Consider the following 230,686-nt stretch of genomic DNA (forward strand, 5'->3'; position numbering starts at 1 on the left):
CTGAGTATAATTGGGGTTACCAAAGAACAACCAGTTTTCACCACTTGATTCTTCCGCTTCACGTTGTTGCATAAAGGCTCTGAAGGGCGCGATACCTGTGCCTGGGCCAATCATGATGACAGCTGTGTTGCCATCATCTGGTAAGCGGAAGTTGTCGTTTGACTCAACAAACACATTCACTTCACCACCTTCATCTAAACGAGTAGACAAGAAGCTAGAAGCACCACCTTGATGAGTATGACCGTGAGCCTCATACTCAACTAAGGCAACGGTAAGGTGCACTTCATCTTCTACTTCTGCTTGGCTAGAAGCGATAGAGTAGAGTCGTGGTGTCATACTTCTTAACGCATCAACAAACTGCTGAGCAGTGATCTTAGCGGGAAACTGGCGAACAACATCGATGATTTGACGTTTGGTTAAATACTCACGCAATACAGACTTATCATCCAACAATGCATTAAGTTCGACATTTTTTGCATATATTGCATATTTGCTGACAAAAGTCGGATAACTTTGGGTGAGCTCTAATTGATTGACCAATACGTCGTTAAAACTGTAATCATCACCTGACCAGCCAACCAAGGTATCACTTTGTAAACCAATTTCAGAAATTAACTCAGCAACTAAGCTTGCATCATTTTTATACCAAACACCTAATGCATCACCGGGGCGATATTGGATACCTGAATCTTCAAGGGATATCTCAATATGACGAATATCCTTAACTGAATCTCGGCCAGTAATTTTAAGGCTTTCAAGCAAGGTTGCGGTATATGGGGATTTTTTAGTGTATTGACTGGCTACTACAGAACTAGCGCCCAGATCCAACGATGGTATGACAGATTGCATACTTTTTGCACCCAACTCATCTTTTACTTGATGTGTGATGGTTTCGAACCAAGCCGTTACATCTGCGTCGTAATCAACGTCACAATCAACCCGGTCAGTAATTCTGGTTGCGCCCAAGTCTTGTAAACGTTTGTCAAAATCTTTCGCTGTTTGGCAAAAAAACTCGTAACTTGTGTCACCTAAGCCCAAAACCGCAAAATTTAAGTCTTTGAGTTTAGGTGCTTTTTTCCCAGCTAAAAAGCTGTGCAGTGCAACCGCATCATCTGGTGCTTCGCCTTCACCATGGGTGCTAACAATAACGACCACATGACTTTCTGTTTTCAGCTGCTTGTGCTTATAGTCTGCCATACTAACTATTTTCGCTGGAACATTTAGCGCGTCTAATTTGGCTTTATATTCCTTGGCAACAGATTTGGCGTTACCCGTTTGTGAACCATACAAAATAGTTAAAGACTTTGCTGAGCTGCTATTGGGTTGAGATAAAACAGCAGACTGGCCATTTTGCGCCATCCCAGCTAAGTAACCACTCAACCAAGTCAGTTGTTGAGGATTGAGAGAGGCCGTAGCCTGATTAATTTGAGACCACTGGTTTTCATTTAAACCTGCGGCAAGCCCAGTGGCTTGATTTATTACTGATGACATAGAATCGCTAACCGTTATTAACACAACTATAGGTTAGCGATATAAGGACATAACTGGAAAGAATAAAAACTAATTTTTTATAACCAAATCAGATGAAATTAAAAATGCACCTCTAATCCCGCATATGCACCTTTAAATTCGAGATCAGAGTATATGCCATCCAAGTCTTCCAACTCTAAGGATACTGAACGATAACCGAGTTGAAAAGTAACGTCTATTGCAAGGTTTTCCATCAAACTGTAAGTAATAGCAGCCTGATAGTCTGACAAAGTATGATCATCAACACTTAAAAAACTACCTTCTACAAATGCACCAAAACCAGTAAATGGAACACCAACAGCCAACCTAGAATGAACCATCGGAACTGGTCCAGAAAACTCTTCTCTACCAATTTCACCATCAACTGTAACCAAAAACTCCCCATCAATATATTTTGCATTGAGGCCAACGTCGAAACTAACTAAATCATTATCAAACAATTCGTAATACAGGATGAAATCGGTAGTCGTTAATGATACATCTGTAAAAGCATTACCATTAGCAGCAAAAACTTTGTCACCGAATGTAAACTGAGCATCCAAGATTACATCACCTTGGGTATCCATAGCAGTTCTTTGCACTTTAACATTTGGGATTAGCGGAATAGGATGTTCAAAAGCCACATACAGATTAGAGTTACTCTGATCTTCGAAATTAAAATCAGCATTACTGCCATCATTTGAAAACCCACCTGATGTTTCCATATTCCAACCTTGTGCACCGACATATAGCCCAAGTAAAGTGTCAGCTTGACTTGTAAAACTTGCACATAGTGCTAATAATCCGATAGATAGCGTGATTTTTTTCATTATTTATCCTTGATTTAACAATTCACTTAGTTCGATTAAAGCAGCATTTGCACGAGAAATATAGTTCGCCATCACTAGCGAATGATTAGCTAACGTACCAAAGCCACTGCCATTTAATATTATTGGGCTCCACAAAGATTCTTGTGTCGCCTCTAGCTCACGGATGATTTGTTGCAGGCTAATCTTGGCATTTTTCTTCTCAAGTACATCTGCAAAATCCACTTCTACTGCTTTTAAAAAATGTATCAATGCCCAACTTGCACCTCTGGCTTCATAAAAATTATCATCTAACTGCCACCAGCTGGTTTTTTCAGCCAGTCTACTTGCCGTTGGCGTAGACTTAATAGCTTGAGCATCACCTGCTAGGCTTGTATCAAGCCGCTCTTGACCAACACTGGCACTTAAACGTTGTGAAAAACTACCTAAACGTTTCTCCAGCTGTTTCAGCCAATCCCTTAAATTATCTGCTCGTGCATAGAATTGCCCCTGCTGTTGGCGGCTATCAGATAGGCTACTTCTGTAAGCATATAAATTATCTATGCCTTCTTGATACTTGGACTCTGCGGAAGGCAACAACCAACTTAAGCTATCAATATTAAATTGAGGTTGGGCTTTGGTTAAGAAAGGGTTTTCTAAGGATTGGCTTTGTGAACGGCTAAAGTCTTGGCGCATCGCTAGGGCCAAATCTCGCGTCATTTCTAAAGCCCCAAACTCCCAGCTAGGCATATTGTCCATCATGACACTAGGCGGCAATACATCATTTGACAAATAGCCACCAGACTTGTTTAACAAGGTTTCGGCAACTTTAATTAAACTAGTCGTAATCGTGTAACCCGCTACAACAGACTCATTTTTCTGGCTAGCTTGTTGCTGGGCAAGCAGCTCAGGTTCAAATAATTCAGGCTCGAAGCTCCAAAACACTGACAAAACCCATAACAAGAAGATAAGTAGTACAGCAGTGCTAAATAGCCATTTTGGTGCAAGATATTGTTTCATGTTTTTTCCTAATGATGTTTGTGTACAGACGGCCTGGCGACATTAGCCTGGATGACAATGAACTCACCGTCTTTGGTCTGCAAACTGATTGCTACAGATTGTCCTTCTAACAAGGGCTGTTTCAGCCCAAATAGCATAAGGTGTAGGCCGCCGGGAGCAAATTGTACGCTCTCACCTGGTTGAATAACGACCTCTGACTGTTGTTCCATACGCATCATATCATTAACCATTATATGGTTATGTATTTCTGCTTTAGTAGCAAAATCCGCCGAAGCACCGATCAAAATTTGGGTGGTGTCTGAGCTGTTTTGAATAGAAAAATATGCCGCGGTGTTAGGTACGCCAGGAGGCAGTAACCTGACAGTTGCTTCTGTTACTATTATTTCAGCGTAAATTACACCCGTTACTAATAAACTACCCAGCAATACAATTAATCGAAGCATAAATCACCCACATATAAAAACTTACTTCCGATTATTCAGTAATTTTAATGAACATACCATCCATTAAGCACAAAAGTTTGACCGAGATCGTTGATAACATCAGTAGGCGGCTGTTTGTTTGTCTCTCACTAAAAGAAAAATCACCATGGTAAATAAGATAACCGGCCAAAACACACTTAATTCGGCAACAAACAACCCCACCCCTCCAGCAATTAGGGCGAAAGCTATAGCAGCAAAAATGCTAAAAGCGATGATAAAACCAATGACAACCAATATTGCCACTACGCCTGTTAGTGCGATAATGGAAGTGATAGGTTCAACATCATGCTGTGCAAAGGAAATATGTAAATCTAACCACTGGCTTGCTAAGTAGCCTAAGCTGTACGTCAACACAATCGCTATCAACACAGCCAGTATTATGTTTTTGAACATACAGCCCCCCTATCTGTTTGGGATCAGGATTGTCGCTGTGATATAAGCGATAGCAGTGACTGTAGGTAGCGCGATTAAACAGACTACTGCTGCTACTCGAACTAACAATCTAGGTACACTCCAATGTTTCGCTAAACCGGCACATACACCCGACACTTTACGATGTATTGGATCTTTGTATAATTTGTTAACTTCAAAATAACGACTCATGTTTTTCTCCTATAACTTCAAGTTTCTGCGGCTAGCGGCAATGTTGATCGCCACTAGCGAATTGGCAAATCAACACTAAGCCACCTTTTTACGTAAAGCTTCTAGCTCTTGCTCAATTTGACTCTCAGCTTCAAGTTGATTGAACTGTGCGTTCAAACCTTGTGACTCATTAACAAAGTCGTAAGCATCGACTTGTGACTCTAGATCATCAATTCTGCGTTCATATTGTTCAAATCGAATGATCGCGTCATCAATTTTGACTGAATGAGCTTTATTTTTAACGGTCATGCGCACAGCTACCGAACGCTCTCTAACAATCAGAGATTTTTGTTTAGCTCGGGCTTCCACTAGTTTGTCTTGTAGTTTTCCCATATCGGCTTGTAATTTAGTAAGCGACTCTTCAACTACATTTTGCTCCTCAGCTAAAGCTGATAATTTTTGCTGACTGTGGTGCTTTTCAACCAATGCTGCTCTGGCTAAGTCTTCACGGCCTTTCTCTACCGCTAAGGTCGCCTTTGCCTGCCATGCATTTATCTGTTGTTGTAGTTTGTCCACTTGGCGCTGAACCTGCTTCTTTTCCGCTAGGTTAGTAGCCGCAACTGAGCGTAACTCAACTAAGGTTTCTTCCATCTCTTGAATAAGTAACTTAATCACTTTTGCGGGCTCTTCTGCCTTATCTAAGATGGCATTGATATTGGCTTGTACTATGTCTGACATTCTCGTAAACATACCCATTTTAATTTCTCCAATAATATTAATCAGTTTCCTGCTGGGCTATTCCAGCACTACCAGAACTATTACAAGTGTTGTGCCAACTTAATAAATACACGTAACAAATTGATTTTAATTAGAAATTTTATAAATAATGGAAATAGTAATTTTAAAACGCTTGGGTCTCACCAAACAATTTAGTCAAATAGACTAAGTTGTTAGTGAAAATCACAACTGATATTTAATAGGCAGTGAGACCACAACTTCCGACAAAGAAAAAGAAGACTAACCATAGTGGACACGGAGAGCACGAAGAGCACAGAGTACACAGAGAAAAAAAATTACGGCTTCGATGAAAAAAAATATCGATCACTTCTGGTCAATAGGCCAAGTTAAACCTGATGGGCGGGAATGAGCGAATTGCCGCCGTTAGGCATATTCAATTTTTGATTGAGCTTTCGCCTTAAAGCGGACATATCGCTTCGAATATGCGGCGCGCGCTTTTTACGCGTCGGCTATAATTTGTTTGTTATACATTCCCACTATTTAATTTAGAAAGTAAATCCGAAGGAGCTATGTAAATTATGGTTTTACCGTCTTTCGTTGTAAGAAATAATTTCAGTTCAGCTAATTTTGCTAAATATGCTCTAGCTGTATTTGCAGAAATAGTATAAGAATTAGAAATTTCTTTAGCACTAAATATCCTCCCTGGCTCTTTAACTGCTTTCTTTATTAAATCTTTTTGAATGAAATTTAGCTTATTACCCCAAGAAGTTTTCTCTAATATCTCAGCAATTTTCTTAAATTCATTTGTCTTATTTCCTAAGTATGTTTTCAATTCCTCGAAGGCATGAAGAATAATATCTAACTGAAAATAAATAAAGTAAGTTAAATCATTAGAGTCTTTCTCTGTGTACATATAAGACATTCCATACTCTTTTGGCTTTTCCTTTAATAACTTACTAATAGAAACAAATTTGAATAGAGTGTATTCACTATTAAGCATGAACCAATAAAATAATGCTCTTGCTACTCGACCATTTCCGTCTCTAAATGGGTGTTCATAGCCCATCATAAAGTGAAGTATAATTGCTTTAATAATTGGATGTACAAAGTCACATCCATTCAAGCCAGAATGATCTTCATTAGCAAAATCACATAGTTTCTGAAGCCTTTCGTCAATTAAATTAAAATGAGGGGGCTGATGGGCAATATTTCCGTCCCCATCTTCGATATATATATCATTACCTTCTCTAAACTGGCCAGGGATCACATTGTTCTCTGTAGTCCCTTTTGTCGCTATCCGATGAAATTCTAGAATAAGATCTAAAGTTAATTTTTCTTTTTTATTTTGTTCTGCAAACCTCAAAAGAAAATAATTATTTAATATCATTCTCTCGTCTTCATCTACGGGTTCTCTTTCATCTTCCAACATTTTTTTAGCTACTTCACGAGTCGTAGAGGCACCTTCAAGTTGGGCACTTGTAATAGCTTCTTCCATAATTAAAGATGAAACTAAAAATTTACTTTGTAAATTATCACTAGCCGCGGTATTAGATACTGCACCGACATTGCCCCCAGCTATTTTTACTAGTTGATACAATAAAGCTTCCATTGAATGGGGAGTACAGTATACAAAAGGGGTATCATCTTCACCTACAATTGTAAGTGCCTTGTACTGTGACGTTCTTTTGAACTTTACAGTCTTCCAAATGCTTTCAGCATCTTTTTTAGGTACTCTCCACTTAAGTTGACTCCAATGGAGATATTTACCTTCATCATCAGTAGCATCATATTTATGAAGGAAAGATAATATGGATTCAAAATCTTCAGGAATACTTAATTTTGGAGCTTGTTCCACTCTAGGTTTAGCCATGATCTCTACTTTCTAAATATGCGTTTTATATGGTTTTAGTATGTCATACTTTCAATGTAACGCAAATTTTAGATTTTGAGTTTTAGTTTGAGTTTTAGTTTGAGTTTGATAGGAGACTAAAGGAATGTATAACTATTATTATCGAGCATGTCGTATATGTAACTTCTCGATTTGATTTTTAGTTTCGTCACTTTCAGTACTTACTTTTGATTTTATTAAGTGTTTTTTGCTATCAAAACCACAAAGAGTTGCAAAAGCAAAAGGAGACCTGACTTTAACGAGACTTTTCATCTTACTGTTAAAAACTATGTAAAAAATATTTTTCACTGTTAAATTAATAACTTAGCGTTTTTAAGAAAAAACAAAGTGAGACCAGTCAAAATTACATAATAGGAAGCGAAATAGGCATTATTTAGTAAATCTCATTATACCTGATTTTGTATACAGTCAATTTAAGTAGAATTATTTAGCGAGCCAGTTAATTCATAGTCCGCTTTTTTGCAAATTTTGTGATTACAAAACCAATGGCGAACGGCTGCTAATGGCACAGGCTGTATAAAAACTCCAATTTATGGATTTTCGTCTTTAACTTTGACTTAAAAACCCTTCTCTACAATGAATATTGATGGTGATTTGCGGTTAATCCTTTGTTTCATTGACACAGCAACGCATTGTCAACGGCGGAAAATTAGTTTTTACACAGTCTGGGCACAAACTTCTCAGTCAAGCCCCAGTTAGTGATCTTACAATGTGATTCGTTTTGGCGAACGGCAAAAAAGAGCGAAAGCGGGAGAGCAAAGCTGCATACTAATGACATTTTAGTCGGCGCTAGCCAATATTATCGTTAAATCCGCTGCATTGACGAGTGCAAATTTGCGCTTGAAAAGTTCACCGCTTTCATCGAAGAACAAGAGTTCGGCACTTTCTGCCTTGTAATTTTGCATAAATTTATCTGTTGCTGGATAGCCTGTGCGTGATACTAAATAGTTCACGGTATCACCAAGCTCCGCCTTAGCATTATTAATTTCAATCGTCTGTTGATTACTCACTACTCGATTGAGATCGTAAATAAAAACCACCGACTTTTTGCCATTGCCAATTTGATTCAAATCGTTATCGATTGGCGCAGGTAATGACCAGATAAATACAGCAACGAAAACTGCAATGAATCCAATTATCAGGAGAGTCTTTTTCATAGCGTTTAACTTCTCATTATACTCTACTTAGCATTATACCAAGCTCGAGCTATATCTTAGGAAAATAGAAATCACTTCTGCTGCAAGCAATTATGGTAGTGTCGTGCTTTTGGTGTTTGTCGATCGTATAGAAAAGCGAAATAGCCGTTTATAAGTAGTCACTACTTACTTCGACCTCTTCTTAACCAATGCGCTCCTCAACAATTTGCGCTAGTTCAATATCTTCGAGTTTATGACGCAAGTCCGCATAGGCGTCTGCTGGAATACCATAAAACTCTGACTTATTTCTATTCAATACAGCTACAAGAAAACCATCAGCCTGCTTAACAACTGCCATTGGGTTTTTCTTAAACTCTGAAATACTTATTGTATTGTCAGCAAGTATTGGCCTAAGGCTCGCCTCTCTAGGCCTCTAAAAAACCTGATAATATATCTAATCAATAGGGTAAACAAATGAAATGAGCTTGTAAAAATTCTGAATCACCATTAGGTGTAATTTCGCCGAGAAAATTTATGAATCTTTCGCAATGTCTCCTTTTTGCCACATTTTTGACAATCAGATTCAGTCTATAACACAATAAAAACCTATTTTTTACCTGCTTTTCCTCTGTGCTCTCCGTCTCTGTGGTGAAAATTCTTTTGCTTTAAATCTATCGACTAGTTTCTGTATTTTATATACACATGCAAAACGGGCATACAAGATAACAAGGTACAAAATTTGGGTAATTATATTTTGGAGGGAAAGGATAAGTCTAATGGCGTGTAAAAGTGGTCAAAGTAATAAAAACAAAACGGTCAATACTGCTGTTAGAGACCGTTCCGATAAGTGATGATGTTGTTATATTTGGTCAGTGCTGAACTCTTACGCAGACATTCAACAAAGCTAAATATTATCGCCCCTGCCACATAGGCAACTACTGGGGTCAACAACATGATAAATAAAGAGATTTGATTAAACATAGTTAACCCCTTATTCAGCTTCGGTTTTGCTAGCCTCAACATTTTCAGTTTTAAGGTCCGTGATAGAAACTTTAGCTACATAATTCTTTTCTTCATCAAAGCTAACGTTGTTGGCAACAGTCAATACAGCCGAACGTAAGTTGTTTTTGATTTCTTGTTGTGCAACTTCCATCGCTTGATTAACCATACTGCTTACATAGTTTTCTAAGGAAACGTTTTCGGCTTGTGCTGTAGAAGCGAAAGCCAGAGTAGAAGTAAGTGCGATGGCAGCGATTTTAGATTTAGTGAACATGATATTTTCCTTTTGTTTAGTTAGTGATAACTGTTTTAAATGGTGTGAACAGTTATTGTTTAAGTCGCAGTATCCATTGCGATAGTTGTGCCAATCATGAAATTATTTATATCCATTTGATTTATATAACTTTTATTTTTTAACTAGGGAATAGGGATGTGAACACATATTGTTCACCCCCCTAAGATTTGGTTAAATTACCACTACTTTGGTAAATTTAACCAATCATCGCGGATTGGAATTGTTTAACCTTCGACTGTGCTTCTAGTAACACATCTAATGCATCTGTTAATAATTCAACACCCACGTTGGCTTTAGTCCCGTTTTGACTCAAATATCTGCGCCAAATACGCCCACCAGGCTGGCCTTGAAACAACCCCAACATATGCCTAGCGATACTCCATGGCCGAACACCGAGCGAAATTTGCTGCTCTACGTAGGGCAACATCGCCTTTACCACTTCAGCTCGCGTTATACTGACAGAGTTGTCTTGATAAAAACGTTTGTCGACTTCAGCTAAAATGTAAGGATTACTATAAATCTCACGGCCAATCATCACTCCATCTAAATGCTGCAGGTGAAGCTGCACGTCATCTAAGGTTTTCACACCACCGTTTAAACTAATATGTAAATTGGGAAACTGTTGTTTTAATTGATAAACACGGTCGTACATCAATGGTGGTACATCACGGTTTTGTTTTGGACTTAACCCTTTTAACCAAGCTTTACGGGCATGCACAATAAAGGTATCGCAACCTGAAGCAGCCACCACATCAATAAAGCGAGTTAAGTCTTGGTATTCATCCATATCATCAATGCCAATGCGGGACTTTACCGTGACGGGAATATCAACCTCTGTCTGCATACTGTTAATACATTTAGCGACGGTTTCAGGCTCAGCCATTAAACAAGCGCCAAATCGTCCATTTTGCACGCGATCAGAGGGGCAGCCAACATTGATATTGACTTCATCATAACCGTACTTTTGCGCTTGCGCAGCGCAGCGCGCCATATCACTAGGATTAGAACCACCCAGTTGTAATGCGACTGGGTGCTCTTCTTGGTTATACCCAAGATAATCACCTTTGCCAAAAATGATCGCGCCAGTGGTCACCATTTCGGTATACAAAAGCGCATGTTGTGAAATTTGTCTGAGGAAATATCGGCAGTGTTTATCTGTCCAATCCAGCATTGGCGCGACAGAAATAGTGCGGTTTATTGGTTGATTGATCATTATTTTGCCAATGTGGAAATTTAGGGCGCGTATTTTAGCTGATTTCACTAGCTAGCACTAGAGAAGCTTATTTAGCAAGTTTGAATTAACCATATTCAATGTAGAAGAGCACTACCTGTACTGACAGATATCTTGAGAGTCAATTTCATTGCGCCCCTATTATGTAATTTGGTCTGGTCTCACTTTATTTTTCTCAAAAACGCTAAGTAATTTATTTTATTATGGAATATGACTTTTCTCACAATATTTAATAGACTATTAAACAAAAATCAAAGTATCAGAGCTTATCGAGACCTTCTTGTTTAATTAATCTGTTCCTTGCAATACTTAAAGTTTCTAGTCTCAGCCAGTTTTACAACATCATTTACTATTATAATGCTTGCCTTTAACTCGCCTGATTTTTCTAAATTACTTATCCAGCTCAACAATAAATCATCATTAAACTCCATGACTCTAATTGCCTGATGAAACTTGTAGTCATTGTTCATTTTCAGATAGGTTTCGTATTGTTCTGGAATACGTATCTGGCTGGTTTCAAATGGACCCATATCAACCATCATCCTCATTAAACCCATGCCAATAAAAAAAAATGAATGGTTCGTCCCTCTGGATACCAAGTCTTGACCAAAGCGGAAACATATTGAAGACATATAAACATCACCAACATTTTCTTCACAAAACTTAATAATCCCATCATAACTAGGGGTATTTATAGCTTCCAATTTAAGAGCTTCTATTAAGCTAGCGTGTAAACTGCCAGAATTCTCTCCACTTAATTCAAAAACGACTCTACTAATACTTTCTCCAAAACTGTTGCCATAATAATTTGACTCTAAAGCTCGATTTAATGCCTTTAGAGTATTTTCGTCATCATTATTTCCAGCATAAAAGTTAGCCATATATGACCATATTTCACCGTCAGAGCTACTATATATAGCAATTTCATTAAACAACTTCTGACTACATTCTGTTAATGTTGGCTTCTGAGTACAGACTCTTACTATCTCTGTTCTAATCAGCTCATCCTCAGGAAAAGATTGCGCATACTTAATTAATGCATTGACTTTATTATGGCCATCTTCTAAGGGAGTAGAAAAAGCATCAAGAAACTTGTTTTGTAGAGTCCCACGTAAAAGCTCTGTATCTTGGATTTCCTTAGAAGATTTAATATTTTCATCTTCTCTATCACCCACACACTTTTTAACATAATCTTCTAAAACATTTATGTTTGCTTCTAAAGCAGACTCTATTGAGATAATTTTTTGGCTATTATCGATGAAGATAATCTTTTCTTTTACTTCTCTTACATTATCTACACTGCCGCTATTTAGTGTGAAAATGGCTAACAGAAATAGGATTGTGAGAACGATTAAACTAAAAAACTTAATCAAAAATAGTTCCTTTTTTATAAAAGAATAATAAAAATGGTCAGATCCAAATTAACAGCCCCCACGACTTTCGCGACCCAACAAGCCAACCTAGTTAATCTTCTGAAGCATATTTCGACTTCTGAATTTGAGATTATTTAGCTAACTGACTAACGAAATATATCCTAAGTAAATGTAATTGATCATAACTCACTTGTTCATTGAGGCTGTCGTAAACAGGTTTTAGGCGTTCGTGGGTATGTTCTGCAAATGCGGCTAAAGCTGCGTCAATATGGATTTGACTCAAACCTGATTGCTCCAGCAACTGTGAAGGTTTAGCAAACTCATGCCCATCTTGCGCATAGCGATACAGATGATTAATGATAGTGCCGTCTTTTACCTTAAATTGTTCGGCTAAAGACGCTATAGATTGCCCCGACTGATAAGCGCTAACAATTTCAGCGCTGCGGCTACTGGAGTTGGTATTGCTGCTTTTGCTCACCGTTGTTTTACTAGCCGTTTGGGTATTGGTCACTTCTTCAATACTATTTTGTTGGCAATGGTCGCTGATAAGGGCTAGATAATGCTCACCATACTTATCTAATTTTGCTTGCCCTACACCATGAATACGTAACAAGCTTTCTTGGGAGTGGGGGAAATAATGAGCCATTTCGTTGAGAGTGCGATCAGAGAAGATGGCGTATGGAGGCAGGTTTGCTGCATCAGCCAAACGTTTACGGTCAGCTTTTAATATCGCAACCAATTGCTGGTCACCTGGGTTAACCAGTGTTTTAGATGCATGGCTACTTGCAGCAACAGGTTGTTGCAACAAGGCAAAGAATGGCACTTTACCTTTTAATACATCACCGGCTTTTTGGGTAAGCTTTAATCCGCCAAATTGTTCTTCTTGGCTCAGCAACCCTTTTTGAATCAGTTGTCGCGCCAGCGCCATCCACTGCTTTTTATTATACTCATTGCCAATGTTGTAAGTTGAAAGCAAGTTATGTTGGTTTTGTAATACTTTTTCGGCGCTAGAGCCACGCAATACATCAATAATATGGCTAGAGCCAAATCGTTGACCGGTACGATGTACACAAGACAAAAACTTTTGGGCTGGCACGGTTAAGTCAGATTTTTCTTTGCTTTCACCGGTGCAGTTGTCACAGTTAGCGCAATTTTCTTTAGCAGACTTTTCGCCAAAATATTCTAGTAGTGGCGTACGTCTGCAGTCTTCTGCCTCGGCTAAAGCTAACATTTGATTGAGGTGCATATTAGCCAGACGTTTTTCTTGCTCGTTACTCATCTGATCGATAAAGAAACGAATTTTACCTGTGTCACCGTAACCAAATAATAGTAAACAATCAGCGTCTAGGCCGTCACGACCAGCACGACCAATTTGTTGGTAATAACCTTCAATATTTTTGGGCAGATCGTAATGCAATACAAAACGAACGTCTGGTTTATTAATGCCCATACCAAACGCGATGGTCGCCACAATAATGTTGACATCATCACGGATAAAACGTTCTTGATAATCACTACGTTTAATACTGCTCAGCCCTGCATGATAAGGCAACGCCGAAAATCCATCCTGCTGCAGCTTGGCGGTAAGTTCATCGACGCCTTTGCGTGATTGGCAGTAAACGATCCCCGACTGATCCGGATGTTGTTCAACAAAATGTTTACACTGCTGGTAGGGACTATCTTTGGGTACGACGCCAATGTACAAGTTAGGGCGATCAAAACTTGAAATGAACTCGCTACTGTCAACTATGTTCAGCTGGCGTTTAATGTCCTCTCGCACTCTGGGTGTAGCAGTCGCCGTTAAGGCGATACATACGGCTTTGGGGAAACATTCAATAAGACGATTAAGCTGACGGTACTCGGGGCGAAAGTCGTGGCCCCATTCAGAAATACAGTGTGCTTCATCAATGGCAATACAGGCCACATCACAATTTGAGAGCATGTCTAAAATATTAGTTTGCAACGCGGTTTCTGGTGCCAAAAACAGCAGTTTAATCTGTTGTTGTTTGATGGCATCTAAGTTGTCTTGGTAATCATTGTCTGAAAGTGAACTATTTAACACACAAGCGGGAATGGCGAGTTCATTTAACTGTCTGACTTGGTCTTGCATCAAGGATATTAGCGGTGAAATAACAATGGTTAAACCATCAAATACTGTGCCTGGGATCTGGTAACACAAGGATTTACCGCCACCCGTTGGCATAATAGCCAAGGTATTTTGCTTATGTAACACGTTACTGATAATGGCTTCTTGGGACTCGCGAAACTGATCGAAGCCGAAGACGTTTTTTAGAATTGTGTTTGCTTGATTAATCACTGTAGTTCTTCCTTGCTGCTCTTTAATATCTATGGTGTCAGGATCGCATGTAGGACTGAACGTTAACGAAAATAGCCACCATGAATCAAAAATGGTGGCTTTAAAGTTAATTCATGAAGCAAGATTAAAGTGGTTTACCCTCTTCATCAAGCTCAATAATATTTTCAAACATGGGCTGTAAACTTTCCATGATGGCGGCTTTGTCACCCACTACAACAGTAATCATCTCATTCAGCTTAAGATGTTTGGCGGCCAATCCACTGAGCTCTTCTAAGCTCACATTTGCCAATATTTCATTTTGTTTATCCACAAAACCTGAATCTAGATTATAGGTCATGATTTCTGATAAAAAGCTCAATTTTTGCCGTGGTGTTTCATAATTGCGTGCATCACGCTGGCCAATTGCACTTTTCACAAATTCCAGCTCTTTTAATGTCAAACCTTGCTCCCCAAAGGCAGAAATTTCATTTCTAAACTGCACAATAGAATCAGCGGTAGTGTCTGCACGCACACCGGCTTGGGCTCGGTAAAAGCCATGAAGATCATCTCCATAAAAGAAAGAGCGTGCACCGTAGGTGTAACCTTTATCCTCTCTCAGATTAAGATTGATCCTACTGTTAAAAGCCCCACCCAAATTGTAATTCATTAGATCAGCGCGGTAATACTCCCCAACTGAGTCATAGTTAAGTGCGCGCTTACCAATACGTATTTCAGACTGCGCGGCTTCGGGCTTATTAATAAAATATAAGGTGCCGGCTTGCAACTCTGGGAATGCTTTGATTGCTGGCATCGGGCTGGTTTTACCTTGCCAAATATCTAAGGTTTTAAGGGCTTGAATAATCTCATTCTCAGCCAAACTACTCACCACTATAAGGTCGGCATTCGAAGGGCCATAAAAAGTACTATAAAATTCAGTGACATCCTTTAAAGAAAGCTTTTCTAAGGTAGCAATAGATCCTTTGTTACTATAAGCAAAGCTATTGTCACTTCCAAAAATCAACTTGTTAAATACTTCAGTGGCTGTGGTAGCGGCATCTTTTTTGGCGGTTTTAAGGCCTTCAATTTGTTGCTTTTGCAAACGTATAAAGTCGGCATTGTCAAACTTGGGCTGAGTAAGTTGCTCGATTGCCACAGCAAGTGTCTCATCCAAATTTTTAGTCAGGGTGCGAATATTGATAGAGGTAAACTTATTGTCGGCCGAAAAATCGACAGTTGAACCCAACTTTTGTAATTGATTAGATAAATCTTCAGCTGTAGATTTTTTGGTGGCTTCCCCCAGCATTGCAGCTGTTAGTGAGGCTAGTCCAAGCTTATCGACTGATTCTCTTGTCTGCCCTGCTGGGACACGCAAGCGGATGGTGGTGGTAGGCACTTCATCGTTCACTGTTCCTAAAATTTTAATGCCTGTTTTAGTTGTGAGTTGATAGATGTCCGGCACGCTGACACTGGGGTTATTCCCAGAGGTAGGAACCACAGAGCGGTCGAAGTCTGACGTGCCTGGGCGCAGCGCAAGTGAATCATCTTCAAGACTAGTAGGAATAGTTCTATCGTAACGCTGCCAAGTGTCCGGCTGGGCGATTTTATCACCTTGCCCATTCGGCACTATGCTCATGATCACCCCATGCTTATTTTTAATATATTTTTTATATACACGCATCACATCGTCTTGGCTGACGTTTTCATAACGTGCCACGTCATCACTAATGGCATCAGGATTATTTCGAAAGGTTTGATACATGGCCAATTGACCCACTTTACCCGCAACACTTTCTAAGCCATAAATTAAGCCCGATACAATACCGGCTTTAACACGTTGAATATCATCTAAGTTGGCTCCGCCTCGACTTTCAAACTCTGCTAAGGATGCTCGGGTAATGGTTTCCAATTCCGCTAAAGTGGTACCGGGGGTAGGTAGCGCAAAGATGCTAAATTGACAACTGAGTTCTGCACATCCATGACCTGCACTGGCCTGCACTGCTTTGCCATTTTTGACCATATTTTTATACAACAAGGATGTTTTCCCCGTTCCCAATATTGACATTAATACGTCAAGTGGTGCTTCATCTGGATGATTAAGATGAACGGTAGGGTATGACATGTAAATCAAAGGCAAAGACACATTATCTTGCATAGAAATATAGCGATCTTTGTCTAAGGTCACAGGAATAAATTCAGGGTTGGCTACTTCAGGTCCACGAGGGATACCGCCAAAATATTGTTTAACCCAAGCGAGAGTTTGCTGCTCATCCATATCACCACCTATGGTTAAGGTGGCATTATTAGGGCCATACCAACGTAGGAAGAATTTTTTTAAATCGTTCAGGTTAGCCCGATTTAAGTCTTCTATGTAACCTATGGTTGACCAAGAATAGGGATGACCTTCTGGAAAAAGTGCTTCATTCACTCTTTCTCTCAACAAGCCATAAGGACGGTTGTCGTAATTTTGTCCACGTTCATTTTTAACGGTTTCTCGTTGATTTTCGAATTTTTGTTTTGTCACCGCATTTAGGAAAAATCCCATGCGATCTGCTTCCAACCACAACATACGTTCTAATTGATTGGATGGAACCGTTTCATAATAATTAGTTCGGTCTTGATTGGTCGATCCATTTAGGGTGCCACCAGATTCGGTGATCAGACCAAAATGTTGCTCGTCAGCAACGTTTTCAGACCCTTGAAACATCATATGTTCGAAAAAATGAGCAAAGCCTGACTTACCAGCCTCTTCGCGGCCCGAACCAACATGATAAGTAATATCAATATGCACAAGGGGATCAGAGTTATCAGGGTGTAAAATAACAGTGAGTCCATTATCGAGCTGATACTGGGTAAAAGGAATGACAATCTCATCAACTTTTTTGGCTACAGAGGTGATTTTTTTAAGCCCCTCTGGAATAACCTTCGATTTGGTTTGCTCGCTATCGGTTTGGGTCATGGCTTGTTTGGGATCTATTACGTCACAAGCTGCAAGGCTTAAGATAGCCGTCATTCCTGCAACCATTAAAATTTGTTTTTTCATAAGATGATGGACCATTGATAGAGACAAAAAAGAAAAGGTGGCTGGCGATATTACACATTTAATATTCAGAAATCTCGGTCAGACAAGTAAAATTCTATGTCAACACAGCCTCAGAAAATTACAACTACATATCAAACACGATTTTAGTTTAAACTTATCTTAGTTTTATTGTAGCGGTGATGTTTTTCAGTATGTTTTTGACAATTTTTTCTCCCTTATTTGGGGCTATATCCTCATTAGGTTATTTGATTAACACCATATTTTGGTTGATACCGATTTTAATTTTTTCATTTCTGAAGTTAATACCCATCAAAATATGGCAAACGTTTATGTCTTACTTGCTAGATGGGTGCGCCACGTTTTGGATATCTGTAAACAGTGTTAATCAGAATCTATTTAGTCACACAAAGTTTGCAGCTTCGGGTCTAGAAGGCTTAAGCCAAAAGGATTGGTACTTGGTGATATCTAACCATCAATCTTGGGTTGATATCTTAGTGTTACAGCGTATTTTCAATCGTAAAATTCCTTTTCTTAAATTTTTTCTAAAAAAAGAATTAATTTGGGTGCCCTTTCTTGGTCTAGCATGGTGGGCGTTAGACTTTCCCTTTATGCATAGATACAGTAAAGCGTTATTAGCCAAACATCCTCACTTAAAAGGCAAAGATTTAGAAAACACCCGTAAGGCTTGCAAAAAATTTACATTTAAGCCAGTGAGTATCATGAATTTTGTAGAAGGTACGCGGCTAACAGAGCAAAAACGGACGCGCCAAGGGGCAAAGTTTCAACACTTACTTAAACCCAAAGCTGGCGGCATGGCTTTTGTGTTAGGAGCCATGGGAGAGCAGCTACATAAATTACTTGATGTGACAATTCATTATCCAGAGGGGACGCCTACTTACTGGGAGTTTGTCTGCGGAAAAGTCAAAAATGTACAAGTCCAGATTAAAGTATTATCTATTCAAGAATTACTGAATAGCGATGCCTATGGGCCTGACTACTTTGACGACCATATACAAAGGGTCAAATTTCAACGATGGCTAACAGAATTGTGGGAGCAAAAAGACCAAGATTTGCAGTCGCTTTTAGTCGAGAAATCACGAGATGTTTAGTGTGTTTCCAAGTTTTATTGTGTTCCCTGTGCATTTGACTTTACAAATGATAAGTCTAGCTTTTTGGGCACTATGCATCACTTTTCTTGGATTGATAAAATTTATTCTGCCTTTTTCTTTTATCACTAAGCCCCTTAATATCATACTAAATCTGATGATGTGTGCATTTGGATTTTGTAGTGTGGCCTTAATCAAATGTATGAACAATGTAGAGTTAGATTATGTAGTGGAAGGTGATCTGAGCAAGCAAGAATGGTATCTGATTGTAGCCAATCACCTTAGCTGGTTAGATATTATTTTATTAACTGATTTTGCTGCTGGAAAAATTCCTGCACCAAAATTTTTTCTTAAAAAAGAATTGATTTGGCTACCTTTTGTTGGTCTTGGGGCTTGGGCATTAGATATGCCTTTTATGCAACGCTACAGCAAAGCCTTCTTGCAAAAAAATCCCCACCTAGAAGGTAAAGACATAACCACCACTAAAAAATCTTGTGAGAAATTTCGTCAGTTGCCAACTACAGTCATCAACTTTGTCGAAGGTAATCGATTTACCCCAGAAAAACAAAAAATTAAAAAAAGTCCGTTTGAAAACCTTTTACCTCCTAAAGCAGGAGGCATTGCGTTTACCCTCGCCACTATGGGCGAGTTGTTTACGAGCGTGCTGGATATTACTGTCATTTATCCTGATACCCAAGGTAGCCCCATGATGGCAATGTTAGGCGGTCGTCTAAAAAAGGTCATTCTACGAGTTAATGTGCATCCAGTGACTGATGAAATAATGGGTGACTATTTTAATGATGAAAACTTTAAACATGGTTTTCAGAATTGGTTAAATTCGGTTTGGCAAAACAAAGATAAACTTATTACACATTTAAAAGGGACAAACTAAATGCAAGAAGGTCATTACCTTTCAGATAATCTTTTATCGCTGTTTGAACATTTGGGTATTCAGGCCACCCCCCAAAGTTGGATATTTCAAGGGGTTGCCTTGCTCGGTATTTTACTGCTCGCTTGGCTAGCGAATTGGCTAACCAGAAGCATACTCAATAGCCGCTTACGAAAACTAGTCAGTAAGAGCAAAAATAAATTTGACGACGAATTGCATCAACATGGTTTTTTCAAACGCATCGGGCATATTATCCCGGCCCTTGTTATCTATTTACTCAGCCAATTACTCATTGAAAACCCAACACTGTTAGCGTTTTTGCAAAAAACTGCGGTTATTTATGTGCTGATCTCGGCAGTGATGGCGCTCAGTGCCTTACTGAACACCATAGAGGATAGTTATAATGCCTCGAATTTAGCTAAAAAGGCGCCGATTGCAGGATTCATCCAAGTCGCTAAATTATTTGTAGTAATTATCGCAGGTTTATTGATCATCTCTAACTTGATGGACAAGTCACCATTATTATTACTCTCTGGTTTAGGCGCAGTGACTGCCATACTTTTATTGTTATTCCGAGATACTATTTTAGGTTTTGTTGCTGGTATCCAAATAGCAGCAAATCGTATGGTCAATACCGGTGACTGGATTGAAATGCCAAAATATGGCGCAGATGGAGATGTATTACAGGTCGGCTTAACAACTGTCAAAGTGCAAAATTGGGATAAAACAATCTCTACTATTCCCACTTACGCATTGATTTCTGAGCCAGTAAAAAATTGGCGCGGTATGACCGAAAGTGGTGGACGTCGCATTAAGCGTTCACTGAATATCGATATCCAAAGCATCCGTTTTTGTGACCAGGAAATGCTGGATGAATTTACTAAAATTCGTTACATAAAGAGCTATATCCAAGCCAAACTCGAAAAGCTGCAACGTTTTCATAGTGAACAACACATCGACACTGCAGATTTAGTCAATAGTCGTAGGCTCACCAACATTGGCACATTACGCGCCTACATGCAGGCATACCTAGAAAATCACCCCGATATTAACAAAAACATGACGTTAATGGTGCGCCAGAGACCACCTACAGAACTTGGCCTGCCATTAGAAATTTATTGTTTTTGTGCAGATAAAAACTGGGTAAATTATGAAGGGATCCAAAGCGATATTTTTGATCACTTACTGGCGATATTGCCAGCTTTCAAGCTAAGAGCCTATCAACGTGTTAGCGATAGACCCCAAGCAATCTGATGTGTGAGTCCCCCCAACATCAGGCTAAACCATACTAAGCGATAGCCAAGGCATATACAAACACGGCAAATAGGCCCAAAGCCGACGCGCCAAAAAAGCCGAACTCAACCTTGGACTGCATCACATTTACACCTTCTGGGGTAGGTAAAAAGCTCATAATAATGCTGCTAATACCCAAAACAAAGGTGATTAATGTAAAACCAAATAAAATGGGTTCGTGCCAATTACTCATGAGTCAATTCCTATGTATATCAAAATGGCCACATTATGCACCAAAAATCCAGAATGCCAAAAGACATAAAAGGAAAAAGGTATATTGCTTGATATAAATCATATGTCACCCATTGGCATAAAACAGATCTTCCGCACCACTTTTAATAATAAATATGCTGGTATTCACTGCCCAGACAATCAATGATTATTTTTTGTCGTTCTTTTAGGTTTACCACTAACTCTTTCCCCTCAATATACAAGAGGGTCACCCCTTGAAAACACTGAAATACCCAACGGGCGGTGGGGTTTTGACTGGGTTTCTTCTTCATGTCTGGGAAGTAACGGTTTTGGACTTTTAACTGTTTACGTATTTGATGTTCTAACGAAGCGTAAACCATTAAGCAGCTGGTCATCACCATCAGTAGTGCTTCAATACGCTCTGGTTTTTTAAGGTAAATAGCACTGGTTAAAAAGTCGGGGCTCTTTAAGAATCGAAAGCCTTTTTCTACGGACTGCTGGGATTTGTAGGTACTGAGTATCTTTTCCATGCTTAAATCATCCGCTAAATCATTACTAGCGATGATAAATAAGCCCAGCTGCTTCAACGCATCCTGTCGTTTTGCAAGACCAGTATAGAGGCTCCCTGTGATGTGATAATACTCACGTTTAGGCTGTTTGTCCTGGGAAGGGCGCCCTGCACCCGCGTAAACAGGCACCTTGTTGATCTGGCTGTCGACCTCTTTCCCCTCAATATACAAGAGGGTCACCCCTTGAAAACACTGAAATACCCAACGGGCGGTGGGGTTTTGACTGGGTTTCTTCTTCATGTCTGGGAAGTAACGGTTTTGGACTTTTAACTGTTTACGTATTTGATGTTCTAACGAAGCGTAAACCATTAAGCAGCTGGTCATCACCATCAGTAGTGCTTCAATACGCTCTGGTTTTTTAAGGTAAATAGCACTGGTTAAAAAGTCGGGGCTCTTTAAGAATCGAAAGCCTTTTTCTACGGACTGCTGGGATTTGTAGGTACTGAGTATCTTTTCCATGCTTAAATCATCCGCTAAATCATTACTAGCGATGATAAATAAGCCCAGCTGCTTCAACGCATCCTGTCGTTTTGCAAGACCAGTATAGAGGCTCCCTGTGATGTGATAATACTCACGTTTAGGCTGTTTGTCCTGGGAAGGGCGCCCTGCACCCGCGTAAACAGGCACCTTGTTGATCTGGCTGTCGACCATCAGATAAGGCTGTTTGACTTCCCACTGCGCTAAAGCTTGTTTGGCATCCTCTTGGCATGCAAACTCCTGTTGACCCAATTTCTTGAAGGACTTACGGCCTTGTTCAAACTGTTTGAGCATCCGCTTATCCAGATTATGGCCTTCACGTTTTCTGGCTTGCTCACTGCATACCAGCAACCATTTTTGCGCCACATCACCATAGCTCGTTTCGTGCCACACGCCTTGATAACCGTCGCTTATATCAACAAAGTCCAGTTGATGGGCTTGAGCGATTAAACTTTTCGCCTCGTTCAATGTTTGAGGAACACGGGTAATAAACAACTGATTGATTGCATCAAGATGAACAATACTTTCTTTGACATACAGCGCCGCATCGGCCACCAGATAGCGGCTCGCTTGTGCGGCTTTTAAGCTTTGGATATGAGACTTAACAATTTTTTTGAAACCTTCCATATCATTAGTGTTGCCGCTGGACGGCTTCATATATACCGGAATGCCCGACTGGTTTTCGCAAATAAGATTTAAGATCACCTGATTGAGCTCAGGTCGATGCTCTCTGGAGTAGCCTTTGGCGACCTGGATGCAGTTGAACTCATCCTCTGCTGGCCTACCTTGGCCGTCATAATGGAAACTCGTGGAGTCGAGATGAACAGAGTCACAAGGCAAGTCTAGGTGTTTAACTACGGCTTCACCAAGGGTTTGATAAAGGGCTGAAACGCCTTTTTCATACAGCGCATCCAGACAGCGACCTAGGGCATCATCGTTGATATGCTCAGGCTCGATCCCGGGTGCAATCAGTCGCTCAAGAGGTTTGTCCTCGAAATATTCGCTGTACATATGCAGGGTACGGCCAGTAAAGCCCAGGCCATTGATAATCATGGCGACAAAGAGCTGTCCAAAGCTGATATTTCTCTTGTCTGAGACGCCAAGAGCTTGATCAATAATTTGGGCTAAGCGGATTTCTTTGCAAAAACCGGCAACCAGACCGTGGTGTTCTAATGTTTTAGTAAAAGGTGAGGACATAATTCTAGCTCTCAAAAGAGAGTAATAGATCAAGATCTGAGATCTACGTCAAGTTTTTTTTCATTATTCTTTAAATCGTCTGTTTATTGACCAAAATTAATGGTTAATTTAAGTGCGGAACGACAGATAAAAGATTGGTGTGAAATAGTGGTCTAAAAGCTCACTTATTCGCTGTGTTCACTAACATCCTAAAAAATCATACCAAACTCAATCTCAAGTAAAGATTATCTCATTGTTTTTAATGAGTTTTTATTTCTGGCCTAAGCTTTGCTTTGTTCAATTGGAAACCATAATTAATCAGTTAGGAGAATTTTATGCGTACTATGTTATTTGCTGGAGCTATAGTTTGTTGTTCACTTCCAGTCTTTGCCTTAGATTCAAACAATACGTGCAACGTTGAGCTCAATGGCAACATGCAATTAGAAAACCACGTATTGGCAGCCACTTTAGACAACGATACCCGTATGACCATTGACCAAGATAAAACATTGTATATTGACGGCATAGCTTTGACTCTGAATACAGAACAACAACACTGGGTAAATAACTATTATGATGGTATCAATCAAGCTGTGCCGCAAGCTGCAGCGATAGCGACAGATGCAATCGCGCTGGCAAGTACCGCATTAAACGAGGTATTCACCGAACTATTAGACTCAGATAATACAGCGCTAACCGATTTATCTGAAAAATTACGTAACCTTGATCAACAAATCCAATACAACTTTTACGCAGATAATGGTGACATCCGTTTACATTCTGAGTCGTTTAAAAACGGTGAGTTTTTTGGCGATCAATGGGAAGCGCAATTTGAGGACGCGATCGAAGACTTGGTCACAGATTCAGTTGGTCACTTAATGGTAGCCATAGGCACACAGCTTATGTTTAGTGATGGAGACATGGGTGAGTTTGAACAAAAAATGGAACGTTTTGGCGAACAAATGGAACAAAAAGTGGAGTATCAAGCCTCCGCATTAGAGGAAAAAGCAGATGCCTTATGCTCGACCCTTGCTCAAGTAGATTTTGCTGAAACAAAATTACAGCAAATTAAACAACTAGCAGGATTAGATGTTATCCAAGTGCACGACCAACCACAACGTATGTGATAATGTTTGAGTAACCTGAACTCTGGTTAAATACTAATTTGGACAATATAAATGCAAATAGCAGTGGTAGGCTGTGGTTGGTTGGGATTGCCCCTTGCAATGAGTCTTCAAAAAGGTGGCCACGATATTGTGGCCACACGTCGTTCTGAAGTTGGTTGTTCACAATTACGGTCACTCGGACTCACTTGTGTGCAGTTCGAGCTAGGTGCCTCACTTAATCATGAAAAATTTGCGCCACTTTTCAACAGTGACTTACTCATTTTAAATATTCCTGTTGGCCGCAAAGCAACATCTTTTGATGAATTTAGCACCAATATGAATGACTTATTAATGCAAGCTGTTGATAGCAACATTAAGCACGTTATATTTGTCAGTACTACGTCAGTATATGGTGATCAAAATGCAACTTTTTCAGAGAAAAGTCCAGCGAACCCAGTTACTGTATCAGGCAAAATCAATTTGAAGGTTGAACAAATAGTACAGGAATATTTTGTTGCGAAAGCCACCATACTTAGACCTGCGGGACTAGTTGGTGAGGATAGGCATCCAGCACACTATCTGGCAGGAAAAGCTGAACTAGCAGCGCCAAACAGGGTAGTTAATTTAGTGCATCAACAGGATGTTATTCAAAGTATTGAATCTATTATCGAAAACAAAATTTGGGGACATACTTTAGTGCTCAGCGCCTTAGAACATCCTAACAGACAAGATTATTATACTTGGGCGGCGGCGCAGCTCAGTATTGCTGCCCCCTCATTCATCGCAGAACAAGGACAAGCAAGTGGTAAACTAATCAATGCCAGTAGAAGCCTAGGTATACTCGGTATACACCTTAAATACCCTAGCCCTTACGATATGCTCTAAAAATTCGATTACTGCGACCTGTACTAAAACGATATTAATTTGTTGCCGTGCAGCGCTAACGTCCCAAAAAGTAACAATAAAAACGCGACTTGCCGCCTGAAACCACTAATTTAACGCAGCATCCCAAAACAAAAAAAGGGCATATACACCTGGCTAAGTTTAATACTGCCTCAATGGAAGGGAGGGCTTACAATCTATCTGTTTAGTCTCGCTCATTTCTATGGTGATTATCACTTAAGCGAGCGAATTCAAGCCAAAAAAGGGATTGCCCACATCATTAGGGGGGATTACATCCCTTTTTCCTCTGATAATTTTGCGGCCTGCTGTCGCAGTAAAACTTTTTGAACCTTACCAGTAGAGGTTTTAACGATGGGTTCAAAGACAAACTGGCGGGGCACCTTAAAACTAGCCAGTTGCTGCTTGCACCACTCAATCAAATCATCAGTTGAAACATTTGCATCCGGGGCCAACTCAACAAAGGCACAGGGCGTCTCTCCCCATTTCAAATGAGGCATGGCCACTACAGCGACTGCCATTACCTGAGGATGCTTGTGTAATACCTCTTCAATTTCAATCGACGAAATATTCTCTCCACCTGAAATGATAATATCCTTGGAGCGATCTTTTAACTGAATGTAGCCATCGGGGTAGATTACGCCGAGATCGCCGGAATGAAACCACCCTCCCATAAACGCTTCATCTGTGGCCTGTTTATTCTTTAAATAACCTTTCATCACTACATTGCCGCGAAACATCACTTCGCCTAGAGTTTCGCCATCTCGGGCTACTGGACACATGGTTTCTGGGTCAAGCACATCGAGTTCTTCCAGGGCATGGTATCGCACACCCTGTCGCGCTTTGAGCGCGCTCTGCTGTGTCACAGCCATTGTGTCCCAGTCGGTGTGCCAGTCATTGACCACGGCTGGGCCATAGACTTCGGTTAAACCATAAAGGTGGGTCACATTAAATCCCGCCTCCTGCATCTCTAAAAGCACCGATTCAGGAGGCGGCGCGGCGGCCGTAAAAAACTCAACGGCTTGTCGTAGCGCAGGCTTTTGATGCTCTTGAGCGGCTAAGATCGTCGACATCACAACTGGCGCTCCGCAGAGATGGGTAACCTGATGATCGGCCAGTGCAGTCCAGATAGCGTCGGTTCGAACCTCACGCAGACAGATATGTGTGCCTGTGATCACTGACATAGTCCAGGGAAAACACCAACCATTGCAATGAAACATCGGCAACGTCCAAAGATACACTGCATGCTTAGGTATAGAAGCCGTGATCACATTACCTTGAGCTAAGAGGCAGGCTCCGCGATGGTGATACACCACTCCCTTGGGATCGCCAGTAGTACCCGAGGTGTAGTTAACCGTTATGGCATCCCATTCATCTAGAGGCATCAACCAGGCAAAGTCGGGATCACCAGAGGCCATTAATGCTTCGTAGTCATGACTACCCAAACTATCTCCCGCTTGTGGGAATACCGGGTCCATATAATCGATAATCAAGGGCTTCACATTGGCCAACTCAAGAGCAGTAGAGATAGTCTCGAAGAATGCAGTATCGGTGATCAGTACCTGACTCTGAACATGATCCAACTGAAACGCAATAACGCCAGCATCTAACCGGGTATTCATTGCGTGCAGCACCCCACCGCACATAGGAATAGCATAATGAGCTTCTAGCATGGCTGGCGTGTTCGCCAACATCACTGATACGGTGTCACCGCGACCGATGCCATACCCAGCTAATACCGACGCAAACTGTCGGCAGCGGCGATAAAATTCAGCATAGCTTATCTGTACTTCACCATGGATCACCGCAATATGATCAGGAAATACGGTCGCTGCACGCTCCAGAAATGTCAACGGCGTCAGGGGCTGATGATTAGCCTTATTTTGGTCGAGGTCCTGATCATAGATGTTAGTCATACACTCCCTTACTTGTCTTGCCAGTCAGGAGCGCGTTTTCCAATAAAGGCATCAATTCCCTCTACGGCATCCTGCTTAAGCATATTATCGACCATCACCCCAGATGCATAAATATAGGCATCGGTGAGCGGCATTTCTGCCTGCTTATAAAATGCCTCCTTGCCCAGTGCTAATGTCATGGAAGATTTTTTCGCGATTTTGGCGGCCATCTCCATCGTTTTCTCCGTTAAGTACGCAGTGCTAAAAGAGTGATTGATCAATCCAATTTGCTGAGCCTTTTGCGCATCGATCATATCGCCAGTTAACAGCATTTCAAGCGCATGCTTATTAGAGACATTGCGGGATAAAGCCACCATCGGTGTAGAGCAAAAGAGACCAATATTCACCCCAGGAGTGGCAAATAACGCTGCGTCTGAAGCCATCGCCAGATCGCAGCTTGCCACTAGCTGGCAGCCCGCCGCTGTGGCCACCCCAGCCACCTCTGCAATGACGGGTTTAGGATTGCTCACAATAAGCTGCATTAATGCTGCGCAGGTATTAAACAACAAGGTAAAGTAAGCCTGACCGCTGTCCTGGGCAGACCGTGCCGCGTTGATCTCTTTCAGATCATGGCCTGCACAGAACGCAGGGCCTTTAGCCGCTAGTACAATCACCCGGACAGACGGATCAATAGCAGCCTTTGAAAATGCCTCGGATAGCAGTGCTATCATTCGTTCAGACAAGGCGTTACGACGCTTTTGATCATTTAATGTTAACCTTAGAATACCCTCAGACACCTCACTGAGTAAGATATCACTGCCCAACTGCTTTAACATTGTCGTCTCTCCTGCCTGGTTTTTGTGCACGGGGTAAACCTGAAATCTCTTTACCCGTCCAATAGGGTTTTTCTAATTCTATCTTTGGACAACGATCCATTACAATTTTAATATTAGCGGCCTGTGCCAATTCGGCGGCCTGTTGGTTAAAAATTTCAAGCTGCATCCAGACCACCTTAACGCCAATCGCGATCGCCGCTTCGGTCACACCCAAGGCTGCTTCTGACGAACGAAAGATATCGACCATATCTACAGGGTGTCCGATAGAAGCTAACGACTCATAACAGCACTGACCGAGAATCATATTGCCCGCCTCGCGAGGATTAACAGGGATCACCCTGTAACCCGCTTTAAGCAGTGCCTCCATGCATCGATAACTATCTCGCTCGGGCCGAGGACTGGCTCCCACTAGGGCAATTGTTTTGACTTCGCTGAGTATCTGTTTGAGATAGTCATCCGAATAATGGTAGTGATTGATAAGCATACCTACTTGTTATTTTTAGACATTGGGAGCCGTTCTTCGGGCTATGGTTTAGCTGCCTCGTTTTTTTGGGGTCATAATATGGTTGTGGCACAACGCTAACAGAGCGACGAGTCAATGGGCTCACTATCTGCGTTTTAGTGTCTAGTACACGTTAACTCATATTTTCCATATTCACATCTCTTTCATATCAATGAGGCTGAGCGCTCCAGGGCCGGATCACACTTAAAGTTATAAAAAGCAGGATATAGATCACGTAATGATATAAAAACTAGGAACTTTATACCGAATGACAGATCAGATCGCCTATGTTCACTTACCTGTAGTCCGTTTTATGTCATTTTTAGAATTATGTGAAAACATTGAAGATAACCGTACCGATATCAACAAGCATTATGATTTGCTGGATATCATTTTTCTTACCATGTCCGCCGTTTTATCCGGGGCCAAAGGCTGGAAAGCCATACATATCTTTGGCGTTGCTCAACTTGAATGGCTTAGGGAGTAACGTGAGTTTGCCAATGGCATTCCCACTCGTCACTCAATTGGCCGCATCATCCGGGGCGTAAAATCCGAAAGTTTGCTTGAGTGTTTTGAACAATGGGTCAATACGATCAGGGTGGAAGGAGAAAGAGAGGCAGATTGCCTTTGATGGTAAAGTGATCAGAGGCTCAGGAAATGGTTCGTCCCTCAACCCGCTACAGTTAATGAGCGCCATGGTGGGAGACAGTGGTTTAATCCTTTACCAGCAAGAGGTATCGGATAAAACCAATGAAATTCCAGTGATGCAAGCGATGTTGCAGCGTCTGTCGATAAAAGGGGCCATAATCACCGCGGATGCTATGCACTGTCAGACCAAGACCGCCGAGATAATACGGGCGGAAGGAGCTGACTATATGCTGCAGGTAAAAGACAACCAGCGTAACCTGCACAAAGAAATCACGGCGTTTTTTCACAAGACATATCGGGACGATCCGCAGGCACTGGAAACGGGGTATTACCAAGAAATAGATAAGGCTCATGGTCGTATCAATGAGCGCTACTATCGTCTGTTGCCTATCACCGACTGGATGACAGGCATGGAGCTTTGGCAAGATATCCAATCCGTGGTTGAAGTGACGGGCAACCGCACCTTTAAAAAGAAAGGAAAAGAACAAACCGAACATGAAGTGTCCTATTATATCAGCTCTCTGGGGGAGGATGTCAAAGAAGCGGCTCGGGCGATCGAGAACAGCCAGCATTGGGTGCTGGACGTCACATTTAGAGAGGATGAAAGCCAGATATATGCTGAGGATGGGGCGAAAAATATGGCCTTATTTAGACGTGCGCTACTTAATTTAATTAAAGCCCATCCGCTTAAAGACAGTGTAGCGGGTAAAATGATGCGAGCGGGTTGGGATAGCAAATTTATGGGATGTTGGAACATGATGAGTCGCCTAAAGGGTTTGATTTGCCTATGGAAATTCAACTCGAATCTAAAAGCACTCACAAGGCTATCTCTAGCCCAAATGTGGCTGCAATCCTTGAAGGCTGACCCTAGCCTTAAAAACGAATACGTGGTGTATTCTGCTCACTCTGATCACATTGGTTTTGCTAAAACAGTAAAAAAAGACAAAATTAATAATGGCGCTATGGACAATGCTACTGGTACTTCTGTCTTAATGGAAACGGCTCGATTGTTTTGCCAATTAGATGAGCGTCCTAAACGTTCTATTGTGTTTTTGGCGGTTACGGGTGAAGAAAAAGGATTATTAGGCTCAGACTATTATGCTCAAAATCCTACGGTACCCGTGGGTTCAATGGTCGCTAATGTAAATCTTGATATGTCAATACTGACTTATGAATTCGCCGATGTAATCGCTTTTGGTGCCTAGTTTTAAATCGGTCGATCTTGAGATTGATGGCAGTAAACAGTTTAGTCATTTTCTTAAAACGAATTATCACAAGCCAGGGGATGATTTTAGCCAAGCTTTTAATTGGAAAGCTGCCACTAAGTTTGCTGAGGTGAATTATCACATAGGGTTGACGTTGGCTAACCAAGTACAACGATCTAGTTGGAATGAGGGTGACTTTTTTGGTGATAGTTTCTCAAAATAGAAAATCCAAAATTGATGAAAAAAAGGGACTCGATTGAGTCCTTTTTTTTGATTTATAGAAGCTTAAGAAAAAACTGTCTATGAATTAATTGCCATTGCTCTGCAAAATTATCAGTGGGTCTTTTTGTGAATTCACTGCGGATAAACTGATTGATACGCCCATCTGCAAAACAAATTAACATATTAGCAATGATGCCTTCTTCTGCAGGTAAGGTTTTGCCTTCACGCAATTTACGTTCACGCAATACTTGCTTTAACTGAGTTTCCAAGCGTTCGAATAATTGTGCAATGCGTTGTCTCAATCTGTCTTGCTCGCCCATCAAAGCATCGCCATTTAAAATACGGGTTATACCAGGATTTTTTTCAGCGAAACCCAAAATAAGATGCAATATGAGTTGGCAGCGAGTAGCGGTGTCTTTTTCTTCATTGATAATTTTATTAATACGAGAGAATAGGGTTTCTTCAATAAACTCAATCAATCCCTCAAACATTCGTGCTTTGCTTGGAAAGTGACGGTATAAAGCCGCCTCAGATACACCTACATGAGCCGCTAGCTTGGCTGTAGTGATCCGTTGTCCTGGGTTGGTTTGTAACATGCTCGCCAGAGCTTGAAGAATTTGTGCTCGGCGATTGGGGCGTTTTGTAGCTGGCATTCTGGGTTCCTAGGCGAAAGTGGCGTCAGTCGTTAGAGTCTTCTATGTATCTTTGGGCAACTAGGTGCATTAACTGCCTAGCTAGTAATGGCTTATCGGCAACATCTAGTTTTTTTTCACCCTTTGACCAAAATACGGTAAGTGCATTTTGCTCACTGTTAAAACCAATTGTACTATCAGACACATCATTTGCAGCAATCATATTGAGCTTTTTACGCTGTAATTTACCCAAGGCATATTCTCGCAAATTTTGGGTTTCTGCAGCGAATCCTAAAGTAAAAGGTGGCTTCGCTAAATGTGCTACATCACTAAGAATATCAGGGTTTTTGATTAAAGTAAGCGTTAACTCACTATCTGATTTTTTGATTTTTTGATTGGATTTTTGTTGTAACCTATAATCGGCCACTGCGGCGCATCCTATGAAAATATCGCAGTTATGTGTCGTTTGCATGACCGCTTCATACATCTGCTGTGCACTGGATACAGATATAGTTTGAATATTAGCTGGCGGAAGTAAATTTACAGGGCCACTAATTAAGGTCACTGTTGCCCCTAACTCTTGTGCTGCAACGGCTAAGGCATAACCCATTTTACCAGAGCTATGATTAGACAAATAACGTACGGGATCAATTTCTTCCCGAGTTGGGCCTGCGGTTATGGTAATACGTTTACCAGCCAATATTTGTTCGAGTGTTTGTTGCGCCAATAAATCTGCAATATCTTGCGGCTCAAGCATCCGGCCTGGCCCTATATCGCCACAAGCTTGTTCCCCTTGAGCAGGACCCAAAAATTGAATGTTACGTTGCTCTAATACCTTTAGGTTGGCTTGTGTGGCGTCTGCGAACCACATTTGTTGATTCATTGCTGGAGCTATGTAAATAGGAGCCTGAGTGGCAAGGCATAAGGTAGATAACAGATCGTCTGCCAAACCATGGGTTAGTTTAGCCATAAAGTTAGCCGTGGCAGGGGCAATCAATAATTTATCCGCCCATCGTGCTAATTCGATATGTCCCATAGCCGCTTCTGCGTCTTTATCTAATAAATCATCAGAAATTGGGTTGCCAGAGACAGCTTGTAACGCCAAAGAGCTTACAAACTCTTTAGCTGAGTCGGTCATGACCACACGCACATTTGCTCCCTTGGCAACAAGCTTACGCACTAGGTCTGGGGTTTTATAGGCTGCAATGCCGCCAGTAATGCCTAAAATAATATTGGTGTTTTTGAGTTGCATTGGCTCTTTATTGATATGTTGCTGGCCTCAATTATCACATTATTGGCTGGAATAGTCTTCATTTGCTAGGCTTATTTTGAGTTTCGGTACCCAGCAGCGTCGAAACTACAACTGATAATCGACCAATAAGGCAAGGACGCATGAAAATTACAGATTGGCCTAAACAAGAACGCCCCAGAGAAAAACTTTTAGCCAAAGGCGCCGCAACACTCTCCGACTCCGAGCTGTTGGCGATATTTCTACGCACAGGCATTAAAGGTTGTAGTGCTATTGATCTTGCAAGAAACTTGCTCTCAGAATTCGGTAGTTTGCGAAGTCTGTTTGGTGCTTCTGAGCATGATTTTTGTCAAACAAAAGGTTTAGGTCAGGCTAAATTTGCACAACTTCAAGCCAGTTTGGAAATGAGCCAACGTTACATGGCTGAAACCTTAGATAAAACGGATGCTTTCAACTCAGTAGAACAGACTCAAGCGTATTTAATCGCCAAATTAAGAGACCAACCCCATGAAGTATTTGCGATGTTATTACTCGACAGTCAGAATCGACTCATCAAATATCGCCCTATGTTTTATGGCACAATCGATAGCGCATCTGTCTATCCTCGGGTTTTAGTGCAACAAGCATTATTAGATAATGCCGCTGCGGTCATCCTCGCCCATAATCACCCCTCGGGTATTGCAGAGCCCAGTCAGGCAGATAAAAGTATCACCAAACGAGTGATTGATGCATTTAGCTTAATGGATATTAAAGTGCTCGATCATTTTGTGATCGGCGATGGGGTAGCGGTATCATTTGCACAAAGAGGTTTGATGTAGAAGGTTGACGTTGAATTGCTTCATGTTGCTGGTATTGTATTTGAGCTCCTATTTTTTAATTTTTGTTTGTGGCTAACATAGGATATTCATAACCAAGACAATTTGTCATTTCTTCTCTGCTCTATCAATTTGTGATGGTAAGGTTGAATATTTTGTATGTGTTGCTCACATAAAATTTTATTAGAGGTTATTTTTGAAAAAGTTTCTTTTCTATATTTCACAGAATTATAGTTTTGCGATGTTGCGTCCAATTCAGGAAATTTTGTTATCCAGAGGTGATCAAGTCTTTTGGTTTTTTGAGCGAGACAATGTCACTCATAGTTACCTTAAAGAAGAAGAGTATCTACTTGACACTGCGCTAGATATTTTTAATTACCAACCTGATGCTATTCTCGCTCCTGGGAATAGTATTCCCTCTTTTTTACCAGGCTTAAAAGTGGCAATATTTCACGGCTTTGATGCGGGTAAACTTGATAGAAAAGGTAATAACGATCATTTTAAAATAAGAGGATGTTTTGACCTTTATTGTACTCAAGGGCCAAGCACCACTACTAAATTTAAAGAATTACAGGCGGTTTATCAGTACTTTAATGTAATCGAAACCGGTTGGCCGGCACTTGATAAGTTGTTTACAAATAAACCTATCAAAGCAAAAAACACTAGGCCTACAATTTTTTTTGGTTCAACATTCAGCAAAAGATTGACCCAAGCTCAAAACAATTTTGAGCAGGTAAAATATCTTAGCGAAACGATGGACTGGCAATGGTTAGTGTCTTTACATCCTAAATCTGCTCCTGACGTGATAGAGATGTATCGCAGTATTCAGAGTGATAATTTACGCTATATTGATACTGACGACATGCTGCCTATCTTACAAGATGCAGATATTATGGTAGGTGATACATCATCTGCACTTACTATGTTTATTGTCCAGAATAAACCTGTGGTTACTGTTAATAATATTGATCCTAAACCTTATATGTTGAACATTACCTCAGCAGATAAACTTAAATCTGCTATAGAAAATGCTCTATCCCAACCTCCCAAATTAATGCACGAAATAGCAAGTTATATTAGCCAAACCCATCCTTACGCAGATGGGCTGTCTGCTGAACGGGTCGTGACCGCTATAGACGAGGTGTTTGCCGGTCAGCTCCCGCTTAAGGCTAAGAAGCCTGTTAACTTTTTGAGAAATCTTAAGTTTCGTAAATATTTAAACTATTGGAAATTTAACTTATGAACATATTGCTGATTCATAGGAGCTGTTGCTTACGTTGTTTATTCTTGAGTAATGGTAATGACTCGGTCAATATTTTTAATAAACGTCTTGAATTGGTGGGGGAATTACTGTATAAAATGCGCCCTCTTGTAATAGCGTTAGCTGACACATATATTGATTTCGATTAAATGTGAGTCAGAGCTAAATTTTTTAGATTGTTTGGAGACAAAGGCCATGGCCAAAGTATGTCAAGTTACAGGCAAGCGTCCAGCGGTAGGTAACAACCGCTCTCACGCTAAAAATTCGACCCGTCGTCGTTTTTTGCCAAACCTTCAATCCCACCGTTTTTGGGTTGAAAGTGAAAACCGTTTCGTGAAGTTGCGTTTATCTGTTAAAGGTATGCGTATTATTGATAAAAAAGGTATCGATACAGTATTGTCTGATATGCGTGCCAACGGTGTTAAAGTTTAAGGAATCAGATTATGCGCGAAAAAATTAAATTAGTGTCTAGTGCTGGTACAGGCTTTTACTACACTACAGATAAAAACAAACGTAATATGCCTGGCAAAATGGAGATCAAAAAGTTTGATCCTAAAATTCGCCAGCACGTTTTGTTCAAAGAAGCCAAAATCAAGTAAATTTACTGGTTTTGTCTCCTGAAGAACCCGGCCGTTGCCGGGTTTTTTGCGTTTACACCTTATGTCATAATCCCCCATACTCATTTATTTGGTTTTAGTTTCAGATGATCAAGTTATCTCAGCGCGCTTGGAACAATGTCATCATTGTCAGTATGTTAATACTGATCATGTTATTTAATTTCAGTAGTGATCTTTTAAATGATGGAAGCGATGAAACCTCATCTTTGCTAACCCTTGTGCCTGTCAATATGACTATCACCACCATGGCGTTTGAACAAGAAAAAGTAGAACGAATTGGTCAAGGTTGGCGAACAACATCTGGGTTTTACAGTAACGAAAGGCTTGCAAGTTTAGTCGATCATTGGATCAATGCTGAAATCAGTTTATTTGACCCAAATTACAATTGGCAGTCACCTACCGCAACTGTAGAGCTATGGTTTGCTGGGCAAGCGTTGTCTATTAAGTATCAGTTTATACAACTGACGGACAAAACCTTAGTTAGAATTGACGAACAAACCTATCAGTTAATCAGTCCTAATTATCAAATGTTAACCCTATCAGAGTAAAACATGCCTGAATTACCAGAAGTCGAAGTCAGTCGGTTGGGTATTACCCCGCATCTTGAAAACCAAGTCATTAAAGAGATTATTGTACGTAAGCGTCAGTTGCGCTGGCCTATTCCAGAAACTATTCACCAAGCCGAAGGTTTAGTTATCACTTCGATTCGTCGCCGTGCTAAGTATTTATTATTGGATACCAGTGAAGGTAGTATTGTTTTGCACTTGGGTATGTCAGGCAAATTGTGTGTGGTGGATTGCGATACCGAAGTGAAAAAGCATGATCATTTAGATATCGTTATGCAAAATGGCGTGTGCTTGCGTTTTAATGATGCCCGAAGGTTTGGCTCTTGTTTATGGCAAGGACGAAATGAACCCACACTTAGTTTATTGGCTGCACTTGGCCCAGAGCCATTAACGGACGAGTTTGATGGAAACAGGTTGTATGACTTGTCTCGTAGTAAATCTGTCGCTGTAAAAAAATTCATTATGGATAATAAAGTGGTGGTGGGGGTGGGCAATATTTATGCAAACGAATCATTGTTTATTGCTGGCATCGACCCTAGGAAACCTGCCAACACAGTGACTAAAAAGCGTTATTTGCAACTCGCTCATATTATTAAAAAAGTTTTGGCTAGCGCCATTGAACAAGGTGGCACTACTCTTAAAGATTTTGCGCAAGCAGATGGACAACCAGGCTATTTTGCGCAACAACTACTGGTTTATGGCCGTGCGGGTGAAAATTGCGATGCGTGTCTGTCGCCCATTAAGTCAGTAACCATTGGGCAACGTAATACTTTCTACTGTGAAACCTGTCAGCACTAAGAGGGAGCCCTCAGCGATGACAAAGAGCCCTCAACGTTGGCAAATAGCCCCTTAGAGGGGCTCTTTGTTATGTAACTTCTGTTGCAACGCATCAATCACTGCTGGGTGACAGAATTCGTTTACGCGACCTCGGTGCAAAGCCACTTCTTTGACTAAGGTGGATGAAATAAAGGAATTTTCTTCCGCGGGTGTCATAAATACACTTTCGAGGTCAGGATTGAGCCTTCTGTTCATATTCGCTAGTTGAAACTCATATTCAAAATCGGATACAGCTCGAAGCCCACGAATTAAAACACTCGCTCCTTGGCTCTCCGCAAAATCAGCCAGTAACCCTTTAAAACCAATCACTTCTACATTATCCAAATGTGCCGTCACTTGTTTAATGAGTTCGACTCGTTCTTCTAAGCTAAACAAAGGCTGTTTGCTGGGATTCGAAGCTACGCCGACAATCACTTTGTTAAACATTTTGGCTGCGCGCTCAATGAGGTCTGCATGACCATTAGTAACAGGGTCAAACGTACCCGGGTATATCGCTTTTCTATGCATAATTGACCTTATTGCTTCATTTCTTTTAGGCTAACCCGAATAGGATGAATTTTACTAATTTATTTGTATTAATGGTGTATATCACAATTTCCAATAGCCAAGTTCTTTTCGCATCTTAAGTTTTCGTAGTAAATTACGTGGTTTGGTTTTTAATTCTGTAGGTGGATATCGATGGTGCGAGGTAAGTAAATCACTTTGCAATACTGTTTCAGTTGGTCAAATCGGCCTTGCCAGTCATCACCCATAACTATCATATGTACCAAATGTTATGACTCTACTCACTGCTCACCTATTTATTAATAAACTGACATTCTATTAAAGCCTTTACTCAGGCTCATTGTTCTTAGCATTCGTACAATATATTCCGTATGATATCGGTTAGTTAGAGATTAGTAAAAGCCGCTGTTTGGCACTAACTGAATGACTTATATACTTAGTCATTCAGTTAGTGGGTTTAAAGGTCGGATATTGACGTGGGCAGTGCCCAAGACGAAAAGATATTTTATTGGGGATAATGTTGTTAAACGTTCGACAGAGACATTTTTACTGTTTTTATATTTGTTTATTCTGGTCAATTAAGGGGTGGTGTTCTCCTTGGATCGGCACACTTGAACCGCATTTGCATCAAGACTTACAAGTGTTAGTGGAGTGGGGGGTGTTAGATGCATCAGTGAGCAGTTACCCTGTTCCTTGGAAAGGTATTGCAGAGCAGTTAGAAAAACTCCAGGTACACACTCTTCCGAGTATTCCTGGCATCTCCGCACAGCGATTGAAGCATTATTTACAAACCAATAAAAAACAAAAAGGTCAGTCTATTATCAGCCTGTATGGCGCAACAGACGACAGCAGATTTGTGGGATTTAACGGTGTACAGACTGAAAAAGTCAAACTCAATATAACTAAAGAGTTGTATGCTGGTCGTTGGGCTGGGCAAATATCGGCTAACCATGAACGGGGCGGAAAAAGTCACTTTGACCAAAGTTTTTTGGCTTATCAATTTGGTGATTGGAATCTACGGGTGGGGTCATTGAACCAGTGGTGGGGGCCAGCACAATCTAGCAGTCTGATCATGTCTAATAATGCGAGACCTGTTCCCTCTATCAGCTTTTCTCGCTCCCAAGCCATACGTTCTGAAAATAAGTGGTTGCGGTATCTTGGCCCTTGGTTTCTGACTGCGCAAATTGGGCAGTTAGAGAGTCAAAGAGCCGTGCCGGATACTAAGTTGTGGATGACGCGTTTTAATTTCAGTCCAATTTCTGGTTTAGAGCTGGGGTTGTCTTGGAGTGCAATGTGGGGCGGTAAAGGGCAGCCTCATTCCATTAGTGATTGGTTAAAGGTGGTGACCTTTGAAACCGAATGTGCAAACGGTGCGGCGACTTGTGATGATGCCATAGATCCCAAACTAGGTAACCATCTTGCAGGTTTGGATTTCAAATACAGCGTGATGTTGTTCAATAGGCCTTTTAGCATTTATGGACAACGTATTGGTGAAGATGCGGTTGATTATTATCGTGTAACTGATAATGCTAATTTGATTGGTTTATCAACTTACCTGTGGGGCAATAAAGTGTTCATCGAGTCTAGTGATACCAATGTTGCTTGCTCTAATGCCGGCACTAATGAAAAAAGTTGTTATTATGAAGATGAGATTTATCAATCAGGCTATCGTCGATATGGCCGTGCTATCGGTAGTAGTTTTGATAGTGATGCGAAGATGCTCACGTTAGGTATCAATAAAAACTTTCACAATGGCGATCTTTTCGAACTGGTTCTTAATCGACTCATACTCAATGAAGATAAAGAGTCACCTTCACCGGTGCTTAATGGTCTGAGTGAGGAGTTGCTCAGGTTAAGCGGTTTTTATCAAGCAGCTTATGGTGATTGGTTAGTCAAATTAGGTGCAAGTATTGAACATGGAAAAGCGGACGATGCTGATTCAAAAACCGATGCATTGATATTTTCTGAGATTAAATATCGGCTTAATTAGGTTTTGCTGCTTTGGTATAAGCAGACATTAGGATTTCCCAATTTGCATATTTCCAATGAATATTTCGTAGACGTTGTTCTTTTTCAAAGGAACGCTTGAGACGTGCCATATTTGATTTTTTCCAACTATTTTCAGGTTTAATTCCGCATTTATCAAAGTCAATTAGCCAAACGCGATGCTCGGCATCAAGCATAATATTGTGGATATTTAGATCATGGTGATAAATCTGATGATTATGAAATTCGGCAATAGTTTGACCTACCTTTTGCCACTCATTAGTGGTCAAGTCACTATTTAGCAAAATGTGGTGTAAGTCTTGTGCACTGGGTATTTTTGTTGAAATAATATCGGCTTGATAATAGAAACCGTGTTTAGTGACCATTGCTGCACTCGGTTTAGGAGAAGACAAACCGAGTTTTTGCATATGTTGAAGTAACTTAAACTCTCGCCATGCCCGGGATTGTTCAAGACCTGTAAACAGATATTGATCACTGAGTACTTTTCCAATCAAGCCACCGCGACGATAGTGACGTAACACATATTCATTTTTATCATGTTGAAAAAAGTAGGTAGTGCCACGGCCGATTGCTTGCCCTGTTATGGCATCTTGTGTCTGCCAATATTGACCTGAAAACATTTTTGGAATGGGTGCAGCGAAATGTTCTGCATCAAATAGCATGGCGTGGGAGTTAATAGTTTTTTGCTTAATAATAGCCATGTTACAATTTTGACTCAGAAGTAATAGGTGTATTGTATACATATTATTTAGGTAAGTGCAGGTTCAGATAGCTGTTTTGTGTTTCAACAAATTGAGTAATCCCCATCTATGAATAATCACGTTTCTAGCGAACCACAGACAGATGAAATTGAATTAATTATTGGTAATTCCAATTCAAATTTTTCAGGTGTGACATCCACTATGCTGCAAGTCATGTCTTATCAAAAAGAGCGGATTAATTTACGCATCATGGGTACTCACTTTTTGCCTGAGCCGGCCTTGGCTATTAGTTTTTGGGAAACTGCAAAAATGTGTCGAAGGTCACTCAAAAATGGCAAATGGCGTATTTTCCATGCTCGCCGCGTCGATGAAATGATTCAGGGCGTATTACTTAAATATCTGTTTAGAGCAAAAATTATTCTGGTGTTTAGTTCGGCCGCGCAGCGTAAACGTTCTGGATCAACTGTGTGGTTAACCCGAAAAATGGACGCTGTGATTGCGGTAAGTAAAAGATCGGCGGGCTTTTTATGTAATCCCCCAGACCTAGTCAATCCCCATGGCGTGCAAGTTAATGATTATTTACCTGCTAAAGATAAACAGCAAGCATGGGCTAAATTAGGTTTTGGAGGTAAATATGGTATTGGAATTTTAGGTCGCGTCAGAAAACAAAAAGGGGTGCACTTGTGTGTTGAAGCGTGCATTCAACTGTTTGACAAGTATCCTGATTACCACTGTGTGGTGGTTGGTGCAATTTCATCAAGTAATAAAGAGTTCGTCGAGCAATTAAAAACCAAAGCGGCACAAGCCAATATGGCTGATAGGATCACTTTCACCGGTGAGCTTGAATTTGAACAAATACCGAGAATATTTAGTGCTCTGTCTTTGGTTGCAGCCTTGAGTGATAACGAGGGATTTGGTTTAACTGTTTTGGAAGCCATGAGCAGCGGCGCAGCAGTATTGGCAACAGAAGCTGGCGCTTGGGAGGAAATTGTTCGCCCAGCAGTAGACGGTTATATTGTACCTGTGAATGATCAGCAAGCTGTAACTGAAAAAATGGACTTATTATTATCTAGTACCGAAAAGCTAATCCAAATGGGTATTGAAGGGCGAAAAAGAGTCGAGGCCAGTTATCGTGTGGAAGACGAAGCAACACGTTTAATCGCGTTTTTTCGTAGCTTACAACAGGCATACTTTAAGGGGAATGGAACGCGGTGAGGACATCCAGCGTTTTTTGAATGGCACCACGGTTGAGAGCTAATACTTGTTTGCCAGCATTACCCGCATGTTTTCTTTGTTCGGGGTTGTCTAGCCACTTTTTACAAGCAGTTTCAATTTGTCGAGCATCTGTCACTGTTAGTAACGCGCCGCTATCGGTCAAGGCTTGGCAAATAGCAGGATTATTATAAGTCGACTCACCCATCAATATTGGCACTGCCATAGCCGCAGGCTCTAAAGCATTGTGCCCACCTCTATCCGCTAAACTGCCTCCTACAAAACTGATATCTGCCAATGCATAGATGGAACGCAACTTGCCCATTTGATCGCATAATAATACTTGGGTCATGGATGTACATGGTTTTGCGTCACTCATTAAAGACGTTTCAATATTTTGTGTTTGTAGAAGTTGATGAACCTTTTCAAAGCGTTGAGGGTGACGAGGGACAATAATCAATAATAACGCCGGATAAAGTGTTACCAACGCCAAGTAGGCATCCAGTAAAATCTGTTCCTCTGGCTCATGGGTGCTGCCAGCCACAATAATTAAACGCGCCTCTAAAGCAAAGTTTGTTTTAATGGTTTGGCTTAGTGCGATATCGTGATCAGAAATGCTCAAATCGAACTTAATGTTATTGGTCAAGATTAGCTTGTCAGGGCTCACACCAAGGGTCAGGTAGTTCTGGTAATCTCTTTGGTCTTGGGCGCAGATTGCAGTGATTTTTTCGAACATAGGTTGAAATAATGAGGGGTTTTTTTGATAAGTTTTGGTCGATTTTTCACTCATCCTGCCATTTATAATAAAAATAGGGATATTCAAACGCCAGCATTGATCACACAAATTCGGCCACAATTCCATTTCATTAATGAGTACTTTGGTTGGGCATTTCCTCTTCAGGAAAAATCTTAAAAAAAATGGAAAATCATAAGGTAAATAAGCATGTTCAACACGATCTGAAAACAGCAACCTCACTCTATCAGCACCTGTGGTGGTATTAGTGGTGATGGTAATGCGTTGCTTGGGATTGTTTCCTAATAGTTGTTCAACCAAATTTTGTATTGCCACCACTTCACCCACCGACGCACAATGGATCAGAATGCTATCCTTTTGATTACCTTGCTTTAATGTAAAACCATAGCGAGATAGGCGGGCTTTTGTATATCCCGGTTTGCGTCTGATAAGTTGGTAAAAAAAGTGACAAAGGGCAAAGGGAATAATCAGTAGCCATAGTAATGAATAACCGAGTAACACAATTTTTTGCTTGGTACTGGGTTTAAAAGATGTGGTCATGGTTTATGCGTGCAGATGAGAGTGAATAAAACAAAGTTACTGTAGCAGATTTTGCCAAATTTGGAAGTGCCATTAGTGTAAACTGAGCTGTATTGTAGTCAATCTAACAGACTGAATCGTAATTAATTTTTACTAAACAACAACTGTTTTTTAAAACTCCTTTAGTATAAAAATACACTCGTGCTGGAGTTGGTTTTTGAATCAAATTCGTCAATGTTTTTGCCTGATTTTATGTGTTGGTTTGAGCTGCCTATTATCTGTAGCCTTTGCGGCTGATAGTCAGGAGCTTGCGGTGCGAGATGTGGTGGATCCCTCGGTTTCATCTACACATATCAACATAGAAGAAATGCGAAGAATTTTTTCTATGCGTCAAACGACTTGGTCTGATAATCAAGCGAACACAGTTTATGTGCTTTCAAATCAACATCAAACACACCAAGCTTTCAGTACTAAAGTGCTGGATATGTTCCCTATCTTATTTAAAACAGGTGCCTGCTGATATTATTAAAATAGACAGACGTTTCGTCTCAGGCATGAGTGATAACAGTGCCTACATGCAAATTGTTTTATCTACCATTGCGATGGTACAAAAGTTAGGTATGCAGGGGGGGCAGAAGGGGAAATCTCAGCTCAAATGAAGTTATTACAAGGTCTACATTGTGAGATAGGTCAGGGATATTTTATCTCTCGCCCAATCCCAGAGAGTGACTTATACTCTCTTTTGCCTGAAAAGTTACAACTTGGTGTGTGGGAGAAGTTAGACAAACTAAACCATAATATCTGACAGACTTGTGTATTATAGTGTAAAAAATGTTTGCCACTTGTGTATAACCTTCTGCTCTAAAAATTATCATTCCTCATATTGAATATATATGATTCGTTTATTTCCATCCCATACATAGGATTACCCATGAAAAATGACTTTTATATTCGCTTGGCTCAGCAAATTGAAGACACTAAGGCACAAGGACTGTTCAAAAATGAACGCATCATTACGTCAAGCCAACAAGCTGATATTGAAGTTAATCATAAACAAAAAGTACTTAACTTCTGCGCCAATAATTATTTAGGATTAGCCAATCATCCGGAGCTGATAAATGCCGCAAAAGCGGGCTTGGATAGTCACGGTTTTGGTATGGCATCGGTACGTTTTATTTGTGGTACGCAAGATATCCATAAGCAGTTAGAAGCAACCATAAGTGATTTTCTCGGTACCCAAGAAACTATCCTTTACCCCTCTTGTTTTGACGCCAACGGTGGATTATTTGAAACTATTTTGGATGCTGAAGATGCCATCATCTCCGATTCACTGAACCATGCGAGTATTATTGACGGGGTGAGATTATCCAAAGCCAAACGTTACCGTTACGCCAATAATGATATGCAAGCTTTAGAGACTCAGCTTATTCAAGCCGACTTAGATGGTGCGCGCACTAAGCTTATCGCAACAGATGGGGTTTTCTCTATGGACGGTGTGATTGCAGACTTAGCAGCCATTTGTGACCTAGCCGATAAATATCAGGCCTTGGTCATGGTTGACGATTGTCATGCGACTGGGTTTGTTGGTGAAAATGGTCGGGGTAGTCATGAATATTGTGATGTAATGGGACGTGTTGATATTTTAACTGGCACTTTGGGTAAAGCTTTAGGTGGTGCGTCTGGTGGCTATACGTCTGGCAAAAAAGAAGTGGTTAGCTGGCTGCGCCAACGTTCGCGACCGTATTTATTTTCAAATTCGGTGGCACCGCCCATTGTTGCCGCATCTATCAAAGTGTTTGAATTGATGCAAGATGGAGATGCACTGCGTAAACAGTTAACTGCCAACGCTGCACACTTTCGCTTGCGAATGTCAGATGCGGGTTTTACGCTTTCAGGCAAAGATCATGCGATCATTCCTGTGATGTTAGGTGATGCGCAACTCGCCAGCGATATGGCGGATAAGATGTTACAAAAAGGAGTGTATGTCGTGGGGTTTTCTTTCCCAGTTGTACCCAAAGGGCAGGCGCGTATTCGTACCCAGATGTCTGCTGCACACAGCCTCGAACAAATTGATTTAGCAGTCGATGTTTTTATTGAAGTCGGCAAAGAATTAGGAGTGATCTGATGAAAGCGTTAGCCAAGTTATATTCAGAAAAAGGCATTTGGATGACTGAGTGTGAGAAACCCACAGTTGGTCATAATGATTTATTAATAAGAATTCATAAAACCGCCATTTGTGGTACCGATATGCATATCTACCAGTGGGATGAATGGGCACAAAAAACAATTCCGGTGCCTATGGTTGTCGGCCATGAATATGTTGGTGAAGTGGTTGATATGGGCCAAGAAGTCCGTGGTTTTGTGGTTGGAGATCGCGTTTCTGGGGAAGGTCATATCACTTGTGGTCACTGCCGAAATTGCCGTGCAGGCCGTCGCCACTTGTGCAGAAACACCACTGGAGTGGGGGTAAACAGGCAAGGTGCTTTTGCCGAGTTTTTGGTGATACCTGCATTTAATGCATTTAAAATCCCAGACAATATATCCAGTGACTTAGCCGCCATTTTTGACCCTTTTGGAAACGCAGTACACACCGCTTTATCTTTTGATTTGGTTGGTGAAGACGTATTGATTACCGGTGCTGGTCCAATTGGTATTATGGCAGCAGCGGTGGCGCGTCATGTAGGTGCAAGACATGTGGTTATTACCGATATAAACGAATATCGCCTAGATTTAGCCGCTAAAATGGGTGCTACTCGTGCGGTGAATGTATCTAATACTCAGTTGCAAGATGTGATGGTCGAATTAGGCATGACCGAGGGCTTCGATGTTGGCCTTGAGATGTCAGGTGTACCATCGGCATTACGTGATATGCTCGACAAGATGAACAATGGTGGCAAAATCGCAATGTTGGGTATACCACCTAACGATGTTGCCATAGACTGGAATCAAGTGATTTTCAAAGGTCTGATAATCAAAGGCATTTATGGCCGTGAAATGTTTGAAACATGGTATAAAATGGCCAGCCTGATACAAGGTGGGCTAGATTTAAAGCCCATGGTAACCCATCAATTTGCGATTGATGATTTTCAACAAGGTTTCGATGTTATGGGGTCCGGCCAATCTGGTAAGGTGATCCTAAATTGGCAATAGTGGTAACCTGAACTCTTTATCCCGTTCAGGTTAACAATAAATTTATGAGGGGAGTCATCTAGATGGAGCAATTTGCCCATATATCTGTGCAACAGGCACAACAAAAACTGTCTGAAGGCATGGTACGAATTGTCGATATCCGCGACGACGCTGCTTTTGCCGCTGGGCATATTAAAGATTCTACTCACTTAACGAATGGTTCGCTGCATAGTTTTATGTCCGATGTGGAATTTGATACGCCCGTGATAGTCTGTTGTTACCATGGTATTAGTAGCCAACAAGCCGCACAGTTTTTAATTCACCAAGGTTTTGAAGAGGTATATAGCCTAGACGGTGGATTTGAGGCGTGGCGCAAAGACCAGTCCTTTGACGTTTCACAGCCAGATGTTTAAAAATTATAGGAAGTATAATACGTTTGTCTACCCCGCTTAAGTTAGTCGCCTTTTCCAAAGAGCAACCAGCAAGATTACTCACTACTTATCTTATTGAGCAAGGCGTTAAGGCTGAGTATCAGTATTCAGCTAATGAGTATTCTCATGCAGTGATGTTGCTGGAGTCATCTGATCAAATCAAAGCCAAACAATTGGCAGAAGAATTTGTACTTAATCCGAATAACGCAAAATACCAAACGGCTGCTTGGCAGTCTGGTGAAACGGTTAAGTTAATCCCTGATAAATCTTTTTCTGCAGCTAAAACGCTCTATGACTTAAAACAGGCTCCGTTTACGTCAAGTATATTGGTCATTTGTTTGGTGATTTATCTATTGGCCATGGTCGGCGTTTCATCACCTTATTCGTGGCTAAAAATCCAACCCTTTACGATGCTTTTAGAAACTGGCCAGTTGTGGCGACTATTGGGACCAGCATTGGTCCATTTCTCAGTTCTGCATATTGCATTTAATCTACTGTGGTGGTGGACATTAGGTAAACAAATTGAAAAAACGTTTGGCCTCAGTAGTTTGCTCATGCTATTTATATTTTCTGCTGCGGCGTCTAATGTTGCTCAGCTGTTGGTTAGTGGTCCCAACTTTGGTGGTCTTTCCGGTGTAGTGTATGCCTTAGTGGGCTGTGTTTGGTGGTTGGGTTGGTTAAAACCCAGTTGGGGATTATCTTTGCCTAAACCCATTGTTGGCTTTTTATTGGTTTGGTTAGTGGTAGGCTATCTGGATATTCTACCTGTGAATATGGCAAATACCGCACACACTGTGGGGCTAATTTGTGGATGTTTATTTGCTTGGTTTTTGGTTGCCAGAGCCAAAAGTTTCAGCACCCAATAGTCTGAAATTTAGGTCTGGTAATAAAGGTACTTAGTAAATATAACATCCTTTATCATTTTAGAGCCTGTTTCTTTGAGCATCAATTCTTGAAGTTTTTCTAAGCAGCTAAGCCTAATATCTTCGCGACCAGTCAGCGATTTAACTTTTTTTTCTGGCTGGCTACCAAACACCTCAATAGTTGCCGCTCTCATTAGTGGGGAGTGGTGTTCTGCGGCTTCAAGAAAGTCTGGGTCTTCTAACATCAATTCTATTGATACCCTGACAAAACCTAACTTTCTTGCGCTAGAGCCTAAGTAGTTGGTTACTATATCTGGTTCGAGACTGAAATAAGCATAACTTTTTCTGACCACTTCTTGTGCGTTTATCACACTGTGATAACTTGAAAGGGTTAGTAAACTAACAAGTAGGCATATAGTTTTTTTCATCGTTATTTTCTTTTGTGAGTTTCCACTACAGTGGTTGTAAGCTTAACAACTTTAGCTAGGCTCGCAAAACTAAATTAGTTAGAACGGTATTTAACTTTAGTCTAAGCCATGCACTTGTTATTATTCATCTTCGCTACTCAAAAATGTTATGAAATTGAACTTATCTTATACTTTTCCGGTCGGTATTCTGTCACCTTGGGCTGAACCTAAGCTCTTTACTATTCCCAGCCCATGTTTAAAAAATTGGTTGCTAGATACAGGCTCGTTAACCGAAAGGCTTCAATCACACTGTAAGTCATTTCAATTGACTCTAGTAGGTCAACGGCAGGCGCAGATAACTCTTGAAGAATTTAAACGAGTATCTGCTCCCAAGCAAGACTTAAAACTACAAGAATGGCAAGTCAGAGAAGTGTTATTGTGGGGTGATAATCAACCTTGGGTATTTGCTCGCTCAATTATTCCACAACGATTGTGCGAAAGTGATTTTGTTAATCTCAACACGAAACCTTTGGGTCAATTGATTTTTAATGACAAACGATTTAAACGAATGCCATTTGAATTAACTCATATGTCTCCAAGTAAAGCTTTTCTAGAAAAATTACACATAGAATCTGAGATGAAACTGTGGGGTCGCCGCTCGGCATTTACCTATGAAGATCTGCAAATGACAGTCAGTGAGATCTTTCTACCTAATTCACCCGCTTATCAAGAGATGAAATAGATTAATATGGGTAACATAGGGAAACTACCAGCTGCAAAGTTAAACGCTTATTGGCGCTTAATACGTGCTGACAAACCCATAGGTATCTACTTATTACTATGGCCTTGCGTATGGGCTCTGTGGATAGCTTCAGCAGGCATTCCAGAGTTACATATACTTGTGGTGTTTGTTTTAGGCGTTGTGGTGATGCGATCAGCTGGTTGTGTGATCAATGATTACGCAGATCGTAAAGTAGACGGTTTAGTGGAACGTTCATCAACCAGACCCTTGGTGACAGGAGAGATCACTGAAAAAGAAGCCTTGGGTCTATTTTTTGTGCTTTTATGTTTCGCCTTAATACTGGTTTCAACATTAAGTTGGCCAACGGTGTTGATGTCAGTGGGTGGATTGATATTAGCCACCATTTATCCTTTCATGAAGCGCTACACTCATTTGCCTCAAGTCATACTTGGTGCTGCTTTTGGCTGGTCTATTCCGATGGCTTTTGTGGCAATAGGACAACCGCTAGATTGGGTCGTGTGGGCATTGTATTTTGCTAATTTAGCTTGGACTGTCGCTTTTGACACTGAATACGCCATGGTTGATAAAAACGATGATATCAAAGTGGGGGTCAAATCAACCGCTATCTTATTTGGTCAATATGACAAGTTGATCATAATGCTGCTACAAATACTTAGCTTGTTACTGCTTACAGCCGTAGCACTATACTTAAACTTACGCTGGCCTTTTTATCTGGCGTTAGTTATCAGCATGGGATTGTTTTTGTATCAGCACAGGTTAATTAAAGATCGAGATAGAAGCCTGTGTTTTAAGGCTTTTTTGCATAATCATTATGTAGGTTTGGTGTTGGCGGTAGGGATTATTGGACATTACGCTATTTACCCCGCATCAATTTAAATAGCGTCTAATTGTTATATCCCTAATAAAAAATGTTTGGTTTTATGTTTCGAGTTTCTCTAATTTGGCGAGACGAATCTCCAAAGCTTCCAATTTTTCTCTAGTGCGCATGAGTACTTGACTTTGAATATCAAATTCTTCACGACTAACAAAGTCTAAACGGCTGATTTGAGATTGTAATACTTGCTTTACTTTGGCCTCTGCGCCCTCTGCCATTGTTTTCATACTTGGAGGCACTGCATCAGAGATTTGTTTAGCGATTTCTTCGAGTTTTTTAGGATTTAGCATGAGAGTCTGTGTACCTTTCGAATATAAATTGACATTTTTAAAGTGAAATTTAGGATCGAGCTATAAAAAGTTATACATTGTTAATCTACTTGGACTAAACAGCATATTCTCTTACAATCACCGCCCCGTCATCATTGGCTGTTTAATTTAGCATGAATCTCAACCCTGGTCAGAACGAAGCTGTAAATTTTATTTCTGGGCCATGCTTAGTGTTAGCCGGCGCAGGCAGTGGCAAAACCCGCGTTATCACCAATAAAATAGCTTACTTGGTCAGAGAGTGTGAGCTACCTGCTCGTTATATCGCCGCAGTGACCTTTACCAATAAAGCCGCGCGAGAAATGAAAGAGCGTGTGGCACAAACTCTAGGTAAGAAGGAAGCGCGGGGGTTAAAAATATCTACTTTTCACACCCTTGGTTTGAATATTATTAAATCTGAAGTTAAAACCTTAGGTTTAAAACCTGGTTTTTCCTTGTTTGACGACAAAGACAGCATGTCGCTGCTCAAAGACTTAACCGAGGTCGAGTTTGATGGTGACAAAGAATTGTTGTCTGGGTTGCAAAGTTGTATTTCTAATTGGAAAAATGATCTTATTTTACCAGAAGATTTAAAACATAAGACTCTATCTCCCAGCGATGTTGAACATGCTCAGTTCTACCAGCGTTATTACAATCATTTACGGGCTTATAATGCCCTAGACTTTGACGACCTGATCTTACTGCCTACCGTACTGCTAAAAAATAACGAAACGGTGCGGCAAAAATGGCAAAACAAAATACGTTATTTGCTGGTGGATGAATACCAAGATACCAATACCAGCCAATACGAACTGGTTAGACTTTTGGTGGGTGAAAGAGCCAGATTCACTGTGGTAGGTGATGACGATCAGTCTATTTATTCTTGGCGTGGCGCAAGACCCCAAAACTTAGTGCTACTGCAAACTGATTTTCCTAAGTTAAGAGTCATTAAACTAGAGCAAAATTACCGTTCCACAGAACGCATTTTGCATTGTGCCAATATTCTTATTCAGAATAATCCCCATATATTTGAGAAAAAACTATTCTCTGAGCTGGGTTACGGCGAGCCTCTACAGGTGATTACTGCCAAAAATGAAGATCACGAAGCTGAACGTGTGGTCGCTGAATTAATGGCTCATAAGTTTATGGGGGCTACCAAATTTAAAGATTATGCGATTTTGTATCGAGGAAATTTCCAATCTCGGGTGTTCGAAAAAGTACTGATGAGTAACCGTATTCCTTATAAAATTAACGGCGGCATGTCGTTTTTTGGCAGAACAGAAGTCAAAGACATCATGGCTTACCTACGCCTATTGGTAAATCAAGACGATGACAATGCCTTGTTGAGAGTGATCAATACACCTACCCGAGGCATTGGCCGAGTGAGTTTAGAAAAGCTTGGTAATTTAGCGAATCATAATCGCTCTTCTATGTTTGAAGCTGCTTTCGATCCCAATCTTCAGGATGTGTTAACCGGTAAGGCTTTAGTCTCGGTAGAGCAATTTAGCCGATGGATAGTCGAATTATCAGACAGAGCGGTCAGAGGTGATGGCATTGCGACAATTCGAGAAATGATCAAAACAATGGGTTACGAAGAATGGTTGTATGAGTCGAGTACTAGCCCAAAGGCCGCAGAAATGGGCATGGCGAATATCAGCACTTTGTTTGGCTGGATCAGCAACATGCTTGAAGGCGGTGAACTCGACCCGCCAATGACACTTCAAGAGGTGGTTAATCGTCTCATTCTGCGGGATATGATGGAGCGTGGCGAAGATGCCGAAGAAACAGACCAAGTACAATTGATGACCTTGCACTCCTCAAAAGGGCTGGAATTCCCCTATGTCTTTATGGTCGGCATGGAAGAGGGGTTATTACCCCATCAAAGCAGTATTGAGGAAGAAAATATCGACGAGGAAAGGCGTTTAGCTTATGTGGGTATAACCCGTGCGCAAAAGGTCTTGTTTATGACCTTAGTTAAAGAAAGGCGTCAATATGGTGAGGTGATCAATCCTGAGCCTAGTCGATTTTTATACGAATTGCCACAAGATGATTTGGTGTGGGAGCATAAAAAGCCAAAAGTGTCAGCACAAGAACGTCAGCAAAAATCTCAGGTGGGCATTGCCAATCTGCGAAACATGATGAATAAGAGTTAAGGATGAACTTAAACTTTTACTTCAGTCAATTTGATTTTAGTGGCTTTTTGTAAAAATTTACCCTGCCCAAACTCACAGCCTGCATCTAACAATGCTTGGTGTTGTTCTTGGGTATTGATACCGCTGGCAATTAACTTAAACTTCAAGTGACCAGAAATGGACAACACAGATTGAATTAATTTTAAGTTTCGTTCAGACCGAGGTAACGTTTTCACAAAATAGTGATCTATTTTTACGTAATCAAATGGGTAAGAATACAAATAACTTAAAGAAGCTAAGCCACTGCCAAAATTGTCCAATACTAGAGTTATGCCGGCGCGTTTTAATATTTTGATAGCCGGTAGGAAAAACTGAGAGCGGCGATTTAGTGCATTTTCATCAAATTCAATGACCAGTTGTTTGGGGTCAACGCCTGCTTCTTTTACTTGCTCTATCAGTTGTTTTGCTAAAGTCGTTTGAGTGAGATGATGAATGGATAAATTGATCGCAATCTGTTTATTGCCATCGACTTCATTTAATTGCCAATCTTGTAATATCTCGCAAGCTTTGGTTAGCATGAACTTATCCATTTCTACGGTAAGGCCACACTGTTCTGCAATTTGCCAATACTGATCTCGCTTGATTTTACCTATACTGGAATGTTCCCATCTAACGTAACATTCCTGATATATCTGTTCTTGCGTGGCTAAATTAATGATTGGTTGCGAATAACTTTCAAAGGCTTCAGCTTTGAGTATTTGTCTAAACTCGCCTTCGATTTCCAATTCTTCAAGGAGTTTATCCCGCATCGTCTTATCAAAAACAATATAACGCCCGCGTCCTAGTGACTTTGCTTGATACATGGCTGCATCTGCATCTCGTAGCACTTCATCAGCGGTTTGGTAGCCACTTTCAATGTAGGCAATGCCTATACTGGCACCTGAATACATATCTTTATTTTCAATGTTAAAGGGGGTGGCAATAGCACTGATAATACGCGCAGATATTTCTTCAACATCGTTTGGAGAATCATAATTGTCAAAAAGCACAACAAACTCATCGCCACCCAAGCGGGCGAGTAAATCATGACCTCGGATACATGAGCTAATTCTAACGGCCACCTCTTTTAAAAAAAGGTCTCCTGCCATGTGTCCTAATGAATCATTAATTTGTTTAAATCTGTCCAAATCAATAAAGATTACCGCAAAATTACTTTCCGTATAACGTTGCTTGCTGGCAAGTGCCAGTTCGAGCCGACTATTGAATAAAACGCGATTTGCCAAGCCTGTTAACGAATCATGTTGCGCGTCATGTTCCAGCTGTTGCTGTGCCTGTAAGCGTTCTTCAATTTGTTTTTGCAGAAATAAATTCGTGCTATTGAGTTCTTCTGTTCGCTCTTTTACTTCTTCCGCAAGTTTCTGATTATACGCTTTAATCGCATCGGAAGACTGTTTACGCCCTAGTGCCACTGCAATATGATGTGAAACAAAGCGTAAAAATTCTAAATCCTTAAAGTTATATTGTTTTTTCTTGTTGTAACTTTGTACAGCTATCACGCCACAGATTTCACCCTCTATAATTAGTGGCGATCCAATCCATGAATCCATTTCTTGATACTCACTTTCAGCCATTATTACAGATAGCTCATTGGAGTCGATTAATTGCTGAACTTTAGAACCGTCTATCAGTTCAGCGCTGCCATGCCTAATAACATATTCAGTAAGCCCTAAGCTCATTGGACGCGGTTCAATCTTTGATTGCACTTCGTCTTTATAATAAGGAAAGTGCAGCGTTTTTTTGTCACTGCTTATCATTGCGACATAACAGTTAGGCGCACCAATTAAGCGCGATAACGTGTCATGAATGGCAGCATAAAAATCATCCATGTCTCCTTCAACTGAGGCTGAAAGCTCAGATATTTCAAACAAAGCCTGTTGTAAGGATTCTACCTTTTGTCTTTCGCTGATTTCTTCTTGTAATTCATCATTGATTTGCCTTAGCTGCTTAGTGCGTTGGCGAATCGTTTTTTCTGTCAACTCTCGACTTTTGACTCTATCTACACAGTTGACTATGTGCTGAGAAACAAATAGCAGTATTTCTAAATCTTCCTGATTGTAACGAATCGACTCGTCGTAACTTTGTACAACCATTGCACCTATTACTTGTGAGCCCCGTTTTAAGGGGATACCAATCCAATCAACAGGATCTGCGCCTATATCTTTTACGGATATATCGGCCAGTTGTTGATGATAAGTTTCTTGGGGAAGGAATAGGTGGTTACCGGTGCGAAGTATGTAGCCGGTGATACTGTTTTTTAAGTCGTCAGCTGAAACGTGTGAAACTATTTGTTCGTCGAATTCGTCCACAAAATAGACAAAATCAATAATGTCTTTTTCTTCTTCATAAAAGGCGACAAAGAAGTTTTGAGCGGGCATCAAGTCGCCAATGATGTCATGAATTGCGGGGTAAAGACTGGATAACTCATTAATTGAACTGGCTAGTTCTGAAATATCAAATAGCGATTTTTGAATGGATTCAGAATGTTTGTATTTTTTTGTGATCTTCTGCAACTGAGGAACAAGCTCTCGCAGTTCCTCTAATGACAGTTGGTTGGCGTTATTTTTAGATGTCATTAGCTAAATTAATGGTTCTTTATATTAGTACAAGTACAGAAATCCAATCATCTAAAGTAAACTATTCAGACTAAAAAGACCACTATGAAGTGGTCTTTTTTACGCCAAGGTTTCAGATGATATTCTAAATCTAGATACCTTCAATCATATGTTCGATTGCCGCTTTAATTTCATCATTTGAACAATCGCCGCATGTACCCATTGGTGGCATGGCGCGTATACCATTGATTGCATTTTTCCACACGGTATCAAAGCCCTGTTCCATACGAGGAGCCCAATCTGCTGCATCTTGAAATTTAGGAGCATTTAAAACACCCACACTGTGACAGGCAACACATGCCTTGGCGTAAACTTCTGAGCCTGTTCTTGGTCCTGTAGATGCCACCTCATCTTTTGCACCGGCTACATGCACTTTACCAACAGGCTGAATACGTGCCTTAATATCAGCTTCACTCATTTCTTGTGCTTGTACTGCCAAGACACTAAAAACACCCATACAGATACATAATAAGACTTTAAATTTCACAATATTCTCCAAGTCAGGCGTTGTTTACCTAAAAAAACTGGAACAGATTATAACGACTAATGTTTTGTGAACAACTATTTAACTAACAAATTTAAGTGAATTCGTATTTTTTGTTTAAAGGATGTAAATTTTAATTGTTATTAAACACCCTAATCTTAAACTTGACTGATGTAATTTCTAGATTCAGTGGTAATATTTATGTTTAGTTAAATTCTCACAAAAGGTATCAATAATGGTAACAATGGCACGCCTATTAGGCATAATCTGTTGTGTTGTTTTAACGGGATCAGCCTACGCCCAGCAACCAAAAAATTCGGGCTCAGGTAGCATTCAATCTTATGAATACCAACTTGTCACTGAGGGGATAGATATCCCTTGGGGTATGACTTGGTTAGACAAAAAAACCATACTGGTATCCGATCGCAAAGGTGAATTACGGATTATCAGCAATGGCGTGTTATTAAATGAAAAGGTCACAGGTTTGCCTGAACTTCGGGCTGAAGGCCAAGGTGGATTATTGGATGTCGCAGTTGATCCAAACTATGCTCAAAATAATCTTATTTATTTTTCTTATTCTGGCCTAGAAGGTGAGGGTCAAGGTGCTCATACATCCGTTGTGCGCGCTAAGTTACAAGATTTTAAACTGACCGAACAAAGTGTTATTTTTGAAGCTGGCCCCAACACCACTAAAGGTCAACATTACGGCAGCCGCCTAACATTTGATAAACAAGGTTATTTGTATATTTCCAGTGGTGATAGAGGAAACCGTGACGTCAATCCACAACGATTAGACAGAGATGCAGGTAAAATACACCGTATCAACGGCGACGGCAGTATCCCTAAAGATAATCCATTTGTTGCACAAAAAGACGCAAACCCTTCTATCTTCTCATATGGTCATCGCAACCCACAGGGCATGGCAATGCATCCGGTAACTGGCGATATCTGGACTCACGAACATGGCCCTAAAGGTGGCGATGAAATCAATATAATCCGAAAAGGTGCAAATTATGGTTGGCCAGTGATTAGCTTTGGGGTCAATTATAGTGGTTCGTCTTTTACCGAGTTGACTGCTAAAGAGGGCATGGAACAGCCACAATGGTATTGGGTTCCTTCTATCGCACCATCAGGCATGACCTTCGTCACTAGCGATATTTATCCAGATTGGAAGGGTAAAATTATAGTGGGATCATTAAAGTTTGCCTATCTAGTCGCCCTTGAATTAGAGGGAGACAAAGTACTCAGCCAAGAAATTTTGTTTCCCGACATAGGCCGTGTGCGCAATGTTAAGCAAGGCGCTGACGGGTATCTATATGTTGCTACCGATGGTGCTGGAATATTTAAAATAGTACCGAGTAAATAATCTTCATAAGGGATACGTCATACCACTAACCATTGGTATGACGTATCCCTTATTTTATCTTGAGTAAATCCTTTTGATGGAAAGTATATTTTTTTTGAGCGTATCAATTGATAGCGCTTTTGGTTGAATAGATAGGGCCATCAATTTATTTTCAGCGAACAAGGGCCAAGACGGTAAATTTTTGCTGTTAGGATCGCCAAACTTAATAAAATTGGCAAAATACTGCTGCATTATCTTTGATACTTTGTAGTCTTCTTCTTGCCACCTATATAGCTTATTCACATCCAAGTTACCCAGAACATATTCAATTTCTGCAGAATGAGTGGCACCTCTAGGGGGACTTTTAGGCGTTTCCTTTTCTACGTTCACTGGGCGTATATGCTGATAGCTATAATAAAAACTGGGTTGGCTGCTAGATTGGGTAACAGTGTCCATCCAATGGTAAGTGCCATAACTGATAAACCTATCAGAGGCTAAATCCTGTGCAGCATCCATCACTTGTTTAGGGCTTTTTGCTGAATATAAGCTGAAAACTTCTTCAAAAGCATGGGGATACAGGCGTTGAAGTGCTTCCTTGTAATTCGCAACTGTTGGTTCATTTTGCTTTAAAATGTTTTGATAACTCCCTTCCTGAGAATTGACCCCAGCCAATAGAGGCACCTGGGAAAACTGTTTATTGGCATATAGCTCTTGGGGAGATAAAGGTAAAAAATACCCGTCGATAGTTGGACTAAACCAAGTGAAATCAGCGTTATTCGCCAAGTTCAAGAGTTGTGTTGCGGGTATCTTCCGCAAGTCGCTTAAATTAGCCGTGTCACCTGCTATCGCACTGACCAATGCTTGCCCCTTCTTCTCAGCATCAGTTAAAGGTATGGCCATAAGTGGTGGGCCAAGAATAGAGCCGCTTTCACCTATAACACCAGCGACAAGATCCCTTGATAAAGGAGAGGCCATGAGGGCACTGACAGAAACCGAACCTGCCGACTCCCCTGCAATAGTTATACGTGAAGGATCACCACCAAAAGCCGCAATATTTTCAACCACCCATTGTAGCGCGGCTGCTTGATCTAAGAAGGTATAATTGCCACTGCCTCGATACGAGGTTTCAGCAGATAATAACGGGTGAGCCATCAATCCAAATAACCCTAAGCGATAGTTTGCGGTTATCACTACAATATCTTTGCGCGCCATACTGGCGCCATCGTAGCGTCGCTCAGAACCATCCCCAGCAACAAACCCCCAACCATAAAAATACAGTAGAACAGGGCGTTTTTTTGCTTTTATGTTATTCGGTGTCCAAACGTTCAAATACAAACAATCCTCACTCATACCCGAAGAGCGAAATTTCATATCATCATAGATAAGGTTTTGCATACACTGCGGTCCAAACTCAGTCGCCTGCTTTGTTCCTTGCCAAGGCGAAACAGGCTGCGGTGCTTTCCAGCGCAAGGTATCCACTGGAGGCGCGGCAAAAGAGATACCTTTAAATGCGACAATGTTGTTTGAGTCGGCGTTTGTGCCAACTAATGATCCCGACGAGAGGTTCACCTGTGTATCTGCCAATAATTGACCATGTGCCATCACACAAAAACACATCATGATTAAACGTCGTTTTTTACTGGCCATTTTGGGCAACCTCTAAATAGTACTAAGTAATGTTGTTCGCCTTAGATTAAGCTGGCGGGTATTCACAATAAATCTAATATCGTTAAATCTAGATCAAATGTACATTCATTTGTCACAAGGTTAGTATGAATCTGGCCTTCATCTATAGGCATTTATATAGATATTAAGGTGAATATAGAGAATTTTCATTATGTTGTAGAGCTTAGTCTGGCAAGCAAAATTGTGCCCAGGCTGTGATGCTTGTCAACAGCCTGACACACACATAACGTCTTTACTGCTTGCATCTGTCATCTAATCTTCAATTCCATGTTGAACAAGATCATTTAATTCAGCTAGTGCTTTCTCAGCATCTTTAGACGCAATAAACACATGGTCATGGTAGTACGCAGCAACAACATTTGCGCTAATATTTGATTGAGTTAGCTTGTTGGATACTGCGGCGGTTAAACCGACAGCATCGAGGCTTGAATGTACATTTAAGGTGATACATTTGAACACGCCAGAGTACGCAATGTTAAATTCATCCGCTTTGTGTTTTGCTACAATAATAGTTAATCCCTCTTTTTCTTGAAAAGTACCTATAGGGTTTAACAGCGCTAGCTGGGTGTAATCTATGTTATCGAGAATTCCAAATACATACTCATTTTCGGTTAAAGTAGGTGCCATTGAAGCGATTAGTTTTGTTAAATTGGTTTCACCAGACATTTTTTGTTCCTCAGTTTATTGGTTGAATTAAGTTGATATTTTAAGTCCAACCACACCTATAAATATCAAGCAAAAGCAAAGCAATTGGTAACTTGTAAGGGGCTGGTTAAAAAAATAGTGGTTGATTGTTGAGATTGATAATGCGCCTACCGCTAGCCAGACAAGATATGCATGACCAATAGGTATCTCTTTTAATGCTATTGAAAATAAGATTAAGCTAAGTGCCATAGAGGCAACGGCAAATATTACGTAAGGAATGTTTGTAAACGAATTAGATTTTTGAATTCCAACTAACCAGCCAGCTTCAAAAAGTCCTGCAACAACTAAGATGAACCAATACATATACACACTCTGTCAAATATAGGGGTCGTCCCCTGATAAAAAAAGAGTGGTGAGGCCGTCCTCACATCTAAACTGGTTTAATTTACTAAGCTAACAAATAACCATATAAAACGAAATGAAAAATGAAAAATTTACTCAATACTTTGAATAATCATGTGCAATTTAATGTGGACGGTGTCTTTAAGCGAAAAGCAGAAGTAGGATGGTCAAAATAGGCCTATGGCTGCTTTCGATGGAAGCACAATCAATCGATGTAACCCTAGGTTGGCCGGTACTCCGCCAGTATTGATTTCAATACATCGGTGTTTATTGGCTTGGTGAGATATTCGTTCATGCCTGCGTCAAGACACTTTTCGCGCTCACTATTCATGGTGTTTGCAGTAAGGGCTATTATGGGAATTTTACTATACAGTTCGCCAGCATCGCCTGCTCGTATGCGTCGTGTCGCTTCGTAGCCATCTAGATTAGGCATCTGACAATCCATAAGTATCAGGTCATATGTTGGCAACTGGGAATGAGTGAGCATAGTAAGCGCGACAATCCCATCGTCGGCAACATCTACCTTAATTTCTAAGCCTTTCAATATGGCAATCATCACCTCTTGATTGATAAAATTATCTTCAACTAGAAGAACGCGTAAGTTAGAAAAATTTATTGAAGACGTGCTAGCGCGTGGCTTTTCTTGTTGGGTTATCGCAGGATCAGGAATAGCAAGCAGCACTGAAAATTGGAACACTGATCCCTCTCCTGACTTACTTTGCACCGTTATAACACCACCCATCAATTCACAGAGCTGCTTGGTTATCGCCAGACCTAGACCTGTACCGCCAAAATTCCTTGTTGTTGACATATCTGCTTGCGAGAACGAATCAAAAAGGTAGGGTAGTGAGGCATCGCTAACACCAATGCCAGTATCGGTCACCACCACACTAAGGCAGAGATGATCATCGTGCGTATTCAAATTATATTGAACTAAGATGCTGCCCGATTCCGTAAACTTGATAGCATTAGATAGGAGATTGTTCATAACTTGGATGATTCGGTGTGGGTCGCCCACAACTTTTGCTTGCTTAACGTATTGCTTTTCTAACTTGAGCTTCAATCCTTTTTTGTTAGCTAGAAATTGTTGATCATGAATAAACTCCGAAAAAACCTGCACTACATCAAATTCCACCCGTTCGAGAGTCAGTTCACCAGCCTCTATCTTTGAGAAATCTAGGATGTCGTTGATGATAATCATGAGTGACTCGGCACTTCGCTTTGCTGTTGCAACAAAATCTTGCTGTTGCAACAAAATCTTGCTGTTCTTCATCCAACGTTGAATTTGACACAAGTTCAATCATTCCAATGACGCCATTCATTGGGGTGCGAATTTCGTGACTCATGTTAGCTAAAAATGCGCTTTTTGCCTCGGTTGTGGCCTTCGCCTCCTGCTCATGTTGTATTGCAATGTCTCTCTCCTGCTCGAGTTCCAGTTGTTTTTCAACCAATTTTTTTCGCGCCAGATGGGCAAACCAGCTAAGTAGAGTGCTCATGGCCATAGCGAAGAAAAAATGTTGGGTTAACGCCATTTCAAGTGTCATGGTAATGGTGATCCATCCTATCCAGTTGAACAGAACTGAAGCTGCCCAGTGGTTACGATTTGATAACACAATTCCTGTCGCGATAATCGTAACGAATATGTTAGTCGTTTGTTCTGGTGCTTCAGAAAACCATAAATGTAGCAAACTGTTTGAACTAGCCATGAGCATCAGTAAAAGGATAATCAGGCTGTGTCGGGGCGAAGGAATATTGGATGCCTTAAGTCCGATGAAAAGACTTATGGTTGCCGTCAATAGAGCTGAAGTAAACAGAATCCACTTAAATGTTTCTTGCAGAAGAAAAAAATGTGTCAGCGTCAGAAAAAAATAGAGAAACGCAAAAAAGTAAGCTACGGGCCTAAGTAGGTCCAGCTTTTCATTATCGTTTTGTTTTTTCAGACCATGTCGATTCAAAAGGAACAACCACCTCAAACTATCTATTCGGATTAATTCTAGAAGAATGCCCGATAATGTTAGCCTATAGATAGCTAGAATACTTAGCTTGATTAAATTAACAAGCCAGTCATTGTAAATACTATTAAATGACTCTAAATATTTGATTGAATAATAATGGGTGTCGCAGTAATTATTCTTGCATTACAGGGGGAGTTTAAGTGATTTCAGTTAACGTAAGTGGTTGAGGTTTAAAAACTAAAAAGCCCCGAACATTGCTGTTCAGGGCTTCTAGAATAATGGTGCCAGACTCGGAATCTTGAATTGGCATCAATTCATTGATTTTATTAAGTAATGCTATTTAATTGGTGCTCGCGTGTTACCAAGTATGTTACTAAAATATAAATTGATACTTTAAATATTACATCGCTCATCTGACCAGTAAAATAATTTCAAAGTTATAAGAATGTAAGGAAAGTTTAGGGTTATTAAGATTCAATACCCTTAAAAATGACAAAGGCTCCATAAAGGAGCCTAAAACACAGCGTCAGATAGCTTGTCATCGCATGTTCTGGGCTGGCTGTACAGGACAGACCTGTGTACAGTCTCAAAAGCCTGATGCATTGCAGAGCAGGAACACATTAATTATATATCACGTTATGTGGTATTTCAAGGAGGGTGGCTATATTTTAAATACGTCTATGTGCGTCTATGGTTATAAATGTTTACTTAAGCCTCCTAAATTTAAACCACATAATAAGCAATTATAAATCCCCTTCATATTTTCACGCCCTAGCCTATCCGTGAAATAAACCCGCTTATTAGTATTAGGATCTCGCTTACCTAATCTTATTGCTTCTAACCGATTAAAGCCTACGGTATAAATCATGTCCGCCTTTACCCAAGTATCTTTTGACTGGAAATTACCCAGTTGTGGTAATGACGATTTTGGCAGCACATAATGATAATTCTGCTTTGGGTTAGGTTCAGTTGTGCTTAAACATATTATTGTAACAAGCTTCCCTCTACCCACGATTGATGGTGCTACAACTAAGACGGGGCGCTTTTTAACCATTTCTGGTTCTTCAAATCCTTTGCTGAAGTCACACATCAAGATTTGCCCTACTTTAGGATGAAAAATTATTGCCACTCGTAATATCCCTTTTTTACTTGCTTGGTCTAAGTGATTCATCTTAAACATATATTTGGGTTTGAACAGTTCAAAAATGACCCATTTGTAAAACCATTGCTAATCTTTGATGTAAAAGTTATAAAACGCACTTATTGATTCGTATTGGAATTTAACTAATGCTGGAGCCATACAAGGAAAATAGTTTAAATAGTCTAGGCAATGAGATTATAAAAGTTTTTAATTTCGCGGGTGTATAAAAAGTTTTGAAAGTTGCGGGTGTGTAAGAAAAGCTGTGTCGTCGGTACTGGTTTATACGACTGTAGACTTTTGACCCGCCCCTACCCATGCGACCACTTTACATTTGAAAGCAGACCAAAGCACTGAGACTAGATCAATCAACCAATTATAATGTCTAACCAGTGAAGTATTTGCCTCCATAATGGACTGTTGAATCATGAGCTAACTTTCGTTAATCGTATTAGTAAGGCTTAAATCGATGGGTCGCTATAAGTGATAATAAAAAATTTAGGTGACGCGCCTAGGACTCCCTTTTTGTTTACTTAGCTGATATTCATCAAATTAGAAATGGTAAATTATCTGGGGTGGTGGAATTAGATTGCCCACCCAAGTATTTAGTTTTAGTTAGTGGTAGAGTTTATTTCTAGAGATGACAGTCAGTAACATTAAGTATAAAAGGAGTTATTATGCGCAAACTAATCTTATTTTTTCTAATACTCGCATTTAATATCAATGCAAGTGCAAGTGAAGTCCATGAAGCCATAATTAAAGAATTACATATACGTACAGAAAAAGGACAGAATGAACTGATGGCAGATTTGGTAGAGTATATTCTAGCGAATCCATCGACTAATTCAGCAAGTTTCGATCCAAAAATTTCACTTTTCACATCAATACCGTCACTGTCAGAGTCAATATTAGAAACTTATGACACTAAAATACTTCTAAAGAAAATGCTGACTGATTCGGGTTTTGTTTGTAATGCCCCGTTTGTTAAGGCTCTACGAGTGAGCGGCATTACTTATCATTTTTTACTTCCAGTGCGTTCAACAAATGATAAGGAATCAATAAATGGGATAAGATTTTTGCCCCATACGAAATCAGCTATCCTCGAATACGGTGGTACGGATTATAATTCCATCTATAGCAAACCTATTTATGAAAAGTTTTGGTGCACACAGTTCACATACATTGATAACCAAACCGGAAAAACTAGGTATGAAGAACGGCCAATCGTTCATGCGTTTGAAGGAAGCATTTACCATTACGATGATTGGTTTTCTAAAGACTGCATTCGAGACATTGGGTTTTCCCTTTATAAAGAAACTGGAGTGATGTATGGAATGAGACAAACGCAATTTGTTGAGAATCAGCTCGTTCAGTCAAGAGGGGTTATCTACAGATTATGTGAGAAGAATTTTATTCAGTATCTTTATGACAAGCTTTAAAAATGGTAACAATGGAAGCTTAACTACCTAGCCATGTTATTGAAATGGATTTGGCAAGTCACGTACAAATTGGAATTTGCTTGGCGGCGAACCCATATGGTGAAACCTTATAGAGTAACTTGAGTGTTCAGATAAGCATTGTAAAGGGGTAGCCTAAATGGAGTTCGTTTGGCATTTAATATTGTCAACCCTTGCCGTGATCTTGCCGTTGCTGTGTCATCCCAAAACTAGACTGTGTACTTTTAGACGCGTTTAACATAAGAGGTTTTAAGAGGTTTACATTTAGTTGTGAACGTTATCCTTATGTTATCCCTTTTTTTCCTTTTGTATGCCTTCTGACTCAGCCTCTTTTTAGGCTTTTCGTCCGTTTTATTTTCCATTGTGATGTGCTCGCTATTTTGAAATAAAAAGTTTATTCAAGTACGCCCAAACCCTTTTATACCATGGATTATTTACGCAAAGTTCGTCAAATGACCTTGATTCTCGAGTGATTCTGAGAGAGGGTGATAAAGGAATAGGTAATTCTAGTTCTTGCCCATTTGATGACGTAATTGTCTTTGGAACTTTCCTGCCAATAACAGTAACTACACCACTACTAGCAATCGTAGAACCATCAGTAAGCATGAGACACATGAAGTCATCATAGGGTTCATCAGGTGTGCTTAAAGGTTTACCGTCAACGGTGTAAACAATGTCATTATCAGACTGTTTTTTGTCTTCGCTCATATCTATTTCCCTTTGAGTAACCCTTGCCCTAATCTTGCCCCTTACATGGGGTTTGATTTAATCCTAAGCCCTTTAAGGGGCTTTGTTCAACCATAACATTTATCAACATCACATGGACTTTGTATGTAACCCTAATGTCATCCCTCTCATGGGGTTTGCTTAACTCAACATTACATGGGCTTTGAACCCTTGACCTAATCTTAACTCTTGTGGTGATCTTGTGGTGTATAATTGATTTAGCCTTGTTGTGATCTTGTTGCTCTTCAAGGAACGATTTAGCGAGTTTCAATGTCAACTTTTGTCAACGTCAAATGGGCTTCTTATCTTAACGTAGAGTTACCTTTTTACGTGATTGCATTGACATCCAATCTCGCTGTCACATCGCTGTCTAAGTCTGTCTAGACCTCGCCCTAATCTCACCCCTTGCATGAGGTTTGTATGGTTAGTGTAATGTTAGTGTTCACATGGGGTTTGATTTTTAGATGATGCCTTTACCTGACTCCTTATCCTAATCTTATCCTTGAGGGTGGTACTACAATTAGTCTTTCAACTACAGGTTTTAACAGGTTCACATGGAGTTTGATGCAAATTACTAATTCTATTTAACAAGAACTTACTATCGCTTACCAAGCATGGTTCTTGCTCCAATCTTAAGAAAGGCTTCAATATTATTTGCTAATTCAATGTCAGGTTTTGTGAGGTTCACATGGGGTTTGTCGTCTTGAGTTCATCGATACTCGCTTTTTACCCTCAGGAGTAACAGGCCCAGTGCTAGCGCCACCGTGATACTTACAGCGACCATTTGCCCAACTTGTGCCGTCATTCTTGCAGGGATGGCCTGAGCGCGTTTTAGCTTCGCATTTCATGTCACGACAAAACTCAGGGTAGGGTAAACACTCTCTTGGTTGGCCTCTATATCCGCCGGCCACCCATTCCTGAAAACGTTCAGTAGAATCTTTGTAATAAGCCTTTAGTGCTTTTACCTGTTTAGCTCTTAATATTGGGTCTGTAATCATGGTGTTTGCCTTAATTTATGTTTAGGCCATTTTTTAAAATCATTCATAGTCGATTTTAATTATTCAATATTTGTTAACTTGCTGAATCATAATCATCCATCCACTCATCTATTGATTGTTCCTCTGGTACCTTACTATTAGGTGTTAAAGGGATTACGTTATACGTCATTACTTGATTACTTAGAACGTGGTTTGCAGCCCCCGTACTTAAATCCCCCTTACTTTCAAACTCCCGCACTTGTTTTACCCCGCACTTTGAATCAGCGGATAGGGCAATACTGGTAAGGCCTTCGCGGATATCCTTATCGCCAATGTTTGTCACCAACTCTTGTTGCTGCTCCTTGTCACCAAACCTTATCGCCGTTTTATCGCTGGCTTGTCGCTCGCTTATCGCCGCTTTATCGCCAAATAGCTGGTTAATACTTTTTTCAGATAGTGATAGTGGTGCAATCGTTTTGTTTGCTAACTTGCCTTTTTTTACTCTTTCAGCAACAAAATAAACATCCTTTAGTTTACTCATAGATTTGTGCCATTCAGATTTACGTCGCGGTATATCTAACGATGTTTTTATCCAGAACATGTAAAAGGATGAACGAGTGCCAATATGAAATTTCCCCTCTGGTAATGGCTCTCCTGCTTTTTTATTACCAGTTGTTCTTTTTCGGTTTAAATCGGCATTGAATGCTGCATAAGTATATTCATCTGTTAGTAAATCAACAAAGTGAACCTTGATGCCAGGTGCTACTCCATTGTAGTAAATACCGGTTTGGTAATAGACATAACAAAATATTGATTGGTTTGATTGCAGTGCTATTTCTGAAATGATTTTGGTTTGATTGTTGGCGAGCCAATCCCTAGGGACAGGCTCACCACTTTTGGGCGTGATAATTAATTGGCCTTGGTAAAGTGCTATGCTATCGCCTCTTTGCAAAAGACCAAGAGTTAAGTTCTTTGTCATGATTTATCACTCTAAACCGTTTACACAATCATTCACTATTCCAAGCTGTATAAAGCTTTGTGCGATAATTTCATGATTGGCTTTAAGGTCTTCAGATAAGTCATTTAAGATGCTCATGCAGCCGCTCAAATCATTATCTGAGTGTGTTGATAGTCCACCAGCTTTTGCCAATAAACCAGACAAGCTACTAATCTGATTTAGTTGGCGTTTATGTTGTTCAAGCTTGGAAAATACCTTCTGTGTTTTCATGCTGCTATTACCTCGCTATCAAAAAGGTTAGCTGGTGGATTGTTAGCAAAATAATATCTTGCTACTCCACTATGAGTTTTGCCTTCTTCGTCTGTATAGCGTTCAAGCACCTTTTCAATTTTGTAACCTTGTTGCCTTAGCTCAAAAATTCTAGGCGCGGGTGCCATAATTCCAATCCTACGAATTTCAGGTGTATTGGCTGATTGATGTTTATTAATAAATGCTATAATTTGATTACGTTGTGTTGCTGCACTCGTATCTTGTTTATTTGGATTGGCATTGCATCCATTGTTGGGAGTAGTGTCATCTTTCATACATTCCCCCTTATGCCGCTAGCTGTTTGAGTAATTCATTAGCGGAGGTTTCGCGCTGTTTAATTAGTGCTTTAACTATTTCTCGAATTTCACAATCTGATTTGTTTACTGACCTTGCAGCCAATACCGCTTGAACTTCATGCTCAAACAAACCGACACTTCTTGCACCTAAATTAATATATTTGGGTAGAAGTCCTAATTTGATTTGTTCAAATTGCGTAGTAGTTGATAGGCCAGTCAGTGCTTTGATTTCTGGCTTGCGAATTACTTTAAGTGGTTGGTATTGCATGATATTCACCTCGGTTACTTGTTAATATTCGTAACGGAGTATGAATATGTTTTGAGGCCTTTTTGAGTGCATTACCAACGTACCCAAACAGAGTTAAGGCATTAGTACCAATACATTAACCCTTTAAATACAAGGCATTTAGGTATAGTAACCAAACATTTAATTTCTTTCGTTTTTGGGCTTCCATTCTGATAATTCTGGCTTTTGTTTACCGCCTAAAGTTACATTGTTTGGTGTAGACACTTTAATAATTGAATCGATAACAGCTTTTTCAGTAATCCCTTTTGTTTTTAGATGTTCACTTAATTGCGGCTTGGCGGGCTTTTTCATATTTGCTGGTAAATCTTTCCAAGCTTCTTCAAACAAGGTGTATGCAAAATATAACGAATTTGGGGTGTCATCTTTATTTATCAATTCAATTAAAGAATTTGGTTCATTTAAAGGTTGTTCGAATTTCGATTCATTTTTTTGTATGCATTCAAACCTCGTTAACTCCTCCACAGTAATTACTAAGTCACTAATCCCTATACTTATCGAATCTTTATCTCTAAGGCGGCAAATTAATTCATAGTCTCCCATGAAAATTCCAGTGTTAATTGAGTACTCGTCAATCTGATACCTTCTACCATCACGTATTTCTGATAGTTTATAACCTTCTAAACCTGCCACTTCTTTGTCAGATAGCAGTTTAACCACGTGTGAAGAAAGGTAGCCAAGACATCTCAGTGGACTCTTAGAGTAAGGATGGCACTTGTCTCTGTTTGCTATATCAAAATCGTCACTTCCGCTAAAATGCAAATCATCTAAGAAATCTGATTTACCACCTACGTCTCTTGCAAAGTCTTTACGCTCAACGAAATAAAATTCAGATGGAAAGTATCTTTCTTCGAGTTTATGCCAATTGATAAATAAACTTAGCTGATCAGTCTCCGCTAGATGCATTATGTCAAAAGTATCGCAATTCCACCTTTTACAAACGGAAAGAATTGAGTGCCATTTTATAGGTAATTCCATATCGTCCCTTATCGATTCCCTAATAAATCACCAAGTCAGGCCAGTAGGGTTCTGGCTGTTCGGGAGCTACCCTAGACTTGGTAAAGCGTTACTATGCAACACTGGATTATTATTGTCGTCTTTTAATACTCTTCGCCAAACTTAATGCTTGTAAGTGGAATGCTATGTACATTTCCACATTGTTTTGTGTCAATGCTTCATTAGCCAGTAGGAATAATTCTATAACCTTGTCTTTGTCCGCTTCTAAGTATGGAGCCAATTGAACAATATTTTCTTTCTGCTCTGTCATTACTTTGAATCTCCGTTGGTTATTGATTAACTAATCTAAGTGATTGCTTGGCATTGGCTAGGCTCATGTTGCCTGTAGCTGCTTGTTCGATATGATCAGACCACCATTGCATCATCACTTTGCGCTTCTCAAGGTATGTAGCGCGATTGTAAGCGGCTCTAATCTGATTTTTATCACCATGAGCAAGGGCGGCTTCAATCACATCGCTGTCAAAGCCTTGTTCGTTCAATGTGGTGCTTGCTAAGGCTCGCATTCCATGTGCCACCAGCCGACCTGCAAAGCCCATACGTTTGAGCGCCATGTTTGCCGTTTCTTTATTGGCTGATTGGTGTGGGTGTTTGTTTGAGGGAAATATATGCGCTCTATGGCCGCTGAATGGTTGCATAAGCTCTAAAATGGCTAGCGCTTGATCTGATAGTGGTATGTGATGCTCTTTACCCATTTTCATGCGTTCAGCAGGTATTACCCATAGTTTGCGTTCGTAATCTATATCAGACCAAAGTGCTTGAGACGCTTCACTAGGCCTAACCATAGAGTGTAATTGCCATTCTAAAAGACAACGGGTAGTAAATTTAATACTGGCGAAGTTAATAGCTCTCATTAGCTCTGGCAATTCATCAGGCTTCAATGTTGGATAGTTAACTACTTTACGGGCGGGTATTGTTTCTTTAATGCCTGTAAGTGGGTTGTGATGCACTAAACCAATATTTACGGCATAGGTCATAACGTTATTCATACGCCTAGCAACCTTGCGCGCTATCTCGTAGCTATCACGGCCAACAATGGCATTAAGCACCTCAATTGCCTTGGGTGCTGTTATTTCGTCAATAGGGAGTTTGCCTATTCGGGGAAATACGTCATTTTCTAGTGAACGCCATATTTTATCCGCTGAATTAACTTTTACTTTGGTGCGCTTAATATCCATCCAACTAACAGCCACTAATTTAAAGGTATTGTTTTGTGCCTCTTCTTTTTGTTGTGCGACTTCTTCTCGATGGAATTTCGGATCAATGTTTTGTTCAAGCAATGCTAAGTAAGTTTGCTTAACTACTCTAGCTTGAGCCAAAGACATGACAGGATAAGTGCCAATTTTTAAGTTACTACGTTTTTTGGTGATGGGGTGGCAGTAGTTAAACAACCAAGATTTTGCACCACTAGGCTTTACTCTGAGCATTAACCCGCCACCATCGGCAATATTAAACTCTTTTTCTTTGGGCTTAATGTTGGTTAGTTGGGTCGGATTTATGGGTAAAGTTTGGCGCGCCATTGTAACACGTCCTTATGTAGCCGCTGTGTGTTACATAGAGTGTTACCAAAAAACTGAAAAGAAGCAAACATTGACGAACGTTACAGAATGCAAATGCTAGATAAAACAAAGGCCAGCGTATGAGGCTGACCTTTGTCGTTTACTATAATGGTGCCCAGACTCGGAATCGAACCAAGGACACGAGGATTTTCAATCCTCTGCTCTACCGACTGAGCTATCTGGGCATCAACTAACAAGTGTCTTTTTAGACTGCCTGATTCGCTGAAGGTGCGTATTAAACGGATTTAGGCCTTTTAAGTCAACCCCTTTTTAGGGAAATATTGCAGATTGCTTATAGATTGCGCAAATTCCCTACTAAAACAGCTTAGTTCAGCTAAATGGTCACTTTTAAGTTGGTTGATTTTAGCTTTTTGGGGGCACGTAACCTTGGATATCAGGTTCTTTGCCTTCAAATAAATAGCCTTGCATTTGGGCTTCTAAGAATTGCCTTGCGGTTGGCTCCATCATGTTGAGTTTATTTTCGTTGATCAACATGGTTTGTTTCTTTTGCCATTCAGTCCATGCTTCTTTGCAAATATTGTCGAAAATTTTCTTACCTAGTTCACCTGGGTAAAGCTGGAAATCTAGACCATCGGCTTCTTTTTGTAGACGTTGACAAAATACTGTTCTGCTCATAATGCTCCTAATCAAACTGGATAATTAAAATGATGTATTGATTGTACTAAATAGTTTCTTGGTTGGCGCGGCTAATCCAACATTTTGTGGCTGGGTTAAGTCGTACCACATTTGTGTGTCTTCCATAACTTGTGCAACAGGTTGTTGTTTTAGGTGAAGCACAACCGGCTGTATGTCTAAATGAAAATGACTAAAGGTGTGGCGAAAAGGGCTGAGTGATTGTTGCTGGATATCGTTAAGCCCTAGGCTTGATGCTCGTTCAATAATTTGTCCTGTATTTTCAACCTCGTGAAAACCCCATAAGCCACCCCATAATCCTGCTGGTGGACGTTTGTATATTAACAGCTGTTTTTGCCACATGGGGATTAGCATGATGGTAGAGCGCACCGGAATGGTCTTTTTCGGCTTTTTGTGGGGGAACTCAGTTTGCCGTCCTTGCACAAAGGCTAAGCAGTCATTGTGCACGGGGCAAATTTCACATTGTGGTTTGCTGCGGGTACAAAGTGTTGCGCCCATATCCATCATGGCCTGCGTATAGTCTGCTGTTCTGTTTTTTGGGGTTAATTTGTCTGCGTATTGCCATAGGTCAGTCTCAACCTTTTTATTGCCGGGCCAGCCTTCAATAGCGTAATAGCGGGCCAGTACACGCTTAACATTGCCATCGAGAATACTGTGATGTTGACCACAAGCTAAAGACAAAATAGCACCAGCAGTAGAGCGACCAATACCTGGTAAGGCGATAAGTTGTTCTAACTGTTCAGGGAATTTTCCCTGATATTCATCTCGAATGATTTGCGCTGATTTTTGTAAATTGCGCGCCCGGGCGTAATAGCCTAAACCGGTCCAATGGTGTAATACTTCATCTTGTGCTGCATTTGCCAAACTTAATACATCAGGGAATCGCTGCATAAAAGCTTGGTAGTAGGGGATAACTGTTTTTACCTGGGTTTGTTGCAACATGATTTCAGACACCCAAACTGTGTAAGGAGTTTTATTTAGCTGCCAAGGCAGATCTTTTCTGCCATTTAGGTCAAACCAAGCTAAGACTTTTTCGCTAAAAGGTGTATGTGTCGCTTTAATGTTGTGTGGCACTGAGTAAGGTTCTGTTGTTCTTGAGGTAATTACCGGATAATACCCTAACAAACTTGAAATAGTTCATTTGAGAATAGATTGCCAAAAACAAACGATACCACTTATCAAATTGACCAGCCTGTTGTCTTCTTCCCAGGCACATTGTGTGATGAAAGAATCTTCAACTCTTGCTGGCAACATCTAGATATTCCTATGCGGGCTTTTGTACCTTTGCAGTGGGCAGAAGATTTAGCCCAAATGAAAATGTTAAGTGCAGACCGTCTCGCCTATTTTGAACAACCCGTGCATTTGGTGGGATATTCTTTGGGGGGGTATATCGCAGCGTTGACCGCCTTAGAAAATCAAAGTCATATTGCATCTCTAACGCTTATTGCTAGTACCTGTGACGAATTACCTAAAGCTGAAATTCAGCAGCGTCAACAATTGCTTAAGTTAATCAAAAATAAACAATATAGCGGTATGACTGAGACCCGTTTGAATAGTTTTTTTCATGACTGCCATCATCAGAATAGCGAATATGTAAATATCCTTAAACAAATGGAACAAGACTTAGGTGCTGCGGTTTTAGCTGCGCAAGTGGGAGCGATTCAACCCAGAAAAAATCTGCTTCCCGGTTTATCTACATGCTCTTTTCCTATTCACATTGTTAGTGGCGTGCAGGACAATTTGGTGAGTGATGCAACCATGCTTGCCATGCATAAATTTTTGCCAAATAGTGATATGACCTTAATTGAAAAAGCGGGACATATGTTGCCGATTGAACAATCTAGAGCATTGGCGGAATATTTAGCGTTAAAAATTGGATAAACTATGCCGTCTGCCTTGCAATCAGTCTGTGTCGCCGGATAATGCGCCACACAAAGCGCTGGCAACATCAACATTAAGCATGGACTTGTCACCAGCAATATTTTTTTGATATGAGATCTAAATATGAGTCAGTTTAAATCTGAACAAGAAGCCGCCGAATCAGGGGTGTATATTCGCAAAATTCAGAGTTTTGTAAAACGAGAAGGGCGCTTAACGACAGGTCAGGCGAAATCAATCGAACAAAACTGGCCCATTATGGGTTTAAAGCATACTGACGGCTTACAAAATTTTGCAGAGGTTTTTGCTCGCAAAGCGCCAGTGGTTTTAGAAATTGGTTTTGGTATGGGCAAGTCTTTGGTTGAGATGGCGTTAAATGAGCCAGATAAAGATTTTGTTGGGATAGAAGTGCACCGTCCAGGAGTGGGCACTTGTCTAAGCGAAGCTGCTGAGCACAATGTGCATAACTTAAGAGTATACGAGCATGATGCGGTTGCAGTGTTTGCTGATTGCATAGCTGATAATTCTTTGGCCCGTGTGCAGTTGTTTTTCCCTGATCCTTGGCATAAAAAACGCCATCACAAAAGACGAATTGTGCAGTCTGATTTTGTGCAAAAGCTTAGAAACAAGTTAGCCATTGGCGGTGTGTTTCATATGGCAACTGATTGGGAAAACTACGCTGAACATATGTTGGTTGTAATGTCTGAAGCTGAAGGTTTTAATAATCAATCAACGACTAACGATTATGTGCCAAGACCCGAGCAGCGACCGCTTACTAAATTTGAACAGCGTGGACATAGATTAGGCCACGGTGTATGGGACTTAATGTTTGAGAGGATATCTTGATGCTGTCTGCTCCTAGCCAATTATTGATGCGTAATAAAGAAACCTTCGCACAAGGCAAGTGGTTACTGGTTAACCCAACCGATAGCCACATCGCGGAACAACTTAACAATCCTGACATTGACGTGTTTCACCAATACTTTGATATTTATCAGCAAAGTTGTGCTGCCGGAAATTCAACGCAACATAGTTTCACTGCTGCTTACCCTACGGATGACAAATTCGACGGTGCGATTATTTACATGCCTAAGTCTAAAGACCATGCGAAAATGTTGATTGCCAATGTTGCAGCCTGTCTTAAGGAAAATGGCAGTTTGTTACTTGTGGGTGAAAATAAAGGCGGCGTGAAAAGTGCGGCTAAAATCCTCGAGACAATTAGTTCTCAAGTAAACAAAGTCGATTCCGCACGTCACTGTGCATTATTTGGTGCACAAATAGATAAACCAGTAAAACCCTTTGAACTAGTTAAATGGCAGAGTGAAATTGAAATTTCTGTTGCTGGTTTAGACTATAAAATATGTTCTTTACCGGGCGTGTTTAATCATGGCGCAATTGACCTAGGTACTAGGGTGTTATTGGATAACTTACCTGAAATAAAAACGGGGCGATTGTTAGACTTTGGTTGTGGTGCAGGTGTGATTGGTTGTTACCTTGGGTTGAAAAGTCCAGAAAGTGAAGTGGTGATGAGCGATGTCAGTGCCTTAGCTGTGCACTGCTCAAAAGAAAGTGCCAAGCTGAACCACCTCAACATTAATGTGATCCCGTCAAACGGTATGATGGATGTACAAGGCAAGTATTCTGCCGTGTATACTAATCCACCATTTCATACCGGTATTCAGACTGACTACTCTGTTACTGAAGAATTTATTGCCCAGCTAAAACAATACCTTGCTAAAGGTGGTTCACTGACATTGGTAGCGAATAAATTTTTGCGTTATTCTGAATTACTTGAACAGCGGTTTAGTGCGGTGGGTCTTATTGCCCAAACCACTAAATTCAGTCTTTACCATTGCGCTCGCATAAAATAGAAAAGGTTAGCAGCTCGAATGAAAATATTGTTTGTTGTGTCTGAAGTGGAAGATCTGGTGAAAACAGGTGGTTTAGCTGATGTTGGTAAAGCTTTGCCTTTGGCATTGGCTGAGTTGGGTCACGAAGTGACAATAGTCATGCCCTACTATAAACAATTAGCAAATAAATTTAACGCAGCAGACTGTTGTGATAAACAAATTTTAGATGCTGGCCACCAATCTTATGAGTTTGCTGTTAAACGATTAACCTTAGAGGGCTTGCCAGTATTAGCGGTTGACTACCCAGCGTATTTTGACCGTAAAGGTCTGTATTCTGACGATTATCATGCTTATCCAGATAATGCTGAACGTTTTGCATTTTTTGCGAGCGCGGCATTACAAGCTTCAAAAGCAGTAGGATTTCAGCCTAATATTGTGCACTGTAATGATTGGCATACTGCACTTACACCCTATTTCGTTAGCATTGACGACTCTGGTTTTTTTGCTCAGGCAAAAACAATTTTTACTATTCACAATGGGGCTTACCAAGGGACACATCAATTTAGCGATATTGCTTTTTTGCAAACACATTATAAATTACACAGCCAGTTGGACGGGGATGCTTTAAATTTTGTACGTATGGGGATCCGTTATGCCAATAAAATTAATGCTGTCAGCCCTAACTATGCACAAGAGCTACTGACACCTCTTGGCTCGCATCACTTATTTAATGAGTTTCAAAACCGACGGGATGACGTGTCAGGTATTTTAAACGGTTGTGATTATAGCCAGTGGGATCCTATTAATGACCCATATATTGCAAAAAACTATCATCATGCTGACTTGTCTGGCAAAAAAGCCTGCAAAGCCGAATTACAAGAAGAGTTAGGGCTACCAAAAAAAGGGCGCGTACCTATCATTGGTATGGTGTGCCGTCTAACTGACCAAAAAGGCTTTGGCTTTATTTTGCCTATGTTAGATAAATTGATGCAACACGAAGTGCAAGTTGCCATCATTGGTACGGGCGATCCTCAAATTAGCCTGTATCTACGAGAAATGACCGACAAATACCCAAAAAAAATGGCGTTTGTTGAAGACTTTAGTGAGCGTAAAGCACACCTGATTGAAGCGGGTAGTGACTTTTTTCTTATGCCCTCTTTGTTTGAGCCTTGTGGCTTGAATCAAATGTATAGTTTGGCATACGGCACCTTGCCTATAGTCAGAGCCGTTGGCGGGCTTAAGGATACAGTAATCGATTTGGCAGAGGACCCAGACAATGCCACTGGGTTTGTATTCGAACAGCCCGATAGCAGCGCATTGTTATCATGTGTACAGCGTGCCTTGCTGTTTTATCATGAGTCGCCTAAGGTACTTGCGTTAACACAACAGCGAGCCATGCAACGCCGTTTTACTTGGGAAGCCGCTGCTAAAGACTATCAAGCACTATATCTGAGCTAATAATGTTAATGAAAGGCAGGGTTATTCTTTTTTGTTGTTTACTGTTGGTTGGGCTGACAACAACAGCTCACGCATTACCATCCAAATGTTTGCAGGCTTTGGAAAGGCAAATGCTTGTCAGCATCTTATTTATAAAAAGGCTGCATTACCTGTGGCGTTTTTGGATGTAGATAAAGGTGCTATTATCTGCATCTGTTTAAGGGATTTTAAAGGATTCAGAAATACTGCAACCAAAAAAATTGAATCAATAGCACAACACATTACCCTTCAGAGGCTGGCAGAAAAACACCAGTTAAGTGAGCAAGATATTATGACTTTAATCAGGAACTGACTTTTTAGATTAGAAAACATGCGTAAATTAAGTCAACTAGTTTCAATTTGAACGTTTATGTATCAATATCGTAAATGAAGAGTTGTCAGACTAAGGAATACGTAACAAGCAATATGGCCTCAGACACTAAATTTTTATCTATTAAAAGCCTGATCATATGGGTCGTTATGGCTATTACATCTTTGTCATTGATTTTGTCTTCAGGTGTTAATTTGTATAGTCAAATCAGTACCTATCGACAATCTCTGCAGGACAACGTGTTAATTTTTTCTGAGATGATTGGTCAAAGCGCATTAAAACCCATGATTAACGATGAAGGTTTGGTTGAAGAACAAAACCTCAAGCATCTGGCTGCATCCAACATCATTGAAAATGTCCATATTTATAAAATTATTGATCAGGAAACGCCCGACTTTTTTGCGAGCTATAACAAAGCAGGTATAGCACCAGTTAAAGCCAAGTTTGATCAAGTAGAAGCGCTGATTAATCCTAAAATGAAGGGTGGTGTGATAGAGATTATACGGCCTATTCGTAATGATGGAGACCTGTTGGGATACGTGTATTTGCGCGCTTCATCAGAAACATTAGAAAACCTGATCGCCCAGTCAATTATGATTACTGTCAGTGTGTTGTTGATTTGTTTGCTGATATGTTTTTTCTTTACTTTAAAACTACAAAATGCGATTACGGCTCCTATCAATATCTTGGTTAAATTAGTGCAACGGATTTCGCGGCAAAGGGATTATTCAAGCCGAACAGAGCTGCATGGTATTAAAGAATTAGATATTTTAGGTGAGGCGTTTAACAACATGTTACAACGCACCCAAGAACATATGGAACGGCAAACTAAAGCGGAATCTGAACAGGCAAAATTAAATTTGAGTTTGGAGGGTAAAGTACAGCAACGCACCATGGCCTTAAAAGAAGCCAATAACGAATTGATCCAAACCTTAGAAAAACTTCACCAGTTTCAACGGCAAATGGTGCAAAACGAAAAAATGGCATCTTTGGGCGATATGGTTGCCGGTGTGGCTCATGAGGTCAATACTCCTATTGGTCTTGGTGTCACGGCGTCAACGATGATGTTAGATAGACTGTCTGATATGCGTAAAGCTTTTGAAGACAAAACGCTCAAAGCCAGTTCTTTATCGAAGTTTATTTCTGAAGGCGAAGAAAACCTTAATATTATCTATCGTAATCTCAATCGGGCGGCTGAGCTGATTTCAAGCTTTAAACAAGTCGCCGTGGATCAATCCTCAGAAAATAATCGGGTTTTTTCTTTTGCTAAGTTGATGGACGAAATATTAATGTCGATGCGGCCTAAGTTAAAAAAGGTAAAGCATCTGATCAATGTGAATTGTGCAGATAATTTAGTGGTTGAATCTAAAGCTGGGCCGATTAATCAAATTATGATCAACTTAATCATGAATTCTATTATTCATGGTTTTGAAGATGTGGATCAAGGACAAATAGATATTACCATTGAATCTGTCGATGACACTAAGATCAGTATCGAATTTAAAGACAACGGCAAAGGTATACCAGAACATTTACGAAAGCGTATCTTTGACCCTTTTGTCACCACTAAACGTGGTCAAGGAGGCAGTGGTCTAGGTATGCATTTAGTTTATAACTTAGTCACACAGGCCCTAAATGGCTCGATTTCTATTGTTAGTGAAGAAGGTCAGGGTGTTCAGTTCAGAATTTTATTCCCTGTCAAAATGGTGGATATCAACAAAGTACATAGTGGTTCTTTTGTGTAAAAGCATAAATTTTATTTTTAAATGCAACTTTAGTTAGATAAAACCCTGAATTTTAGATATTTTCTGATAAACTTTTACACAAATTCCTAACCAGGCTTGAAACATGCAGACTCCTAACGTATTAATTGTTGAAGATGAAGTGGTCACACGTACCACCCTTAAAAGCTTGTTTGAAGCAGAAGGATATAATGTATTTGAAGCCGAAAATGGTGAACAGATGCATGACATCTTCGCAAACAACACTATCAACCTGGTCATTATGGATATCAATTTACCCGGTAAAAATGGCTTGATTTTGGCGCGGGAAGTGCGTGGCCGTAAAAATATTGGTTTGATATTTTTAACCGGTAGAGATAACGATGTAGACCGAATTTTAGGTCTAGAAATTGGTGCTGATGACTATCTTACTAAACCTTTTAACCCTCGTGAACTGACTATACGCGCCCGTAACTTATTGACACGTACAACTAATAGTAACGAAGATGATGATCTGCCAAGCCGTGTAGGCTTTAACGGTTGGATATTAGACAGTGATAGCCGTAGTTTGATTTCTCCTAGTAGCAAAGAGTTTCGTTTGCCACGGAGTGAATTTCGAGCATTGCATTTGTTTTTGAACAACCCAGGTAAAATTCTGACACGTGAACAACTTATTATGGAAATGACCGGCCGTGAATTACGCCCTAATGACCGCACAGTTGACGTGACGATCCGTCGTATCCGTAAGCATTTTGAATCAGAAATAAACGCGGATGATTTGATTGTCACTATTCATGGTGAAGGTTATCGCTTCTGCGGTTCTTTAGATTCATAATTACCTGTTTATAGTCCTATTTTAGAAAGCTCCTTAGGGAGCTTTTTTATTGCCTTAAGTTTTACTTAAGTTTCAACTTCTAGAATGATCACAAATTATCTAGAAGGCCAATAATTTGCGTCAGTTCCTACTAAGTTTGCTGGTTATTTTCATCAGCTTCACACCACTATCATTAAGCTTTGCCAAGGAGATTGCAGCGCCAGATTTTGCTATCTCTAACGATCAGTTACCTAACAAACTATCTGATTTAAAAGGGCAGGTCGTGTATCTCGACTTTTGGGCTAGCTGGTGCAAGCCATGTCGTAAGTCATTTCCTTGGATGAACCAGATGCATCACAAATATGCTGGAAAAGGTTTGCAAATCATTGCCATTAATTTAGATGCGGAAGCGGCTTTGGCAAAGACTTTTTTAGATAAAGTACCTGCACAAATCCCCATTGTTTATGACCCTGAAGGCAAAATCGCAAGAGATTATGAGTTATTGGGTATGCCAAGCAGTTATTTAATCGATAAGAAAGGCAAAATCCGCTTTGCACATAAAGGGTTTTTCACCCGAACCCAACCCTTATATGAACAAGAATTAAATTTATTACTTAACGAATAGGAGTAGCCAATGATGCTAAATAAAGCACGAATTACCGTCGCATTTTTGATAAGTACCCAACTTGTTGGTTGCGCAAACTTAGGAGTGCAGCCATGGGAGCGTGATCTGCTCGCCAAAGAAGAAATGGCTTTGGACGCCGAAGGTAACGATCTTGGGTTAGATGACCATATTTATTTTAGTAAAGAAGGCACCAGTGGTGGTCGCGCGTTTGCTGGTGGAGGTTGTGGATGCAATTAACATCGAAAAACCATTTAACTAACAAACCGAAGAAAGTTGCCAATGTGAATACGGCACTCGCTGCTGCAACTTGTGCTTTATTGGGGGCATCCCCGGTCGCTTTAGCCGATGAAGGCGTATGGGAAATGGATGCGGCACTGCTGTACTACGGAGAAGCAGATAGAGTCACTGCCGTTGAAGGTGTTTTTTCCGCTAAAAAAGATTTTGGCGATGAGCATATTTTTTCTGGAAAAATCGTGCTTGATTCACTCACTGGTGCTTCTGCATCTGGTGCTGTGGCGCAGCCTAATGCCCAAACTTATACTCGTCCATCCGGCAATGGGCAATATGTTATTGCCGCTGGTGAAACACCTTTAGATGACACCTTTATCGATACCCGAGTGCAACTTGAAGCACAATGGACTCAACCCCTTTGGGACGACATGCGAGGCAGTACAGGTGTACATCTTTCAAAAGAGTATGACTATCTGTCTGTGGCAGTTAATGGCTCTCTAGCCAAAGACTTTAATCAGAAGAACACCACAGTTTCTGCAGGGTTATCTCTAGCATTTGATTCTATCGATCCCGAAGGTGGACGGCCCGTTGCTTTTTCTGAAATGGTTATCGACAAAGGTCAATTTCCCAATGAGCAAGCCTATAGAGCGGCTTTTGATGCCACAAGGCAGACAGATACCGACGATAAAACTACGGTAGACTTATTGTTGGGAGTGACACAAATTATCAACCGCAGAATGTTAATGCAATTTAATTACGGTTTCTCTATGTCTGATGGATATCACACCGACCCCTTTAAGGTATTAAGTGTGGTTAATGACCAAGGGTTAACTCAATCATTATTGCATGAAGACCGGCCAACAGAGCGCACCCGACATAGTTTCTATTGGCAAACAAAATATGCCTTGGATGTTGGTGTAGCTGATGTTTCTTATCGGTACGCCACCGATGACTGGGACGTCTCATCGCATACGATAGATTCTAGATTTCGATTTAATTTGAGTGATAATACTTATATTCAGCCTCATTTTAGGTATTACCAGCAAAGTGCTGCGGAGTTTTATCAACCATTTCTAATGGAAGGTACAACCCTACCTACATTTGCCACTGCAGATTATCGTTTAGGCGAAATGACCGCTTACACCTTAGGCATAAAATACGGAATGAAAATGTCTAGTGGTAATGAATGGGCATTTAGGTTGGAATATTATCAGCAAGATCCTAAAAATGCTGGTTTCGACGAGCCCGGTGCTTTACAGCAACTCGACTTATATCCCAGCGTGAAAGCAGTGGTTGCACAAGTCAGCTATAGCTTTTAAAGTAGGATTTTTGCCCTAAGGACTGCCTTTGTCAACAGGCTCTTTTAATTTAGAACAAAAAGGCGACCATATGATTGGTCGCTTTTCTGCTATGGCCAGTCCATGCGAACTTTTGATAGAAACGCAAGACTCTTTGCTTGCCAATCATCTTACCTCCCTTGCCTATAAAGAAACCAAACGTATAGAACAGAAATTTAGCCGTTATTTACCTAACAACCCTATGGCTAAGATTAATCATAGTATGGGTAAAACGGTGGTTATTGATGAAGAAGTTTTTCGACTGCTGGAATTTGCTAATAGCTGCTTTGAGTTAAGTGAAGGTATGTTCGATATTACCTCTGGTGTATTACGACGGGCATGGAAATTCGATGGCTCAGATAAATTACCTACCCCTGAAGCGGTAAAAGCATTAATGCCTTATATCGGTTGGCAAAAAATCAAATATGATCAGTCTTCAATCACACTGGCAAAAGGAATGGAGTTGGATTTCGGTGGCATAGGCAAAGAATACGCTGTGGATTGTGTCGCCAAGTTATGTAACGAATATACACCAACCATATCAGTAGTAGTGAACTTTGGTGGTGATATTCAGGTGACCCGCCCACGACAAAATAAGCAGTCATGGCATATCGGTATTGAAAGCCCTGAAGATGAAAGTAAAAAGACCACTCACACCCTGAAAATCATCAATGGCGGATTAGCCACCAGTGGTGATGCAAAGCGTTATCTATTAAAAGACGCTAAACGTTACAGTCATATCCTTAATCCTGAAACCGGATATCCCATTGAAAAGGCAGCCCGCTCGGTGACTGTTGCTGCCCCCCATTGTATCCAAGCTGGATTGTTAGCAACTATGGCTTTATTAAAGGGCCCTAACGCAGAAGTATTTTTAGAACAGCAGGATGTCAAGTTTTGGTGTTATCGATAGAGTACAGGTGGGTAACTAATCTTATTTCGATAGGTGTGATGCTTGAAGCAGGTTTTGATTTTATATAACTGAGCTCTATAGGCGATAAACGGTCCTTCAAACGATTGTTTGGGAACTAAATAAAGTAGACTGGTATGTTGAAACGTAAGTTTACTGACCCTGAGGTATCTCCACGAATAATACATAAAAAACAATGAGTTAAAGAAATAAAAATGAACTTTCGTGGTGTTCGCTGATCAGATCAGTTGATTACACCTACCAATCAGGAATAAACACCATGAAAGTTAAAAATATTGTAAATGATTTTCTCATCAATTCCAGTCCCATGCACAAAATGAGACGGCTGGCTCTGGTCGAATGCATCAACAGCATTGTTAATGGCCATTCCCTTACGGTCACGAGTATGGGCGTGGTATTGAGAGCAAGACCTTTGAAAAGCATTCGATCAAACGAAGTGACAGACTGTGTTCCAACGACCACCTCCACAGGGAGGGGAGAGAACAGAGATATATGGCGGCATCTGTAAACTCTGGATCCCCGCAAGTGCTCGCCCTGTTATCCTCGTTGACTGGTCTGATTTAGACGAGTGCAAAAGTGCGTTTCTTATCAGTGCCAGGCTTGCCTGTGATGGCCGTTCAATCACGCTCTATCTGGAAGTCCATCCGCTGAATAAGAAAGAGAAACCCGCCATCCATAAAGCATTTTTGGCAACACTTGCCAGTCTGCTGCCCGTTCACTGTCGTCCCATTATCGTCGCAGATGCGGGCTTCAAGGTACCCTGGCATCAAATGGTATTATCATTGGGATGGGATCATGTTGGCCGGGTCAGAAAACCCAATTTTTACAAAATTGAGGGTGAGAATAAAGATTGGCAGTCCGTTAATGTGCTTTTCAAACAGGCGACCTCAACTGCGCAGTGCTTCAGGGGGCAACTGACCAGAAGTAACCGTTTTGACACCACCTTTGTTTTGTACTAGGGGGCAGCCAAAGGCCGGCACAAGCTGACAGCAGAAGGTAATACCAATCCGTATCAAGAGGTGCCGTTCAAAACATTCACAGCAGCAAGCAACTGGCGGTAGCGAGCCATGGCTGCTTACCAGCTCACTGCCTGTGACGAGTCAACTTGCCAAGCAGGTGGTCAATATATATTCGAGCAGAATGCAGATTGAAGAGGGGTATAGAGATATGAAAAGCAAGCTCTATGGCTTGGGCTTTAATGAAAGCGAAAGTTACAAAATAAGAAGAATAGAGATACTTATGTTGGTCGCAGTACTAGCCGCAATGTTGCTGATACTGATTGGAGCCGCAGCCGAGCAGGCGGACTACGCCCGACACTTTCAGGCTAATACCATTAAAAGCGCAGGGTTATTTCGCTTCAGTATCTGGGACTCAGGATGATTGCCAATCCCCATCTGGCTTTAGAGCAGGAGCATTTCGTCAAGGCCGCCATGTATATGAAATACATGATCGCCCAGGCAGATAATGGGTTTTAATCAATCTTCCTATTACATCAGTAAAATTAGATAGAACTCAAAAAACAATCAAACGTACCTGAATATTCAGGCTGCCTATTCGTGCGCACGATAGGCAATATTAGGCAAAATTTAGAGGAGACATCACTAAAATGACATAAAAACAGTTCAACTAAAGGAAAGCTGAGGTTGTTCATTTTTACGACCCATTTCGCACCCATATAATCCCTTATTTTTTAAAAAATAGAGGGGAATTAGGGCGGAATGCCCTGAAACCATGTTATTCGTGGGGATACCTCAGACTTAAACCCCAAAAACTACTGTTTGTGTTTGGCTTCATTTAATGCTCGTTGGTGTCGCTACGCTAGGCCTTTATCTTAAATGTAAGTAGCTTCTTCCCTTATCCCCTAATGCTGCTGCGTTGTTGGCTGCGCTCACCCACTTTTATCGCCAAGCATTTCACTTAGTACACCTAAGCTCTTGGGGCTGAGTAAAGTTAAGCTGTACCACCGACAGTTAACTCATCTACTTTAAGGGTGGGTTGACCCACACCTACGGGCAAACTTTGCCCGTCCTTACCGCACACACCTACTCCTTTATCTAAGGCTAAGTCATTACCTATCATAGAAATCTTTTGCATGGCTTCTGGGCCATTGCCAATTAAGGTGGCGCCTTTGATAGGAGTGGTGATTTTACCTTTTTCGATTAAGTAGGCTTCGGATGTAGAAAATACAAATTTGCCTGAGGTGATATCAACCTGACCACCACCAAAGTTAGGTGCGTAAATGCCCTTGTCTATAGATGCAATGATCGCTTCTGGTGCAAACTCACCGCCTAACATATAGGTATTGGTCATACGTGGCATAGGCAAATGAGCATAAGATTCACGTCGGCCATTACCTGTTGGGGCAACACCCATCAAGCGCGCGTTGAGTTTGTCTTGCATGTAACCTTTAAGAATACCGTCTTCGATTAATACATTGTGTTGAGTCGGTGTGCCTTCGTCATCGACACTGAGAGAACCGCGTCTATTGGCTAATGTACCATCATCAACAACTGTGCAGCCTTTGGCTGCGACTTGTTCACCGATACGACCACTGAAAGTAGATGCGCCTTTACGGTTGAAGTCACCTTCTAAACCATGTCCTACTGCTTCATGTAACAATACGCCTGGCCAACCACTTCCTAACACAACTGGCATTTTCCCTGCTGGGGCTGGCACAGCTTGAATATTCACTCTTGCCATATGAATGGCTTCATCAGCTATTTGTTGATAGCGGGGGCGACCAGCGTCATCCGCGACAAAATAATCATAGGCATAGCGTCCACCGGCACCTGAACTGCCTCTTTCTCGGCGTCCGTCTTTTTCCATCAATACTGAACAGTTGAAACGGATAAGTGGGCGAATATCGGTACAAAAGGTGCCGTCTGTGGCCGCTATTAAGATTTCCTCATATACTCCGCTAATACTAATAACCACTTGACTCAGGGCACTTTCCTGCTTGCGGATGTATTCATTTGCCGCTCGCAATAGCGCTATTTTTTCTTGTTCTTGCATACCCAAAAGTGGATTTTCATCATGATATCGGCTGGCAGGGGTACTTTGTTTGAGTGACGCGACTTTATGTTTGCCACCTGACTTTGAAATACTGCGTGAGGCTATTGCCGCTTTCATTAAAGCTTCTGGGGATATTTCATCAGAATAAGCAAAGCCGGTTTTTTCACCGCTAACGGCACGAACACCCACACCGCGCTCAATATTGTAACTACCTTCTTTAATAATACCGTCTTCTAGTACCCAGGTTTCGTGTTGACTTGACTGAAAATACAAATCAGCAAAATCGTTGTCATGTTGATATATGGCGTCTAGCGCTGTCTCTAATGTGGCGCGGGTTAGATTCGATGCATCTAGTAAGTTTTCTTCTACCAAATTAGACAAGGTGACTCCTGAATTTGTTGTGCTGATAAACGGGCATTTTAGTGCGGATATCAGCGAGTAATTGATGATCAATTTGGGCATGTATCATGCCGGTATCATGGGGTAATTCAAGTAACGTATCGCCCCAAGGTGAGATGATACAGGAGTGACCATAAGTTTGTCGCTTATTCCTATGTTCACCGGTTTGATTAGCGGCAACGATATAACACTGATTTTCTATAGCCCGGGCCCTGAGCAATGAATGCCAGTGAGCTTTCCCCGTTTTTTGAGTAAAAGCAGCGGGTAAGGCCAATACGTCGAGCGGTGCAATCTGATTCATGGCTGCGAACATGCCAGCAAAACGAATGTCGTAACAAACAGCTAGGCCAAGGTTACCAAAGGGGGTCTGAGTGACGATTACTGTATTGCCCGCCTGAGTAAGGCGAGACTCCAGATATGTGCCAGTATTGTCTGCCACTTGCACATCGAAGAGGTGGATTTTTTGATACTCTTCGACCATCTCCCCTTGGTCATTAATTAATAAACAAGATGCAGTGAATTTATCGGCGGATGCACATAAAATTGGCAAGCTGCCCGCCACTAACCAGATATCATATTGTTTAGCAAATTGCTTAAGCTTGTGTTGAATGGGGCCTAGGTGCAAGTCTTCTGCGATATCCAGCATTAATTTGTCACCACCTCCAAAACAAGCAAAACATTCTGGTAATACCACCAAACAGGGTCTTTGTGTGGGCAATAATTTGAGCTGCTGTTCTACAAACAAAAGGTTATCTTCAACTTGGGGTGAAGATGTCATTTGAATTGCTACAATATTTGGGCATACATTAGCCACTTACTGGTACCTCATCAGGTAATTTTATATTAACCGGTGTGTCTAACTGTCGGTCTATAGACGGGGGTATTTCTAATTTAGGCTCTGGATTTGCCCGGGCTGGTAACGATACTTCTTTACTATCGCGACCTAACTCTGTGAGTTGTGGATCGTCTAAGGTGCCAGTGAGTGAAAACTTGATATTAGAAATCACTTTTGCTGAAGTTAACATTTGATCCAGCGCAAGTGCTGCCAATGCTGTAGCTGGATTAACCATCCATGCAACTATTACCGGTAAGCTGGATGTCACATTTGGGGCGAACTCGATTTGGTAATTAACTTGCTGGGCGTTTAAGTCGGTGTAACCTTTCATGGTGATTTCGCCAGCCCCTCCATCCACTAAGGTATCTTGGGTATAAGCAGTGCCATTTTCTAGCTGAAAACTGCCGTTAATTTTGTCGTAGAAAAAACCTTTGGCAAAGATGTCTCTAAAATCAAGCTGCAGTTTGCGGACCAAGGAGTCAAGGCTAAGCAGGCTGAATATTCGTGAGCCTTGATCACTTACTTCAGTCAAATAGCCATCTGATAGACGCCAGTCTATATGACCATTCAGTGTCTCAAAGTTGAATTCGTAAGGTGCGCGCTTCCAACTTAAATCAAATTGGGAACTGGCTTTTGAGTCCTTGATCCCTGAATCTAATTTAAGACCTTTGAGAAATGCACCAAAGTCTGAGCTACTAAACTCACCTTTTAAACGGGTACTGCTTTGGCCGTTGGTTAAAAACCAGTCTCCTGAGCCATAAAACAGACCATGAGCATTATTTAAGCGCACCTGATCTATCTTCATACCTGTGGCAGACCGAGACAGGTCAAAATCAATTTTGCCTAAGTCCTTCTCCAGAAAACGACAGCGGATACAAGAAAAGCTAACAGGCGGTAAGGTATCAATGTTGGCAGCAAACTGCATAGGCCCAGCAGATAGCGTCTCGTCATTATTAGATTGGGGGTCCTGCCATTTGGTGAACTCAATAAAATCAGCGTTAATCTCCACACCTTTTTTTAACCAATCTTTATATAGAGCCACTTCCATCCGTGTTTCTTTGGCATTGATATCAAAAAGCCAACTGTCACTGGTATTTTTGGCTACTACCTCTAACCCCGTAAGCCGTTGTGATGCGAACAGAGCGTTGTCTGCTTGGATAAAAATACGTTTCGGTGCCTTGAGTAATGGTTTGTCGTTGTTATCAGGAAGGTCATTGATAAGAGTATTAACGGCCTCATACCATTCGCTAACATCTAAGTCTAACAAATTGGCAGAAACACTAAAACCTAAGCCCATGCCCATCAAATTTGATTGGCCAATGGCTAAGTGAGCTCGAGAAAACTGCATATCTTGATGGGGTAAATTTCCGTTAAATTCAACGTCCTGTCCCAGGGTGACTTTGATGGATGAGGCTTGCTCATTACCTTGACTGGTGACTAATAGGGGTAATGCTTGTTCTGAGGTCTTAGCAAATGGTGCGGGTAATACCGAGTTTAGCTGGGTGAGTTCACTGAATATTTTTGCGGAGTATTCGTAGCCTTGACTGGGTAGCGTTAGGGCAATGTCTGCGGTCCAGTTGCTGCTTCCAGATAGGTATTTAGTTAAGCCATCAGAAAATGATTCAAGCAGAGGTGTAACCTGCCAATTTCCCTTAATATTAATATCTGTTTGATAACCTTTATCCTCCTGGGCACCAGTTAAACTAAGGTTTATAGGTTGTTTTAACAATTGCGCCTTAAGACCACTTGCTGTTATTTTATTGTTGATAAAACTGACTGTGCCATTAGTGCGCTCCATTAAAATATCTAAGCTAGGTAGTTCAACCTTATTATTTGTTAATAATACTTTGCCTTTTGCAACCAATTCTTCACCAGACAGAGGAATGTACAGATTTAATTGTGTTTTTAACAACCCACTCACTTTGATTTGTTGTAAGGTTTTACCAAGCGTATCCGCAAGGTTACTTTGCAGCATCAAATCAGTCACTTGTTGCCCATTGGCTTGGGCATTTGTATCTATATTTAAAACAGCATTGGCTGCCAATTCGGGAATTGTTGCCGATAAGTCAGCTAGCTCTACATCGAGTAATCGCCCTTTTTGGCTGGTCATGGTCAAACTTTTGTTTTCGAATAGTAACTTGACATCAAAATCCCTCAATGCCGGCCATTGTGGGGAAAATTTCAACTTCCCATCAGCCACTTGTACTTTTGCCTGGAAAACCCCTTGGCCTTGCTCAAAAGGAAAATCGTTGACCGTACCATGCCATAATAATTGGGCACTTTTTATTTGCCCTTGTTGTAAACATTCGACTAGATAATTTTTAGTACTCACACCCATAAGTTCTGTGGGATAAATTTGTGATAACTGTGGGACATCGATGGCTTCAATGTTTGTCGATAAAGATAAGAAATTATCGATGCTGCGATAATAAACATTGGGCCGTAAACTAATAAGGTCGCTTTTAAATAACGTATTTTCAGCCAGAATACTGATGTTTTTTTCAGAGGTTTGAATATACAAATCAGCGTAAAAACGCTGGTAGTCAATATTGTCTGGTAACAACCGATTGATCGACAGTTGTCCTGATTTACCTTTTAATCTTAAGCGCCCATTACCGTTAAACCAATTTAGCTCGGTTGCTAAGCCAGCCATACCGGGAATAAATTTTGCCTGTTGCCACTGTAGATCGCTAATTGAGGCCTTAACTGCCAAATCGCCGCTTAGGGTACGATGAATATCTAAAGAGTTTAATGTTGCTTGGGGTTGCAATGATTCAAGTGATTGTATTTGGCTAGGCTCCATAGCCAAGGCTAACATGGGTAATACCGACTGCAATTTTATCGGATGGTTATGTTGCAAGGTTAATGCGCCAGTTTGGTCTATCTTACCTAACCAGTTTGATACCAGCACATTGTCATTTATTTGCATGGTCAAATTATTGAGATTAAATAGCCATTCATTATTTACAGGACTGGCATTAATTTGGCCACCCAGTACTGCAGCCTTGAGGTTGTTTTCTGGGCTAGCATTTTCTGGATTTTGCCAATCAAAGCGACTATTAGACAAATCAAGTTGCACCGACTGTAGTGATTTATCTTTTATCGTCGCCCACATAACAAAACTACTACGACTCTCAACTAATTTGTTTTTGCTGGGTATCCATTGTTCCACCCAAGGAGATAAGTCAACTTCTTCACCTTTTGCGAAAAAAGTGCCGTGGAGTTTTTCTTGATTGCCATATAAGTCGAGAACAAAAGAGGTAGAGTTTTTTGCGATTTCTTCTATTTGCAGCTGACCAACACCTTGGTGATGTTCTTCCTTATTAACCCAAGACACTTGGTCAATGAGTACTACTTGCTGTTGATTATTTTTAGTATTGATAATTATTTTGCTTTGACTAATAGAAAACAGCTGCAGTTGTTGTAAAAATAACTTTTCTAATGCCTCCACTAATGGATATTGAGTCTCTTCTTGATCTAAAGAGGCGATATCAATACTCAATTCCATTTCCCGCAAATCGAACTTCTTTGATTGAATTTGACCGGCTCGTACAGATTGCCAAAAATCAACCTCTATGGCTGTTTCGGCAATGGTTAGGCTAATGGGGGATGTTGAGTTTTGAATGAATGGGGTGTTTTGAATTAACTGTATATCCCGAAGTATTATTGCGGGCCCTACTCCTTGCCATTTTGCACTAATTTCGCCAATTTTTAACTCGGCTCCTACTTGCTCTGATAACCATTGTTCTAGGTAATGTTTTTGATCATTCATATAGGGCAGTGAATAACGAACCACACTGAGGGTCACAGCAACCACAACCAAACTCAAAGCAACCAATGCCCAGAGTTTTTTGATCAGATAGGCGGCATAAAATGACACACTTTTAGTTTTGGTATTGACGTTTTTCATCTACTTACATCATGACGACATCGAACTTGTCTTGGTTGTATAGAAGCTCAGTATGAACCTTAATCTGTTTTGTGACGAATATCTCCAGTTCAGCCAACATATGGGACTCTTCTCCAAGTAAAGCGTCGGCAACGGCTGGTGATGCGTAGACTACAAATTTATCTGCATCATAGGCCCGATTGACGCGAACAATTTCGCGCATAATCTCAAAACACACGGTTTCTACGGTTTTTATCGAGCCGCGCCCTTTACATACTGGGCATTCACCACATAAAACATGTTCTAAACTTTCACGGGTTCTTTTGCGGGTCATTTCAATCAGGCCAAGCACAGTAAAACCGTGGATATTGATTTTGGCTCTATCTTTATTGGTGGCTACTTCAAGGCTATGCATCACTCTTCTTTTGTGATCTTCTACCGTCATATCGATAAAGTCGATTAGGATCATGCCTCCCAAGTTGCGCAATCTGAGTTGTCGGGCAATGGCTAGAGTGGCCTCAATATTAGTATTGAAAATGGTTTCTTCTAAATTACGATGACCCACAAAAGCACCAGTATTGATATCGATGGTTGTCATGGCTTCAGTTTGGTCAATGATTAGATAACCGCCAGATTTTAAATCTACTCGCCTTTCTAAGGAGCGCTGACATTCATTTTCTACATCGTATAAATCAAAAATAGGTCTTTCGCCGGGGTAATATTCTAAAAGTTTATGTAATTCTGGTACATATTCTTTGGTAAATTGCTGCAACTCTTGTAAAGACAGCTTCGAATCAATTCGAATTCGATCTAAAGTAGTACCCACAAAATCTCTTAAAACGCGACGCGCTAAGGGTAAGTCTTCATACAAAATGTGTGATTTGTTTTTCATTCGAGAACGAATTTTTTGCCACAAGCGTTTCAGGAAATCAGCATCCTGAGTCAGTTCTTGCTCTTTTACGCCTTCGGCTGCAGTACGTAAAATAAAACCACCCTCTTCGCTGCAAAAACTTTGGACTAAGGATTTGAGGCGCGCTCTTTCTGCCTCATCTTCAATGCGTTGCGACACGCCAACGTGTTCCACACTTGGCATAAATACCAGATAACGAGACGGGATAGTAATATCGGTGGTAAGTCTTGCGCCTTTGGTACCAATTTGGTCTTTAACCACTTGAACAACAATATTTTGTCCGTCTCTTACTAGCTCGCGGATATCACGCTTTTCGATATGGTTAGGTGAAACATCTTCTTCCACTTCACTATGAACAGCAATGTCAGAGGCATGCAAAAATGCCGCCTTATCTAAGCCGATGTCTACAAACGCCGCTTGCATACCGGGCAATACTCGACTCACTTTCCCACGATAAATGTTACCCACCAAACCAAGTTTTGTGTGCCGTTCTATATGGATTTCTTGCAGGATACCGTTTTCAATCAAGGCTACACGTGACTCAGAAGGGGTAACATTGATTAATAGCTCAGCACTCATTAATAATCCCAAATTCAGTTAACAACATTCTTGTTTGGTATAAAGGCAATCCTACAACTGCGCTATAACTACCGTTAATATGTTTCACAAATTGTCCGCCTAGGCCCTGTATGCCATAGCTTCCGGCTTTATCTTGAGGCTCACCAGTTTTCCAATACCATGCAATTTGCTCTTTACTTAGAGGCCCAAAACAGACTTGAGTTTCAACGACTATGGTTTTTTGTTGTTTATAGTTAGTGATAGTGACGGCTGTTAATACTTGGTGGGTGTTATCGGACAGTAAACTCAACATACGCACCGCGTCAGATTTGTTTTTTGGTTTCCCTAAAATACTGCCTTCAGCTACCACTATTGTGTCCAAACCCAATACTAGCTTTTTGGCTCCTGCTCTTTTATAACCTAAACTAGACTTTTCTTGAGCCATTCTTCGAACGTAGTTGTCAGGGGTTTCATGGTCTAGCACAGTTTCATCAATATCTACTGGATATTGGCTGAATGGTACGCCTATTTGTTTCAGTAATTCAGCTCTGCGAGGAGACTGTGAAGCGAGAAGTAACATCATTAATTTAGGCGCAGTTGGCGGCGGATTTTACGGAGTAACCAGAATAACCAAGGCCATATCACCATTGAACTGGCTACGGGCCAGAGATAATCTAACAAGAAATAAATATCGGTGAGTAAATGTTGCACCCAAAAAATAACCAAGTTGTATAAGGCCGCCATAATGCCAATAATGATAGATTGTTGCCAAACCGAATAATTGCGAAGACGTTTATGATTTGCAGCTAATACATAAATACATAAGCACATAGCGAAGCTATGCACACCCATGCTGGTGCCAAGTAATATATCTAGTATTAGGCCAGTAAAAAACGCCACGCCTACGTTGACTCTGTTGGGTAGCGCCAAGGCCCAGTAACTCAGTACCAATAAGACCCAATCTGGGCGGTACAAATCCGCGATAGCGGGCATGGGCATAATCTGCAGTACCAATGCGATGACGATGCTCAGCGCGATAGAATAATTGCGTAAGCTCATTTTGGAATAATCTCTTTTACTGCTTGTTTATCTTCAGATGTGCGCTCAGACCAGAGTAATAATAAGTACTTTAACCTATCAAGTTGAGCAATAGGTTTTGCTCTAATTTGGGGGAATGGCCTACTTTCATCTCGAATAATGGATGTGATAGTGGCTACTGGGTAACCTTCTGGGAATATATTACCCAAGCCTGAGGATATCAATATATCGCCTATTTTTAGATCACTACTATGGGCCACATGTTGGATCAATAACTCATTCAAGCTGCCAGAACCAGAAACGATTAAACGCACGTTATTTCGGGCTACCCTGACCGGTATGGCATGGGTGACATCTGCTATGAGTAACACCCGGCTATTAGTTGAACTCACTTGCATAATTTGTCCAACAATACCTTTATCATCTAAGACGGGTTGCCCTTCAAACACTCCATTAATAGCCCCTTTGTTAATGACTATCTGATGGCTATAAGGGTTGTTATCCACTGCCATAAGCTCGGCGACAACTTTGCGGGTATTGTCTTGTACGGGAGAATTTAAAAGGCTGCGTAAGCGGTCATTTTCTTCTTGCAAAAAGGTTAAGCGTTGCAGTTGGCCGTTCATCACCATGGCATCATGAGTCAATTTAGCATTGTCATCAAACAAACGTTCGTGAGAAACAAAACGACTTGCGCTAGCGTTGAGTAATTGTCCGGGTAGGTTGGCTAAGTATTGCAGGGGGCTGACCAATGAATTGAGATACACTCTAGTGGTGCCAAATCCATCAAACTTGTGATCGAACAGAATAAGTGCGACAGACAGCAAAAGACCCAGCGCAAGTCGGTTTGGCAGAGAGGGTCCACTTGAAAACATTAAATTCATTATTGTTTGCTCAAAGGCGACATCTGTCGCCTTGTTTACTATGAAATTTCAATTGCTACTATTCGTAGCTAAAGAGATCGCCTCCATGGATATCGATCATTTCAAATGCTTTACCACCGCCTCTTGCGACACAGGTCAGTGGATCATCAGCAATCACCACTGGTATACCTGTTTCTTCCATAAGAAGACGGTCTAAATCTTTAAGTAAAGCTCCACCACCGGTTAGCACCATGCCGCGTTCAGAAATATCTGAGGCCAATTCTGGTGGTGATTGTTCAAGGGCCACCATAACTGCAGACACAATACCGGTTAAAGGCTCTTGTAAGGCTTCAAGAATTTCATTGCTGTTAAGGGTGAATCCACGTGGTACCCCTTCTGCTAGGTTACGGCCCCGTACTTCAATTTCTCTTACTTCTTCACCTGGGTACGCAGCACCAATCTCATGCTTAATACGTTCAGCCGTTGCCTCGCCTATAAGCGAACCAAAATTACGACGAATATAAGAAATAATGGCTTCATCAAACTTATCGCCACCAATTCTAACTGAAGACGAATAAACGATACCGTTGAGTGAAATAATGGCAACTTCTGTAGTACCGCCACCAATATCAACAACCATAGAGCCTGTCGCTTCTGAAACCGGTAAGCCAGCTCCGATAGCTGCCGCCATGGGTTCATCAATCAAATAGACTTCACGGGCACCAGCACCTAAAGCGGATTCACGAATGGCCCGTCGTTCAACTTGAGTTGAGCCACAAGGTACACACACTAAAACTCTAGGGCTAGGGCGTAAAAAATTATTATCGTGTACTTGTTTGATAAAATGCTGAAGCATTTTTTCTGTAACATAAAAGTCGGCAATAACACCATCTTTCATGGGGCGAATAGCCTTTATGTTACCAGGGGTTCTGCCCAACATTTGTTTTGCTTCACGCCCCACGGCCGCAACACTTTTAGGCCCACCGGCGCGTTCTTGACGAATTGCAACAACAGAAGGTTCATTGAGAACAATACCCTGATCCTTGATATAGATAAGTGTATTTGCTGTGCCGAGGTCAATTGACAAATCGTTGGAAAACATTCCCCGTAGCTTTTTGAACATGTAAAAACCGCACTTTGGTTGATAAGATTTATATTCCGCTAACTGTACCAATGCACTGGGATTTGGGCAAGTACAGAGCATCAACAAGATCATAAAAATAGCGGTTTCAACACATTTTTATGAATTAAGCGGCAAAAGAAACTACAAAACTGTGTTATTAACTATTATAGGTATGAAGTTTAAGCGATAAACATTAAGAATTCCGATGAATGAAGAAACATTAAATAAACGTTATCAAAGAGAGCGGCAAGCTCGGCGATCTGCAGAAATTATTTTAGAACAAAAATCTTTAGAACTATTTCAGCGTAATCAAGAGCTAGAAGATTTCAAAGAGAACTTAGAAAAACAGATTTTAGAGCGCACCCATGAAGCAGAAAAAGCAAAAACCGAAGCCCATGCGGCAAACCAAGCGAAATCAGAATTTTTAGCCAATATGAGTCATGCAATCAGGACACCTTTGACCGCTATTATTGGTTTTGCGGAGGTATTATTGCAACATAGACTGAGTCGCGAAGAAAGTGCAGAATATCTCACTACTATTATCAATGGTGGTCGCCACTTAACCACCTTGTTAAGTGAAATATTAGATATAAGCAAGATTGAAAATCAAAAGTTAGAACTTGAAACCATCCGCTTTAACCTTCCTAACTTGCTACATGACATTGAACAAATTTACCTTTTTAATTGTAAAAAAGAACAGCTAGATTTTGCCCTGATAATTGACTCTGTTATACCTGAATGGATAGTGGCAGACCCAACACGACTCAAACAGGTGATACATAACTTGTTAAGCAATGCGATTAAGTTCACTAAAACTGGAACTATCAGTTTGCATGTGAAATTTATAATTAGCAGCAGCACCTTACAGATAGAAGTGATTGATACCGGTGAGGGCATTGCCAGTGATAAACAAGCTTTGATATTTGAATACTTTCGCCAAGCTGATTCTAGTATCACCCGCAATTTTGGTGGCACTGGATTGGGATTATTTATCACTAAAAGTATGGTTGAATTAATGGGAGGCGTTGTTGAATTAGAGTCTACCTTAGGTAAAGGCTCAAGATTCTGTGTGACTATTGTGTGCCAAAAATATGAAGGTGAATGCGACTCAATCCTTAACCGAAACATTCTTGCTTCTAAACCTTTAGTGACACCTTCATTAGTCGGCAATATTTTATTGGTAGAAGACACTGAAGTGAATCAACAGTTGATCATCTTTAACCTTGAGCGAACAGGAGCGCGGGTGGATTTGGCAGTAAATGGGCTAGAAGGATTACAAAAGGCACTGGCAATTCAATATGATTTGGTCTTGATGGATATTCAGATGCCAGTCATGGATGGTAAAGAAGCAATGAAATCACTGCTGCAACTCGGCATAAGTACACCTATTTATGCCCTGACTGCCAATGTTATGCCCTCAGATATACAGGAATATGCGGCTATTGGTTTTACTGGAGCCTTAAGTAAACCTCTTGAGTTAGAAAATTTATACGCAGTACTCAGCCAACATTTATCTGTTTGTGACGACACAGACAATAATGAGCCACAAGGTACCCAATTATTCATTTCGGATCCTAAACTGAGCAGGCTATTTTATACAGAGTTAGCTAAGCAACATACTGAAATAACTAAAAACATACGCAACCTCGATTATGCTAGCCTGATTAAAGCTGTGCATATTATCAAGGGCTCAGCAGGGAGCTTTGGTTATGATGATTTAACCCATTTAGCTGCAGATTCTTTGCTGCTACTGAGACAAAAGCAGTATGTACAAGGAGTCCAACATTGTACTAAACTCAATCAAAAAGTAGCGGAAGTATTAAATGAGCATAACGATTAACATATTATTAGTAGACGATGTCGAAAACAGCAGAGAGCTTTTACGCGCCGCTTTGTTAGCCTGTATTAACGAGCACAAAGTGGAAATTGAAGCTAATTTCTTTCATGCTGCTACGGGTGAATTAATACCCGCGCAAATTATGCAACATAGGATTGATTTGGTGTATCTAGACATCGAATTACCCCACACCAGCGGCCTCGAGGTGTTAAAGCAAATTCGTCAAGCCAAGTCAGATATCATGGTGGTGATGGTGTCGGGTGAAAGTTCCCAAGAAAATGTGTCTGCTGCAATCAAAACTGGAGCCAATGGATTTATTGTTAAACCTTTTAATTCTGGACGTATTTTAGACTCATTACAAAATTACCTTAAGAAAGCGCAATCATTATGAAAGCGTTAACCGCCCAGCATCGGGGTAATTGAGTCCAGACAAATTGGACACACCTAGTTCATCAAATATAACGGTTAAAGTGCTTGTGTTATCACCAGAACCATTGGCATCAATGGGGATGCCACTTAATGGGGTGAGGCATTGATCGGGTGAATCACAATTATAAGACAGGCTTATTTCTTGTGTGCCTTCTAACAAAGGTTCACACACATTTTTGTTACTGCGAACTGCCCGTAAATTGACATTTATAAAGTTACTAGCGGCCAGTTGGTCAGGTAATGAGTCTGCAATATTTGCTCCATAAATTTCAAAACCATCAACGAAAATTTTTGCAGTGATATTGGTGACATCCCAAACAAACGCTAAGTGTTTCCACACCCCAGCCCTAATTGAGAGTGCATCATCAGTCGTCTTCTGGTCATCGCCATCATTTCCATCTTCAAAGAAAAATTTGACTCGACCGTCAGACCCAATTTCTGCAAAGAAATATTTATTTCCGTCATTGGCATCAAACAGTCTTTTGTCAGTTCCAGAGCTCCAGTCACTATTACCTTTGTACCAGAGGCTGATCGTCCCACTGGAACCAATAACTGTATACAGATCGTCCCCGGTATCAACGGCTTCGAATATCGATGCATTGTTATTATTTGGAATTTCAGCTGCATTACAAATTTTTACGGTTGCAGTGGTAATGCCTCCAACTGCCCTTCCGTTATAGTTATTACCTGAACTATCCAATACCTCTTCGCTATTGCCAGTCCAACTTAGTTCATCAAAGCGGTATTCTAATACAACTGATTTTGGACAGCGTCCAAACTTTACCTTATCGCTGAGAGCACCTTCACGGAGAATTTCATAAGCAGTGGTCGAGGTAGAATTAAGGAGGTCATTTGCAATGGAGACTTCTAAAAAGTCACCACCGGTACGTTCAAAAAATATAGCGGTTATCTCAAATATAGAGTCTTGAGTTAAAGAAAAGATCCACCTGTTTGTGAATTGCCGGTTGGGTTTTAATATCTCAACTCATTTCTCTCACCATTTCTTGAGCTACCAAATTTGTTAAATGTGACAGTGTCACCATCAAGCGTATCCATAATAAAACTAAAGCCTTCATCACTCTCAACATAAATCGTATAATCCCCAAGGGGAAGGCTTAAGGTGCTTGAGGCGTGTACTAAAAAATTTGAAAAAATCTCATCGCCACCAAAGTCAAGTCGGTCAACTGTGCTGGCAACACTTTCAGTAACATTATATGTGCTATTAGCTATGAATCCCGATGCAGGTGAACCTGCATTTACCCAAGCAGCATGAATGTTTAGTGATTCACTTATTGTGTCTATTTGATTGTCACTGCCACCGCTGACAATTCTAATACCCACGGCGTTTAGCTCACCAGGGATCAAGCCACAAATATATTCACACTGCATAACATCACGAGTGGTGCCATCGATGTATAAACATACATTTTTAGAAACTCTTGTAACCACCAAGTGATGCCAATTACCATCAGTTAATTCAATATTGCTCGTTAGGACTTCACTGTTATCTCTTACCTTTATGTAAACAGCATGACTATCACTCAAGAAAATCTCTAATTCGTCGTCGTTAGAATCCTTGCCGAGTGCATGAAATATTTCTTGTTGAGATTTATTTACCGATGTTTTAAACCACACCGTCACTGAGAAGTCATCTAAACCATCAACCGCGCTGCTTGGTACCAGATCTTCCGCACCACTTTTAATAATAAATATGCTGGTATTCACTGCCCAGACAATCAATGATTATTTTTTGTCGTTCTTTTAGGTTTACCACTAACTCTTTCCCCTCAATATACAAGAGGGTCACCCCTTGAAAACACTGAAATACCCAACGGGCGGTGGGGTTTTGACTGGGTTTCTTCTTCATGTCTGGGAAGTAACGGTTTTGGACTTTTAACTGTTTACGTATTTGATGTTCTAACGAAGCGTAAACCATTAAGCAGCTGGTCATCACCATCAGTAGTGCTTCAATACGCTCTGGTTTTTTAAGGTAAATAGCACTGGTTAAAAAGTCGGGGCTCTTTAAGAATCGAAAGCCTTTTTCTACGGACTGCTGGGATTTGTAGGTACTGAGTATCTTTTCCATGCTTAAATCATCCGCTAAATCATTACTAGCGATGATAAATAAGCCCAGCTGCTTCAACGCATCCTGTCGTTTTGCAAGACCAGTATAGAGGCTCCCTGTGATGTGATAATACTCACGTTTAGGCTGTTTGTCCTGGGAAGGGCGCCCTGCACCCGCGTAAACAGGCACCTTGTTGATCTGGCTGTCGACCATCAGATAAGGCTGTTTGACTTCCCACTGCGCTAAAGCTTGTTTGGCATCCTCTTGGCATGCAAACTCCTGTTGACCCAATTTCTTGAAGGACTTACGGCCTTGTTCAAACTGTTTGAGCATCCGCTTATCCAGATTATGGCCTTCACGTTTTCTGGCTTGCTCACTGCATACCAGCAACCATTTTTGCGCCACATCACCATAGCTCGTTTCGTGCCACACGCCTTGATAACCGTCGCTTATATCAACAAAGTCCAGTTGATGGGCTTGAGCGATTAAACTTTTCGCCTCGTTCAATGTTTGAGGAACACGGGTAATAAACAACTGATTGATTGCATCAAGATGAACAATACTTTCTTTGACATACAGCGCCGCATCGGCCACCAGATAGCGGCTCGCTTGTGCGGCTTTTAAGCTTTGGATATGAGACTTAACAATTTTTTTGAAACCTTCCATATCATTAGTGTTGCCGCTGGACGGCTTCATATATACCGGAATGCCCGACTGGTTTTCGCAAATAAGATTTAAGATCACCTGATTGAGCTCAGGTCGATGCTCTCTGGAGTAGCCTTTGGCGACCTGGATGCAGTTGAACTCATCCTCTGCTGGCCTACCTTGGCCGTCATAATGGAAACTCGTGGAGTCGAGATGAACAGAGTCACAAGGCAAGTCTAGGTGTTTAACTACGGCTTCACCAAGGGTTTGATAAAGGGCTGAAACGCCTTTTTCATACAGCGCATCCAGACAGCGACCTAGGGCATCATCGTTGATATGCTCAGGCTCGATCCCGGGTGCAATCAGTCGCTCAAGAGGTTTGTCCTCGAAATATTCGCTGTACATATGCAGGGTACGGCCAGTAAAGCCCAGGCCATTGATAATCATGGCGACAAAGAGCTGTCCAAAGCTGATATTTCTCTTGTCTGAGACGCCAAGAGCTTGATCAATAATTTGGGCTAAGCGGATTTCTTTGCAAAAACCGGCAACCAGACCGTGGTGTTCTAATGTTTTAGTAAAAGGTGAGGACATAATTCTAGCTCTCAAAAGAGAGTAATAGATCAAGATCTGAGATCTACCTGACATTGATCAGACCCCCACGCTACTTTTTTGAATATTATACAAATGCAGCGAATGGCCTCCAATCAAATTAATGATTTTTGTCCTTAGTTTATCGAATCCATCTAAGTAAGTGCTTGTTTTATCATAGGTTTCTTCAGGCTGAACGAGGTTGATACCCTCGAAGCATTGAAACACCCAGCGCAGTGTGGGGGTAGCAGAGGGTATGTTAATCTGGTTTGGGATGGTTTCATTGGCTTTTTTCATGCTCGCGCGCATGCGTCGTTGCGCGATTGAGTAAACCAATAAAGATAAGGTCATGATCATTAACAATGCGTCGATACGACTAGGCTTTTTGATGAACAAGGATGACACAAAAAACAGTGGGTCTTTTAGGAATCTAAACCCTCTTTCTACCACCGATTGCGCCTTGTAATGATGCAGAATTCCCTCAGGTGATAGCGCTTTTTCGTCGGCATTTGTGGCGAGTATAAAGCATGATTTTTGTTCAATAGCATGTTGAATTGCTTTATCATTTAGCTCAACCACCGCGCTCGTTTGCCATACAATTTGTTTGACTGGTGCATCTTTTTTAGGTCGGCCTTTTCCCTCGTAAACCTTGTGTGCTATGCAGTTAAGCTCAGTCAGTTGGTGATACTTTTGTCGCTTGTTAAGCGCGGCCAACGACTTCAGTGCGTCCTCTTTGCAAGTGAAGCGCTGGGCTTGCAAATGAAATAACTCTTTGTCTAATTTTTCCTTGGCGCGGTCGGCTTGTCTGCCAATCGTTTTTGTTGCACGCTCACCTGCGGCTTTTGAATTGACGACTATCCAGCGCTGTTTAATATCCATGTGCTCTACTTCATTCACTGTGTACTGGTAGTTGTCATCAATAGTCGTCCATTCTTGCGCAGTTAGGGCTTCTGTAATGAGTGTTTTTTCTAGTTTAATAGTGGACGGGATAAGCGTAATAAACGTCAGTTGCGATAAGAACTCAGCATTGTCTTTATGGTAAAGCTTACAGTCAGCGACCAAGTAGTTAGGCTTGGGCGCAGTTTTCACCATCTTGACCAGCGCCTTAGCGCGCTCTTTAAACACTTTTGTATCAGCGCTATTACCATCCCAATTTTTAACGGCCAAGGGTATTCCTCCGTCTTGACTGACAATCATTTCTTGTACAACTTGTTTTAAATCAGGGCGATGCGCTTTGCTATGACCGTGTGTAATTCTGATAACATGCTCGTCACAGCCTTCCTCATCATGCGCATACTCGCCGGTTAACGAATGACTTGTGGTATCAAGGGATTTAAACTGGCAATCTACAGCCTCTATTTCGCAGGCCTGATGCGATACCAAGGAAAACAGACTTTCACAACCAAAGTCATAACATTGGTCCAGTGTTCGGCCTAGTTTATGGCGATTAAAGTGAGATGCCTCAACGCCTTCACGAAATAGATGCTCCATCGGGAGATTGGCAAAAAACTGAGGGCTAAGCGTCAAAGGGCGATTACAAAACCCCAGGCCATTCATTATCATGCCCTTTATCGCCTCGCCCGGGCTAATTTCTTGAAGATCATCTTGCGGCAAATGCTTATCTAACAAAGGCACCATGTTTAAGTCGTCGATAACGCCAGCAACAATGCCATGGTGGTCTAACCGTTTGATTTTCATTGTGATTTCACCCTCAAAAGTTGAGGTGATATTGTACTAAACCCGCGATCTTGTGGGAAATATTATAAATAGAAATTATTCAATTTGGTCTGATCAATGTCAGATCTACGTCAAGTTTTTTTTCATTATTCTTTAAATCGTCTGTTTATTGACCAAAATTAATGGTTAATTTAAGTGCGGAACGACAGATAAGGCTGTGCCGATCCCGGTTTCCCCTACTTAGTAAAATGTGATGTGGGCATTGATGTGATAAATTGAAAATAGGCTGGTTCAGCTCATTAATCGTAATTTCTGGTTGAGATAATTGAATAACGTGCTGAACTGTTAACCTTGAGCGAGTGACATGGCTAAAAGTGTTTTTGTAATGTGATTGAACTGACATTCAAATGATTCTATTTTGATTGTCTTTACCTTCAATAAGTTGAACTACTTTCAAGTATAACCACCAATTTTGTTGAACAGAGCCAACTTTATGCAGTATATGAGTGTCTTTATTATTGTAGCTCTGCTGGAACTTTGTAGCGCAAATCTACAGACAATAACGGTTGAAATACTAATTCCCCCACCGATCGTTTATCACACCTTAACTGTCTTTAAGATTAGACCTAAATCTGGATAATTTTTTGTAATATTAAGTGCTAATCCATTTAATCAGTGTGTTGTTTTATCACCCCAAATGTCTGTTAAGCGCTGATCACGACCACAATTCCAACGATACAATTTGTATCTAACTGAATTGTTTTTGTAATAGTCTTGGTGATAACTTTCATTACCTTTTATGGGGTAAAAAGTTGTAGTGGGTAGGATTGGGGTTACTACCTTTTGATTAGGGAATTGGGTGATGATGCTTTGTTTGGATAGTTCCGCAAGTTTACGTTCTTTTTCATCGGCCACAAACACAGCGCTGAGATAACTGAACCCTTTATCACAGAATTGCCCTTTATCATCAAAGGGGTCGATATTTACCCAAAAATGTTCTAGTAAACCTTGGTACGTCACTTTCTTGGGATCGTAGGTGATTTCAACCGCTTCATAATGACCAGTATGATTACCACCATAAGTTGGGTTTTCTAAAGTACCACCGATAAAGCCAGATATAACCTCTGTCACCCCTTCAAGCTTTTCAAAATCTGATTCCATACACCAAAAACAACCTCCAGCAAAAATTGCTTTGTCCGCTGTTGCTTGGGACGTATATAAGACAATAATAGCGAATAACGGTAATAATATATTTGATTTCACAACATTTCCTCAATGACTAGATAGGTTTAATTACTTTGAGAGTAAATATTAAGACCAAAGTTTTGCTGCAAACTTTCAACTATTTGTAAAAACAAAAACCCAGCAAGATATATAATCAAGCTGGGTTTTTAAGTATTACAGTTCTGATTACTTACGCAGTTTTCGGATCAACCTTAACTGGGCAATTGCTTCAGCTAACTCGATAGCTGCTTCTGCATACTCAAAATCAGCAGTCGGGTTGGCGATATGCTCTTCTGCGCGTTTTTTCGCATCAAGCGCCGCTTGTTCGTCTAGGTCTTCTGCACGAATAGCGGTATCAGCCAATACAGTGACTGAGCCAGGTTGTATCTCTAGCACGCCACCGTTGATGTAGATACTTTCTTCATCACCAAATTGCTTAACCAGACGCACCATTCCAGGTAATAGAGTAGTTATTAAAGGTGCATGTCCAGGATGGATACCTAGTTCACCTTCACTACCCGTAATCTGAATAGCTTCGACTAGACCAGAGAAAATACTGGTTTCAGCGCTTACTACGTCTAGATGTACGGTCATTGCCATAAAAACCTCCTAAATAGGATCCTTAAAACATGCTTTTCGAGTCCATTTAGTTTGGGATACAAGAGGAAGCGCGCAATGTATAGGTATACCTGAGCACTTCCGACAACGAGTCCGGACTAAATGGGCCGAAAATTACATATTCTTAGCTTTTTCGCTTGCTTCTTCGATAGACCCAACCATGTAGAAAGCTTGTTCTGGAAGGTGATCATACTCACCATTCAAGATGCCACTAAAACCAGTGATGGTGTCTTTTAAAGAAACATATTTACCGACTGAGCCAGTAAATACTTCTGCTACGAAGAAAGGTTGTGACAAGAAACGCTGAATTTTACGAGCTCGGGATACTGAAAGCTTATCTTCTTCAGAGAGTTCATCCATACCTAAGATAGCGATGATGTCTTTTAATTCTTTATAACGTTGCAATACTGATTGCACACCACGTGCAGTGTCGTAATGCTCTTGACCAATAACTAGAGGGTCAAGTTGACGTGAACTAGAATCAAGTGGGTCAACCGCAGGGTAAATACCCAAAGACGCGATATCACGTGACAATACAACCGTTGCATCTAAGTGAGCAAAGGTAGTAGCTGGTGAGGGATCAGTCAAATCATCAGCAGGTACGTATACCGCTTGGATTGAGGTAATTGAACCTGTCTTAGTTGATGCTATACGTTCTTGAAGCACACCCATTTCTTCAGCTAGGGTAGGCTGATAACCTACTGCTGATGGCATACGACCTAGTAGAGCAGATACTTCTGTTCCAGCTAGAGTATAACGATAGATGTTATCGACGAAAAACAATACGTCACGACCTTCATCACGGAATTTTTCGGCCATGGTCAAACCTGTCAAGGCAACACGTAAACGGTTTCCAGGAGGCTCATTCATTTGGCCATATACTAGGGATACTTTGTCTAGTACGTTGGACTCGTTCATTTCGTGATAGAAATCGTTACCTTCACGAGTACGTTCACCTACACCAGCAAATACTGAGTAGCCGCTGTGCTCGATAGCGATGTTACGAATGAGTTCCATCATGTTGACAGTTTTACCTACACCGGCTCCACCGAACAATCCAACTTTACCACCTTTAGCGAACGGGCAAACTAAGTCGATAACTTTGATGCCTGTTTCAAGAAGTTCAATTGAAATAGATTGTTCTTCGTAAGTAGGCGCTGCACGGTGAATAGACATACGCTCTTCTTCACCGATTGGGCCAGCTTCATCGATTGGGTTACCCAAAACATCCATGATACGACCCAATGTGGCTATACCAACTGGGACTTGAATAGCTTCACCACTGTTTTCAACAGCTAGGCCACGACGTAAACCGTCAGTGGAGCCCATTGCAATGGTACGCACTACGCCACCACCTAATTGCTGTTGTACTTCTAGTGTCAAACCTTGCAAATCACCTTCTGTAATTCGCAATGCGTCATATATTTTTGGAACCGAATCTTGTGGAAACTCAATATCCACTACGGCGCCAATTATTTGGACGACCTTACCATGACTCATGTTAATTCCTCTTAAATTCTAAAACCATTGCCTAAACCGCTGCAGCGCCAGCTACAATTTCACTAATTTCTTGTGTAATTGCTGCTTGACGTGCTTTGTTATATACCAATTGCAAGTCATCAATTATGTCACCCGCGTTATCGGTAGCCGCTTTCATGGCCACCATACGAGCAGCTTGCTCAGACGCGACATTTTCAATCACGCCTTGATATACTTGAGACTCTATAAATCGAACCAGTAACATATCTAGGATAGGTTTTGGATCAGGTTCGTAAATATAGTCCCAACGGTGTTGTAATTCTTTTTCGTCAGACTTAGGCAAAGGCAACAATTGATCGATCTGCGGCTCTTGCGCCATGGTATTAACAAACTTATTAAACACCAAATATAAACGGTCAATTTTACCGTCATTAAATGCATCTAACATGATACGTACCAAGCCAATGATTTCACTGATACTGGGTGCATCACCTAAACCAGTTTCGGCCGCTAATACACTGCCACCAAAACGGTTAAAAAATGCAACAGACTTAGCACCTAATGCAGCAAAATCTATTTGAACATCTTGTTCTTGCCATTTTTTCGCATCTTTCACGACCATTTTGAATTCGTTGGAGTTTAATCCCCCACATAATCCACGGTCAGTAGAAATCACGATATAACCAACGCGTTTTACTTCGCGGTCTTCCAAATATGGATGGCGATATTCAAGGTTAGCGTTTGCTAGGTGACCGATTACGTTTCGAATATTCTCAGCATATGGACGACCTAAGGCCATACGGTTTTGCGCCTTTTTCATTTTGGACGCTGCAACCATTTCCATAGCGCTGGTGATCTTCTGCGTATTTTTAATACTGCCGATCTTACCTTTTATCTCTTTACCGCTAGCCATAAACTCTATCTCCGATTATTCAACATAGTGACAGTGGTGTTTTTATGAATAAAAGCACCACTGTCTAATTGATTACCACGTTTGTGTTGCTTTAAATTTTTCTAAAGCTTCATTTAACGTAGCTTCAATTCCTTTGTCGAAATTACCCGTTGTGTTGATAGTGTTCATCAGCTCGCTATATTCACTGCTCATGAAAGAGTGTAAAGACGCTTCAAAATCTAGAATTTTATCTAGTTCAATGTCTTTTAAATACCCTTTCTCTACAGCAAACAATGAAACACCCATGTCTGCAACTGAAAGTGGTGCATATTGGTTTTGCTTCATTAATTCCATCACTCGCTCACCATGCTCAAGTTGAGCTCGGGTGGCGTCATCAAGGTCAGATGCAAACTGCGAGAACGCCGCTAATTCACGATACTGAGCTAGGGCTAGACGGATACCGCCACCTAACTTCTTGATGATTTTAGTTTGCGCAGCTCCACCAACACGAGAAACCGAGATTCCAGCATTAACCGCAGGGCGGATACCAGCGTTGAACAAATCTGTCTCAAGGAAGATTTGGCCATCGGTAATTGAAATCACGTTAGTTGGAACAAAAGCGGATACGTCACCTGCTTGGGTCTCGATAATAGGTAATGCAGTTAAAGAACCTGTTTTACCTTTTACTTCACCTTTAGTGTAACGCTCAACATATTTATCATTTACACGTGCAGCACGTTCTAGAAGACGTGAGTGAAGATAGAAAACATCTCCAGGATACGCTTCACGGCCTGGCGGACGACGCAACAATAGCGAAATCTGACGGTATGCAACGGCTTGTTTAGACAAGTCATCATATACGATCAAAGCATCTTCACCGCGGTCACGGAAATACTCACCCATGGTACAACCAGAGTAAGGTGCCAAGTATTGTAATGCTGCAGATTCAGATGCAGAAGCTGCAACAACTATCGTGTGACCCATAGCGCCGTGCTCTTCTAGCTTACGTACCACGTTGGCGATAGTAGAGGCCTTTTGGCCAATCGCAACATAGATACATTTAACGCCTGAATCTTTTTGATTGATAATGGCATCAATCGCTAAAGCAGTTTTACCGGTTTGACGGTCACCGATAACCAATTCACGCTGTCCACGACCCACTGGGATCATGGCATCAACTGATTTATAACCAGTTTGAATAGGTTGGTCGACCGATTGACGTTCAATTACGCCCGGTGCAATTTTTTCTATAGGTTCAAAACCATCTGCATCGATAGCGCCTTTGCCATCGATAGGAGCACCTAGTGTGTTAACAACACGACCAAGTAGGTTACGACCTACTGGTACTTCTAAGATACGACCTGAAGATTTTACTTTTACGCCTTCTTGTAAATCAGCGTAAGGACCCATTACTACCGCACCTACAGAGTCACGCTCTAGGTTTAATGCGATAGCGTAACGACTACCAGGAAGCTCAATCATTTCGCCTTGCATTACATCTGCAAGGCCATGGATACGGATTATACCGTCGGTTACACCAACAATAGTCCCTTCATTACGAGCTTCACTGATAACTTCGAACTTCTCAATACGTTGTTTGATTAGTTCGGCAATTTCAGTGGAATTCAGTTGCATGCTCTTTCCCCGTTATGCTTGTAACGCGTCTGATAGACGGTTTAATTTACTACGAAGTGAACCATCAATTACTGTGTCACCGGCTTTTATAAGCACACCAGCAATCAGTTCAGGATCCACGCTACAATTTAGCTTAACCTTTCGTGCAAGACGTTTTTCAAGAGACTTACCGATATCTGTTTGTTGTTTTTTGTTGAGTTTGACCGCTGAAGTAATATCAACATCAATCTCTTTATCATGATCAGCTTTTAGCTGATTAAACATCACAGAAATTTCAGAAAACGCTTGTAGACGTCTATTTTCAGCCAAAATCTTTACTAGATTTTGACCCTGTAGGTCGAGTTGTTCACCGCACACGCCATTAAAAATCTCAGCTAATTTTTCTGCTGCTATCGAGCCAGTTAGTAAAGACTTAACTGTTTCGTTTTTAGAAACTTCAGCAGCAAACAAAAGCATTTCTTGCCATTGTGCAATGGTTTTATTCTCGACCGCGTAATCGAACGCAGCTTTTGCGTAAGGGCGAGCGATAGTTGTCCATTCAGACATAGCTCATACTCCCTTATAGCTCAGCGACAAGTTTTGCAACTATGTCACTTTGTGCCGCAGCATCAATTTCACGTTCAAGGATCTTTTCAGCACCGGCAATGGCCAAAGCTGCGACTTTTTGACGCAACTCTTCTTTTGTACGGTTTTTTTCTGCTTCGACCTCTGAGTATCCCTGAGCAATGATTTTCTCACGCTCGGAATGACCACGTAGGGTTTCTTCTTCAACAATTGTCGACCCACGCTTTTTGGCTTGCTCGATGATTTCTGCTGCTTGAGCTTTCGCTTCTTTAAGCTGATCTGTGGCTTTAACTTGTGCTAGTTCGAGATCTTTTTCACCTCGTTCAGACGCGGCTAAACCGTCAGCAATTTTCTGTTGGCGTTCTTCAATAGCGCCGATAATAGGCGGCCATACATACTTCATGCAAAACCACACGAAGAATATAAATGCTATTAGTTCACCAAGTAGAGTGGCATTGATATTCAAGACCGCTACTCCTCTTTAATAGTTCGTTAAAAGAAATGGAAAACTACTATTAAGCACCAAGTACGAACAACATATAAAGAGCGATCGCAACACCAATCATCGAGATAGCATCAATAAGACCTGCTACGATGAACATTTTTACTTGAAGGGTAGCAGCAAGCTCAGGTTGGCGTGCAGCCGACTCAAGAAATTTACCACCTAAAAGACCGAAACCAATTGCTGGCCCCAATGCACATAGACCAATCAAGATACCAACTGCGATATATAGATTACCTAAGATTTCGCTTTCCATAGATTTTCACCTTTATGTTTAAGTTAAAATTAAAAAATAAAACGTTTATATTTAGGCATCCTGCCTTAACCCATTTGGGCCAGCCTAAGCTGTTTAAATTCTTTCCAGAAAATTAGTTCACCGAGCGTCCTGCTCTCCACTTTTCGAGCTACCTAGAGCTGTTCTAATTTTTTAGAAAAATTAGTGTTCTTCACTTGCCAAGCTCAAATACACGATGGTTAACATCATGAAAATGAAAGCCTGTAATGGAATAATCAATAAGTGGAATGCTGCCCATAAGAAATGTATTGGCAATTGCCATAATCCTAAAGTACCTGCTATCAATATAAAGATAAGTTCGCCAGCGTAAAGGTTACCGAATAAGCGTAACGACAATGACAACGGTTTAGCCAGCAATGACACCACTTCAAGTATAAAGTTGAACCAATATAACCAAGGTGTATTGAACGGATGAGCATAAAGCTCTTTCATAAATCCGCCAAAACCTTTGATTTTTACTGAATAATAAATCATCAGAACAAACACACCAATAGACAAAGCAAAGGTCATATTGACATCTGTTGTAGGTACTACTTTCATGTAAATGTCGTGTGGATCAACACCAAATCCGTAATAACCAATTTGGCCAGCAATCCAAGGAAGGAAATCCACTGGGATTAAATCCATCAGGTTCATTAACAATACCCAAACAAAGATGGTTAGTGCTAATGGAGCAATTAATTTACTTTTTCCGTGATAGGTACTTTTGACAGTATCGTTAACAAACTCAACTATCAATTCGACACTAGCCTGCCACTTTCCAGGTACGCCCGTGGTTGCTTTTTTTGCAACTGAACGAAAGCTCAAAATAAATACAAATCCCAACACAATCGACCAAGCTAATGTATCAATATGGAAAGTCCAAAAACCTTCACCCACAGTCGCATTAGTTAAATGGTGCTGAATGTAACTGCTAATGGTTTGTTCGCCACCAGTATCTGCCATTATATCATCCACATTTTTAAAGTTAAAAAACTATATTCAGTCTCGTTATCGTATATCAACGGATAACGCGACTTACTAAAATTATGATTGGCCATTGAGCCATTAAGGTTACTACATAGCTGATTAACAGCGGTAAAGGTTGTAAATTTGGTGATTTATAAGCCATCACAAACAACACTATCGTAATAATAAACTTAAGTTTGCTTCCTTTGTTAAAACTCCGCACTACTAGCTTATTTTGACTAGCACCGGCATATCTAAACGCTAACAATGCAAATACCATTCCTGGTAACACACATATCAAACCACCATAAAGTGCTGATATCCCTGAGTATTTACCCAAAAAAAGGAAAAATATACAGGCTAAAATCATGGTAATTAGGCTTTGAAAAAAAAGCACTTTCCTAGCCAACTGTCGCCCTTCTTGGGCCAAGCTAGTTATCAATTAGTCTCTCGATACGTTTAAACCCTAACAAAAAGCGCCAAAAGTATACTTTACTGGTGACAATTTACAACAGTAAACTCTAATTTGGTGCATAAAAGCACTGATATGGATATTCCCACAAAGCCTTTGTTTTTATAGGGATTAAGGTTTTAAACGGTTTAAGTTACTTATCGTTGCACCTACTTCAACATACTTTGCAATAAATACAAAATAGGAATTCATTATGCTCAACATTTTGTTCCGTTATTAGACATCAATCTACTTAATATGACCTAGAATTCCGTCTAGTTGATCAAGGCTGGAAAAGTTAATCACTAACTTTCCTTTTCCTTTGGCATTGTGAGCAATACTGACGGGAGCACCGAGGTTTTCGGATAATTCTGTTTGTAAGCGTTGTACGTCAGGATTTTCTTTAACGGCTACTTTTTCTTTTGCAGGCTCTAATAATCGCCGTACTAGGTTTTCTGTGTCTCGAACAGTGAGACCTTTGCCTGACACTATTTGTGCAGCTTCATTTTGGACAATACCTTGAAGAGCTAACAAAGCTCTCGCATGACCCATTTCAATATCCCCATGTTCTAATAGTAATTTCACATCATCGTTTAAATTATTCAAGCGCAACAAGTTAGTCACTGTTGTTCTGGGTTTACCTACAGCAGTGGCCACTTCTTGATGGGTGAGTTCAAATTCAACCATTAAGCGGTCAAGAGCCTGTGCTTCTTCCATAGCGTTGAGATCTTCACGTTGAATATTCTCAATCAGAGCAATAGCCACAGCTGATTCGTCTGGTACATCTTTAATTAAGCAGGGAATAACATCTAGTTGTGCTATTTGCGCTGCGCGCCAACGTCTTTCACCGGCAATAATTTCATATTTATCTTCGGCAATTTGACGCACAACTATGGGCTGTATAATCCCTTGTGAACGTATCGATGAGGCTAAGTCTTCGAGGGCTTCGGATGACATGTCTTTGCGCGGCTGATACTTACCAGGCTGTAAAAATTCTACCGGGATTTTTTGCAATTCAGTTAGTTTTTCAGATAACTCTGAACCGCTGCTTCTGCCTGTTTGACTAGTGGCTAATAACGCATCCAGTCCTCTACCCAAACCTCTTTTTTTCGGCGACATGTTGTCCTCTGTATTGTGCTTTCAATTTTTTATTTACACTAACTTCAGTTAGCTATTTTATTGGCTTTTCCGCGTCTTAATATCTCACCTGCTAAGGCTAAGTAGGCTTTTGCACCTGTAGACGATTTATCATAATACATAGCGGGTGAACCAAAACTAGGTGCCTCTGCCAATCGTACATTCCTAGGTATAACAGTTCTATACACTTGATCGCCGAAATGCCGTTTAAGTTGTTCGGACACATCATTGGCAAGCCTATTTCTAGGATCGTACATAGTGCGCAGCACACCTTCAATTTTTAATTTTGGGTTAACTACAGACGCTAGTTTTTTGATGGTATCCATTAAAGCTGTTAGCCCTTCAAGGGCATAATATTCGCACTGCATAGGTACCAATACCGAATCTGCTGCTGCCATGGCATTCACTGTCAGTTGGTTTAACGAGGGTGGACAATCAATAAAAATATAATCGTAGTAGTTTTTGACGGGGGCTAACGCATTGCGAAGTCGTAATTCCCTAGCAAAGACTTCCATTAATTTAATTTCTGCAGCTGTGATATCACTGTTACCTGCTATAAGGTGATATTTTCCAGACGTTTCTTTGATAATGACTTCATCTATGGGCTTTTCTTCAATCAATAATTCGTAACATGTGTTGTCTACATTGTACTTATCAACACCACTGCCCATAGTCGCATTACCTTGAGGGTCGAGATCAATCAAGAGTACTTTGCGTTTTGTGGCAGCCATTGATGCAGCTACATTAACAGCAGTTGTGGTTTTACCCACTCCACCTTTTTGATTAGCAATTGCAATGATTTTGCCCAAAATAATCGTCCACTTTTTTATTTAAAAGGCCAGAATAGAAAAGACATTTAATTTGCTAAGAGTCGCAGTGATAGCTTCTAGCCAACTGATTGTTTTTTAATTTTGACAATATAACGTTCGCCTTCAAGGCCTGGGACGTCTAGTTTAATTGTTTCTTGTAAAATAAATCCTAAAGGTAAACTATGCAACTCATCTGCAGAAAGTTGACCTTTTAATGCAAGAAAAACACCTTGAGAATCTACCAGATGTTGGCACCAGTGCAACATATCTTTTAATGATGCAAAGGCTCTGCTCAATACTCCATCAATTTCCACACTAGGCACAAAATCTTCAACTCTTGATTGCACAGTTTGGATATTGTATATTTTTAATTCATAGGCAACCTGTTTCATAAATCGTACACGTTTGCCTAAGCTATCCAATAAAATAAACTGTTTGTCCGGACACATTATAGCCAGAGGGATCCCCGGTAACCCAGGACCCGTACCTACATCAATATAGTGAGTTTTATCTAAAAATGGTGCAACCACTATAGAATCAACTATATGTTTGATCACCATTTGCTGCGGATCTCGTACTGAAGTCAAATTGTACGCTTTATTCCATTTATGCATCATCAACACATAATGAATCAGTTGCTGTTGCTGCTCTTCAGTGACAACGAGCTCACAATTTTTCATACTATTTTTTAAAATAGTTAATAATTCATTTTCTAAGCTTGCTTGCTCATTCATTAGGCTGAAATTTTCTTTTGATCTTTACTGGTGCCAATCAACAGTCCATGTTTTTTCAAATATACTAATAGTAATGAAACTGCAGCAGGTGTAATGCCTGATATTCTGCCTGCTTTACCGATAGTTTCTGGACGGCTATCAGTTAGTTTTGCAACGACTTCGTTGCTCAGTCCAGAAATCTGACTGAAATCAAATTCCAACGGTATTAAAGTATTTTCATTACGCATGGTTTTAGCAATTTCGTCTTTTTGACGCTCTATGTATCCAGCATATTTAATTTGGATTTCAACTTGCTCAGATGCTTGTTTGTTTTCGATTTTAGGTCCAAATGCTTCTATTTGCATCAAGGTTTGATATGTCATTTCTGGACGACGGATTAAATCTTCTAAGGTGTTTTCTTTAGTCACCGGGTTCTTTAGTAAAACATTTAATGCTTTAGTGGATTCATGAGATGGATAAACCCATGTTGATTTGAGGCGTTGCCTTTCCAATTCGATAGCTTCTAATTTTTGATTAAAAGCTTTCCATCGTTGTTCATCAACTAAACCAATTTCATGACCTTTTGCTGTTAAACGTATATCTGCATTATCTTCACGTAACAACAAACGGTATTCAGCTCGGCTGGTAAACATTCGGTAAGGTTCTTTAGTGCCCATAGTAGATAAATCGTCAATTAAGACGCCCATATAGGCTTCATCACGACGTAAGGTAAATTCGTCTTTTTGTTGTACTTGTAAGGCTGCATTTGCGCCTGCTATTAACCCTTGGGCACCGGCTTCTTCATAACCCGTTGTTCCATTAATTTGACCGGCAAAAAATAATCCACTAATAAATTTAGTTTCTAAGGTTTGTTTAAGATCCCGAGGATCGAAAAAATCATATTCGATTGCATAACCTGGACGAATAATATGTGCATTTTCAAAACCGATTATTGAACGTACAAAGTTCATTTGTATGTCAAAGGGTAAACTTGTTGATATACCATTTGGATACATTTCGATGCTGTTTAAACCTTCTGGCTCGACAAATATTTGATGTGAGTTTTTATCAGCAAATCGATGGATTTTATCTTCAATAGATGGACAATATCTTGGACCTATTCCTTCTATTACGCCCGTGTACATTGGAGATCTATCTAGCCCACCACGTATAATTTCGTGGGTTTTTTCATTAGTGTGTGTGATGTAACAAGGGATCTGTTTAGGATGATCGCTGGCTTGTCCCATATATGAAAATACCGGAACAGGTGTATCCCCATGTTGTATTTGCATCACGTCAAAATTAAGGGTACGAGCATCTAATCTGGCAGGCGTGCCGGTTTTTAAGCGATCAACTCTAAAAGGTAATGCACGAAGTCTATCCGCTAATGCGATCGAAGGAGGATCGCCAGCACGGCCTCCTTTGTAGTTTTCCATACCAATATGAATGGTGCCGCCTAAAAATGTGCCTACGGTGATAACAACGCTTTTGGCATGGAATTTAAGACCCATCTGTGTGACCACACCCACAACGCGATCCTGTTCAACGATTAGATCATCACAAGATTGTTGAAACAACGTCAGATTCTCTTGGTTTTCAACTAGGTTACGAATTTCGTTACGGTATAGGGATCTGTCTGCTTGTGCACGAGTGGCCCGAACGGCGGGACCTTTGCTTGAATTTAAAGTTCTAAATTGAATACCGGCTTTGTCAGTTGCTAAGGCCATAGCACCACCTAATGCGTCTATTTCTTTGACTAGATGGCCCTTTCCAATGCCGCCAATAGCGGGATTGCAAGACATTTGCCCTAAGGTTTCAATATTGTGAGTTAGCAAAAGAGTACTTGAGCCCATGCGTGCAGATGCCAATGCAGCTTCTGTCCCTGCGTGGCCACCACCGACAACGATAACGTCAAAATGTTGTTGATAAAACATGATTTTCCTCAAAAGCTAAATGATCAAATTGACCCAAGTAAATTGGGAGGCATATTCTATATAGATTTCAGCGTAAGTAAAATGCTTAAAAACTATTCAATTCCTGTTTTATTGATCCCTTAATCTTTATAAGATCTTTTAGATCTTATGTTTATTATTACTATTACTAAGGAGCCAACTTTCTGTTAGTAAGTCATTATTCTTTATTTATATCAAGGTGTTATAGGGAAGATAATTATGTGAATAAGGTTTGATCAAACTGGTATAAGGTGGGTGTAACTAGCTGTTTTATCCACAGGGTGATTTGATCCTAATGTTACCCAGTGGATATAAACTGCTTTTACATCAGTTATACATAAAACTATCCACAACGAATAACATCTTTTGATCTAACTGTGTGTAACTTGTGATCAAAAATTAGTGTCCACAAGGTTAGATCATGATTTATAAAGGAAAGATCAAAACTAATCCTCTGAGGTTAGTATTAGAGGCCAAAACTTCAGACGTCACTTAAAAAATTTTTGTATTTAGTAAAATAAATTTGTGTTTAGAGCAAAAACTTAGCCAAATATGCCGATTACATGATTATCAAGGTAAGTTTGTGAATAGATTGACGACTAATACTTCACAAACTTAATAATAATTGCCATGAAAATAGGAGTTTTATGCTTAATTTATCAGCGTTTAAGTGATTAAATTTCTATGATATTGATACTGCCTCCACTGGTTTTTAAGGTTAATTTTTGTTCACCACTAGTTGAAGCATTAATATCTACTTGAACATCAGGTATGAGATAAGCAGTAATTGAGCCTCCAGACGTGGTGAGTTTGGCATCTTTTGTTAGTTGTTTATCCATTGTCACCATAATGCTTCCACCTGATGTATGGGCATCAAGATTGCCGCTAATGGTATCTGTATTAATTGATCCACCAGAAGTTCATGGCGATAAGAGAAATCATCACCTTCTTTATTTTAAATATTAACCCGTAGCTCTATTGTTGCTTGATCATGAGTTTCTATTTTGATCGAGCCAGCGTCGGTTTTGATGGTCAATTGACCGCTTAAACTAACATCGAAAGTCTCTTTGAAGGTTTCAGCAAAAAGGGATGTGGAATAAAAGAGTATGAGATAAATTAATATGGCGTTTAAATAAGTGCTCAATTTAATAGAATTTTTCATTTGTAATATCCTTGATAAGTACCCAGTGTGTAAACAATGGGTAAGTAGCAGGTATATCTAGAAATGTTTAAATAGACCGTTTTTTATAGCAATTATTTTACTTGATTTGGGCGATAACCAGAGGTTGTTTGAGGCTGTTGAGGTTCTGGTTGAGCAGGAATAATTTCTTTGCGCCTACTTGGGCCTGAGAATTTTACCTTGTAAGTATCGTATTCCTTGATTGATTCAAAACAATATCGGCCTAAAGCGTTTTCTAATTCAGCCAGGTTGTGATTAGTGATCATAATACAATTTTTATGATGAGCCAGTCTTTGTCTTAATACATTGCCTAACCAGCTTTGAGCATTTTTCTTCAAAACACTTTCGTTAACACAAACCTCATCGAGTATGAGCAAATCCACATCAAGTAATTCTTGGTTTATCTCACGAAATTTCTGTCCAACATTATCTTGGGCATTGTAATCATAAGAAAAGAAACGCATTTCTAAAATGGTAGATAGTTGTCTGTATAGAACCGAAATTTCATATTTTTCAATTAGTTCATGAGCAATAGCCCCGGCCGTATGAGATTTTCCGCGGCCATAATCGCCGTAAAAAATCATCATATGGGCTCCACTTCTTCGCCAATTCATATCTTCATGAGCTGCGATAAAAGATTTAGCAATGCTGACTGCTTCTTTTACATCATTGCTGTCTTCAATTAGATTAGCGAAAGTCCATTTGGGATTCAGTTCAGAGCGACCTTGAATGTCTTGGATGCGTTGCTTTTTGCCTTCTCGTTGTAGCTGTTTTACATCACGATTGGCTAACGCTTCATATTCAGATTTTAAGTCGGCATAGTTGGTATATTTTTCAGGAACATATTGGCGACCTAGTGCTTTACCTAATCTTTGAATTTTGTCTTTAATGCTGTCCACGAGTTATATTATTCCGATTGATAAATATGAAATTTACTATGCTATTACTTAGTATATAGCCGTTTACTGTGTGTTTGTTTTATTATATTTAGCCACTAAATTTTTAGCGTTTTCATCAGCGTGAATACCTGCCTTAGTTTGCACTATTTGCTGACCCACTTTTTCAACATTTTTAAATCCATGGGCTAAACGCATTTTTTTTAAGTTAAAAACAAACTTTTGAGTCCATTGATATTCGCTAAACTGTGACACTGGCCTACCTAACCAATAAGCAATAAAATCACCTAACTCATTTGTAGTGTAATCATAATCAATAATACCCAGTAGTTTGGCCAAATCTGTGATTAATTTTTTATTAGGGAGCCAATCAATATGCATGGCATGCCAATTAAGATGTAACCTTGAATACTCATCAGCTTTCATTGTGATCAAAGGCAGAATCAGGGTTTTACCATTAAAACTATGATTAAGTTCTATCTCGTCTTGAAAATTGACTAGGCCTACACTTAGCAGCTCTTTTATTAAGCTGTTAACTTGTCGACCCAAAGTATATTTCTCTTCTTTAGCATTTAAAATGGATAGCAAAGACTTATAATTTAATGTTGCCGTTGCTCCGCTAGACTCTTCAGCAGTAGGTTTTATCCCAAGAATATACAATATACGTGCATCATTGCTCAAAGGCTGAAGTAGGGCTGTTTGTTCTGCTTTATTTAATTGCATAAAAGTTTATTGGGTAACTTCATTGAGTATCTATGCTGTTTGTTCATTATTTTTTAGCCAGTCTTTAAGCCATTCAACTGCAGCATCTTCAGGGATAGGATGATTAAGTACATCAATATGCAGGGCAGGGCACAATAGTTTCGCGCCAGCTTTCACCATAATATTTTCTATTTGTATGGATCCGTGGCAGTAGGTGTCATAACTGCTATCACCTAAACCAACGACTAAAAACGGCGTGGTGGTTAAAGTTTGAGTCTTCAATTGATCTGCAAAAGGTTGGATATTATCTGGCAAGTCACCCGCGCCATGAGTAGAAGTACAAATAACCCAATTAGCACTTTGATCTAATTCTGATAACCGTGGGGTTAAATGAATTTCAGCACTATGGGTATGACTTAATAAAACTTCTTGTAGTGCGTCGGCGACATATTCACTAGCGCCTAATACACTGCCTACTATAATTTCAAACTTAGCCATTTATTTACTTTATCATTTCTTTAATCTTAGTATTGTACATTGTGACTAATACCAATCCCAGTAAAGAAATGACCGCTCAGCGAGATTTAAAAAAGCTTAATCAAGACGCGTGAATGCAGGAATAGCCGGCCTCTTTTAAATTCATGCAACGCTGAGTAAGCTTTTTTAAACCTCTAACATCCGTTACGGGGCTTTCTGAGTGAACACTTCTTTACCGGGATTGGTATAGGTTCACCATGCCTAATTCATCCCTATATTCCATCTATTGTCACTACTTTATCGTTGTTAAACACTTAACTATTTCAACTAAGTTGGTTTAATCAATATTTTATCTCTAGTAGATTTTATATTTGGGCATTTTATGGAACGTCGTTATGACCTGGACTGGTTAAGAGTGTTAGCTTTTGCTGTTTTGATTTTTTATCACATTAGTATGTTGTATGTAGCTGATTGGGGATTCCACTATAAAAGCCAATATCAGAGTGAAATTTTGCAAAATTTTATGTTGTTGGTTAATAGATGGCGCTTACCCTTATTATTTTTTATATCTGGTGTCGCTTCGCGTTATTTATTAGAAAAATATTCACTTATTCATTTTGCTAAAGCACGGACTTGGCGTTTGTTGTTGACATTATTGTTTGGGGTATTGGTGATAAGTGCCGCCACAACTTTATGTAGAGATGACAGCTAAAGACGATTTACAATTTGGCTATTGGGATTTTTATCTCGCTTATTTTGATTTAGATAATTCTATTTTTACAGATTATCAATCTGGAATACTGCCGTATATGGATGTAAACCATCTTTGGTATTTACGTGAGTTATGGTGCTTTTCATTAATATTGTTATTTCTTCACCCGATTTTGTCTTTAGTAAAAATAAACCAAGTGTTGATTGGGTTGGATCTCGCCTTGGTATTGCAGCAATATTGTATTTACCAGTTATATTTTTGTCGGCTGCGGCACTATTATTATTTCCTGAATCTGATGAAGGCATAAGAATAGCCCGCGGGTTTTGTTTCTTTTTTTTTGGATATATTATTTGGCAAAGAGAAAGTAGTTGGCAACCCATTCTTAAGTATCGAAGAGTAAACCTAGGTCTATCCTTAACTAGCTATGTAGGGCTGTTATATTATTACTATTTCGTACAGAGCCACTAGTTGCGGTTTATTCAAATATAGAAACGAGTTTGTTGCTAGCCAATCGTTGGGTATGGGTTTTAGCTATTTTAGGTTATGGCTATGCTTACTTAAATAAACCAAGTTCTGCATTAAATTATATTGCTCGAGTTGTTTACCCAAGTTATTTGTTGCATCAAAGTGTATTAATAGTGGCAGCTTTTTCCTTAAGTGTACTAATGTTAGGGCTTTTTTTAGAGGCGTTTTGGGTCACTGTGATAACCGTTAGTTTTTGTTTAGTGAGTTACGAAATATTAAAAAGAATAAATATTTTACGACCTTTAGTTGGGATCTCGTCTGAAACTTATGAAGCAGAACATTCATTATTTTATAAAATATTTGTATTGCTGGGATGGGCATTAATATTGGCGCTAGGTTATTTAATATTGTTTTGAGAATGACAATTTTCGAACCTTATTTTCCAATACAAAATGAAGAAAATATCTTAGTGAGTAGGTCGTCGGAGGTGAATTCACCCGTGATTTCATTGAGGTGTTGTTGGGTTAAGCGCAGTTCTTCCGCTAGTAATTCGCCGGCAAGGTGTTCTTCCAATTGGTGTTTACCCAGATACAAGTGTTCCGCTGCTCTGTCTATGGCATCTAAATGGCGTCTGCGAGCGATAAACTGCCCTTCTGAGCTTGCACTAAAGCCCATGCAATCTTTTAAATGATCAGTTAAAAAGGTGAGTCCCTGCTCATTGCTGGCAGAGATTGAAATGACTGGGTAGTCGCCACTATCATCAAAACCAATGGATTCATTAGACAGATCTATTTTATTACGGATAATACTTAGCCCAATATTTTTGGGTAGTTGCTGGTAAAACTCTGGCCATATCTTTTCAGGATGGGTTTCTGTTGATTCAGTACTGTCGAGCATAAATAACACGCGATCAGCTTGATTGATTTCTTGCCAAGCCCGTTCAATACCAATTTTCTCTACCTTGTCAGGACTATCCCTTAAGCCTGCAGTATCAATTATGTGTAAAGGCATACCATCGATATGAATATGCTCTTTGAGCACATCACGAGTCGTTCCAGCAATATCAGTGACTATGGCTGCGTCTCTTCCTGCTAATGCATTAAGTAAGCTGGATTTACCTGCATTAGGTTTTCCCGCTATAACTACTCGCATTCCTTCTCTAAGTAACGCACCTTGTTTAGTTTGCTGACGCAAGGTTTCAAAGGATTTGATTATTATTTCTAAGTCTTTTTGAATTTTTCCGTCGCTTAAAAAATCGATTTCTTCATCAGGGAAATCAATTGCTGCTTCGACGTACATACGCAAATGAATTACTTGTTCGACCAAAGTATGAATATGGTGGGAAAACGCTCCTTGTAAAGAACGTAACGCACCTTTTGCTGCTTGTTCAGAACTGGCATCAATGAGATCGGCTATGGCTTCGGCTTGCGCTAAATCCAATTTGTCATTTAAAAATGCACGTTCACTAAATTCGCCTGGTCGAGCAATGCGTAACTTGGGTATTTTTAAAATAGCATTTAACAACATGTCTAATACGACTTGGCCGCCATGGCCTTGCAGTTCGAGCACATCTTCACCGGTAAATGAGTTTGGTGCTTTAAAGAATAAGGCTATGCCTTGGTCGATAAGGTTATTGTTTGTGTCAGAAAAAGGTAAATATTCTGCTTTGCGGGTTTCAGGTAGTTTACCTAATATTGTTTGCGCAGCGGCACTTGCTAGATTGCCAGAAATTCGGATTATCCCAACACCACCACGACCTGGGGCCGTGGCTTGTGCAACAATAGTATCTTGCTGTGATGATAAACCTGTTACAGCCATATTTTTATTAGTCTCTGAAGTTAGTAAATTGTAATGGTTGTTCTAAATCAGCATCTTTTGCTAATGCCATAACTTGTTGCAAGTCGTCGCGTTTTTTACCTGTGACTCGCACTTGTTCGCCCTGTATTTGAGTTTGCACTTTTATCTTGGCATCTTTGATAAGTTTAATAATCTTTTTGGCTACAGGCTGTTCAATACCTTGCTTAAAAGCGATGGCTTGTTTATAAATTTTGCCAATGTGCTGTACATCTTTTTCTTCGAAGGCTGCGGTGTCTACATTACGTTTCACACATGTGCCACGTAGTATATCGAGCATCTGTTTGAGTTGGAAATCATTGTCAGCAATCATAGTAACTATGCTTTCTTTTAGTTCAAAGCTGGCCTCTACACCTCTAAAATCAAAACGTGTACTTAATTCTCTATTAGCGTTATCGACAGCATTAAGTAATTCGGCTAAATCAATTTCTGAAACTATATCTAATGATGGCATGTGGATTCCTAAGCTTGATGGATGACTGCATTATTGTATGCACAAAAAAGCCCGTTTTATATGTAAATAAAGTATAAAACGGGCTTTTGATAAAATTACAAACTTACTTGGTTTTTAACCCGCGCTTTTCCATTGAAGCGTAAATTATTTTAGCTTGAATTAAAGTAATAACGTTACTTATCAACCAGTAAAGTACTAAACCTGCTGGGAATATAAAGAAGAACAGACTCATAGCAACAGGCATAAACTGCATGATTTTTTGTTGCATTGGGTCTGTCATTGTCATTGGTTGCAGCTTTTGTAGAAACCACATACTGAGACCAGTCAACACAGGTAATACAAAAAACGGGTCTTTTGCACTTAAATCAGTGATCCAAAATATAAAATCAGCATGCCTAAGTTCAACACTTTCAAGTAGTACCCAATATAATGCTAAAAATATTGGCATTTGAAGTAAAAGAGGGAAACAGCCACCCATAGGGTTAACCTTGTCTTTCTTATACATTTCCATCATGGCTTTTTGCATTTTTTGTTTGTCATCGCCAAAACGTTCTTTGAGTGCATCCATTTTGGGTTTAAGGGCACGCATTTTGGCCATAGATTCGTATTGTTTTTTGGTAAGAGGATACATAGCACCTTTAACGACTATGGTAATAAGGATGATAGAGAATCCCCAGTTACCGACTAGGCTATGAATGAATTGCAAGAAAGAGAAAAGTGGTTGAGATATCATAAACAAGAAACCGTAGTCTACTGTTAGATCAAGACCTCTAGCTATGCCGGCTAAGGTATCTTGATCCTTGGGTCCAAGGTATAAGATGCTATTAATCTGTGCTGTCTCACCTGCTTGAATAGTCACAGATTCACCGGTAAACCCAATCACACCGTTTGTTTGTTGTAATATTCTGCTAAATAATTTGTTTTTTTGGTCTTGTGGCGGTACCCAAGCCGATACAAAATAATGTTCTATCATTGCTGCCCAACCTGCAGCAGTGGTTTTTTTAAGGTCGATATCTACCATATCGTCGAAGGCATATTTTTCGTAACGGTCTTCTTCTGTCGAATAGGCGCCGCCACGATAGATAGGCATAAACATACTGCCTTCTTGTTCAAGCATACTTTGTTTGAGTTGGCCAAACTGCTGAACTTGTTTAGGATCACTGGTGTTGTTTTTGATGATATAACTCACATCAATTTTGTGGCTGTCACGAGTGAAGGTGAAGTTTTTTGTGACTTGTAAACCTCCAGGTGTTACTAATTCAAGAGGCACCGTCAGGGAATCACCTTCTAAAAAGTAACTATCTTTTGCAACAGTATAAGTTGGACGTGCTTTACTATCGGTGCCATCTCGACCGATTAAGCCGCTTTGTGCAATAAATAACTTATCACCATTGGGTTTTAGTAAACTATATGATTCACTTGAACCTTCCTCTAAAGGAAACTTAGCTAAGTTAGCTGATACTACATCACCGCCTTTGGTATCAATGCTAATAATTAGTGTGTCAGTGATGACTGATATTATTTTCCCGCCGCTTGTAGATCTCGCTATCAAGCCCTGTTCGTCTGAACTAGCCACCGGAACATCATCTGAGCTAGGCATATCTAATTCAGTGCTAGTTGGTGCGGATGTTGTTATAGGTGCTATAGGCTGTGGGCCATAATCTAATTGCCATTGTTGCCATAATAAAAAGCCGACCATAGCGAGGCCAATTAATAAAAAACTGCGTTGGGATTCCATAAAATACTCTTATTAACTACTAATTATGTGTGTGACTTATTCATGTCAAAACATTAAACCACGGCGATGTTACTGTTTACTTTTGACCAGATTATTTATGAGGGCAAAAGTGTAAAAATCATTCTTTATTTTGTTTTTTTTCTGGCACTGGATCATATCCACCATCATTGAGTGGATGGCATTTTAATATGCGTTTGATGCTTAGCCAACACCCTTTTATCATTCCGTGTTCAGTAATAGCGTCAATTGCATAATGAGAGCAACTGGGGTGAAATCTGCATGTAGCTCCTAACATCGGAGAAAGCACTGTTTGATAGAGCTTAATTATACCGATTGGGATTTTTCGCAGCGCGACGCTAACTTTTTCCATAATTTACTCAGCAAAAAAAACAATTCCTGATTCGACAGCTTATCTAAACCACTTTTACCGACTACAACTATATCAATATTTGGAAACGAATGACGTTGTAAACGAAAGCTTTCGCGTATAACGCGTTTTAGTCTATTTCTGTCGTGGGCATGTTTGACCCTTTTTTTAGCCAAAGTGATGCCCAAACGAGGATTGTTTGAAGTATTAAATCTGGCTAGTAAGGTAAGTTGGGGTGATACAGATGGTATTGCATTCTTGAAGACATATTCAAAGTGGGTGGGAGTAAGTAGCCTTAGCTCCCTAGAAAAATGATTTTCACCCACCTTGGATAATTAAGCTGATAAGCGCGCACGGCCTTTAGCACGACGATTGGCAATAACCTTGCGGCCATTTTTAGTCGCCATACGGGCACGAAAACCGTGTGAACGCTTACGTTTTAAGTTGCTTGGTTGAAAAGTTCTTTTCATGACCTAGTCCCGCTATACATAAGGTTTAAACAAAATGAGCATTTATATGAAAACCTTAATAGAGGTTTTCATCGTGCTCAAAAATGACGCTGAATAATAGAGATCACATTACATTTTGTCAATCATTTACTCTAACTAAAAGCATTCTGGTTTGATAGCATCGAATTTTTAGAACATGAATATTTGATAACTGTTCAAAATGTTCATTTTATCCACAGATAGAACGATAAATTAGTTGGTTATTTATAATTTACATATATTTCTGGCATTAAATATGCCTCAAGAGACCTTTCACTTGTACATTGGTTAATTGAAATTATTTCCATTAAAACAATTAGATATAAGTAACGTTGAAGTTATTGCTATTTAATTTTAAATGTATGTTGCGTTAGTATGCTGATTAACGAGATAATTCACAGCTAGTTTTAAGTTTGCTCTTAACTGACTAATAATAATACAGCTATTACTTTTCCCTTTGGTTTTGTAATTTCTTTTTTATACCTTTTTGGCCTTTATTTATAAGGGGGGAGTTGTTTTTTTCGATGTCTATATGGGATAAGTGTCTAGATAGGTTACAGCAGGATTTACCTATACAACAATTTAGTATGTGGATAAGACCACTTCAAGCCGATCATGGCGATGCTCACATCACTCTCTTCGCACCTAATCGATTTGTCTTGGATTGGGTTAGGGATAAATATTTTTCGCATATTAATAATTTGTTGGCTGAATTTTGTGGAGACAAAGCACCCCAGTTAAGATTTGAAGTAAAGGTTGTCAATGTAGATGCTAGTAGAAACTTCGGAGCAAATAGTCCCCCTTCATCACCAGTAGTGCAAAACAGGCAACACAATAATAGTCAAGTACCATCACCACCCTCAGTAGCGGTTTCCAATACCTTCGTTGCTGCACCCATCGCAGCAGGTCATAAAAGCAACATTAACTTAACCTACAAATTTGATAATTTTGTTGAAGGTAAATCTAATCAATTAGCAAGAGCCGCTTCCCAACAAGTTGCCGATAATCCTGGTGGTGCCTATAACCCATTGTTTATTTATGGAGGTACCGGTTTAGGTAAAACCCATTTATTACATGCTGTGGGTAATGGCATCATGGACAAAAAGAAAAATGCGACTGTTGTATATATGCATTCAGAACGGTTTGTTCAAGACATGGTTAAGGCATTACAAAACAATGCTATAGAAGAATTTAAACGTTATTATCGCTCAGTTGATGCACTACTTATTGATGACATTCAATTTTTTGCCAATAAAGAACGCTCACAAGAAGAGTTTTTTCATACTTTTAATGCTTTATTGGAAGGTAATCAGCAAATAATTCTGACTTCTGATCGCTATCCAAAAGAGATAGTTGGTGTTGAAGATCGTTTGAAGTCTCGGTTTGGTTGGGGTCTTACCATCGCTATAGAACCGCCTGAATTAGAAACGCGTGTTGCGATTTTGATGCGTAAGGCTGTTGAGAATAAAATATTTTTGCCTGATGAGGTCGCTTTTTTTATTGCTAAACGCTTACGTTCAAATGTGCGTGAGCTAGAAGGAGCGTTAAACCGAGTAATAGCGAATGCGAACTTCACCGGTCGTCCCATCACTATAGACTTTGTGCGTGAAGCACTTCGTGATCTATTGGCGCTGCAAGAAAAATTAGTCACTATTGATAATATTCAAAAAACGGTAGCAGAATATTATAAGATTAAGATGGCTGATATCTTGTCAAAACGACGTAGTCGCAGTGTTGCAAGGCCTAGACAAATGGCTATGGCTTTATCTAAAGAACTAACTAACCATAGTTTACCAGAAATTGGTGATGCGTTTGGTGGTCGAGACCACACCACAGTATTGCACGCCTGCAGAAAAATAGTGCAGCTAAGGGAAGAAAGTCATGATATAAAAGAAGACTATCAGAACTTAATTCGCACACTATCCTCATAAGAATTCACGAGTAAAAAGATGAAATTTAGTATTAGTAGGGAAAACTTCTTACAGCCACTTCAACTGGTTTCAGGCGCTGTTGAGCGTCGCCACACACTGCCTATATTATCTAATGTTTTGATAAAGGTTAGTGATAACTCACTATGGTTGACAGGCACGGATTTAGAGGTTGAATTAATATCTAATGTCACCTTAAGTGGTGAGTTAGTTGAAGGTGAGATAACTGTCCCTGCTAAAAAATTATTAGATATTTGTAGGGGACTAAACGAAGGAAGTAATATAGATTTTAGCGTTGAATCCAACAAAGCGTTGTTGAAATCTGGACGCAGTAAATACAGTTTATCAACATTGTCTGCCGACGATTATCCAAATCTTGAAGATTGGCAAGGTGATTTAGAGTTCGAAATATCTCAATCAGATTTAAAGCGTCTCATCGATAGTACGCATTTTTGTATGGCGCAACAAGATGTGCGTTATTACCTGAATGGTATGTCTCTTGAGACTGAAGATAATCTCATTCGTACTGTCGCCACTGATGGCCACAGGTTGGCACTGTGCCGTTTAAATTACACAAGCGCAATCTTACCTAACCGCCAAGTCATCATACCTCGAAAAGGTGTTCTAGAGATAATTCGCTTAATTGAAGATAGTGAAAAGTTGGTGAAAGTACAGGTCGGTTCAAACCATATTAGAATTTTCTCTACAGATTTTATATTCACCAGTAAGTTAGTTGACGGGCGTTTTCCTGATTACAGACGCGTCTTGCCAAAAGACGGCGACAAAAAAATTGAATCTAGTAAGGATGTTTTGAAGCATGCCTTTTCTAGAGCCTCCATCTTATCAAATGAAAAGTTCAGAGGTGTACGTCTAAATCTATCGAACGGTGAGCTAAAAATCACAGCTAATAACCCAGAGCAGGAAGAGGCTGAAGAAATCGTAGATGTTGATTATCAAGGGGATAGTCTGGAAATTGGTTTTAATGTCGCCTATTTAATTGATGTTATGAATGGCTTAAATTGTGAAGATGTACGCATTACTCTGGCCGACTCAAATAGCAGTGCATTGATTGAAGACTCTAAGGATGATTCCGCGTTATACGTCATTATGCCAATGAGATTGTAATTAGTTTATATAAGAAGTTTCGTTCCCTATGAAACTGGACAAAGTCCAGATTAGCCATTTCAGAAATATCGATGAATTGTCACTGACCGCACATGAAAGTTTAAATATTTTCTTAGGTGCGAACGGTAGTGGCAAATCATCAATATTAGAGGCCTTACATTATTTAGGTTTTGCACGTTCTTTTCGTACTCATAAACACAAAAGTGTAATTAGTTATGATAAGCCAGGCTTTACTATTTTCTGTTCAGCAGTTGTCGAAGACGGTAATCAGCAAAGGTTTGGTATAAGCCGATTCGCAAATGACAGTTGCATCGTTAATATTAATGGGCAAAAATCGAAACGTGCAACAGATTTAGCCAGTTATTTGCCCATTCAAATATTTACGCCTCAGAGTTCTGATTTATTAATTGGTGCACCAAAGTTACGTAGACGTTATTTGGATTGGTTACTGTTTCACGTGGAACAATCATTTAATTCAGATTTTCAGGTTTTCACTAGAAGCTTAAAACACTTAAACGCTTTGTATAAAAGCAATCAACCAAAACAAGGTTTGGACTATTGGCATGACTTGCTGTGTGAAAAGGGCGAGTCAATCAGTTCAAAAAGGGCAGGTTTACTAAATAAGCATTTAATAGAGCTTATAAATGCAAATTTAAAAGATTTTTTACCTGAGTTTTCCTTCGAAATTTCGTATTATAGGGGGTGGGAAAAAGGTTATAGCTTAACGGATGCTGTATTTAAAAATAGGCAGCGTGACCAAAAGTATGGGTTTCTAAGCGTCGGACCTCATAAAGCTGATTTACGTATTAAAACTCAAGGCGTCAATGCTCATGAGGTTTTATCTAGAGGGCAGTTAAGAATGTTAGTTGCTGGCATGCAGTTAGCTCAGACTCAATATTTACATGCGCGGACAGCAAAAACATCGATTTTTCTATTAGATGATGTTGGAGCAGAATTAGATGAAGAAAAAAGAAAGGTGTTTATATCAAGATTAAACACTTCTGATACTCAATTGTTTGTTACAGCTATTGATATCAAACAACTAGAGTTCTTAGAGAACTATAACGATAAAAAAGTGTTTCACGTGGAACATGGCCAGGTGAGAGAGGAGATTTAATCAAATGGCAGAAGAAAATGTTTATGATTCGTCGAGTATTAAAGTTCTAAAAGGACTTGATGCCGTTAGAAAAAGACCGGGTATGTATATAGGTGACACAGACGATGGTACCGGATTACACCACATGGTTTTTGAGGTGGTAGATAATTCTATAGATGAAGCACTTGCAGGACATTGTTCAAGTATCAATGTGAAAATTCACATTGATGGTTCAGTTTCGGTAAAAGATGATGGTCGTGGTATTCCTACTGAAATTCATGAAGAAGAGGGTGTGTCAGCAGCCGAAGTCATCATGACTGTATTGCATGCAGGTGGTAAGTTCGATGATAATTCTTATAAAGTATCCGGTGGTTTGCATGGTGTAGGTGTATCTGTTGTAAATGCGCTATCTAGGAAACTCATGTTACAAGTTCGCCGTGGAGGAAAGCTTTATGAGCAAGAATATCAGCATGGTGTGCCACAACAACCTTTAGCTGTTATCGGCGAATCAGAAGCCACAGGGACAAGTTTACGTTTTTGGCCAAGTGAAGGTACATTTACTGGTGTTGAGTTTCACTACGATATTTTGGCTAAGAAGTTACGTGAATTGTCTTTTTTAAACTCAGGTGTATGTATCATTCTTGAAGATGAGCGTGATGGCAAGACTGACAAATTTGAATATGAAGGTGGTATAACAGCTTTTATTGAATATTTGAATCAAAACAAAACGCCTGTACATCAGAAAATATTCTATTTTGATTCACATCGTGATGATGGGATTTCTGTTGAAGTCGCTATGCAATGGAATGATAGTTACCAAGAGAATGTTTTTTGTTTTACCAATAATATCCCACAAAAAGATGGTGGTAGCCATTTAGCAGGTTTTAGAGGCGCCTTGACTCGGACTCTGAACAACTATATGGACAAAGAAGGTCTTTCTAAGAAAGCTAAAACAAGTACAAGTGGTGATGATGCAAGGGAAGGTTTAACTGCAATTATTTCAGTAAAAGTACCCGATCCTAAGTTCTCTTCACAAACGAAAGACAAGTTAGTATCTTCAGAAGTAAGACCCGCTGTAGAAACTGCAATGGGTGAAAAACTTCAAGAATTTCTACTGGAAAATCCTGCGGAAAGTAAAATTATTGTAGGTAAAATTATCGATGCTGCGAGAGCAAGAGACGCAGCAAGAAAAGCCCGTGAAATGACACGCAGAAAAGGGGCGTTAGATTTAGCTGGCTTACCCGGTAAACTAGCTGATTGCCAAGAAAAAGATCCAGCGCTTTCAGAACTATACATAGTGGAAGGGGACTCTGCTGGCGGATCAGCAAAGCAGGGTCGCAATCGAAAGAACCAAGCTATATTGCCACTAAAGGGTAAAATCCTAAACGTTGAAAAGGCTCGCTTCGACAAAATGCTTTCCTCACAAGAGGTAGCAACTCTTATCACTGCACTAGGCTGTGGTATTGGTCGAGACGAATATAATCCTGAAAAATTGCGCTATCATCGCATCATTATCATGACTGATGCTGATGTGGATGGTTCTCACATTCGAACTTTGCTGTTGACCTTCTTCTATAGACAAATGCCAGAGATTATCGAGCGTGGATATATTTATATTGCCCAACCCCCTCTGTATAAAACTAAAAAAGGTAAACAGGAACAATACTTAAAAGATGATGATTCTTTAATTAAGTATCTTACATCTATAGCCTTGGATAGTGCCTCACTTCATGTGAATGAAGATGCACCTGCTATTACAGGTGTCTCATTAGAAAGTATGGTGAAGCAATACCAAGAAACAGTAACTATGATTTCTCGTATCAGTCGCTTAATGCCAGAGGTGATCCTTAATAAGTTAGTCTATAGTCTTACCCTTGATTCTGAAGATGTAAATGATGAGCAAAAATTAACAAATTTTGCTGATGATTTTACTAAAGGGCTGACACTAGATGAAATAGACGGTGCAACTTATTCCTTTGAAATACGTCATAACTCTGAAAGAAACAACTGGTTTGTTACCATTATTATCAGAAAGCATGGCATAGATACCGAGTATCGAATCGATCATGAGTTTATTGACTCTAATGAATATAAACGCCTAAAGGCACTTAATCTGGCTATCAATGGCATAATTGAGACGGGGGGTTATGTGAAGCGTAATGATAAAATTAAACCAGTTTCAACATTTGTGGATGCATTAGACTGGTTAATGGCTGAATCTAAACGTGGCCAATATATTCAGCGTTATAAAGGGTTAGGAGAGATGAATCCGATCCAGCTGTGGGAAACTACTATGGATCCAGCTTCACGCAGAATGCTTCAAGTGACCATCGAAGATGCTGTTGGAGCAGATCAACTTTTCACAACATTAATGGGTGATCAAGTTGAGCCTAGAAGAGCATTCATTGAAGAGAATGCCCTTAAGGTAGCCAATTTAGACGTCTAGTTTAAACAAGCATATAAAAAAGGCCGCTATCTAGCGGCCTTTTTATTTACTTTAAAAATCAATTGGTTATGATTTCAATCGATACTTTAGGAGCGCCAAATCCACTAAAATCTATAGTAAATTGGAAGGTCCCAGTTTCGTCTGGTGTAAAGCGAAAGTTTTCATCCGTAGTTTCGCAACTAGATCTTACAGAGTCACCAACAACAATCACTTTATCTGACTCACTGGCATAGCCGCAGTTCTTCCCTGGCGACCAAGTGGCGTCGGCAATTTTAAAATCATAGGGTTGTCCATCGGCTATCAATTCAATAGTGGTTGAATAGACTTGATCAGAGCGTTCTACTAACTTATATTTTTCGTCCGCTTCCCACCAAGAAAAAACACCTCTAAGGTAGAGGCCATCGTAGTTTTGTTCTTTGATAAAGCTATCAATAACATTTGTTGCACAGCCGCTAAGCAAGCTAGCAAAAATGGCCACTGATACAAATCCTATTTTTTTCATATTGGTTTAACGTCCTAAATTACATGACTTACAAACTGCGAGATTATTAAATTAATTGAGTACTGAAATGTCCGCACAGCATAGAAATAAACCTCTAAGTCTTGATAATAAGGTTAACCTATTTCGTTTAACTGATTCATCCTCTGCCATAACCATAACAGTTTCGAAAAATTCATCAATTGGTTGTCTAAGTTCAGCCAAAACAACCAATGCATTGGTATAATCTGACTGAGCAAGCATGGGTTTAATTCGTGCTTCTACAGACTCCAAATTGCTTGCCAAGGCAATTTCAGCTGGTTCAAGCAATAATGCCTTATTGAAAGACAACTTGTCCTCAAATACGTTCTTAGCCAATATATTTGCAACACGTTTGTTAGCTGCAGCGAGAGAATCTGCAGACTCTAAGGTGTTGAATGATTTGACCGCTTCAACTCTTGCAGCAAAATCGGCTGGACGAGTGGGGCGATTAACTGCAACCGCTTGCACTACGCCTGTAGCTATACCCTGTTCTGCATACCAAGCTTTAAACCTTGCCAAAATAAAATCAATGACTTTTATTTGTAGATTTTCAGTTCTTATCTTGTCGCCAAATGTAGAAATTGATGCATCAACTAAATCACTCAAGTCTAGTGGTAAAGTCTTGTCAACTATAATACGTAAAACGCCGATAGCAGCGCGACGTAACGCAAAGGGATCTTTATCACCCTTAGGTATTTGGCCTATACCAAAGATACCAACCAGAGTGTCAATTTTATCTGCAAGGGCAACACATACACTGACTTCTGACGCCGGTAGGTTGTCACCAGCGAAACGTGGCATATATTGTTCGTTCTGTGCTAATGCTACAAGCTCTGATTCACCATCTAATCTGGCATAATGCATGCCCATTAAACCTTGGACATCAGGAAACTCCATAACCATATTAGTCATTAAGTCTGTTTTACATAATAAACCTGCTCTATATGCAGTTTCTTGATCGGTACCTAACATTACTGCAATACATTTTGCCATAGATGCAATACGTTCAGACTTCTCATAAAGCGTACCTAATTGTTTCTGAAATAATATCATTTTTAAACTTTCAAGACGTGATTCTAAGGTCTGTTTTTTATCGGTATTAAAGAAAAACTCAGCATCAGCTAATCGGGGTCGAATCACTTTCTCATTACCGCTAATGATTGTTCCAGGATCTTTACTTTCAATGTTGGTGATAAAGATAAATCTAGATTTTAATTGGCCGTGTTCATCTAATAAGGGAAAGTACTTTTGATCGTCTTTCATTGTATATATTAGTGCTTCTTTTGGTACGGCTAAAAAAGACTCATCAAAATTAGCAATTAAAGCAACAGGCCACTCAACAAGTGATGTAACTTCGTCTAACAATTCTTCATTAACGTCTGGAGTTGCGTTTTCTTGTTTTGCTAAGGCTTGAATCTGCTCTGAGATAATTGACTTACGACGACTGTGGTCTGCGATAACAAAGTGTTGCTCAAGTTGACTAAGATAGTTATCTGCACAGTCTAGTTCAAAAGGTGCGTCACAATGGAATCTGTGTCCATTTATCAAACGCGCTGAGCTAACATCTAACACTTTGCCTTGTATAAGGTCAGTGCCATACAACATGGTTATTGTATGAATTGGTCGAATAAACTGAGTAGATTTTGTTCCCCAGCGCATAGGTTTAGGAATAGGCAGAGCCTTCAATGCTTTTTCAACTAACTCTGCTAGAAGTTCCTTAATAGCTAGTCCTTTGACTTGTGCTTTAAACAACAGCCATTCGCCTTTGTCTGTCTTCAATCGTTCGGCTTGATGCACTTCAATTCCATTAGAGCGTGCCCATCCTTGTGCTGCTTTGGTAGGCTCGTCATTTTGATCAAATGCTGCTGAAACTGCTGGACCACGTTTTTCGACGTCTTTGTCTGCTTGGAATTCAGACAAGCCATCAACTAGGACCGCGAGTCGTCTGGGTGAGGCGTACCAGTTTACGTGGCTGAATGTTAGGTCGTTATCAGAAAACCCTGTCTGTATGTTTTCCCTAAAAGCTAGAGCCAATTTGGCCAACGACTTTGGAGGTAATTCTTCTGTTCCAATTTCAATTAATAGATTGTCAGTTCGCATGGCTACTTCTCCTTATTACACATTGGAAAGCCAAGTGCTTCCCGCGCTTCGTAATACACTTTTGCGCAGGCCTTTGAAAGGGTTCTTACTCTTAAAATATAACGCTGGCGCTCTGTTACAGAAATAGCATGCCTGGCATCTAAAAGGTTAAACGCATGAGAAGCTTTCATTACTTGTTCATAAGCGGGTAAGGGCAAATTAGCCGCAATCAGTTTTTCACTGTCTTTTTCGCACTGGTCAAAAGTGGCAAATAAAGCGTCTACATCGGCGTGCTCAAAGTTATAAGATGATTGTTCGACTTCGTTTTGGTGAAAAACATCACCATAAGTGACAGTTCCCATTGGCCCATTGGTCCACACTAGGTCGTATATGCTGTCTACACCCTGGATATACATTGCCAGGCGTTCTAACCCATAAGTTATTTCCCCTGTAATAGGTGAACATTCAATACCACCCACTTGTTGAAAGTAGGTAAATTGAGTGACTTCCATACCATTCAGCCAAACTTCCCAGCCTAGACCCCAAGCACCTAAAGTAGGTGATTCCCAATTATCTTCAACAAACCGAATATCATGAACTAGAAGATCAAAACCAAGTTCTTTTAACGAACCCAAATACAACTCCTGAATATTCTCAGGTGAGGGCTTAAGCATGACCTGAAACTGATAGTATTGTTGCAGACGATTAGGATTTTCACCATATCGGCCATCGGTAGGACGCCGACAAGGTTGCACATAAGCACTACTGATGGGCTCCGGGCCTATGGATCTTAGGAAAGTCATAGGATGAAATGTACCAGCACCTACTTCCATATCTAGAGGTTGAATAATCACACATCCTTGACGCGCCCAATAATCTTGCAGCGCTAAAATTAATCCCTGAAATGTCTTACAATCAAACTTTTGCATATGTTCTAGCATTTCCTCTGCCACACTAGGGCTTGCCCTATAATTAAATTTAAAAAAACGCCGGCAAGTATACCTTTTGTGGCTGACTCTATGTAGGCTAAAAGGTGATTAAAACAGCATTTCGGCGGGGAAGTGGACTTAAAATCCAAAAACACGCTGTAGTTGGGTAAGTAAAGATGAGTGTTATCAAAAATACCATGACAAAGAGTGGGGTAAAGCTGACTAGATAGCCAAGAATTGTTTGCAAAACTCTTCCTTGATGGTCAACAAGCTGGACTAAGCTGGATCACCATATTAAAGAAACAAGCCAATTATGAAGTGGCCTTTTATAATTTTGACCCTGTGAAAATTTCAACCTTTACCGAAAAAGATGATGAGCGGTTGATGCAAAATTCCGGGATAGTCCGCAACCGTTTAAAAATCCGTTCTATTATAAAAAACGCTCAGGCATATTATTAAGCGACAATTAACTTGACCAGCTAGCGGCAACCATCTTGACCGGTCGTTCTGTTAAGGTTCGATACTGAAATTCGGAGGGAATTCAGTGTCGGGTAATCACATTACAGAAAGACAAATCAGGTTATATATGAAGTTACGAGAGAATTTCACACAGGAAGTCGCAGCGAGTAAATCTAGCATTTCCGTCAGCACTGCCGGTCGTATTGAAGGTAATCGACACCAACCTAAAAAGAATAAACGAGGGTGGCGAACCAGAGTAGATCCGCTTGAATCAATATGGGATACAGTTGTTTTACCGCTATTAAAGCAAGATGCAAACATAAGCCCTGTTGGTGTCTTCGACCACTTATGCGATGCCCATTCCGATAAATTCAGTTCATCATCCAGACGAACACTTGAGCGGCGTATCCGCAAGTGGCGACATTTACATGGTCCTGCTCAAGACGTGATGTTTATGCAGCACCATGAACCTGGAAAGCTCGGGATATGTGATTTTACCCACATCAAGAGTCCCGTAACCATTGATGGTAAGACGTTTAAACACATGCTGTTTAATTATCGTTTGCCCGCCAGCGGTTGGGTGTACTCACACGTTATTTATGGTGGAGAAAGCTTTGCTGCCTTCTCCGATGGCTTACAAAATGCGTTTGCTAAAAGCGAAGGTGTGCCTCAGGAAGTGCGTACAGATAGCTTAAGTGCCGCGTATAAAAACAACAGTTCCGTTGAGGATTTTACCGCCAGTTATCAAGAGTTGATCGCGCACTATGGGTTTATTGCAACGCGCAATAATACCGGCGTAGCGCATGAGAATGGCGCGATTGAATCAAGTAATCGCCATATTAAATCTCAGGTTGAGCAAGCCCTTAAAGTGCGAGGCTCATTCGATTTTAATTGCCGGGTAGAATATGAGTCCTTCGTTCAAAGCGTCACCAGTCGGCGCAATAAACGCATTGCCGCTAAGTTCGCGCAAGAGCAGCGACAATTACAAGACTTACCTGTGCATAAGAGCGTCAATTACTCACAAGAATACGTGCGAGTGACGCGCACCAGTACCATCAATGTGAAACGTGTCATGTACACGGTGCCCTCTCGATTAGTGGACAGTCAGGTAAAGGTGCATGTCTATGATGACCACTTAGACTTGTTCTTAGGCCACGAACTGACCTATCGCTTAGAGCGCGTTTATGCGTCAGGTGCAACACGCAAACGCAGCGTCAATTACAAACACGTAATCGACGCACTCGTGAAAAAGCCAAGGGCTTTTAGATGCTCACAATGGCGTGATGAGTTGTTGCCTAATGAGGATTACCGCACCATCTGGCAGTACGTTGAGGCTACCATGAAGGCAGATGATGCCAGCCGTTACATGGTCAGAATATTACATCTGGGCAGCAAGTTGGATAATGAAATGCGCTTAGGTCGCTTCATAACTAACCAACTCAATATCAGTCGATTACCGAGCTTATTTGATTGCCAGGAGCGCTTTGGCGCGAAGCCTAAGGACATCCCACAGGTAAATGTGATGCAGCATCAGTTGTCGCAATACCAGTCGTTACTGCAAGGCGGTCGTCATGAATAGTGCAACGGCTTCATTGCCTTTAATGCTCAAACAACTACGTTTAAGTGCCGTTACAGAGCAGTGGGAAGCTATTGCTGATAAAGCCTTGCACGACCAATGGCGACCCGAACAGTATCTCAGTGAACTATGCCATATTGAACTGGCCAGTCGCACTGACAAACGTCAAATGCGCTACATAAAAGAATCGCTGCTGCCGTCTGGCAAGCACTTAGGTGGCTTCGACTTCACGGCCATTGAAGGCCTTAACAAAGCGAGAATGTACGAGCTTGCGGACAATCACGACTGGGTAAGAAAGGGTGCTAATTTATTGTTGTTCGGAGCCAGTGGCGTAGGTAAAACACATCTGGCGAGTAGCTTAGGGTACAGCCTGATTGAAGCGGGTACCCGTGTGAAATTCTACTCAGCCAGCGCATTAGTCCAACAGCTACAAGAAGCCAAACAGTCACTCAAATTACAAGATGCACTCAACAAACTTGATAAATACCCAGCGCTTATCATTGACGACATTGGTTACGTTAAAAAGACCGAACAAGAAACCAACGTGCTGTTTGAACTGATTGCACATCGCTATGAAAGACATAGCTTGATCATAACCTCAAATCAATCGTTCGAAGACTGGGACGAGCTATTTACAGATACCACCATGACCGTCGCCGCTATAGACAGACTAGTTCATCATGCTCACATCATTCAATTAACAGGAGAAAGTTATCGCAGAAAAACAGCTATGAAAGAAGGGAAATAAAACGGTGGCAACTGGTCAAGATAATTGCCGCTGACCGGTCAAGATAGTTGACGCGCTATAGGCATATTTACGTATAGAGGCGACCGGTATAGCTTTTAGTGATTATATTTGGGCCTTTGTTGACGGTAAAACTATCATCAATACTTGGTCTACAAAAGATGATGTGCCTACTTCAACTACACAATCCGACAGCATGGCAAGAGATCTTAAGAAGCAGGGGCTTTCATTTTTAGGCACAACAAGTTGTTATGCTTTTATACAAGCTGTCGGTATGTTTAACGAGCATACAACTGACTGTTTTTGTCATGAAAGTAGCACTTTAGTTGTTAAGTGATAAGGGCCTGTTTCATTTAAAAGATAGATTAAACAGCAAAGGTCTTTAACACTGAGATATCTTTCAGAATTTGAGATTCCAACTGGGATTCTAATTCTTCTCTTTGTAAGTCTTGTTGTTTAGTTTCTCTTTTACTTTGTGATTTTCTAACGTTATGAGTTGGAAAGTCTTTCACTTGTTCGTAGAGAGAGTAAAGCCCCGTAAACTGCTGAGAAAAATCAGGTTTATCTTTTACGGGTAAAGCTTCTAGAAGATGAAACAGCCTTATGCAGCCCTCTGACAAATTACATTGTTGCTGTTCCAAAGCTTTAGCAATGGTTTGAATACTTTCAGAAATGTTGTCGATTCTTTGTTGCGTTTTTTGATTGCGTAGTTGCTGCTGTGTTCTTAGTTTACACATTAGAGAACCGGCATAAAAAGCAAGACCGGCAATAATAGATAGTGCAACAAGGAAAAAAGCTATATTCATAATTCTATTCGTTAATCTTTAAAATCATTAATATTGATAGATTCAAACTGGGAATAAAGATCTGTTTGTTGCTCAGATGATTTTATAGGTTTCTCAGACTCTTCTGTAAGTCCAAGCATTTCACATAGTACCTTATGTCTTGCTAATGTTTGATTTACGTAGTGCTGGTCTTCTCTGGCAATTTTTTTGCCGAGGTCAATTTTATCCAACAGGGTAGCTAAACGGGGATCTTGTTCGATTGCGGCAAGTTCCTGATTCGGAGAAAAGTATTTAACTGTTTTTGCTGCTGATTTTTGTGCTTTTGTTTCTGCAATTAAGCTAACAGGTTTTTTACTTCCATGTCTTGGATCTTTATTGATTTTTTTGGAATCTTGATTAACTGTTTGGGCTTCGTTGTTACGACTTCCTGCAGGTTTCCCAAGATGTTTTTTGCTTCGTTTTTCAGTCGGTTTACGTACGTTTGAAGGGGTTTTCGAGATGCCTATTTTACCAACTTTTCGAGATTTTTTTTGCCTAGCCATAAATCACCTGTGTAGGGCTTAATAATGGGCATGATTCTACCTTAATTTACTAGGGCCTGTTGATCTTTCATATGCTTTGAGATTGAAGACTTTTATTTGGATACTAAATAGTGTCTTCTTTATTATTAATTACTTTGAGGAAAATATGCACGCCTTATAAAAGGTCAATACGTATTGATAGCGTGTTTATAGTAAATTTTTGATAGAAAAAAAGCGATAGTTCAACTATCGCTTTTTCGTAGATCAGAGTGTCAGCAGACACTTCACCCAATATCTGTTCTTCCTGAACAACTAATATCCATTTTATCTTCACTTATTATTAATTTTTTCGAAGATTATTTTATTGTTATTGATCGTCCTGATACTTTATGTTCCGTCCATGCTTTCCCCATTGGGGATTTAGAATGCAAAACAACTCATGTTGTGTTGCTACTTCCCTGACAAGCAATATGCTTGTAATTCCTTTTTGATCTTATTAGCTCAGGAGAATACAGGATTAACAAAAATTTACAACTTATTTACAATTGAGATATAAAATAAGTGAACTTTTTCTGAAATATAAAAACGCAACTAATAACAAATTGGCTATTAGTTGCGAAAATACTTAACTAATGAAGGCCAGCAACGTAGTTTGAAATCACTTGAATGTCTTCGTCAGTTAATCTTTTAGCAATGTCAGCCATCATGCCATTTAAAGAATTGGCTCTTTCACCAGAACGAAAAGATTTTAGCTGAGTGGCTATATAATCTGAATGTTGACCACTTATGTCGGGAAAACCAGAAAGGCTAGTGCCATTGCCTTTTGGGCCATGACAGGCAATACATGCTGTTATACCTCGTTTTAAATCTCCACCAACATATAGTTTGTTACCTTGTACGACAGCATCTTGTGAAGATTCGCCTGGTGTTGCCTTTTGACTTGAAAAATATGCGGCCAAATCAAGAATGTCTTGTTCCGATAACGCAGCTGACATGCCATTCATTACCGCATTATTTCTGCCTTCTTTTCCACCTGTTGTGCTGGCTAATTTAAATTCTGTTAATTGTTTAACTAAATATTGTGCATGTTGCCCAGCAAGTTTCGGGTTCATTGGTATTGCACTATTTCCATCTGCGCCATGGCATGCGCCACAAGTAACAGATTTCACCTTACCGTTTTCAGCATTACCTTGTTCAGCCGCATTGACACTTAAGCCCATAAACAAACAGACTAGCAGACCTATTTTTTTCATCTTTATCTCATTAAGCATTTAATTAGCTGCCTATTCTTAAATCATTGACTGAGTATTTTACACATTTACGCCGACAGTAAAATAAAATCATTTAATAAGTTGTGTTTTTATCTGATTTTAAAGAGCACAGTGATTCTCCTTTTCCCTGATATAATGATCAGAATTATGATAAAAACAGTTTTGTAGAGTTTTCAGGAGTAAGTGTGAGTCATTATAGTCAAGCAAAGTTTAGTATCAGCGCCCCTGATATTACGCACCTAGGACCAGACGAAGGTATAGAAATTGCTTTTGCCGGTCGTTCAAATGCCGGCAAGTCCAGCGCGTTAAACAAATTAACTCGGCAAAAAGGGTTGGCACGAACTAGCAAAACGCCGGGTCGGACACAATTGATCAATGTGTTTCAGCTAGATGGAAACCGGCGGTTAATAGACCTGCCGGGCTATGGGTATGCAAAAGTACCCATAGCTATAAAAAAGAAATGGCAAAAATCTTTGGGTGAATATTTACAAAAAAGAGAGAGCATTAAAGGACTAGTAGTATTGATGGACATTCGTCACCCCTTTAAAGACTTAGATCAAGACTTAATACATTGGGCAGTCGCTGCAGATTTACCTGTACTTGCGCTTCTCACTAAAGCTGACAAATTTAAATCTGGTAAACGTAAAAATCAGCTAATGATGGCCCGAGAAGCGGCGCTGGCTTTTTGTGGGGATGTAACTGTTGATGTTTTTTCGTCCCTGAGTGGCATTGGACTGGAAAATTTGCAATTAAAGCTAGATGGCTGGTATGGCTATGAAAAGAATATTATTTAATTTATAAACGGTCAAAACAAATTTTTAGGACAAAGCAAAGACGAAATATATAAAAACTGAATGATAAACAATCCAATATTTCAAAATAGTTTTTTCTTTCATTATTTTAGGCAAAAAAAAACCCATTAAAAAATGGGGTAAAACACATAGAGACACACATAAACTATAAATAAGAGCCTAGCAAAAACATAAAGTTCAAAATAATTTTATTTTTTTGAGATAAAAAAAACCGGCATTGACCGAGGTTTAAGCAACGGTTAGAAATATCTGACCTCTACGCACAGAGTTTATTCAAAAAGTACCTTTAAGCCAAGTTTGTTTTGTAATTTAAGCGCTCGATTGAATAATATACTCATACCACCTCAAAATGTCGGATTCAGCGGGAGTCTAAAGCGGTTTAGTCGAGGCGGCTATTTGTAGGCTTAGTAATCTAAGTCAAAAATGGCCAACGCAGAATAAATCGCTTTAAAACCCGACCGAAGGGAACGACTGGGGCACTCCACTTCTTCGTTGAGTCAATTCAGAAGGTGGCCAACATTCAGTCATTGACGCGCCTTAAATTGAAGCGCCCCAGTCGTTCTGAATCACACATTTTGAGGTGATATGGGTATAGATAAGCTTAGTGGGCTTCATCCCAGTTTTCTCCAACCCCTGCTTCAACAATGAGTGGGACATCGAGCTGCACCGCTTGCTCCATTAGCGAAATAATTTTGTTTTTATATTCGGTTAACTTATGTTCTTTAATTTCAAAAACCAGTTCGTCATGCACTTGCATGATCATACGCACATCATCAATAGGTAACGTTTCAATCCAGTCATCCACCGCTAACATAGCTTTTTTGATGATGTCAGCTGCCGTTCCTTGCATAGGTGCATTTATCGCCGCGCGTTCTGCGCCTTTTCTGCGCATACCATTACTGGCATTAATTTCGGGTAAGTATAAACGCCTACCAAAAACAGTCGAAACATAACCTTTCTCTTTGGCAACCTGTCGCGTGTCTTCCATATAAGTTAATACCGATGGATAACGTTCAAAATACAAATCCATATATTTTTGTGCATCGTAACGGGAGATATTGAGTTGTTTGGATAAACCAAATGCAGACATACCGTAGATTAAACCAAAGTTGATGGCTTTAGCATTTCTACGTTGTTCAATACTGACCTCTTTAAGTGGGGTATCGAACACTTCTGAAGCCGTTGCAGTATGGATATCTTGTCCAGTAGCAAATGCATTCAATAAGCCCTTGTCGTTTGATAAATGTGCCATAATCCGTAATTCAATTTGTGAATAATCAGCGGCAACAATTTTATAACCTTCTCTGGCTATGAACGCTTGTCTAATTCGTCGTCCTTCTTCAGTTCGAATAGGAATGTTTTGTAGATTGGGCTCTGTAGATGACAATCGACCTGTTGCCGTAATCGCTTGATGATAAGAGGTGTGTACCCTGCCTGTTCGAGCATTTATCATCTTTGGAAGTTTATCTGTATATGTATTTTTTAACTTACTCAAACCTCGGTATTCCATCAACAATTTGGGCAGTGGGTAATTGATGGCTAATTCCTGTAAAACTTCTTCAGCAGTTGAGGGGGCGCCTTTTGGGGTTTTCTTTAGAACGGGTAAATCCATTTTATTATAGAGGATTTCCTGCAATTGTTTCGGTGAGCCTAAATTAAACTCTTCACCAGCTAGTTCATGAACCTCTTTTTCCAATTCTAAAATACGTACTGCTAAGTCTTGGCTTTGTTGCGCAAGCTTTTGGCTATCGATGAGTACGCCGAATTGTTCCATTTTTGCTAACACTGGGGATAGTGGTAGTTCTATTTGCTTAAAAACATTCACTAAGTCTTTTTCTTCACTTAATTTTTGCCAAAGAACCTTGTGTAACTGTAACGTTATGTCTGCATCTTCGGCCGCATAAGGAGTTGCTTTATCCAGTGGAATTTGATTAAAGGTTATTTGTTTAGCGCCTTTTCCGGCAACATCTTCAAAGTGAATAGTTGTTTGACCCAGGTAGGTTTCTGCCAAACTATCCATATCGTGACGGGTGGCAACACTATTCAACACGTAAGATTCAAGCATTGTATCGAACGCGATGCCTTGTAAATTGATATCGTAATTGGCCAGCACGTTTTTATCATACTTAAGATGTTGTCCTACTTTTTTGATTGCAGGGTTTTCTAGAAGTGGTTTAAGTGACGCTAATACTTGAGCTCGGTCTAATTGGTCTGGTGCATCCAAATAATCATGAGCAACAGGTAAGTAAGCCGCTTCGCCTGCGGACACAGAAAATGATACGCCTACCAATTCGGCATCCATATAATTTAAGCTGGTCGTTTCGGTATCAAACGCAAATAAATCAGCAGTTCTTAGTTTGTCTAACCAAATATCAAAGTCATTTTGGGTTAAGATTGTGTGGTAATTGCCAGATGCAGATACTTGTTCGTTCGGCTCTTTTGATGCAGTATTTTCCACTGTAGCTGTTTGCTTTACTTTTTGTTGGGTTTCTGTCAACAAACGTTTCAATTCAAACTGGGTACTCAAAGTAATTAATTTATCAAAATCGACTGCAGTTGCTTTAATGTCTTGTACGTTTTCGGGCAAATCCACGTCCAATCTGATCGTGGCCAATTCGTACGATAACGGAAGGTGACTAAGTGCGTTACGCAAATGTTCGCCAACTTTCCCTTTTACATTGTCGGCGTTGGCCATTACTTGTTTAAGAGTGCCGTGTTCAGCCAGCCACTTAGCTGCTGTTTTAGGTCCACACTTGTCGACACCAGGAATATTATCTACTTTGTCACCCATCAGAGCTAAATAGTCGATTATTTGATCGGGTCTTACAGCAAATTTTTCTTCTACACCCGCTTCGTCCATCTCGACATTTGTCATGGTATTGATTAACCGAACATGAGGTGTAACAAGTTGCGCCATATCTTTATCGCCGGTAGAAATGACGGTTTCCATTCCTAGTTTAGATGCTTGGTTAGCCAGTGTACCAATCACATCATCCGCTTCTACACCTTCAATAACCAACAACGGTAGTCCCATTGCTTGGATAATATCATGTAAAGGTGCAATTTGTGTTCGAAGATCGTCTGGCATTGGTGGGCGATTGGCTTTATATTCTGCATACATCTCGTTGCGAAAGGTTTTCCCTTTGGCATCAAATACCACCACTATATTTCCACTCGGATAGTCCTTTTGTAGACTCTTTATCATATTCAACACACCCGTAATAGCACCTGTAGATTGGCCATAAGAGGTGGATAACGCTTGTAGATAAGGTACGTGGTAAGCTCTGAATAAATAAGATGAACCATCTACTAATACTAGAGGGTTGGAGGGTGATTTTGCTTCAGATGCCATAATAGGAGCCCATATTTTTATTTTAGAAGATTGTCAATTTGCGAGAATGTCATAAGTGCAGGTATTTATCATTAATCCAGAAGGAAATCTGTGGATAACTATGTAGATAATGTATTAGAAAATTCATTTATTGCTAATTATAAATACTTAGGAGTAATAAAAAAATCTTAATAAACATATATTTATAGTGAATAAAAAAACTCAACAAAGAAACGCTTTATGATAAGTGTTTTGTGGATAAGATTTTAACGTTAACTATAGTAACTTTAAAACCAGCGTAGAAGATACACACATGTTGAGCACTAGAAAAGAACATTTTTAAATTATTTCAGTTACATTTATGGATAAATATTGATAAAAAATTATAAGCCTTGATTTACCTATTCTGTAAGCATGTTTCATCAAAAATCCAACAAAAAATTGATGTGAATTATAGTTTGTAAGCGCTTGCAAACCAAATTGTAGGTTTTTATTTTTATCAAACAAGAATTGTTGTTCGCTTTTGTCGAAATATTTTCGATGGCATCGATCTTTCTGTTATCTTATTGATTGAAATACGTGAACGTAATTAAAAAGTCAGTTTTTGAATCAGGCTTTGGTTTTTAGCAAACAATAATGACAAAAAAATAGTGAATTAAATGATTTACTCAAAATTAAACTTCTTATCTCTCAACTTGGCAGTCGTGTTAAGTGACCGTTCTCTTTTGGGTCAAAACTGAGCCATGCAATATCGTACTATTATTCGGATATTAGGACTTCTTGTTGCTTTATTCAGTGTCACTATGATCCCTCCAGCAATTGTGTCCGTCATATATGCAGATGGCAGTGGTCTTCCATTTTTATTGGCATTTATTTTATGTTTAATTACGGGGTTAACCATTTGGTATCCCAATAGAAGTTATAGGAATGATTTAAGAGCCAAGGAAGGGTTCTTAATTGTAGTGCTATTCTGGACAGTTCTGGCCAGTTTTGCTGCATTACCATTTTTGTTGTTAGAACAGCCACAAATGTCTACTTCAGACGCCTTTTTTGAGTCTTTCTCTGGCCTGACAACAACGGGGGCTACCGTTATTGAAGGTATCGATTATTTGCCTAAGGCAATTCAGTATTATCGCCAGCAACTACAATGGCTGGGAGGGATGGGGATCATTGTGCTTGCAGTGGCAATCTTACCTATTTTAGGTGTGGGTGGCATGCAGTTATATCGGGCAGAAACGCCAGGCCCAGTAAAAGATTCTAAGATGACACCTAGAATAGCTGATACAGCGAAGCACCTCTGGTATATCTACTTATCTCTTACCATGGTTTGCGCCTTAGCTTTTTGGGTTGTGGGCATGAATTGGTTTGATGCCATTTGTCATGCATTTTCAACCATCGCTATCGGTGGGTTTAGTAACTATGATGCTAGTTTAGGCCATTTTAACAGTGTGGGCGTGAATATAGTTTGTGTCGTATTTCTATGGATTGCGGCATTGAACTTTGCCTTGCATTACGCTGCGGCTAGTGGACGTTCTTTAAAAGGCTACTTTTATGATCCTGAGCTAAAAGCCTTTTTTATCATTCAAATTAGTTTGGTGCTAATTTGTTTTATTGTGTTAATTCAATTTAGTTGGTTTTCCAATGCGGGAATAGCTTTTGACCAGGCCTTGATTCAATCTGTTTCTATCAGTACAACAGCTGGTTTCACCACTACCGATTTCTCTAATTGGCCTGTGTTTTTGCCTATCATGCTAATTTTCTCAAGCTTTATTGGTGGATGTGCAGGCTCGACCGGGGGCGGCCTAAAAGTTATTCGAGTATTTTTGTTATATTTACAAGGCAAAAGGGAAGTTGACCGGTTAATCCACCCTAAAGCGGTTTACTCTGTGAAATTAGGTGAAAGAGCTTTACCGGACAGAGTTGTCGAAGCAGTGTGGGGGTTCTTTTCAGCCTATGCCATGATTTTTGTGATTATTATGGTTGGCTTAATCGCTACAGGAATGGACGACGTAACAGCCTTTAGCGCAACGGCAGCAACTCTCAATAATTTGGGACCTGGTTTAGGGGAAGTGGCTGCTACCTACGCTGATGTGTCTGATAGCGGAAAGTGGTTGTTAATAATAGCTATGCTCTTCGGTAGATTAGAAGTGTTTTCATTATTAGTGCTATTTTCACCTACTTTTTGGCGGAGTTAATGATTTATTCTGATATTAAAGGGCATAAAAAAAAGCAACTAAGTGCTGTTTTTTTATGCCCTTTTTATGTGGTTAGAAAAACGACGCCATTGCGTAGGCCGTTTTAGTAAACATAAGAGGTTGAGCTTCTTCGAGTTCTAAATTGGCTTTATTAGCCGTTGTGACGACTCGAGTACGATATTCCTTACGGTTACTTACCTCTGACATGGTCTGCGTAGAAGCCCCGTCATCTGAAATTTTAGCGTTAATTTTTGAGTCTTTACGCACGATTACACCTTTAGCTGCTTTTTCTTTTATCTGTATATCTGCGACTAATAAAAAAGTTACGTCTTTAACGATTGCATTGGCTGTTGTTGATACTAAGCCACCAATAATTCCCCCGGCTGCTGCATTTCGATAACCCCCTCACGTTGCATAACTAAGAGCTGCACCAGTAGAGACACCTTCAAAGCCATTCTTTAAATAGTTACTCGCAGCTGATGGTGATGCTTTTTCTAAATTACGAACAAACACACTCATACTATATTGCGCATCTGTAGGGCTATCGACCAGAGAATAACCATTACCACTACTCGTGATTTGCTCGCTAAGCGCTGTTCTAAAAGCATTGCGATCGAACTCTTGCACAGCTGAACGAACTTCTAGCTAAATTTTTCTTTTTTCAGGAGGGACAGGATCTACAAAAATAGAGGTGCTGAGTTTAGTTTGGACATCTAAGTCCTTTTTTGCGATTGATGTATGAAGCGCCGCACAACCAGATAAAATAAGCGCGGTGACAGCAATCACAGTAATCTTAAGTTGGTATATCCTTTGAGTCATGATGTTTTCCATTTTTTATGGGTTATATTTTTGTATTTTATCGCAACAGCGAAAAAACACCCTGTCAGTAATAATACCGACCGTGATATCGATGGTAATAACGGCAGTTACGATATTGTGTCCAGTTATAGCGAAGTAAGTCTCGACAAGTATACCCAGCTCGCCAATGAGCCCCTGAGTACTCGGGTGGGGTAACGTTTTTAGCCAGCATATTTTTAATATAAGCATCCACCTCTTTGGGCTTCTCTGCCAAAAAGGGTTTAGACATAACTTCTTGATTAAGTTGAGCTTGCATGCGAGCCAGTGCCTCTTCTTCTGAATCTTCTTGCTGAGCAAAAGAAAAGGAAGATATTACAACCGAGCAAAATATGCCAAAAGTGTACAAAAGATGCTTGTATGAGAGGGGGCTAATATATGTTTTTGCAACGTTATTGAAAATGTATCGGTTCATAGCTTTCATCCCTAAAAGTTCAATATTACATTTAGACTGAATTTCACTGTTATGTAAATTATTTAATGTAGTACAAGATCATAGCCTTGAAAAGCTATGATTTTGCACTAAATGATTTAAATTCGTACGAATTGGTGTGGTTTTATACAGCTGCAAGCGCAAAGTAAATATTGATTGTTAGCCAAAAAAGAATGCACTGGGTTGAAATAGTTTCTCTACGTGACTAACAAACTTCTTATCAACTAAAAAAAGAATAACGTGGTCGTTGGCTTCAATTTTTGTGTCTCCGTGGGCAATGATCACTTCTTCGCTGCGGACTATGGCACCTATGGTGGTGCCGGGAGGAAGTTTTATTTCGCGGATTTCGCGTCCAACTACCTTAGATGTGTTTCGATCTCCATGGGCGATGGCTTCAATGGCTTCTGCAGCCCCTCTTCTAAGTGAGTAAACGTTTACTATATCTCCTCGTCTTATATGAGTGAGAAGTGCAGAGATGGTCGCCTGTTGTGGAGAGAAAGCAATATCAATTTCGCCACCTTGGACTAAATCCACATAGGCCCCACGTTGGATCAGTACCATGGCCTTTTGGGCACCAAGCCGTTTGGCTAACATAGCTGACATTATGTTAGCTTCGTCATCGTTAGTGACGGCGATAAAAGCGTCAACTTGTTCGACATTTTCTTCAGTTAATAACTCATGATCTGAAGCGTCACCAGCAAAGACAATGGTTTTATCTAAGTGTGCAGACAGATATTTAGCTCTTTCTGGGTTGAACTCAATTAATTTTACATTGTGATTGTGCTCTAGCATTTTGGCTAGACCAGCTCCAATTAATCCTCCCCCTGCAATCATAATCCGCTTGTAGCTAGACTCTAACTTTTGCAGTTCACTCATAACTGCACGAATGTGTTTAGTCGCTGCAATAAAAAACACTTCGTCATCAGCTTCAATGATGGTCGTGCCAAGGGGACGAATAGGCTTGCCTCGCCTATAAATAGCTGCCACACGTGTTTCAACGTTAGGGATATGTTCTTTTAGGGTTGAAAGGGCATGACCGACCAATAAACCGCCGTAATAGGCTTTAACCGCTACTAGACTGGCTTTGCCATCGGCAAATTCAACTACTTGTAATGCACCTGGATAATCTATCAGGCGTTTTATGGCCTTGGTAACTAGTTGTTCTGGGGCAATAAGATGATCAACCGGTACGTCTTGATGCTTAAACAATTGCTCTTGATAAATGATGTACTGTTCGGAGCGAACCCGGGCAATTTTTGTTGGTGTTTTGAATAGGCTATAAGCAACCTGACAAGCCATCATGTTACTTTCATCACTGTTGGTGACTGCAATTAGCATGTCGGCATCTTCTGCCCCTGCTTTTTTTAGCACATCTGGATGTGAGCCCATGCCTAGTACAACTTGCAAATCCAATCTGTCTTGTAGATGCCTTAGGGTATCTGGATCTGAATCAATGACGGTGATTTCATTTTTTTCACCGACCAAGTTTTCAGCTAAAGTGGCACCAACTTGACCTGCGCCAAGGATAATTATTTTCATTAGTGGTCTTTAAACCTTATTATTAGGGCGTGTTGGTCTTTCATATGTCAGCCGAGACTGAAGTCATTTATTTGGATAGCGACCCGAAGAGTTTTCCTCAAAACGCTTTAAGACTTTAGCAGTCTGGCATAATAGAAACCATCCATTTGTTGCTCTCCTGGCATAATCTGTTTGCCTGGTCTTTCATCAGTATCGTTGTAAAAAGTATTATCTAACAATGCGTTAGGGGTACGTGATAAAAAATCACTTATTTGTAAATGATTTTCTTCGGGCAAAACAGAACAAGTAGCATAAAGCATAGTTCCTCCCGGTTTAACAAGGGGCCATATGGCATCCAATATTTGTTTTTGTAGGTTTACTAGAACATCAATATCTTTGGTTTTACGTAACCACTTTATATCAGGGTGCCGACGAATAATACCAGTAGCAGAGCAAGGCGCATCAAGCAATACACGGTCGAATAGTTGCCCATCCCACCATTTCTCGGGCGTACTTGCGTCTCCAATTATAATATCGGCGTTGTGCCCTAGTCTGATCAAATTCTCTTCTATTCTTGAAGCCCGTTTTTCATTTATTTCCAAAGCAACAATTTTTGCTATTTTGGGTTGGTATTCAAGTAGATGACAAGTTTTACCTCCAGGCGCTGCGCAGCAATCTAATATAGATTCACCTTGTGCGGGCTTAAGGTAATAAGCTGCCAGTTGCGCCGCTCCATCTTGCACTGCAAACCACCCTTCATCAAAGCCAGGTAAGCTAGTTACGTCATAACCTTTTGATAGTATTAAGGCTTCAGAGTGATCGGGAGAAATTTTAAACTCGATATTGGCATTTTCTAGTGCTTCTACAAAATGTACTCGAGAAATTTTTCGAGTGTTAACTCTAAGCCAAATTGGCGCCTTAACCTGCATATTGGCCAGTAAATCAATAAAATCATCTTGATATTCGGCCTCAAGTTTCTTATATAACCATTTGGGTAAACCTGAAGCTATTTGTTTATTTGGCGCTGCTTGCTCGGACATTTCTTCTCTTATAAATGTACGTAAAATGGCATTAACTAATCCTTTCATGGCTAGGGTATTAAGTGGCTGACAAGCCGCCACTGTTTCAGACACCGCAGCATGTTGACTGACTCGGCTAAAAGACAATTGATAAAACCCTAACATGATCAATTGTTCAACAATCTTGTAGCGGTTTTTTAATGGTTTATCGAGCAACTGTCGCAGCCAAAACTGCAAAATAGGTAAATTGCGCAATACACCGTAAACCATTTCTTGTAGCCAAGCTTTGTCTTGTTCTTTATGGGGTAACTGGGCAAGAGGCAGACATTCCCTTGCGGATTGGCCTTCTTCTAAAATTTGATGCAGCACTTTAGCGGCATCTGCACGTAAATTGAAAGACTTCATGAAAAATAGTTCATATTAGAGAGTTACCTATTGAGAACCAATCGGCTCTGCCGTTTAACACATCGGCGGCTAACATTGGTTTCTTTCCAGGAAGTTGCAGCTTAGTGATGAGTAAACAATCATTGCCTGTTGCCACTAAAATTCCTTGTTTATCTGACTTAACAATTTGTCCCGCAGGAATATCAGGGTTTTCGCATTTAATCACAACAGATGAATACACTTTTATATTCGTGTCATTAAGGGTGAAAAATGCCACTGGCCAAGGATTAAAAGCGCGGATATTTCTTTCAAGTTGCTCGGCTGATAAATGCCAATCAATTTGAGCTTCTTCTTTTGAAAGTTTTTTTGCGTAACTGGCGAGTTTATCATCTTGGATTTGTGGTTGTATTTCAGCAAGTGTGGCCAAAGTTTCAAGTAGGGCCTTAGGGCCTATTTCGGCGAGCTTTTGATACAAGGTAGCGCTGGTATCTTCTTCGGAAATGGCGAGTGAATACTTAAATAACATAGCACCTGTATCTAATCCTTGGTCCATTTGCATAATAGTCACGCCAGTCTCGCTGTCCCCCGCCCATAATGATCGTTGGATAGGAGCTGCACCTCGCCATTTAGGCAATAAAGAACCATGTACATTGAGACAACCCAATTTGGGGGTGTTTAATATAGCCGTTGGTAGAATCAAACCATAAGCAACCACTATCATGATGTCTGCATCTAATTTAGCTAAAGCCAGTAGTTCATCTGTAGTTTTCAACGATTGCGGTTGAAAAACTGGGATTGAATGCTCAACCGCCAGTTGTTTTACTACACTAGCTTGTAACTTTTTACCCCTGCCAGCTGGACGGTCTGGTTGACTATAAACGGCAATGACATCGTGTTCTGAGTCAATCAGAGCTTGCAAATGTAATACCGCAAACTCAGGCGTCCCAGCAAATACTATTTTTAGCGGTTTATTCAATTGTGTTTTAGTCCCTTGCCGCAAGTCGGGTTTCTTTTTCTAACTTGGTTTTAATTCTCTGGCGTTTAAGTGGCGATAAATAATCCACAAATAATTTGCCTTTTAAATGATCTAACTCATGTTGAATACATATAGCCAATAAACCATCTGCATCCAAAGTGAAAGTTTCGCCTGATTTATCTAGTGCAGAAACAGTGATTTTTTCAGCTCGTTCCACCTGTGCATAATTATTCGGTACAGATAAACACCCCTCTTCGCTGACAGTTTTACCTTCTTTATGGGTGATTTCAGGGTTGATGAAAACCATAGGATCATCTTGATTTTCAGACACATCCATTACCACCAAGCGCTTATGCACATTAACTTGTGTTGCTGCTAAACCAATACCGTTTTCTTCACGCATAGTGTCGAACATATCGCTGATCAACGCGGTAATGGATTTATCAACATTTTCAATTTTTTTTGCTACTGTGCGCAATCTCTCATCGGGAAAGCGCAATACATCTAATATTGCCATTGTATTATTCTACTATAATGAGTTTCGGACTCAGGAACTAATATAACCAATAGTAACTTTACGCTACAGTGAGAGAGTTAGTATTGGTGTATTATTTATTATACGATCAAATAGAATTGACTATTTAATACGTTTCAAGCTGCGCTATTCTAGCGTAAATCGATCCAAAACATAATAGTCACTGCATCAAGGTGTATATAAGAATGACGAGCAATAAATTAATTAGGTCGCTAATACTGTTGGTACTCATGCCAGTATATAGCTTTGCAGACAGTATTTTAGTGAAAGACACTGCTCCTGAAGTTTATGTGGTAGAAAAAGGTGATACTTTGTGGGATATATCTAATATGTATTTAGATAAGCCTTGGCAATGGCCAGAGCTTTGGCGCACCAATATACATATCACTAATCCCCATCTTATTTATCCCGGTGACGAGTTACGTTTGGTTAAGAATGAAAAAGGTGAAACTGTACTTGATGTAGTGAGAGAGTCATCTAAGCCCGAAATAAAACTTTCTCCAGAGGGGAGTAAATCCCTCAAAGTACCAAATGCTATACCTGCATTGCCATGGTCAGTTATCAAACCCTATATTGAAAACGAGATGATTATGTCGCAACAGGCTTATGATCGTTATCCGTATATTTTAGGTGATCACGAGGGAGCAGTGCGTTATGCCACCGATAGCCTAGTGCTTGGAAAGGCTGCCCGTCGAAGTAAAGAGAACTTAAATATTGTAAGAAAACAAAATGAGTTATTCGATATGGACGGCAATTTTATAGGTTTACAGGTACGTCATTTGGCCAAAGCCAAGCTAGTAGATGCTGATTTAGACAATCAAGCACTGATTAAAATATTGGAAGCCAAACTTGAGGTTAAGCGTGGCGACAAAATCATTCCGGCAGTGACAACTGAACCGGATGAAGTTTTGCTTGTAGCCGCTCAAGATCAGACGGGTTACATCATTGATGACTTAGAGCAACATAACTTGTTGGGTAAATATAATGTGGTGGTGTTGGATCTTGGCTCTGACAAAGTTTCAGCAGGAACGATAATGGGCATATATAGTCAGGGACCAAGAATAATTGACGGTAAGCAACCCAAGTATGAAGGCGAATCTGAGATGATCCGTAGCGCCTTTAATCAAGGTGATGAAATTTCTCAGCCCGCTTTAAAGGTTGGGGAGGTTGTAATATTCAAAACTTTTGATACCGCAAGTTATGCTCTTATTACAAAATCAGCTAAAGTCATAAAGAGAGGGATGATAGTAGCTAAACCCTAGTCCTAGCAGGGGCTATCTATCTAGGGAAAAATTATGCAACAGGATGTTGATTTAGATAGTAGTGAAAGTGTCGAGCTTCAAAATTGGTTGAAGTTGACTCAGATTCCAAATTTCTCGGTCGCTAGCTTGAAAAAGTTAAAGCAAAAGTGCGATGTTGGGTTACCTGAATTATTTACTAAATCAAAAAATTCTCTAGCCGAAATGGGTTTTAATCACAAGCAAATTGAAGTAATACTGCATCCTGACATGAGTATTTTGGACGTTAGTTTGCGGTGGCTCAATACAGCGTACAACCGTTTTTTACTTCACTTCGATCATCCTTGTTACCCAAACTTACTCAAGCAGATTTCAAGCCCCCCTCCACTGATTTATGGTTATGGCAATCCCCAACATTTAAATAACTCCCAAATTGCAATAGTAGGAAGCAGAGCACCAAGCCCACAGGGCAAGGAAAATGCCAAATTTTTTGCTAGCCGTTTAAGCGAATGTGGTTGGACAATTACGAGTGGCTTAGCCCTTGGCATTGACGGGCTGTCCCATCAAGGCGCTCTTTTGGGAGATTTTACAACTATAGCTGTTTTGGGTACGGCTATTGATAAAATGTATCCCCGGCGTCATATCAAGTTAGCAGAGAGAATTTTGCAGTGTAATGGTGTGATTATTTCTGAATTTGCACCTAACACGCCAGGACGACCAGAATACTTTCCAAGACGAAATCGTATTATTAGTGGTTTGTCTATGGGTACTCTTATCGTTGAAGCTGCAATAAAGAGTGGCTCGTTAATTACTGCAAGATGCGCTTTAGAGCAAAACAGAGAAGTATTTGCACTTCCGGGAAATATTCACAGCCCCATGTCTGCTGGATGCCATCATTTGATTCAACAGGGGGCAAAATTGGTAACCTGTGTAGAAGATATTAATGAGGAATTTCAACATCTCATTTTACCTTCCCGAAACAAAAAAGTGGATAAATCGGAAAAAAACATGTCACAAAGCTTGGCATCAGACAAATTGTTAGATAGTGTAGATTTTGAAGTAACGCCATTAGATATAGTGGCCCAGCGCAGCGGCATAAAAGTAGCAGATGTAATGTCACAATTATTAGAATATGAATTGCGTGGCTTAGTGATCGCTGTTCCTGGCGGTTACCTTAAATTGGGGGAAAAGTAACATGTTCGATATCCTCATGTATTTATTTGAAAACTTTATCCATAGTGAAACTGAAATACGAGTCGATCAAGACGAGTTGACAGATGAGCTTGTAAGAGCTGGTTTTCATCACGACGAAATTTATAAAGCGCTTTCTTGGTTAGAAAAACTTGCCGCATTGCAAGAGACTGACATTAAACCTTATTTAGCTAAAGGGCCTACTTCCTTTGTTACACGTGTGTACACACAAGACGAAGAGATGCGTTTGGATGTCGAATGTCGTGGCTTTTTAATATTCCTCGAACAAATTAATGTACTGGATGCATCTACCCGAGAAATGGTGATTGATAGAGTGATGGAGATTGACTCCAAAGAATTCTGTCTAGAGGACATGAAATGGGTCGTTTTGATGGTGCTATTTAATGTACCAGGAAAAGAAAATGCTTATGCTCAGATGGAAGATTTATTGTTTGAAGAGCCGGAAGGGCCACTTCACTGATTGTTTCTTATCTATAAACTGTAAGAGTGATTCATTAAATGTCTAAGATTGATCACTCTCTGTTTTCAGCTAGTGGGTCTGAACAAGCCTTCGGTTCTTGTCCAAAATGCAACGCCAAATTAAACGTAAGACGAGGTAATACGGGTGCTTTCATTGGTTGTAGCCATTATCCAGAGTGTGACTTTTCAAAACCCCTACACGAATACGAAAATGCCGAGATAAAAACCATTGAGGGTTCTTCCTGCCCGTTATGCCAATCTCAGTTAGTCATTAAAAAGGGTCGCTTTGGGCTGTTTATAGGCTGTAGTGATTTTCCAGAATGTGATTATATTGAGTCGAACTCCAACAGCGAAGATACGCAACTAAGCTGCCCCTCATGTAAAAAAGGACATATCACTAAGCGTGCAAATAAGTTTGGCAAGTCATTTTATGCGTGTGATAATTACCCTAAATGTAAATATCTATTGAATTTTCCTCCTGTTGATTACCCATGTCCAGAATGCCATTGGCCGATTATGCAAGAGAAGAAAGGTAGCACTGTAACTGAACTTTTATGCCCACAAAAACAATGTCAATATAAAATTCCTAAACCACAATAACGCACGATACCGGCCTCCTTTGTATTGCGCTCTGAATTATATATCTCAGTTAAATAGGCTTATTTAGGATTACATGAAACTTCTATCAATAATTGAAGACTCAGAGTTTATCATTCAAACCTTGAAGCTAGGGGCGTTGATTGCTTACCCAACTGAGGCTGTGTTTGGACTTGGATGTGATCCAGACAATGAAGCTGCTGTGCATAAGGTATTGGCTTTGAAACAACGACCGGTTGATAAAGGCTTGATCCTTGTCGCCAAAACCTATTCACAGTTATTACCTTATGTTGATGATGCAAAGATCCCTATGCATAAACGCACTGAAATATTTTCTAGCTGGCCGGGTCCTGTGACATGGTTATTACCTGCTGCTAAACAAGCACCTAAATGGATTACTGGTGATAGTGATTTAATTGCAGTGCGGGTAAGCCACCACCTTGTTGTAAGTCAATTATGTAAGTTATTTGGCAAGCCTTTGATATCCACCAGTGCTAATGTATCTGGGGCAAAACCTGCCGTAAATACTGAACAATTATATCAACAATTCGATAAGACCTTATTATTAGTAGACGGTGCGTTAGGTGGGGAAAAGAAACCCAGCCAAATCCGTCATGGAATTTCTGGTCAAACCATAAGAGACAATTAGTTAGATGACAGCCGATTTATTACCAGATATAGAAAAAGTTAAACAGTACTTACTCAAGCTACAAGACAATATTTGCCAAACGTTAGAATTGGTAGATGGCAAAGGCAGTTTTGTCGAAGACAATTGGCAGCGTGAGCTTGGTGGAGGCGGTCGCTCTCGAGTGTTAACTGGCGGCAAACTTATTGAACAAGGCGGTGTTAACTTCTCCCATGTTTTTGGAGGAAAATTACCTGCATCTGCCACCGCTGCTCGACCTGAGCTTGCGGGCAGAAGCTTTCAAGCCGTGGGTGTGTCCTTGGTTATCCATCCTCATAATCCTTTTGTACCCACAACTCATGCCAATGTACGGTTTTTTATCGCCGAAAAACCTGGTGAAGAACCAGTTTGGTGGTTTGGTGGCGGATTTGACCTCACACCTTTTTATCCATTTCATGAAGATGTTGTGCATTGGCATACAGTTGCTAATAAACTTTGCGAGCCTTTCGGTGACAATGTCTATCCAGAATATAAAAAGTGGTGTGATGATTACTTTTATTTAAAACACCGGGACGAGACACGTGGTGTAGGTGGTCTATTTTTTGATGATTTGAATAAACAGGGGTTTGAAAAAAGCTTCAAATTTATGCAGGCAGTAGGCAACGGATTTTTAGAGGCTTATGTACCTATTGTGGAAAAACGTAAAGACATAACTTTTGGTAAAAAACAGCGTGATTTTCAACTGTATAGACGAGGTCGCTACGTAGAATTTAACCTAGTATACGACCGAGGCACATTATTTGGATTACAAACGGGTGGGCGGACCGAGTCAATATTGATGTCTATGCCACCACTGGTTCGATGGGAATATTGTTACGAGCCCGAGCTCGATAGTAAAGAAGCAGATTTATATGCTAATTACCTTCATCCAAGAGAATGGTTATCGTGAATAAATATACTGTATTCGGTAACCCAATAGCCCAGAGTAAGTCACCTACTATTCATTATATGTTTGCTGAACAAGCCAACTTAATTATCGAATATGATCGCACCGTTGCAACACCAGAAAACTTTATCCCGGCCCTGACCAATTTTTTTAATAATGCAAACGCAAAAGGTTGTAACGTCACTTCACCCTTTAAGGAGCAAGTGGCAAAGTGGGTAAATGACTTGTCCGCTGCTGCGAAAATTGCTGGAGCAGTTAATACCGTTATTAAAAAAGAAGATGGTACTTTTTTAGGTGATACCACTGATGGCTCAGGTTTAGTGCAAGATCTACTGCGCTTAGGTGTGCAAATTAAAGGTGCTCGAATTTTACTGTTAGGTGCTGGTGGTGCAGCTCGGGGAGTATTGCAATCCATCTTGGCCTTAGAGCCCGCTTGTTTGATAATTGCTAACCGAACAGAGGAAAAAGCAAAGCAGTTAGCTTCGTTGGTACCTAGGGATAATTTTGTTGGTGTTGGCCTTCATCAATTACTTGAGGTTCAACAACCTTTCGATCTAATCATTAATTCTACTTCTGCCAGTTTGACTGGAGAGTTACCTGCTATTCCTGAATCTGTAATTAGTAGCAGTGCTTGTGTATACGATATGAGTTATGCCGATAAACCAACTGTATTTCTGCAACACGCCCAAAAGCTAGGAGTACAAGACACCTTTGACGGTTTAGGTATGTTAGTTGGGCAGGCGGCAGAAAGTTTCTATTTGTGGACTGGTTTTCGTCCTGATGTATCGCCCGTTATAGATGAGCTAAAAAGTCATTTATGAATCAAGCTGTTCAAGTATTAGATGGTTGTACTTATATAGGTATAAAAGATGCACTTAAAGTAGATGTTATAGAGTCGGGTCAAATGCTAGCTTGTTATATCTGTGGATTAAGTGAAGAAGGGTTGACCGCACTCTATAATACCAAGCAGTTTGAAATAGAAGAAATCATCGAACTCAAACTTGAACAAGGTAACTTAAATTCAGACGGTGAAATATGGCTCACCGCTGAAGAAGTTTCTGCATACTGAATCTAACTAGACTCTTCAATGTATTCATCTTTAAGTTTTATGTAGTTTAATGCTGACTGTTTTAAAAAAGCTACTTCGCTTTCTTTTAATAGTCTAGCCTGTTGTGCAGGATTACCTTTATACAGATAACCACTTTTGAGTGTCTTATTTGGAGGCACTAATGTTCCTGCTCCAATCAGCACGTCATCTTCTACAATTGCACCATCCATGATAATCGCACCCATGCCAACTAGTATCCTGTCTCCCAAAGTACAACCATGCAACATACATTTATGACCTACTGTCACATCTGCACCTATGATAAGAGGAAAACCATTGGGATTGGCTTCACTGGTTCGAGATACATGTAAGACAGTGCCATCTTGTATATTGGTTCTAGCTCCTATCTTTATATAGTTAACATCACCTCTTGCAGCAACAAGTGGCCATATGCCTACATGGTCTGCACATTCAACGTTCCCGACTAACACTGATGATTCATCTATATAGCAATGTTGACCAATAATTGGATGTTTTGTTTTATATGTTCGAATAGCCATTTTTTATCCTGTTTAAGGTTATTTATATCGATGATACCAAAAACTCATAACTACTTTGCCCTCAAATCGCTAATTTAATGTGCGGTTTGTTCGCTTTGCGAGCAAACAAACGTTTATTTGCAAATAGGGGTTGCATGCAAAGTTGTTCTGTCTATAATGCGCCCTCGCTTCAAGGATGACCAGTTAGGTCAACCGCAACAAACTAGGTTTTTCAGTTTGTTGCATATACGGTAAACGTATAGTTGATGCGGGATGTAGCAAGATTTAATTAAAAAGAAAATAAATTAAATTGTTGACATCAAATGGGAACCGCGTATTATTCGCCTCCCGCTTAAGAGGGTCTACGGACAACCACTTAAGCCGCTAACGCAGTTAGCATGCTCTTTAACAATTAGAACAAGACAATCTGTGTGGACACTCACGAAGTGAGAGTTCACCAAAAAAAATTCATATTTTTAATATTTAATTGAAGAGTTTGATCATGGCTCAGATTGAACGCTGGCGGCAGGCCTAACACATGCAAGTCGAACGGAAACATGTCTAGCTTGCTAGATGATGTCGAGTGGCGGACGGGTGAGTAATACTTAGGAACATGCCTTTGGGTGGGGGATAACTATTGGAAACGATAGCTAATACCGCATAACGTCTACGGACCAAAGGGGGGAGCTTGCTCCTCTCGCCCAGAGAGTGGCCTAAGCGAGATTAGCTTGTTGGTGAGGTAAAGGCTCACCAAGGCGACGATCTCTAGCTGTTCTGAGAGGAAGATCAGCCACACTGGGACTGAGACACGGCCCAGACTCCTACGGGAGGCAGCAGTGGGGAATATTGCACAATGGGCGCAAGCCTGATGCAGCCATGCCGCGTGTGTGAAGAAGGCCTTCGGGTTGTAAAGCACTTTCAGTTGTGAGGAAAGCTTGGTGGTTAATACCCATCAGGTATGACGTTAGCAACAGAAGAAGGACCGGCTAACTCCGTGCCAGCAGCCGCGGTAATACGGAGGGTCCGAGCGTTAATCGGAATTACTGGGCGTAAAGCGCACGCAGGCGGTTTGTTAAGCTAGATGTGAAAGCCCCGGGCTCAACCTGGGAATAGCATTTAGAACTGGCAGACTAGAGTCTTGGAGAGGGGAGTGGAATTTCTGGTGTAGCGGTGAAATGCGTAGATATCAGAAGGAACATCAGTGGCGAAGGCGACTCCCTGGCCAAAGACTGACGCTCATGTGCGAAAGTGTGGGTAGCGAACAGGATTAGATACCCTGGTAGTCCACACCGTAAACGCTGTCTACTAGCTGTTTGTGGATTTAATCCGTGAGTAGCGAAGCTAACGCGATAAGTAGACCGCCTGGGGAGTACGGCCGCAAGGTTAAAACTCAAATGAATTGACGGGGGCCCGCACAAGCGGTGGAGCATGTGGTTTAATTCGATGCAACGCGAAGAACCTTACCTACTCTTGACATACTAGAAAGGCAGAAGAGATTTTGCTGTGCCTTCGGGAATCTAGATACAGGTGCTGCATGGCTGTCGTCAGCTCGTGTCGTGAGATGTTGGGTTAAGTCCCGCAACGAGCGCAACCCTTGTCCTTAGTTGCCAGCCTTAAGTTGGGCACTCTAAGGAGACTGCCGGTGACAAACCGGAGGAAGGTGGGGACGACGTCAAGTCATCATGGCCCTTACGAGTAGGGCTACACACGTGCTACAATGGCGAGTACAGAGGGAAGCGAACCTGCGAGGGTAAGCGGATCCCTTAAAGCTCGTCGTAGTCCGGATTGGAGTCTGCAACTCGACTCCATGAAGTCGGAATCGCTAGTAATCGCAAATCAGAATGTTGCGGTGAATACGTTCCCGGGCCTTGTACACACCGCCCGTCACACCATGGGAGTGGGTTGCAAAAGAAGTAGGTAGTCTAACCTTCGGGAGGACGCTTACCACTTTGTGATTCATGACTGGGGTGAAGTCGTAACAAGGTAACCCTAGGGGAACCTGGGGTTGGATCACCTCCTTACTATTACGGCGGACCTTGCTTCGTTGAGTGTTCACACAGATTGTTTTGTTTTGATGAAGAGAAACCGAGAGACTTTGTATTTATGAGTATTTTTGTTCGGGCCTAGGCTAGAGCGAAGTTACCAATATTTACGGGGCTATAGCTCAGCTGGGAGAGCGCCTGCCTTGCACGCAGGAGGTCAGCAGTTCGATCCTGCTTAGCTCCACCACTTATCTGGCCTAGTCAGAATAATAGGCTTGTAGCTCAGCTGGTTAGAGCGCACCCCTGATAAGGGTGAGGTCGGCAGTTCAAGTCTGCCCAAGCCTACCAACTCTTGGTTTTTAATAAGATTAAGTAACCTTAATCAATGCGTACTTATTAGTGTTCACTAGTCAGTGTTTATTGATTAAGGTTTTTTAAACCTTAATTGTAGCCAGCGTGTAACGCAGGTCACAATGTTCTTTAACAATATGGAAAGCTGATAAAAAGTAATCGAAAACTAAAAGAGTGTTCTTAGGAACTTACTCTATCTGATTTTGTGATGAAAACTTGTCACGCATACAACGGCAATACTCTGTTTATTCAGGTATTGCACCTAACGCTTAACGAAAAGGTAAGCGGGTAGGGCGAGTTATTTCGACAAATTGAGCAGTTACTCGTTCAAAGTGTGGAAATAGCGACTATTCGGTTTCTGATCGAGTTGAACGACGAACGAGTGAGGGCGTGTACATTAATGTACATAACCGAGTGAGTGAGGACGTGAAACGAAGAGCAGGAAGCGAAGACGAAGCTATTTGGGGTTGTATGGTTAAGTGACTAAGCGTATACGGTGGATGCCTAGGCAGTTAGAGGCGATGAAGGACGTGTAAGTCTGCGATAAGCTGTGGAGAGCCGACAAAATGCTTTGACCCACAGATTTCCGAATGGGGAAACCCGGCGCTTCGGCGTCATCTATACATGAATACATAGTGTATAGAAGCAAACGAGGGGAACTGAAACATCTAAGTACCCTTAGGAAAAGAAATCAACAGAGATTCCCCTAGTAGCGGCGAGCGAACGGGGAGCAGCCGAGTAGTAATGAAGTAGTGGAATGTGTTGGAAAGCACAGCGATACAGGGTGATAGCCCCGTACACGAAGCGTCATTATTGCCATATTAAGTAGGTCGGGACACGTGTTATCTTGACTGAAGATGGGGGGACCATCCTCCAAGGCTAAATACTCCTAACTGACCGATAGTGAACCAGTACCGTGAGGGAAAGGCGAAAAGAACCCCTGTGAGGGGAGTGAAATAGAACCTGAAACCGTATACGTACAAGCAGTAGGAGCAAGCTCTCGTAAGAGAATAGTCTTGTGACTGCGTACCTTTTGTATAATGGGTCAGCGACTTATATTTAGTAGCAAGGTTAACCGAATAGGGGAGCCGTAGCGAAAGCGAGTGTTAACTGCGCGTTGAGTTGCTAGGTATAGACCCGAAACCGAGTGATCTAGCCATGGGCAGGTTGAAGGTTGAGTAACATCAACTGGAGGACCGAACCGACTAACGTTGAAAAGTTAGCGGATGACTTGTGGCTGGGGGTGAAAGGCCAATCAAACTCGGAGATAGCTGGTTCTCCCCGAAAGCTATTTAGGTAGCGCCTCGGATGAATACCACAGGGGGTAGAGCACTGTTAAGGCTAGGGGGTCATCCCGACTTACCAACCCTTTGCAAACTCCGAATACCTGTGAGTACTATCCGGGAGACACACGGCGGGTGCTAACGTCCGTCGTGAAGAGGGAAACAACCCAGACCGCCAGCTAAGGTCCCTAAATATTACTAAGTGGGAAACGAGGTGGAAAGGCACAGACAGCTAGGAGGTTGGCTTAGAAGCAGCCATCCTTTAAAGAAAGCGTAATAGCTCACTAGTCGAGTCGGTCTGCGCGGAAGATGTAACGGGGCTAAGTAATATACCGAAGCTGCGGACTTGCGCATCACTTAACATTATTTAAATACCGAGCTAACAGCAACGTGCATAAGCACCTGCTGGTAAAGCGTCTCAACACAGTCGAGGTTTCGATTGTCGATGAGGTAAAGGTAAGCGAAACGAGTAATGTTAAGGATGCGCAAGTGGTAGGGGAGCGTTGTGTAAGTGGCTGAAGGTGAGCTGAGAGGCGAGCTGGACATATCACAAGTGCGAATGCTGACATGAGTAACGATAATGGGGGTGAAAAACCCCCACGCCGGAAGACCAAGGTTTCCTGTCCCATGCTAATCAGGGCAGGGTAAGTCGGCCCCTAAGGCGAGGCAGAAATGCGTAGTCGATGGGAAACGGATTAATATTTCCGTACTTGGTATATCAGTGAAGGGGGGACGGAGAAGGTTATGCAAGCCTGGCGTTGGTTGTCCAGGTGAAAGTGCGTAGGGTTGTGACTTAGGTAAATCCGGGTCGCACTTCTTAAATGAAGAGCTCGAGACACGAGACGAGACTCCAAGGAGTTGAAGTTGCAAATACCATGCTTCCAGGAAAAGCCTCTAAACTTATGATATATCGAACCGTACCCCAAACCGACACAGGTGGTCAGGTAGAGAATACTAAGGCGCTTGAGAGAACTTGGGTGAAGGAACTCGGCAAAATCGTACCGTAACTTCGGGAGAAGGTACGCCTCTGTTTGTGATTGAACTTGCTTCATGAGCGAATGGGGGCCGCAGTGAAATGGTGGCTGGAACTGTTTATTAAAAACACAGCACTGTGCTAAATCGAAAGATGACGTATACGGTGTGACGCCTGCCCGGTGCCGGAAGGTTAATTGATGGGGTTATCTTCGGAGAAGCTCTTGATCGAAGCCCCGGTAAACGGCGGCCGTAACTATAACGGTCCTAAGGTAGCGAAATTCCTTGTCGGGTAAGTTCCGACCTGCACGAATGGCGTAATCATGGCCACGCTGTCTCCACCCAAGACTCAGTGAAATTGAAATTGCAGTGAAGATGCTGTGTACCCGCACCTAGACGGAAAGACCCCGTGAACCTTTACTATAGCTTGGCACTGAACATTGACCCTACATGTGTAGGATAGGTGGGAGACATTGAAGCATTGTCGCTAGATGATGTGGAGTCTACCTTGAAATACCACCCTTGTAGGTTTGATGTTCTAACATTGTTCCCTTATCGGGAATGTGGACAGTGTCTGGTGGGTAGTTTGACTGGGGCGGTCTCCTCCCAAAGTGTAACGGAGGAGCACGAAGGTTGGCTAATCCTGGTCGGACATCAGGAGGTTAGTGCAATGGCATAAGCCAGCTTAACTGCGAGACAGACACGTCGAGCAGGTACGAAAGTAGGTCATAGTGATCCGGTGGTTCTGAATGGAAGGGCCATCGCTCAACGGATAAAAGGTACTCCGGGGATAACAGGCTGATACCGCCCAAGAGTTCATATCGACGGCGGTGTTTGGCACCTCGATGTCGGCTCATCACATCCTGGGGCTGAAGTCGGTCCCAAGGGTATGGCTGTTCGCCATTTAAAGTGGTACGCGAGCTGGGTTTAGAACGTCGTGAGACAGTTCGGTCCCTATCTGGTGTGGGCGTTGGATGATTGAAGGGAGCTGCTCCTAGTACGAGAGGACCGGAGTGGACGAACCGCTGGTGTTCGGGTTGTTTTGCCAAAGGCATTGCCCGGTAGCTACGTTCGGAATCGATAAGCGCTGAAAGCATCTAAGCGCGAAGCGAGCCCTAAGATGAGTCATCCCTGTACATTTAATGTACCTAAAGGGTTGTTGAAGACTACGACGTTGATAGGCAGGGTGTGGAAGCGTAGCAATGCGTTGAGCTAACCTGTACTAATTGCCCGTGAGGCTTAACCATACAACGCCCAAGTGGCTTTTTATAAACGCACTATCGTGCTGTCGTGATATGTTGTCGCAAAATCGTGTCCCATGATGGTCACAGTTTGCTGACAAGTATCTTACTCGCTAAAGTTAAAAGCGAGGGACAAACGAGACGGTGATATAAGAAACATAAAGCGTTTGATGAGTGACAAGTAACAACACAAGATTATAGAGTAAGACTAGAGACATTCTTTAGCCTCGATTACAGCTCGACTTGCAAGAGAAGAGCATCAGCTTTTACATATTAAAGTAGCGAAGATACACGATACCGTACGGTAGATAGTGAGTCCTCGTTGCGTAGATATTATCCAAAAGACGGATAAATCTACACAATAGTTTTTGTCTGGCGACAATAGCGATGTGGCACCACCTGATCCCATTCCGAACTCAGAAGTGAAACACATTAGCGGCGATGGTAGTTTGGGGTCTCCCCATGCGAGAGTAGCACATTGCCAGGCTCCCATTTAAAGAAAGGGCTATCCGCAAAGGTAGCCCTTTTTTGTTTGCCCAGCGAAGCTGGCAAACCCGTTCGCTTGAAAGATAGCAGAGTCACCCTGACTAAGGGGAAGACCTGCTGAATATAGCTTTGCAGCATTTCACCGTTTAGACGTCCCCCACTTGCAGACCGACTTTGTTTCTCGATGTAATCGATCAGCTCGGCTTTTTGCTGGGAGGACAATAGAGAGGGTCTTCCCGATGGTTTTTTACTTTCAAGGGCGCTGATACCACCCTTGAGATACTTGGCAACCCACTCATTGACCATTCTTCGACTAACAATCAGAGTCCTGGCAACTTCAGCTTTATTTTTACCTACCTTAAAATGCGCTACAGCCAATAAACGCATGCGCATTCGATGATCTTTAACCTTGTAAGAGAGTGCTTTTAATTGCTGTTCGGTGTGATTGAGTATGATTAGCCTGCAAGAGCAGGTTTTCATTTTTTAGATAAGAAATAGTAGGGTACATAAAATTGCAAATGCACTGTGTATATATAGTCCATTTGTAATGCCAAAAGATACAAGTTTAGTGGTAGATGAAGAGCAACAAATCTTATAATGTTGGAAAGATAGATCGCTTGCTAACTATTAATCAAGGCTATATTAGCCTGACTAATACCAATTAGAGGATAGTCCATGCAATATTGGTTATTTAAAACAGAGCCAGATGCGTTCAGTATTGATGATTTGGCCAACATTCCAAATCAAACTGAGCATTGGGATGGCATTCGTAACTATCAGGCGCGCAATTTTTTACGAGATGAAGTAAAGTTAGGTGATCAAGTTTTTATTTATCATTCTAGCTGTAAATATGTAGGTATAGTCGGTTTGGCTGAAGTAGTAAAAGAAGGCTATGTTGACCACACACAATTTGATCCAGACAGTAAATATTATGACCCAAAATCACCCGAAGACAAGCCACGATGGATGATGGTTGACATTCAATTCAAGCAAAAGTTTTCACAAATATTATCTCTTAAAGAGATAAAAAACATGCCAGAAATTACTGAGATAGGACTGGTTAAAAAAGGCCATAGATTATCTATTATGCCGGTTAAGCAGACTGAGTTTCGGTGGTTACTTGGAAAATGCTAAAGGTGACATTATTCGCTATCAATGGGATCCTCCGTCTCTTGTGATGCTTGGATTTTGCCTTTGTTGGCGACTAAGTTGCGACAGGCAGCAACAAAGCCGTCGACTGAGTTTTCACACCAAATTCAATTATCTAAAGCCTTATAAAAATGAAGGGGGAATTAGCCTATTGTTGTTGAATAAATTGTTGAATATTTGCTTCCAATACAGATAAAGGAACAGACCCATGTTTAAGTACCGCATGATGAAATGCGCGTAAATCAAACTGCTCACCTAAGGCAACTTCGGTCTGTTTCCGTAGTTTTTTTATTGTTAACTCGCCAATTTTGTATGATAAAGCTTGGGCTGGCCACGAAATATAACGGTCAATTTCTGTTTTGACGTTATGCTCAGACAAGGCTGTGTTTTCTAGCATAAAATCTATCGCTTTTTGTCTTGACCAGCCCTTTATATGCATGCCGGTATCTACCACTAAGCGACAAGCTCGCCACATTTCATAGCTCAAACGGCCAAATTCATCGTAGGGATCGTTATACATTCCTACTTCTTTACCCAAAAACTCCGAATATAATCCCCAGCCCTCACCAAATGCTGAAATATAGGTATAACGTCTTACTTCTGGCAGCTCTGTCATTTCTCGAGATAAGGAAATCTGAAGATGGTGGCCTGGAACTGCTTCATGCAAAGTTAAAGCTGTGAGTGCGTATAGAGGTCGTTTATCTAGGGCGTAGGTGTTGACCCAGTAGTAGCCGGGTTGGCTGTCGTTAGTTGGGGAGATGTAACGACCTGTTGTATATTTAGGTGCGATATTTTCGGGCACTGGTTCTACGCCGTATGGAGTCCGAGGTAAATAGTTAAACAGTTGGGGTAGCTTGGCATCCATCTTTTTAGCGATATATGAAGCTTGTTTAATCAGCTCATCTGCTGTTTGAGCATAAAACTTTTTGTCAGTTCGTAAATATTGGATGAACTGGTTGATGTTACCTTTGTATTCCAATTGATCGACGACAGTCTGCATCTCGCTGCGAATACGTTTAACCTCATCAAGGCCTAAGGAGTGAATATCATCCACCGACATCTGGGTTGTAGTATAAAAATCACTACGATTTTGATAGTAGTCTGAACCGTTTGGTAAAGACTTAGCTGCAATATTCGTTTTACTCTTCGGAATATATTCAGTAATTAGAAAATCATAAAATTTTTGGTAAGCACTAAAAATCTGGTTAGCAATGATTAAACTAGCTTGCTCACCTAATTTTTGTTGTTGGATGGAGTCAACGTTAGCTCCCTGCAAATTTTGAAAGGGTGTGTAAAATATACTGTCTTCGGGTGAGTCATGTATAAAGGCTTTGACCGAATCTTCGAAACCTTGCAGCACCACCTTAGGTTGAATGAATCCGCTTTGTATACCTTTTCTCATCCAATTAATCTGTTGCTCAAAATAAGATGGAAACTGTTCAAGGCGAGCTAGGTAATTTTGATAATCCCCTAAGGTTTCAAAACGGCTAGAGCGAGGTAAAAAAGCTAAACTACTATGGAAGCTGGATTCTGATGTAAGCGGCATATAATGCGCATTAAAGCGGTATTGATCTATATGGTTTTGCAAATTCCTTTGTTGAATTAACAAGCTAATTTGCTCAGTTCTATTTAATTCGGTTTTATCTATAAGAGATAGCTTTTTTAAAAAAGCCCGAAATTGGGAGTCTTGTTTCTCCAGCGCATCAGGTGAAACGTCAGCAAGTTTATTATCAAAATCATGTACGCCTTGGCTTGTTGCTAATATAGGACTAATGGATAAATTATATTGCCAAATTTCATCAAGCAATGGCTGTAACTTAGCTGATCCTGTGGCAGAACATACATAGGAAAAAAGACTCAATATTAATAAACCGCAAAACTTTTTCATACTTCTACCCTAGTGTGATGGAACTCTATTTAAGTGTATTTTTAGGCGTATAAATTGGAGTAGGAAAAGCCATTACCTTATCCGATAATGCAGTAATTTTTGAAGTGCCTTGTTTCTTCACTTCATCAATACGTAACACGCTGTGCATTGGTACGTATGTGCGCGTGACGTCAGCAAACTCATCTTTTAGCTTTTCGTGGCTAGGATCCAATACTAAACTAGTGTGGGTATCCCAAACAAAATCACCTATTTCGATAAATCCAAACATACTTCCTTGGCAAACTTCTCGCACATACAGTTCATAACGTTCGCCATTAGCGATAAATTGGATGCGAAACAAATGTTTTTCACTGGACATAATAACTACTCAATATATTAGGCTACTTTCCCCGTTACAATGAACAAGGCTATAAATAGGGATGTTACAAGTTACTTATCAATGGAGATGGTCTGACTAATAGCAAGGCTAACAAAGGCTTGTTCTGGGATATTTTTATCGACCAGTGACTTTATGTGCAATTTATTAATAATAAATAATCCATGTAAGTTGGCCGTTAAATAACTGAATTATTGTTTGGCGGCTAAAGGGCCTAATAAAGCCTGAGTGGCTAGTTGTAATTCATCTGTATCACCAGCCAAAATAGCATTAACGGCGAAACCTTGAACGTAACTGGTCAGCTGCAGTGCAGTTGATTCTATATTAATATGAGTGTGCACTTGTCCTAAACCTTGGGCTTTTTCTAAACAACCAATAAAGTCTAATTGTAATCGGTCAAGATAGTGGCGGCCAATTTCTTGTATTTTTTGGTCATTAAAACCTAATTCGGCAATACAGTTTATTAACAAGCACCCTTTGCCTTTGATATGTACAAGGTAGTTAGCAAAAAATGCACTAATAGAATCAAGACCTTTTTTAGACTCTAAATGTTGCATGACCTTGTTTAGATGAGCGGTTTGATAGTGCTTTAGCACCATGTAAAGAAAAGTTTGTTTACTGCCAAATTCGATATAAAATCCTCTTCTGTTAAAGTCGGTTCTGGCTATGATTTCATCCATAATGGCACCGTTATAACCATGTTCCAAAAATACATCAATGGCTTGGCTTAACACAGCATCAAGGTTGTATTGGGCTTTACGTGGCATAGTTATCAACTGACCTTGACAGAATAAGTGTTCTTAACAGGTTAGACGAGTTAAATTATCTGTCAATGTTGTATAGGTAAAATAAAGCGTCAATTTTTTATAAAATGAAAATGCTTCTTGCCTAATTTTTTTTCGTTTACCAGTATATTATATCTTTGAGGGAGTGAAAGTCGGCTATTTTTCATCTATTAATCAGCTGTTTCCAAGTAATTCAGAATTTAGAACAAGCGCTTCCCGCTGTTGTGCAAACCAGCTCTGAATATTGCTTATGATGATGAACGGCTTTTATTCAAACAGACTTATCTGAGGCGGTGCTCGACTTTGTGGGGGCAATAATTCAACGACTTCGTCATTTTTTGTATTCAGGTGACTGAGTATCTTTTGGATCACCAATGGATGTTCATTAGACACATCCCTGTGTCTAACCCTACGGGCAGCATTCGCTGTGCAAATCGGCTTTCCTGCCGATTTGTCAATGCTCTCTATAACCTCCCACCACCGCATTGCTCACAGGTTTCAATGTCGATGTTAAAAACCCGTTTAAGTCTTTGCGCCCAGGTCATCGACTGGTGCTTTTGTGTCCGTATTTTTTCCTGCCCTGTCGGCAATGCTTGTTTAGCCTTATTTCTTAAGGCTGGTGTTATTGCCAACCTTTTTTCTGATACCCCAGAGCGGGACTCTCTTCAAAATAAGTAATGGCACAGTCTTTCGAGTTTACCCCTATCCTGTGCATTGCTCATGACACCTGCATTGAGACTGAAGCCTGCCATATTTGATGCACAGCCTGACGCAAGCCCCTGCTCTTCCATAGGTGCAATGGTTTGCAAGGTAAAGACCTTTCGTCCTTGCTGTTTGCCTGTAGCGATGCGATAAGTAATGGAATACCCGTGAATTTGCAACATCGGATCGTCTTCCAGCCCATCCAAAGCCAGGTAGTCATTGTCATCATCCCTCACTAATAAGCCCTCGCGCTCAAGAAAACCAGCCACACGTTGGCTAATGTGGTGAGTAAGACTATTCAGTTCACTTTTTGTCGGGGTTTTTATCGGGTGACCAATTCATCGGGAATGAATTTATTCATTACATCCATGTAATTCACCCTACGGGCCAGCAGAGCTGTTGCTGTTTATTCCAGATAAACAGGCTGGACAACCAAAGCTTGCCCGTAGGATGAGAAATAGGGATGTTTCTCATCTAAACGCGTTTTGCCATAGTTATCTTCGGCATATACACCATCGAGGTAGAGCATATGATAAATCGGCAGGATAGTCGATTTACACAGCCAGCGGCTGCCCGAAGGCGTGTTGCACAGGGGGGTGCTTCATGAAAATGGATATTTAAATTACTTCGGGCGTCCTGCCCTTCGCCCCTCCGAGGCCAGCGTCCGGCTGTTCAAAATAGCTCCCGGCAATTTTGTCAGCGCTGAGCCAAATCGTTGGATCAGTGTTACCGCACCCGTTTGTGCAGTCTGTTTGTTGTAGCCTGCTTTTTTAGTGATATGTGTGGCAAGTGTGCGATAGACAATACCCAGTACTTTTCCCATGATGCGAGGATAACTGGCAAACAAAAATCTAAGTTGAAAAGGGAAGCTCAATACCCATTGCCTAATGGGCTCATGGGGCAACACATCATCAACCAGCAATGCGGCGCTTTATGCCATTCGCCACGCACCACAGCTGGGTCTGGCAGACCACGACTAGAATCCTCTGCGTTTACAACTGAATGCAACCAGGTGCTCATGATGACAATCTTCACAACGTACTCGCAAAAAGCCATATTCCAAACGAGCGCACTTGAGGTAAGCTTCAAATTCTGACCGCACATACTTGGGTAAATCTTTATCTTGTTGTCCCATGTGGGTCAGAAACAGGGGGTAATATTTTTCAATAATTTGATAAAGAAGGGTTTGTTCTGGTTTATGACGTTCATACTTTACCGTCCCCTCTCTTCTGGCATCCTTTACACGTGACATACACCACTCCAAACCACTGATGTTTTATTGCTCTGTTTGGCTTAGATGTTGTTATTGAATAAAAGCACTGTATATAGCTTTCATTAACAAGGCTAACATCCATGAATAAAGCAGATATTAGAGCGTTAGAAGCGCAGCTCACCGAGTTGCCTCATATCCAAAAAAACATTTTCTCAGTTTGTTATCACAATTTATTGATTCTTAGGTTGCATCCATCTTAGATAGCTCGTCAGACATCACATGTTGCCGTCACTGTACTCGCCCACAAATTAAGAAATGGGGTAAATCAGCCGGTCTTCAACGTTATAAATGCAAAAATACCGAGTGTGGTAAGACATTTAATGCGCTTACGGGTACTGTTTTATCTGGCCTTCGTCAAAAAGACAAATGGTTTGATTATCTCCAGTGTATGTTCGACAGCTTACCTCTGAGAAAAGCAGCACAGAGAGTGAATATAGATTTAACCACTGCATTTAGATGGCGACATCGCTTTCTAACAGCCCCAACCAAGATACAAACTAAGAATGTTTCGGGGATCGTTGAGGCAGTTGAAACCTTCTTTCTTGAGTCATTTAAGGGTAAACGTAACATTGAGCACAGAAAGCGTGGGTAAAAGGGAGAAGGAAAAAAGTCAAAGAAGGAAGATAAAATATCAGTGTTAATTGTGAGAGACCGAAACGGACAAGTATGCGATTTTGTATTAGACGAGTTAAGTAAAGAGCATATCCAAGGTCACCTCAAGCCAATAATTGATAGTGATGCTGTACTTTGTACAGACGGCGCAAGTTGGTATAAAACGTTTGCTAAGCAAGAAAATATCGCTCACCGAAGATTGATAACATTAGATAAACAGCGAGTGATAGGTAAAGAGTTCCATATTCAAAACGTAAACAATTACATATCGAGGCTAAAAACATGGATTGTCCAGTTTAACGGTGTTGGAACCGATTATCTGGCCCATTACCTTGGTTGGAGGAGATTGTTTGAAACATAAGAAGTTTCAACATGTAATTAGTTGAAACTGGCTATGGGAATTAACAGTAGTTAACCCAAACAGCGCCCCTGAAATAGTGTCTCAATGTGCGCATGACAAACGGGCGCAATAAAATCATCAAAAATGATGGACTTCAATCTGGCCCCAGCTTGTGCAAGTCCTTATCCAGCATTGCACTTAACAACACTTCTCCCTCGGCATTCACGCGAAACTCACCATATTCTGCCGCGTTATATAATTCTGCCGCACCCTCGGCAAAAAAGAAGGCGTTGGTGGCAAACTTAATTTTGCCATCACGAACACGATAATACAGTTTCAGTTGGTCAGGTTGTAATACTTGCTCAGTATCTAGGCCAACAAAAGAAGCGACACTTTGTTGATCGAGTTTGACTACCACAAAGCTATGTGTAGATTCGGCGTCCGCGCCCCATAATTCACTAGACTCCATTTTAGATAATGCCTCATATATGGCGTCAGCGAGTTCAAAGCGTAAGGCCATATAATCCCCTTGCATAAGTGAGCGCGGATCTACAGGCGCGAGTTTCAGTTTGACAATTTGGCCCTTAGACAAATGTTGCTCTTTAACCACAATGGACCAATTCATTAGCCCCAGGATCAGCATTAAACCCAATACTGCAATGACTTTATTCATGGCTATGCCCTCCTTTTAGCCACCACAGGGCAAACAACTTACTAAATAGCAATAGAATCACGCCCAATATCAACAGACTAAGAGATTTTTGGGTCAGGCTGAGCTCAAGTGAATAATAGTATTTTGCAATATAAAATAGACCTGATAAGACACCCAGCCCCAGCAACACACGATGACTGGCAGCAAAACCGAGCACCATGATCAACATAGCAACGGCGAGGCCTGCAGCTTGCATCGACGCCAAACCAATAAACAAGGTTGCCACTAGCGTGATAATGGCAGGTGTTGAGTGTGTGTTGACTTGGTAACGTTGCAACAAGTGCCATGCTAAATACAGCAAAATCAAACAATTCAGCCCTTCATCTAACCAAGCAGAGAGCATAAGGTGGCTTGTTTGTGGTGCCTGTCCTTGCTCCATCCACAGCCAATCCAGGGTGTTAGCACTTTTGATCATAATCATCGCAATTGTTAGGCCGTAAGCAATGGCTTTAAGTCTTTGAAAATGTTGTTTAAAGCTAAATTCACGTAGCCATAACCAAGTACAAATAAACATCAAAATGCTGCTAAACAAAGCCGCTATCGACCACAGTGCCATCACCACACTCAAGGCGTACGCCGCAAAGAAGCTGGAAAACACCCGATGTAAAAAACTCGGCATAAGCCAAGCCAAAGCCATTTGCAAGAGTGCGCAAGTAAACCACAACATCCAGTCAGTGTGGCCAAAGTGCTCAAACAGTGCCCAAGCTAACAAGACTTGACCGTTGAGGCTGACAGCCAATCCGAGATGTTCAAAAAATTGCGATTTTGGTGCACGCAATATAAAATATGCGCTAAATAATAATCCCGTTCCTATTACTGCTCTGGTTACAACACTGTCCATTAAATCCATTAAACCAGCGGCAAAAAAGCCAAAGAAAAATAACGCAGCTAGCCAGCCAGCAAAAGCTAATAATACTTTTATATACCAGGGTGTATGTATTTCGTGATCCAGTTTGACATCAGCTGGCACAAGCTGTTGTTCGGCTAATTGCTTGATGAACTGTTGGTTGTTTGACATTATTGAAACTCCTTCATGAGCTTTTTAAGCCAAAGGGCAGCGCCTGTAGTTAGGCCTATAGTAAGGACAAATAACAGCAAAAACGCACCAGGACCACCAGATATGGCAATGATATTCGCCACCCATGACACCACCACCACAATCCCTGACAGACTGCCCAGTGCCAGCATAAACAGATCGGGCTGCCGTAAACGGTAGACAAGATAAGCCAAAGCCATAAATGCCAACCAAACACTCGCACCTAACCACGAAGTTTGGTAGTCAAAAATAGACATTAGTGCCAAACTGGTGGCACTTGTCGTAGTGGCTAGCGCGAGTGAATGCGGTGCCCAGGAGTGATTTAACCAGGTGTGTAGGGGCCGACGTAATTCCCAAAAAAATAAACACACACTATTTAACAAAAATAAGCTCCACGCCATACTTTCGTCGCGTTCAAACAATGCCGGGATCAGCGAGCCCATTGAATCGTGATATAGCCAAATACTGAGGTTTAATAACGCTAGCCACACTATCCACAAAGGCGCAAAACGGCTTATTATTACCCAAGGCAAGCCAAGCACAGCCCAATTAAAAAACAATTGCCAGGGATCCGCGCCAGTTTGATACGTCTGACCAAAAAAGGCCATCAGCGCCCCTAAACTTAAGAAAGCGACCGTCAGAGTGACCTGCGCCAAAAGAGGTTTTTTTTCAATAAGCAGGTAAGCAACAATAGCCAATACGATGAGGACCTGGAATAAAGCAAACTTGGCAAATCTGCCTATTTCCTGCCAATTCGCTGCGACAAAAAAGATCAGCGAAAACCCCATGGCCAAAGCACCAGACCACAACAAAAGTCGCGCTATAAAATCACGCCATGCTATTGGGGAAGGGTAAATATGACTGACAAACAAGGCTTTTTTAACGTTGTGCGTAGCCAGTTTTCCTTGTTCGATTAGTTGGCTAATCAACTCGCGTTGGCTCATTTAAGTTCCTTTTATTTTAGTGCATACAACTTTGCTCAACTGTGATTGTAGTGCGATTAAAAGTATACTCTATCCGAATTAGTTTGGCCTTCTAATGCAAAAGCGATGGTCAACTGAGCGACAAACAATGTTTGATACTCTGCATGAAATTACCCAGCAATTTACCGTTTATTATATTATCAATTCAAATAGTTCACTGTATGATTTCCTTAGCACGATTGAGATAGTAGGGTCATAAGGGCCAACAAAGGCTAATCAAACTAACCACAACCTTTGTATCCTGTATAGGTAGAATAAAACGTCATTTTCTTAAAATGTCAATACAAGATGCCTCATGTTTTCTCTCTTTTATATCTCAAACTCAACTAATAAGTGCAATCAACTGCCCAAGGTTGAATGTCCGTTGATCGCTCAGGCTGTGTGAAAACCCAATTCCGTGACACGAATTTAGTCTTGTGCATTTTTGACTCAGATTCAAAATAGTTAAACGTGCTATTTAGGTTGAGAGCAATCTAAAAAATAATATCGGTTTTTTAAGTCGTGTTTCCAAAATTGATGATAAATAGGCTTGATGACTGCTTTTTAGAGAGGGATTTGGGGATAACGAACTATTATTCCTGCATGGCGGCTAGTAGTGTGGGTATGCCGACTATCGACATTATTCGTTTGAGATTGTAGGCCAGCACGTGAAGGCTCATTTCGGTACTGACATTCTTCTTACGTTTCATTAAGAAGTGAGACGCTCCCATCCACATTTTAATGGTGCCAAACGGGTGCTCGACAGTTTGCTTTCTGATGACGATGGTTTCAGGCGCTGCATCTAATCGCGCTTTCATCGCGTAAATATCGGCTTCATGTATTCAACGCCGCATTTTCCTCGGCTCTGTTTTTGATTGTGTGCATTGAGTGCAAATTTCACAGTCCCTGCATGCGATATGATTAACATATACCTTCTGCTCTCAACCACGTTTCGTCTATGTGGTAGCGTCTCGCCTGCTGGGCAAATATAGATATCTTTATCCTTGTCATACTTGAACAATGATCTATTGAATGCATGCGTTCTTAATACCCTTGCCGTTGTCTTTTCTAAAATCCGCAATGGTTTTAAAGTCAGGCGTCAGGCGTTCGAGTAACCACATCGTTTCAACATTGCGTTGAGTTTCTCGCTCCAACCGCCGTGAAGACTGCACACGATCCAGGTAGCCATAAATGTAGAGCTTCAACATAGTGGCAGGATGATATCCAAGGCGACCTGTGTTTTTAGGCATTACCTTGTTGAACCCCAGAGATGCTAAGTTGAGTTCATCTACAAATACGTCAATCACTCTAACGGGATTTTCAACATTAACGAAATCATCTAATGCTTCTGGGAACAGGGTGACTTGGTTGCGACCTTGGCCTGTCATATGGTGGGACATATCAGCGATTCTTGTTCTTGTTAACCTACTAATAAATATAGTAAACAGGCTAAATGGCAGCCGATAACATCAAGATTATTTGATCATAAAAACACGCTGCTTAGCTCAAAAGGTGATCAATAGTTTTCACACAGCCTGCGCTCAAACCAGCCCGATGACATAGATTCACTAAGCTTTACTACGTGTAAATGTCAGCAATTTCAATACTGTGAGATTTAGTTAATAAACACTACTCCATTTTCTCTTGTCTTCTTCTGTGGTGACGAGCTTTTGTCTTTTTCTTGATGCTACGCTCAATTGATGTAATCTATCTGAATAATCATTCATGCTTTAGTAGTTGATGCACTCCAAGTCCCAAACCAATCAAAATGTTCGTTATGGTGAAATAGTTGAAAGTGACTTTAGGCCACCTTGGTGGGCTAAAAATAGGCACGTACAAACTATCTTCCCGCGTTTTATACAAAAACGCGCCAAGCTTGATTACCGTAAGGAAAAGTTGACCTTACCTGATGGCGATTTTGTTAATTTAATTTGGGCTGGTGATGTGCACAAAGCATCCGGTTTAATTGCTATGTTCCATGGTTTAGAGGGCTCTATTCGCTCTCATTATACCAACGACATGGCGGCAAACTTCGTTAAACAGGGCTATGCGGTGGTGTTGATGCATTTTCGTGGTTGTGGCGGTGAACAAAATGCAACACCTAGAGCGTATCACTCAGGCGAAACTGAGGATGCATGGTACTTCTTGAATTGGCTTGAGCAGAAATTTCCTGAGACACGCAAAGTGGCTATGGGTTTCTCTCTTGGCGCTAACATGTTGCTCAAACTCTTGAGTGAACAACCCAAGCAACAGATTGTAAAAGCGGCAATGGCAGTTTCTACACCGTTTAACTTAGCCCTGTGTGCTAGTAGTATTAACCAAGGATTCTCCAAGGTTTACCAAGCCTATTTGTTAAAAAGCATGGTTAACAATTTGTTGATTAAGATGCGTAATATGGACTATGGCAAGTTACTAAAAGTGACCGAGTCGCAAATCAAACAATTTAAACATTTCCGGGATTTTGATGAGCATATCACTGCGCCATTACACGGTTTTGTGGATGCTGACGATTATTATAAAAAATGCAGTTCACGAAATTTTCTTAAAGGTATCGCCACGCCTACTCTAGTCGTCCATGCTAAAGACGATCCCTTCATGCACCATAGTATTGTGCCTAATGCCGAATTTTTATCATCAAGTGTATGCCTTGAAGTGAGCGAAAATGGAGGGCATGTAGGTTTTATGCAAGGTACACCATGGCGACCCAAAATCTGGATGCAGCAAAGAGCCAATCACTTTTTTCAGCCTTTTATTGCTGACAAGGGCAAACATTTATCTAGCGGTATCCCACAATGATTATCTCGATTGCAGACTTAACCGAAGAAACTTTATTGAATATTATTGAAGGCTTTGTATTACGTGAAGGCACCGAATATGGCGAAGCTGACGTGTCACTTCAAGAAAAAGTACAGCAAGTGCTGGCCCAGTTAAAATTAGGTGATGTGCTTTTGGTCTATTCTGAATTACACGAAACAGTGAATATCATCCCCAAGCAACAGCTCGGGGAGTTTGAATTGTCAGAGAGTCAGCAACAATAGATTCTAGGTCGGTTTAGTGAGCTACAAAAACTAAGTTAAAGTTGACTGGTACTGTGAGCCCAATGCCACTTAACCCCGCCAATTTTTGCAATATTTCAATTCCAGAAGTTAAACCAAAATCTGCAGCCGATATTAAGATTGGTTGAGTGCTGGTGGCTACGATGCCATTATCAGCTTTACGGGTTACTTGCACTGTTGTGCTAATCGTTTTGCTGATACCCATAACGTTTAACTCGACTGGAAGTGTCACTGATATGGAATTGCCCTTTGCAAGAGTCAAAACACTGTCAGGTAATTGCGCGGTTAAATTAGCAGTAGGAAATTTGTCCACCAAAAAAAGTTTTTCACGCATACGGGTATCGCGAATTTCGATGCCTGAGTCGATACTTGCTAGGTCAATTTCAAGCTGGAATTCTCCCTCAGGACTAAATTCACCTTTTATTGATTTAAACTGTTGGATTTCACTAATATGTTGATTTTTAGTTGATACAAAACTCAAACTTGATTCGTCCTCAACTAACATCCAATGGGCGTTCGCTGTAGCACTGAACAAAAAAATACTGATAAAAATAGTGCTTAATAAAAAAGATTTCATAGTTAACTCAATTAGTTAGAAATAATGCTGCTATACAGCCTGGTTATCGTTGCCAAATTCACATTTGACTATGTTTGGCCAATCGACATTTTGATCACCCATAATAAAAAAATCAGGATTGATTACACTTGTACGCAAGTTGTAGCTTAAAGGGGCAAAATTATGTGCCAATATTTTGCCTCCCGCTTCGACCACTATACATTGAGATGCACCTGTATCCCATTCTCCCGTTACGCCAAATCGTAAAAACACATCCGCTTTACCCTCAGCAATAAAACAGGCTTTGAGGGAACAACTGCCCGCAGGTAAGGTTTGATAAATACGGTTTTCACTTAGGCTAGATATGACTTTTTCCCGAGGTTGTCTGCGGCTAATAGCAATAATTAGCGGGTCCTCGTTTGGCGCGTCTAAATTACGAACGAAAATTTGTTTGGTCTCTACAGGGCATTCTTTAAATGCGCCATGGCCTTTCAAAGCAGAATACAAGGTTTCCCCTGTGGGCCAGTAAATTACACCCATAATAGGTATATTGTTTTCTATCAATGCAATGTTAACAGCAAAATCACCACTGCGGGCGATAAACTCTTGAGTGCCATCAATTGGGTCGATAAGCCAATATCGAGTCCAAGTTTTACGTAATGCTAGTGAGCCAATTTCAGTCTCTTCAGACATAATGGGAATATCTGGGGTTTCCCTTTTTAACATTTCCATAATGACTTCGTTGGCTTTGTAGTCCGCTGTGGTAACAGGAGAGTCGTCCTCTTTTTGAAAACTGGTAAAATCACCACTATCGTAAATTTCTAATACTACTTTACCTGCTATGACTGCCGTCCTTTTGGCTATCTCAAAAAGCTGTTGTGCATTTTTTGTTGGCATTAACGCGCCCTCTTCCATTTTTCAGCAAGTAACAATGCAGCGATACATCTGGCCTCTATAAAATCATCTTTGTCTAATAATGCATCTATATTATGAATCGACCATTTCACAACTTCTAGAGGTTCAGGCTCATCACCGGGTAGTACTTCAGGATATAAATCTTCTGCAATAAAGATGGTCATTTTGGCATCAAAAAATGCTGGTGCCATACTAACGCTATGCAATGGGTGTAATATTTTTGTCCCAAAGCCTATTTCTTCTTTTAATTCTCTATTAGCGGCCACTTCTGCCGACTCGCCAGGGTCTATCAATCCTTTTGGAAAGCCTAATTCATAGGTATGAGTACCTGCAGCATATTCCCTCACTAACAAAAATTCATCATCATTGATAAAAGGCACCACCATTACAGCGCCTCTGCCACTGCCAGCCATGCGTTCAAAAATGCGGGTTTCGCCATTTGAAAATTCTAAATCGATTTGTTCGATTTTAAACAAGCCACTTTTAGCAACTACCTTACGGGAGTGAATTTGTGGAAGGGATTTTTTATTGTTGGTGTTGCTCATGAATTTTTCACGTTAATATAGCCGCTGATCTCGTCTGTTTAAAAGTCAAATAAACTTTAAATCGATGAATTTTCTAGTGTTTTAATATACCTGTTAAATAGAGGACATGCCACTTGTCAAAGCTTGCTTGGAAAAATATTCATACTGTGTTGCTCGATATGGACGGCACTTTGCTCGACCTGCACTTCGATAATCATTTTTGGTTAGAACATTTGCCTAAAAAATTAGCTGAAAAACATGGTATTTCACTGCAAGCTGCCAAAGATATGATGGCCGTTGAGTATGAACAGGTAATGGGAACTCTGAGTTGGTATTGCTTAGATTTTTGGGCAGACAAGCTCAATATCGATATCCTTGAGGCTAAACGCGAGATTGAACATCTCATCAGTATTCGTGAAGACAGTTTACCTTTTATCGATGCCTTAAAATCCTCAGGGCGAGAAGTGATATTGGTCACTAACGCCCATCCTGACAGCTTATCCTTAAAGGTGGAGCATACTCAATTAGACAACCATATCGACCAATTAATATCGACCCACGAATTTGCTGTCACCAAAGAATCCCAAGTCTTATGGCAAAGGCTTCAGGCAAAACTTGGTTTTAATCCACAACACACACTTTTTGTGGACGACAGTTTAGGGATCTTAAAAGCCGCGCAAGAATTTGGTATTAAACATTTGCTGGCTGTTAGTAACCCAGATAGCAAACAACCTGCTAAAGATATTTCTGACTTTCCTTCAATACAGGATTATCGTTATTTACTGGATGATATTCAGGCGAATCCGTTTATTAACTGAACTGCCATTAAGCCAAGTTAATTAAATGTTCAGTAACCTATCAGATAGCATAAAAATATTGATGCTTGAAAACTCTCTTAACCCTGTTAAAACTTAATCGGATAATACCCATCAGCATCGGGTTTACCAAAAAACTGTGCCGCTTGGTGTACTTCTTTTGGTAAGCTGACTTCGGGTTTAAAACGTCCATTAATTTTAAATTTCAGATTAGCAGGAATAGTGGCTTTTGCGGTTAAGCCAAACCTATTGGGTTGTTTGACGTGCAACACAACGTTGCCGTCTTGGCAGCTTAGATCAGCATCGAAATCACCTAATTCTATGACACCGTTTACCCCCGTAAAGTTGGCATTTAACCATTGGCCTTTACCGGTAAATGTTTGGCAACCTGCTTCGTAATTCACCTCATTTAGCTCTACTTTAAAGCGCCCGTCAGCTTCAATTGGTATGGGTAAAGGCAACAAGCTAATCGCTAAGTTTGTGGGTATATAAGCTAATAAATTTTCAACTTTGAGGTGCTGCCCTTTGAAGCTAACATGTCCATTTACCGAGATTTGAGTGACATCGCGTATATCGCCCGCTTTAATATTGGTGCTGATTTCCCCTAATAACAAAGGGAAAAAAGACAGGCTCCAGTTGACATCAGAAATGGGGAACCCTTTTGCTTGGGCACTTTGCACATTACCATTCCAAATGGTGCCCGATATGCCACTCACACTTATCCCATTGGGCAGCTGCATTTTCGATAAAACATGGACTGCAGGTAATTTAACAATTAAAAATATAAAATAAACCACAAGGCATAAACTGCCCCATTTCAAAACTGACTTCATGATTTCCCTAGTTTTAAACGACGAATTTTAACTTGCCCAGGTAAATCAGATTCTGCGATATCAATATCTAATATGCTGACACCCGTTTTTTCAAGTGACTGCAACCAACTCAGTACATCATTAAAGGGAGCTTGATCTATCCAAACTTGTAATTCGTCACCCTGAGGTTGCATCCGAGAAATAGCAATTTTCATGGAATTAGCTGATTGGTTTACCGCTTGAGGTAGTGAGCCTGAAAATGAAGTCTTATTCACGCCACTACTTCGCAGTTGCACCGCTCGGTTTGCATTTTTTTGGACCCAATCAAGTAATTCTGTTTGATTTTTAACTGCTGTTTGATCTCTCTCAAGTGAGGTATTTAGGGGTGACCAAAACCCCCAATAAAATATGGCTACTAATACTAAGATCGCTGAAATAATCACTAAGCGTTGTTCACGATCACTGAGTTGTAAGAAGGTACTTTTGAGCTTGTCCATATTAACTCCTAATCGACAAAGAGCCGATTACCTGATTGTCTTTTTGATTAATAGAACCTTGCTCAACAGTAAAGCCTTGAGCTTCTGCTTGGCGCTTAAACTTGTCTAAGGCATCAAAATTACTGGCCACTACCTGAATACGCAACTCTCCCCGACTACTATCAAAGCGCATGGTTTGAGGTTTAACTTGCGACTCTTCAAATGCAGGCCTGAGTTGACTCAGCATAATTAACATCGATGCTCCACCACCACTTTGTTCCAAGGTCTTCATTTGGCGCGTCATGGTGGTTCTGAGATCGCGATATGCACCCGCATTAGGAAATGCACGTTGGTACTCACTACTAACCTGTGCCTTTAAAGTGTCCAGTTGCTCACTGAGTCGACTCTGCTCTAGGCTTTTGTCAATTAAAGCAGTGAATAGTGCAATAACAGCCAATACTGCAGCTAAACGCCATTTTTTCCATTGGCCACCGACTTTTGTGCTAATTTTGTACTCGCCTTGCAACAAGTTAAATTCCGTTAACTTGACCCCTTGGGCCAACACTTTCATAGGCAATTCAAGAGGCATCACCGACACCTCTAAATTCTCCATGCCTGCCATATCAGCCAAATCTGTACCGGAGTAATCATTAACCAAAAGCGCTTGTTCGGTTTGTTTGGCATATTGTCGAGCATGATGATTAATGGCTTGTATTAGCCAGTCTCTCTCACCTTGTAAGCCGGCCCAATCATCTTTACGAACCAACAATTGTTGTCCTAGTTCCAAGATAGACCAAGCGTTTTTATCTGCTAATGGCAGTGCCAAAACATCAGGTATAACTTGGTCGCAGGCTAAACCTGCGTCTTCAATTATATTCAGCCAGCTTTGTAGTTTTTCTTTGTTTACTACCGCGACAGCTTGTTTATTACCGTTTTTGGGGCCAAATGCAAAAAATTGCTGGGAGATATCGCCACTTATTTCCTCTTCCAATATAAAGGGAATAGCTGCTAAGGCTTTACGCCCAGCTTTAGCAGGCAACGCTACCCATTTGAGCAAAATATCGCTGGTAGGCACTAATGCACAAATCGGTCTTCTGCCTGCCCTGTCTGCTAAGGTGGCTAATTGTGCTGCATTAGGTAACTCACCAGAGGCAATGATTTCGTTTTGTTGGCTAGACCACACAATCCAATGAATCGGTTCATCTGGATTGGCGCCTAGTCGCACTACTAACTGTTCCATCAGGTTTACGTACCTTGTTGGTTGTTATGGATTAACAAAGCCATCTTGTTAAAAGCTTGGTCATTAAAAACCACTAAATTCACGTCTGATGACACTGACATTTTTACTTGGGTCGACCTTAAATAAAGTTTTCATAGAAAAAGTTGCATCATTGTACTTGGTCTTGGTATGTAAAATAAAATGTTCTGTTTTTACATCAAACCATTTTTTCTCTTCAGCATTAAGATTCGCAGCTTGGATGCTTGGCAGACTTAAAAATTCTGTAGTGGTTTGATAACCATCGGAACCACGATTAGCAAGTACAGATTTTGCATCAGATAAATTAAGTTTGGTAGCGGCGGCAATAACAGCCGCATTTTCTTCACTCACAGTGTTGACATTAATAACAAATAAACTGTCATTGGGTAATACACACACTAGTTTAAGTAATTCCCTGAGCCATGGTACTTCTACACCATTGATTAAACGTAACTCTGATTTATGCACCATATAATTGTTGGCTGCCACATAAGGAAATTGTAAGCTTTCATATTCGCTGTCTTCAGCACCTAAGTTCGAAAGTCTGTCATCTTCGTCTAACCAATCGACTAATGAGTCGGTAAGTGTATCAATATTATAACTAGGGATCGCAGGCTCAATGTGACCTAACAAACGTTTGAATGCTAAAATGCGATCAGCTAATACAGGGGTACTTCCAACTACAGCGCCACCGGAACCCGTTCCGGGCTCTCTTAACGCATTAAGGTTAAAGCAGCTTTGCATATCGACAAGTTGCGCTTGAATACCACCTCCTTCTATAGGGTACACAAATTCCTGATCCCATGGTTGCTCAAGGTGAATAACCTCACCATCTTCATCAATCAGTTGTTTAATGGATTTTCGCGCATACTGCTCAGCACCCATGGCATTCCAATAGGCTTGATTGTTTTCTTTGATGTTGGACGCCCGCTTAATTTGTAACTGCAACCTGCCACCCATTTCTGTGGCAAGCACGCTGACAATAGCCACAATTAACAACACTATGATTAAGGCCACGCCTTGCTGTTTACGCTTGAGTTGATTCATATACCGTTTGCCAATATAAATTCACGGCGAATTTCACCAAAGGTTTTACTAACTATGGTGATGGATATTGCTATTGGTAACGTAGCACTTGAATATGTTTCTTTCCATTCATCAGGCTCTTCTAGCTGCTCTGCCTCGGTTAAAAAACTGACACGAAAATCCTCAATATCAGAGAGTAAAATTTTTACTTTCGGTTCGTAACCAATCACATGGTCTACATAATTACCGTACAGGCGCTGCAGTTGTTCTTCCTGTAAACGATAACCAACAGCTTGCAATGTGCTTCGAGGCAACAACATTTGTGGGTTATGCCAGCCTGCTCTTACGAATCCAATACCATCTGCATCACTATCAAATACGTCTTCACCACCAGATATAACGGCACTAACGGGTTCGCTATTAATACGCACTTTACGAGGCACAATCTGTAAAATATCCCGTTCTATAGTCAGCATCGCTCTTTGTAATTCTTCCAACTTTTCAAAGCGTTCAGAAGATAACTGGTCGCTGCTAATGACCGAATTAAGCACACCGGTACTCGCCAACCCTATAATAGTAAAAATCGCCATGGCGACTAATATTTCTATAAGGGTAAAACCACCTTTATGATTATGTGGCCGGTTGATCATTTTGTGGTTTGCTTAGCGATGAATGTTTTTACTGAGGTTACTGTGCCTTTATATTGTTGGTCCAACCCAACAGACACTTCTACCTGCACCATGTCTGAGTCACTGGTTTTAATGACTCGTTGTTGCCAGTACCACTTTCGGCGCGCCATTTCTTGCTCGCCTTTTTGATTGTTTTTGACCGGCCAAGTGGTATCTATGTGTAATTGTGTGAGCCGATTGTTGGCAACCCAAGTAGCAAAAGTAATATCTTCAATTTGCCCAACCCCGATCAAATGGTCACTCGCAGCCTTCATAATGGCAGTGCCTGTTAGTGCAAAAATGAACAGGGCTACCAGTACTTCAAGTAGCGTCATCCCTATGGTGTATTTTGGGATTTTTACATGAGCAGCGTTAGGGTGCATTTAACGGCCCTTCAGTTGTTAATGGTGTACTATCTTGACCATTAAGCCGGAAGTATGTGGGCCGCTCATCACTAAATTCTGGTTCGTAGGCTAAGGTGATAGAAAAAGGGGTGATTTCACCACTAGAAAAAATAAAAATTTGTGGTGGATCGAGTTTCTTATCTTCCTGACTACCTATTTCCACGGCATCATTAGATACTGTCAGTTCTTCATCAAATACGCCGCTACTGAACAGGCTATCTTCCATTTCCCAAGGTAAGTCCGTTAAAAACAATTCCAAGGTGAACAAATCGGGTAATTGATGCTCAGCAAAGGTGGTATCAAGTTCAAGTTTTTGCCATTCTTGCTCTTCATCTTGGTACATAAAATAATAGCTGTTGTTGTCGTCATCCACTCGTAAACCTAATTGTCTCTGGTTTAACACCGCGAAATCCGACGCCATGTTAAACACCACGTGCAAACGTTGGGTTTGTTTTTTAAGTAAGTCTTGACCATTTTCGCCAGAATAACTGAGCACCACAGCACCCGTGGCCAATCCCATGATAAGCAACACCAGCATCACCTCTAGTAAGGTAAAACCAGCATATTTAGCAAAGGGTGAACGGCGCATAGTCATCTTAGTGGGTGATCAGTATACTTAGTTTAAGTAGTCGTTTAGATTCCAATTACCAATGTCATCTTCGGTGCCTGGTTCGCCGTCAGGACCATTAGAAAATATGTCAATCCGGCCTAGTTCACCGGGGCTAAGCAATTGGTAAGGATTGTTCCAAGGATCATTTGGCAGACGCGTGATATAGCCGTTTGCTCTGTAGTTGCGAGGAATGGGGTCGACAGTAGGTTCACTGACTAAGGCTTCTAAGCCTTGTTCCGAGGTGGGGAACACATTGTTACTCAATTTATATTGGGTCAATGCATTTTCTAGACTTTGGATGTCAATGGCCGCTGTTTTAATTTGCGCTTCTTCTTGATTGCCCAAAATTTGTGGTGCAATCATGCTCGCCATGATGCCGATAATTAACAATACCACCATGACTTCAATCAGAGTAAAGCCTTGGTTTCTGTGCTTATTTTTGTGTTTGTTTTTGTTTAAAAAGTTACGTTGTTTCATTAGATATTCACCATAGAGTTTAATGCCATAATAGGTTGTAAGATCGCCAGCACAATAAACAGTACGACTGTTGCCATAGTCACGATTAAAATAGGTTCGAATACTTTGAGTGAGACACCGACCAAAGATTCAAATTGTCTGTCTTGATTATCTGCAGCACGTCCTAACATTTGTTGTAATTCACCACTGCGTTCACCTGATGCGATCATATGCATCATCATAGGTGGAAACATTTTGGTTTGCTCTAGTGAGGCTCGCAAGCTCGACCCTTCTTTTACAAAACCTGCAGCGGTGTTGACCGCAGCCCTTATCTGTAAGTTCTCCAGTACTTCACTAGCAATACGCATACTTTCTAAGAGTGGCACCGCGCTGGAAGTTAAAATGCTTAATGTACGAGCAAATCGTGCGGTATTTAAGCCTTTCGATAATTTACCAATAAAAGGTAAGCCCAGAATGAATTTGTGATAACGCTTTTTCATGACAGGTTTCTGCAGTACGCGATTGACGATGACGACTAGTATCACCGTCACAATGGCAACAGCTAAACCATAGGCCTGTAAAAAATCACTCACATCAATCAATATCTGAGTGATAGTGGGTAAGTCTTGGCCCATATTCTGAAACTGCCCAACAATTTTGGGTACGACAACGGTCAACAGTAATATCACTATGGCGAAGGCAAAAAACATCATGATGCTGGGGTAAACCATAGCTTGAGTAATTTGGCTTTTGGTTTGTTGGCGCTTTTCGGTGTAATCCGCCAAACGGTTAAGCACTGTATCGAGGTGCCCTGATTTTTCGCCAGCGGCTACCATAGCGCGAAATAAATCATCAAACACGTGGGGAAATTCCGCCATCGCATAAGCTAAAGTGTGACCTTCTACTACTTTACTACGTACCGCCATCATCATGTTTTTTTGACGGGGTTTTTCACATTGCTCGGCAACGGCCAGTAAGGCTTCTTCAATAGGTAAGGAGGCTTCAACTAGTGTTGATAGTTGACGGGTAAGTAGGGATAAATCAGCAGCTGAAATGGTGTTTTTAAATAAAGTAAAGCCAGCTTGTGACTTGCGTTCTTTTTCAGCCACTTGGTCAACTTGCATGGGTATTAACCCTTGTTCACGCAATTGCTGACGTATTTGCCTGGGGTTATCACCCTCTAAAACACCATTTTTGTTTTTGCCACTTTTATCCATGGCTTGATATGCATAAGCAGCCATTTAATCTTCCTTTGTCACTCGCAACACTTCTTCAAGCGAGGTAATACCTAACAATACTTTTCCGCAGCCATCATCACGAATGCTCGGCGTGTTTTGGCGAATATATTTTTCAATCGCTTGCTCACCGTGGCCAGTATGAATCAGTTCTCGTATACCTTCATCGACGACTAATAATTCGTGAATACCTGTTCTGCCTCTGTAACCCGTTTGATTACAAGCCGCGCAGCCTTTAGGTATATGCACGGCATGGTCAGAGGCAGCAGCTGTTTTTATACCCAAAACTATGCATTCTTGCTCACTGGGGATATGTGATATTTTACAATCTGAGCATAAAGTACGCACCAAGCGTTGCGACAACACTGCCAATAAACTAGAGGATAATAAGAACGGTTCGATACCCATATCTTCTAAACGCGTGATGGCACCTGCTGCAGTATTAGTGTGCAAAGTCGACATCACTAAGTGACCGGTCAAACTGGCTTGCACACTGATTTGTGCTGTTTCTAAATCGCGAATTTCACCTACCATGACGACATCAGGATCTTGTCGCAATATCGCTCTTAGGCCACGGGCAAAGGTCATATCAACTTTTGGGTTAACTTGCGTTTGACCAATGCCTTGTAAATCAAATTCTATAGGGTCTTCAACCGTTAAAATATTCCTGTCTTTGGAATTGATTTCACTTAAGCCTGCATACAAGGTAGTCGATTTACCTGAGCCTGTCGGACCTGTTACCAAGATAATACCGTGAGGTTTACGTACCAGTTTAGAAAAGACACCACGATTGGCCTTTGTCATACCTAAGTCTTGCAAGTTTAGGCGTACGTTGTTTTTATCGAGTAAACGTAATACTACGCGTTCACCGTGACTAGACGGCATAGTGGAGACTCGCACATCAACCGCACGACCCGCAATACGTAAAGTAATACGGCCATCTTGTGGGACCCGTTTTTCGGCTATGTCCATTTTTGACATTACTTTGATACGAGATACTAACATCGAGGCCATTTTACGATTGGGACGTAAAATTTCTCGTAATACCCCATCGACTCTAAAGCGCACTAAAAGCTGAGTTTCGAAGGTTTCGATATGAATATCTGATGCGCCTTCCTTGATCGCTTCACCCAACATGGCGTTAATGAGTTTGATAATGGGTGCGTCATCTTCGCTTTCTAACAAATCTTCGGTGTTGGGTAAATCTTCCGCCAGACTAAACAAATCACTTTCATTGCCTATGTCTTCCATTAATTGTTTAGCTGCGGATGAGTCTCGTTGGAAGGCTCTGGTTAAGATGGACTCAAACTTATCAAGCTCGACTTCCTTAAGGCGAAATTCTGCGCCTAAAAATCGTCTGACTTCTGCAAATATCTGAAATTCTGTATCTTGGGTATGATACAGAATGGCGGGCTTTTCGCCTGTATCAAGTAATACTTGATGACGCTTAGCGAAACTAAAAGCCAATTGTTTGTGCTCGGGCTCGTCAACAGGCATATCCAGATCAGTGCCTGACTCTAGCAATGCCTGTTCTTCAGCATCCACAGCGCTTAGGTGGGCGACTGGCATGACTAGTCGTTATCCTTTTCTTTGTCTTTGTTCATAATATAATCTTCAAATGACGGCGGTAAGCTTAGCTTGTCATCCCACAAGGGTAAAGTCGGGCCTTCAGTATTTGGCATCAATGGAATACCTTGTGATTGGCGTTTCAACTGCTCAGCACGAATATACTGGTATTTTTTATGGCTAATTTCATTCATGGTGACGCCATCACGTATGATGGTTGGGCGAATAAATACCATTAGGTTACGCTTGCGTACACTGGTCGATGTCGATTTAAACAAGTGACCTAGAATTGGAATATCCCCTAGTAACGGGACTTTAGATACGCTTTCTTGTACGTCCTCATCGATTAAACCACCCAAAACTATAGTGCCACCGTCATCCACAATGACAGTGGTTTTAATTTCGCGTTTATTAATAATAACATCAACTGACGTAGCGCCACTTATGCTAGACACTTCTTGTTCAATCAATAATTGTACCGCGTCTCCTTCGTTAATTTGTGGGGTCACTTTTAATTTTATACCCACTTCTTGACGTTCAACAGACTGAAAAGGGTTCGAATTGGTTGAGCCTGTGGTTGAGCCTGTAATAAGAGGTACGTCTTGACCTACTATAAAAAAGGCTTCTTCGTTATCCATAGTGGTGAGATGAGGAGTGGCAAGAATATTTGAATTGGTATCTGTACTCACCGCTTGTAAAACTGCTCCCCAGCCACCTGAGACGCCACCGAGTAAAAAGCCGTTCACCCCACCAAGTAATGAGGCTAACGTGGAAAAATCTCCAAGTTGAGTTTTTTCCGTGGGTACCACTACCGCATCACCGTTAGAGGTTGTGGTAATGGAATCTACAATAGTTTTGTCTTGGGCTTGTTCAACCCCAACAGCAAGGGAGCCTATACCCACCACACCATTAGTAAACTGTGTGCCGCCGCCTTTTTCATTGGCCCATTGCACGCCTAAAGTGGTGCCGTCACCTTCAAATACTTCAACAATGATCGCTTCCACTTGCACTTGGGCGCGGCGCACATCTAATTGACGTATGACATCTTCCAGTGAGCGCATCATATCTGGCTCAGCCGTTATGACTAGTGCGTTTGAGTCTTCATGAGAATCAATGCTGACATCACGACTAGAGGTCTGGCGGCCCTTAGTTGAGCTATTTTCTTCAGCTTGAATGCTGGCGCTTACACCTTGTAATACTTTGACTAAATCTTCCGATTTAGCGTAATTCAAAAATATGACACGGGTATTACCACTGGTTTCTAGTTCAGAGTCCATTCGCTCAACTAAATTTATTAAACGTTTACGGGCTTTAACATCACCACTGACAATAATACTATTGGTTCTATCATCGGCTACAACTCTTGGATCGGATTTACCACCTGAGTTCGACTTGCCTTGAGACTTATTGACGCTGTCGATAATACGCACCAACTCGGTGGCAGAAGCATATTTTAATTTAATAATTTCGACTTCTTCGTCACCGGCTTTGTCAACACGTTCAATTATTTCAACTAAGCGATTAACCACAGCAGCGCGGCCAGTGAGCATCATCACGTTGGATGCATCATGACTGACTACGTTACCACCGCCAGCGGTATCATTTAGTTGGCGCAATAGTGGTGCAAGTTCTCTTACAGGTACGTTATAAACAGGCATCACTCGGGTAATCATTTCATCACCATCAAAAGGGCTGCCTTCCACTACCGGAATATTCGCGGACTTGGCATCTTTGGAGCGGATAACCTTGATCACACCACTGGACATTGTGACAGCTGAATAACCGTAAACTTGCAACACGTTTAAGAAAAACTGGTAATACTGCTCTTCATTGAGCAAATCATAACTGCGCACGGTGATTTTCCCCCGCACATTAGGATCAACAATAATGGTCTTCTTCAGATTTTTACCCACAATATTAATAAATTCACTGATTTCAGTGTTTTTAAAATTCGGAGAATAATCCGCAGCAGCCACTAGACTCGAAACAGCAAAAAACGCACTGCCAACAACTAGGAGTAATCCCTTTAATACATTGGAGCGGTTGCGTAAGGTACACATCATATTTCTGGTTCCTCTTCCCCTTGGGGCAGATCAAGGTAAATAGTAATAAATTCATCTTCGCGTTGTACAGACATTTGCAAAGATTGTAGTTCTTTGAGCATATTCATAGCTTCTAAGGCTTGCTGCATATCGGTTAAATCTAAGCCATTTATATCAGTAATGACATCACCTGACTTTAACCCCGCAGCTTTGAACAAAGCGGGCTTTTTACCCGGGCTCACACGGTATCCCAAAAGCTCACCATTAGGTCGATGTGGTGATACAGCAATGTAGTCAACAAAACTGGCTGGTTGATCTTGTAATTCCCTGGCAGATTGAACTGCATCGTCAAATAATGTGCGGCGCTCTGGGCCTGGATTATTGGGTTGTGAAAGTGTGACTGGAGCTTGATTAGGTTGCTTAATCGATTGGTTGGACGTTGTATTATAATCCACACCATCTAACATCAATGTTTCACTGGTGGGGCCATTTTTAATAATGACTCTGTCCACATAAACTTCTTTTAATGAAGCATTAGTGCCTTCAATTTTATCACCAATACCATAGGTTTGTTGTTGGTTTCGATTTTCGATTATTGCAGCGCCTTGATCTTTAACCGAGCTGGAGACCACGCCGGTTAACGTCAAATTAAGTCGAGTAACGGGTGCATCTGTCACTTCCATTTCTACTACTGGTTCGGCATTATAATCACCAAATAAATTAAGCCGTTTGATGTCAGCTAAATTTAAGCTGCTATTAGCGTTATTTAGGGTAACGGGTTGACCACTAGATATGTTTTCTAAGCTGCCATTGTCGGCAGGTTTAGGCCACAAACGCCAGGTTAGTTCTGCCCCATAAGAAAGTAGAAAAATTGACAACAGTAATACCATCAAAAAATTAATTTTTTGATGGTATTTGACTAGTTGGAGCCATAATTGATTAGCGGTATGATTAACGACAGTCATTGTCTCTCGGTGGGGTTAATAATAAAGTCTAACACGTTAATGATAACCAGTAGCAACAAGTGGGACAACTTTAATCCACCTTAGTTATAAAAAAACGACAAATTAACTGACAAATGAAAATGTAAAGGGCTTAGATAGTGCAAAAAATTCTAAATGAAGGCCAAAGTGTACGCTTAGACAAGTGGCTTTGGGCTGCGCGTTTCTATAAAACCCGCTCCATAGCCAGAGATGCGGTGCAATCTGGCAAGGTGCAATACAACGGACAACGCAGTAAACCCGGAAAAGTAGTCGAATTGGGGGCTAGTATAAAGATACCCCAAGGATTCGACCTAAAGGATGTAGTGGTACTGCAAATAAAAGAACAGCGTCTAGGCGCACCACTTGCGCAACTAATGTATGAGGAAACCCCAGCCAGCGAAACGTTGAGGGCAAATAATGCAGAAGCACGGAGACTAAGTGCCTTTCATAGTCCAAAACCTGACGGCCGACCAGATAAAAAGCAACGCCGCCAAATTATTCAATTTAAACATCAATAATTCCCAAGGTAACCAACATGGCATTTGACCAGCTGCATCGATATTTATTCAATCAAGGCAATGTAAGAGGAGAAATGGTGCGTTTAGAAAAAAGTTTTCAGGCCATTTTAGATTCTTATCCTTATCCGCCTGTTATCCAAAAACTGTTGGGTGAGCTGATGGCTGCGACTAGTTTGTTGACCGCAACATTAAAATTTAAAGGCGACATTGCCATCCAAATTCAAGGAGAAGGCCCTGTTAGTTATGCCGTGATTAATGGCACTCATAATCAGCAGTTAAGAGGAGTGGCAAGGTGGGACGAAACACTGAAAATATTACCTTCTGAATTCAGTGAATTGGTCCCTAAAGGAGTGCTGGTGATCACTATTACTCCAGAACAGGGCGAACGTTATCAAGGCATGGTCGCTCTAGATAAATCTACTTTGTCAGAATGTGTTGAAGCATATTTCGAACAATCTGAACAGCTAGCTACTAAAGTGATATTACGTACTCAGCTAATAGACCAGCATGAAAAAGCCTGTGGCATGTTTTTACAAATTTTACCTACCAGCAGTCAATCAACAGATAAGGCTGACACCGCCTTCGAACATCTCAGTACCATAACCGACACCATTAAAAATGAAGAGCTATTCGAGCTAACAGCTGAAGATATTTTACATCGTTTATATCATCAAGAAGACCTTGAGTTATACCCTGCGAGTGACGTGGTTTTTAAGTGTAATTGCAGTAAAGAGCGCAGCGCAACTGCACTCTCTGGAGTCAGTAAAGAGGAGTTATTAGACATTATTGCTGCAGACGGCGACATAAAAATGAATTGCCAATACTGCCATACCGAATACAGTTTTGATGCGATTGATATTGAGAGTATTCATGGGGGCACTTTTAATCTTCCTGTTGGACAGGGTTAGTCGTATCTTTTACATTTGATGGCAATATTAGTTTGATTTTAGACAGTCTCTGTATGGATAAGGCAAGTTGAGTGTTTATTGAAAAAATCAGGTATCGGGTAAAAAGGATGGAAGAAACCGAGTGATAGTGGCCTAAGGAATCTACATTAGATTTCCACAAGTGCTGTCAGATGAAAGACATTTTAGCTTTTTTGCCTATCACTTTCCTTCACCTAGCAACCTTAAATTAGGAAGCCATAGACCTCATTTCAACCCGCTTTTTATTATCCCTGTAGTGGCTCAGTCGAGACAAACACGTTCACCGCGTTTTGCGACTTTAAAGCCTTTTTGTTGAACTAAATCATATTGTTTACTTGAAGAATATCTAATCTTATTACTGTGATTAATATGAAAAAACCTGACTTTATTTTGTTCAGTCTGGGGTAAGTTTTCGAATCGGTCCATTGAAGCTACGACACGAGGATGGGGGATTTTTGACATATCTCGCCCTTGCAATTCATTATTATCGAAGAACGTAGCATCAAGGTATGCCACGTCAACTTGAGATATTATATCTTCAATACGGGTATTAAATTCAGTTTCCCATCGATCCCAATCGTCAATGTCGGGCAAAAAAAGTACACTTTTTGATGGGCCTTTAATAACATAGCCAGCTGTTTCAGAATATTCGTCGCGATGCGGCACCAAGTGGGCCGTGACCGATAAATCATCATTAAACACAACAGGTTTTTTGGGTATTATTGAGATGAGTTCAATGTTTTTATAGTTGACTAGTTGGTCCCACGGCCCATTATTTTCCAAAAAATTTTGCATCCGTGGTAGAGGAAAAACCTTAAGTCCTTTGGTGCCTATAGATTCATGTCCTGCGAACATCAAACCAGTATAATGGCCAATATGGGCATGTGTTAAAAACACAGCAGATAATCCCAGTGGCGCATTGCCTCCTTCACTCATACTATCAAGCAAATTCATTTGTTCTCGTAAGTCAGGAGTGGCCTCAAAAAGATAACGGTTAGAATAACGATGATCGACTAATGCCCCTGATGCCGCCCATAATTTTAAAGAAGGATTTGCCCAAGCAGGATCATCTGGGTTGCCAATCTGGGGGGCTCCTCCGTCCTGTCCTATGCCTAGAATAACAAACTCGACGTTACAGGATGCTGACGATGGCTCTTTTACAGAGAAAAGATCTGCGCAGCCAGTTGTCAATAAAACTGTCGTAAATACAAGAAGTCCGTAATATTTCATGAAATATCCTTTGATGTCTAAGGGTAAACTGCGCCACCTTGGTTACATTTCAGCAGCTTTTCTCATGCCCAAAAGCAAAGCGAACATGATTCGATACCCAGAATAGTGATGGGAAAATACAAAAAAATCACAACGAAATCGCCATACCAGTCTCGGTAGAGGTACATCATGCACTCGTTGACGGCTTGCATGTGGGTCAGCGAGCAGCTTAGCTTTTTTGTGGAGAATATGCAGCATCATTGATCTCGAGCATGATTTCGTAAAGCCTGCCATGAGCACTATCGCAAATTGCATCTGTTAACATTCCTTCAGGGTCGCATTTTTTTGCTCCGTCAATAAGCCGCGCGTATTGACGGACAAAATTATTGCTGTGGCGAGCTCTTATTTCTGTGCCATACAGTAAATCGTACATATCTTCTTCATCGGTTGCGCTGAGGAGTAAAAAGCGGCGGCTAAACATTTCTGCGTCTCCATTAACCATTTCTGACCATAACTTGCTCATTTTATCTGAATCAATTAATCCAACCCCTCTTGGGCCCTGACTAGAGATATACAGCATACCAACAACAGAACCCAAGGTAACTCTGACCATTTCGTACATGCGGATAAATGATTGTTGCTGGGAGTGCTGAACACTGATCTGAATACTACTAGTTTGAATAGCTGCATGTTGTGCACTTTTTTGCATCTCAATATGCTGTTGATGCATGGCTTCGTTGTTTTTTGATAACTCTTTTTGCTGTAAAAAGAATCCTACCACTAACCAAAGGAAAGCAAGGGGGGCAAATGCTCCTTCTAGGAAGCTTCCCAAAGTGTCCAGTGGTTGTTTTGAAAACTCGTCCCAGCCTATGTGTGCAGTTAAATAGTAAGCGCCTGATCCGAGCCAAAAAAAGGTGAGGGATAACGCTAGGAATAGTCGCCAATCTAGTTCGCTTAACCGTTTAGGGATCAACACATTCTCTCTCATATTTAAAAGTGATTCTGATTCTCCGAAAATAGCAGTCAAAGTATCAGACTACCAGTTTTAAACATTCCGAATGAAAGTGGGCCGCGGACTTCCCTTAGTCTTATAGGCAAATTTTGTCTTTTCCAGTCAATTGCAACTAGTACTAAATAGTGGGCACAGTCGCTCTTTATTGGCGTTAGAAAGTGAGTGGTTTTTGAAATTCGGCTATGACCAATCAGGTTTTACTATTCCCCGAAATCAGGTATTCCAGAGTGTAACTATCGATATCTGCTACGGTTAATTTTTCATCAAAAGCGAGCATGGGTGTATCTTGGCGGCCATGTTCAATTGCATAACGAATAAACTCATCTTTGTTATGGGCTAATGCTGATTGATTGCCCAAAGCGGGGGCAGAAATGCCCTCACCATTCACCCCATGACATGAAGCGCAGTTTGTTTGGTATACCTCTGAGCCTCTTTTGATAACCCCTCGACAGGGTTTTCAGACAATTTCACTCGTTGGGCACCAGATTGCCAAAATAACCAATAGGTTAAATCCCAAACTTCATCAAGTGTCATTGGGCCACCCATTTCATCAAGGTAACCACCCATGGCGGTACCTTGCCGACCATAAGAAATGGGGCGTAATATTGCATGGGGCACACCGGATTCAAATAAACTTTTAGCACGCAGCGACGGCGCGTGGTCATTTTTGTGCCCTTCACGATTTTCACCGTGGCATAAGACGCAATATTTTTGATAATTAGCCGAGGCAACAGCAGCTTGTTCGGTGGTCAGCTCACGAGGGGGATCTTGTTTTTCATAGGCTTTTTTTGCGAAAACATATTAGACAAAACGACGTAAGTAATCGTTATTACAGTGAGTTTAAGAAGTTTGCTCATCCTATTAGTCCTTTAATAAATGGATATCCTTAAGTCTAGTTAACCCATCACCTGATAGCCAATAGACACATTAGCAATTAAGCCCCCTTGAGCATGATTTTGCAACGTGACTTTTCCAGAGTGCATTTCAACTATGCGTTTAATAATAGCTAAACCTAGCCCTGAGCCTAAGCTACCACGTGCTTTGTCGCCTTGAGTGAAAGGTTCAAATAGGCTTTGTATATGCTCTTCTGGGATCCCTGGGCCAAAGTCGCGTATAGCAAAACATAACTGCTTTTCTTTTTTATTATGCCGGGACGTAATTTCGATTTTGTTACTGCCATAACGAAAGGCGTTTTCGATTAAGTTGTCTAACACTCTTTTTAATGCCACACGTCTAATTAACGTTATGGGTAGTGGCTCAAGATTTAAAGTAATTCTATGGTTTTCTTCTATATTTCTGACTTGTGCTGCGTCTTTGATCAGGTCATTTAAATTACTTGCCTGCATACATTCTTGTTGGTCTTGGCGCACATAATCGATAAATTGATCAATGATTTCGTTCATATCTTCAATATCGTGAACTATGCCTTCTTTCACCCAGTCTTGGGATTCGGGTAACATTTCTGACGCTAATCTGATACGAGTAAGAGGTGTGCGTAGATCGTGTGATATACCGGCGGTCAATAACGCTCTGTCATCTTCAAGTTGTTTAATGCCTTTAGACATTTGATTAAAGGCATGGGTGACGGCTATTAATTCAGTTGAGCCTTCTTCTTTTAGTGGTTTAGGCACTTGCCCCCTGCCTACTAATAACGCGGCATCTTGTAGGGCTTTTAAAGGGCGGTTCAATCGCCGTACAAAAATCAAACTACCACCCACACTTAAGATGCCAATCATCAGTAGGTAAACTAAATGAGGTGAACCGTCGCCTTGTCCCAATCCCACCATAGGAATAGTGATCCAAATATCGGGATTTTGTGGCGGGTTGATCCAATATAAATAAGGCTCGGCATGGGTGATTCTCACTTGTGCTTCGCCACCTAGACTATCTGATATTTGCCTTGACCAAAATTGATAGGGAGTGGCTTGATCTAAACCATTTTGAATGGCTTCTGACTGGCTGTATACCTGCATGCCAGCGGCTTTGTAAAAACGCGGATCAAGTTGCGGGTTTTGGCTGTCAATGTCTTCAATAAAAGCTAGCTTGATTTGTGTAGCAAGCAAATTATTGAGTTGTCGCACATTGGGGCTAACAAAATAAAAGGTAACAGAGACTAAAGACGCTATTTGGTTGATAAACAGTAAGATGCTAATCAACAAAACGGTTTGACCAAAGGCACTCTTGGGAAGAAATCTCACTTAGTTTTCAGCACAGATGCTAAGTTGTGTGAAGTGCTGGTGTTAAGCACGACTACTAAGCCGCGCTTTCGCCATCTGGTACAAACACATAACCTAGGCCCCAAACGGTTTGGATGTAACGTGGGTTGGCAGGATCTTCTTCAAGCATGCGACGCAAGCGGGAAACCTGTACATCGATACTGCGTTCCAGTGCACTATAGTCTCGGCCTCGGGCTAGGTTCATGAGTTTGTCACGGGACAGGGGCTCTCTTGGATGAGTCACTAAAGATTTGAGCACTGCAAATTCACCACTGGTGAGAGTCATCGCTTGGCCTTCGGCACTCATTTCTCTAGTGCCAAGATTAAGTGAGTACTTACCAAATTCAATTATTTGTTCTTCAAGAGAAGGTGCGCCCGGCGCTTCGGTTGTTTTGCGGCGCAGTACTGCTTTTATTCTGGCAAGTAATTCTCTGGGGTTAAAAGGTTTGGGTAGATAATCGTCTGCACCCATTTCTAGGCCAATAATGCGGTCAACTTCATCACCTTTAGCGGTGAGCATTATGATGGGGATCCCATTTTCTTTTTGACGTAAACGACGACAAATAGATAAGCCATCTTCACCGGGTAACATCAAATCAAGCACCATAAGGTGGAAATTTTCGCGCTCTAACAATCTATCCATTTGTTCAGAATTAGCAGCGGCTCTGACCTGAAAACCTTGTTCAACTAAGTAGCGTTCCAATAGGCTGCGTAAGCGCATATCGTCATCGACTACTAAAATCTTTGTTGTTTCCTGTCCCATAACCTAATCCAAATATATTGCATGATTGAATACACTATATGCGAAAGCCTGTTAATTCAAAAGCTTGCCATGATTGGCAAAGCATTTGGATTGTTACAAAGTTTGTCATCGGCAGTCAGATTGACAGTGGAACTGAACTTAAAAGAATTTTTTACCTGTTAAAGCGATATACATAGCAAAAACACCTACCAACGCATAAACCACTTCGAAAAAACTGATCTCTCCTGGTGTTTGGTTGATAAACATTGAAATTAGCATCGCGGTCAAAATTAATGATGGAACCGCAATAATACCTATCAAAATGCGGATTTTAAGAGAAAGCTTTGGTGCATTATTCATTAGTTGTAGTCCTACTTACTTCTCACTGACCCAGTCCATTTGAAAACCTGCGCGGCGTTTTTTATCCAGTAACTCTTCTAAAAGAGGCATTAAGATCAGCTCCATGGCTAAACCCATTTTACCGCCAGGCACAACTATGGTGTTGATGCGGGACATAAACGAACCATCTATCATTTTGAGTAAATAGGGGTAATCAACACTTTTCATTTCACGGCGAAAACGCACCACTACAAAACTTTCGTCTTGGCTGGGTATTTCCCGGGCACTAAAAGGGTTAGACGTATCGACTGTGGGTACACGTTGAAAGTTAACATGGGTTCGTGAAAATTGTGGGGTGATGTATTTAAAATAATCGTCGAGGCTACGCACTATGCTGCTCATTACAGCTTCCCGAGAATGACCTCTGTCTGTGGTGTCACGGACAATTTTTTGGATCCACTCCAAGTTGACTATAGGCACCATGCCAACTAGCAAGTCAACGTGTTTGGCAACGTTTACTTCGTCGTTGGCTACCCCACCATGCAAACCTTCATAGAACAGCACGTCGGTATTTTCAGGTAAGTCTTGCCAAGGGGTGAAGGTACCGGGCATTTGATTAAAGGGAACGGCTTCGTCAAAAGTATGTAGGTACTGACGATGTTTGCCCATGCCGGTTTCTGCATATTCAGTAAATAAAGACTCGAGCATTTCAAAATCGTTGGCTTTGGGGCCAAAATAGCTGATGTGTCGACCTTGTTCTTGCGCCTTGCGGATCGCAACTTCCATTTCAGGACGAGTGAACCTATGGAAGCTATCTCCAGCTACCACCGCTGCATTGACTGACAAATTACGAAAAATGTGTCGTATAGCATTAGTGGTCATAGTTGTACCAGCACCAGATGAACCAGTGATAGCGATTATGGGATGTTTAACTGACATTCAACGCACTTTGCTGCTTAATGGATGTCATTTATAAGCAAGCTTGCTACTCGGGTCAAGGACTAGTTAACTTTAAGAGTAACCAAATTACAGTGTTTAAATCGGCTTATGGCAATGTGGGCAAGTAGTTACAGCCTTTTTAGCGTTACGATTATCCATCATGCTAAACATCATCTTAGCTTCATCTCGGTCAATATCTAAACTATGGCGAAGCAGTTCCAGTTCGGCCAACTCCCGCTGGGTAACTTTCCCATCGGCTAAAGCTTGTTTAACTTTTAGCTTAAACGTTTCTCGTTTTTGGTGGGCTTGTTCAGAAAAACTTGATGCCAGAATACCTGCTGGTAATGCAACCATACCCATACCAAGTAAGGTAATGGTACCACCAAAAAACTTGCCCCAAGGGGTAACCGGCGTTACATCGCCATAGCCTACAGTGGTAAGGGTCGTAATTGCCCACCACATGGCATCTGGGATACTGCCAAATTTTTCTGGCTGAATATCCTTTTCAATTAAATACATGCCAGACGCAGCGAGGACCATCATAATTAACAAAATACTAAATGCCGCCAGTAAAATTCTGTATTCTTGCTTAAATGCCTGCACTAACATCTGCATGGCGCTGGAATACCGACCTAATTTAAAAATTCGTAGCAGCCTAAGTACTCTTAAAATACGTAAATCGATAGTAAAAAACAGGCCGATATAGAAAGGTAAAATAACAATCAAGTCGATCATTGCCATTGGGCTAGATAAATAGCTTAAGCGTTTTTTACCATGGCTAATAGGCCGGTTGTCGAGCTCAATACAGGTCCAAACTCTGAGGCCATATTCAAAGGTAAAGATGACGACCGAAAAAATATTGAACCACTCAAAATGTTGCTCGTATAAAGCATCTAGCTCTGGAACTGTTGCTAATATTACAGCAACAACATTCAATAAAATCAGGAATGCTAGCAGTAAGTCGATGGCTTTTCCGAGCTTACTTTGGTCGGCTTTGGGTTCTAACAAGATGGCTAATCTATGACGAAGTTGTGGTATTTGCATGGGAATAATTCCATTAATTTGACATTGATGCTGGGATCAGCGTTCTCAAGGCACGCTGCCTTGTTACTCTTGGGTAATGACAAACATATATTGATTGATAACTGTTTACTCAACGGTGTTCAAATGCCAAATTTTTCTGCACATTTTTATAATCTTCATGGGATGGCCCGTGAGGCTAAAATTGATGGTGCACATTTATGCAGTGGCGAACTAGCTAGTCATTTAGGTGTAGGTTTACATGGGCACATTCACAACGCTCTTTATGACGTGCGAAGTATTGCGCCGGCACTTAACCAGTGGATGCAAAAGGGATTGTTAAAGCCGTCCCTTTTTCACACAAAAAAAACATTCATTAATTATTACTGACACTATCACGAAATAAAACTAGTAATGCTTGGGTCATATCCTGTTCTAGTCAGTAATAAAATATATAATCCACTACATTGACGTATCAAAACATATCAAATAGTGCGGTAAACGCCACTAACCAAAGGATAAAACCAAATGAATTTTAAACGAGGAATACTTCTCCTCATTATTGTCATGCTTATCGCCGCCTTTTTTATGTTTGATATAGGGCAGTATCTGACTCTCGAGAGCCTAAAAGTGCACCAGCAAGATTTGGCTGAATACATCAAGTCAAATTGGTTGCAGGCATTCATCGTTTACTTTGTTATTTATGTCACCGCTACTGCGCTTAGTTTACCTGGTGCCATTATTTTAACCTTAGGCGCAGGTGCCTTATTTGGTTTAGGTTTCGGATTACTTTTAGCCTCCTTTGCTTCTACTATCGGCGCTACGCTGGCATTTTTAGTGTCACGGTTTTTGCTCAGAGATTGGGTCAAATCAACTTTTTCAGAGCGCATTAAAGCAATTGATAAAGGCGTTGAAAAAGACGGGCCTTTCTATTTGTTAAGTCTTCGATTAGTCCCCATTTTCCCATTTTTTGTTATCAATTTAGTGATGGGCGTTACCAGCATCAAAACGGTCACCTATTATCTTGTCAGCCAAGTGGGAATGCTTATTGGTACTGCGGTTTATGTTAATGCGGGCACACAACTAGCTGAAATAGAAGCCGTGTCTGATATTGCTTCCAAAGAACTAATTTTATCTTTTGTGTTACTTGGCATTTTCCCGATTATTGCCAAATTAATTTTGAATTTTATCAAACAGAAACGGGTATACAAAGGTTGGCAGAAACCTAAGACATTTGACCGCAATATGGTAGTGATTGGCGCTGGCTCTGCAGGTTTAGTGACAGCTTATATTGCGGCTGCGGTTAAAGCATCGGTCACCTTAGTAGAAAAACACAAAATGGGTGGTGACTGTTTAAATACAGGTTGTGTGCCTTCAAAAAGTTTATTACATGCCAGTAAGATGGCACATGTGCATAAAATTTCTGCAAATTCAGGTGTGAACTACCAAGCACCAGAAGTTGATTTTAAAGCGGTAATGAATCAAGTACACAGCGTGATCAAAACCATAGAGCCTCACGATTCTATCGAACGTTATGAGTCCCTTGGGGTAAAAGTAGTGACTGGTAGCGCAACAATAGTATCGCCTTGGCAAGTTGATATTCAAACTGCAGATGGCGTGCAATCGCTAACCACTAAAAATATTGTTATTGCTACGGGTGCCAGTGCTTTTGTGCCACCTATTCCGGGTCTGCAGGATATCGATTACTTAACGGCCGATAACTTATGGGATTTAACCGAGCAACCTAAACGCTTAGTGGTGTTAGGTGGTGGGCCCATTGGTAGTGAATTATCTCAAGCATTTGGTCGTTTAGGCACACAAGTGACACAAGTAGAAATGTTGCCACAATTGCTCGCTAAAGAAGACCCAGATGCAGCCCAGTATTTGTATGATCAATTAATCAAAGATGGCGTTGACGTACGCTTGAATACCACAGCAACAGCCATTGAAAAAACCGCTGAAGGCAAGTTTATTGTGTTGGAAAAAGATGGTAAACAAGAGAAATTGCCCTTTGATGAAATATTGATAGCTGTGGGTAGGATGGCCAACCTAAAAGGTTTTGGCTTAGAAAAATTGGGTATTGAAACCAACCGTGTGGTGGTGACCAATGAGATGCTACAAACTAAATATCCGAACATATTGGCCGCTGGCGATGTTGCGGGCCCATACCAGTTTACTCATACCGCAGCACATCAGGCTTGGTATGCTGCGGTAAATGCTTTGTTTAGACCCTTTAAAACCTTCAAAGTCGATTACAGAGTTATTCCATGGGCCACATTTACCGATCCTGAGATTGCCACTGTGGGATTAAACGAGCAAGCTGCAAAAGAGCAAGAAATTGCTTATGAAGTCACCACTTACGATATAGGCGGGTTAGACCGAGCATTAGCAGACGATCATGCTCGAGGATTTGTAAAAGTCCTGACACCTCCTGGTAAAGATAAAATACTTGGGGCAACTATTGTAGGCGCGCAAGCAGGAGAACTCATTGCAGAGTTTGTGCTAGCGATGAAATACAACCTAGGTATGAATAAAATTCTCGGTACGATTCATATCTACCCCACTATGGCAGAAGCAAGCAAGTACGCTGCAGGGAACTGGAAAAAAGCCCATACACCTGAAAAACTACTGGCATTTGTCGAGCGTTTTCATACCTGGCGTCGTTCATAAATGAGTGAGAAATATATTAATGGAAAAATCCTATCTTGTTTATTGGCTGCAGTTTTATTGATGAATTCTGCTATTGCTCAGGCTTTTGACCATCAACATCACATGTTGACTCAAGTGTTGAGTGACGTGGTGATGTTGTCGCCTAATAAAAAGCAAACTCGGGTGGATTATGGGCTGCTTAGTAAGCAGCCCGATAAGTTAAATGAATATTTGACGACCTTATCCTTAGTCAAACAAAACGAATACCAGTTATGGACGTCCGATGAACAACTGAGCTTTTTGATTAATGCCTATAACGGCTTTACGCTACAGCTGATTAATCAGAACTATGCAAAGTTTCAAAGCGGCAAAGTAGAATCAATTAAAGATTTAGGCAGCTTTTTTTCTAGCCCATGGAAAAAATCGTTTTTTACTTTGCTCGATGAAAAGCACAGTTTAGATGATATTGAACACAACATGATCCGCGTATGGTTTGAGCGCCCGCGGATACATGCCGCCTTGGTGTGTGCAGCAGTAAGTTGCCCACCACTGAGAAACCAAGCCTTTGTCGCCGATAGCCTGAATGCACAATTAGATGATCAAATACGTCAGTTTTTATCTGATGACCAACGAAACTCTATTAACGTAAGCGATAATCTTGTGTATCTCTCTGCTATTTTCAAATGGTACGGTGAAGATTTTGAGAAGGGGCAGCAAGGTTTTAATAGTCTCAAAGATCTGATTAAGGTTTATCAAGAAGATATGGCCGATGATCCTCAGCAACTGACTTGGTTGCAGAAGCAGAACTTTAGTATTCGTTACTTAGATTATGATTGGCGGTTGAATGACATCTCGACTTTTTAGATCTTTAAGCAATATTTTTAGTGTATGTTTTGTACTTGTTTCTGTGGCAACGGCCAACGCTAACCCAGAATTTAAGCGCATCACCACTATTGAAGAAAATAGTGCCCAATGGCAACAAACCCTAAAAGCAGCTAAAGGCCAGTCGGTCTACTTTTACGCTTGGGGTGGTTCAAAAGCCGTCAATGATTATATACGCTGGGCAACACGAGAAATTGCACAGCAATATCGTGTAAAATTAATCCACGTTAAAGTCACCGACCCATCTGAGCCAGTCTCTCGACTCAAAGCTGAAAATGGCCGAACCAGTGCGATTGATTTGATGTGGGTTAACGGTGAAAACTTTGCGTATCTGAAGCAGCAAGAATTTTTACTCGGCAAATTATGGTCAACCATTCCCAATGCTGCTTTTTTAGTAGTAGATAGTTTACCTATCACAGTGGATTTTGGTGAGCCGATGGATGGCTTTGAAGTACCTTGGGGTATTGGTCAATTTAACTTGATTGCTGAAAATGGGGTATTTCAACAATCACAAGTCAGCGCCACGTCATTGTTAGATATTGCGAAAAAAAATCCAAACACAGTCACTTATCCTCGGCCACCAGAATTCCATGGCACTACTTTTTTAAAGCAGCTGTTAGTCAACTTAACCGATGCCGACCCGCACTTGTATCAGTCAGCCACCCAGCAAGCTCAAGACGAATTATTACCCGTCTTATGGCAATACTTAGATCAGCTACACCCATATTTGTGGCAACAAGGAAAAGCGTTTCCGAGTTCGGCAGCTGAACAGCTGTTGTTGTATCAACAAAAAGTGCTTTCAATGACCGTGAGTTTTAACCCAAATCAATGGTTAAAAGAAAAAAGTACTCAACAAATTTCTGAATCGAGCGTGAGACGCTATTTTACTGATGGGGCGATCACCAATAGTCATAACCTAGCGGTCCCAAAATCGGCGCCTAGCCCAGATGCGGCTAAAGTAGTGATTAACTTTATGTTGAGTGAAAAGGCACAGAAAGAAAAATTCACTGGTGTATGGGGTGACCCTTCCGTGATTACTTCTTTGTTCTATGAAAAAGCAACTATGCCTGCTCATCCCGAACTTCACAGTTCATGGCATGTATTGATTGAGGACGCATGGCAGCAACGATACGGCGGGTAGCGCCGTTAGCGCGAATACGGCAAATAGCACTCTCAAGCGGATGGTTGCTGGTGTTTTTAATTTCATTGTTACCAATCTTAGGCATTGTGGTTGGTTTGTGGCCACCTGAGCATATTACATTTGCCGACATTGAGGCTTTCTTAGGGTACCAAGGTCTGTCTGCTTCAGTCTTTATGACCTTATTCAGTGCGATATTTAGTACCTTAATATCCTTGTATATCGCGTTTATGGTGTATAGCCAGTATCACTTAAGTCGACGTTTACAGTCCTTTGAAAAATACCTCGCGCCGCTTTTATCCTTACCTCATCTTGCGATCGCCTTAGGGTTAGTGTTTTTGTTCAGTGATGGTAGTGTGTTTTTTATAGATTCAGGATTACCTCGTAAAGGATTATCCACCCTGATCATTGCCATAGTGATAAAAGAGGTGCCCTTTTTTCTACTGATTTTTAGTGCCATTGGTCGCCAGTTACCCATCAAATATTGGTTGTTGCAGGGCCAAGCTTTGGGATACCAAGATTATCGTTGCTGGTGGTTTTTAGTGTTCCCGGCACTACTCAAACAATCCCGATTAGCACTGCTCGCAGCTACGGCTTATACCCTATCGGCGGTAGATGTCAGTTTGTTAGTGGGACCGAATATACCTGAGCTATTTGCAGTATCAGTTTATCGTTGGCAAACCAGTTTTGCTGCAGGTGATCAGGCTCTCGCTTTTTGGGCTAACGCTTTGTTGCTGATACTGCTGGCCGTTTCAGTATTGATTTTATATGGGCATGAAAAGCTTGCTCATGCTGGATGTAAGGCGTTAGCAACAACAGGTAGTCGTTTCCAGATTGGTAAAATCAATCCAGTATTTAAAGCCTGGTTACCTATGTTAGGCCTGTTAACCACCATGATGGTGCTGGTATTCGCATTGTGGTCATTGGGATTCAATTGGCACAGTGATAGCTTCGCTGTAACACAACTCACCACTAGGTTATGGCAAGATGAATGGTTATTTTTTGCCTTGCCATTACAAAATTCATGGCTGATTGGTGTGTTCTCAGGTTTGCTTGGTGTTGCTTCTGCTTTATTGGCATTAGAATTACAACGGCAAAAGGGCAAGTATTGGCCTGACTATTATTGGCTGTTAGCCATCATTTTACCGCAACTGAGTATGGTATTAGGATGGCAGATTATGCATATTTGGTCACAAGGCGGTTACCATAGTGGTTGGATTGTTTTATCTCACTTACCTTTTACCTTTGCCTATGCATATTTGGTATTAAAAGGCCCGTTTCAGAGTGTTGAACCACGTTATGAATTATTAGCTGCCAGTTTTGGGTATTCACCATGGCAGAGCTGGTGGCAGGTGCGATTTAGGCTACTATTACCCGCTATTTTCACTGCCTTTGCGATAGCGTTTTCGGTGAGTATTGCTCAATATATACCTACCCTAATGTTGGGAGCTGGGCGAGTGCCTACCATTACAACCGAAGCCGTCGCTATTGGCTCAGGTAGTCAGCAAGACCTAATAGCGCTATATGTGTTGTTACAATCCATATTACCTTTTATGGCATTTTTTGTTGCGGCGTTGTTAGCCCGTAGATTTCGTGGAAGTATGGGAGGGCAAGATGCTAGAGATTATTAATTGCCAAATCGAAGCCAAAACATGGCGTATAACCTTGCCGGACATTGATGTTCAGAAAGGTGAATTACTGGTGATCACTGGCCCCAGCGGGATTGGAAAATCGACATTATTACATTGGTTATTAGGAAATATCCCGCAGCATGTGGCTATTAAAGGTCAAATTATACTATCGGGTATCAATATCACCCATTTGGCCATTGAGCAAAGACGCGTTGGGTTATTGATGCAAGATGTATATCTATTTCCTCATCTCAATGTACAAGACAATATATGTTTCGCCTTACCTAAAAATCCACAGCTCTCTTCAAAAAAGCCGCCGCGCTCCTCTAAAAAACAAAGACGCGCTGCGGCTATGAATATGCTCGAACAAATCAACTTAGAGCATCTTGCCACTCGTTACCCACAAAACCTCAGTGGTGGAGAACGTTCAAGAGTGGGATTGATTAGAGCCTTAGCCAATCAGCCACAAGTCATGTTACTTGACGAGCCGTTTGCAGCACTAGACCCCAGTACTCGAGAACAAATGGGAGCTTGGGCATTCCAACAACTAGCAGAACAGAACATTCCCAGTGTCATGGTGTCTCATGATGTAGAAGACATCCCTGCATCAGCCAAACAGATATGTCTAGCTGATTATTATCAAGCTTCTGAGCAAAAATAACCGATGATTGACCCCTTACTGAATAAAATACTCAGGCCACCATTAGCACTGGCAGCCAAACCTTTGATACGCTTGGGTATTTCGGCAAACCAAGTCACTATTTTTGGTTTTGTTTTAGGTATATTGGCCGTGCCTGCCATTATTGCTGAACAATTTAATCTTGCTTTAGTATTGATACTGCTGAATCGAGCGTGCGACGGATTAGATGGGGCAGTTGCCCGACAAACTCGCGCCACAGATGCCGGTGGATTTTTAGATATTAGCTTGGATTTTATTTTCTACTCAGCCATTGTTTTTGCTTTTATTGTCAGCCACCCAGAACAAAATGCAGTAGCCGGCAGCTTATTAATGTTGTCTTTCACCGCCACCGGCAGTTGTTTCTTAGCCTTTGCCGTCATGGCCAGCAAACACAAAATCGACAATCCCCAATACCCGAATAAAAGTATGCATTATATGGGGGGCTTAGCCGAAGGTTTTGAAACCATAGTGGTGTTGTGTTTGTTTTGTTTATTTCCAGAGAACTTTATACCTATCGCATTAGTCTATACTGCAGCTTGTAGCATAACGGCTGGAGTGAGAATTGTGACGGGCTACCAAACACTTATCAGGCTAGGCTAAAAACGGTAAAGTGCAGAACGAGAACTTCATTAAACAGGATTGTCATGAAAAAAATATTTGTCTTCTTTTTTATTGTTATTGCTAGTCAGGCTAAAGCAGATGTTGACTTTGTTCCTTTGGATATGGAACTAGGGTATTGGGAAATCATAACTCAAGTAAACCTTGATGAAATGTTGGCATAGAGGATTGGAGCCAAGCACCATAAAAGATATTAAGGCATCTTTAAACAACGTGGGACAGTTGGATTATATGCAACTCACGCCACTACGTAAGCCGACGCTTAAAAACAAAATCCAACAACTCAAAGACGCAGGTGTTGTTATGTTAATAGGTACTGATAGCGGTATCCCCACTAAATTTCATTGTCAAAGTACGTGGAATGACATGGCCTTTTGGGTTAACGAAATGAATATATCGGCAATGGATACGATAAGAGCTGCAACTTATTGGCCGGCCGTACTAATGAACGTCAATGATAAATCGGGTACGGTTACTGAAGGTAAATACGCCGATATTATTGCTGTAAAAGGTGATGTACTTCGTTACATTAACTTACTGCAAAACGTTGATATGGTTATGAAAGGTGGCAAGGTCTATAAACTTGATGGCAGAGCGACTATTGATTAAGCACTGGCACTTCCTGATGGGCTAATTATCTATGGGCAATGGTATTGAACGTTCGTTTAAGGTCTGTTGCTGTTATCGATTGTTAAATTAATGAGATTGTTCTGCAGTCAGCTGCAATCTTTTATAGTGCAGTGAGTTGTCAAGGATTGCCTTTAGACATGAGGTATCGATTCAGGACTTTATCTAACTGGTCATGATCGAGTGGTTTAGCGAGATGTGAATTCATGCCAGCATCCAACGCTTTTTGAACTTCATCTTTTAATACCGCGGCGGTCAGAGCCACGATAGGAATATCGGGATTTGTCAGCCTTATTATTGAGCAGGCTTCGAATCCATCGATATTTGGCATATGTAAATCTATAAACACCAGATCATAGTCTGCGTGTTTAAGGGCCTCTATACATTGTTGTCCATCAGACGCGAGATCGACTTGCAGCCCATATGAAAGCAGCGTTTGCTCAACTTCCTTGATATTGGCAGCAGGCCCTGCAGATACCTCTAGATCTAGCGAAGCAGATTTAAGCATGTTTGGGCACAGTGTTGTCTGGCAATTTGATCGCAGTCTTAATCTGCGGGTTGTAAGGTCTAGCGGTGAGTTATCTATGTTAAAGATAAAAATCTCTATCTTGTTCGGTTACTTAGTGTGGCTTTTGTTTAAACGGCATCAACAACAAAGCTTTCAGACTGGTATTAGTTTGAGGGCTTGAATATTCTTTCAGGCCCAATTTAATACCATCGTCGCCGTTCTGGGCTTCTTCTATATAACTACCAAATAGCCTGTCCCATATAGATAAGTTGAAACCAAAATTACTGTCTGTTTCAGCTACAACCTGGCTGTGATGAATGCGGTGCATCGCTTGAGTTACGATTAACGTTCTCAATAACTTGTCGAGCTTAACAGCAAGTTTAATGTTGCTATGATTGAAAATAGACGTGGCATTAAGTAATACTTCAAAAATCAAAATAGCTAATACAGGAGCGCCCAATACCAATACAGCAGAAATTTTCACGACTAAACTCAGGGCTATTTCTAATGGATGAAATCGCAACCCCGTTGATGCGTCGAGATGAGGATCCGCATGGTGAACCCTATGAATGCGCCAAAACAGTGGAATCCGATGAAAAAGTCGGTGTTGCCAGTAAATTAAACAATCAAATAATAATACCGAGATAGGGATGCTTAGCCAAACACTAGCTGAAACATGATTCCACAAACCAATGTGATTGCTTTGGGCGAAGATAGCCATAGCCGCCAAGCCTGTTGGTATCATCAATCTAGCCACCACTGACCCAAGTAAAATCATGGAGAAATTACTAAACCAGCGTTTACCTATGCTAACTGGCGACACCCGGTTGGGTTTTAGTCCTTCCCAAAGCATCATTACGGCGAGTACGGTAATGAAAACGCCTAGCTTAATCCACGTATTATTTATCATAGTGAGTGATGGTATTCCTTTAAGTGAATCAATTAGAAATATATAATTAAATTCTATATTATCATCGTGTTAATAAATTTCAGGACACTTATTTAAAGGACATTGTTTTATGAAAATTCTAACGTTAATTGCAGGTATTTTGGCTTTATTATTGTTGCTAGCTTCTGGCCCCTTATATCAAGCAGAAATACTTGGCCTGATGAACGCATTTTTAGCTATGCGAATTGCACTAATAGTGGGTGCTGTGGCTATTGTCCTGGCGCTAATTCAAGTCATTTTTATGCGCAAAACCATCTCTTGGCCAGTTACTGGAGTTGCAGTTTTATGTGCTGCTGTGGCAATTTTTATGCCCCTAAGCATGATGAATAAAGCCAAGTCAGTACCGCCTATTCACGATATTACAACTGATTTAGTTAACCCGCCAAAATTCATGGCAATTCTAGCACTGCGGGCTGATGCTCCGAATCCTGCTGCGTATCAAGGTGAAGAAATAGCTAGCCAACAGCGCAAAGCATACCCTGAATTACAAACCCAAAAATATCCGCAAACAACAGAACAGGTATTTGATGCAGCTTTAGCGGCCGTTAAGAGTATGGGACTAGAAGTGGTCACTTCTGATAAATCACTTGGTTTGATTGAAGCTTACGACACCACCACTTGGTTTGGTTTTGTTGATGATGTGGTTATTCGTATTCAAAGCGCAGAGCAGATGACCATGCTCGATGCGCGCAGTAAATCCCGCGTTGGCATGAGTGATATAGGAAAAAATGCAGAGCGTCTTAATACCTTAATTGCCGGTGTTAAAAATAATCTAAACTAGATTGTGTTACATACCTGCCTTTAACTAAAAGGCAGGTAGTCTCTACGTAGTTGAAGCGAGAATACTTACCGTTAGGGTGGATAAAAACTTCTCGTTGGCAACATATCTGCAGCACGTTTAGTCGCAAATAAAGCTTAAACGGCGAAGGCGACCTAACAACTCAAACGCAGCAAAACCTAGCTCAAGTGGCCAAGCACCTGAAGCGATCAAGCTAGATATATTGCAGTCTGACACCACAGACTTAATCAGACCTATCAGTCGTGCCGTCACTGGCGGCATAATCATGATCCCCTTATATTTGGCATTGGCTTGGTCTTCTTTAACTCGAAAAACATTCTTGGTTGGCTGTTAACCCTTGGTTCAATCACCGCCTTAAGCTTTGGCGTGATTTCATCTGTTAGATTTAACCCGCGCACTATGACGACTTTTGAGTTAATGGTGCTTTTTATTATCTTTATTAACAGTCAAATTATCTGGTGAATATAAGTGCTAGGGTGAAGTGAAAAACTTAGTTGTTGTTGATTTTTGCAATTGCGAAGACAGAAATGATAACTATTCGGTCTACCTTGTATTTACCATTGTCGGTTTTTTTTACATTTTAGTTAATTACAAAACCATCATGCTAATTATAATTTGAACCAAATTGACTTCGTTAAGTGTATAACAACAGCAAGGTTGATTTGCTTCTGTGGGAAATTTTAATGACTAAGTTAAACGAAACAACAATTAAACAAGTTGTCGAAGGTATGTCGACCTCAGACGGTGCAGGCGTGAAATTAAAAAGAGTGTTAGGGCAACCTTCACTGCAAAGGCTTGATCCCTTTTTAATGTTGGATGAGTTTGGTTCAGAAGAAGCCCAAGATTACATTGCCGGTTTCCCAAAACATCCGCACAGAGGTTTTCAAACAGTTACCTATATGTTGAATGGTAAAATGGGACATAAGGACTCTGTAGGTAATGAGGGGCTGATTGAAGATGGTGGCTTGCAGTGGATGAATGCGGGTAAAGGTATTATTCATGAAGAAATGCCGAAACAAATTGCAGGTAAAATGCGTGGTTTTCAATTATGGGTAAACTTACCTGCGATTGAAAAAATGTCAGAACCGGGCTACCAAGATATCCCAACCACAAACATACCAGAGTTAACTAGCGATAAAGGTTCGTTGATAAGGATATTGGCTGGCAATTACCACGGTCAAGAAGGCGCGGTCACTACTCAAGCTGTTAAACCTCAATTTTTTGACTTTCATTTGGTAGCAAATGAGTCACTGATGCTGGCTACCCAAAATACCCATAACGGCTTTTTATATGTGTATGAGGGCGAAGTTGACATTAGCGGTAAAACCCTTAAAAAAGGCCAGTTGGGCGTATTGGATTTTGCCGACCAATTAACCTTAACAACTACTGAAGTTGCTAGGGCGATTTTTGTGAGTGGTGAGCCAATCAATGAACCTGTAGTACAATACGGGCCTTTTGTCATGAACACTGAAGAGGAAATTAATCAGGCACTTCGTGACTTTCAACAGGGCGTTTTGGCTTAGTTATGATTGACGGGGCAAACTGATTTCACAGTGAGAATTTAAAAAAGTTGGTTGTGCAAAAAGCGCCGAAGCGCTTTTATTTTATCTATTAAATAACGGGACCAGTTAGCTGTTTTTTCTAGAGCGATTGCACTAAAACACGAAGATAGTCATGATAATTAGTTTGATGTTCTTTTAACGTAAAAGGTGCAATTTAACCCGACACGGATTGGTATAACTACTAACTTCAGTATTTTATGCTAGAGTATTACTTAGTAATACCAAGTGTAGAGAAATACAAATGGCTGTATCAATCAAGCTCAACGATGAGTTAAAAAACAAAGTTCAAAAAATTGCAGAAAATAATCAGCGTTCGCCTCATTGGATAATGTGTGAGGCAATACGTGATTATGTTGAGCGACAAGAGAAAAAACAAATATTCAAACAAGAAGCACTGGCTTCTTGGGCGTCATATAAAGAAACGGGGCAACATCTCACTGGCGAAGAAGTGAATCATTGGTTAAGCACATGGGGCACTGATAATGAAACGTTAGTACCAGCATGTCACAAATAGTTGTTACTCAAAATGCGGCGCAGGGATTAGAAATTTGTCGATTGTTTCTTGCAGAAAAAAATCCTCTTGCTGCTACTCATGCTGGTCAAATTATTATTAAACACTTCCAATTACTTGAACAAAATCCACAGTTGGGAAAGTCTCTAAACGACGATTCAGAATTGTACGAGTTGATTATTGGATTCGGTGATTCGGGATATGTGGCTCTATATCGATATGACCCTGTATCAGACGTGGTCTATCTACTTGCTTTTAAGCACCAAAAACAAGCGGGTTATTAAATTTTGCACGGATAAATTTTGGCAGTAATCAGAAAAAGCGCCGAAGCGCTTTTTACTTAATTCAATACACCACTTGTTTTAGTTAATTATTTTGCTCGCGAGCAATTGCACGATAGGCGATATCATCGCGATAAAACATACCGTTGCAGCTAATTGTTTTAGCCAGCTTATAAGCATTCTGTTGGGCTTCGGTGACAGTGTTACCTAAAGCGGTAGCACACAGGATTCGACCACCGTTAGTTGTCACATTGCCATCAACATTTTTGGTGCCTGCGTGAAAAATTTTGCTACTGGCATTGCCAAGCTCTAAACCCTCAATCACGTCACCCTTAACGTAACTATCTGGATAACCACCTGCAGCAAGTACCACGCCAACAGCAGCTCTGGTATCAAATGCAGCTCGAATCTGGTCAAGTTTGCCGTCTAAGGCTGCTTCAACTAATTCAACTAAGTCAGACTGCAAACGCAGCATAATAGGTTGGGTTTCTGGGTCACCAAAGCGGCAATTGTATTCAATCACTTTAGGTGTGCCATCTGCCATGATCATCAAACCCGCATATAGAAAGCCTACATAGGTATTGCCTTCAGCAGCCATGCCTTCCACTGTGGGATAAATCACTTCTTTCATCACGCGCTCATGGATATCTGCTGTGACCACCGGTGCAGGTGAATAAGCACCCATTCCGCCAGTATTTGGGCCGGTATCACCATTGCCAACACGTTTATGATCTTGGCTGGTGGCAAAAGGTAAAACGTTTTTGCCATCCACCATCACAATAAAACTGGCTTCTTCACCATCGAGGAATTCTTCGATAACTACGCGGCTACCTGCTTCGCCAAAAGCGTTACCCGCTAACATGTCACGAATCGCATCTTCTGCATCGGTTAATGTCATGGCGACAATCACGCCTTTACCTGCTGCTAGCCCATCAGCCTTTACCACAATAGGCGCTCCTTTTTCTCGCACATAGGCAAGGGCAGGCTCAATTTCGGTAAAGTTTTGGTAGTCAGCGGTGGGAATATTGTGACGTTCTAAAAAGTCTTTGGTAAAGGCTTTTGAGCCCTCTAGCTGGGCTGCAGCTTGAGAAGGGCCAAAGATTTTTAGTCCTTTAGCCTGAAACTCATCCACCACACCTAACACTAGTGGCACTTCTGGGCCCACTATCGTTAAGTCTATTTGGTTTTGTTCAGCAAAGGCCACCAAAGCAGGTACGTCTTCTGCACCCACATCCACATTGGTTAATTTATCTTCAAGTGCTGTGCCAGCATTACCTGGTGCTAGAAACACTTGGGATACTTTTGCCGATTGCGCTGCTTTCCAAGCCAGTGCATGTTCGCGACCACCGCCGCCAATAATCAATACATTCATAGGGTTTGTTATTCTTTAGTCATTTATTTAGGGCTTAACAAATTAGGGCTTAATAAACTTAAGTGTCATACGTGAGCTTTCACCGATAGCTAAATATTTTGCGCGCTCTTTTTCGCCCAAACGTAATCCAGGGGGCAGGGTCCATACGCCTTTTTCATGCTCAGAGGTATCGAGTGGGTTAAGGTTGACATCGCTGTGTGCAAGTAATTTAAATCCTGCTTTTTCAGCAGCAGCAATCACAAAGGACTGTTTCATATATCCTGAGCTTTGTTGTGCTTCATCAGTCAAACCTTCTGGCAGTTTATGTTCAACTACACCTAACACCCCGCCTTTTTTAAGGGCTTTAAAAAAGCTTGAAAACGCGCTATCAACACCTTCTTGTCCAGTTTGCATATACCAATTATGTACGTTGCGGAAAGTCAGTACTCTATCCAGTGAGTTTGCAGGAGCAAAATCCATGGCTTTAGTAGGATGAAATGCCGTCACTTTAGTATTTTTGTAGCTATCATCCTGACTAATCTTTTGCATAAAACCATCGAGAGACTTTTTGTAGTATGCGTTGCCGCCTTCTTCTATATAAAAATGCGCAGCATAAAATTGTCCCTTCTCATTTAAAAGAGGAGCAAGAATACTACTGTACCAACCGCCACCAGGAGAAATTTCTGCGACAGCCATCTCTGGTTGCACATCGAAAAAACGCAACGTTTGTTGAGGGTGGCGATATTCATCCCGAGAACGTTCTTTAACAGAGCGATTTTCGTTATTAACTGCATCGCTAATGCTGTCAGCAAATACTTGGGGTGAACTGAATAAAGATAAGGTAATCGCAACTTTCAAGGCTTTTTTAAACATAATTCTCTCAGATTGTTAGTGTGTAAAGGTGAACAAAAAATATCTAAATAGATTGTAGCGACATTGAACCTCAGAGTTAACAAAAACCGCAGTCAATATTTTTGACACTGACTGCGTTTTTTAGATCCAAGCTATTAGTGTTTAAAGTGACGGATACCTGTGAAGACCATGGCAATACCATGTTCGTCTGCAGCGTCTATGACTTCTTGATCGCGCATTGAACCACCCGGTTGGATAATGGCACTGATACCTGCGGCAGCAGCGGCGTCAATACCATCACGGAACGGAAAAAACGCATCAGACGCCATCACCGATCCTACCACTTGCAAACCTTCATCCGCGGCTTTAATGCCAGCCACTTTGGCAGAATAAACACGGCTCATTTGACCTGCGCCTACACCGATAGTCATACTGTCATTGCAATATACAATAGCGTTTGATTTAACGTATTTGGCTACTTTCCAAGTGAACATTAAATCTTTTAACTGTTGTTCAGTGGGTTTTACTTTAGTCACCACTTGTAGCTCTTCTTCTTCAACCATACCAAAATCACGGTCTTGGACTAATAAACCGCCATTAACACGCTTAAAATCATGACCTTCGGTAAGTTGACCTTGCCAATCACCGCAAGCTAATAGACGTAGGTTTTTCTTAGCAGACACAACTTTGATAGCCGCATCACTAATGGTTGGCGCGATAATCACTTCTACAAATTGACGGTCAACAATGGCTTGTGCCGTGGCTGCATCGAGTTCGCGGTTAAAGGCGATAATGCCACCAAAGGCTGAAGTCGGGTCGGTTTTGTACGCGCGGTTATATGCACTTAGGATGTCGTCACCCAAGGCAACACCACAAGGGTTAGCGTGTTTAACAATTACGCAGGCCGGTACATCAAATTCTTTGACACATTCTAAAGCGGCATCGGTATCAGCAATATTGTTGAAAGATAATTCTTTACCTTGCAACTGAATTGCTGTGGCAACTGAAGCTTCTTGGATATCATTTTCAACATAAAAAGCAGCGCTTTGATGACTGTTTTCACCGTAGCGCAAATCCTGTTTTTTAGTGAATTGCATATTAAAAGTACGAGGAAATTCGCTGTGCTGATGGCCACAGTCTGTTTCGCATTCACTGGACTCAATCATGGCACCAAAGTAGTTGGCAATCATGCCATCGTATTCAGCTGTGTGTTCAAATGCGGCAATGGCTAAATCAAAACGTGTGCTTTTGGTGACAGCATTGTTGTTGGCCTGCATCTCGGCAGTAACCCGAGCATAATATTTAGTATTAACCACAATAGTGACATCATTATGGTTTTTAGCCGCAGCGCGAACCATAGTGGGGCCCCCAATATCGATATTTTCGATAGCGTCTTCTAAGCTGCAATCGTCATTGGCAACGGTGGCGGCAAAGGGGTACAAGTTCACGACTACCAAATCGATAGGCAGAATATTGTTTTCAGCCATGACTTGTTCGTCTTGTCCACGGCGAGCCAGAATGCCACCATGAATTTTGGGATGTAAGGTTTTCACTCGGCCGTCCATAATTTCAGGATGCCCTGTGTAATCTGATGCTTCAATAACGTTTAGGCCATTGTCCCTAAGTAATTTTGCGGTGCCACCGGTAGATAATAGTTCTATACCTTGGCTGGCCAAGAACTGAGCAAACTCAAGTAGGCCGGATTTATCAGATACGCTTAATAATGCGCGACGAATAGGTGTTGCTGGTAAGTCTTGTTGCATGTTTGTTCCATGTTAGGTCCACTTTTTAAGTGGCAAAGATTTTGGCAATTTAATTCGTATGCTTGTTTGTTGACTATTTGGTCATGGTCAACACAAACAAAAAGAGCACCATAAGGTGCTCTTTATTTTAGACAAAAACTCTTAGTTCATGCCGTATTGTTTTAGCTTCTTACGTAAGGTGCCACGGTTGATACCTAACATAGTTGACGCTTTAGTTTGGTTGCCACGTGTGAAAGTCATTATTTCTTCTAACATTGGCGCTTCTACTTCGGCCATGACTAGCTCGTATAAATTTTCGATGTTGGTGTTATCAAGTTGTTTTAAATACTTGTTTACCGCTTGTTTAACAGAATCGCGAAGAGGCTTTTGAGCCTGAGTTTGCGAAGGAGTCGTTACCGTAGTGGTAAATGGAGAAGTTACATTTTGTTCGAACATATACAATCTTGCTCTTTAAGTTAGTCATATTAAGCAGCAGGTGAAACTAGCTCAGACACAAATGAAAGTGCTGGTTCGCCTGCCAATTTATCAAAGTACATCGTTAACGCATCAAGTTGCTGTCCTGCATCTTCGATGGCGTTGAACTTTGCACGGAACAGTTTTTGCTGGTCGTGTTCGGTCAAATACCAGCCCACATGCTTGCGGGCAATCCTGCAACCCTTTATACCACCATAAAACTGATGGACATTGGCGACGTGTTCTAGCAAAACGCTACTCACCTCGTCAATGCTAGGTGCAGCCAGTACTTGGCCAGTTTGCAGATAGTGCAAAATCTCGCGGAATATCCAAGGGTGACCCTGAGCACCCCGACCGATCATTAGCGCATCTGCGCCGGTGTATTCCAAAACGTGCTTTGCTTTTTGCGCGCTTGTTATATCACCGTTAGCAACAACAGGTATCGACACGGCTTGTTTAATAGCCTTTATGGTGTCGTATTCTGCGTCACCTTTGTACATACAGGCTTTGGTGCGACCATGCACCACTAATGATTGAATGCCGTTGTCCTGTGCAATTTGAGCTATTAATAACCCATTGCGATTTTCAACATTCCAACCTGTGCGTATTTTTAAGGTAACAGGTACATCGACTGCTTTTACTACCGCTTGAATGATTTTCTCAACCAAGGGTGGGTCTTGCAGCAATGCCGATCCTGCTAACTTTTTATTCACTTTTTTAGCTGGGCAACCCATGTTGATATCAACAATTTGCGCGCCATTACCCACATTAAACTGTGCCGCTTGTGCCATTAATTCAGGATCTGACCCTGCAATTTGCACTGAACGCACCCCCTCTTCACCCTCGTGATCCATCCGTTGTCGGGATTTATCCGAATCCCAAACCCTAGGATTGGACGAGAGCATCTCTGATACCACCAAACCTGCCCCAAGACGTTTACATAGTTGTCTAAAAGGTCGGTCTGTCACTCCCGCCATGGGAGCCAGTATCAAATTGTTTTCTAACGCATATGGACCAATCTGCATAATATAGAATGATTATCCTTCACATTTAATTGTGCAAAAATCGACCGTGCTCTAAAAAGGGGCGCAAGTTTAAGGGTTTTTTGTTGTCTTGGAAAGGCTAGTAAACAAACAATTTTGTACTTTTTTTAATCAAACCATATTGACTTTAAAAAAAGCAGGCTATTTAAACTGATTTACCAGTATTTTAGAGAAAATCGTTACCGAAAAGTAAACAGCTAGCGTTTTATGTTGCCAAGTAACATATCTTTATACATTACCCAATCACCTAATAAACTGTAAAAAGGATACTTAAAGGTAGCGGGTTTATTGTGTTCAAAAAAGAAATGTCCTGCCCAAGCAAAGCCATAACCTAAAACAGGTACAAACCATAACAACATCCATTGCTCAGTCATAAGGGAGTAAGCCAGCAAAGCTAAGATCAAAGTAGAACCAACAAAATGTAAACGCCGACAGGTTAGGTTTTGATGTTCAGACAGGTAATAAGGATAAAACTGGGCAAAACTGTTAAATTCAGAGGGGGCTTGTTGAGTCATGGCGATGAGCTTTTAGCTTGATGTTTAAACATAAATTTAGCATAACGAATGCCCATTAAATGTCTACTTGGCGACAGTTTATATTTATGACTAAATCAATAATTAGCTTGATTTTCAATGATTTGACCCCATTCCCAATTCAAGCAAATGTATATGGACTCTATTATGAATAACGTGATTGATATTACCCCAGAAAATTTCCAGCAAGTCATATTACAAGACTCGCAAACACAAGTGGTGATGGTAGAGTTTTGGGCCGAAGGTTACGAACCAAGCCAGCAATTGGCTCCAGTGTTAGCCAATGTGGCCGCTAAATATAGCGGTAACTTGATCCACGCTCGTGTTGATTGCCAGCAACAGCAAGAAATCGCTGGGCAATTTGGTGTGGAAAACTTACCTACAGTGATTCTGGTAAAAGAAGGTCAACCCATTGATGGTTTTGCTGGTGTGCAAACTGAAGCAGAAATTATAGCCACATTTGAAAAACACTTGCCCAAGCCAGAAGACACTTTATATGAACAAGGGGTCGAGTTAGTCAGCGCGGGCGATTATCAGCAAGCTTATACTGTGCTGAAACAAGCTCATGACATGAATGTTGGACGGGCTGATATCAAGTTGTTACTAGCTGATTGCCAAGTAGAGTTAGGCCAAATAAAACAAGCTAAAGCTTTGTTAGACACAATTGGCTTAGTTGACCAAGACGCCTTATACAATAGTATTTTAGGAAAAATTGAGTTGGCCGAACAAGCGGCTGATTCACCTGAAATCAAGGCCTTGCAAGAGCTACTGCTGCACAACTCTGATGACCTAGAGATAAAAGTCAAACTTGCGGTGCAATTGCATCAAGCTAATCAAATAGAAGAAGCGCTAGAGCTGATTTTGTCGGTCTTATACAAAGATCTGAATTTTGGTGACGCGAAGAAATTAACGTTGGATATGATCAATGCCTTGCCCGATGGGGATCCATTGAAATCGAAGTTTAGACGTAAGGTTTATGGGTTGTTGTATTAGCTACAACAGGGTTTAGCTACGAGCTATTAAATCTAAAAGTATAAAGAGAGACCGGCGCTAGCCGGTTTTTTGTTGGTTATACCAAATTTAGAACCACAAGCATCGGCTTTGCTGACTGAGAGATTCAGGCAGATACAAAATTCATATTCTGGGTGATGAGTAATAGTTGGGCTTCTTTTATGGCAATTTAAATCAGAAAATGAAAATGGTATAATAATGATTAAAAAGCTACCGTTCTCAGACCAAGTCAGTCATTTATTTTCATAGTTTATCTTGTCATTATAGCGAGTGTAAAAATTGACTGTTTTTAGGTACAGTAAACCTAATAATCTTCTAATTCCGACTGCAACTCGCTACGCCCTTTCCGTCGGCTTAATGTGGCGTAGTACACTCAATCTAAGCTAGGACGTTATATGAAAAATCTTATTTACCTATCACTTTTTGTCATTCTATTACCCACAATGAGTTTTGGAGGGGATAAGCATCAACTTGAAGAACATGAAGAGAAACATCAACAGTCTTCCGGGGTTGAAGCACTTTCTCATGAATTACGTGAATTGCTCTCTCAAGAAATGAGAGCCTTGGAAGGTGGAATGATGTCCATTATCCCTGCGTATATTTCTGGAAATTGGGATGAAATCGCAACCATTGCAGGAAAAATACAAAATAGTTATATTTTGAAACAGCAACTAACAGAAGAACAAATAAAAGAACTAAAGTCAGTGTTACCCCTTGAATTTATTGCAAAAGATCAAAATTTTCATTATCTAGCTGGAATGCTTGAACATGCTGCTAAGAACAAAAAATCTGAATTAATCAATTTCTATTTTTCTGAAATGAGCGAATCTTGTGTCAGTTGCCATACTGCATTTGCAACACATAAGTTTCCAGCATTAGCGCCAAAAGAAAAAAATGAGCATGTGCACTAAAAAGAATAACCAGAGCAATCATCCAGATCGGTTTAAAGTAACTTCTGTTTTGATACTGCAACTTAAATCGTGGAGTGTTATATGCAAATTAAGTGTGAGAGATAAATATTGAAAAATACTAAGTCACTCAAGAAAATAAAGAACACTGTAAGTCATTGCATATAACAAGCACTGTCAAAAATACACTTGGCAGTTTTGAATATTAACAAGGCAGTCACGTTAATGATGGTTATGGTCATGGTCACGGCTTCATGGCCACTCTTGATCCTGATGGGCAGTTGAGCCATTGGTTAAAGGTGAGTAAAGAACTTCAGGACGCTGCTAGCGTAATGGCAGGGGATTTAGTCACATTAGATATCGAACCTGTAGATAAAGAGCCAGAGCCTGAGATCCCTTTAAATTTGCAACAAGCACTGGCCGCAACTCCCGCAACACAGAGTGTTGGGGACGATACAACAACGATTGCTGGCTTGGATTGGATACACTGGGTTATATCAGCCAAACAGTCTAAGACTCGCGCAAAGCGAATTAGTGACGCTTGTAATATGCTTTCTTCGGGAAAGCGGCGGGTTTGCTGTTTCGACCCATCTGGTTTCTACAGTAAGGCTTTTTGTGCGCCACAGGCTGCAGAGTGTTAGGTTGTTTAATGCCTACAATTTATTACTGATGGAAGTTTCGTTACATTGTTGTGATTAAAATGCTGCTGGTGGTTTTTATTTTATGCTTTGCAGATAAAAGCCAGGGTCAAGTCGATCCCCAATGGTTATAGAGTTGGAACCAAGCAGTAGATTCACGCCCTAAAAACTTGAGCTCAATTAGTATCACTGTTTCGCAAGATGAACCTGGTATCCCTCTTGTTGAGCATGGGCAAATTTTTAAACCCAATGGGCGCGAAGTAGCTAATAACACGCTTGTTCATCTATATCATAGAGATCATGCTGGGTTTGATTTTGGACTCAATGACAATGAATCGTCTACTTGGAGATTACAAGGTTGGGCAAAAACTGATGCTCAAGGAAAATTTGAATTTCATACCATCGGACTCGCTCCCGATCACATCGCTCGTGAATCTGATAAACATCATCTTCATATTTCTGACCGAGATTTGGTTGTCAAAAGTATAAAAGAACTATTGGGTATTAAGAATTAATCCGTAGGCATGGTAATTTATATTTAGCTGCTAAATCTGTCATTAAAGGTTTAAGGGTATTGTGATTAAACAATCACTACCTTGGATAAAAACTGTTAGTTAGTACTAACAGTTTTTTTGCATGTTAAATGAATTGAGTTGTTGGGTTTCAAACATCAATCAATTTTGCATTTATCTGCTACCACTACTTTTCTTGGAATTGTAAACGTCAAATTGATAAATGTTTTTCATTTGTTCTTTTATGCGAGTTAGTTTTCTATTTTGTGCAGTTGTATCGGAGTATTTTTACGGAATTAAAATGGGTACCTATTTTAATATTAGTTAGAGCACATTAAAGGAGTACAGATTGTTTTCAGCATTAACAAAATCTTTAGCTAGCAAAACTACATTTTCAGATATTCAAACTAATGTGCTTGCAGGTTTAACTGTTGGGGTCATTGCTCTGCCTCTTTCTATGGCTCTTGCCATTGCAAGCGGAGTTCCTCCACAGCATGGTTTATACACCGCTATAGTTGCTGGCATCGTTATCGCCATTGGTGGCGGATCGAAAGTTAATATATCAGGTCCCACCGCCGCGTTTGTGGTTGTGTTATTGCCGATTGTTCATCAGTTTGGCATAGGGGGTTTACTGGTTAGTGGTTTTATGGCCGGTATCATTTTGATAATGATGGGTTTAGGCAAGTTCGGCAAGCTTATCGAAATTGTTCCTTATCCCGTCATAATCGGATTTACAGCAGGCATAGGTGTGGTTATTGGCACCTTTCAAATAAAAGATTTTCTAGGCTTGGATATCGAATCTCTAAATGGAGATTATGTCGATAAACTTATATTGATAATGAATTCACTACCAACCATCGACTGGCAGGAGCTTTTAATTGGTGGGTTAACAATTACCACATTATTACTGTGGCCACGCATACGCTCAAAAATACCTGGCCATCTAATAGCCCTCCTTTTAGGCTCTGTCATTGCATGGTTACTTAGCCAATTCTCTCAGGATTTTTCTATTGCGACAATCGGCAGTCGGTTTCACTATGAGATAAATGGCATAACAGGTAACGGTATTCCGGCAATATTGCCAAGTTTCGAGTGGCCATGGAATTTACCGGGAGCCGACGGTACACCCATTGGTCTCAGCTTTGAACTTATCAAACTGCTATTACCATCAGCCATTACAATTGCGATTTTAGGCTCCCTTGAATCGCTGTTATGTGCAGTGGTTGCCGATGGTATGACAGGAAAGAAACATAATTCGAATGATGAGCTGATTGGACAGGGTATCGGGAATCTTATCGCTCCACTATTTGGAGGAATACCTGCTACTGCAGCCATTGCCCGCACCGCAGCAAGTATTAGGGCAGGCAGTACTTCTCCACTAGCTTCGGTGGTGCATGGTTTGTTTATTCTTGGGGCAATATTGGCGCTTACACCTTTGCTAGCATATATACCTATGGCTTCGATGGCGGCACTATTATTAGTGGTTGCATGGAATATGAGTGAACCAAAACAGTTTATACGGACGATTAAAATTGCCCCTAGGGATGATGTCATTGTTCTGATCTTGTGTTTTTTACTAACAGTCTTTTTTGATATGACTGTTGCCGTTGCGGTAGGCATAGGATTAGCCTCAATGTTGTTTATTCGCAGAAGCATCACCATAACCAGTACAACTAAGGTTGAAAAAAACCATGCAAGTTATGGTGATCTGCCTGATAGTATTACTATATATGACATTAACGGTTCATTGTTCTTTGGCTCTGCACAAAAAGCACTGCAAGCCATTTCCACAGTGACGCCAAATCTCCGAGTGGTGATACTCGATATGACAGAAGTCAACATGCTTGATATGAGCGCTATTGTTGCAATGGAGTCAATAAAAGAGAGCCTCGCTAAACAGCACATTCATCTAATCATCAGTAACTTACATGAACGAATGGCAGCAAAACTACATCGTGTTGGTATTAGTGATAAACCACAAGAGATACAATTTTCTGGGTCGATAGATGAGGCTATTACTATGGCCAACAAAATGCTCTAGTCATGTAGCCAGAGACTCCTCCGACCCCACAAAACCCAGCCAGCGGGGCATAATGTCAATGCCAAGGGCGTTTTATTTTAAATGATAAAGCGATCCTTGGAGTTAATATTGGCCAAGGTAAATTCTGGCAATAGAATTGATACAGGATTGTCTCTTTGCCAAACTTGGCTTTGAATGTCTATCAGTAGTGAATTTTACTGATCCTGTTTAGATGTGGAAACAGCAGCATCGTAAACATCAGTATTGTTAATTTGAATATTTTTTTAATTTTGAGAATTGGAAAGTCACTTAGGTTGTGACTATACATATCCTGATAGGAAGTGTTTTTATTGTTTTGCATAGACAGATTTGCAACACCGTAGTGATAGTGTTTGTTGTTACATGAATACTTTCCTCCTGTAGAGATTGAGTCCATTGAGGTGTATTTTGAATAAAAGTAGTGTGATTATTTTGTTTTTCGTATTTTTTTTGGGCTGTACCAATACAAACTGGCGCGAAGCAAGCCGAGAGCCTGCGGGTATCGCAGCTGATCCAACAACACAGAAAAGTGCCGTGATTGAGGTGTATGCCGCCGATGCTTTTAGTTGGCGAGGTTGGTTTGCAGTGCATACTTGGATAGCGGTTAAACCTCAAGATGCGGCCGAGTATACTGTTTACGAAGTTGTGGGTTGGCGAGTAAAAAGCGGCCTGCCTGCGTTGCGTGAGTTTAAAACGGCCACACCAGACCGTTATTGGTACGGTGCAAAACCAGAAAAACTTTTATCAATACAAGGCGATAAAGCCCGAAGACTGATCCCACAAATTTCTGATGCAATTGCCCTTTACCCTTGGGCCAATGAATACACTCTGTTCCCTGGCCCCAATAGCAATACGTTTCCCCAATGGGTTGGACTGCAAATACCCGAACTTGGTTTAGAACTGCCTTTTCGTGCTTTAGGTAGCGGTTATGCTGATTAGCACTAGTGTTTATCAATTCGTATTCTTTTTGTGATACTTTCGCGACTTCTTCGCTCCATACTCTATCTCGCAACGTCAATATAATTAATTTAACGCGGGAAATCCTATGAACAAACTTACTAAAATTTGCGCCGCTAGCGCTTTGGTTTTTGCAAGCAACCACTCTTTTGCTGCAGATGTCACAATTACAATTCAAAATCTTACCCAAGGTATGTACTTCACGCCTATTGCGGCAGTAGCGCATACACCTGATACAAGTTTATTTGAAGTGGGTGAAGAAGACAGTCCAGAGATCCAAGAAATGGCAGAGGGTGTTAGTTTAGCCGGACTCACCACTTTAGCTACTTCTATCAGTGCAGATGTATTATCAGAACCTACTGCAGGGCCTTTAGGGCCGACCGAATCAGTTTCAGGTGCATTTATGACGTCTGATGGCAATACAGTGTTGTCAGTTGTTGCGATGATTTCACCTTCAAACGATGGTTTTATTGGCCTTGGCTAATGAATATTCGTTACTTATTTTAGATGTTATGTTGCCAGGAGTCAGTGGTTTAGACATTTGCTGTCAAGTACGAGAGCAAAAACCATCTCAAGCGATTATCATGCTCACTGCAAAAAGCTCAGAGACAGATCGGGTGCTGGGATTAGAGTTGGGTGCAGATGACTATATGACTAAACCTTTTAGCGTGCGTGAGTTGCAGGCTAGAGTGCGCTCACAATTGCGTAAAGTGCATGTGATACAGGCTGCCTGCAATGCTCATGTTATAGAAGATGACGGACCTTTAGTGATTGGTGCATTGCATATCAATCAAAAGAACCACCAAGTCGTCTTTCAAGAAAACGTACTTGAGCTGACAGCCACAGAGTTTGAATTGCTGCATCACCTAGCTAGCCATCCGAATCAGGTTTTTAGTCGCAGTCAATTGTTGGCGTCAGTGTGGGGTTATCATCATAGTGGATATGAACATACATTGAATTCCCATATCAATCGGTTGCGCGCTAAAATCGAACAAGATGCCACGTCACCACAAATAGTGCAGACTGTTTGGGGAGTGGGTTATAAATTTAATCCTCAGGGCGTAGAATTGCTAAAAGTCTAAAGTGTGTTACACCCACTACTTGTGTTAGCCGACAATCGTATTATCCTAGCGTTAAAAATATGACTTATGGTTTATAAATGTTTTCATTTGGTGAAGTAATTCTGGTGGCGTTGGCTATGGTTCTCATAGTCGAGGGGATTGGCCCGATGTTATTTGCCAATAAATGGCAACGTTTTTTGCAGCAAATATCGCAACAACCTGTTAACCAACTTCGCACTATGGGAGGCATTTTGGTCACTATTGGTGTGGTCAGTTTGATTTATTTACTTTGATTTTATGCCTGTCTTTATTCGCCGTAATACAATTGATTATAAGCTGCGCGATTTTGCTATTTAGAAGCAGATTGTTTTTTGTTAGAATCCCCGCCTAATTTTACTACTCCCTTCTATTTCATGGCTAAAAATGTTGTTGTACTTGGCACCCAATGGGGTGACGAGGGTAAAGGTAAGGTTGTTGATTTACTCACAGATCAAGCAACTTATGTAGTGCGTTATCAAGGTGGCCACAACGCTGGTCACACTCTTGTCATAGACGGTGAAAAAACCGTCTTGCACCTTATTCCTTCGGGAATTCTCCGTGAAAACGTCACTTGTGTTATCGGCAATGGTGTCGTGCTGAGCCCTGAAGCGCTGCTCGAAGAAACAGCCATGCTAGAAGCGCGCGGTGTACCAGTTAAAGAACGCTTGGTTATCAGCGAAGCTTGTCCACTTATTCTGCCATACCATGTAGAACTAGACTTAGCCCGTGAAAAAGCCCGAGGTAATAAAGCCATAGGCACCACGGGTCGTGGTATTGGTCCAGCCTATGAAGATAAAGTTTCTCGCCGTGGTTTACGTGTAGGCGATTTATTTAATCCTGAAGACTTTGCTGTTAAATTAAAAGAAGTCCTTGAATATCATAATTTTATGTTAACTAACTACTATAAAGTTGAGCCAGTTAGTTATGAAAAAGTGTTGGCTGATGCGCTAGCGGTAGCGGATATATTAAAAGCAATGGTAGTGGACGTGACAGACGTATTGGACAAAGCCCGCTTACGTGGCGATGCGATTATGTTTGAAGGTGCACAAGGTACTTTGCTGGATATTGACCACGGCACTTACCCTTATGTGACCTCATCTAATACCACAGTAGGCGGTGTTGCTACTGGTGCGGGTTTTGGCCCGCTTAATCTGGATTATGTATTAGGTATCGTTAAAGCTTATACCACACGTGTTGGTTCAGGCCCTTTCCCTACAGAATTAGACTGTGAAGTCGGTCAGCACCTTGGCGTAAAAGGCCATGAATTTGGTGCCACAACAGGTCGCAAACGTCGCACCGGTTGGTTTGACGCTGTTGCCATGAAGCGGGCAGTACAAATCAATTCGATTACGGGGTTTTGTTTAACTAAGTTAGACGTACTGGATGGCTTAAAAAGTTTAAGTATTTGTATTGGCTATAAAGACGCTCAAGGAAATATCCAAGATGTGCCACCTATGGCAGCTGACGGTTATGAGTTGATCACACCTGTATATGAAAGCATGCCTGGTTGGAGTGAAAACTCTTTTGGTGTGACTGAATATGCGGATTTGCCCCAAGCGGCTAAAAATTATATTAAGCGCCTTGAAGAATTAACTGGTGTGCCAATAGACATTATTTCAACGGGCCCTGATAGAAACGAAACGATCGTTTTACGTCATCCTTTTGATGCTTAATTGTAATAACTAAAGAAGGCCGCAATTTGCGTAATGCCTTCATTTAAGGTCAACGGCATGATTGCTTTTAGCGATTGCATATCGGTTTTTTGTTACTTTCAAGCACCGGGGGTAACTTCGTTCTCGCTTTTCTTCCAGTTTACATCAAAGAACAAAACGCCAAGCAGTTGGGTCTGTTTTAAAACTCGGTCGCTTGCGGCCCCTTTTTTTATTAAACTTATCAACATTTTTATAGGTGATAAATAATGCTTACTCCCTTCCATCTTGCTATTCCCGTTGCAGATTTAGAGCAGGCTAAAGCCTTTTATGGTGGCTTGTTGGGTTGTGAAAAAGGCCGCTGGTCTGAACAATGGATCGATTGGAACTTTTTTGGACACCAGTTGGTGACACATCTAGTGACACAAATGCCTAGTTTACCCAAACATAATCAAGTGGATAACCATGCCGTGCCTATTCCACACTTCGGTGTGGTTTTAAATTGGAGTGATTGGCAAGAGCTGGCGAGTACGCTTAGTGCCGCCAATGTTGATTTTATTATTAAGCCTCATATACGATTTGAAGGGCAAGCCGGTGAGCAGGCGACCATGTTTTTTGTCGATCCTTGTGGTAACGCATTAGAGTTTAAGGCCTTTCAAGACATGCATCAGTTGTTTGCAAGCTAATATTAATAAACTGTTAGAACTTTTTACATTGATTAGTTAAAGCGATTGCGCAGTTTAATAATCTTCATTAGCCATCAAGCCTCATTAGGATTATTGTTGATTCACACTCTCAACCCACAAGGGAACAAATAATGAGTAATATTAATATTGGTATCAATGAACAAGACAGAGAAGTCATTGCACAAGGCTTAAAGTGTTTGTTAGCAGACTCTTATACGCTGTATTTACAAACCCATAATTTCCACTGGAATGTAACCGGACCTCAGTTCAGAGAATTACATCTTATGTTCGAGGAGCATTATACCGAGTTAGCGATAGCGGTGGATGATATTGCTGAGCGCATTCGTACTTTAGACGTGGCTGCACCTGGCACCTATAAAGAGTTTGCTAAGCTTAGTTCAATTCAAGAAGTCGACGGCGTACCCACTGGAACCGAAATGGTTAAGATCCTACTAAACGGGCACGAAGCAGTGGTTAAAACGTGTCGCAAGGTATTGGCATCGGCGCAACAAGCAGACGACGAATCCTCTGCAGCATTAGTGTCAGACAGAATGCGTATTCATGAAAAAACCGCATGGATGCTAAGGGCTTTGAGTTAAGCCAATATTAAAATAAAATGTATCATTAAAACTTATTGATACTCCAGATCACAAAAAAGCCGAAGTGGGTAAGTACACTTCGGCTTTTTTTACACCTGCTGTCTACCCAGCGTAAGCCTCAGAATTGCATGTGAAATTCGATAGGAGCGCTATTTAAACTACAGTACTAGATTGGGACCTACTCAACCGCACTTAATAGTTTTTCCTCTAAGGCTGCATCTTTGTGAATGCTTTTAGTCTTTTTAGACTCAATGTAAGCCTGATAACGGCCAGGCTTATGGTTAACTGCAATGAGTATGTTGAGCGTGATGGCACCCATCACTGATAAAATCACCAAATCAATACTAAAGATAAAGATCGAAGAGGTCAGAATGACAGCGTCTACCAACAAGCCAAAATTGCCTGCTCGAATATTAAACTTGTTCTGGAGATAAAGGGCTAAAATGCCTAAACCCCCTAGGCTGGATTTATGCCTAAACATAATTAATATACCTACACCAATCAACATACCGCCAGCCAATGCAGCAAAGATTGGATGAATGCTTTCAATTTTGATCACTTGCGGCATTTGTTCTGTCATAACCGACACCATAGATACTGAGATAAACGTATTGATAGTGAAACGCTTACTTAATTGAGTCCAAGCAATGAAGTAAAAGGGTATATTGACCAAAAAAAATAATAGTCCAAAGCTCATATCAAAAAGGTGGGTGCCAATAATAGCAATACCAGCAGTGCCGCCAGTCAGTAAATTATGCGTTCCAAACAACACCACACCAAAAGATACCAATACACCTGCACAAAAAAGTGCCAGTACGTCTTCATAAAATCTGTGTGTTGGGAAATTCACTGCTTTACCTCTATCTCTTTAATTATTTGAAAATTGCTCTGATCCGACGAGGCGCGGATTTTACAGATTTACACTTATATTGTTAGGCCAACAGACTGATCATGTTGCTGTGGGTTTAAGTGCTTCAGTAGCGGAAACTTTACGACTTGGGTTGGTTTTGTAAACAGGCTGTACCTAAGATGTTTCCTGAGTTGTTGGACAAGTTCGTCACCAATCTAGGACCGGTTACTAATGAGTGAAATTAAGCTGTTTTTGGTTTACCCATTGTTGAAGTTAAAGCATAGATGATCTTTATCGGTGCTTTTCAACTATGATTATGACTAAATTCATTGCCTAACAGAGAGAGCTTTATGTCACATATTTCGCCAAAACAGATCCCACAACAAGCCTTTGATTGGTATGACGATTATGCCCATGGTGATATTGACAGACGCACTTTTCTAAGTCGTTTAGGCTCATTATCTGTTGCAGGGCTGACCCTTGGCGCAGTGACGAGTGCGCTTACGCCAAATTACGCATTAGCTGAACAAATCTCTTTTAACGATCAAGATATAAAAGCGACCTATCAAGAATTTGAGTCACCCAATGGTCACGGAAAAGGGCGAGGTTATTTGGTTGTTCCTAGTCAGATGGATAGCAAAGCGCCGAGTGTGTTAGTGGTGCATGAAAACCGTGGGCTTAACCCTTATGTCCGAGATGTGGCAAGACGCTTAGCTAAGCAGGGTTTTGTGGCGTTTGCTCCAGATGCGCTGTTTCCTTTAGGTGGTTATCCAGGTAATGATGATGATGGTCGTGTTATGCAGCGCAGTATGGACAGCGAAAAAATTGATCAAGATTTTATAGCTGCGGCCGGTTATCTGAAAAAGCATGAAGCAAGTACGGGTAAATTAGGTGTAGTCGGCTTTTGTTTTGGAGGTTATGTAAGCAACATGCTGGCAGCAACTGCACCAGCACTTATCGATGCCGCTGTGCCATTTTATGGCACTCCAGCAACAGGCGATTTAGTTAAAAATG

231 protein-coding genes, 3 tRNA genes, 3 rRNA genes and 11 pseudogenes (2 of these 248 running past the window's edge) are annotated in these 230,686 nt (G+C 40.8%); 102 read left to right on the plus strand and 146 right to left on the minus strand.

What is annotated here, in order from left to right; genetic code table 11:
* From CXF95_RS15245 to CXF95_RS15310, 16 genes are all read right to left on the minus strand, one after another.
* Window positions 1-1,491, minus strand: partial view of an assimilatory sulfite reductase (NADPH) flavoprotein subunit gene (locus tag CXF95_RS15245; RefSeq protein WP_101199502.1) — the 5' portion only. 318 nt of this gene lie to the left of the window's left edge; 1,491 of the gene's 1,809 nt are visible here — the first part of the coding sequence; its start codon is at window positions 1,489-1,491; its stop codon lies off the left edge, out of view.
* 98 nt (window positions 1,492-1,589) lie between these two features.
* A complete protein-coding gene (locus tag CXF95_RS15250; RefSeq protein WP_101199503.1) occupies window positions 1,590-2,339 on the minus strand; it encodes a TIGR04219 family outer membrane beta-barrel protein in 750 nt (249 codons plus the stop codon).
* A 3-nt stretch (window positions 2,340-2,342) separates the two neighbouring features.
* Window positions 2,343-3,335 carry a DUF2333 family protein gene (locus CXF95_RS15255; RefSeq protein WP_101199504.1) on the minus strand — a complete coding sequence of 331 codons (993 nt, stop codon included), beginning with the start codon at window positions 3,333-3,335 and terminating at the stop codon, window positions 2,343-2,345.
* Window positions 3,336-3,343: 8 nt separating this feature from the next.
* Window positions 3,344-3,778 carry a copper chaperone PCu(A)C gene (locus tag CXF95_RS15260; RefSeq protein ID WP_101199505.1) on the minus strand — a complete coding sequence of 145 codons (435 nt, stop codon included), beginning with the start codon at window positions 3,776-3,778 and terminating at the stop codon, window positions 3,344-3,346.
* 99 nt (window positions 3,779-3,877) lie between these two features.
* Window positions 3,878-4,210, minus strand: a complete 333-nt coding sequence (locus CXF95_RS15265; RefSeq protein WP_101199506.1) for a hypothetical protein — start codon at window positions 4,208-4,210, stop codon at window positions 3,878-3,880.
* Between the two features lie 9 nt (window positions 4,211-4,219).
* Window positions 4,220-4,420 (minus strand): PspC domain-containing protein, encoded by a 201-nt coding sequence (locus tag CXF95_RS15270; RefSeq protein ID WP_101199507.1) that lies wholly within the window; start codon window positions 4,418-4,420, stop codon window positions 4,220-4,222.
* Between the two features lie 75 nt (window positions 4,421-4,495).
* Window positions 4,496-5,155 carry a phage shock protein PspA gene (gene pspA, locus CXF95_RS15275; protein WP_101199508.1) on the minus strand — a complete coding sequence of 220 codons (660 nt, stop codon included), beginning with the start codon at window positions 5,153-5,155 and terminating at the stop codon, window positions 4,496-4,498.
* Window positions 5,156-5,660: 505 nt separating this feature from the next.
* Window positions 5,661-7,007: a Fic family protein gene (locus CXF95_RS15280; RefSeq protein WP_101199509.1), complete on the minus strand. Its 1,347-nt coding sequence runs from the start codon at window positions 7,005-7,007 to the stop codon at window positions 5,661-5,663.
* Window positions 7,008-7,825: 818 nt separating this feature from the next.
* Window positions 7,826-8,203 carry a hypothetical protein gene (locus tag CXF95_RS15285; RefSeq protein ID WP_101199510.1) on the minus strand — a complete coding sequence of 126 codons (378 nt, stop codon included), beginning with the start codon at window positions 8,201-8,203 and terminating at the stop codon, window positions 7,826-7,828.
* Between the two features lie 181 nt (window positions 8,204-8,384).
* Entirely contained in the window at window positions 8,385-8,540 is a 156-nt protein-coding gene (locus tag CXF95_RS30005; protein ID WP_198556603.1) for a hypothetical protein, read from the minus strand.
* Window positions 8,541-9,010: 470 nt separating this feature from the next.
* Entirely contained in the window at window positions 9,011-9,163 is a 153-nt protein-coding gene (locus tag CXF95_RS30010) for a hypothetical protein (RefSeq protein ID WP_198556604.1), read from the minus strand.
* Window positions 9,164-9,173: 10 nt separating this feature from the next.
* Complete coding sequence (locus CXF95_RS15290) at window positions 9,174-9,455, minus strand: hypothetical protein (protein ID WP_101199511.1); 282 nt, start codon at window positions 9,453-9,455, stop codon at window positions 9,174-9,176.
* Between the two features lie 217 nt (window positions 9,456-9,672).
* Entirely contained in the window at window positions 9,673-10,689 is a 1,017-nt protein-coding gene (dusA, locus tag CXF95_RS15295) for a tRNA dihydrouridine(20/20a) synthase DusA (protein WP_101199512.1), read from the minus strand.
* A gap of 302 nt (window positions 10,690-10,991) precedes the next feature.
* Window positions 10,992-12,080, minus strand: coding sequence for a hypothetical protein (locus tag CXF95_RS15300; RefSeq protein ID WP_101199513.1), 1,089 nt, complete (start codon window positions 12,078-12,080; stop codon window positions 10,992-10,994).
* 130 nt (window positions 12,081-12,210) lie between these two features.
* On the minus strand, window positions 12,211-14,397 hold the full coding sequence (recQ, locus tag CXF95_RS15305; protein WP_101199514.1) for a DNA helicase RecQ: 2,187 nt from the start codon (window positions 14,395-14,397) through the stop codon (window positions 12,211-12,213).
* A gap of 124 nt (window positions 14,398-14,521) precedes the next feature.
* Entirely contained in the window at window positions 14,522-17,416 is a 2,895-nt protein-coding gene (locus CXF95_RS15310; protein ID WP_101199515.1) for a pitrilysin family protein, read from the minus strand.
* Between the two features lie 191 nt (window positions 17,417-17,607).
* Here CXF95_RS15310 and CXF95_RS15315 point away from each other — a divergent pair, with 191 nt between their 5' ends.
* Genes CXF95_RS15315 through CXF95_RS15325 form a run of 3 tightly spaced genes read left to right on the plus strand, consistent with a single transcriptional unit; the run spans window position 17,608 to window position 20,665 of the window.
* The gene (locus CXF95_RS15315; protein WP_101199516.1) at window positions 17,608-18,525 is read left to right on the plus strand and encodes an acyltransferase; all 918 of its coding nucleotides are present in this window, start codon (window positions 17,608-17,610) and stop codon (window positions 18,523-18,525) included.
* Window positions 18,518-19,414 (plus strand): acyltransferase, encoded by an 897-nt coding sequence (locus tag CXF95_RS15320; protein WP_101199517.1) that lies wholly within the window; start codon window positions 18,518-18,520, stop codon window positions 19,412-19,414. The genes CXF95_RS15315 and CXF95_RS15320 overlap by 8 nt, the downstream gene beginning before the upstream one ends.
* A complete protein-coding gene (locus CXF95_RS15325; protein ID WP_101199518.1) occupies window positions 19,415-20,665 on the plus strand; it encodes a mechanosensitive ion channel family protein in 1,251 nt (416 codons plus the stop codon).
* A gap of 34 nt (window positions 20,666-20,699) precedes the next feature.
* On the opposite strand, the gene CXF95_RS15330 is transcribed toward CXF95_RS15325, so the two are convergent.
* Window positions 20,700-20,897, minus strand: a complete 198-nt coding sequence (locus CXF95_RS15330; protein WP_101199519.1) for a hypothetical protein — start codon at window positions 20,895-20,897, stop codon at window positions 20,700-20,702.
* Window positions 20,898-21,039: 142 nt separating this feature from the next.
* Window positions 21,040-23,139, minus strand: coding sequence for an IS1634 family transposase (locus CXF95_RS15340; protein ID WP_157828157.1), 2,100 nt, complete (start codon window positions 23,137-23,139; stop codon window positions 21,040-21,042).
* Between the two features lie 314 nt (window positions 23,140-23,453).
* On the opposite strand from CXF95_RS15340, the gene CXF95_RS15345 reads away from it, so the two are divergent.
* Both CXF95_RS15345 and CXF95_RS15350 read left to right on the plus strand, forming a co-directional pair.
* Entirely contained in the window at window positions 23,454-24,245 is a 792-nt protein-coding gene (locus CXF95_RS15345) for a YggN family protein (RefSeq protein ID WP_101199520.1), read from the plus strand.
* Between the two features lie 51 nt (window positions 24,246-24,296).
* The gene (locus tag CXF95_RS15350) at window positions 24,297-25,109 is read left to right on the plus strand and encodes an NAD-dependent epimerase/dehydratase family protein (RefSeq protein WP_101199521.1); all 813 of its coding nucleotides are present in this window, start codon (window positions 24,297-24,299) and stop codon (window positions 25,107-25,109) included.
* 287 nt (window positions 25,110-25,396) lie between these two features.
* Here CXF95_RS15350 and CXF95_RS15355 read toward each other — a convergent pair whose 3' ends face one another.
* The 3 genes from CXF95_RS15355 to CXF95_RS15365 are packed head-to-tail and all read right to left on the minus strand — an operon-like array spanning window position 25,397 to window position 28,339.
* Window positions 25,397-27,040 carry an acyl-CoA synthetase gene (locus CXF95_RS15355; RefSeq protein WP_101199522.1) on the minus strand — a complete coding sequence of 548 codons (1,644 nt, stop codon included), beginning with the start codon at window positions 27,038-27,040 and terminating at the stop codon, window positions 25,397-25,399.
* 8 nt (window positions 27,041-27,048) lie between these two features.
* Window positions 27,049-27,855: an enoyl-CoA hydratase gene (locus tag CXF95_RS15360; RefSeq protein WP_101199523.1), complete on the minus strand. Its 807-nt coding sequence runs from the start codon at window positions 27,853-27,855 to the stop codon at window positions 27,049-27,051.
* The gene (locus CXF95_RS15365; RefSeq protein ID WP_101199524.1) at window positions 27,833-28,339 is read right to left on the minus strand and encodes a CoA-binding protein; all 507 of its coding nucleotides are present in this window, start codon (window positions 28,337-28,339) and stop codon (window positions 27,833-27,835) included. Before CXF95_RS15365 ends, CXF95_RS15360 begins: the two co-directional genes overlap by 23 nt.
* Window positions 28,340-28,625: 286 nt before the next feature.
* Here CXF95_RS15365 and CXF95_RS15370 point away from each other — a divergent pair, with 286 nt between their 5' ends.
* The 3 genes and pseudogenes from CXF95_RS15370 to CXF95_RS15380 all read left to right on the plus strand — a co-directional run.
* Window positions 28,626-28,844, plus strand: a complete 219-nt coding sequence (locus CXF95_RS15370) for a transposase family protein (protein ID WP_101199525.1) — start codon at window positions 28,626-28,628, stop codon at window positions 28,842-28,844.
* An 85-nt stretch (window positions 28,845-28,929) separates the two neighbouring features.
* Window positions 28,930-29,667, plus strand: a pseudogene (locus CXF95_RS15375) (ISAs1 family transposase); the annotation flags it as partial.
* A gap of 71 nt (window positions 29,668-29,738) precedes the next feature.
* Window positions 29,739-30,433: pseudogene (locus tag CXF95_RS15380) on the plus strand (M28 family peptidase); the annotation flags it as partial.
* A gap of 52 nt (window positions 30,434-30,485) precedes the next feature.
* Here the strand turns inward: CXF95_RS15380 and slmA are convergent.
* Both slmA and coaBC read right to left on the minus strand, forming a co-directional pair.
* A complete protein-coding gene (gene slmA, locus CXF95_RS15385) occupies window positions 30,486-31,085 on the minus strand; it encodes a nucleoid occlusion factor SlmA (RefSeq protein ID WP_101199526.1) in 600 nt (199 codons plus the stop codon).
* 25 nt (window positions 31,086-31,110) lie between these two features.
* Window positions 31,111-32,316, minus strand: coding sequence for a bifunctional phosphopantothenoylcysteine decarboxylase/phosphopantothenate--cysteine ligase CoaBC (gene coaBC / locus CXF95_RS15390; RefSeq protein WP_101199527.1), 1,206 nt, complete (start codon window positions 32,314-32,316; stop codon window positions 31,111-31,113).
* Between the two features lie 140 nt (window positions 32,317-32,456).
* Here coaBC and radC point away from each other — a divergent pair, with 140 nt between their 5' ends.
* From radC to mutM, 6 genes are all read left to right on the plus strand, one after another.
* Entirely contained in the window at window positions 32,457-33,131 is a 675-nt protein-coding gene (gene radC / locus CXF95_RS15395) for a DNA repair protein RadC (protein ID WP_101199528.1), read from the plus strand.
* 193 nt (window positions 33,132-33,324) lie between these two features.
* Entirely contained in the window at window positions 33,325-34,371 is a 1,047-nt protein-coding gene (locus CXF95_RS15400; protein WP_232787869.1) for a CDP-glycerol glycerophosphotransferase family protein, read from the plus strand.
* A 213-nt stretch (window positions 34,372-34,584) separates the two neighbouring features.
* The gene (gene rpmB / locus CXF95_RS15405; RefSeq protein WP_007625404.1) at window positions 34,585-34,821 is read left to right on the plus strand and encodes a 50S ribosomal protein L28; all 237 of its coding nucleotides are present in this window, start codon (window positions 34,585-34,587) and stop codon (window positions 34,819-34,821) included.
* Window positions 34,822-34,832: 11 nt separating this feature from the next.
* Entirely contained in the window at window positions 34,833-34,988 is a 156-nt protein-coding gene (gene rpmG, locus CXF95_RS15410; protein ID WP_007625402.1) for a 50S ribosomal protein L33, read from the plus strand.
* 104 nt (window positions 34,989-35,092) lie between these two features.
* Entirely contained in the window at window positions 35,093-35,554 is a 462-nt protein-coding gene (locus CXF95_RS15415; RefSeq protein WP_101199529.1) for a hypothetical protein, read from the plus strand.
* A gap of 3 nt (window positions 35,555-35,557) precedes the next feature.
* Window positions 35,558-36,370: a bifunctional DNA-formamidopyrimidine glycosylase/DNA-(apurinic or apyrimidinic site) lyase gene (gene mutM / locus CXF95_RS15420; RefSeq protein WP_101199530.1), complete on the plus strand. Its 813-nt coding sequence runs from the start codon at window positions 35,558-35,560 to the stop codon at window positions 36,368-36,370.
* Window positions 36,371-36,421: 51 nt separating this feature from the next.
* Here mutM and coaD read toward each other — a convergent pair whose 3' ends face one another.
* Window positions 36,422-36,916 (minus strand): pantetheine-phosphate adenylyltransferase, encoded by a 495-nt coding sequence (gene coaD, locus CXF95_RS15425; protein WP_101199531.1) that lies wholly within the window; start codon window positions 36,914-36,916, stop codon window positions 36,422-36,424.
* 619 nt (window positions 36,917-37,535) lie between these two features.
* Between coaD and CXF95_RS15430 the strand changes: the two genes are divergently transcribed.
* On the plus strand, window positions 37,536-38,903 hold the full coding sequence (locus CXF95_RS15430; protein WP_101199532.1) for a capsule assembly Wzi family protein: 1,368 nt from the start codon (window positions 37,536-37,538) through the stop codon (window positions 38,901-38,903).
* On the opposite strand, the gene CXF95_RS15435 is transcribed toward CXF95_RS15430, so the two are convergent.
* Window positions 38,896-39,621 carry a 3-deoxy-D-manno-octulosonic acid kinase gene (locus tag CXF95_RS15435; protein WP_101199533.1) on the minus strand — a complete coding sequence of 242 codons (726 nt, stop codon included), beginning with the start codon at window positions 39,619-39,621 and terminating at the stop codon, window positions 38,896-38,898. The genes CXF95_RS15430 and CXF95_RS15435 overlap by 8 nt on opposite strands.
* 108 nt (window positions 39,622-39,729) lie before the next feature.
* Between CXF95_RS15435 and CXF95_RS15440 the strand changes: the two genes are divergently transcribed.
* The gene (locus CXF95_RS15440; RefSeq protein ID WP_101199534.1) at window positions 39,730-40,836 is read left to right on the plus strand and encodes a glycosyltransferase family 4 protein; all 1,107 of its coding nucleotides are present in this window, start codon (window positions 39,730-39,732) and stop codon (window positions 40,834-40,836) included.
* Here CXF95_RS15440 and waaA read toward each other — a convergent pair.
* Complete coding sequence (gene waaA, locus CXF95_RS15445; RefSeq protein ID WP_101199535.1) at window positions 40,814-42,127, minus strand: lipid IV(A) 3-deoxy-D-manno-octulosonic acid transferase; 1,314 nt, start codon at window positions 42,125-42,127, stop codon at window positions 40,814-40,816. The two genes, CXF95_RS15440 and waaA, sit on opposite strands and share 23 nt — an antisense overlap.
* A 196-nt stretch (window positions 42,128-42,323) precedes the next feature.
* Here waaA and CXF95_RS15450 point away from each other — a divergent pair, with 196 nt between their 5' ends.
* The 6 genes from CXF95_RS15450 to glpG all read left to right on the plus strand — a co-directional run bounded on the left by CXF95_RS15450 (window position 42,324) and on the right by glpG (window position 46,532).
* On the plus strand, window positions 42,324-42,626 hold the full coding sequence (locus CXF95_RS15450) for a hypothetical protein (RefSeq protein ID WP_101199536.1): 303 nt from the start codon (window positions 42,324-42,326) through the stop codon (window positions 42,624-42,626).
* Window positions 42,535-42,765 carry an EAL domain-containing protein gene (locus CXF95_RS30720; RefSeq protein ID WP_232787870.1) on the plus strand — a complete coding sequence of 77 codons (231 nt, stop codon included), beginning with the start codon at window positions 42,535-42,537 and terminating at the stop codon, window positions 42,763-42,765. Before CXF95_RS15450 ends, CXF95_RS30720 begins: the two co-directional genes overlap by 92 nt.
* 272 nt (window positions 42,766-43,037) lie before the next feature.
* Window positions 43,038-44,231 (plus strand): glycine C-acetyltransferase, encoded by a 1,194-nt coding sequence (locus CXF95_RS15460; protein WP_101199537.1) that lies wholly within the window; start codon window positions 43,038-43,040, stop codon window positions 44,229-44,231.
* Window positions 44,231-45,256, plus strand: coding sequence for an L-threonine 3-dehydrogenase (gene tdh, locus CXF95_RS15465; RefSeq protein WP_101199538.1), 1,026 nt, complete (start codon window positions 44,231-44,233; stop codon window positions 45,254-45,256). The genes CXF95_RS15460 and tdh overlap by 1 nt, the downstream gene beginning before the upstream one ends.
* 62 nt (window positions 45,257-45,318) lie before the next feature.
* Window positions 45,319-45,648, plus strand: coding sequence for a thiosulfate sulfurtransferase GlpE (glpE, locus tag CXF95_RS15470; RefSeq protein WP_101199539.1), 330 nt, complete (start codon window positions 45,319-45,321; stop codon window positions 45,646-45,648).
* Between the two features lie 23 nt (window positions 45,649-45,671).
* On the plus strand, window positions 45,672-46,532 hold the full coding sequence (gene glpG / locus CXF95_RS15475; RefSeq protein WP_101199540.1) for a rhomboid family intramembrane serine protease GlpG: 861 nt from the start codon (window positions 45,672-45,674) through the stop codon (window positions 46,530-46,532).
* 8 nt (window positions 46,533-46,540) lie between these two features.
* Here glpG and CXF95_RS15480 read toward each other — a convergent pair whose 3' ends face one another.
* A complete protein-coding gene (locus CXF95_RS15480) occupies window positions 46,541-46,957 on the minus strand; it encodes a flagellar basal body-associated protein FliL (RefSeq protein WP_101199541.1) in 417 nt (138 codons plus the stop codon).
* Between the two features lie 148 nt (window positions 46,958-47,105).
* On the opposite strand from CXF95_RS15480, the gene CXF95_RS15485 reads away from it, so the two are divergent.
* On the plus strand, window positions 47,106-47,678 hold the full coding sequence (locus CXF95_RS15485; RefSeq protein ID WP_232787871.1) for a chorismate lyase: 573 nt from the start codon (window positions 47,106-47,108) through the stop codon (window positions 47,676-47,678).
* Window positions 47,679-47,684: 6 nt separating this feature from the next.
* Window positions 47,685-48,575 (plus strand): 4-hydroxybenzoate octaprenyltransferase, encoded by an 891-nt coding sequence (gene ubiA, locus CXF95_RS15490; protein WP_101199542.1) that lies wholly within the window; start codon window positions 47,685-47,687, stop codon window positions 48,573-48,575.
* Window positions 48,576-48,617: 42 nt separating this feature from the next.
* Here the strand turns inward: ubiA and CXF95_RS15495 are convergent, their stop codons facing one another.
* The gene (locus tag CXF95_RS15495) at window positions 48,618-48,863 is read right to left on the minus strand and encodes an accessory factor UbiK family protein (protein ID WP_101199543.1); all 246 of its coding nucleotides are present in this window, start codon (window positions 48,861-48,863) and stop codon (window positions 48,618-48,620) included.
* 152 nt (window positions 48,864-49,015) lie between these two features.
* Between CXF95_RS15495 and rep the strand changes: the two genes are divergently transcribed.
* On the plus strand, window positions 49,016-51,031 hold the full coding sequence (gene rep, locus CXF95_RS15500; protein WP_101199544.1) for a DNA helicase Rep: 2,016 nt from the start codon (window positions 49,016-49,018) through the stop codon (window positions 51,029-51,031).
* An 8-nt stretch (window positions 51,032-51,039) separates the two neighbouring features.
* Here rep and CXF95_RS15505 read toward each other — a convergent pair whose 3' ends face one another.
* Window positions 51,040-53,643 (minus strand): EAL domain-containing protein, encoded by a 2,604-nt coding sequence (locus tag CXF95_RS15505; protein ID WP_101199545.1) that lies wholly within the window; start codon window positions 53,641-53,643, stop codon window positions 51,040-51,042.
* 130 nt (window positions 53,644-53,773) lie between these two features.
* On the minus strand, window positions 53,774-54,169 hold the full coding sequence (locus CXF95_RS15510; RefSeq protein WP_101199546.1) for a cytochrome c5 family protein: 396 nt from the start codon (window positions 54,167-54,169) through the stop codon (window positions 53,774-53,776).
* Between the two features lie 241 nt (window positions 54,170-54,410).
* On the opposite strand from CXF95_RS15510, the gene CXF95_RS15515 reads away from it, so the two are divergent.
* Window positions 54,411-55,532: a PQQ-dependent sugar dehydrogenase gene (locus CXF95_RS15515; protein ID WP_232787872.1), complete on the plus strand. Its 1,122-nt coding sequence runs from the start codon at window positions 54,411-54,413 to the stop codon at window positions 55,530-55,532.
* Between the two features lie 54 nt (window positions 55,533-55,586).
* Here the strand turns inward: CXF95_RS15515 and CXF95_RS15520 are convergent, their stop codons facing one another.
* From CXF95_RS15520 to CXF95_RS15540, 6 genes are all read right to left on the minus strand, one after another.
* Window positions 55,587-57,158, minus strand: a complete 1,572-nt coding sequence (locus CXF95_RS15520; RefSeq protein ID WP_101199548.1) for a carboxylesterase/lipase family protein — start codon at window positions 57,156-57,158, stop codon at window positions 55,587-55,589.
* A gap of 291 nt (window positions 57,159-57,449) precedes the next feature.
* The gene (locus CXF95_RS15525; RefSeq protein WP_101199549.1) at window positions 57,450-57,863 is read right to left on the minus strand and encodes an ACT domain-containing protein; all 414 of its coding nucleotides are present in this window, start codon (window positions 57,861-57,863) and stop codon (window positions 57,450-57,452) included.
* Between the two features lie 27 nt (window positions 57,864-57,890).
* Window positions 57,891-58,205 (minus strand): multidrug efflux SMR transporter, encoded by a 315-nt coding sequence (locus CXF95_RS15530; protein ID WP_101199550.1) that lies wholly within the window; start codon window positions 58,203-58,205, stop codon window positions 57,891-57,893.
* Between the two features lie 259 nt (window positions 58,206-58,464).
* Window positions 58,465-59,445 carry an ATP-binding protein gene (locus CXF95_RS30725; RefSeq protein ID WP_232787873.1) on the minus strand — a complete coding sequence of 327 codons (981 nt, stop codon included), beginning with the start codon at window positions 59,443-59,445 and terminating at the stop codon, window positions 58,465-58,467.
* Complete coding sequence (locus tag CXF95_RS30730) at window positions 59,396-59,950, minus strand: HAMP domain-containing sensor histidine kinase (protein WP_232787874.1); 555 nt, start codon at window positions 59,948-59,950, stop codon at window positions 59,396-59,398. The genes CXF95_RS30725 and CXF95_RS30730 overlap by 50 nt, the downstream gene beginning before the upstream one ends.
* 943 nt (window positions 59,951-60,893) lie before the next feature.
* Window positions 60,894-61,328, minus strand: a complete 435-nt coding sequence (locus CXF95_RS15540) for a type II toxin-antitoxin system PemK/MazF family toxin (RefSeq protein ID WP_157828158.1) — start codon at window positions 61,326-61,328, stop codon at window positions 60,894-60,896.
* A gap of 686 nt (window positions 61,329-62,014) precedes the next feature.
* Here CXF95_RS15540 and CXF95_RS15545 point away from each other — a divergent pair.
* Entirely contained in the window at window positions 62,015-62,776 is a 762-nt protein-coding gene (locus CXF95_RS15545) for a hypothetical protein (RefSeq protein WP_101199552.1), read from the plus strand.
* 393 nt (window positions 62,777-63,169) lie between these two features.
* On the opposite strand, the gene CXF95_RS15550 is transcribed toward CXF95_RS15545, so the two are convergent.
* The 12 genes from CXF95_RS15550 to mutY form a co-directional block, all read right to left on the minus strand.
* Window positions 63,170-63,502, minus strand: a complete 333-nt coding sequence (locus tag CXF95_RS15550) for a hypothetical protein (protein WP_101199553.1) — start codon at window positions 63,500-63,502, stop codon at window positions 63,170-63,172.
* 686 nt (window positions 63,503-64,188) lie between these two features.
* Window positions 64,189-64,518, minus strand: a complete 330-nt coding sequence (locus CXF95_RS30020) for an HGGxSTG domain-containing protein (protein WP_198556605.1) — start codon at window positions 64,516-64,518, stop codon at window positions 64,189-64,191.
* Window positions 64,519-64,591: 73 nt separating this feature from the next.
* Window positions 64,592-65,476 carry a hypothetical protein gene (locus tag CXF95_RS15565; RefSeq protein ID WP_101199555.1) on the minus strand — a complete coding sequence of 295 codons (885 nt, stop codon included), beginning with the start codon at window positions 65,474-65,476 and terminating at the stop codon, window positions 64,592-64,594.
* A 6-nt stretch (window positions 65,477-65,482) separates the two neighbouring features.
* Window positions 65,483-65,725, minus strand: coding sequence for a hypothetical protein (locus CXF95_RS15570; RefSeq protein ID WP_101199556.1), 243 nt, complete (start codon window positions 65,723-65,725; stop codon window positions 65,483-65,485).
* Window positions 65,722-66,039, minus strand: coding sequence for a helix-turn-helix domain-containing protein (locus CXF95_RS15575; RefSeq protein WP_101199557.1), 318 nt, complete (start codon window positions 66,037-66,039; stop codon window positions 65,722-65,724). The genes CXF95_RS15570 and CXF95_RS15575 overlap by 4 nt, the downstream gene beginning before the upstream one ends.
* Window positions 66,040-66,049: 10 nt before the next feature.
* Window positions 66,050-66,328: an AlpA family transcriptional regulator gene (locus CXF95_RS15580; RefSeq protein ID WP_101199558.1), complete on the minus strand. Its 279-nt coding sequence runs from the start codon at window positions 66,326-66,328 to the stop codon at window positions 66,050-66,052.
* 159 nt (window positions 66,329-66,487) lie between these two features.
* Complete coding sequence (locus tag CXF95_RS15585) at window positions 66,488-67,342, minus strand: hypothetical protein (protein WP_157828159.1); 855 nt, start codon at window positions 67,340-67,342, stop codon at window positions 66,488-66,490.
* A gap of 109 nt (window positions 67,343-67,451) precedes the next feature.
* On the minus strand, window positions 67,452-67,631 hold the full coding sequence (locus CXF95_RS15590; RefSeq protein ID WP_101199560.1) for a hypothetical protein: 180 nt from the start codon (window positions 67,629-67,631) through the stop codon (window positions 67,452-67,454).
* A 19-nt stretch (window positions 67,632-67,650) separates the two neighbouring features.
* Window positions 67,651-68,898 carry an integrase domain-containing protein gene (locus tag CXF95_RS15595; protein WP_101199561.1) on the minus strand — a complete coding sequence of 416 codons (1,248 nt, stop codon included), beginning with the start codon at window positions 68,896-68,898 and terminating at the stop codon, window positions 67,651-67,653.
* A 148-nt stretch (window positions 68,899-69,046) separates the two neighbouring features.
* A tRNA-Phe gene (locus CXF95_RS15600) sits at window positions 69,047-69,122 on the minus strand.
* Between the two features lie 178 nt (window positions 69,123-69,300).
* Entirely contained in the window at window positions 69,301-69,573 is a 273-nt protein-coding gene (locus CXF95_RS15605; protein ID WP_101199562.1) for an oxidative damage protection protein, read from the minus strand.
* Window positions 69,574-69,597: 24 nt separating this feature from the next.
* Window positions 69,598-70,665, minus strand: a complete 1,068-nt coding sequence (mutY, locus tag CXF95_RS15610; RefSeq protein ID WP_101200078.1) for an A/G-specific adenine glycosylase — start codon at window positions 70,663-70,665, stop codon at window positions 69,598-69,600.
* A gap of 78 nt (window positions 70,666-70,743) precedes the next feature.
* On the opposite strand from mutY, the gene CXF95_RS15615 reads away from it, so the two are divergent.
* The 13 genes from CXF95_RS15615 (at window position 70,744) to CXF95_RS15675 (ending at window position 82,162) form a co-directional block, all read left to right on the plus strand.
* Complete coding sequence (locus tag CXF95_RS15615; protein ID WP_101199563.1) at window positions 70,744-71,472, plus strand: alpha/beta fold hydrolase; 729 nt, start codon at window positions 70,744-70,746, stop codon at window positions 71,470-71,472.
* A 123-nt stretch (window positions 71,473-71,595) separates the two neighbouring features.
* Window positions 71,596-72,315 (plus strand): tRNA (guanosine(46)-N7)-methyltransferase TrmB, encoded by a 720-nt coding sequence (trmB, locus tag CXF95_RS15620; RefSeq protein WP_101199564.1) that lies wholly within the window; start codon window positions 71,596-71,598, stop codon window positions 72,313-72,315.
* Window positions 72,315-73,340 (plus strand): class I SAM-dependent methyltransferase, encoded by a 1,026-nt coding sequence (locus CXF95_RS15625; protein WP_101199565.1) that lies wholly within the window; start codon window positions 72,315-72,317, stop codon window positions 73,338-73,340. Before trmB ends, CXF95_RS15625 begins: the two co-directional genes overlap by 1 nt.
* Window positions 73,341-73,358: 18 nt before the next feature.
* Complete coding sequence (glgA, locus tag CXF95_RS15630; RefSeq protein WP_101199566.1) at window positions 73,359-74,777, plus strand: glycogen synthase GlgA; 1,419 nt, start codon at window positions 73,359-73,361, stop codon at window positions 74,775-74,777.
* Between the two features lie 31 nt (window positions 74,778-74,808).
* Complete coding sequence (locus tag CXF95_RS15635) at window positions 74,809-75,108, plus strand: hypothetical protein (protein ID WP_232787875.1); 300 nt, start codon at window positions 74,809-74,811, stop codon at window positions 75,106-75,108.
* Between the two features lie 113 nt (window positions 75,109-75,221).
* Window positions 75,222-76,871 carry a sensor histidine kinase gene (locus CXF95_RS15640; protein ID WP_198556606.1) on the plus strand — a complete coding sequence of 550 codons (1,650 nt, stop codon included), beginning with the start codon at window positions 75,222-75,224 and terminating at the stop codon, window positions 76,869-76,871.
* 103 nt (window positions 76,872-76,974) lie between these two features.
* On the plus strand, window positions 76,975-77,682 hold the full coding sequence (arcA, locus tag CXF95_RS15645; RefSeq protein ID WP_101199567.1) for a two-component system response regulator ArcA: 708 nt from the start codon (window positions 76,975-76,977) through the stop codon (window positions 77,680-77,682).
* 115 nt (window positions 77,683-77,797) lie between these two features.
* Complete coding sequence (locus CXF95_RS15650) at window positions 77,798-78,286, plus strand: TlpA disulfide reductase family protein (RefSeq protein ID WP_198556607.1); 489 nt, start codon at window positions 77,798-77,800, stop codon at window positions 78,284-78,286.
* Between the two features lie 12 nt (window positions 78,287-78,298).
* Window positions 78,299-78,523 carry a DUF4266 domain-containing protein gene (locus tag CXF95_RS15655; RefSeq protein ID WP_101200082.1) on the plus strand — a complete coding sequence of 75 codons (225 nt, stop codon included), beginning with the start codon at window positions 78,299-78,301 and terminating at the stop codon, window positions 78,521-78,523.
* Window positions 78,514-79,836 carry a DUF3570 domain-containing protein gene (locus tag CXF95_RS15660; RefSeq protein WP_101199568.1) on the plus strand — a complete coding sequence of 441 codons (1,323 nt, stop codon included), beginning with the start codon at window positions 78,514-78,516 and terminating at the stop codon, window positions 79,834-79,836. The genes CXF95_RS15655 and CXF95_RS15660 overlap by 10 nt, the downstream gene beginning before the upstream one ends.
* Window positions 79,837-79,927: 91 nt before the next feature.
* Entirely contained in the window at window positions 79,928-80,764 is an 837-nt protein-coding gene (locus CXF95_RS15665; RefSeq protein WP_101200083.1) for an FAD:protein FMN transferase, read from the plus strand.
* Window positions 80,765-81,228: 464 nt separating this feature from the next.
* Window positions 81,229-81,741, plus strand: a complete 513-nt coding sequence (locus tag CXF95_RS15670) for a transposase (RefSeq protein ID WP_101199569.1) — start codon at window positions 81,229-81,231, stop codon at window positions 81,739-81,741.
* 52 nt (window positions 81,742-81,793) lie between these two features.
* Window positions 81,794-82,162: a transposase gene (locus CXF95_RS15675; RefSeq protein WP_255418933.1), complete on the plus strand. Its 369-nt coding sequence runs from the start codon at window positions 81,794-81,796 to the stop codon at window positions 82,160-82,162.
* 570 nt (window positions 82,163-82,732) lie between these two features.
* Here the strand turns inward: CXF95_RS15675 and tldD are convergent.
* From tldD to CXF95_RS15715, 8 genes are read right to left on the minus strand one after another with little or no spacing between them, the layout of a single operon-like run.
* A complete protein-coding gene (tldD, locus tag CXF95_RS15680; protein ID WP_101199571.1) occupies window positions 82,733-84,175 on the minus strand; it encodes a metalloprotease TldD in 1,443 nt (480 codons plus the stop codon).
* Complete coding sequence (locus CXF95_RS15685; RefSeq protein ID WP_101200084.1) at window positions 84,168-84,971, minus strand: carbon-nitrogen hydrolase family protein; 804 nt, start codon at window positions 84,969-84,971, stop codon at window positions 84,168-84,170. Before CXF95_RS15685 ends, tldD begins: the two co-directional genes overlap by 8 nt.
* Before the next feature lie 28 nt (window positions 84,972-84,999).
* A complete protein-coding gene (locus tag CXF95_RS15690) occupies window positions 85,000-88,938 on the minus strand; it encodes a YhdP family protein (RefSeq protein ID WP_101199572.1) in 3,939 nt (1,312 codons plus the stop codon).
* A 4-nt stretch (window positions 88,939-88,942) separates the two neighbouring features.
* Window positions 88,943-90,406 (minus strand): ribonuclease G, encoded by a 1,464-nt coding sequence (gene rng / locus CXF95_RS15695; RefSeq protein ID WP_101199573.1) that lies wholly within the window; start codon window positions 90,404-90,406, stop codon window positions 88,943-88,945.
* Window positions 90,396-90,965 (minus strand): nucleoside triphosphate pyrophosphatase, encoded by a 570-nt coding sequence (locus tag CXF95_RS15700; RefSeq protein ID WP_198556632.1) that lies wholly within the window; start codon window positions 90,963-90,965, stop codon window positions 90,396-90,398. Before CXF95_RS15700 ends, rng begins: the two co-directional genes overlap by 11 nt.
* A 2-nt stretch (window positions 90,966-90,967) precedes the next feature.
* Window positions 90,968-91,444: a rod shape-determining protein MreD gene (gene mreD, locus CXF95_RS15705; RefSeq protein ID WP_101199575.1), complete on the minus strand. Its 477-nt coding sequence runs from the start codon at window positions 91,442-91,444 to the stop codon at window positions 90,968-90,970.
* Window positions 91,441-92,304 (minus strand): rod shape-determining protein MreC, encoded by an 864-nt coding sequence (gene mreC, locus CXF95_RS15710; RefSeq protein WP_101199576.1) that lies wholly within the window; start codon window positions 92,302-92,304, stop codon window positions 91,441-91,443. Before mreC ends, mreD begins: the two co-directional genes overlap by 4 nt.
* 58 nt (window positions 92,305-92,362) lie before the next feature.
* Window positions 92,363-93,406: a rod shape-determining protein gene (locus CXF95_RS15715; protein WP_101199577.1), complete on the minus strand. Its 1,044-nt coding sequence runs from the start codon at window positions 93,404-93,406 to the stop codon at window positions 92,363-92,365.
* A gap of 205 nt (window positions 93,407-93,611) precedes the next feature.
* Here CXF95_RS15715 and CXF95_RS15720 point away from each other — a divergent pair, with 205 nt between their 5' ends.
* A complete protein-coding gene (locus tag CXF95_RS15720) occupies window positions 93,612-95,246 on the plus strand; it encodes an ATP-binding protein (RefSeq protein WP_101199578.1) in 1,635 nt (544 codons plus the stop codon).
* Window positions 95,230-95,634 carry a response regulator gene (locus CXF95_RS15725; RefSeq protein WP_101199579.1) on the plus strand — a complete coding sequence of 135 codons (405 nt, stop codon included), beginning with the start codon at window positions 95,230-95,232 and terminating at the stop codon, window positions 95,632-95,634. Before CXF95_RS15720 ends, CXF95_RS15725 begins: the two co-directional genes overlap by 17 nt.
* Here the strand turns inward: CXF95_RS15725 and CXF95_RS30735 are convergent.
* The 24 genes and pseudogenes from CXF95_RS30735 to mioC all read right to left on the minus strand — a co-directional run bounded on the left by CXF95_RS30735 (window position 95,629) and on the right by mioC (window position 117,142).
* Window positions 95,629-96,372: a LamG domain-containing protein gene (locus CXF95_RS30735; RefSeq protein ID WP_232787876.1), complete on the minus strand. Its 744-nt coding sequence runs from the start codon at window positions 96,370-96,372 to the stop codon at window positions 95,629-95,631. The two genes, CXF95_RS15725 and CXF95_RS30735, sit on opposite strands and share 6 nt — an antisense overlap.
* A gap of 272 nt (window positions 96,373-96,644) precedes the next feature.
* Window positions 96,645-97,397 carry a LamG-like jellyroll fold domain-containing protein gene (locus CXF95_RS30740; RefSeq protein ID WP_232787877.1) on the minus strand — a complete coding sequence of 251 codons (753 nt, stop codon included), beginning with the start codon at window positions 97,395-97,397 and terminating at the stop codon, window positions 96,645-96,647.
* Window positions 97,372-98,973, minus strand: a complete 1,602-nt coding sequence (locus CXF95_RS15735) for an IS1634 family transposase (RefSeq protein ID WP_101199321.1) — start codon at window positions 98,971-98,973, stop codon at window positions 97,372-97,374. Before CXF95_RS15735 ends, CXF95_RS30740 begins: the two co-directional genes overlap by 26 nt.
* A gap of 57 nt (window positions 98,974-99,030) precedes the next feature.
* Window positions 99,031-100,668, minus strand: coding sequence for an IS1634 family transposase (locus tag CXF95_RS15740; protein ID WP_101197715.1), 1,638 nt, complete (start codon window positions 100,666-100,668; stop codon window positions 99,031-99,033).
* Between the two features lie 232 nt (window positions 100,669-100,900).
* Window positions 100,901-101,070: pseudogene (locus CXF95_RS15745) on the minus strand (IS1595 family transposase); the annotation flags it as partial.
* Window positions 101,071-101,319: 249 nt separating this feature from the next.
* A complete protein-coding gene (gene msrA, locus CXF95_RS15750) occupies window positions 101,320-101,910 on the minus strand; it encodes a peptide-methionine (S)-S-oxide reductase MsrA (protein ID WP_101199580.1) in 591 nt (196 codons plus the stop codon).
* Window positions 101,911-102,057: 147 nt separating this feature from the next.
* A complete protein-coding gene (locus CXF95_RS15755; protein ID WP_101199581.1) occupies window positions 102,058-102,471 on the minus strand; it encodes a F0F1 ATP synthase subunit epsilon in 414 nt (137 codons plus the stop codon).
* Window positions 102,472-102,603: 132 nt separating this feature from the next.
* Window positions 102,604-103,989, minus strand: coding sequence for a F0F1 ATP synthase subunit beta (gene atpD / locus CXF95_RS15760; protein ID WP_101199582.1), 1,386 nt, complete (start codon window positions 103,987-103,989; stop codon window positions 102,604-102,606).
* A gap of 31 nt (window positions 103,990-104,020) precedes the next feature.
* Window positions 104,021-104,881, minus strand: a complete 861-nt coding sequence (atpG, locus tag CXF95_RS15765; RefSeq protein ID WP_101199583.1) for a F0F1 ATP synthase subunit gamma — start codon at window positions 104,879-104,881, stop codon at window positions 104,021-104,023.
* Window positions 104,882-104,953: 72 nt separating this feature from the next.
* On the minus strand, window positions 104,954-106,495 hold the full coding sequence (gene atpA, locus CXF95_RS15770) for a F0F1 ATP synthase subunit alpha (protein WP_101199584.1): 1,542 nt from the start codon (window positions 106,493-106,495) through the stop codon (window positions 104,954-104,956).
* Between the two features lie 12 nt (window positions 106,496-106,507).
* Window positions 106,508-107,041: a F0F1 ATP synthase subunit delta gene (atpH, locus tag CXF95_RS15775; RefSeq protein ID WP_101199585.1), complete on the minus strand. Its 534-nt coding sequence runs from the start codon at window positions 107,039-107,041 to the stop codon at window positions 106,508-106,510.
* A 13-nt stretch (window positions 107,042-107,054) separates the two neighbouring features.
* The gene (atpF, locus tag CXF95_RS15780; RefSeq protein ID WP_101199586.1) at window positions 107,055-107,525 is read right to left on the minus strand and encodes a F0F1 ATP synthase subunit B; all 471 of its coding nucleotides are present in this window, start codon (window positions 107,523-107,525) and stop codon (window positions 107,055-107,057) included.
* 49 nt (window positions 107,526-107,574) lie between these two features.
* Window positions 107,575-107,817, minus strand: coding sequence for a F0F1 ATP synthase subunit C (gene atpE, locus CXF95_RS15785; protein WP_101199587.1), 243 nt, complete (start codon window positions 107,815-107,817; stop codon window positions 107,575-107,577).
* Window positions 107,818-107,997: 180 nt separating this feature from the next.
* Window positions 107,998-108,801 carry a F0F1 ATP synthase subunit A gene (gene atpB / locus CXF95_RS15790; protein WP_101199588.1) on the minus strand — a complete coding sequence of 268 codons (804 nt, stop codon included), beginning with the start codon at window positions 108,799-108,801 and terminating at the stop codon, window positions 107,998-108,000.
* A 55-nt stretch (window positions 108,802-108,856) separates the two neighbouring features.
* Window positions 108,857-109,246, minus strand: coding sequence for an ATP synthase subunit I (locus CXF95_RS15795; RefSeq protein WP_101199589.1), 390 nt, complete (start codon window positions 109,244-109,246; stop codon window positions 108,857-108,859).
* Window positions 109,247-109,504: 258 nt separating this feature from the next.
* Complete coding sequence (locus tag CXF95_RS15800; protein WP_101199590.1) at window positions 109,505-110,374, minus strand: ParB/RepB/Spo0J family partition protein; 870 nt, start codon at window positions 110,372-110,374, stop codon at window positions 109,505-109,507.
* Between the two features lie 44 nt (window positions 110,375-110,418).
* Window positions 110,419-111,201 carry a ParA family protein gene (locus tag CXF95_RS15805; protein WP_101199591.1) on the minus strand — a complete coding sequence of 261 codons (783 nt, stop codon included), beginning with the start codon at window positions 111,199-111,201 and terminating at the stop codon, window positions 110,419-110,421.
* Between the two features lie 77 nt (window positions 111,202-111,278).
* Window positions 111,279-111,935, minus strand: a complete 657-nt coding sequence (gene rsmG, locus CXF95_RS15810; protein WP_101199592.1) for a 16S rRNA (guanine(527)-N(7))-methyltransferase RsmG — start codon at window positions 111,933-111,935, stop codon at window positions 111,279-111,281.
* Window positions 111,935-113,848 (minus strand): tRNA uridine-5-carboxymethylaminomethyl(34) synthesis enzyme MnmG, encoded by a 1,914-nt coding sequence (gene mnmG, locus CXF95_RS15815; RefSeq protein ID WP_101199593.1) that lies wholly within the window; start codon window positions 113,846-113,848, stop codon window positions 111,935-111,937. The genes rsmG and mnmG overlap by 1 nt, the downstream gene beginning before the upstream one ends.
* A gap of 692 nt (window positions 113,849-114,540) precedes the next feature.
* A complete protein-coding gene (locus CXF95_RS29620; protein ID WP_157828160.1) occupies window positions 114,541-114,705 on the minus strand; it encodes a hypothetical protein in 165 nt (54 codons plus the stop codon).
* Window positions 114,706-114,821: 116 nt separating this feature from the next.
* Complete coding sequence (locus tag CXF95_RS15820) at window positions 114,822-115,028, minus strand: hypothetical protein (RefSeq protein WP_101199594.1); 207 nt, start codon at window positions 115,026-115,028, stop codon at window positions 114,822-114,824.
* A 92-nt stretch (window positions 115,029-115,120) separates the two neighbouring features.
* On the minus strand, window positions 115,121-115,945 hold the full coding sequence (locus tag CXF95_RS15825; protein ID WP_101199595.1) for an ATP-binding protein: 825 nt from the start codon (window positions 115,943-115,945) through the stop codon (window positions 115,121-115,123).
* A 63-nt stretch (window positions 115,946-116,008) separates the two neighbouring features.
* The gene (locus CXF95_RS15830; RefSeq protein WP_101199596.1) at window positions 116,009-116,665 is read right to left on the minus strand and encodes a DnaT-like ssDNA-binding domain-containing protein; all 657 of its coding nucleotides are present in this window, start codon (window positions 116,663-116,665) and stop codon (window positions 116,009-116,011) included.
* Window positions 116,666-116,695: 30 nt separating this feature from the next.
* Window positions 116,696-117,142 carry an FMN-binding protein MioC gene (gene mioC / locus CXF95_RS15835; RefSeq protein WP_101199597.1) on the minus strand — a complete coding sequence of 149 codons (447 nt, stop codon included), beginning with the start codon at window positions 117,140-117,142 and terminating at the stop codon, window positions 116,696-116,698.
* A 361-nt stretch (window positions 117,143-117,503) separates the two neighbouring features.
* Between mioC and CXF95_RS15840 the strand changes: the two genes are divergently transcribed.
* On the plus strand, window positions 117,504-117,833 hold the full coding sequence (locus CXF95_RS15840) for an acyltransferase family protein (protein WP_101199598.1): 330 nt from the start codon (window positions 117,504-117,506) through the stop codon (window positions 117,831-117,833).
* 65 nt (window positions 117,834-117,898) lie between these two features.
* On the opposite strand, the gene CXF95_RS15845 is transcribed toward CXF95_RS15840, so the two are convergent.
* A complete protein-coding gene (locus CXF95_RS15845; protein WP_157828161.1) occupies window positions 117,899-118,138 on the minus strand; it encodes a hypothetical protein in 240 nt (79 codons plus the stop codon).
* Between the two features lie 192 nt (window positions 118,139-118,330).
* Between CXF95_RS15845 and CXF95_RS15850 the strand changes: the two genes are divergently transcribed.
* A complete protein-coding gene (locus CXF95_RS15850) occupies window positions 118,331-118,714 on the plus strand; it encodes a hypothetical protein (RefSeq protein ID WP_101199600.1) in 384 nt (127 codons plus the stop codon).
* Window positions 118,715-118,733: 19 nt separating this feature from the next.
* On the opposite strand, the gene mnmE is transcribed toward CXF95_RS15850, so the two are convergent.
* From mnmE to rpmH, 6 genes are all read right to left on the minus strand, one after another.
* Window positions 118,734-120,116, minus strand: coding sequence for a tRNA uridine-5-carboxymethylaminomethyl(34) synthesis GTPase MnmE (gene mnmE / locus CXF95_RS15855; protein WP_101199601.1), 1,383 nt, complete (start codon window positions 120,114-120,116; stop codon window positions 118,734-118,736).
* Window positions 120,117-120,123: 7 nt separating this feature from the next.
* A complete protein-coding gene (locus CXF95_RS15860; protein WP_101199602.1) occupies window positions 120,124-120,606 on the minus strand; it encodes a YajQ family cyclic di-GMP-binding protein in 483 nt (160 codons plus the stop codon).
* Between the two features lie 103 nt (window positions 120,607-120,709).
* Complete coding sequence (gene yidC / locus CXF95_RS15865; RefSeq protein WP_101199603.1) at window positions 120,710-122,344, minus strand: membrane protein insertase YidC; 1,635 nt, start codon at window positions 122,342-122,344, stop codon at window positions 120,710-120,712.
* Between the two features lie 118 nt (window positions 122,345-122,462).
* Window positions 122,463-122,714 carry a membrane protein insertion efficiency factor YidD gene (gene yidD, locus CXF95_RS15870; protein ID WP_101199604.1) on the minus strand — a complete coding sequence of 84 codons (252 nt, stop codon included), beginning with the start codon at window positions 122,712-122,714 and terminating at the stop codon, window positions 122,463-122,465.
* Window positions 122,669-123,037 (minus strand): ribonuclease P protein component, encoded by a 369-nt coding sequence (rnpA, locus tag CXF95_RS15875; protein WP_101199605.1) that lies wholly within the window; start codon window positions 123,035-123,037, stop codon window positions 122,669-122,671. Before rnpA ends, yidD begins: the two co-directional genes overlap by 46 nt.
* 9 nt (window positions 123,038-123,046) lie before the next feature.
* A complete protein-coding gene (gene rpmH / locus CXF95_RS15880) occupies window positions 123,047-123,181 on the minus strand; it encodes a 50S ribosomal protein L34 (protein WP_007615483.1) in 135 nt (44 codons plus the stop codon).
* 542 nt (window positions 123,182-123,723) lie between these two features.
* Here rpmH and dnaA point away from each other — a divergent pair.
* From dnaA to gyrB, 4 genes are read left to right on the plus strand one after another with little or no spacing between them, the layout of a single operon-like run.
* Complete coding sequence (gene dnaA / locus CXF95_RS15885) at window positions 123,724-125,130, plus strand: chromosomal replication initiator protein DnaA (RefSeq protein ID WP_101199606.1); 1,407 nt, start codon at window positions 123,724-123,726, stop codon at window positions 125,128-125,130.
* Window positions 125,131-125,148: 18 nt separating this feature from the next.
* Window positions 125,149-126,252, plus strand: a complete 1,104-nt coding sequence (gene dnaN, locus CXF95_RS15890) for a DNA polymerase III subunit beta (protein ID WP_101199607.1) — start codon at window positions 125,149-125,151, stop codon at window positions 126,250-126,252.
* A 28-nt stretch (window positions 126,253-126,280) separates the two neighbouring features.
* Complete coding sequence (gene recF, locus CXF95_RS15895; RefSeq protein WP_101199608.1) at window positions 126,281-127,369, plus strand: DNA replication/repair protein RecF; 1,089 nt, start codon at window positions 126,281-126,283, stop codon at window positions 127,367-127,369.
* Between the two features lie 4 nt (window positions 127,370-127,373).
* The gene (gene gyrB, locus CXF95_RS15900; protein WP_101199609.1) at window positions 127,374-129,794 is read left to right on the plus strand and encodes a DNA topoisomerase (ATP-hydrolyzing) subunit B; all 2,421 of its coding nucleotides are present in this window, start codon (window positions 127,374-127,376) and stop codon (window positions 129,792-129,794) included.
* Between the two features lie 58 nt (window positions 129,795-129,852).
* On the opposite strand, the gene CXF95_RS15905 is transcribed toward gyrB, so the two are convergent.
* Genes CXF95_RS15905 through glyQ form a run of 3 tightly spaced genes read right to left on the minus strand, consistent with a single transcriptional unit; the run spans window position 129,853 to window position 133,322 of the window.
* Entirely contained in the window at window positions 129,853-130,296 is a 444-nt protein-coding gene (locus CXF95_RS15905) for a hypothetical protein (RefSeq protein WP_101199610.1), read from the minus strand.
* A 51-nt stretch (window positions 130,297-130,347) separates the two neighbouring features.
* Complete coding sequence (gene glyS, locus CXF95_RS15910; RefSeq protein WP_101199611.1) at window positions 130,348-132,414, minus strand: glycine--tRNA ligase subunit beta; 2,067 nt, start codon at window positions 132,412-132,414, stop codon at window positions 130,348-130,350.
* Between the two features lie 2 nt (window positions 132,415-132,416).
* The gene (gene glyQ, locus CXF95_RS15915) at window positions 132,417-133,322 is read right to left on the minus strand and encodes a glycine--tRNA ligase subunit alpha (protein WP_101199612.1); all 906 of its coding nucleotides are present in this window, start codon (window positions 133,320-133,322) and stop codon (window positions 132,417-132,419) included.
* 151 nt (window positions 133,323-133,473) lie between these two features.
* Between glyQ and CXF95_RS15920 the strand changes: the two are divergent.
* The 4 genes and pseudogenes from CXF95_RS15920 to CXF95_RS15935 all read left to right on the plus strand — a co-directional run.
* Window positions 133,474-133,775: pseudogene (locus tag CXF95_RS15920) on the plus strand (DNA-3-methyladenine glycosylase I); the annotation flags it as partial.
* Window positions 133,776-133,866: 91 nt separating this feature from the next.
* Window positions 133,867-135,360 carry an IS21 family transposase gene (gene istA / locus CXF95_RS15925; protein WP_101197900.1) on the plus strand — a complete coding sequence of 498 codons (1,494 nt, stop codon included), beginning with the start codon at window positions 133,867-133,869 and terminating at the stop codon, window positions 135,358-135,360.
* Complete coding sequence (gene istB / locus CXF95_RS15930; RefSeq protein WP_101197899.1) at window positions 135,353-136,105, plus strand: IS21-like element helper ATPase IstB; 753 nt, start codon at window positions 135,353-135,355, stop codon at window positions 136,103-136,105. The genes istA and istB overlap by 8 nt, the downstream gene beginning before the upstream one ends.
* 73 nt (window positions 136,106-136,178) lie before the next feature.
* Window positions 136,179-136,439, plus strand: coding sequence for a DNA-3-methyladenine glycosylase I (locus CXF95_RS15935; protein WP_101199614.1), 261 nt, complete (start codon window positions 136,179-136,181; stop codon window positions 136,437-136,439).
* A gap of 28 nt (window positions 136,440-136,467) precedes the next feature.
* Here CXF95_RS15935 and CXF95_RS15940 read toward each other — a convergent pair whose 3' ends face one another.
* The 3 genes from CXF95_RS15940 to CXF95_RS15950 all read right to left on the minus strand — a co-directional run bounded on the left by CXF95_RS15940 (window position 136,468) and on the right by CXF95_RS15950 (window position 138,661).
* Window positions 136,468-136,908, minus strand: coding sequence for a DUF2489 domain-containing protein (locus CXF95_RS15940; protein WP_101199615.1), 441 nt, complete (start codon window positions 136,906-136,908; stop codon window positions 136,468-136,470).
* An 11-nt stretch (window positions 136,909-136,919) separates the two neighbouring features.
* Window positions 136,920-137,429 (minus strand): Der GTPase-activating protein YihI, encoded by a 510-nt coding sequence (gene yihI, locus CXF95_RS15945; RefSeq protein ID WP_101199616.1) that lies wholly within the window; start codon window positions 137,427-137,429, stop codon window positions 136,920-136,922.
* A 608-nt stretch (window positions 137,430-138,037) separates the two neighbouring features.
* Window positions 138,038-138,661, minus strand: coding sequence for a cytochrome c (locus tag CXF95_RS15950; protein WP_101199617.1), 624 nt, complete (start codon window positions 138,659-138,661; stop codon window positions 138,038-138,040).
* A gap of 203 nt (window positions 138,662-138,864) precedes the next feature.
* Between CXF95_RS15950 and yihA the strand changes: the two genes are divergently transcribed.
* Window positions 138,865-139,473 carry a ribosome biogenesis GTP-binding protein YihA/YsxC gene (yihA, locus tag CXF95_RS15955; protein WP_101199618.1) on the plus strand — a complete coding sequence of 203 codons (609 nt, stop codon included), beginning with the start codon at window positions 138,865-138,867 and terminating at the stop codon, window positions 139,471-139,473.
* A 619-nt stretch (window positions 139,474-140,092) separates the two neighbouring features.
* Here yihA and polA read toward each other — a convergent pair.
* A complete protein-coding gene (gene polA, locus CXF95_RS15960) occupies window positions 140,093-142,843 on the minus strand; it encodes a DNA polymerase I (protein WP_101199619.1) in 2,751 nt (916 codons plus the stop codon).
* Between the two features lie 722 nt (window positions 142,844-143,565).
* Here polA and CXF95_RS15965 point away from each other — a divergent pair.
* Window positions 143,566-145,017, plus strand: coding sequence for a TrkH family potassium uptake protein (locus CXF95_RS15965; RefSeq protein ID WP_101199620.1), 1,452 nt, complete (start codon window positions 143,566-143,568; stop codon window positions 145,015-145,017).
* 72 nt (window positions 145,018-145,089) lie between these two features.
* Here CXF95_RS15965 and CXF95_RS15970 read toward each other — a convergent pair.
* From CXF95_RS15970 to def, 6 genes and pseudogenes are all read right to left on the minus strand, one after another.
* Window positions 145,090-145,836 (minus strand): annotated as a pseudogene (locus tag CXF95_RS15970) (complement resistance protein TraT).
* A gap of 64 nt (window positions 145,837-145,900) precedes the next feature.
* Complete coding sequence (locus CXF95_RS30750) at window positions 145,901-146,206, minus strand: hypothetical protein (RefSeq protein WP_369809324.1); 306 nt, start codon at window positions 146,204-146,206, stop codon at window positions 145,901-145,903.
* 258 nt (window positions 146,207-146,464) lie between these two features.
* Window positions 146,465-147,844, minus strand: a complete 1,380-nt coding sequence (gene trkA, locus CXF95_RS15980; protein ID WP_101199621.1) for a Trk system potassium transporter TrkA — start codon at window positions 147,842-147,844, stop codon at window positions 146,465-146,467.
* Between the two features lie 107 nt (window positions 147,845-147,951).
* Window positions 147,952-149,247: a 16S rRNA (cytosine(967)-C(5))-methyltransferase RsmB gene (gene rsmB / locus CXF95_RS15985; RefSeq protein WP_101199622.1), complete on the minus strand. Its 1,296-nt coding sequence runs from the start codon at window positions 149,245-149,247 to the stop codon at window positions 147,952-147,954.
* A 10-nt stretch (window positions 149,248-149,257) separates the two neighbouring features.
* Window positions 149,258-150,202 carry a methionyl-tRNA formyltransferase gene (gene fmt, locus CXF95_RS15990; protein ID WP_101200086.1) on the minus strand — a complete coding sequence of 315 codons (945 nt, stop codon included), beginning with the start codon at window positions 150,200-150,202 and terminating at the stop codon, window positions 149,258-149,260.
* Between the two features lie 7 nt (window positions 150,203-150,209).
* The gene (gene def, locus CXF95_RS15995) at window positions 150,210-150,719 is read right to left on the minus strand and encodes a peptide deformylase (protein ID WP_101199623.1); all 510 of its coding nucleotides are present in this window, start codon (window positions 150,717-150,719) and stop codon (window positions 150,210-150,212) included.
* A gap of 248 nt (window positions 150,720-150,967) precedes the next feature.
* On the opposite strand from def, the gene CXF95_RS16000 reads away from it, so the two are divergent.
* The 8 genes from CXF95_RS16000 (at window position 150,968) to CXF95_RS16035 (ending at window position 156,883) form a co-directional block, all read left to right on the plus strand.
* Window positions 150,968-151,999 carry a LysM peptidoglycan-binding domain-containing protein gene (locus CXF95_RS16000; protein WP_232787880.1) on the plus strand — a complete coding sequence of 344 codons (1,032 nt, stop codon included), beginning with the start codon at window positions 150,968-150,970 and terminating at the stop codon, window positions 151,997-151,999.
* A 33-nt stretch (window positions 152,000-152,032) separates the two neighbouring features.
* Window positions 152,033-153,169, plus strand: a complete 1,137-nt coding sequence (dprA, locus tag CXF95_RS16005; protein ID WP_101199625.1) for a DNA-processing protein DprA — start codon at window positions 152,033-152,035, stop codon at window positions 153,167-153,169.
* A gap of 1 nt (window position 153,170) precedes the next feature.
* The gene (locus tag CXF95_RS16010; RefSeq protein ID WP_101199626.1) at window positions 153,171-153,647 is read left to right on the plus strand and encodes a DUF494 family protein; all 477 of its coding nucleotides are present in this window, start codon (window positions 153,171-153,173) and stop codon (window positions 153,645-153,647) included.
* A 38-nt stretch (window positions 153,648-153,685) separates the two neighbouring features.
* Entirely contained in the window at window positions 153,686-154,246 is a 561-nt protein-coding gene (locus CXF95_RS16015) for a type I DNA topoisomerase (RefSeq protein WP_101199627.1), read from the plus strand.
* A 73-nt stretch (window positions 154,247-154,319) separates the two neighbouring features.
* Window positions 154,320-154,892: a Sua5/YciO/YrdC/YwlC family protein gene (locus CXF95_RS16020; protein ID WP_101199628.1), complete on the plus strand. Its 573-nt coding sequence runs from the start codon at window positions 154,320-154,322 to the stop codon at window positions 154,890-154,892.
* Between the two features lie 4 nt (window positions 154,893-154,896).
* A complete protein-coding gene (hemF, locus tag CXF95_RS16025) occupies window positions 154,897-155,817 on the plus strand; it encodes an oxygen-dependent coproporphyrinogen oxidase (RefSeq protein ID WP_101199629.1) in 921 nt (306 codons plus the stop codon).
* Window positions 155,805-156,635, plus strand: a complete 831-nt coding sequence (gene aroE, locus CXF95_RS16030) for a shikimate dehydrogenase (RefSeq protein WP_369809316.1) — start codon at window positions 155,805-155,807, stop codon at window positions 156,633-156,635. Before hemF ends, aroE begins: the two co-directional genes overlap by 13 nt.
* A complete protein-coding gene (locus tag CXF95_RS16035) occupies window positions 156,632-156,883 on the plus strand; it encodes a DUF1488 domain-containing protein (RefSeq protein WP_232787881.1) in 252 nt (83 codons plus the stop codon). Before aroE ends, CXF95_RS16035 begins: the two co-directional genes overlap by 4 nt.
* A 2-nt stretch (window positions 156,884-156,885) precedes the next feature.
* Here CXF95_RS16035 and CXF95_RS16040 read toward each other — a convergent pair whose 3' ends face one another.
* A complete protein-coding gene (locus CXF95_RS16040; RefSeq protein ID WP_101199630.1) occupies window positions 156,886-157,422 on the minus strand; it encodes a gamma carbonic anhydrase family protein in 537 nt (178 codons plus the stop codon).
* A 463-nt stretch (window positions 157,423-157,885) separates the two neighbouring features.
* Here CXF95_RS16040 and CXF95_RS16045 point away from each other — a divergent pair.
* From CXF95_RS16045 to rrf, 5 genes are all read left to right on the plus strand, one after another.
* Window positions 157,886-159,422: ribosomal RNA gene (locus CXF95_RS16045) — 16S ribosomal RNA — on the plus strand.
* A gap of 132 nt (window positions 159,423-159,554) precedes the next feature.
* Window positions 159,555-159,630, plus strand: a tRNA-Ala gene (locus CXF95_RS16050).
* 24 nt (window positions 159,631-159,654) lie between these two features.
* A tRNA-Ile gene (locus tag CXF95_RS16055) sits at window positions 159,655-159,731 on the plus strand.
* A gap of 476 nt (window positions 159,732-160,207) precedes the next feature.
* Window positions 160,208-163,236, plus strand: a 23S ribosomal RNA gene (locus tag CXF95_RS16060).
* A 365-nt stretch (window positions 163,237-163,601) separates the two neighbouring features.
* Window positions 163,602-163,717, plus strand: a 5S ribosomal RNA gene (rrf, locus tag CXF95_RS16065).
* Together the 16S, 23S and 5S rRNA genes with 2 tRNA genes alongside form the textbook arrangement of a ribosomal RNA operon.
* Before the next feature lie 119 nt (window positions 163,718-163,836).
* Here the strand turns inward: rrf and CXF95_RS31500 are convergent.
* Window positions 163,837-164,196: pseudogene (locus tag CXF95_RS31500) on the minus strand (transposase); the annotation flags it as partial.
* A gap of 195 nt (window positions 164,197-164,391) precedes the next feature.
* Between CXF95_RS31500 and CXF95_RS16075 the strand changes: the two are divergent.
* Window positions 164,392-164,850, plus strand: coding sequence for an EVE domain-containing protein (locus tag CXF95_RS16075; protein WP_101199631.1), 459 nt, complete (start codon window positions 164,392-164,394; stop codon window positions 164,848-164,850).
* A gap of 163 nt (window positions 164,851-165,013) precedes the next feature.
* Here the strand turns inward: CXF95_RS16075 and CXF95_RS16080 are convergent, their stop codons facing one another.
* The 6 genes and pseudogenes from CXF95_RS16080 to CXF95_RS16100 all read right to left on the minus strand — a co-directional run.
* A complete protein-coding gene (locus tag CXF95_RS16080) occupies window positions 165,014-166,753 on the minus strand; it encodes a DUF885 family protein (protein ID WP_101199632.1) in 1,740 nt (579 codons plus the stop codon).
* 25 nt (window positions 166,754-166,778) lie between these two features.
* Window positions 166,779-167,111 (minus strand): DUF1820 family protein, encoded by a 333-nt coding sequence (locus CXF95_RS16085; RefSeq protein ID WP_101199633.1) that lies wholly within the window; start codon window positions 167,109-167,111, stop codon window positions 166,779-166,781.
* A 209-nt stretch (window positions 167,112-167,320) separates the two neighbouring features.
* On the minus strand, window positions 167,321-167,896 hold the full coding sequence (locus CXF95_RS16090; RefSeq protein WP_101199634.1) for a TetR/AcrR family transcriptional regulator: 576 nt from the start codon (window positions 167,894-167,896) through the stop codon (window positions 167,321-167,323).
* 683 nt (window positions 167,897-168,579) lie between these two features.
* Entirely contained in the window at window positions 168,580-168,885 is a 306-nt protein-coding gene (locus CXF95_RS16095; protein ID WP_101201801.1) for a hypothetical protein, read from the minus strand.
* A gap of 137 nt (window positions 168,886-169,022) precedes the next feature.
* A complete protein-coding gene (locus CXF95_RS31155; RefSeq protein WP_255418926.1) occupies window positions 169,023-169,145 on the minus strand; it encodes a hypothetical protein in 123 nt (40 codons plus the stop codon).
* A 168-nt stretch (window positions 169,146-169,313) separates the two neighbouring features.
* Window positions 169,314-169,868 (minus strand): annotated as a pseudogene (locus CXF95_RS16100) (transposase zinc-binding domain-containing protein); the annotation flags it as partial.
* Window positions 169,869-169,969: 101 nt separating this feature from the next.
* Here CXF95_RS16100 and CXF95_RS16105 point away from each other — a divergent pair.
* A pseudogene (locus CXF95_RS16105) lies at window positions 169,970-170,862 on the plus strand (IS1595 family transposase).
* A gap of 133 nt (window positions 170,863-170,995) precedes the next feature.
* Here the strand turns inward: CXF95_RS16105 and CXF95_RS16110 are convergent.
* The 4 genes and pseudogenes from CXF95_RS16110 to CXF95_RS31505 form a co-directional block, all read right to left on the minus strand.
* Window positions 170,996-171,514, minus strand: coding sequence for a GDYXXLXY domain-containing protein (locus tag CXF95_RS16110; protein WP_101199635.1), 519 nt, complete (start codon window positions 171,512-171,514; stop codon window positions 170,996-170,998).
* Entirely contained in the window at window positions 171,507-172,571 is a 1,065-nt protein-coding gene (locus tag CXF95_RS16115; protein ID WP_101199636.1) for a DUF4401 domain-containing protein, read from the minus strand. The genes CXF95_RS16110 and CXF95_RS16115 overlap by 8 nt, the downstream gene beginning before the upstream one ends.
* A complete protein-coding gene (locus CXF95_RS16120) occupies window positions 172,571-173,533 on the minus strand; it encodes a DUF2157 domain-containing protein (protein ID WP_101199637.1) in 963 nt (320 codons plus the stop codon). The genes CXF95_RS16115 and CXF95_RS16120 overlap by 1 nt, the downstream gene beginning before the upstream one ends.
* Before the next feature lie 611 nt (window positions 173,534-174,144).
* Window positions 174,145-174,951 (minus strand): annotated as a pseudogene (locus CXF95_RS31505) (transposase).
* Between the two features lie 340 nt (window positions 174,952-175,291).
* Here CXF95_RS31505 and CXF95_RS16130 point away from each other — a divergent pair.
* Window positions 175,292-176,347: a hydrolase gene (locus tag CXF95_RS16130; RefSeq protein ID WP_101199638.1), complete on the plus strand. Its 1,056-nt coding sequence runs from the start codon at window positions 175,292-175,294 to the stop codon at window positions 176,345-176,347.
* Window positions 176,344-176,589 (plus strand): YheU family protein, encoded by a 246-nt coding sequence (locus CXF95_RS16135; protein ID WP_101199639.1) that lies wholly within the window; start codon window positions 176,344-176,346, stop codon window positions 176,587-176,589. The genes CXF95_RS16130 and CXF95_RS16135 overlap by 4 nt, the downstream gene beginning before the upstream one ends.
* 13 nt (window positions 176,590-176,602) lie before the next feature.
* On the opposite strand, the gene CXF95_RS16140 is transcribed toward CXF95_RS16135, so the two are convergent.
* From CXF95_RS16140 to nudE, 3 genes are read right to left on the minus strand one after another with little or no spacing between them, the layout of a single operon-like run.
* Window positions 176,603-177,184, minus strand: coding sequence for a YceI family protein (locus CXF95_RS16140; RefSeq protein WP_101199640.1), 582 nt, complete (start codon window positions 177,182-177,184; stop codon window positions 176,603-176,605).
* A 30-nt stretch (window positions 177,185-177,214) separates the two neighbouring features.
* Entirely contained in the window at window positions 177,215-178,060 is an 846-nt protein-coding gene (gene cysQ, locus CXF95_RS16145) for a 3'(2'),5'-bisphosphate nucleotidase CysQ (RefSeq protein WP_101199641.1), read from the minus strand.
* On the minus strand, window positions 178,060-178,623 hold the full coding sequence (gene nudE, locus CXF95_RS16150; RefSeq protein ID WP_101199642.1) for an ADP compounds hydrolase NudE: 564 nt from the start codon (window positions 178,621-178,623) through the stop codon (window positions 178,060-178,062). Before nudE ends, cysQ begins: the two co-directional genes overlap by 1 nt.
* Before the next feature lie 113 nt (window positions 178,624-178,736).
* Between nudE and yrfG the strand changes: the two genes are divergently transcribed.
* Window positions 178,737-179,420, plus strand: a complete 684-nt coding sequence (yrfG, locus tag CXF95_RS16155; protein WP_101199643.1) for a GMP/IMP nucleotidase — start codon at window positions 178,737-178,739, stop codon at window positions 179,418-179,420.
* Between the two features lie 86 nt (window positions 179,421-179,506).
* Here yrfG and CXF95_RS16160 read toward each other — a convergent pair whose 3' ends face one another.
* From CXF95_RS16160 to gspC, 12 genes are all read right to left on the minus strand, one after another.
* On the minus strand, window positions 179,507-180,250 hold the full coding sequence (locus CXF95_RS16160; RefSeq protein WP_101199644.1) for a type II secretion system protein N: 744 nt from the start codon (window positions 180,248-180,250) through the stop codon (window positions 179,507-179,509).
* The gene (gspM, locus tag CXF95_RS16165) at window positions 180,247-180,726 is read right to left on the minus strand and encodes a type II secretion system protein GspM (RefSeq protein WP_101199645.1); all 480 of its coding nucleotides are present in this window, start codon (window positions 180,724-180,726) and stop codon (window positions 180,247-180,249) included. The genes CXF95_RS16160 and gspM overlap by 4 nt, the downstream gene beginning before the upstream one ends.
* A gap of 1 nt (window position 180,727) precedes the next feature.
* Window positions 180,728-181,945 (minus strand): type II secretion system protein GspL, encoded by a 1,218-nt coding sequence (gspL, locus tag CXF95_RS16170; RefSeq protein ID WP_101199646.1) that lies wholly within the window; start codon window positions 181,943-181,945, stop codon window positions 180,728-180,730.
* Between the two features lie 63 nt (window positions 181,946-182,008).
* The gene (gene gspK, locus CXF95_RS16175) at window positions 182,009-183,010 is read right to left on the minus strand and encodes a type II secretion system minor pseudopilin GspK (protein ID WP_101199647.1); all 1,002 of its coding nucleotides are present in this window, start codon (window positions 183,008-183,010) and stop codon (window positions 182,009-182,011) included.
* A complete protein-coding gene (gene gspJ / locus CXF95_RS16180; protein ID WP_101199648.1) occupies window positions 183,007-183,639 on the minus strand; it encodes a type II secretion system minor pseudopilin GspJ in 633 nt (210 codons plus the stop codon). Before gspJ ends, gspK begins: the two co-directional genes overlap by 4 nt.
* Complete coding sequence (gspI, locus tag CXF95_RS16185; RefSeq protein WP_101199649.1) at window positions 183,636-184,040, minus strand: type II secretion system minor pseudopilin GspI; 405 nt, start codon at window positions 184,038-184,040, stop codon at window positions 183,636-183,638. Before gspI ends, gspJ begins: the two co-directional genes overlap by 4 nt.
* Window positions 184,030-184,656 (minus strand): type II secretion system minor pseudopilin GspH, encoded by a 627-nt coding sequence (gspH, locus tag CXF95_RS16190; protein WP_101199650.1) that lies wholly within the window; start codon window positions 184,654-184,656, stop codon window positions 184,030-184,032. Before gspH ends, gspI begins: the two co-directional genes overlap by 11 nt.
* 21 nt (window positions 184,657-184,677) lie before the next feature.
* Complete coding sequence (gspG, locus tag CXF95_RS16195) at window positions 184,678-185,148, minus strand: type II secretion system major pseudopilin GspG (RefSeq protein WP_101199651.1); 471 nt, start codon at window positions 185,146-185,148, stop codon at window positions 184,678-184,680.
* Complete coding sequence (gspF, locus tag CXF95_RS16200) at window positions 185,148-186,368, minus strand: type II secretion system inner membrane protein GspF (protein ID WP_101199652.1); 1,221 nt, start codon at window positions 186,366-186,368, stop codon at window positions 185,148-185,150. The genes gspG and gspF overlap by 1 nt, the downstream gene beginning before the upstream one ends.
* Window positions 186,369-187,931: a type II secretion system ATPase GspE gene (gene gspE / locus CXF95_RS16205; protein ID WP_101199653.1), complete on the minus strand. Its 1,563-nt coding sequence runs from the start codon at window positions 187,929-187,931 to the stop codon at window positions 186,369-186,371.
* Between the two features lie 2 nt (window positions 187,932-187,933).
* Window positions 187,934-189,991, minus strand: a complete 2,058-nt coding sequence (gene gspD, locus CXF95_RS16210) for a type II secretion system secretin GspD (RefSeq protein ID WP_101199654.1) — start codon at window positions 189,989-189,991, stop codon at window positions 187,934-187,936.
* On the minus strand, window positions 189,988-190,848 hold the full coding sequence (gene gspC / locus CXF95_RS16215) for a type II secretion system protein GspC (RefSeq protein ID WP_304528702.1): 861 nt from the start codon (window positions 190,846-190,848) through the stop codon (window positions 189,988-189,990). Before gspC ends, gspD begins: the two co-directional genes overlap by 4 nt.
* Window positions 190,849-191,072: 224 nt before the next feature.
* Here gspC and hslR point away from each other — a divergent pair, with 224 nt between their 5' ends.
* Both hslR and hslO read left to right on the plus strand, forming a co-directional pair.
* Window positions 191,073-191,471, plus strand: coding sequence for a ribosome-associated heat shock protein Hsp15 (gene hslR / locus CXF95_RS16220; protein ID WP_101199656.1), 399 nt, complete (start codon window positions 191,073-191,075; stop codon window positions 191,469-191,471).
* Between the two features lie 17 nt (window positions 191,472-191,488).
* The gene (gene hslO, locus CXF95_RS16225; protein ID WP_101199657.1) at window positions 191,489-192,379 is read left to right on the plus strand and encodes an Hsp33 family molecular chaperone HslO; all 891 of its coding nucleotides are present in this window, start codon (window positions 191,489-191,491) and stop codon (window positions 192,377-192,379) included.
* 279 nt (window positions 192,380-192,658) lie between these two features.
* Here hslO and CXF95_RS16230 read toward each other — a convergent pair whose 3' ends face one another.
* The gene (locus CXF95_RS16230; protein ID WP_101199658.1) at window positions 192,659-193,627 is read right to left on the minus strand and encodes an MBL fold metallo-hydrolase; all 969 of its coding nucleotides are present in this window, start codon (window positions 193,625-193,627) and stop codon (window positions 192,659-192,661) included.
* A gap of 143 nt (window positions 193,628-193,770) precedes the next feature.
* Here CXF95_RS16230 and CXF95_RS30765 point away from each other — a divergent pair, with 143 nt between their 5' ends.
* Window positions 193,771-193,839: a hypothetical protein gene (locus CXF95_RS30765; RefSeq protein ID WP_232787926.1), complete on the plus strand. Its 69-nt coding sequence runs from the start codon at window positions 193,771-193,773 to the stop codon at window positions 193,837-193,839.
* Here CXF95_RS30765 and CXF95_RS16240 read toward each other — a convergent pair.
* The 8 genes from CXF95_RS16240 to CXF95_RS16270 form a co-directional block, all read right to left on the minus strand.
* Entirely contained in the window at window positions 193,836-194,582 is a 747-nt protein-coding gene (locus CXF95_RS16240) for a hypothetical protein (protein ID WP_157828162.1), read from the minus strand. The genes CXF95_RS30765 and CXF95_RS16240 overlap by 4 nt on opposite strands.
* Before the next feature lie 226 nt (window positions 194,583-194,808).
* The gene (locus CXF95_RS30770; protein ID WP_232787882.1) at window positions 194,809-195,006 is read right to left on the minus strand and encodes a hypothetical protein; all 198 of its coding nucleotides are present in this window, start codon (window positions 195,004-195,006) and stop codon (window positions 194,809-194,811) included.
* Window positions 195,003-195,371, minus strand: a complete 369-nt coding sequence (locus CXF95_RS16245) for a c-type cytochrome (protein ID WP_232787927.1) — start codon at window positions 195,369-195,371, stop codon at window positions 195,003-195,005. Before CXF95_RS16245 ends, CXF95_RS30770 begins: the two co-directional genes overlap by 4 nt.
* Window positions 195,372-195,514: 143 nt before the next feature.
* A complete protein-coding gene (gene envZ, locus CXF95_RS16250) occupies window positions 195,515-196,816 on the minus strand; it encodes a two-component system sensor histidine kinase EnvZ (RefSeq protein ID WP_101199660.1) in 1,302 nt (433 codons plus the stop codon).
* Window positions 196,817-196,871: 55 nt separating this feature from the next.
* Window positions 196,872-197,597 (minus strand): two-component system response regulator OmpR, encoded by a 726-nt coding sequence (gene ompR / locus CXF95_RS16255; RefSeq protein WP_101199661.1) that lies wholly within the window; start codon window positions 197,595-197,597, stop codon window positions 196,872-196,874.
* A gap of 138 nt (window positions 197,598-197,735) precedes the next feature.
* Window positions 197,736-197,936 (minus strand): hypothetical protein, encoded by a 201-nt coding sequence (locus CXF95_RS16260; protein ID WP_101199662.1) that lies wholly within the window; start codon window positions 197,934-197,936, stop codon window positions 197,736-197,738.
* 15 nt (window positions 197,937-197,951) lie between these two features.
* A complete protein-coding gene (locus CXF95_RS16265; protein WP_101199663.1) occupies window positions 197,952-198,854 on the minus strand; it encodes a phosphoribulokinase in 903 nt (300 codons plus the stop codon).
* Window positions 198,855-198,950: 96 nt separating this feature from the next.
* Entirely contained in the window at window positions 198,951-199,898 is a 948-nt protein-coding gene (locus tag CXF95_RS16270; protein WP_101199664.1) for an ion transporter, read from the minus strand.
* Here CXF95_RS16270 and CXF95_RS16275 point away from each other — a divergent pair.
* The 9 genes from CXF95_RS16275 (at window position 199,875) to CXF95_RS16310 (ending at window position 208,080) form a co-directional block, all read left to right on the plus strand.
* Entirely contained in the window at window positions 199,875-200,264 is a 390-nt protein-coding gene (locus CXF95_RS16275) for a hypothetical protein (protein ID WP_157828163.1), read from the plus strand. The genes CXF95_RS16270 and CXF95_RS16275 overlap by 24 nt on opposite strands.
* Before the next feature lie 138 nt (window positions 200,265-200,402).
* The gene (locus CXF95_RS16280; RefSeq protein WP_101199666.1) at window positions 200,403-202,544 is read left to right on the plus strand and encodes an FAD-dependent oxidoreductase; all 2,142 of its coding nucleotides are present in this window, start codon (window positions 200,403-200,405) and stop codon (window positions 202,542-202,544) included.
* Window positions 202,545-203,387: a DUF547 domain-containing protein gene (locus CXF95_RS16285; RefSeq protein WP_101199667.1), complete on the plus strand. Its 843-nt coding sequence runs from the start codon at window positions 202,545-202,547 to the stop codon at window positions 203,385-203,387.
* Window positions 203,368-204,546: an ABC transporter substrate-binding protein gene (locus CXF95_RS16290; RefSeq protein ID WP_101199668.1), complete on the plus strand. Its 1,179-nt coding sequence runs from the start codon at window positions 203,368-203,370 to the stop codon at window positions 204,544-204,546. Before CXF95_RS16285 ends, CXF95_RS16290 begins: the two co-directional genes overlap by 20 nt.
* Window positions 204,522-206,174: an ABC transporter permease subunit gene (locus CXF95_RS16295; RefSeq protein WP_232787883.1), complete on the plus strand. Its 1,653-nt coding sequence runs from the start codon at window positions 204,522-204,524 to the stop codon at window positions 206,172-206,174. The genes CXF95_RS16290 and CXF95_RS16295 overlap by 25 nt, the downstream gene beginning before the upstream one ends.
* Window positions 206,158-206,835: an ATP-binding cassette domain-containing protein gene (locus CXF95_RS16300; RefSeq protein ID WP_101199669.1), complete on the plus strand. Its 678-nt coding sequence runs from the start codon at window positions 206,158-206,160 to the stop codon at window positions 206,833-206,835. Before CXF95_RS16295 ends, CXF95_RS16300 begins: the two co-directional genes overlap by 17 nt.
* A gap of 3 nt (window positions 206,836-206,838) precedes the next feature.
* A complete protein-coding gene (locus tag CXF95_RS16305; protein ID WP_101199670.1) occupies window positions 206,839-207,453 on the plus strand; it encodes a CDP-alcohol phosphatidyltransferase family protein in 615 nt (204 codons plus the stop codon).
* A 44-nt stretch (window positions 207,454-207,497) separates the two neighbouring features.
* A complete protein-coding gene (locus CXF95_RS29625; RefSeq protein ID WP_157828164.1) occupies window positions 207,498-207,635 on the plus strand; it encodes a hypothetical protein in 138 nt (45 codons plus the stop codon).
* On the plus strand, window positions 207,619-208,080 hold the full coding sequence (locus CXF95_RS16310; RefSeq protein ID WP_232787884.1) for an amidohydrolase family protein: 462 nt from the start codon (window positions 207,619-207,621) through the stop codon (window positions 208,078-208,080). The genes CXF95_RS29625 and CXF95_RS16310 overlap by 17 nt, the downstream gene beginning before the upstream one ends.
* A 139-nt stretch (window positions 208,081-208,219) precedes the next feature.
* Here the strand turns inward: CXF95_RS16310 and CXF95_RS16315 are convergent, their stop codons facing one another.
* Window positions 208,220-208,606: a response regulator gene (locus CXF95_RS16315; RefSeq protein WP_232787885.1), complete on the minus strand. Its 387-nt coding sequence runs from the start codon at window positions 208,604-208,606 to the stop codon at window positions 208,220-208,222.
* 112 nt (window positions 208,607-208,718) lie between these two features.
* Window positions 208,719-209,516 (minus strand): sterol desaturase family protein, encoded by a 798-nt coding sequence (locus CXF95_RS16320; protein WP_101199671.1) that lies wholly within the window; start codon window positions 209,514-209,516, stop codon window positions 208,719-208,721.
* A 109-nt stretch (window positions 209,517-209,625) separates the two neighbouring features.
* Between CXF95_RS16320 and CXF95_RS16325 the strand changes: the two genes are divergently transcribed.
* A complete protein-coding gene (locus tag CXF95_RS16325; RefSeq protein ID WP_101199672.1) occupies window positions 209,626-210,336 on the plus strand; it encodes a DUF1499 domain-containing protein in 711 nt (236 codons plus the stop codon).
* A 117-nt stretch (window positions 210,337-210,453) separates the two neighbouring features.
* Here the strand turns inward: CXF95_RS16325 and CXF95_RS29630 are convergent, their stop codons facing one another.
* On the minus strand, window positions 210,454-210,615 hold the full coding sequence (locus CXF95_RS29630) for a hypothetical protein (RefSeq protein WP_157828165.1): 162 nt from the start codon (window positions 210,613-210,615) through the stop codon (window positions 210,454-210,456).
* Between CXF95_RS29630 and CXF95_RS30775 the strand changes: the two are divergent.
* The 4 genes and pseudogenes from CXF95_RS30775 to CXF95_RS16345 form a co-directional block, all read left to right on the plus strand.
* Window positions 210,602-210,816 (plus strand): annotated as a pseudogene (locus CXF95_RS30775) (hypothetical protein); the annotation flags it as partial. The gene CXF95_RS29630 and the pseudogene CXF95_RS30775 overlap by 14 nt on opposite strands.
* A gap of 221 nt (window positions 210,817-211,037) precedes the next feature.
* Window positions 211,038-211,877: a pirin family protein gene (locus tag CXF95_RS16335; RefSeq protein ID WP_101199673.1), complete on the plus strand. Its 840-nt coding sequence runs from the start codon at window positions 211,038-211,040 to the stop codon at window positions 211,875-211,877.
* A gap of 280 nt (window positions 211,878-212,157) precedes the next feature.
* On the plus strand, window positions 212,158-212,430 hold the full coding sequence (locus CXF95_RS16340) for a CopG family ribbon-helix-helix protein (RefSeq protein WP_101199674.1): 273 nt from the start codon (window positions 212,158-212,160) through the stop codon (window positions 212,428-212,430).
* Window positions 212,418-212,711 (plus strand): type II toxin-antitoxin system RelE/ParE family toxin, encoded by a 294-nt coding sequence (locus tag CXF95_RS16345; protein ID WP_101199675.1) that lies wholly within the window; start codon window positions 212,418-212,420, stop codon window positions 212,709-212,711. The genes CXF95_RS16340 and CXF95_RS16345 overlap by 13 nt, the downstream gene beginning before the upstream one ends.
* A gap of 82 nt (window positions 212,712-212,793) precedes the next feature.
* Here CXF95_RS16345 and purD read toward each other — a convergent pair whose 3' ends face one another.
* From purD to CXF95_RS16375, 6 genes are all read right to left on the minus strand, one after another.
* Window positions 212,794-214,080, minus strand: a complete 1,287-nt coding sequence (gene purD / locus CXF95_RS16350) for a phosphoribosylamine--glycine ligase (protein WP_101199676.1) — start codon at window positions 214,078-214,080, stop codon at window positions 212,794-212,796.
* Window positions 214,081-214,122: 42 nt separating this feature from the next.
* A complete protein-coding gene (locus CXF95_RS16355; RefSeq protein ID WP_101199677.1) occupies window positions 214,123-214,932 on the minus strand; it encodes a class I SAM-dependent methyltransferase in 810 nt (269 codons plus the stop codon).
* A 134-nt stretch (window positions 214,933-215,066) separates the two neighbouring features.
* On the minus strand, window positions 215,067-216,674 hold the full coding sequence (purH, locus tag CXF95_RS16360) for a bifunctional phosphoribosylaminoimidazolecarboxamide formyltransferase/IMP cyclohydrolase (RefSeq protein WP_101199678.1): 1,608 nt from the start codon (window positions 216,672-216,674) through the stop codon (window positions 215,067-215,069).
* Between the two features lie 141 nt (window positions 216,675-216,815).
* Entirely contained in the window at window positions 216,816-217,109 is a 294-nt protein-coding gene (fis, locus tag CXF95_RS16365; RefSeq protein WP_007619851.1) for a DNA-binding transcriptional regulator Fis, read from the minus strand.
* 29 nt (window positions 217,110-217,138) lie between these two features.
* The gene (gene dusB, locus CXF95_RS16370; RefSeq protein WP_101199679.1) at window positions 217,139-218,152 is read right to left on the minus strand and encodes a tRNA dihydrouridine synthase DusB; all 1,014 of its coding nucleotides are present in this window, start codon (window positions 218,150-218,152) and stop codon (window positions 217,139-217,141) included.
* A gap of 215 nt (window positions 218,153-218,367) precedes the next feature.
* Window positions 218,368-218,685 (minus strand): DUF962 domain-containing protein, encoded by a 318-nt coding sequence (locus CXF95_RS16375; RefSeq protein ID WP_101199680.1) that lies wholly within the window; start codon window positions 218,683-218,685, stop codon window positions 218,368-218,370.
* Window positions 218,686-218,850: 165 nt separating this feature from the next.
* Between CXF95_RS16375 and CXF95_RS16380 the strand changes: the two genes are divergently transcribed.
* The 12 genes and pseudogenes from CXF95_RS16380 (at window position 218,851) to CXF95_RS16440 (ending at window position 228,822) form a co-directional block, all read left to right on the plus strand.
* A complete protein-coding gene (locus CXF95_RS16380; protein ID WP_101200090.1) occupies window positions 218,851-219,696 on the plus strand; it encodes a tetratricopeptide repeat protein in 846 nt (281 codons plus the stop codon).
* Window positions 219,697-220,109: 413 nt separating this feature from the next.
* Window positions 220,110-220,625 (plus strand): hypothetical protein, encoded by a 516-nt coding sequence (locus tag CXF95_RS16385; RefSeq protein ID WP_101199681.1) that lies wholly within the window; start codon window positions 220,110-220,112, stop codon window positions 220,623-220,625.
* A gap of 251 nt (window positions 220,626-220,876) precedes the next feature.
* Window positions 220,877-221,263 (plus strand): YdeI/OmpD-associated family protein, encoded by a 387-nt coding sequence (locus CXF95_RS16390; RefSeq protein ID WP_101199682.1) that lies wholly within the window; start codon window positions 220,877-220,879, stop codon window positions 221,261-221,263.
* A gap of 167 nt (window positions 221,264-221,430) precedes the next feature.
* Window positions 221,431-221,775, plus strand: a complete 345-nt coding sequence (locus tag CXF95_RS16395; protein WP_101199683.1) for a hypothetical protein — start codon at window positions 221,431-221,433, stop codon at window positions 221,773-221,775.
* Between the two features lie 346 nt (window positions 221,776-222,121).
* Complete coding sequence (gene dauA / locus CXF95_RS16405) at window positions 222,122-223,813, plus strand: C4-dicarboxylic acid transporter DauA (RefSeq protein ID WP_101199684.1); 1,692 nt, start codon at window positions 222,122-222,124, stop codon at window positions 223,811-223,813.
* A 426-nt stretch (window positions 223,814-224,239) separates the two neighbouring features.
* On the plus strand, window positions 224,240-224,770 hold the full coding sequence (locus tag CXF95_RS16410) for a DUF3750 domain-containing protein (RefSeq protein ID WP_101199685.1): 531 nt from the start codon (window positions 224,240-224,242) through the stop codon (window positions 224,768-224,770).
* A 211-nt stretch (window positions 224,771-224,981) separates the two neighbouring features.
* Window positions 224,982-225,272 (plus strand): spondin domain-containing protein, encoded by a 291-nt coding sequence (locus tag CXF95_RS16415; RefSeq protein ID WP_369809325.1) that lies wholly within the window; start codon window positions 224,982-224,984, stop codon window positions 225,270-225,272.
* Window positions 225,259-225,870 (plus strand): annotated as a pseudogene (locus CXF95_RS16420) (winged helix-turn-helix domain-containing protein); the annotation flags it as partial. The gene CXF95_RS16415 and the pseudogene CXF95_RS16420, both read left to right, overlap by 14 nt.
* A 77-nt stretch (window positions 225,871-225,947) precedes the next feature.
* Entirely contained in the window at window positions 225,948-226,142 is a 195-nt protein-coding gene (locus tag CXF95_RS16425) for a DUF2065 domain-containing protein (RefSeq protein ID WP_198556608.1), read from the plus strand.
* 120 nt (window positions 226,143-226,262) lie between these two features.
* On the plus strand, window positions 226,263-227,561 hold the full coding sequence (locus tag CXF95_RS16430) for an adenylosuccinate synthase (protein ID WP_101199687.1): 1,299 nt from the start codon (window positions 226,263-226,265) through the stop codon (window positions 227,559-227,561).
* Window positions 227,562-227,806: 245 nt separating this feature from the next.
* Window positions 227,807-228,223 (plus strand): VOC family protein, encoded by a 417-nt coding sequence (locus tag CXF95_RS16435; protein ID WP_198556609.1) that lies wholly within the window; start codon window positions 227,807-227,809, stop codon window positions 228,221-228,223.
* 131 nt (window positions 228,224-228,354) lie between these two features.
* Complete coding sequence (locus tag CXF95_RS16440) at window positions 228,355-228,822, plus strand: Dps family protein (protein ID WP_101199689.1); 468 nt, start codon at window positions 228,355-228,357, stop codon at window positions 228,820-228,822.
* Between the two features lie 178 nt (window positions 228,823-229,000).
* Here the strand turns inward: CXF95_RS16440 and CXF95_RS16445 are convergent, their stop codons facing one another.
* The gene (locus tag CXF95_RS16445; protein ID WP_101199690.1) at window positions 229,001-229,672 is read right to left on the minus strand and encodes a YitT family protein; all 672 of its coding nucleotides are present in this window, start codon (window positions 229,670-229,672) and stop codon (window positions 229,001-229,003) included.
* A gap of 350 nt (window positions 229,673-230,022) precedes the next feature.
* Here CXF95_RS16445 and CXF95_RS16450 point away from each other — a divergent pair, with 350 nt between their 5' ends.
* Window positions 230,023-230,686, plus strand: partial view of a dienelactone hydrolase family protein gene (locus CXF95_RS16450; protein ID WP_198556610.1) — the 5' portion only. Its footprint extends 227 nt past the window's final position; the window shows 664 of its 891 coding nt (coding positions 1-664); its start codon is at window positions 230,023-230,025; its stop codon lies beyond the right edge, outside the window.

This window comes from Paraglaciecola sp. MB-3u-78, assembly GCF_002835935.1.
In the GTDB taxonomy this organism is placed as follows: domain Bacteria; phylum Pseudomonadota; class Gammaproteobacteria; order Enterobacterales; family Alteromonadaceae; genus Paraglaciecola.

Coding starts and splice junctions, on each gene's coding strand:
- yidD (WP_101199604.1), bottom strand. CDS start 122,714: ATGGAAAAAGTTAGCGTCGCGCTGCGAAAAATCCCAATCGGTATAATT.
- CXF95_RS15495 (WP_101199543.1), bottom strand. CDS start 48,863: ATGCTAAATCCTAAAAAACTCGAAGAAATCGCTAAACAAATCTCTGAT.
- CXF95_RS16015 (WP_101199627.1), top strand. CDS start 153,686: ATGTCTAAGATTGATCACTCTCTGTTTTCAGCTAGTGGGTCTGAACAA.
- def (WP_101199623.1), bottom strand. CDS start 150,719: ATGGCAATATTAGATGTATTGCGCTTTCCCGATGAGAGATTGCGCACA.
- gspL (WP_101199646.1), bottom strand. CDS start 181,945: ATGGAACAGTTAGTAGTGCGACTAGGCGCCAATCCAGATGAACCGATT.
- CXF95_RS15665 (WP_101200083.1), top strand. CDS start 79,928: ATGGCCAGTCCATGCGAACTTTTGATAGAAACGCAAGACTCTTTGCTT.
- atpB (WP_101199588.1), bottom strand. CDS start 108,801: ATGGCAGATACTGGTGGCGAACAAACCATTAGCAGTTACATTCAGCAC.
- CXF95_RS15660 (WP_101199568.1), top strand. CDS start 78,514: ATGCAATTAACATCGAAAAACCATTTAACTAACAAACCGAAGAAAGTT.
- CXF95_RS16390 (WP_101199682.1), top strand. CDS start 220,877: ATGGCCACTCTTGATCCTGATGGGCAGTTGAGCCATTGGTTAAAGGTG.
- CXF95_RS30010 (WP_198556604.1), bottom strand. CDS start 9,163: ATGTTTAATCAAATCTCTTTATTTATCATGTTGTTGACCCCAGTAGTT.
- yidC (WP_101199603.1), bottom strand. CDS start 122,344: ATGGAATCCCAACGCAGTTTTTTATTAATTGGCCTCGCTATGGTCGGC.
- CXF95_RS16090 (WP_101199634.1), bottom strand. CDS start 167,896: ATGCCACGTAAAGCCCAATACAACCTTGATGCTGTGTTAAGCCAAGCC.
- CXF95_RS15515 (WP_232787872.1), top strand. CDS start 54,411: ATGGCACGCCTATTAGGCATAATCTGTTGTGTTGTTTTAACGGGATCA.
- CXF95_RS15530 (WP_101199550.1), bottom strand. CDS start 58,205: ATGTATTGGTTCATCTTAGTTGTTGCAGGACTTTTTGAAGCTGGCTGG.
- CXF95_RS16415 (WP_369809325.1), top strand. CDS start 224,982: ATGTACTTCACGCCTATTGCGGCAGTAGCGCATACACCTGATACAAGT.
- CXF95_RS15280 (WP_101199509.1), bottom strand. CDS start 7,007: ATGGCTAAACCTAGAGTGGAACAAGCTCCAAAATTAAGTATTCCTGAA.
- gspH (WP_101199650.1), bottom strand. CDS start 184,656: ATGACTATGCGCCGTTCACCCTTTGCTAAATATGCTGGTTTTACCTTA.
- ubiA (WP_101199542.1), top strand. CDS start 47,685: ATGGGTAACATAGGGAAACTACCAGCTGCAAAGTTAAACGCTTATTGG.
- CXF95_RS15350 (WP_101199521.1), top strand. CDS start 24,297: ATGCAAATAGCAGTGGTAGGCTGTGGTTGGTTGGGATTGCCCCTTGCA.
- glpE (WP_101199539.1), top strand. CDS start 45,319: ATGGAGCAATTTGCCCATATATCTGTGCAACAGGCACAACAAAAACTG.
- CXF95_RS15340 (WP_157828157.1), bottom strand. CDS start 23,139: ATGTCCTCACCTTTTACTAAAACATTAGAACACCACGGTCTGGTTGCC.
- CXF95_RS15715 (WP_101199577.1), bottom strand. CDS start 93,406: ATGTTCAAAAAGCTACGGGGAATGTTTTCCAACGATTTGTCAATTGAC.
- CXF95_RS16380 (WP_101200090.1), top strand. CDS start 218,851: ATGAATAACGTGATTGATATTACCCCAGAAAATTTCCAGCAAGTCATA.
- CXF95_RS15440 (WP_101199534.1), top strand. CDS start 39,730: ATGAATAATCACGTTTCTAGCGAACCACAGACAGATGAAATTGAATTA.
- CXF95_RS30725 (WP_232787873.1), bottom strand. CDS start 59,445: ATGATTATCATCAACGACATCCTAGATTTCTCAAAGATAGAGGCTGGT.
- CXF95_RS15605 (WP_101199562.1), bottom strand. CDS start 69,573: ATGAGCAGAACAGTATTTTGTCAACGTCTACAAAAAGAAGCCGATGGT.
- rsmG (WP_101199592.1), bottom strand. CDS start 111,935: ATGAATGAGCAAGCAAGCTTAGAAAATGAATTATTAACTATTTTAAAA.
- purH (WP_101199678.1), bottom strand. CDS start 216,674: ATGCAACAAGACTTACCAGCAACACCTATTCGTCGCGCATTATTAAGC.
- CXF95_RS15265 (WP_101199506.1), bottom strand. CDS start 4,210: ATGTTCAAAAACATAATACTGGCTGTGTTGATAGCGATTGTGTTGACG.
- CXF95_RS15260 (WP_101199505.1), bottom strand. CDS start 3,778: ATGCTTCGATTAATTGTATTGCTGGGTAGTTTATTAGTAACGGGTGTA.
- CXF95_RS15590 (WP_101199560.1), bottom strand. CDS start 67,631: ATGACAGAGCAGAAAGAAAATATTGTTCAATTGGCTCCATACTTAGAA.
- dnaN (WP_101199607.1), top strand. CDS start 125,149: ATGAAATTTAGTATTAGTAGGGAAAACTTCTTACAGCCACTTCAACTG.
- CXF95_RS15640 (WP_198556606.1), top strand. CDS start 75,222: ATGGCCTCAGACACTAAATTTTTATCTATTAAAAGCCTGATCATATGG.
- gyrB (WP_101199609.1), top strand. CDS start 127,374: ATGGCAGAAGAAAATGTTTATGATTCGTCGAGTATTAAAGTTCTAAAA.
- CXF95_RS15345 (WP_101199520.1), top strand. CDS start 23,454: ATGCGTACTATGTTATTTGCTGGAGCTATAGTTTGTTGTTCACTTCCA.
- atpA (WP_101199584.1), bottom strand. CDS start 106,495: ATGCAACTGAATTCCACTGAAATTGCCGAACTAATCAAACAACGTATT.
- CXF95_RS16375 (WP_101199680.1), bottom strand. CDS start 218,685: ATGACTCAACAAGCCCCCTCTGAATTTAACAGTTTTGCCCAGTTTTAT.
- CXF95_RS15830 (WP_101199596.1), bottom strand. CDS start 116,665: ATGCAATTAAATAAAGCAGAACAAACAGCCCTACTTCAGCCTTTGAGC.
- mreD (WP_101199575.1), bottom strand. CDS start 91,444: ATGAGCTTACGCAATTATTCTATCGCGCTGAGCATCGTCATCGCATTG.
- glyQ (WP_101199612.1), bottom strand. CDS start 133,322: ATGCAAAAGTTTGATTGTAAGACATTTCAGGGATTAATTTTAGCGCTG.
- CXF95_RS15315 (WP_101199516.1), top strand. CDS start 17,608: ATGTTTTTGACAATTTTTTCTCCCTTATTTGGGGCTATATCCTCATTA.
- trkA (WP_101199621.1), bottom strand. CDS start 147,844: ATGAAAATAATTATCCTTGGCGCAGGTCAAGTTGGTGCCACTTTAGCT.
- CXF95_RS15860 (WP_101199602.1), bottom strand. CDS start 120,606: ATGCCATCATTAGATATAGTTTCAGAAATTGATTTAGCCGAATTACTT.
- CXF95_RS15460 (WP_101199537.1), top strand. CDS start 43,038: ATGAAAAATGACTTTTATATTCGCTTGGCTCAGCAAATTGAAGACACT.
- mioC (WP_101199597.1), bottom strand. CDS start 117,142: ATGGCTAAGTTTGAAATTATAGTAGGCAGTGTATTAGGCGCTAGTGAA.
- CXF95_RS15690 (WP_101199572.1), bottom strand. CDS start 88,938: ATGAAAAACGTCAATACCAAAACTAAAAGTGTGTCATTTTATGCCGCC.
- ompR (WP_101199661.1), bottom strand. CDS start 197,597: ATGGGACAGGAAACAACAAAGATTTTAGTAGTCGATGACGATATGCGC.
- CXF95_RS15360 (WP_101199523.1), bottom strand. CDS start 27,855: ATGTTAAAGCAGTTGGGCAGTGATATCTTACTCAGTGAGGTGTCTGAG.
- CXF95_RS16355 (WP_101199677.1), bottom strand. CDS start 214,932: ATGTTTAAAAAAGCCTTGAAAGTTGCGATTACCTTATCTTTATTCAGT.
- CXF95_RS15700 (WP_198556632.1), bottom strand. CDS start 90,965: ATGTTACTTCTCGCTTCACAGTCTCCTCGCAGAGCTGAATTACTGAAA.
- CXF95_RS15595 (WP_101199561.1), bottom strand. CDS start 68,898: ATGGCGCGCCAAACTTTACCCATAAATCCGACCCAACTAACCAACATT.
- CXF95_RS15330 (WP_101199519.1), bottom strand. CDS start 20,897: ATGAGTAATTGGCACGAACCCATTTTATTTGGTTTTACATTAATCACC.
- glgA (WP_101199566.1), top strand. CDS start 73,359: ATGAAAATATTGTTTGTTGTGTCTGAAGTGGAAGATCTGGTGAAAACA.
- yihI (WP_101199616.1), bottom strand. CDS start 137,429: ATGGCTAGGCAAAAAAAATCTCGAAAAGTTGGTAAAATAGGCATCTCG.
- CXF95_RS29630 (WP_157828165.1), bottom strand. CDS start 210,615: ATGCCGCCAGTGACGGCACGACTGATAGGTCTGATTAAGTCTGTGGTG.
- dnaA (WP_101199606.1), top strand. CDS start 123,724: ATGTCTATATGGGATAAGTGTCTAGATAGGTTACAGCAGGATTTACCT.
- purD (WP_101199676.1), bottom strand. CDS start 214,080: ATGAATGTATTGATTATTGGCGGCGGTGGTCGCGAACATGCACTGGCT.
- CXF95_RS16035 (WP_232787881.1), top strand. CDS start 156,632: ATGAATCAAGCTGTTCAAGTATTAGATGGTTGTACTTATATAGGTATA.
- CXF95_RS15570 (WP_101199556.1), bottom strand. CDS start 65,725: ATGAAAACACAGAAGGTATTTTCCAAGCTTGAACAACATAAACGCCAA.
- CXF95_RS30005 (WP_198556603.1), bottom strand. CDS start 8,540: ATGGCAGTTGTTAAGCAGGCTGATGGTTTTCTTGTAGCTGTATTGAAT.
- CXF95_RS16385 (WP_101199681.1), top strand. CDS start 220,110: ATGAAAAATCTTATTTACCTATCACTTTTTGTCATTCTATTACCCACA.
- CXF95_RS16160 (WP_101199644.1), bottom strand. CDS start 180,250: ATGAAGTCAGTTTTGAAATGGGGCAGTTTATGCCTTGTGGTTTATTTT.
- istB (WP_101197899.1), top strand. CDS start 135,353: ATGAATAGTGCAACGGCTTCATTGCCTTTAATGCTCAAACAACTACGT.
- dusB (WP_101199679.1), bottom strand. CDS start 218,152: ATGCAGATTGGTCCATATGCGTTAGAAAACAATTTGATACTGGCTCCC.
- radC (WP_101199528.1), top strand. CDS start 32,457: ATGAAAATTACAGATTGGCCTAAACAAGAACGCCCCAGAGAAAAACTT.
- CXF95_RS16110 (WP_101199635.1), bottom strand. CDS start 171,514: ATGAATAAAGTCATTGCAGTATTGGGTTTAATGCTGATCCTGGGGCTA.
- CXF95_RS15310 (WP_101199515.1), bottom strand. CDS start 17,416: ATGAAAAAACAAATTTTAATGGTTGCAGGAATGACGGCTATCTTAAGC.
- fis (WP_007619851.1), bottom strand. CDS start 217,109: ATGTTCGAACAAAATGTAACTTCTCCATTTACCACTACGGTAACGACT.
- CXF95_RS16270 (WP_101199664.1), bottom strand. CDS start 199,898: ATGCAAATACCACAACTTCGTCATAGATTAGCCATCTTGTTAGAACCC.
- CXF95_RS15365 (WP_101199524.1), bottom strand. CDS start 28,339: ATGCTTATCAATCACTACCATTATTCGGATGACTATCTCAAACAGATA.
- nudE (WP_101199642.1), bottom strand. CDS start 178,623: ATGAGCAACACCAACAATAAAAAATCCCTTCCACAAATTCACTCCCGT.
- CXF95_RS16285 (WP_101199667.1), top strand. CDS start 202,545: ATGAGTGAGAAATATATTAATGGAAAAATCCTATCTTGTTTATTGGCT.
- CXF95_RS16340 (WP_101199674.1), top strand. CDS start 212,158: ATGGCTGTATCAATCAAGCTCAACGATGAGTTAAAAAACAAAGTTCAA.
- atpD (WP_101199582.1), bottom strand. CDS start 103,989: ATGAGTCATGGTAAGGTCGTCCAAATAATTGGCGCCGTAGTGGATATT.
- waaA (WP_101199535.1), bottom strand. CDS start 42,127: ATGACCACATCTTTTAAACCCAGTACCAAGCAAAAAATTGTGTTACTC.
- CXF95_RS15525 (WP_101199549.1), bottom strand. CDS start 57,863: ATGTCTGGTGAAACCAATTTAACAAAACTAATCGCTTCAATGGCACCT.
- CXF95_RS16080 (WP_101199632.1), bottom strand. CDS start 166,753: ATGAAAAAGTTTTGCGGTTTATTAATATTGAGTCTTTTTTCCTATGTA.
- CXF95_RS16290 (WP_101199668.1), top strand. CDS start 203,368: ATGACATCTCGACTTTTTAGATCTTTAAGCAATATTTTTAGTGTATGT.
- rpmH (WP_007615483.1), bottom strand. CDS start 123,181: ATGAAAAGAACTTTTCAACCAAGCAACTTAAAACGTAAGCGTTCACAC.
- rpmG (WP_007625402.1), top strand. CDS start 34,833: ATGCGCGAAAAAATTAAATTAGTGTCTAGTGCTGGTACAGGCTTTTAC.
- coaBC (WP_101199527.1), bottom strand. CDS start 32,316: ATGCAACTCAAAAACACCAATATTATTTTAGGCATTACTGGCGGCATT.
- gspI (WP_101199649.1), bottom strand. CDS start 184,040: ATGCACCCTAACGCTGCTCATGTAAAAATCCCAAAATACACCATAGGG.
- aroE (WP_369809316.1), top strand. CDS start 155,805: ATGGTTATCGTGAATAAATATACTGTATTCGGTAACCCAATAGCCCAG.
- hslO (WP_101199657.1), top strand. CDS start 191,489: ATGGCATTTGACCAGCTGCATCGATATTTATTCAATCAAGGCAATGTA.
- gspD (WP_101199654.1), bottom strand. CDS start 189,991: ATGATGTGTACCTTACGCAACCGCTCCAATGTATTAAAGGGATTACTC.
- CXF95_RS16085 (WP_101199633.1), bottom strand. CDS start 167,111: ATGTCCAGTGAAAAACATTTGTTTCGCATCCAATTTATCGCTAATGGC.
- CXF95_RS15735 (WP_101199321.1), bottom strand. CDS start 98,973: ATGTCCTCACCTTTTACTAAAACATTAGAACACCACGGTCTGGTTGCC.
- CXF95_RS16425 (WP_198556608.1), top strand. CDS start 225,948: ATGTTTTCATTTGGTGAAGTAATTCTGGTGGCGTTGGCTATGGTTCTC.
- CXF95_RS16120 (WP_101199637.1), bottom strand. CDS start 173,533: ATGAGCCAACGCGAGTTGATTAGCCAACTAATCGAACAAGGAAAACTG.
- CXF95_RS15800 (WP_101199590.1), bottom strand. CDS start 110,374: ATGTCGCCGAAAAAAAGAGGTTTGGGTAGAGGACTGGATGCGTTATTA.
- CXF95_RS16295 (WP_232787883.1), top strand. CDS start 204,522: ATGGCAGCAACGATACGGCGGGTAGCGCCGTTAGCGCGAATACGGCAA.
- CXF95_RS15685 (WP_101200084.1), bottom strand. CDS start 84,971: ATGACATCTTCACCCCAAGTTGAAGATAACCTTTTGTTTGTAGAACAG.
- CXF95_RS15370 (WP_101199525.1), top strand. CDS start 28,626: ATGACAGATCAGATCGCCTATGTTCACTTACCTGTAGTCCGTTTTATG.
- CXF95_RS15940 (WP_101199615.1), bottom strand. CDS start 136,908: ATGAATATAGCTTTTTTCCTTGTTGCACTATCTATTATTGCCGGTCTT.
- pspA (WP_101199508.1), bottom strand. CDS start 5,155: ATGGGTATGTTTACGAGAATGTCAGACATAGTACAAGCCAATATCAAT.
- CXF95_RS15585 (WP_157828159.1), bottom strand. CDS start 67,342: ATGGAATTACCTATAAAATGGCACTCAATTCTTTCCGTTTGTAAAAGG.
- CXF95_RS16345 (WP_101199675.1), top strand. CDS start 212,418: ATGTCACAAATAGTTGTTACTCAAAATGCGGCGCAGGGATTAGAAATT.
- gspE (WP_101199653.1), bottom strand. CDS start 187,931: ATGCCAGTCGCCCACCTAAGCGCTGTGGATGCTGAAGAACAGGCATTG.
- glyS (WP_101199611.1), bottom strand. CDS start 132,414: ATGCGAACTGACAATCTATTAATTGAAATTGGAACAGAAGAATTACCT.
- CXF95_RS15485 (WP_232787871.1), top strand. CDS start 47,106: ATGAAATTGAACTTATCTTATACTTTTCCGGTCGGTATTCTGTCACCT.
- CXF95_RS15580 (WP_101199558.1), bottom strand. CDS start 66,328: ATGCAATACCAACCACTTAAAGTAATTCGCAAGCCAGAAATCAAAGCA.
- CXF95_RS16280 (WP_101199666.1), top strand. CDS start 200,403: ATGAATTTTAAACGAGGAATACTTCTCCTCATTATTGTCATGCTTATC.
- CXF95_RS15550 (WP_101199553.1), bottom strand. CDS start 63,502: ATGAGCGAAGACAAAAAACAGTCTGATAATGACATTGTTTACACCGTT.
- gspM (WP_101199645.1), bottom strand. CDS start 180,726: ATGGACAAGCTCAAAAGTACCTTCTTACAACTCAGTGATCGTGAACAA.
- CXF95_RS15840 (WP_101199598.1), top strand. CDS start 117,504: ATGGAACGTCGTTATGACCTGGACTGGTTAAGAGTGTTAGCTTTTGCT.
- CXF95_RS31155 (WP_255418926.1), bottom strand. CDS start 169,145: ATGCTCTACCTCGATGGTGTATATGCCGAAGATAACTATGGCAAAACG.
- gspK (WP_101199647.1), bottom strand. CDS start 183,010: ATGAATCAACTCAAGCGTAAACAGCAAGGCGTGGCCTTAATCATAGTG.
- tdh (WP_101199538.1), top strand. CDS start 44,231: ATGAAAGCGTTAGCCAAGTTATATTCAGAAAAAGGCATTTGGATGACT.
- atpE (WP_101199587.1), bottom strand. CDS start 107,817: ATGGAAAGCGAAATCTTAGGTAATCTATATATCGCAGTTGGTATCTTG.
- CXF95_RS16135 (WP_101199639.1), top strand. CDS start 176,344: ATGATTATCTCGATTGCAGACTTAACCGAAGAAACTTTATTGAATATT.
- CXF95_RS15545 (WP_101199552.1), top strand. CDS start 62,015: ATGCGCAAACTAATCTTATTTTTTCTAATACTCGCATTTAATATCAAT.
- CXF95_RS30730 (WP_232787874.1), bottom strand. CDS start 59,950: ATGGCTAGTTCAAACAGTTTGCTACATTTATGGTTTTCTGAAGCACCA.
- CXF95_RS16335 (WP_101199673.1), top strand. CDS start 211,038: ATGACTAAGTTAAACGAAACAACAATTAAACAAGTTGTCGAAGGTATG.
- CXF95_RS15625 (WP_101199565.1), top strand. CDS start 72,315: ATGCTGTCTGCTCCTAGCCAATTATTGATGCGTAATAAAGAAACCTTC.
- CXF95_RS15950 (WP_101199617.1), bottom strand. CDS start 138,661: ATGAAAAAAATAGGTCTGCTAGTCTGTTTGTTTATGGGCTTAAGTGTC.
- gspG (WP_101199651.1), bottom strand. CDS start 185,148: ATGAAACAACGTAACTTTTTAAACAAAAACAAACACAAAAATAAGCAC.
- CXF95_RS15905 (WP_101199610.1), bottom strand. CDS start 130,296: ATGAAAAAAATAGGATTTGTATCAGTGGCCATTTTTGCTAGCTTGCTT.
- gspF (WP_101199652.1), bottom strand. CDS start 186,368: ATGGCTGCTTATGCATATCAAGCCATGGATAAAAGTGGCAAAAACAAA.
- dprA (WP_101199625.1), top strand. CDS start 152,033: ATGCAACAGGATGTTGATTTAGATAGTAGTGAAAGTGTCGAGCTTCAA.
- mutM (WP_101199530.1), top strand. CDS start 35,558: ATGCCTGAATTACCAGAAGTCGAAGTCAGTCGGTTGGGTATTACCCCG.
- CXF95_RS16075 (WP_101199631.1), top strand. CDS start 164,392: ATGCAATATTGGTTATTTAAAACAGAGCCAGATGCGTTCAGTATTGAT.
- CXF95_RS15505 (WP_101199545.1), bottom strand. CDS start 53,643: ATGACATCTAAAAATAACGCCAACCAACTGTCATTAGAGGAACTGCGA.
- rsmB (WP_101199622.1), bottom strand. CDS start 149,247: ATGAAGTCTTTCAATTTACGTGCAGATGCCGCTAAAGTGCTGCATCAA.
- CXF95_RS16300 (WP_101199669.1), top strand. CDS start 206,158: ATGCTAGAGATTATTAATTGCCAAATCGAAGCCAAAACATGGCGTATA.
- CXF95_RS15415 (WP_101199529.1), top strand. CDS start 35,093: ATGATCAAGTTATCTCAGCGCGCTTGGAACAATGTCATCATTGTCAGT.
- CXF95_RS16010 (WP_101199626.1), top strand. CDS start 153,171: ATGTTCGATATCCTCATGTATTTATTTGAAAACTTTATCCATAGTGAA.
- CXF95_RS16315 (WP_232787885.1), bottom strand. CDS start 208,606: ATGCTTAAATCTGCTTCGCTAGATCTAGAGGTATCTGCAGGGCCTGCT.
- CXF95_RS16320 (WP_101199671.1), bottom strand. CDS start 209,516: ATGATAAATAATACGTGGATTAAGCTAGGCGTTTTCATTACCGTACTC.
- CXF95_RS16230 (WP_101199658.1), bottom strand. CDS start 193,627: ATGAAATATTACGGACTTCTTGTATTTACGACAGTTTTATTGACAACT.
- mnmG (WP_101199593.1), bottom strand. CDS start 113,848: ATGTTTTATCAACAACATTTTGACGTTATCGTTGTCGGTGGTGGCCAC.
- CXF95_RS15845 (WP_157828161.1), bottom strand. CDS start 118,138: ATGCCTTCATCAGATTCAGGAAATAATAATAGTGCCGCAGCCGACAAA.
- arcA (WP_101199567.1), top strand. CDS start 76,975: ATGCAGACTCCTAACGTATTAATTGTTGAAGATGAAGTGGTCACACGT.
- cysQ (WP_101199641.1), bottom strand. CDS start 178,060: ATGCCAACAAAAAATGCACAACAGCTTTTTGAGATAGCCAAAAGGACG.
- CXF95_RS15575 (WP_101199557.1), bottom strand. CDS start 66,039: ATGAAAGATGACACTACTCCCAACAATGGATGCAATGCCAATCCAAAT.
- CXF95_RS15720 (WP_101199578.1), top strand. CDS start 93,612: ATGAATGAAGAAACATTAAATAAACGTTATCAAAGAGAGCGGCAAGCT.
- CXF95_RS16140 (WP_101199640.1), bottom strand. CDS start 177,184: ATGAAATCTTTTTTATTAAGCACTATTTTTATCAGTATTTTTTTGTTC.
- CXF95_RS15270 (WP_101199507.1), bottom strand. CDS start 4,420: ATGAGTCGTTATTTTGAAGTTAACAAATTATACAAAGATCCAATACAT.
- CXF95_RS15250 (WP_101199503.1), bottom strand. CDS start 2,339: ATGAAAAAAATCACGCTATCTATCGGATTATTAGCACTATGTGCAAGT.
- atpH (WP_101199585.1), bottom strand. CDS start 107,041: ATGTCTGAATGGACAACTATCGCTCGCCCTTACGCAAAAGCTGCGTTC.
- CXF95_RS15320 (WP_101199517.1), top strand. CDS start 18,518: ATGTTTAGTGTGTTTCCAAGTTTTATTGTGTTCCCTGTGCATTTGACT.
- CXF95_RS16130 (WP_101199638.1), top strand. CDS start 175,292: ATGCACTCCAAGTCCCAAACCAATCAAAATGTTCGTTATGGTGAAATA.
- CXF95_RS15325 (WP_101199518.1), top strand. CDS start 19,415: ATGCAAGAAGGTCATTACCTTTCAGATAATCTTTTATCGCTGTTTGAA.
- coaD (WP_101199531.1), bottom strand. CDS start 36,916: ATGCATAGAAAAGCGATATACCCGGGTACGTTTGACCCTGTTACTAAT.
- CXF95_RS16305 (WP_101199670.1), top strand. CDS start 206,839: ATGATTGACCCCTTACTGAATAAAATACTCAGGCCACCATTAGCACTG.
- CXF95_RS29625 (WP_157828164.1), top strand. CDS start 207,498: ATGAAAAAAATATTTGTCTTCTTTTTTATTGTTATTGCTAGTCAGGCT.
- CXF95_RS15740 (WP_101197715.1), bottom strand. CDS start 100,668: ATGAAAATCAAACGGTTAGACCACCATGGCATTGTTGCTGGCGTTATC.
- CXF95_RS30720 (WP_232787870.1), top strand. CDS start 42,535: ATGTGCTTTCAAATCAACATCAAACACACCAAGCTTTCAGTACTAAAG.
- CXF95_RS15655 (WP_101200082.1), top strand. CDS start 78,299: ATGCTAAATAAAGCACGAATTACCGTCGCATTTTTGATAAGTACCCAA.
- CXF95_RS16260 (WP_101199662.1), bottom strand. CDS start 197,936: ATGAATAATGCACCAAAGCTTTCTCTTAAAATCCGCATTTTGATAGGT.
- CXF95_RS16430 (WP_101199687.1), top strand. CDS start 226,263: ATGGCTAAAAATGTTGTTGTACTTGGCACCCAATGGGGTGACGAGGGT.
- CXF95_RS15520 (WP_101199548.1), bottom strand. CDS start 57,158: ATGGCCAGTAAAAAACGACGTTTAATCATGATGTGTTTTTGTGTGATG.
- CXF95_RS16040 (WP_101199630.1), bottom strand. CDS start 157,422: ATGGCTATTCGAACATATAAAACAAAACATCCAATTATTGGTCAACAT.
- recF (WP_101199608.1), top strand. CDS start 126,281: ATGAAACTGGACAAAGTCCAGATTAGCCATTTCAGAAATATCGATGAA.
- CXF95_RS16265 (WP_101199663.1), bottom strand. CDS start 198,854: ATGTCAGTTAAACATCCCATAATCGCTATCACTGGTTCATCTGGTGCT.
- CXF95_RS15965 (WP_101199620.1), top strand. CDS start 143,566: ATGCAATATCGTACTATTATTCGGATATTAGGACTTCTTGTTGCTTTA.
- hemF (WP_101199629.1), top strand. CDS start 154,897: ATGACAGCCGATTTATTACCAGATATAGAAAAAGTTAAACAGTACTTA.
- polA (WP_101199619.1), bottom strand. CDS start 142,843: ATGGCATCTGAAGCAAAATCACCCTCCAACCCTCTAGTATTAGTAGAT.
- CXF95_RS15255 (WP_101199504.1), bottom strand. CDS start 3,335: ATGAAACAATATCTTGCACCAAAATGGCTATTTAGCACTGCTGTACTA.
- dusA (WP_101199512.1), bottom strand. CDS start 10,689: ATGATCAATCAACCAATAAACCGCACTATTTCTGTCGCGCCAATGCTG.
- gspJ (WP_101199648.1), bottom strand. CDS start 183,639: ATGATCAACCGGCCACATAATCATAAAGGTGGTTTTACCCTTATAGAA.
- CXF95_RS15725 (WP_101199579.1), top strand. CDS start 95,230: ATGAGCATAACGATTAACATATTATTAGTAGACGATGTCGAAAACAGC.
- CXF95_RS15565 (WP_101199555.1), bottom strand. CDS start 65,476: ATGACAAAGAACTTAACTCTTGGTCTTTTGCAAAGAGGCGATAGCATA.
- mnmE (WP_101199601.1), bottom strand. CDS start 120,116: ATGGCTGTAACAGGTTTATCATCACAGCAAGATACTATTGTTGCACAA.
- CXF95_RS30020 (WP_198556605.1), bottom strand. CDS start 64,518: ATGATTACAGACCCAATATTAAGAGCTAAACAGGTAAAAGCACTAAAG.
- CXF95_RS15285 (WP_101199510.1), bottom strand. CDS start 8,203: ATGAAAAAGACTCTCCTGATAATTGGATTCATTGCAGTTTTCGTTGCT.
- CXF95_RS16000 (WP_232787880.1), top strand. CDS start 150,968: ATGCCAGTATATAGCTTTGCAGACAGTATTTTAGTGAAAGACACTGCT.
- CXF95_RS16115 (WP_101199636.1), bottom strand. CDS start 172,571: ATGTCAAACAACCAACAGTTCATCAAGCAATTAGCCGAACAACAGCTT.
- CXF95_RS15480 (WP_101199541.1), bottom strand. CDS start 46,957: ATGAAAAAAACTATATGCCTACTTGTTAGTTTACTAACCCTTTCAAGT.
- rpmB (WP_007625404.1), top strand. CDS start 34,585: ATGGCCAAAGTATGTCAAGTTACAGGCAAGCGTCCAGCGGTAGGTAAC.
- CXF95_RS15755 (WP_101199581.1), bottom strand. CDS start 102,471: ATGGCAATGACCGTACATCTAGACGTAGTAAGCGCTGAAACCAGTATT.
- mreC (WP_101199576.1), bottom strand. CDS start 92,304: ATGAATTTAATGTTTTCAAGTGGACCCTCTCTGCCAAACCGACTTGCG.
- CXF95_RS29620 (WP_157828160.1), bottom strand. CDS start 114,705: ATGGATAAACAACTAACAAAAGATGCCAAACTCACCACGTCTGGAGGC.
- atpG (WP_101199583.1), bottom strand. CDS start 104,881: ATGGCTAGCGGTAAAGAGATAAAAGGTAAGATCGGCAGTATTAAAAAT.
- CXF95_RS16435 (WP_198556609.1), top strand. CDS start 227,807: ATGCTTACTCCCTTCCATCTTGCTATTCCCGTTGCAGATTTAGAGCAG.
- CXF95_RS15290 (WP_101199511.1), bottom strand. CDS start 9,455: ATGTTCACTAAATCTAAAATCGCTGCCATCGCACTTACTTCTACTCTG.
- slmA (WP_101199526.1), bottom strand. CDS start 31,085: ATGCCAGCTACAAAACGCCCCAATCGCCGAGCACAAATTCTTCAAGCT.
- trmB (WP_101199564.1), top strand. CDS start 71,596: ATGAGTCAGTTTAAATCTGAACAAGAAGCCGCCGAATCAGGGGTGTAT.
- CXF95_RS15355 (WP_101199522.1), bottom strand. CDS start 27,040: ATGACTAACATCTATGATCAGGACCTCGACCAAAATAAGGCTAATCAT.
- CXF95_RS15435 (WP_101199533.1), bottom strand. CDS start 39,621: ATGGCTATTATTAAGCAAAAAACTATTAACTCCCACGCCATGCTATTT.
- rep (WP_101199544.1), top strand. CDS start 49,016: ATGAATCTCAACCCTGGTCAGAACGAAGCTGTAAATTTTATTTCTGGG.
- CXF95_RS16275 (WP_157828163.1), top strand. CDS start 199,875: ATGACGAAGTTGTGGTATTTGCATGGGAATAATTCCATTAATTTGACA.
- CXF95_RS16325 (WP_101199672.1), top strand. CDS start 209,626: ATGAAAATTCTAACGTTAATTGCAGGTATTTTGGCTTTATTATTGTTG.
- CXF95_RS15820 (WP_101199594.1), bottom strand. CDS start 115,028: ATGAAAAATTCTATTAAATTGAGCACTTATTTAAACGCCATATTAATT.
- CXF95_RS16020 (WP_101199628.1), top strand. CDS start 154,320: ATGAAACTTCTATCAATAATTGAAGACTCAGAGTTTATCATTCAAACC.
- CXF95_RS16310 (WP_232787884.1), top strand. CDS start 207,619: ATGAAATGTTGGCATAGAGGATTGGAGCCAAGCACCATAAAAGATATT.
- CXF95_RS16440 (WP_101199689.1), top strand. CDS start 228,355: ATGAGTAATATTAATATTGGTATCAATGAACAAGACAGAGAAGTCATT.
- rng (WP_101199573.1), bottom strand. CDS start 90,406: ATGAGTGCTGAGCTATTAATCAATGTTACCCCTTCTGAGTCACGTGTA.